Source organism: Bacillus sp. G16 (assembly GCF_021282335.1).
Classification (GTDB): domain Bacteria; phylum Bacillota; class Bacilli; order Bacillales; family Bacillaceae; genus Bacillus; species Bacillus inaquosorum.
On sequence record NZ_JAJSOZ010000002.1, the window covers coordinates 1 to 230,686 of the forward strand.

At 44.7% G+C, this 230,686-nt stretch carries 206 protein-coding genes, 7 tRNA genes, 7 pseudogenes and 2 riboswitches (1 of these 222 cut by a window edge); of the genes and pseudogenes, 73 read left to right on the forward strand and 147 right to left on the reverse strand.

What is annotated here, in order from left to right; genetic code table 11:
* The first annotated feature begins 26 nt into the window (after positions 1-26).
* From LWH95_RS02055 to LWH95_RS02080, 6 genes are all read left to right on the forward strand, one after another.
* Positions 27-884, forward strand: a complete 858-nt coding sequence (locus LWH95_RS02055) for a YitT family protein (RefSeq protein WP_232918997.1) — start codon at positions 27-29, stop codon at positions 882-884.
* Positions 885-1,593: 709 nt separating this feature from the next.
* Positions 1,594-2,295, forward strand: coding sequence for a response regulator transcription factor (locus tag LWH95_RS02060; RefSeq protein WP_060397991.1), 702 nt, complete (start codon positions 1,594-1,596; stop codon positions 2,293-2,295).
* A gap of 3 nt (positions 2,296-2,298) precedes the next feature.
* A complete protein-coding gene (locus tag LWH95_RS02065; RefSeq protein ID WP_232918864.1) occupies positions 2,299-3,756 on the forward strand; it encodes a sensor histidine kinase in 1,458 nt (485 codons plus the stop codon).
* Entirely contained in the window at positions 3,747-4,883 is a 1,137-nt protein-coding gene (locus LWH95_RS02070; protein WP_148983040.1) for a WD40 repeat domain-containing protein, read from the forward strand. Before LWH95_RS02065 ends, LWH95_RS02070 begins: the two co-directional genes overlap by 10 nt.
* A gap of 271 nt (positions 4,884-5,154) precedes the next feature.
* Entirely contained in the window at positions 5,155-5,985 is an 831-nt protein-coding gene (locus LWH95_RS02075) for a polysaccharide deacetylase family protein (RefSeq protein ID WP_148983039.1), read from the forward strand.
* 231 nt (positions 5,986-6,216) lie between these two features.
* Positions 6,217-7,104: an LCP family glycopolymer transferase gene (locus tag LWH95_RS02080; protein WP_232918865.1), complete on the forward strand. Its 888-nt coding sequence runs from the start codon at positions 6,217-6,219 to the stop codon at positions 7,102-7,104.
* 224 nt (positions 7,105-7,328) lie between these two features.
* Here the strand turns inward: LWH95_RS02080 and LWH95_RS02085 are convergent, their stop codons facing one another.
* Both LWH95_RS02085 and LWH95_RS02090 read right to left on the reverse strand, forming a co-directional pair.
* The gene (locus tag LWH95_RS02085) at positions 7,329-8,114 is read right to left on the reverse strand and encodes a GNAT family N-acetyltransferase (protein WP_269802273.1); all 786 of its coding nucleotides are present in this window, start codon (positions 8,112-8,114) and stop codon (positions 7,329-7,331) included.
* Between the two features lie 38 nt (positions 8,115-8,152).
* The gene (locus LWH95_RS02090; RefSeq protein WP_148983038.1) at positions 8,153-8,698 is read right to left on the reverse strand and encodes a TetR/AcrR family transcriptional regulator; all 546 of its coding nucleotides are present in this window, start codon (positions 8,696-8,698) and stop codon (positions 8,153-8,155) included.
* 446 nt (positions 8,699-9,144) lie between these two features.
* On the opposite strand from LWH95_RS02090, the gene LWH95_RS02095 reads away from it, so the two are divergent.
* On the forward strand, positions 9,145-9,420 hold the full coding sequence (locus LWH95_RS02095) for an HPr family phosphocarrier protein (protein ID WP_119913447.1): 276 nt from the start codon (positions 9,145-9,147) through the stop codon (positions 9,418-9,420).
* 100 nt (positions 9,421-9,520) lie between these two features.
* The gene (locus tag LWH95_RS02100) at positions 9,521-10,690 is read left to right on the forward strand and encodes an MFS transporter (protein ID WP_232918866.1); all 1,170 of its coding nucleotides are present in this window, start codon (positions 9,521-9,523) and stop codon (positions 10,688-10,690) included.
* Positions 10,691-10,815: 125 nt separating this feature from the next.
* Here LWH95_RS02100 and LWH95_RS02105 read toward each other — a convergent pair whose 3' ends face one another.
* Positions 10,816-11,409: a YdeI/OmpD-associated family protein gene (locus LWH95_RS02105; RefSeq protein WP_232918999.1), complete on the reverse strand. Its 594-nt coding sequence runs from the start codon at positions 11,407-11,409 to the stop codon at positions 10,816-10,818.
* Between the two features lie 574 nt (positions 11,410-11,983).
* Positions 11,984-12,361, reverse strand: coding sequence for a hypothetical protein (locus tag LWH95_RS02110; RefSeq protein WP_225516363.1), 378 nt, complete (start codon positions 12,359-12,361; stop codon positions 11,984-11,986).
* Positions 12,362-12,841: 480 nt separating this feature from the next.
* On the opposite strand from LWH95_RS02110, the gene LWH95_RS02115 reads away from it, so the two are divergent.
* Together LWH95_RS02115 and LWH95_RS02120 are read left to right on the forward strand one after the other, a co-directional pair.
* On the forward strand, positions 12,842-13,714 hold the full coding sequence (locus LWH95_RS02115) for an AraC family transcriptional regulator (protein WP_232918867.1): 873 nt from the start codon (positions 12,842-12,844) through the stop codon (positions 13,712-13,714).
* Positions 13,715-14,378: 664 nt separating this feature from the next.
* Positions 14,379-14,840 carry a CarD family transcriptional regulator gene (locus LWH95_RS02120; RefSeq protein WP_003240494.1) on the forward strand — a complete coding sequence of 154 codons (462 nt, stop codon included), beginning with the start codon at positions 14,379-14,381 and terminating at the stop codon, positions 14,838-14,840.
* Between the two features lie 629 nt (positions 14,841-15,469).
* Here the strand turns inward: LWH95_RS02120 and cspC are convergent.
* Positions 15,470-15,673: a cold shock protein CspC gene (cspC, locus tag LWH95_RS02125; RefSeq protein ID WP_003240492.1), complete on the reverse strand. Its 204-nt coding sequence runs from the start codon at positions 15,671-15,673 to the stop codon at positions 15,470-15,472.
* Positions 15,674-16,470: 797 nt separating this feature from the next.
* On the opposite strand from cspC, the gene LWH95_RS02130 reads away from it, so the two are divergent.
* Positions 16,471-17,499, forward strand: coding sequence for a fatty acid desaturase (locus tag LWH95_RS02130; RefSeq protein ID WP_133488344.1), 1,029 nt, complete (start codon positions 16,471-16,473; stop codon positions 17,497-17,499).
* 522 nt (positions 17,500-18,021) lie between these two features.
* Here the strand turns inward: LWH95_RS02130 and LWH95_RS02135 are convergent.
* The 5 genes and pseudogenes from LWH95_RS02135 to LWH95_RS02155 form a co-directional block, all read right to left on the reverse strand.
* A complete protein-coding gene (locus LWH95_RS02135) occupies positions 18,022-18,939 on the reverse strand; it encodes an EamA family transporter (protein WP_232918868.1) in 918 nt (305 codons plus the stop codon).
* 746 nt (positions 18,940-19,685) lie between these two features.
* The gene (locus LWH95_RS02140) at positions 19,686-20,894 is read right to left on the reverse strand and encodes a CynX/NimT family MFS transporter (RefSeq protein ID WP_232918869.1); all 1,209 of its coding nucleotides are present in this window, start codon (positions 20,892-20,894) and stop codon (positions 19,686-19,688) included.
* Positions 20,891-21,583, reverse strand: coding sequence for a FadR/GntR family transcriptional regulator (locus LWH95_RS02145; RefSeq protein ID WP_133488348.1), 693 nt, complete (start codon positions 21,581-21,583; stop codon positions 20,891-20,893). The genes LWH95_RS02140 and LWH95_RS02145 overlap by 4 nt, the downstream gene beginning before the upstream one ends.
* Before the next feature lie 181 nt (positions 21,584-21,764).
* Positions 21,765-22,019 (reverse strand): annotated as a pseudogene (locus tag LWH95_RS02150) (lysozyme family protein); the annotation flags it as partial.
* Between the two features lie 59 nt (positions 22,020-22,078).
* Positions 22,079-22,287, reverse strand: a pseudogene (locus LWH95_RS02155) (hypothetical protein); the annotation flags it as partial.
* Positions 22,288-22,841: 554 nt separating this feature from the next.
* Here LWH95_RS02155 and LWH95_RS02160 point away from each other — a divergent pair.
* Both LWH95_RS02160 and LWH95_RS02165 read left to right on the forward strand, forming a co-directional pair.
* A pseudogene (locus LWH95_RS02160) lies at positions 22,842-23,160 on the forward strand (PadR family transcriptional regulator).
* A complete protein-coding gene (locus tag LWH95_RS02165; protein WP_232918870.1) occupies positions 23,147-23,716 on the forward strand; it encodes a DUF2812 domain-containing protein in 570 nt (189 codons plus the stop codon). The pseudogene LWH95_RS02160 and the gene LWH95_RS02165 overlap by 14 nt, the downstream one beginning before the upstream one ends.
* Before the next feature lie 513 nt (positions 23,717-24,229).
* Here the strand turns inward: LWH95_RS02165 and LWH95_RS02170 are convergent.
* From LWH95_RS02170 to LWH95_RS02180, 3 genes are all read right to left on the reverse strand, one after another.
* Positions 24,230-24,703, reverse strand: a complete 474-nt coding sequence (locus LWH95_RS02170; RefSeq protein ID WP_232918871.1) for a hypothetical protein — start codon at positions 24,701-24,703, stop codon at positions 24,230-24,232.
* Between the two features lie 89 nt (positions 24,704-24,792).
* Complete coding sequence (locus LWH95_RS02175) at positions 24,793-25,815, reverse strand: amidase domain-containing protein (RefSeq protein WP_232918872.1); 1,023 nt, start codon at positions 25,813-25,815, stop codon at positions 24,793-24,795.
* Between the two features lie 349 nt (positions 25,816-26,164).
* The gene (locus tag LWH95_RS02180; RefSeq protein WP_232918873.1) at positions 26,165-27,463 is read right to left on the reverse strand and encodes a DUF3427 domain-containing protein; all 1,299 of its coding nucleotides are present in this window, start codon (positions 27,461-27,463) and stop codon (positions 26,165-26,167) included.
* A gap of 242 nt (positions 27,464-27,705) precedes the next feature.
* Between LWH95_RS02180 and LWH95_RS02185 the strand changes: the two are divergent.
* The 4 genes and pseudogenes from LWH95_RS02185 to LWH95_RS02200 all read left to right on the forward strand — a co-directional run.
* Positions 27,706-27,984, forward strand: a pseudogene (locus LWH95_RS02185) (T7SS effector LXG polymorphic toxin); the annotation flags it as partial.
* 217 nt (positions 27,985-28,201) lie between these two features.
* Positions 28,202-28,762 carry a GNAT family N-acetyltransferase gene (locus tag LWH95_RS02190; RefSeq protein WP_232918874.1) on the forward strand — a complete coding sequence of 187 codons (561 nt, stop codon included), beginning with the start codon at positions 28,202-28,204 and terminating at the stop codon, positions 28,760-28,762.
* Between the two features lie 357 nt (positions 28,763-29,119).
* A complete protein-coding gene (locus LWH95_RS02195) occupies positions 29,120-30,916 on the forward strand; it encodes a T7SS effector LXG polymorphic toxin (RefSeq protein WP_232918875.1) in 1,797 nt (598 codons plus the stop codon).
* 12 nt (positions 30,917-30,928) lie between these two features.
* Positions 30,929-31,387 (forward strand): SMI1/KNR4 family protein, encoded by a 459-nt coding sequence (locus LWH95_RS02200; RefSeq protein ID WP_232918876.1) that lies wholly within the window; start codon positions 30,929-30,931, stop codon positions 31,385-31,387.
* A gap of 411 nt (positions 31,388-31,798) precedes the next feature.
* Here LWH95_RS02200 and LWH95_RS02205 read toward each other — a convergent pair whose 3' ends face one another.
* The 12 genes and pseudogenes from LWH95_RS02205 to LWH95_RS02260 form a co-directional block, all read right to left on the reverse strand.
* Positions 31,799-32,323 carry an NAD(P)H-dependent oxidoreductase gene (locus LWH95_RS02205; protein WP_232918877.1) on the reverse strand — a complete coding sequence of 175 codons (525 nt, stop codon included), beginning with the start codon at positions 32,321-32,323 and terminating at the stop codon, positions 31,799-31,801.
* A gap of 137 nt (positions 32,324-32,460) precedes the next feature.
* Positions 32,461-33,603: an FRG domain-containing protein gene (locus LWH95_RS02210; RefSeq protein WP_232918878.1), complete on the reverse strand. Its 1,143-nt coding sequence runs from the start codon at positions 33,601-33,603 to the stop codon at positions 32,461-32,463.
* Positions 33,604-33,688: 85 nt separating this feature from the next.
* Positions 33,689-33,808: a phosphatase RapI inhibitor PhrI gene (phrI, locus tag LWH95_RS02215; RefSeq protein ID WP_076983188.1), complete on the reverse strand. Its 120-nt coding sequence runs from the start codon at positions 33,806-33,808 to the stop codon at positions 33,689-33,691.
* Positions 33,765-34,820, reverse strand: a pseudogene (locus LWH95_RS02220) (tetratricopeptide repeat protein); the annotation flags it as partial. The gene phrI and the pseudogene LWH95_RS02220, both read right to left, overlap by 44 nt.
* A gap of 167 nt (positions 34,821-34,987) precedes the next feature.
* Positions 34,988-35,071, reverse strand: a tRNA-Leu gene (locus LWH95_RS02225).
* A 79-nt stretch (positions 35,072-35,150) separates the two neighbouring features.
* Positions 35,151-35,232, reverse strand: a tRNA-Leu gene (locus tag LWH95_RS02230).
* Positions 35,233-35,243: 11 nt separating this feature from the next.
* Positions 35,244-35,319 (reverse strand) — tRNA-Lys (locus LWH95_RS02235).
* A 26-nt stretch (positions 35,320-35,345) separates the two neighbouring features.
* Positions 35,346-35,420: transfer RNA gene (locus LWH95_RS02240), tRNA-Gln, on the reverse strand.
* A 12-nt stretch (positions 35,421-35,432) separates the two neighbouring features.
* Positions 35,433-35,504, reverse strand: a tRNA-Glu gene (locus LWH95_RS02245).
* Positions 35,505-35,533: 29 nt separating this feature from the next.
* A tRNA-Ser gene (locus tag LWH95_RS02250) sits at positions 35,534-35,624 on the reverse strand.
* 4 nt (positions 35,625-35,628) lie between these two features.
* Positions 35,629-35,703 (reverse strand) — tRNA-Asn (locus LWH95_RS02255).
* 122 nt (positions 35,704-35,825) lie between these two features.
* Positions 35,826-36,278 carry a SprT family protein gene (locus tag LWH95_RS02260; protein ID WP_232918879.1) on the reverse strand — a complete coding sequence of 151 codons (453 nt, stop codon included), beginning with the start codon at positions 36,276-36,278 and terminating at the stop codon, positions 35,826-35,828.
* A gap of 103 nt (positions 36,279-36,381) precedes the next feature.
* Between LWH95_RS02260 and cmpA the strand changes: the two genes are divergently transcribed.
* Entirely contained in the window at positions 36,382-36,495 is a 114-nt protein-coding gene (cmpA, locus tag LWH95_RS02265) for a cortex morphogenetic protein CmpA (RefSeq protein ID WP_003225207.1), read from the forward strand.
* A 9-nt stretch (positions 36,496-36,504) separates the two neighbouring features.
* Here cmpA and LWH95_RS02270 read toward each other — a convergent pair whose 3' ends face one another.
* The 17 genes and pseudogenes from LWH95_RS02270 to acpS form a co-directional block, all read right to left on the reverse strand.
* Positions 36,505-38,664, reverse strand: coding sequence for a Tex family protein (locus LWH95_RS02270; protein ID WP_232918880.1), 2,160 nt, complete (start codon positions 38,662-38,664; stop codon positions 36,505-36,507).
* Between the two features lie 91 nt (positions 38,665-38,755).
* Positions 38,756-39,199, reverse strand: coding sequence for a MarR family winged helix-turn-helix transcriptional regulator (locus LWH95_RS02275; protein ID WP_232918881.1), 444 nt, complete (start codon positions 39,197-39,199; stop codon positions 38,756-38,758).
* Entirely contained in the window at positions 39,183-39,623 is a 441-nt protein-coding gene (locus LWH95_RS02280; protein ID WP_133488399.1) for an EVE domain-containing protein, read from the reverse strand. Before LWH95_RS02280 ends, LWH95_RS02275 begins: the two co-directional genes overlap by 17 nt.
* A pseudogene (locus LWH95_RS02285) lies at positions 39,620-39,912 on the reverse strand (hypothetical protein). Before LWH95_RS02285 ends, LWH95_RS02280 begins: the two are co-directional and overlap by 4 nt.
* 241 nt (positions 39,913-40,153) lie before the next feature.
* Positions 40,154-40,753, reverse strand: coding sequence for a phosphoserine phosphatase RsbX (rsbX, locus tag LWH95_RS02290; protein ID WP_232918882.1), 600 nt, complete (start codon positions 40,751-40,753; stop codon positions 40,154-40,156).
* Positions 40,753-41,541: an RNA polymerase sigma factor SigB gene (sigB, locus tag LWH95_RS02295; RefSeq protein WP_003240361.1), complete on the reverse strand. Its 789-nt coding sequence runs from the start codon at positions 41,539-41,541 to the stop codon at positions 40,753-40,755. The genes rsbX and sigB overlap by 1 nt, the downstream gene beginning before the upstream one ends.
* Complete coding sequence (gene rsbW / locus LWH95_RS02300) at positions 41,507-41,989, reverse strand: anti-sigma B factor RsbW (RefSeq protein ID WP_003240359.1); 483 nt, start codon at positions 41,987-41,989, stop codon at positions 41,507-41,509. The genes sigB and rsbW overlap by 35 nt, the downstream gene beginning before the upstream one ends.
* On the reverse strand, positions 41,986-42,315 hold the full coding sequence (gene rsbV / locus LWH95_RS02305) for an anti-sigma factor antagonist RsbV (protein ID WP_003240357.1): 330 nt from the start codon (positions 42,313-42,315) through the stop codon (positions 41,986-41,988). The genes rsbW and rsbV overlap by 4 nt, the downstream gene beginning before the upstream one ends.
* A gap of 61 nt (positions 42,316-42,376) precedes the next feature.
* On the reverse strand, positions 42,377-43,384 hold the full coding sequence (rsbU, locus tag LWH95_RS02310; protein WP_003240354.1) for a phosphoserine phosphatase RsbU: 1,008 nt from the start codon (positions 43,382-43,384) through the stop codon (positions 42,377-42,379).
* 11 nt (positions 43,385-43,395) lie between these two features.
* On the reverse strand, positions 43,396-43,797 hold the full coding sequence (rsbT, locus tag LWH95_RS02315; protein WP_003240352.1) for a serine/threonine-protein kinase RsbT: 402 nt from the start codon (positions 43,795-43,797) through the stop codon (positions 43,396-43,398).
* Positions 43,798-43,800: 3 nt separating this feature from the next.
* The gene (gene rsbS / locus LWH95_RS02320) at positions 43,801-44,166 is read right to left on the reverse strand and encodes an RsbT antagonist protein RsbS (protein ID WP_003225190.1); all 366 of its coding nucleotides are present in this window, start codon (positions 44,164-44,166) and stop codon (positions 43,801-43,803) included.
* A 4-nt stretch (positions 44,167-44,170) separates the two neighbouring features.
* The gene (gene rsbRA, locus LWH95_RS02325; protein ID WP_133488403.1) at positions 44,171-44,995 is read right to left on the reverse strand and encodes an RsbT co-antagonist protein RsbRA; all 825 of its coding nucleotides are present in this window, start codon (positions 44,993-44,995) and stop codon (positions 44,171-44,173) included.
* A 115-nt stretch (positions 44,996-45,110) separates the two neighbouring features.
* Positions 45,111-45,461 (reverse strand): type II toxin-antitoxin system endoribonuclease NdoA, encoded by a 351-nt coding sequence (gene ndoA / locus LWH95_RS02330; RefSeq protein WP_003156187.1) that lies wholly within the window; start codon positions 45,459-45,461, stop codon positions 45,111-45,113.
* A gap of 4 nt (positions 45,462-45,465) precedes the next feature.
* Positions 45,466-45,747 carry a type II toxin-antitoxin system antitoxin EndoAI gene (endB, locus tag LWH95_RS02335; protein WP_003225183.1) on the reverse strand — a complete coding sequence of 94 codons (282 nt, stop codon included), beginning with the start codon at positions 45,745-45,747 and terminating at the stop codon, positions 45,466-45,468.
* A gap of 114 nt (positions 45,748-45,861) precedes the next feature.
* A complete protein-coding gene (gene alr / locus LWH95_RS02340) occupies positions 45,862-47,031 on the reverse strand; it encodes an alanine racemase (RefSeq protein WP_133488405.1) in 1,170 nt (389 codons plus the stop codon).
* A 114-nt stretch (positions 47,032-47,145) separates the two neighbouring features.
* Entirely contained in the window at positions 47,146-48,162 is a 1,017-nt protein-coding gene (locus LWH95_RS02345) for a LolA family protein (RefSeq protein ID WP_133488407.1), read from the reverse strand.
* Positions 48,163-48,326: 164 nt separating this feature from the next.
* A complete protein-coding gene (acpS, locus tag LWH95_RS02350) occupies positions 48,327-48,692 on the reverse strand; it encodes a holo-ACP synthase (protein ID WP_003240339.1) in 366 nt (121 codons plus the stop codon).
* A 94-nt stretch (positions 48,693-48,786) separates the two neighbouring features.
* Here acpS and LWH95_RS02355 point away from each other — a divergent pair, with 94 nt between their 5' ends.
* Positions 48,787-49,386, forward strand: coding sequence for a rhomboid family intramembrane serine protease (locus tag LWH95_RS02355; RefSeq protein WP_003240338.1), 600 nt, complete (start codon positions 48,787-48,789; stop codon positions 49,384-49,386).
* On the opposite strand, the gene LWH95_RS02360 is transcribed toward LWH95_RS02355, so the two are convergent.
* The 6 genes from LWH95_RS02360 to LWH95_RS02385 form a co-directional block, all read right to left on the reverse strand.
* Positions 49,383-50,864, reverse strand: a complete 1,482-nt coding sequence (locus LWH95_RS02360) for a PH domain-containing protein (protein ID WP_232918883.1) — start codon at positions 50,862-50,864, stop codon at positions 49,383-49,385. The genes LWH95_RS02355 and LWH95_RS02360 overlap by 4 nt on opposite strands.
* Positions 50,854-51,333, reverse strand: a complete 480-nt coding sequence (locus LWH95_RS02365; RefSeq protein WP_003240334.1) for a PH domain-containing protein — start codon at positions 51,331-51,333, stop codon at positions 50,854-50,856. The genes LWH95_RS02360 and LWH95_RS02365 overlap by 11 nt, the downstream gene beginning before the upstream one ends.
* Positions 51,334-51,504: 171 nt before the next feature.
* Positions 51,505-52,989: a degradosome RNA helicase CshA gene (gene cshA / locus LWH95_RS02370; RefSeq protein ID WP_019257533.1), complete on the reverse strand. Its 1,485-nt coding sequence runs from the start codon at positions 52,987-52,989 to the stop codon at positions 51,505-51,507.
* A 147-nt stretch (positions 52,990-53,136) separates the two neighbouring features.
* Complete coding sequence (locus LWH95_RS02375) at positions 53,137-53,325, reverse strand: hypothetical protein (RefSeq protein ID WP_060397964.1); 189 nt, start codon at positions 53,323-53,325, stop codon at positions 53,137-53,139.
* Between the two features lie 63 nt (positions 53,326-53,388).
* Complete coding sequence (locus LWH95_RS02380) at positions 53,389-54,762, reverse strand: UDP-N-acetylmuramoyl-tripeptide--D-alanyl-D-alanine ligase (protein ID WP_148983011.1); 1,374 nt, start codon at positions 54,760-54,762, stop codon at positions 53,389-53,391.
* A 74-nt stretch (positions 54,763-54,836) separates the two neighbouring features.
* Positions 54,837-55,922: a D-alanine--D-alanine ligase gene (locus LWH95_RS02385; protein WP_148983010.1), complete on the reverse strand. Its 1,086-nt coding sequence runs from the start codon at positions 55,920-55,922 to the stop codon at positions 54,837-54,839.
* A gap of 154 nt (positions 55,923-56,076) precedes the next feature.
* On the opposite strand from LWH95_RS02385, the gene LWH95_RS02390 reads away from it, so the two are divergent.
* Entirely contained in the window at positions 56,077-56,397 is a 321-nt protein-coding gene (locus tag LWH95_RS02390; protein ID WP_003225161.1) for a thioredoxin family protein, read from the forward strand.
* A 14-nt stretch (positions 56,398-56,411) separates the two neighbouring features.
* On the opposite strand, the gene LWH95_RS02395 is transcribed toward LWH95_RS02390, so the two are convergent.
* On the reverse strand, positions 56,412-57,284 hold the full coding sequence (locus LWH95_RS02395; RefSeq protein WP_003240325.1) for a cation diffusion facilitator family transporter: 873 nt from the start codon (positions 57,282-57,284) through the stop codon (positions 56,412-56,414).
* 249 nt (positions 57,285-57,533) lie between these two features.
* Between LWH95_RS02395 and LWH95_RS02400 the strand changes: the two genes are divergently transcribed.
* Positions 57,534-57,698: a Fur-regulated basic protein FbpA gene (locus tag LWH95_RS02400; RefSeq protein ID WP_019257529.1), complete on the forward strand. Its 165-nt coding sequence runs from the start codon at positions 57,534-57,536 to the stop codon at positions 57,696-57,698.
* Complete coding sequence (gene fbpB / locus LWH95_RS02405) at positions 57,652-57,831, forward strand: Fur-regulated basic protein FbpB (RefSeq protein ID WP_010886410.1); 180 nt, start codon at positions 57,652-57,654, stop codon at positions 57,829-57,831. Before LWH95_RS02400 ends, fbpB begins: the two co-directional genes overlap by 47 nt.
* A gap of 22 nt (positions 57,832-57,853) precedes the next feature.
* Here the strand turns inward: fbpB and LWH95_RS02410 are convergent, their stop codons facing one another.
* From LWH95_RS02410 to dctS, 9 genes are all read right to left on the reverse strand, one after another.
* On the reverse strand, positions 57,854-58,999 hold the full coding sequence (locus tag LWH95_RS02410) for an acyl-CoA dehydrogenase family protein (protein ID WP_232918884.1): 1,146 nt from the start codon (positions 58,997-58,999) through the stop codon (positions 57,854-57,856).
* A 130-nt stretch (positions 59,000-59,129) separates the two neighbouring features.
* Entirely contained in the window at positions 59,130-59,465 is a 336-nt protein-coding gene (locus LWH95_RS02415; RefSeq protein ID WP_019257527.1) for a hypothetical protein, read from the reverse strand.
* Between the two features lie 94 nt (positions 59,466-59,559).
* Positions 59,560-60,327, reverse strand: a complete 768-nt coding sequence (locus tag LWH95_RS02420; protein WP_003240320.1) for an ABC transporter permease — start codon at positions 60,325-60,327, stop codon at positions 59,560-59,562.
* Positions 60,320-61,246 carry an ABC transporter ATP-binding protein gene (locus tag LWH95_RS02425; RefSeq protein ID WP_003240319.1) on the reverse strand — a complete coding sequence of 309 codons (927 nt, stop codon included), beginning with the start codon at positions 61,244-61,246 and terminating at the stop codon, positions 60,320-60,322. Before LWH95_RS02425 ends, LWH95_RS02420 begins: the two co-directional genes overlap by 8 nt.
* 90 nt (positions 61,247-61,336) lie before the next feature.
* Complete coding sequence (locus tag LWH95_RS02430; protein ID WP_148983007.1) at positions 61,337-62,575, reverse strand: dicarboxylate/amino acid:cation symporter; 1,239 nt, start codon at positions 62,573-62,575, stop codon at positions 61,337-61,339.
* A 73-nt stretch (positions 62,576-62,648) separates the two neighbouring features.
* A riboswitch (cyclic di-AMP (ydaO/yuaA leader) is annotated at positions 62,649-62,779 on the reverse strand.
* 48 nt (positions 62,780-62,827) lie between these two features.
* Complete coding sequence (locus LWH95_RS02435) at positions 62,828-63,880, reverse strand: AI-2E family transporter (protein ID WP_133488419.1); 1,053 nt, start codon at positions 63,878-63,880, stop codon at positions 62,828-62,830.
* Between the two features lie 147 nt (positions 63,881-64,027).
* Positions 64,028-65,293: a C4-dicarboxylate transporter DctP gene (gene dctP / locus LWH95_RS02440; RefSeq protein ID WP_232918885.1), complete on the reverse strand. Its 1,266-nt coding sequence runs from the start codon at positions 65,291-65,293 to the stop codon at positions 64,028-64,030.
* A gap of 119 nt (positions 65,294-65,412) precedes the next feature.
* Positions 65,413-66,093: a two-component system response regulator DctR gene (dctR, locus tag LWH95_RS02445; protein WP_003240315.1), complete on the reverse strand. Its 681-nt coding sequence runs from the start codon at positions 66,091-66,093 to the stop codon at positions 65,413-65,415.
* Positions 66,083-67,690 (reverse strand): two-component system sensor histidine kinase DctS, encoded by a 1,608-nt coding sequence (gene dctS / locus LWH95_RS02450; RefSeq protein ID WP_232918886.1) that lies wholly within the window; start codon positions 67,688-67,690, stop codon positions 66,083-66,085. The genes dctR and dctS overlap by 11 nt, the downstream gene beginning before the upstream one ends.
* Positions 67,691-67,759: 69 nt before the next feature.
* Here dctS and dctB point away from each other — a divergent pair, with 69 nt between their 5' ends.
* Positions 67,760-68,818: a C4-dicarboxylate TRAP transporter substrate-binding protein DctB gene (gene dctB, locus LWH95_RS02455; protein WP_003240312.1), complete on the forward strand. Its 1,059-nt coding sequence runs from the start codon at positions 67,760-67,762 to the stop codon at positions 68,816-68,818.
* An 85-nt stretch (positions 68,819-68,903) separates the two neighbouring features.
* Entirely contained in the window at positions 68,904-69,725 is an 822-nt protein-coding gene (locus LWH95_RS02460; protein ID WP_003240308.1) for a manganese catalase family protein, read from the forward strand.
* Between the two features lie 35 nt (positions 69,726-69,760).
* Here LWH95_RS02460 and LWH95_RS02465 read toward each other — a convergent pair whose 3' ends face one another.
* The 4 genes from LWH95_RS02465 to LWH95_RS02480 all read right to left on the reverse strand — a co-directional run bounded on the left by LWH95_RS02465 (position 69,761) and on the right by LWH95_RS02480 (position 71,906).
* A complete protein-coding gene (locus LWH95_RS02465) occupies positions 69,761-70,120 on the reverse strand; it encodes a YdbC family protein (RefSeq protein ID WP_232918887.1) in 360 nt (119 codons plus the stop codon).
* Complete coding sequence (locus tag LWH95_RS02470) at positions 70,120-70,455, reverse strand: cupin domain-containing protein (protein WP_232918888.1); 336 nt, start codon at positions 70,453-70,455, stop codon at positions 70,120-70,122. The genes LWH95_RS02465 and LWH95_RS02470 overlap by 1 nt, the downstream gene beginning before the upstream one ends.
* 132 nt (positions 70,456-70,587) lie before the next feature.
* The gene (gene gsiB / locus LWH95_RS02475) at positions 70,588-70,959 is read right to left on the reverse strand and encodes a glucose starvation-inducible protein GsiB (RefSeq protein WP_003240302.1); all 372 of its coding nucleotides are present in this window, start codon (positions 70,957-70,959) and stop codon (positions 70,588-70,590) included.
* A 128-nt stretch (positions 70,960-71,087) separates the two neighbouring features.
* Positions 71,088-71,906 (reverse strand): EcsC family protein, encoded by an 819-nt coding sequence (locus LWH95_RS02480; RefSeq protein WP_232918889.1) that lies wholly within the window; start codon positions 71,904-71,906, stop codon positions 71,088-71,090.
* Positions 71,907-72,022: 116 nt separating this feature from the next.
* Here LWH95_RS02480 and LWH95_RS02485 point away from each other — a divergent pair, with 116 nt between their 5' ends.
* The 4 genes from LWH95_RS02485 (at position 72,023) to LWH95_RS02500 (ending at position 74,687) form a co-directional block, all read left to right on the forward strand.
* Positions 72,023-72,475, forward strand: a complete 453-nt coding sequence (locus tag LWH95_RS02485) for a DUF2188 domain-containing protein (RefSeq protein ID WP_003240298.1) — start codon at positions 72,023-72,025, stop codon at positions 72,473-72,475.
* Between the two features lie 77 nt (positions 72,476-72,552).
* Positions 72,553-72,810: a GlsB/YeaQ/YmgE family stress response membrane protein gene (locus LWH95_RS02490; RefSeq protein ID WP_232919001.1), complete on the forward strand. Its 258-nt coding sequence runs from the start codon at positions 72,553-72,555 to the stop codon at positions 72,808-72,810.
* A gap of 228 nt (positions 72,811-73,038) precedes the next feature.
* Positions 73,039-74,316: an Nramp family divalent metal transporter gene (locus LWH95_RS02495; RefSeq protein ID WP_033878536.1), complete on the forward strand. Its 1,278-nt coding sequence runs from the start codon at positions 73,039-73,041 to the stop codon at positions 74,314-74,316.
* Between the two features lie 104 nt (positions 74,317-74,420).
* Positions 74,421-74,687 (forward strand): hypothetical protein, encoded by a 267-nt coding sequence (locus LWH95_RS02500; RefSeq protein WP_072181737.1) that lies wholly within the window; start codon positions 74,421-74,423, stop codon positions 74,685-74,687.
* 297 nt (positions 74,688-74,984) lie between these two features.
* Here the strand turns inward: LWH95_RS02500 and LWH95_RS02505 are convergent, their stop codons facing one another.
* The 10 genes from LWH95_RS02505 to lrpC all read right to left on the reverse strand — a co-directional run bounded on the left by LWH95_RS02505 (position 74,985) and on the right by lrpC (position 89,482).
* Positions 74,985-76,709, reverse strand: coding sequence for a pyruvate oxidase (locus tag LWH95_RS02505; RefSeq protein ID WP_232918890.1), 1,725 nt, complete (start codon positions 76,707-76,709; stop codon positions 74,985-74,987).
* A gap of 66 nt (positions 76,710-76,775) precedes the next feature.
* Positions 76,776-77,225, reverse strand: a complete 450-nt coding sequence (locus LWH95_RS02510; protein ID WP_133488435.1) for an NUDIX hydrolase — start codon at positions 77,223-77,225, stop codon at positions 76,776-76,778.
* 59 nt (positions 77,226-77,284) lie between these two features.
* A complete protein-coding gene (kimA, locus tag LWH95_RS02515; protein ID WP_003240291.1) occupies positions 77,285-79,108 on the reverse strand; it encodes a potassium transporter KimA in 1,824 nt (607 codons plus the stop codon).
* 195 nt (positions 79,109-79,303) lie between these two features.
* Positions 79,304-79,448: riboswitch (cyclic di-AMP (ydaO/yuaA leader) on the reverse strand.
* A gap of 134 nt (positions 79,449-79,582) precedes the next feature.
* Positions 79,583-81,694 carry a cellulose biosynthesis cyclic di-GMP-binding regulatory protein BcsB gene (locus tag LWH95_RS02520; RefSeq protein WP_232918891.1) on the reverse strand — a complete coding sequence of 704 codons (2,112 nt, stop codon included), beginning with the start codon at positions 81,692-81,694 and terminating at the stop codon, positions 79,583-79,585.
* A 5-nt stretch (positions 81,695-81,699) separates the two neighbouring features.
* Positions 81,700-82,962 (reverse strand): glycosyltransferase family 2 protein, encoded by a 1,263-nt coding sequence (locus tag LWH95_RS02525; protein ID WP_003240289.1) that lies wholly within the window; start codon positions 82,960-82,962, stop codon positions 81,700-81,702.
* Positions 82,955-84,664 (reverse strand): DUF2334 domain-containing protein, encoded by a 1,710-nt coding sequence (locus tag LWH95_RS02530; protein WP_232919002.1) that lies wholly within the window; start codon positions 84,662-84,664, stop codon positions 82,955-82,957. Before LWH95_RS02530 ends, LWH95_RS02525 begins: the two co-directional genes overlap by 8 nt.
* A 10-nt stretch (positions 84,665-84,674) precedes the next feature.
* A complete protein-coding gene (epsK, locus tag LWH95_RS02535; RefSeq protein WP_148982999.1) occupies positions 84,675-85,526 on the reverse strand; it encodes a cyclic-di-GMP receptor EpsK in 852 nt (283 codons plus the stop codon).
* Positions 85,507-86,595, reverse strand: coding sequence for a glycosyl hydrolase family 8 (locus LWH95_RS02540; protein ID WP_019257505.1), 1,089 nt, complete (start codon positions 86,593-86,595; stop codon positions 85,507-85,509). The genes epsK and LWH95_RS02540 overlap by 20 nt, the downstream gene beginning before the upstream one ends.
* 201 nt (positions 86,596-86,796) lie before the next feature.
* Positions 86,797-88,983 carry a DNA topoisomerase III gene (locus LWH95_RS02545; protein WP_232918892.1) on the reverse strand — a complete coding sequence of 729 codons (2,187 nt, stop codon included), beginning with the start codon at positions 88,981-88,983 and terminating at the stop codon, positions 86,797-86,799.
* 64 nt (positions 88,984-89,047) lie between these two features.
* Positions 89,048-89,482, reverse strand: coding sequence for a transcriptional regulator LrpC (lrpC, locus tag LWH95_RS02550; protein WP_232918893.1), 435 nt, complete (start codon positions 89,480-89,482; stop codon positions 89,048-89,050).
* A gap of 184 nt (positions 89,483-89,666) precedes the next feature.
* Between lrpC and LWH95_RS02555 the strand changes: the two genes are divergently transcribed.
* Positions 89,667-89,957 (forward strand): DUF3817 domain-containing protein, encoded by a 291-nt coding sequence (locus LWH95_RS02555; protein ID WP_003240278.1) that lies wholly within the window; start codon positions 89,667-89,669, stop codon positions 89,955-89,957.
* A 44-nt stretch (positions 89,958-90,001) separates the two neighbouring features.
* On the opposite strand, the gene amj is transcribed toward LWH95_RS02555, so the two are convergent.
* The 5 genes from amj to LWH95_RS02580 all read right to left on the reverse strand — a co-directional run bounded on the left by amj (position 90,002) and on the right by LWH95_RS02580 (position 93,835).
* Positions 90,002-90,811 carry a lipid II flippase Amj gene (gene amj / locus LWH95_RS02560; protein ID WP_232918894.1) on the reverse strand — a complete coding sequence of 270 codons (810 nt, stop codon included), beginning with the start codon at positions 90,809-90,811 and terminating at the stop codon, positions 90,002-90,004.
* 503 nt (positions 90,812-91,314) lie between these two features.
* Positions 91,315-91,737 (reverse strand): pyridoxamine 5'-phosphate oxidase family protein, encoded by a 423-nt coding sequence (locus tag LWH95_RS02565; protein WP_003240275.1) that lies wholly within the window; start codon positions 91,735-91,737, stop codon positions 91,315-91,317.
* Between the two features lie 85 nt (positions 91,738-91,822).
* Positions 91,823-92,368, reverse strand: a complete 546-nt coding sequence (locus tag LWH95_RS02570) for a GNAT family N-acetyltransferase (protein ID WP_133488448.1) — start codon at positions 92,366-92,368, stop codon at positions 91,823-91,825.
* An 87-nt stretch (positions 92,369-92,455) separates the two neighbouring features.
* Positions 92,456-92,959: a D-lyxose ketol-isomerase gene (gene lyxE, locus LWH95_RS02575; RefSeq protein WP_119913419.1), complete on the reverse strand. Its 504-nt coding sequence runs from the start codon at positions 92,957-92,959 to the stop codon at positions 92,456-92,458.
* 15 nt (positions 92,960-92,974) lie between these two features.
* Entirely contained in the window at positions 92,975-93,835 is an 861-nt protein-coding gene (locus LWH95_RS02580) for an SDR family oxidoreductase (protein WP_019257500.1), read from the reverse strand.
* Positions 93,836-93,985: 150 nt separating this feature from the next.
* On the opposite strand from LWH95_RS02580, the gene LWH95_RS02585 reads away from it, so the two are divergent.
* Entirely contained in the window at positions 93,986-94,582 is a 597-nt protein-coding gene (locus tag LWH95_RS02585; protein ID WP_208111862.1) for a class I SAM-dependent methyltransferase, read from the forward strand.
* A 17-nt stretch (positions 94,583-94,599) separates the two neighbouring features.
* Here LWH95_RS02585 and LWH95_RS02590 read toward each other — a convergent pair whose 3' ends face one another.
* From LWH95_RS02590 to pbpC, 4 genes are all read right to left on the reverse strand, one after another.
* The gene (locus LWH95_RS02590) at positions 94,600-96,111 is read right to left on the reverse strand and encodes a class I adenylate-forming enzyme family protein (protein WP_232918895.1); all 1,512 of its coding nucleotides are present in this window, start codon (positions 96,109-96,111) and stop codon (positions 94,600-94,602) included.
* Between the two features lie 211 nt (positions 96,112-96,322).
* Positions 96,323-98,407, reverse strand: a complete 2,085-nt coding sequence (gene mtlR, locus LWH95_RS02595; protein WP_232918896.1) for a mannitol operon transcriptional activator MtlR — start codon at positions 98,405-98,407, stop codon at positions 96,323-96,325.
* Between the two features lie 190 nt (positions 98,408-98,597).
* A complete protein-coding gene (locus LWH95_RS02600) occupies positions 98,598-99,500 on the reverse strand; it encodes an aldo/keto reductase (RefSeq protein ID WP_084994623.1) in 903 nt (300 codons plus the stop codon).
* A gap of 100 nt (positions 99,501-99,600) precedes the next feature.
* Positions 99,601-101,607 carry a penicillin-binding protein 3 gene (pbpC, locus tag LWH95_RS02605; RefSeq protein WP_232918897.1) on the reverse strand — a complete coding sequence of 669 codons (2,007 nt, stop codon included), beginning with the start codon at positions 101,605-101,607 and terminating at the stop codon, positions 99,601-99,603.
* Positions 101,608-101,758: 151 nt separating this feature from the next.
* On the opposite strand from pbpC, the gene LWH95_RS02610 reads away from it, so the two are divergent.
* Positions 101,759-102,046, forward strand: coding sequence for an antibiotic biosynthesis monooxygenase family protein (locus tag LWH95_RS02610; protein ID WP_019257494.1), 288 nt, complete (start codon positions 101,759-101,761; stop codon positions 102,044-102,046).
* Between the two features lie 5 nt (positions 102,047-102,051).
* Here the strand turns inward: LWH95_RS02610 and LWH95_RS02615 are convergent, their stop codons facing one another.
* The 9 genes from LWH95_RS02615 to LWH95_RS02655 all read right to left on the reverse strand — a co-directional run bounded on the left by LWH95_RS02615 (position 102,052) and on the right by LWH95_RS02655 (position 109,474).
* Entirely contained in the window at positions 102,052-102,297 is a 246-nt protein-coding gene (locus tag LWH95_RS02615; protein WP_003240256.1) for a YczI family protein, read from the reverse strand.
* A gap of 172 nt (positions 102,298-102,469) precedes the next feature.
* On the reverse strand, positions 102,470-103,111 hold the full coding sequence (locus LWH95_RS02620; protein ID WP_225516411.1) for an SGNH/GDSL hydrolase family protein: 642 nt from the start codon (positions 103,109-103,111) through the stop codon (positions 102,470-102,472).
* 63 nt (positions 103,112-103,174) lie between these two features.
* Positions 103,175-103,927 (reverse strand): IclR family transcriptional regulator, encoded by a 753-nt coding sequence (locus LWH95_RS02625; RefSeq protein WP_232919003.1) that lies wholly within the window; start codon positions 103,925-103,927, stop codon positions 103,175-103,177.
* 15 nt (positions 103,928-103,942) lie between these two features.
* Complete coding sequence (pxpC, locus tag LWH95_RS02630) at positions 103,943-104,950, reverse strand: 5-oxoprolinase subunit PxpC (RefSeq protein ID WP_080010742.1); 1,008 nt, start codon at positions 104,948-104,950, stop codon at positions 103,943-103,945.
* Between the two features lie 2 nt (positions 104,951-104,952).
* On the reverse strand, positions 104,953-105,675 hold the full coding sequence (pxpB, locus tag LWH95_RS02635; RefSeq protein WP_060397936.1) for a 5-oxoprolinase subunit PxpB: 723 nt from the start codon (positions 105,673-105,675) through the stop codon (positions 104,953-104,955).
* Positions 105,676-105,719: 44 nt separating this feature from the next.
* Positions 105,720-106,511, reverse strand: a complete 792-nt coding sequence (locus LWH95_RS02640; protein ID WP_332880171.1) for a putative hydro-lyase — start codon at positions 106,509-106,511, stop codon at positions 105,720-105,722.
* Between the two features lie 5 nt (positions 106,512-106,516).
* Positions 106,517-107,731 (reverse strand): NRAMP family divalent metal transporter, encoded by a 1,215-nt coding sequence (locus LWH95_RS02645; RefSeq protein WP_232918898.1) that lies wholly within the window; start codon positions 107,729-107,731, stop codon positions 106,517-106,519.
* A gap of 21 nt (positions 107,732-107,752) precedes the next feature.
* Positions 107,753-108,520 carry a 5-oxoprolinase subunit PpxA gene (gene pxpA / locus LWH95_RS02650; RefSeq protein WP_232918899.1) on the reverse strand — a complete coding sequence of 256 codons (768 nt, stop codon included), beginning with the start codon at positions 108,518-108,520 and terminating at the stop codon, positions 107,753-107,755.
* Positions 108,521-108,724: 204 nt separating this feature from the next.
* Positions 108,725-109,474 (reverse strand): Cof-type HAD-IIB family hydrolase, encoded by a 750-nt coding sequence (locus LWH95_RS02655; RefSeq protein ID WP_232918900.1) that lies wholly within the window; start codon positions 109,472-109,474, stop codon positions 108,725-108,727.
* A 132-nt stretch (positions 109,475-109,606) separates the two neighbouring features.
* Between LWH95_RS02655 and LWH95_RS02660 the strand changes: the two genes are divergently transcribed.
* A complete protein-coding gene (locus LWH95_RS02660; RefSeq protein ID WP_003240240.1) occupies positions 109,607-109,771 on the forward strand; it encodes a hypothetical protein in 165 nt (54 codons plus the stop codon).
* A 35-nt stretch (positions 109,772-109,806) separates the two neighbouring features.
* Here LWH95_RS02660 and LWH95_RS02665 read toward each other — a convergent pair whose 3' ends face one another.
* Positions 109,807-110,199: a 3-hydroxyacyl-ACP dehydratase FabZ family protein gene (locus tag LWH95_RS02665; protein ID WP_232918901.1), complete on the reverse strand. Its 393-nt coding sequence runs from the start codon at positions 110,197-110,199 to the stop codon at positions 109,807-109,809.
* A gap of 84 nt (positions 110,200-110,283) precedes the next feature.
* Here LWH95_RS02665 and LWH95_RS02670 point away from each other — a divergent pair, with 84 nt between their 5' ends.
* Entirely contained in the window at positions 110,284-110,880 is a 597-nt protein-coding gene (locus LWH95_RS02670) for a dienelactone hydrolase family protein (protein WP_232918902.1), read from the forward strand.
* Here the strand turns inward: LWH95_RS02670 and LWH95_RS02675 are convergent.
* The 5 genes from LWH95_RS02675 to LWH95_RS02695 all read right to left on the reverse strand — a co-directional run bounded on the left by LWH95_RS02675 (position 110,875) and on the right by LWH95_RS02695 (position 115,568).
* Positions 110,875-111,942: a tartrate dehydrogenase gene (locus tag LWH95_RS02675; protein WP_232918903.1), complete on the reverse strand. Its 1,068-nt coding sequence runs from the start codon at positions 111,940-111,942 to the stop codon at positions 110,875-110,877. The genes LWH95_RS02670 and LWH95_RS02675 overlap by 6 nt on opposite strands.
* Before the next feature lie 87 nt (positions 111,943-112,029).
* Positions 112,030-113,151 carry a mannitol-1-phosphate 5-dehydrogenase gene (locus LWH95_RS02680; RefSeq protein ID WP_232918904.1) on the reverse strand — a complete coding sequence of 374 codons (1,122 nt, stop codon included), beginning with the start codon at positions 113,149-113,151 and terminating at the stop codon, positions 112,030-112,032.
* Between the two features lies 1 nt (position 113,152).
* Positions 113,153-113,584 (reverse strand): PTS sugar transporter subunit IIA, encoded by a 432-nt coding sequence (locus tag LWH95_RS02685; RefSeq protein WP_100275830.1) that lies wholly within the window; start codon positions 113,582-113,584, stop codon positions 113,153-113,155.
* 24 nt (positions 113,585-113,608) lie between these two features.
* Positions 113,609-115,042, reverse strand: a complete 1,434-nt coding sequence (locus tag LWH95_RS02690; protein WP_232918905.1) for a PTS mannitol transporter subunit IICB — start codon at positions 115,040-115,042, stop codon at positions 113,609-113,611.
* A 172-nt stretch (positions 115,043-115,214) separates the two neighbouring features.
* Positions 115,215-115,568, reverse strand: coding sequence for a reductase or disulfide isomerase (locus tag LWH95_RS02695; protein WP_003240226.1), 354 nt, complete (start codon positions 115,566-115,568; stop codon positions 115,215-115,217).
* A gap of 164 nt (positions 115,569-115,732) precedes the next feature.
* Here LWH95_RS02695 and ycnK point away from each other — a divergent pair, with 164 nt between their 5' ends.
* The 3 genes from ycnK to LWH95_RS02710 are packed head-to-tail and all read left to right on the forward strand — an operon-like array spanning position 115,733 to position 118,593.
* Positions 115,733-116,305: a copper uptake transcriptional regulator YcnK gene (gene ycnK / locus LWH95_RS02700; RefSeq protein WP_003240224.1), complete on the forward strand. Its 573-nt coding sequence runs from the start codon at positions 115,733-115,735 to the stop codon at positions 116,303-116,305.
* 34 nt (positions 116,306-116,339) lie between these two features.
* A complete protein-coding gene (locus tag LWH95_RS02705; RefSeq protein WP_232918906.1) occupies positions 116,340-117,965 on the forward strand; it encodes a copper resistance CopC/CopD family protein in 1,626 nt (541 codons plus the stop codon).
* A 13-nt stretch (positions 117,966-117,978) separates the two neighbouring features.
* A complete protein-coding gene (locus LWH95_RS02710) occupies positions 117,979-118,593 on the forward strand; it encodes a YcnI family copper-binding membrane protein (RefSeq protein WP_232918907.1) in 615 nt (204 codons plus the stop codon).
* Positions 118,594-118,637: 44 nt separating this feature from the next.
* Here LWH95_RS02710 and gdh read toward each other — a convergent pair whose 3' ends face one another.
* The 4 genes from gdh to gabT all read right to left on the reverse strand — a co-directional run bounded on the left by gdh (position 118,638) and on the right by gabT (position 123,196).
* Positions 118,638-119,423 (reverse strand): glucose 1-dehydrogenase, encoded by a 786-nt coding sequence (gdh, locus tag LWH95_RS02715; protein WP_003240219.1) that lies wholly within the window; start codon positions 119,421-119,423, stop codon positions 118,638-118,640.
* Between the two features lie 18 nt (positions 119,424-119,441).
* Entirely contained in the window at positions 119,442-120,305 is an 864-nt protein-coding gene (gene glcU / locus LWH95_RS02720) for a glucose uptake protein GlcU (RefSeq protein WP_003240218.1), read from the reverse strand.
* Between the two features lie 123 nt (positions 120,306-120,428).
* Positions 120,429-121,817 carry a succinate-semialdehyde dehydrogenase gene (gene gabD, locus LWH95_RS02725; RefSeq protein ID WP_232918908.1) on the reverse strand — a complete coding sequence of 463 codons (1,389 nt, stop codon included), beginning with the start codon at positions 121,815-121,817 and terminating at the stop codon, positions 120,429-120,431.
* Positions 121,818-121,885: 68 nt separating this feature from the next.
* Positions 121,886-123,196 carry a 4-aminobutyrate--2-oxoglutarate transaminase gene (gene gabT, locus LWH95_RS02730; protein ID WP_232918909.1) on the reverse strand — a complete coding sequence of 437 codons (1,311 nt, stop codon included), beginning with the start codon at positions 123,194-123,196 and terminating at the stop codon, positions 121,886-121,888.
* A 105-nt stretch (positions 123,197-123,301) separates the two neighbouring features.
* Here gabT and gabR point away from each other — a divergent pair, with 105 nt between their 5' ends.
* Positions 123,302-124,741, forward strand: a complete 1,440-nt coding sequence (gabR, locus tag LWH95_RS02735; protein ID WP_133488481.1) for a MocR-like transcriptional regulator GabR — start codon at positions 123,302-123,304, stop codon at positions 124,739-124,741.
* Between the two features lies 1 nt (position 124,742).
* Here gabR and LWH95_RS02740 read toward each other — a convergent pair whose 3' ends face one another.
* A complete protein-coding gene (locus tag LWH95_RS02740; RefSeq protein ID WP_003240210.1) occupies positions 124,743-125,057 on the reverse strand; it encodes an ArsR/SmtB family transcription factor in 315 nt (104 codons plus the stop codon).
* Between the two features lie 138 nt (positions 125,058-125,195).
* Here LWH95_RS02740 and LWH95_RS02745 point away from each other — a divergent pair, with 138 nt between their 5' ends.
* The 4 genes from LWH95_RS02745 to LWH95_RS02760 all read left to right on the forward strand — a co-directional run bounded on the left by LWH95_RS02745 (position 125,196) and on the right by LWH95_RS02760 (position 128,728).
* Positions 125,196-125,483, forward strand: a complete 288-nt coding sequence (locus tag LWH95_RS02745; RefSeq protein ID WP_003240208.1) for a putative quinol monooxygenase — start codon at positions 125,196-125,198, stop codon at positions 125,481-125,483.
* A 16-nt stretch (positions 125,484-125,499) separates the two neighbouring features.
* On the forward strand, positions 125,500-126,249 hold the full coding sequence (gene nfsA, locus LWH95_RS02750) for an oxygen-insensitive NADPH nitroreductase (protein ID WP_003240207.1): 750 nt from the start codon (positions 125,500-125,502) through the stop codon (positions 126,247-126,249).
* 162 nt (positions 126,250-126,411) lie between these two features.
* Positions 126,412-127,290 carry a TetR/AcrR family transcriptional regulator gene (locus tag LWH95_RS02755; RefSeq protein ID WP_232918910.1) on the forward strand — a complete coding sequence of 293 codons (879 nt, stop codon included), beginning with the start codon at positions 126,412-126,414 and terminating at the stop codon, positions 127,288-127,290.
* A gap of 19 nt (positions 127,291-127,309) precedes the next feature.
* Positions 127,310-128,728, forward strand: coding sequence for an MDR family MFS transporter (locus tag LWH95_RS02760; RefSeq protein WP_019257471.1), 1,419 nt, complete (start codon positions 127,310-127,312; stop codon positions 128,726-128,728).
* 45 nt (positions 128,729-128,773) lie between these two features.
* Here LWH95_RS02760 and LWH95_RS02765 read toward each other — a convergent pair whose 3' ends face one another.
* Genes LWH95_RS02765 through yclN form a run of 4 tightly spaced genes read right to left on the reverse strand, consistent with a single transcriptional unit; the run spans position 128,774 to position 132,391 of the window.
* Positions 128,774-129,727, reverse strand: coding sequence for a siderophore ABC transporter substrate-binding protein (locus tag LWH95_RS02765; RefSeq protein WP_232918911.1), 954 nt, complete (start codon positions 129,725-129,727; stop codon positions 128,774-128,776).
* Positions 129,728-129,748: 21 nt separating this feature from the next.
* On the reverse strand, positions 129,749-130,507 hold the full coding sequence (gene yclP / locus LWH95_RS02770) for a petrobactin ABC transporter ATP-binding protein YclP (protein ID WP_003240196.1): 759 nt from the start codon (positions 130,505-130,507) through the stop codon (positions 129,749-129,751).
* Entirely contained in the window at positions 130,501-131,448 is a 948-nt protein-coding gene (gene yclO / locus LWH95_RS02775; RefSeq protein ID WP_060397923.1) for a petrobactin ABC transporter permease YclO, read from the reverse strand. The genes yclP and yclO overlap by 7 nt, the downstream gene beginning before the upstream one ends.
* Positions 131,441-132,391: a petrobactin ABC transporter permease YclN gene (gene yclN, locus LWH95_RS02780; protein ID WP_084994566.1), complete on the reverse strand. Its 951-nt coding sequence runs from the start codon at positions 132,389-132,391 to the stop codon at positions 131,441-131,443. Before yclN ends, yclO begins: the two co-directional genes overlap by 8 nt.
* Positions 132,392-132,775: 384 nt before the next feature.
* On the opposite strand from yclN, the gene LWH95_RS02785 reads away from it, so the two are divergent.
* Both LWH95_RS02785 and LWH95_RS02790 read left to right on the forward strand, forming a co-directional pair.
* A complete protein-coding gene (locus tag LWH95_RS02785; RefSeq protein ID WP_133488489.1) occupies positions 132,776-134,149 on the forward strand; it encodes an aspartate kinase in 1,374 nt (457 codons plus the stop codon).
* 142 nt (positions 134,150-134,291) lie between these two features.
* Entirely contained in the window at positions 134,292-134,399 is a 108-nt protein-coding gene (locus tag LWH95_RS02790; protein ID WP_019257466.1) for a YjcZ family sporulation protein, read from the forward strand.
* A gap of 95 nt (positions 134,400-134,494) precedes the next feature.
* Here LWH95_RS02790 and phrC read toward each other — a convergent pair whose 3' ends face one another.
* The 4 genes from phrC to yclJ all read right to left on the reverse strand — a co-directional run bounded on the left by phrC (position 134,495) and on the right by yclJ (position 137,997).
* The gene (phrC, locus tag LWH95_RS02795; RefSeq protein ID WP_003240188.1) at positions 134,495-134,617 is read right to left on the reverse strand and encodes a phosphatase RapC inhibitor PhrC; all 123 of its coding nucleotides are present in this window, start codon (positions 134,615-134,617) and stop codon (positions 134,495-134,497) included.
* Entirely contained in the window at positions 134,601-135,749 is a 1,149-nt protein-coding gene (gene rapC / locus LWH95_RS02800; RefSeq protein WP_019257465.1) for a response regulator aspartate phosphatase RapC, read from the reverse strand. Before rapC ends, phrC begins: the two co-directional genes overlap by 17 nt.
* A gap of 162 nt (positions 135,750-135,911) precedes the next feature.
* Positions 135,912-137,327, reverse strand: coding sequence for a sensor histidine kinase (locus LWH95_RS02805; RefSeq protein WP_232918912.1), 1,416 nt, complete (start codon positions 137,325-137,327; stop codon positions 135,912-135,914).
* A complete protein-coding gene (gene yclJ, locus LWH95_RS02810; protein WP_003240180.1) occupies positions 137,314-137,997 on the reverse strand; it encodes a two-component system response regulator YclJ in 684 nt (227 codons plus the stop codon). The genes LWH95_RS02805 and yclJ overlap by 14 nt, the downstream gene beginning before the upstream one ends.
* A gap of 208 nt (positions 137,998-138,205) precedes the next feature.
* Here yclJ and LWH95_RS02815 point away from each other — a divergent pair, with 208 nt between their 5' ends.
* Entirely contained in the window at positions 138,206-139,666 is a 1,461-nt protein-coding gene (locus tag LWH95_RS02815; protein ID WP_133488493.1) for an ABC transporter permease, read from the forward strand.
* A 15-nt stretch (positions 139,667-139,681) separates the two neighbouring features.
* A complete protein-coding gene (locus LWH95_RS02820; protein ID WP_133488494.1) occupies positions 139,682-140,362 on the forward strand; it encodes an ABC transporter ATP-binding protein in 681 nt (226 codons plus the stop codon).
* A 102-nt stretch (positions 140,363-140,464) separates the two neighbouring features.
* On the opposite strand, the gene LWH95_RS02825 is transcribed toward LWH95_RS02820, so the two are convergent.
* From LWH95_RS02825 to gerKA, 3 genes are read right to left on the reverse strand one after another with little or no spacing between them, the layout of a single operon-like run.
* Positions 140,465-141,589, reverse strand: a complete 1,125-nt coding sequence (locus LWH95_RS02825) for a GerAB/ArcD/ProY family transporter (RefSeq protein ID WP_003240174.1) — start codon at positions 141,587-141,589, stop codon at positions 140,465-140,467.
* Positions 141,590-141,613: 24 nt separating this feature from the next.
* Entirely contained in the window at positions 141,614-142,837 is a 1,224-nt protein-coding gene (locus LWH95_RS02830) for a Ger(x)C family spore germination protein (RefSeq protein ID WP_232918913.1), read from the reverse strand.
* Positions 142,827-144,461, reverse strand: coding sequence for a spore germination protein GerKA (gerKA, locus tag LWH95_RS02835; RefSeq protein ID WP_088111550.1), 1,635 nt, complete (start codon positions 144,459-144,461; stop codon positions 142,827-142,829). The genes LWH95_RS02830 and gerKA overlap by 11 nt, the downstream gene beginning before the upstream one ends.
* A 125-nt stretch (positions 144,462-144,586) precedes the next feature.
* Here gerKA and LWH95_RS02840 point away from each other — a divergent pair, with 125 nt between their 5' ends.
* Positions 144,587-144,808: a hypothetical protein gene (locus LWH95_RS02840; protein ID WP_003240168.1), complete on the forward strand. Its 222-nt coding sequence runs from the start codon at positions 144,587-144,589 to the stop codon at positions 144,806-144,808.
* 15 nt (positions 144,809-144,823) lie between these two features.
* Here the strand turns inward: LWH95_RS02840 and LWH95_RS02845 are convergent, their stop codons facing one another.
* Positions 144,824-146,578, reverse strand: coding sequence for a right-handed parallel beta-helix repeat-containing protein (locus LWH95_RS02845; protein ID WP_232918914.1), 1,755 nt, complete (start codon positions 146,576-146,578; stop codon positions 144,824-144,826).
* A 279-nt stretch (positions 146,579-146,857) separates the two neighbouring features.
* Here LWH95_RS02845 and LWH95_RS02850 point away from each other — a divergent pair, with 279 nt between their 5' ends.
* Positions 146,858-148,336 (forward strand): peptide MFS transporter, encoded by a 1,479-nt coding sequence (locus LWH95_RS02850; protein ID WP_148982973.1) that lies wholly within the window; start codon positions 146,858-146,860, stop codon positions 148,334-148,336.
* A 38-nt stretch (positions 148,337-148,374) separates the two neighbouring features.
* On the opposite strand, the gene LWH95_RS02855 is transcribed toward LWH95_RS02850, so the two are convergent.
* From LWH95_RS02855 to LWH95_RS02875, 5 genes are all read right to left on the reverse strand, one after another.
* Positions 148,375-149,217: an alpha/beta fold hydrolase gene (locus tag LWH95_RS02855; protein ID WP_232918915.1), complete on the reverse strand. Its 843-nt coding sequence runs from the start codon at positions 149,215-149,217 to the stop codon at positions 148,375-148,377.
* 68 nt (positions 149,218-149,285) lie between these two features.
* Entirely contained in the window at positions 149,286-149,750 is a 465-nt protein-coding gene (locus tag LWH95_RS02860; RefSeq protein WP_232919005.1) for a pyridoxamine 5'-phosphate oxidase family protein, read from the reverse strand.
* Positions 149,747-149,974: a phenolic acid decarboxylase subunit BsdD gene (gene bsdD, locus LWH95_RS02865; protein WP_019257455.1), complete on the reverse strand. Its 228-nt coding sequence runs from the start codon at positions 149,972-149,974 to the stop codon at positions 149,747-149,749. Before bsdD ends, LWH95_RS02860 begins: the two co-directional genes overlap by 4 nt.
* 15 nt (positions 149,975-149,989) lie before the next feature.
* Complete coding sequence (bsdC, locus tag LWH95_RS02870) at positions 149,990-151,411, reverse strand: phenolic acid decarboxylase BsdC (RefSeq protein WP_232918916.1); 1,422 nt, start codon at positions 151,409-151,411, stop codon at positions 149,990-149,992.
* 2 nt (positions 151,412-151,413) lie between these two features.
* Positions 151,414-152,028: a non-oxidative hydroxyarylic acid decarboxylases subunit B gene (locus LWH95_RS02875; RefSeq protein WP_100275949.1), complete on the reverse strand. Its 615-nt coding sequence runs from the start codon at positions 152,026-152,028 to the stop codon at positions 151,414-151,416.
* Positions 152,029-152,117: 89 nt separating this feature from the next.
* Here LWH95_RS02875 and bsdA point away from each other — a divergent pair, with 89 nt between their 5' ends.
* From bsdA to LWH95_RS02905, 6 genes are all read left to right on the forward strand, one after another.
* Entirely contained in the window at positions 152,118-152,990 is an 873-nt protein-coding gene (gene bsdA / locus LWH95_RS02880; RefSeq protein WP_148982855.1) for a transcriptional regulator BsdA, read from the forward strand.
* Positions 152,991-153,105: 115 nt separating this feature from the next.
* Entirely contained in the window at positions 153,106-153,912 is an 807-nt protein-coding gene (gene tcyA / locus LWH95_RS02885; protein WP_148982856.1) for a cystine ABC transporter substrate-binding lipoprotein TcyA, read from the forward strand.
* Positions 153,899-154,603: a cystine ABC transporter permease TcyB gene (tcyB, locus tag LWH95_RS02890; RefSeq protein WP_003240153.1), complete on the forward strand. Its 705-nt coding sequence runs from the start codon at positions 153,899-153,901 to the stop codon at positions 154,601-154,603. The genes tcyA and tcyB overlap by 14 nt, the downstream gene beginning before the upstream one ends.
* Before the next feature lie 13 nt (positions 154,604-154,616).
* Entirely contained in the window at positions 154,617-155,360 is a 744-nt protein-coding gene (gene tcyC, locus LWH95_RS02895; RefSeq protein ID WP_003240152.1) for a cystine ABC transporter ATP-binding protein TcyC, read from the forward strand.
* Between the two features lie 320 nt (positions 155,361-155,680).
* Positions 155,681-156,328: a YczE/YyaS/YitT family protein gene (locus tag LWH95_RS02900; protein ID WP_148982858.1), complete on the forward strand. Its 648-nt coding sequence runs from the start codon at positions 155,681-155,683 to the stop codon at positions 156,326-156,328.
* 101 nt (positions 156,329-156,429) lie between these two features.
* Positions 156,430-157,104 carry a 4'-phosphopantetheinyl transferase gene (locus LWH95_RS02905; protein ID WP_100275813.1) on the forward strand — a complete coding sequence of 225 codons (675 nt, stop codon included), beginning with the start codon at positions 156,430-156,432 and terminating at the stop codon, positions 157,102-157,104.
* Here the strand turns inward: LWH95_RS02905 and LWH95_RS02910 are convergent.
* Entirely contained in the window at positions 157,099-158,433 is a 1,335-nt protein-coding gene (locus tag LWH95_RS02910) for an aminotransferase-like domain-containing protein (RefSeq protein ID WP_232918917.1), read from the reverse strand. The genes LWH95_RS02905 and LWH95_RS02910 overlap by 6 nt on opposite strands.
* A gap of 124 nt (positions 158,434-158,557) precedes the next feature.
* Here LWH95_RS02910 and LWH95_RS02915 point away from each other — a divergent pair, with 124 nt between their 5' ends.
* Positions 158,558-159,502 (forward strand): DMT family transporter, encoded by a 945-nt coding sequence (locus LWH95_RS02915; RefSeq protein ID WP_232918918.1) that lies wholly within the window; start codon positions 158,558-158,560, stop codon positions 159,500-159,502.
* A gap of 49 nt (positions 159,503-159,551) precedes the next feature.
* Positions 159,552-160,091: a YcxB family protein gene (locus LWH95_RS02920; RefSeq protein WP_232918919.1), complete on the forward strand. Its 540-nt coding sequence runs from the start codon at positions 159,552-159,554 to the stop codon at positions 160,089-160,091.
* Positions 160,092-160,118: 27 nt separating this feature from the next.
* Here the strand turns inward: LWH95_RS02920 and LWH95_RS02925 are convergent.
* The 6 genes and pseudogenes from LWH95_RS02925 to hxlR form a co-directional block, all read right to left on the reverse strand.
* A pseudogene (locus tag LWH95_RS02925) lies at positions 160,119-161,334 on the reverse strand (MFS transporter).
* 97 nt (positions 161,335-161,431) lie between these two features.
* The gene (gene srfAD, locus LWH95_RS02930; protein WP_003240143.1) at positions 161,432-162,160 is read right to left on the reverse strand and encodes a surfactin biosynthesis thioesterase SrfAD; all 729 of its coding nucleotides are present in this window, start codon (positions 162,158-162,160) and stop codon (positions 161,432-161,434) included.
* 27 nt (positions 162,161-162,187) lie between these two features.
* Positions 162,188-166,015: a surfactin non-ribosomal peptide synthetase SrfAC gene (srfAC, locus tag LWH95_RS02935; RefSeq protein WP_232918920.1), complete on the reverse strand. Its 3,828-nt coding sequence runs from the start codon at positions 166,013-166,015 to the stop codon at positions 162,188-162,190.
* 36 nt (positions 166,016-166,051) lie between these two features.
* Positions 166,052-176,803 (reverse strand): surfactin non-ribosomal peptide synthetase SrfAB, encoded by a 10,752-nt coding sequence (srfAB, locus tag LWH95_RS21780; protein ID WP_442860835.1) that lies wholly within the window; start codon positions 176,801-176,803, stop codon positions 166,052-166,054.
* A gap of 12 nt (positions 176,804-176,815) precedes the next feature.
* Entirely contained in the window at positions 176,816-187,579 is a 10,764-nt protein-coding gene (srfAA, locus tag LWH95_RS02960) for a surfactin non-ribosomal peptide synthetase SrfAA (protein ID WP_232918921.1), read from the reverse strand.
* 576 nt (positions 187,580-188,155) lie between these two features.
* Positions 188,156-188,518, reverse strand: coding sequence for a transcriptional activator HxlR (hxlR, locus tag LWH95_RS02965; protein ID WP_003241118.1), 363 nt, complete (start codon positions 188,516-188,518; stop codon positions 188,156-188,158).
* 231 nt (positions 188,519-188,749) lie between these two features.
* On the opposite strand from hxlR, the gene hxlA reads away from it, so the two are divergent.
* The 5 genes from hxlA to nin all read left to right on the forward strand — a co-directional run bounded on the left by hxlA (position 188,750) and on the right by nin (position 192,830).
* Positions 188,750-189,382 (forward strand): 3-hexulose-6-phosphate synthase, encoded by a 633-nt coding sequence (gene hxlA, locus LWH95_RS02970; RefSeq protein WP_060397902.1) that lies wholly within the window; start codon positions 188,750-188,752, stop codon positions 189,380-189,382.
* 5 nt (positions 189,383-189,387) lie between these two features.
* On the forward strand, positions 189,388-189,945 hold the full coding sequence (hxlB, locus tag LWH95_RS02975; RefSeq protein ID WP_232918922.1) for a 6-phospho-3-hexuloisomerase: 558 nt from the start codon (positions 189,388-189,390) through the stop codon (positions 189,943-189,945).
* A gap of 111 nt (positions 189,946-190,056) precedes the next feature.
* A complete protein-coding gene (gene tlpC / locus LWH95_RS02980) occupies positions 190,057-191,781 on the forward strand; it encodes a methyl-accepting chemotaxis protein TlpC (protein ID WP_232918923.1) in 1,725 nt (574 codons plus the stop codon).
* A gap of 174 nt (positions 191,782-191,955) precedes the next feature.
* Entirely contained in the window at positions 191,956-192,405 is a 450-nt protein-coding gene (gene nucA, locus LWH95_RS02985; protein ID WP_232918924.1) for a DNA-entry nuclease, read from the forward strand.
* A gap of 26 nt (positions 192,406-192,431) precedes the next feature.
* Complete coding sequence (gene nin / locus LWH95_RS02990) at positions 192,432-192,830, forward strand: DNA-entry nuclease inhibitor (RefSeq protein ID WP_003241129.1); 399 nt, start codon at positions 192,432-192,434, stop codon at positions 192,828-192,830.
* A gap of 35 nt (positions 192,831-192,865) precedes the next feature.
* Here nin and bglC read toward each other — a convergent pair whose 3' ends face one another.
* From bglC to LWH95_RS03020, 6 genes are all read right to left on the reverse strand, one after another.
* Positions 192,866-194,299, reverse strand: a complete 1,434-nt coding sequence (gene bglC / locus LWH95_RS02995) for a 6-phospho-beta-glucosidase (RefSeq protein WP_232918925.1) — start codon at positions 194,297-194,299, stop codon at positions 192,866-192,868.
* A 71-nt stretch (positions 194,300-194,370) separates the two neighbouring features.
* Positions 194,371-195,099 (reverse strand): AAA family ATPase, encoded by a 729-nt coding sequence (locus LWH95_RS03000; protein WP_232918926.1) that lies wholly within the window; start codon positions 195,097-195,099, stop codon positions 194,371-194,373.
* Between the two features lie 15 nt (positions 195,100-195,114).
* On the reverse strand, positions 195,115-195,459 hold the full coding sequence (locus LWH95_RS03005) for a DUF3147 family protein (protein WP_232918927.1): 345 nt from the start codon (positions 195,457-195,459) through the stop codon (positions 195,115-195,117).
* Positions 195,453-195,869, reverse strand: coding sequence for a MarR family winged helix-turn-helix transcriptional regulator (locus LWH95_RS03010; RefSeq protein WP_232919008.1), 417 nt, complete (start codon positions 195,867-195,869; stop codon positions 195,453-195,455). Before LWH95_RS03010 ends, LWH95_RS03005 begins: the two co-directional genes overlap by 7 nt.
* Positions 195,870-195,985: 116 nt before the next feature.
* Positions 195,986-196,318 (reverse strand): YckD family protein, encoded by a 333-nt coding sequence (locus tag LWH95_RS03015; RefSeq protein ID WP_232918928.1) that lies wholly within the window; start codon positions 196,316-196,318, stop codon positions 195,986-195,988.
* An 82-nt stretch (positions 196,319-196,400) separates the two neighbouring features.
* The gene (locus LWH95_RS03020) at positions 196,401-196,856 is read right to left on the reverse strand and encodes an RDD family protein (RefSeq protein ID WP_003241134.1); all 456 of its coding nucleotides are present in this window, start codon (positions 196,854-196,856) and stop codon (positions 196,401-196,403) included.
* Between the two features lie 382 nt (positions 196,857-197,238).
* On the opposite strand from LWH95_RS03020, the gene LWH95_RS03025 reads away from it, so the two are divergent.
* Both LWH95_RS03025 and LWH95_RS03030 read left to right on the forward strand, forming a co-directional pair.
* Positions 197,239-198,102, forward strand: coding sequence for a transporter substrate-binding domain-containing protein (locus LWH95_RS03025; RefSeq protein ID WP_232918929.1), 864 nt, complete (start codon positions 197,239-197,241; stop codon positions 198,100-198,102).
* 9 nt (positions 198,103-198,111) lie between these two features.
* On the forward strand, positions 198,112-198,792 hold the full coding sequence (locus tag LWH95_RS03030; protein ID WP_003241140.1) for an amino acid ABC transporter permease: 681 nt from the start codon (positions 198,112-198,114) through the stop codon (positions 198,790-198,792).
* Between the two features lie 48 nt (positions 198,793-198,840).
* On the opposite strand, the gene zinU is transcribed toward LWH95_RS03030, so the two are convergent.
* The 5 genes from zinU to LWH95_RS03055 all read right to left on the reverse strand — a co-directional run bounded on the left by zinU (position 198,841) and on the right by LWH95_RS03055 (position 204,140).
* Entirely contained in the window at positions 198,841-200,034 is a 1,194-nt protein-coding gene (gene zinU / locus LWH95_RS03035; RefSeq protein WP_019257431.1) for a zinc metallochaperone ZinU, read from the reverse strand.
* A 36-nt stretch (positions 200,035-200,070) separates the two neighbouring features.
* Complete coding sequence (locus tag LWH95_RS03040; RefSeq protein WP_232918930.1) at positions 200,071-201,243, reverse strand: NAD(P)-binding domain-containing protein; 1,173 nt, start codon at positions 201,241-201,243, stop codon at positions 200,071-200,073.
* Positions 201,244-201,326: 83 nt separating this feature from the next.
* Positions 201,327-201,908 carry a L,D-transpeptidase gene (locus LWH95_RS03045; protein WP_232918931.1) on the reverse strand — a complete coding sequence of 194 codons (582 nt, stop codon included), beginning with the start codon at positions 201,906-201,908 and terminating at the stop codon, positions 201,327-201,329.
* A complete protein-coding gene (folE2, locus tag LWH95_RS03050) occupies positions 201,905-202,819 on the reverse strand; it encodes a GTP cyclohydrolase FolE2 (protein WP_232918932.1) in 915 nt (304 codons plus the stop codon). Before folE2 ends, LWH95_RS03045 begins: the two co-directional genes overlap by 4 nt.
* A 115-nt stretch (positions 202,820-202,934) precedes the next feature.
* Positions 202,935-204,140 carry an MFS transporter gene (locus LWH95_RS03055; protein ID WP_232918933.1) on the reverse strand — a complete coding sequence of 402 codons (1,206 nt, stop codon included), beginning with the start codon at positions 204,138-204,140 and terminating at the stop codon, positions 202,935-202,937.
* A gap of 165 nt (positions 204,141-204,305) precedes the next feature.
* On the opposite strand from LWH95_RS03055, the gene nirB reads away from it, so the two are divergent.
* The 5 genes from nirB (at position 204,306) to cobA (ending at position 213,163) form a co-directional block, all read left to right on the forward strand.
* Positions 204,306-206,621, forward strand: a complete 2,316-nt coding sequence (gene nirB / locus LWH95_RS03060) for a nitrite reductase large subunit NirB (protein WP_232918934.1) — start codon at positions 204,306-204,308, stop codon at positions 206,619-206,621.
* 6 nt (positions 206,622-206,627) lie between these two features.
* Positions 206,628-208,760, forward strand: a complete 2,133-nt coding sequence (gene nasC, locus LWH95_RS03065) for an assimilatory nitrate reductase catalytic subunit NasC (protein ID WP_133488556.1) — start codon at positions 206,628-206,630, stop codon at positions 208,758-208,760.
* 119 nt (positions 208,761-208,879) lie between these two features.
* Positions 208,880-211,297 (forward strand): NADPH-nitrite reductase, encoded by a 2,418-nt coding sequence (gene nasD, locus LWH95_RS03070; RefSeq protein WP_133488558.1) that lies wholly within the window; start codon positions 208,880-208,882, stop codon positions 211,295-211,297.
* Between the two features lie 32 nt (positions 211,298-211,329).
* Positions 211,330-211,650 (forward strand): nitrite reductase small subunit NirD, encoded by a 321-nt coding sequence (gene nirD, locus LWH95_RS03075; RefSeq protein ID WP_014662717.1) that lies wholly within the window; start codon positions 211,330-211,332, stop codon positions 211,648-211,650.
* A 61-nt stretch (positions 211,651-211,711) separates the two neighbouring features.
* Positions 211,712-213,163: a uroporphyrinogen-III C-methyltransferase gene (cobA, locus tag LWH95_RS03080; RefSeq protein WP_133488560.1), complete on the forward strand. Its 1,452-nt coding sequence runs from the start codon at positions 211,712-211,714 to the stop codon at positions 213,161-213,163.
* A 30-nt stretch (positions 213,164-213,193) separates the two neighbouring features.
* Here cobA and ffoR read toward each other — a convergent pair whose 3' ends face one another.
* Entirely contained in the window at positions 213,194-214,204 is a 1,011-nt protein-coding gene (gene ffoR, locus LWH95_RS03085; RefSeq protein WP_232918935.1) for a ferredoxin--NADP(+) reductase, read from the reverse strand.
* A gap of 159 nt (positions 214,205-214,363) precedes the next feature.
* On the opposite strand from ffoR, the gene LWH95_RS03090 reads away from it, so the two are divergent.
* The 3 genes from LWH95_RS03090 (at position 214,364) to LWH95_RS03100 (ending at position 217,055) form a co-directional block, all read left to right on the forward strand.
* On the forward strand, positions 214,364-215,218 hold the full coding sequence (locus LWH95_RS03090) for an alpha/beta fold hydrolase (protein WP_232918936.1): 855 nt from the start codon (positions 214,364-214,366) through the stop codon (positions 215,216-215,218).
* A 96-nt stretch (positions 215,219-215,314) separates the two neighbouring features.
* On the forward strand, positions 215,315-216,199 hold the full coding sequence (locus LWH95_RS03095; protein ID WP_232919009.1) for a permease: 885 nt from the start codon (positions 215,315-215,317) through the stop codon (positions 216,197-216,199).
* Positions 216,200-216,203: 4 nt separating this feature from the next.
* Positions 216,204-217,055: a TIGR03943 family putative permease subunit gene (locus LWH95_RS03100; RefSeq protein WP_232918937.1), complete on the forward strand. Its 852-nt coding sequence runs from the start codon at positions 216,204-216,206 to the stop codon at positions 217,053-217,055.
* A 36-nt stretch (positions 217,056-217,091) separates the two neighbouring features.
* Here LWH95_RS03100 and putR read toward each other — a convergent pair whose 3' ends face one another.
* The 7 genes from putR to LWH95_RS03135 form a co-directional block, all read right to left on the reverse strand.
* Positions 217,092-218,327: a proline utilization transcriptional regulator PutR gene (putR, locus tag LWH95_RS03105; RefSeq protein ID WP_003241173.1), complete on the reverse strand. Its 1,236-nt coding sequence runs from the start codon at positions 218,325-218,327 to the stop codon at positions 217,092-217,094.
* 151 nt (positions 218,328-218,478) lie between these two features.
* Positions 218,479-219,933 carry a sodium/proline symporter PutP gene (putP, locus tag LWH95_RS03110; RefSeq protein ID WP_407711507.1) on the reverse strand — a complete coding sequence of 485 codons (1,455 nt, stop codon included), beginning with the start codon at positions 219,931-219,933 and terminating at the stop codon, positions 218,479-218,481.
* A 91-nt stretch (positions 219,934-220,024) separates the two neighbouring features.
* Positions 220,025-221,572 (reverse strand): L-glutamate gamma-semialdehyde dehydrogenase, encoded by a 1,548-nt coding sequence (gene pruA / locus LWH95_RS03115; RefSeq protein WP_003241175.1) that lies wholly within the window; start codon positions 221,570-221,572, stop codon positions 220,025-220,027.
* 17 nt (positions 221,573-221,589) lie between these two features.
* The gene (gene putB, locus LWH95_RS03120) at positions 221,590-222,501 is read right to left on the reverse strand and encodes a proline dehydrogenase PutB (protein ID WP_232919011.1); all 912 of its coding nucleotides are present in this window, start codon (positions 222,499-222,501) and stop codon (positions 221,590-221,592) included.
* Positions 222,502-222,690: 189 nt separating this feature from the next.
* Positions 222,691-223,473: a nucleotidyltransferase domain-containing protein gene (locus tag LWH95_RS03125; protein WP_148982886.1), complete on the reverse strand. Its 783-nt coding sequence runs from the start codon at positions 223,471-223,473 to the stop codon at positions 222,691-222,693.
* Between the two features lie 84 nt (positions 223,474-223,557).
* The gene (cah, locus tag LWH95_RS03130) at positions 223,558-224,514 is read right to left on the reverse strand and encodes a cephalosporin C deacetylase (RefSeq protein ID WP_119913368.1); all 957 of its coding nucleotides are present in this window, start codon (positions 224,512-224,514) and stop codon (positions 223,558-223,560) included.
* Between the two features lie 71 nt (positions 224,515-224,585).
* Positions 224,586-225,560 carry a LysR family transcriptional regulator gene (locus tag LWH95_RS03135; protein ID WP_133488566.1) on the reverse strand — a complete coding sequence of 325 codons (975 nt, stop codon included), beginning with the start codon at positions 225,558-225,560 and terminating at the stop codon, positions 224,586-224,588.
* Positions 225,561-225,676: 116 nt separating this feature from the next.
* On the opposite strand from LWH95_RS03135, the gene LWH95_RS03140 reads away from it, so the two are divergent.
* Entirely contained in the window at positions 225,677-226,435 is a 759-nt protein-coding gene (locus LWH95_RS03140) for a class I SAM-dependent methyltransferase (protein WP_119913366.1), read from the forward strand.
* Positions 226,436-226,465: 30 nt separating this feature from the next.
* On the opposite strand, the gene LWH95_RS03145 is transcribed toward LWH95_RS03140, so the two are convergent.
* On the reverse strand, positions 226,466-227,026 hold the full coding sequence (locus LWH95_RS03145; RefSeq protein ID WP_060397880.1) for a shikimate kinase: 561 nt from the start codon (positions 227,024-227,026) through the stop codon (positions 226,466-226,468).
* A 270-nt stretch (positions 227,027-227,296) separates the two neighbouring features.
* Here LWH95_RS03145 and tmrB point away from each other — a divergent pair, with 270 nt between their 5' ends.
* Complete coding sequence (gene tmrB / locus LWH95_RS03150) at positions 227,297-227,890, forward strand: tunicamycin resistance ATP-binding TmrB (protein WP_060397879.1); 594 nt, start codon at positions 227,297-227,299, stop codon at positions 227,888-227,890.
* A gap of 49 nt (positions 227,891-227,939) precedes the next feature.
* Here the strand turns inward: tmrB and nadE are convergent, their stop codons facing one another.
* A complete protein-coding gene (nadE, locus tag LWH95_RS03155) occupies positions 227,940-228,758 on the reverse strand; it encodes an ammonia-dependent NAD(+) synthetase (protein ID WP_003241188.1) in 819 nt (272 codons plus the stop codon).
* 133 nt (positions 228,759-228,891) lie between these two features.
* Positions 228,892-229,488, reverse strand: coding sequence for a DUF1989 domain-containing protein (locus LWH95_RS03160; RefSeq protein WP_003241190.1), 597 nt, complete (start codon positions 229,486-229,488; stop codon positions 228,892-228,894).
* A gap of 130 nt (positions 229,489-229,618) precedes the next feature.
* Between LWH95_RS03160 and LWH95_RS03165 the strand changes: the two genes are divergently transcribed.
* Positions 229,619-230,686: the 5' portion of an amino acid permease gene (locus LWH95_RS03165; RefSeq protein ID WP_032732283.1), read on the forward strand. The gene runs 273 nt beyond the window's last position; the window shows 1,068 of its 1,341 coding nt (coding positions 1-1,068); the start codon lies at positions 229,619-229,621; its stop codon lies off the right edge, out of view.

A 230,686-nucleotide genomic window follows, 5' to 3' on the forward strand; every position in this document is an offset into this window, starting at 1 on the left:
ATCCTATAGAAAAGGAGGTTTTTATAATGAGAAATATTTACAAAGATGTCCTTTTAATTATCATTGGAACATTTCTAATTGCTGCATCTATTGAGTTTTTTGTTATTCCAAATAAATTAGGTGATGGAAGCACAGTTGGTATTGCTTTAGTTTTATATTATCTATTTCATATACCAACAAGTATAAGTACGTTTCTAATAAACCTTGTTTTTATAGCTGCAGCTTATAAATTCTTAACAAAGAAAACGATCCTTTATACCACATTCGGGGCCATTATGACGTCTGTTTTCCTTAAGATTGTAAGTTTTATTCCATTTGCCATCCATGACATCATTTTAGGTATTGTGTTTGGAGCTTTATTGATGGGGGCAGGGCTCGCCATGATTTTTATTGCAGATGGTTCTACCGGAGGAACCACTCTTATGGCTTATTTATTAAATTATACTAAAGGGTATAGTATTTCAAAAAGCTTATTCTATATGGATAGCTTCATTATATTTGCCTCCATATTTGCTGTGGGAATTAATAACACATTATACACGTTTATTTTTGTTTATTTGTGCGTCAAGATCGTCGATATAATGATTGAAGGTTTTCATAATAAGAAAGCTATGACCATTATGTCAGATCAATATGAAAAAATTGCACAGTTCATTACTAGTGAGTTCGGCAGCGCCGCAACTATATTTTATGGATATGGTTATTATGCTAATAAGGATAAACGTATTATCTATGTTGTCATTAAAAAGAACGAGCTGCTAAAAATTAAGAAGAGTGTTCAAGACATTGATCCAAACTCCTTTATCGTTATTCATGAAGTGAAAGAAGCGGTAGGCGGGAAGTTCGGATTGATGAACAATAAGTTAGCTAAAAAGGCAAATTAAATAAACAGATTTTTAATTTATTTGCTGCTATTAACTTTTTAATGGAGAGTGGAGGAGTGCTTATTAAAAAGCTCACTCCTCCCTAAATATTTCAAGCGTTTGAAATCATTCATTACCTCCACTTATAAATAAACCACTGATTATGCACATGTCCTTGGTGCCATGTCTGTTAAAGTAAGCGCCTGTCCATTTCCTTCCGCCATTTCCACAAGGGTATAACTAATAGTTTTACTCTATGAAATACAAATCATTTTTTATAAGATTATTAGCTATATAATTTCCAAAGATAGTTTTTCCAAATGATTCCTTACAAGTTCAAGGTAATGTTGGCTATTTGCATAAAGATATAGTTTTCTTTTCAACTCTTTATTCTTGATGTCTATAAATGCCAGATTGTCATAGGAGTAATGCTGAACGATGAGCGTTGGTAAATAAATTTATGCCGTATCCTTTAATAATATAATTATGTATGCATGATATGGGACAGAAATAAACATCTTTTTATCCAGAATTTCTGTCTCTTTCAATCTTTAATATCATTTGGAGTTTGAAGCGAAGTTTTTCATTGCAGGCTATGATCCCCGACAATCTCCAAGTGTTGTATCATCTGAAGTTAAACTCTATTGAAAGGATGCTATAATAAATTGATATTGTAAACTAAGACATACAATAGATAAATATAATGATGAAATAGGGAATGAATGAAATAATGAATAAAACTAAAATACTTATTATCGAAGATGACGAAGCAATAGCTGATCTACTTTCATACGGACTTACGCAAGAAGGTTTCCACACGTGTACTGAGGCTAACGGAGATTTAGGAATGAAACAACTAGACCAATTCAAACCAGATCTTCTGCTGCTCGATTGGATGCTGCCAGATTGCAGCGGATTGGATATCTGTAAAAAAGTAACCCATCAATATAATATCCCTATACTTATGATCACCGCAAAGTCAGACATCACTGATAAAGTACTTGGGTTGGAATTTGGGGCTGATGATTATATTACAAAGCCATTTGACTTGCGCGAAGTTATCGCCAGAATTCGTACGATACTTAGGCGCCTTGAACAAGCTAACCACGTAAACGACCGAGGAACGTCTAATGAGGATCATATTCAGTTTAAGAATATTGTGATCACCCCAGATGAGAGATTAGTTAAAAAAGACGGGATCATTGTTGATTTGACTCCTAAAGAATTTGATCTGCTTAAGACGTTGATTGACCATCGAGGGAAAATCTTTACACGTTCAGAGCTGCTGGAATTCGTCTGGGGATACGATTTTGCCGGGGATACACGTACGGTAGATACTCATATTCAAAGACTCCGTAAAAAACTGGATGCAAGTGACTTGATTAAGACAGTGTTTGGCATCGGATATAAATTTGAGAAGCAGGAGGAGTAGAGAGTGTTTCGGACCATCAAGGGTAAATTCATTATTGGTTTTTTTCTGATTTTCTCTCTCTCTTTCCTCGTGCTTAATCAAACGGTCAAAAGCGTCATTTGGTCTAGTAATGAAAAAATTGTGACCTCAGATTTAATAGAATTGAAAAAAAACAGTATCGTGTATATCAACCAAGCATTTTTAATCAATCATTATAAAAACAATGAACTTTATTTCGGCGATATGGCCGAAGAAATCGTGGAGAGTTTAACTCATTCAACTGGAAGCAATGTAGGTGTTTATACCGTGGATGGCACTTTGTTGTCTTCTTCTAATAAAACGGTGTTTTCGCAAGGCAGTGATGAGGACCTAAAAAAAGCGGTTAACGGAAAGAATGCTTACCATATCACCTATGATCGAAATAAAGCACAGGTGTCTTTCTCTTATCCAGTTATCATTGATGGTGCAAAAGTTGGCATATTACGCTTTTCTAAAGATTTTAATCTGCTTTATAAACAAAGCGGAGAGATTTTAAATATTATTTTTTATATCGCACTTGCGATATTTGTGGCGGCCTTCCTATTCTCTTATATACTCTCCAGACACATCACAATTCCAATTGTCAAGCTGACAAAGGCCACCTCAGAAGTCAAAAAGGGAAAGCTGGATGTTGATATTCACTTTTCTAGAAAAGATGAAATCGGCCAGCTTACTAGTAATTTCAATGACATGATTACCACAATTAGAGATCAAATTTCAACCATCGAAAAAGATCGGGATCGGTTAAAGGAACTTAACGAACAGGAAAAACGTTTTTTTGACAATATGACGCATGAGCTGAAAACACCTTTGACTTCTATTCAAGGCTACGCCGAGATCATAAAAGAAAAAGGGGAATCGGATCAGAAGTTTTTTGATAAAGGAATGAATCATATTGTTAATGAAAGCCGGCGTTTGCACAATTTGGTCATAAAACTTCTTGAGGTATCTCGAGAAACATCTAAAGATCGTAATTTCGATAGGATTGATGCTGGAACCGTTTTGAAAGATGTATGCGAATCTATGAGAATTCGTGCAGAACGATATAAAAAAAGGATCATCTGTGAAATTGAAGAAGGCCTCTATGTTTATGGTCAAATGAATAGACTGCGCCAGCTTTTTATTAATCTTCTGGATAATGCGATCAAATACAGTTTATCGAATTCAAATATCATAATTAAGGCCAACGTTATTGGAGACCAGATTCTTTTTATATTCAAGAATCCAAGTGATCCGTATAATGACAACCAATACACAAAAGTGTTTCAGCCTTTTTATTCGGTAAACCAAAAGGTCTCAGAAGAAGGAAGTGTAGGCTTGGGCTTAAGTATAGTTAAAACAATTGTTGAGGAACATGAGGGAACAATCAAAATGTTCTATAAAGAAAACCATACAAATATCACTATTGAACTAGCTTACATGAAGGTTGAGAAATCATCATGAAGAACAAACAGTTTATTATTTTATTAGGCGTATTATTGATTTTCTTGATTTTTGTATCCAGTTATAATGTGGGAAAGAAATCGGAAACGATTATTATTCCAAACGAGGAAGAGAATCATATTGATGATAATCAAAAGTCAGGCTCCTTTCAAGTGAAGAAGATATATCGCCTCCCCAAAGCTGACGAGTTGCTTGGATGGTCTTCATCGAACTCTATAGTCGGTTTTTTCAAGGGAGATGACACAACTGAACATGAAACGCATCAGCTTCAGCGTCTTTCCTTCCCTTTTGAAAAACCTGAGACGCTGAAAAGCATTGAAAGCAACACTATCAACTTAAAGATGTCTCCAGATGGAAAGAACATCGTCGGATCAACAATGTCATCGGATAGGACAACATTAAATCTGATGTCATTGACGAACAGAAACAAAAAGGAAATCGCCAGCTTTCCATCTAACAAGAATGCCTTCGTACAGGATGTTTCATGGTCAAATAATAGCAAATCCATTTGTTATCTTGTCATAGATCCTGCGAAAAATGGCCAGACTGCAGTCAATGTATACAATATAGATTCCGGAACGCTCAAAACGTATCCATTGAAGAATGTGGATGAAAAAGAGTCGCTTACAGCAGTTTCTATTTCAGATGATGGACGCAAGGTGCTGCTTACGGCGTTACACGGGCAACAATATCGCATTATGACGGGGAACGTTAGCGATGATGGCATCACTGTTCAGAAAAAGCGCCAGAACAGCTATGCCGAACCTGTTTGGTTAAACAATGACCAGTTTGTATTTTTAAGTACCGGAGAAACCTTGTATGAATACGATCTCAGAAACAGTGAGCTTTCTGTTCTGCTCGAAAATGTAGCGGTTTTCAAAATATCAAATGATCGAAAGAAAATTGCTTACTCTTTATATGACAAGGACAATACGTATGCAGGAAAGCTGCAAGGGAAAAATATCCTGTTCGCAGAGCCAATATACCATGGCACCAATCCATCAGAAATATATTGGAGTCCGGATGGCAGCAATCTGCTCGTATATAACCAAAATCCATATTCCGCTATGGAAAGTTCATCGGCCCGATTTTTTGATGATCATTCTTATATCATAACATTTAAATAATCTGCCGCTTTATGCTTAAAACCTTATTTCTGTTGAAGACGGAAATAAGGTTTTTTATTGCAATCTGCTAGTCATTACATATCTATATGCTGTTTCCTTCTTTTTTGACATTTTGTTTACAAGTTGATCAAACTTCTGCGATATCTTCTCTTTATATTAAAAGAGCATCATTTCTATCAAACTTTGCCCCGGAGTTTAATTGACTTTCTTATCGATGTAACTGGTTTTAAAAAAACTAGTTTTGATATCTACAATTGAGGAGTTGGAAAAAGTGTCAAATTCACCAAGAAGGGACCGTAAATTGAATCAAATAAGCAAAATAGGTTTTGGGATATTGATTATTCTAGGTATAGCTTTATTATGCATTTCTTGGAAAGCACTTGCCGGTCCAAAGCAGGAACCCATAAAAGAAAGTGCTGCTGCTTCTGAGCAGATGCACAAAGAAAAGAACAAAAATGCAGCAGAAAAAAAGGAAGAACAAAAATCATCATCTGAAATCGGAAAGGTGGTCTATTTAACTTTTGATGACGGCCCAAACCCTGCTGCTTCAGAAAAAATTATGGATTTGCTCCATAAATACAATGCAAAAGGAACGTTTTTTATGTTAAAACCTAATATCGAGCGAAATCCTGATCTTGTGAGAAAAATGGTGGAAAGCGGTCACTCTGTTGGGTCTCATGGCGTGACCCATCAGGTTTCCGAAATCTATAAATCCCCTGAAAGCTTTGCTACAGAAATGAACGACACGCTTGATTTTATCAATGAAACGACCAAAATCAACACACATTTGATACGAGCACCTTACGGGTCAAAGCCCTACATTACCGGCCCATTTAGAGAAGTTGTTAAGCGCGATCATTTTAATCTATGGGATTGGACAGTAGACTCAGAGGACTGGAAGTACACTCACGGCGAATTTGTAAAAAATACAATTCAACAAGTAAACAATCTTGTCGGGAAAGAGCCACTTGTTGTATTAATGCATGAAAAACCGACTACTGCGGCATATCTAGAAGAATTATTAAAATATTTCCGGGAAAGCGGCTACGAAATGAAAGCAATTGATGATTCAATAAAACCGGTACAATTCAGATTCAATTGAAGTAAAAGTCTAACAATAAAATCATGATTAAGGTATCTTCTATTAGCTTAAAAATATCACAGAGATGAAGGAATTATTTATGAGGGAACCGTTAACCTTTTTAACACAATTTCATTCCAAAAATATCTGAGATACGAAGCATAAGATACAGTGCATAACAACTTGTATAGGAATCTACCAACTTGTTTAGAAAGGATTATGATAGTGAAAATTGGGAGAAGGAAACTGAAAATGCAAAGTATTATATTGTTTATTCTAGCCCTCTTGTTAACCATTGGAGGCCTGACTTGCTACAGTATTTACCGCAACGTAGCAAAATCAGTCAATCATATGTATGAGCCTCTACATAGAGATTCCAAGCAACAAGATGATGGTATTGGGCATGATCCTATATCCATTCTTTTGCTGGGAGTAGATGAGCGCCCCGGTGATAAGGGGCGCACTGATTCGATGATCGTACTGACTGTAAATCCAGAGACTAAAACATCAACAATGGTAAGCATACCGCGTGATACCAGAGTATTTATGCAATCAAAGAATACCAATATTAAAATAAACGCAGCCTATACTTATGAAGGAATTGAAGGTACCGTTCAAACCGTCGAACAATTTTTAAACATTCCAATCAACTATTATATCAAAGTGAATATGGAAGGTTTTAAAGATATTGTAGATGCTATTGGCGGAATTACAGTGAATAATGATTTCCCTTTCACCCTTGAAGGCGTACATATACCAAAAGGGGAACAGCACATTGATGGAAAAATCGCTCTTAAATATGCACGGATGAGAAAAGAAGATCCACGCGGTGATTTTGGGCGACAGCAGCGGCAGCGTGAAATCATTAACGAAATTATTCACGAAGGTGCACAATTAAAATCATTAGCAAATTACCAAGGGATCTTAACCGCATTAGAAGAAAATATTCAAACGAACTTATCACTGGATAAAATGATTGATATTCAACGTTCTTATAAAGAAGCCGTTAACAATATTCATCAGATAGAAATAAAAGGTGATGATAAAAAAATAGATCATTTATGGTACCATGTTGTAACTGATGAAACGAGAAAGGACATATCGAAAAAACTTCGCCAGCAACTGAATCTAGAATCTTAAAATAAATTCATAACCTATTACTCAGGTATAGAGAAGAGTTTTTATCTCTTCTCTCATTTTTTTCGTGAATGTTTTATATCTGGTTTTATGCCCCAACTGCGTCCCGCTATTTTAACTTCTTTTACAAACGAATCCTTTTCTATATGGGCCACCGCTGACAATAGAACCCGACTGATTTTCATCGGTACTCTCCCCTTTTTTAATTGTTCATCTTGCTTTACTGCTCATAACGATTTTCCAGAATAGAAAATAGAGTATTCGTTTTTTGCCTTAAAGCCTAGTTTAGTTGCTAAAGTGATGGACGAATTGTTACAAACATCACAATCCCAACTAGGAATAATCCCATTTTTCAGACAAATTTCTATAAATTCACTTCCAACACAGTAAGCTAAACCCATGCCTCTATATTCTTCAAGTGTATAGATATCCATTTCTGCACGATTATGCCCTAAAAATATAGAGGTACACTCACTTACAACATGATTGCCATGTACTACAGCAAATCCAAAGCCATTTGCAGAAAAATGTGAGACAGAATCCCAGTACTCCTCATAATAAGCTCTGTTAAACGCTGTGCTGTTAGAAATGATGTCTTCGTCTATTCTTTTCAATATAAGCCCCTTTGGAAGTCGAAAAACCGTTTTTGAAGGTTTTTGCTGAAAAGAAAATGCCATTCTTTTCATTTGGTTCAATTCGTCTTTCAGTATTGTTTTCATTACTCTATCCCATGTATCGCTAGAAGAAAACAAGGTAAATCTTTTTGTTGATTTCGATTGTTCTTCATAAAATCCAGCAATAAAATCGTTAAATTCTTGATTCCCGTGTTCTCCCGCAATATAATAAATTCCTGATTCAGTCCCTATAAAAAACGATTTAGGCAATGTTTGATCATCTACATAAACAACTCCCCGAATCGTCTGATCTAATATTGAATACACAAATGTTGGGCAACATTTGTTTTGAAACAATGTTATCAAGCAGTTATATTTTTCTTTGCTTAACTCTTGCAAACTGACAACTCCTTTGGATAATTCCGGTAGTATATAAATTATACAATCCTCTCTAACAATTCCCCCACTTTTTCTGCCATGACACGAGGCGGATAAGGCATTTCGTTTTTTAACCACCATTCCACTACCCCTACGTAAGCATTTGCAACGAATTCAACAATGACATCTTCACTTTGGCCGTGATTTTTTCCTTTCGTTATATCGACATCTTTCTTAAACTCTTCGATATTAAACTTAAGAAACTGACTGCGAAAATATCGAGCTCCCTCACTGGCCAACATCGTCGAAAAGAATAAATAATTACTCTCAAGATATTCCATACAGTGAAGAGTACATTCAATCCAATCCATTTCAGTTGCTGACTCGCAAAAATCCCCCATATTGTTTATATGTTCTTCCATAATCTTATCTAATAGATCAAATTTATCTAAGTAATGAAGATAAATGGTTCCTCGATTAACATTTGCTCTGTCAGCAATATCCTTAATTGTAATGTGATCAAAACTTTTTTCAGTCATCAGCTCAATCAGAGCCCTCTTAATCGTTTCTTGGCTTTTTGTTATTCTTCTATCCACTTTGGACATACCTGGTCACCAAACTTTCTTAAGATAATCAACAATTTCGTTTGAAATGTTGAATAATCAACAAATTGCATGAATTTAACCATTGTACACACTATTTTTCTATTTACAATAATAAACAACTGCTGATTCATTAATCAATAATGCTTTTCCTTTTCAAATGACGTCAATGTCCATTTTAGTTACAAAATCCTATTCTGTTCATTGCAGGTGAAAATGCTAACTCCAGGTACTTCAGCGAAGATGCTTACAAATTGGCGGCAAACTCAATGCAGGGCATGTGGATCTGTACGACAAAAAGCAGTACATCCCGTTTTACAAGCTTGAGTCCTTCTTCGAAGAGAATCTGAAGAAAAAATGAGGCTTTTTTAAAACCTCCTCTCTTAGCTTTTTAAAAAGATTTTTATTAAAGGCTACATTGTGTCAATCATGATCATATGAGGTGAAGAATGATAAAAAAACAATTTACGATCATTAAGGAAACAGGATTTGCGAGACCAGCAACCTTGTTAGTAAGTTTATCTCATCGATTTACATCAGATATTTTTCTTAAATATCGAGGAAAAACTGTTAATCTAAAACACTCACCTAAATCCATAATGGATATTATGGACTTAGGAATAAAACCTGGAACCCAAATATATATACAGGCTAATGGAGCTGACGAGGCGCAGGCTATACAATACATTAAAGATTATTTAATAAAAAGAGATTATGTACAGTAAACTTGATGTCCGCCCATCAAAGGTGGGCCGGATATATATACCCTAAAAAAATGTAAACCTGTAGCCTAATTATTAATGACTGAAGTTAGGAGTTGCTTCTTTGACCAAACGAAATAATTTATTAATATTTATATTGACCGTTGGAACTTTTGGCATTATAAACACCGAAATGGGAGTTATCGGGATATTACCTTTCATTGCTGATTATTTTCATATCAGTGTCTCTACTGCCGGATGGCTGGTGAGTCTCTTTGCACTTACTGTTGCAATATGCGGGCCCACTATGCCGTTATTATTTTCGGGGATAAACCGCAAGAAGGCAATGTTGCTTGTACTTGGTATTTTTGTTCTTGGTAACATAGTCTCTCTATTTGCAACAAACTTTACGATCGCAATAATTGCTCGCGTGGTTCCAGCCATTTTTCATCCCATTTATTTTTCAGCGGCTTTTACAATAGCTGCTCACTCAGTTCCCAAGGAAGAATCACCAAAGGCTGTTGCTAAGGTAATTATGGGAGTGTCTGCAGGTATGGTACTTGGTGTGCCAATCGCAAGTTTTCTTGCTAGTACGATGTCGCTTCAAATGGCCATGTCATTCTTTGCTATCGTGAATGCTCTAACATTCATTGCTACATTCGTATTTTTCCCTTCTATGCCTGTTAAAGAAAGACTTTCTTATGGAGCACAGGTAAGCGTATTAAAAAAAACAGTTACTTGGCTTTCCATTACCGCTGTTATTTTAATAAACTCAGCAATATTCGGGGTGTATAGTTATCTTGCGGAATATCTGAAAACAGTTACGGAAATGTCTCCAAATACAATTAGTTTAATATTAGTCATCTTCGGCGGGGCAAATATGATTGGAAACATTGCGGCAGGTAAGTTACTCACTAAAAATCCCATCAAATCTGTCATTTTTTATCCATTCCTATTAGGAATCGTGTACATCATATTATTTTTAATAGGGCAGTTTACTTTACCTATGGCTATCATTACTTTAGTTTGGGGAATAGTAGCTGGGATCGGAAATAATATCAATCAATATTGGATTACATCTGCAGCTCCAGAAGCTCCTGATTTCGCTAATGGATTATTTTTAACATCAGCTAACTTAGGAACAACCATTGGCACAGCTGCAGGCGGATTATTTATATCAGTATTTGGTATCCAATATGTCGTATTAGTGGGATTTTTATCCGTTGTATTAAGCTTGATATCGATTTTACTAAGAACTTCTATGTATAGTCCCGAGAAACAATTTTTCAGATGAACTGTACACCCGCAATAAAATGGTAGGTGAAATTTAAAAACATACCAATATCATTTGGTATGTTTCTTGTTTAGACAGACCTTCAGTATTGTGGACAAGTTCCATGTATGTTCTCACCGATCACACTAATCCTTTAATCCCTGTCCATTGAGGATTTTCTCCATATATTTTTCAATCCTTGACTCTCGTGTTTTGGATTGTTTGGCTTGAGAAAAATAAAGAATGTACGCTCTTTGCCGCCCCGGGGTTAATGCTTCAAAAGCAGCTTTCAAGGCAGGGATTTCATCGAATTTACTTTGAAGTTCTTCAGGAATTTTATATTCTGTATCCTTTTTAAAATCCACTTCCAAACCGGCTTTTTCAACCTCAATGGCTTCATGAATATAGGCTTTCAAGATGGTTTCCATTTCAACTATTTCCTGAACATTGGTGAACCGAATCTGACGTGCCGCCTGTACATTCTCCGTTTGTTGGATGAGAATCCCATGGTCATCCTTTATCAAGGCACCTTTGTGAAACAGAAGCGCACAATATTCTTTAAATCCATGTATTAAAACGATGTTTTTATTATTAAACGTGTAACAAGGATGCTTCCATTTAAATTCTTCGGTCAGCTCAAAGTCAAGACAGATATTTCTTAACTTCTCGTATTCTTCCTTCCACTTTGTAGCTTTACTTAAAAATTCATCAACCTTAGGATTCGTTCTGTTATTTGACATCATGATCCCCCTCTTTCCGGAGCAGTTCGGCTTATTCCTTTACGTTATTCCACAAACAATTTTTTAGGCTCTTCCCGATTCTACATAGATATCACGCTCTGTTTTTCTTCATCCCCTGCCCTGTCAATTTTATTTTTGACATCACGGTATTTGTTTTATTCTCCTATCATCCATTGTATAGGTTCAAACTATATGATTTATTCAATAGATTAAGCTTACGGTGAAGATTATGCAACCATAAAAAAAAGGCTTGGACAAGAAACTGCTGACCGTTTAGAGGACTTACTTTGAGGTAAATAGGAAATTTGCGGGCTGTTGCATTTCACGTCGAAATACATCTCCTGATTTATAATAAACGTTATCAATGCAGGAAATCTTATAAGATATGCCCCGGTACACTTTGCTATTCAAGTACACCCAAGTCATCAAGGGCTATATCCATGTTCATAACATAAAAAACCTACAAAAAAAGAGAAGGCCTCTTTCCATCGAAATTTGGAATAAAGCCTTCTAACCTTGTTTATTATTTCACCGTCAACTTGGCAGGGATAGTTCATTAAATGTAACTATTTTATTAGTATTTAACTTCTTTATTCCTACCAATTAATAAGGTTACTACAACACTAGTTATACTAACTAAAGTTCCTGCAATAGAAAGAAGAATTGTCAAAAAACCATTGGGAATAAGAAATCCAATTGGAATGAGCCCCATAAAAATTAAAACGATAAAACATTGATATACTCCAGATATTATTCTTACAACCCAGTTACCAAAAAAGGACATGGCTAATGGAGGGATGAATAAAAATACAACGATCCCAATTGATATCATTAAAATAATAGGCTCATCAAATGAAATGACATTATCTCCAGGGGAATTTTTAGCAGCCACAAGTACAACAATTATAGACATAATTAGCGTAAGAAAAACCAGAGAAAACCTTTTTAACAACGTTATGACTCCTTTTTTTTAAACGTACTAAAAACGGGTATCCTGCTTTTTTTCAATTTCCATAACCACTTTATGTTATTCAATGAAAAAATATGAATGCAGTTCTATTTTTCATTAATTCTTCTAGTGAATTCTGATAAAGCTCTTGCAATATCAATTCGTTGACGTTGACCTCCTGAAAACTTCACTCCTTTTTCGCCAATACTGTAATATAACCTTTATCTAACAACATAACAAATTCATGGAAATTAGACAATTCAAAACTTATAGCGCTTTATTTCGAAACAAACCACTGAAAATTGTTGTAGTATGCACATGTCTTTATAGAATGTTTTAAGAAACCAACTTTTTTAAAAGGCCTGTACAAATACAGGTGAATAACATACTTTATTACATATAAGTTATCCTGCAAAACTGTGCACGAAATGTCGGGTAGATACATTTCACTCCTGTTATTCTTTTGTTAAAGGAGGTCAATAAATGGGTTCGCTTAAAAGTATGAATAGAGCATTAACGTATATTGAAGAAAACCTCACTAATGATATTGATTTTAAAGAAGTAGCGAAGCTTGCTTTCTGCTCTGATTATCATTTTAAAAGGATGTTTTCCTTCCTTGCAGGTATTTCATTATCGGAATATATCCGTCGCAGACGTCTTACTCTTGCAGCTTTTGAACTTAAAGACAGCAACGTAAAGGTTATTGACATTGCAATTAAGTACGGTTATCACTCACCAGATTCCTTTGCACGGGCATTTCAAAATTTGCATGGCATCAGACCATCAGAAGCTAGAAATAATGGCCATTCACTTAAAGCTTATCCACAAATGACCTTCCAATTATCAATCAAAGGAGGAAGTGAAATGAACTATCGTATTGAAGAAAAAGAGGCATTTCGCATCGTTGGCATTAAAAAAAGAGTTCCCATTATTTTTAAAGGGGTTAATCCGGAAATTGCATCTATGTGGGACAGTTTAGATGAAGAGGCAATAAATAAACTTAAAAAGCTTTCTAATGTAGCGCCTTTGGGTCTGATTAGTGCATCCACAAACTTTTCCGAAGGTCGGTTAGAGGAAAAAGGAGAGCTCGATCACTATATTGGCGCAGCCACAACGAAACAGTGTCCAAATAACCTCTCACAGCTTGAAGTTCCTGCCTCAACGTGGGCTGTATTCGAAGCAATCGGACCATTCCCGGATGCACTGCAAGAAGTATGGGGACGCATTTATTCCGAATGGTTCCCATCGGCAAATTATGAACAAATAGAAGGCCCAGAAATACTGTGGAACGAGCATAAGGATGTAACATCGCCATCTTTTAAAAGTGAAATTTGGATACCGATTTCAAAAAAGTAATATATTTTACGATAAAGTAAAAGGAATTGAAGGGTCTTTAAGGAAGGGGTCTAACCCCTTCCTCTTTATGCACCAACTCGATCTGCGGCAATTTTGAAATCACCATTGAAGCGCTGTCTGCATCTACAACGTGAATGTTGAGATGCTGCTTAATACCATTACTGTCAATAGAATTCGACTGATCTTCATTTATAATATCGCTTACACCCATTTACACTATTTCACATTCATTTTGGACACAAAATGGGCACTGATTTAGATTTAAAATGTCACTGAATTCGCAGTTTATTATGATAAAAATTTGTCTGCTTTTCATTTTTACAAAGGGTTTAAGAGAACCACTATAATTTGTAATAATAAATGGTTCAAGATGTATATTTGATGCCAAGTCATGAATTCCTAAAGGAGATTTAATAACTCATTTTTCAATGAAAAACTGATCTATGTTAATGAGTCGAGGTTTCAGGATATACACGGACCAATTGACCTTTCCTTTATTGGGAATACCACGTTCCCTATTGTTTTGATGTTATTTTTACTTGATCTGATTTTTTTAAAAAAGTTATTGACAATAAAAATTTAATCATGTTATTATTAAAAGTTTGATAATCCACCTCCATATATGGTAATCTTAAGAAGGTTACCATATATGGAGGTGGATGATATGTTTCAAATTGGCGATAACATTGTTTATCCAATGCACGGAGCAGGTATAATTGAAGCCATAGAAGAAAAAGAAATCTTAGGGAAAAAACAACAGTATTATGTCATAAAAATGACTATTAGTAATATGCAAGTTATGATTCCAACGCGTAAAATATTGAGTTCAAGTATACGACCAGTTACTGATATACGTGCATTAAAACACATTATACACATTTTTCAGCATGGAGAATCAGATAGGTTACTGCCGTATAAGCAAAGGTATATAGTAAACACGAACAAAATAAAAACGGGTGAAATACAAGAAGGCGCTGAAGTTGTACGTGATTTAATGCGTATGAAGAAAGAAAAAGCACTTAATGCAAGCGAAAAAAAAATGTTGGATAATGCATATGAATTTTTGATTAGTGAACTGGAAGTAATTAAAGGAATCACTGAAAAACAAATAAAAAGTTTCTGTTAAGGTTAATTATAGATAATGTATTGCATTCCAATGAATATCCTGAATTTTTCGATAATATTACAATAAAAAGTAAATCCATTTCAAAAACGTTCAACTTCTTCAACTTACTTTTAGAACATTAACCTCTTTTGTTATTCCTTCTAATCCATTTTTATTATTTAAATGTCTTCACGAACATTTGAAGTTTTATCAAAAAACTCGAGAAAATAGTCACTCGATTTTTGTAATCCTGATTCACACTGGCACGGACAAGGAGCCGTAAGGATGGAAGAGAGGCAGGGCTTCCATTGTGTTAGGTATATCTAAGTGATTATTTCTAGAAGAAAGTACAATCAATCTCACCTCTATCTTTATGAATTTCTTATATCCACTGCGACAGTGAATAGTAATTGTTTATCTTAAATGTAGGTCTATACGAAAAGAAAAGTAATTAATTTATATACATTCCGCATATTGTCAATCAAGTATGTTATACTGTAAACAAACCTTTGAAGTGTTAAATCTTTTTCTATTACCTTGTAGCATCTCCCTACTCGAACGTTGAGTAGGGTTTTTTATTGAGTATTATACAGCAGAACATAAAAAAACAGGCCCTCTATAAAGAGCCTGTTTGTATACACGATTGAAGATTAAGCAGTTTTTTGAACGTTAGCAGCTTGAGCTCCACGAGCACCTTGCTCAACGTCAAACGTTACTTTTTGACCTTCGTCTAAAGATTTGAATCCGTCACCTTGGATTGCAGAGAAGTGTACGAATACATCGTCTCCATTTTCACGTTCGATAAATCCAAAACCTTTTTCTGCATTAAACCATTTCACTGTACCTTGTTCCATTTTGTTGCCTCCTAGTGCGTTACCACACATTGTTTTACTATCCCTGCCCAAAGTATCATCAAGACGAAAAGTCGATATTCATACTATCCTTTACACCGAACAAAAATAATTCTTCTTTATCTTAACACGAAACGGAAATAACTGCAAATTAATATTATCATTTTATTAATGGCATTATTTATTAAACATGTGGATATCAGTGCAGAATAAGAGGCCCATTAATAATTATGGTTTGAAAACACCGTGAAAATGAATCGCGAGTGTCTTCAAACCTTTTTCTTTGCTAAAAAGTACTTCATTATTGATTGTTAAAGATTTCTTTAAAAAGCTCAGCTGTTTCATGGCAAGTGCAAGATATTCTTTTTAAAGCAGGGCTGGCTGTTTACTGGTAAAGCTTTGTTTCTGCAGATGTTTCCAAACGGGCACTCATGGTTTATCCCCTTTTGCCAAGAATACTTGACCACAAATCATCTTCCTTTTCTTCATTATCACTTTTCAAAGCCTTTTTAATTAAGAAACTAGGAAATGACTCATAAATCAAATCATTTCCCATAGGGGAGCAGGGAGAGAGTTTAACCCGATAAAGAGCCGGGTATAGTCTCATACGCCTTTTGTATCCCGGCTGGCTCTGCTAATAAAGATTTAGTTGAGCTGGAAATCAGTTTATTATTTCCAATAATTTTACAGATGAATGGGAAAGATACTTATCATATATGGTGTATGACGCTGGGACTTCAAATGCAATAAAACGTTTTCTATACTTAGAAGATCATCAGGGAAGGGGAAACTTTTAAAAAATGAATGAACAAAACCTAAGGACTTTGAGAAAACTGGTTACACCCTATGAAAAGTCCGATTTACAAAAAAGTATTTGTCAAATCATTAACACATTGGTTCCATTTTTCCTGTTATGGTATTTGGCATATAAGAGTTTGTCGATTTCTTATTTCCTTACATTAGTGATTTCTGTCGTTGCGGCAGGTTTTTTAGTAAGAACCTTCATCATCTTTCATGATTGCTGCCACTATTCCTTTTTTAAGAACAGAAAGGCGAATCGAATCCTTGGAACAATAACAGGAATTCTGACTCTGCACCCTTTTGATCATTGGGCACACGATCATTCTGTCCATCATGCGACAAGCAGCAACCTGGACAAACGCGGTACAGGCGATATTTGGGTACTGACCGTTGAGGAATATAAGGAAGCCTCAACGAAGACAAAACTAATGTACCGTTTGTACAGAAATCCGTTTGTTATGTTTATTATTGGGCCGATTTACGTCTTCGGGATTACCAATCGTTTTAATCGTAAAGGGGCAAAACGCAAAGAACGGATAAATACGTATGTAACAAACCTGGGGATCGTCGTTTTGGCAGCACTTTTATGTTGGGCTATTGGCTGGCAAAACTTCCTGCTGGTTCAGGTTCCAATTTTTATGATATCAGGATCTCTCGGAATTTGGATGTTTTATATTCAGCATACGTTTGAGGATTCTTATTTTGAAGAAGATGAGCATTGGGAATATGTAAAAGCAGCAGTTGAAGGGAGCTCTTTTTATAAGCTTCCAAAAGTCATGCAATGGCTAACAGGCAATATCGGTTTCCATCATGTTCATCATTTAAGCCCGAGAGTCCCAAACTATAAGCTTGAAAAAGTGCATAACAACACTGAACCATTGCAAAACGTACCAACTATTACACTGGCAACAAGTTTTAAGTCGTTAAAGTTCCGCCTATGGGATGAAGAAGGCAAAAAATTTGTAGGTTTTAGCCACTTAAAAAAAGCTTCTAAAAGCCAAGCATCAGCGCAGCTAAGAACAGATTAAATAAACTCCCAATAATCGATGATAAGGGGCAGTGTATCTTGCAGAATAAAAGTGCAGACTCGCACAACGGATTTGTGCAGAGGTCAGCACTTTTTTAGTGCCAAATACACTTGTAGACTCCACAATGCGGCCGAGAGGACTTGAACCTCCACGGGTTGTTCACCCACTAGACCCTCAATAAAGTGGAAGCTTATCATCGATTACAAAAGCCTGTTATTTCAAGCATTTGAAGTCATTCATTACACTCATTTACATCAATTTATATTCATTTAGGGCACAAAATGGGCACTGTTTTAACTGTAAATGAACCAAATGAATAATGAGTTATCGATGGTACATCCTCAATAGAAAAAGAAGAGGACACAGAATATTGGTGTGCTTAATTTGCACTACCCCACTAAAAAACCTTCAGGAAATCTCTATACTTTGTCATGATAAAACTCCTTTCAATGTATTAGTAAAAAGAGTTAGTCTCTTAATTGATGGGCGCCTTTAATGCATTGATCCCTTAGTTAAACGCAATCAAGAATGTTGCGAAGGAGAATCTCGGTGTGCCTGGCCAGAATCCAGTTTAGCTTTTGCACGTACATTACCGACGGCAATTCCACCTAATATGAGGATGACTCCCATCCATCGTACTATACTCACATGCTCCTCTAACACTAGTGCTGCCATTGAAACAGCTACTGGAAGTTCAGATGCTGTTAATATGGTGCCAAGTCCTGGTCCAACATGTGGCATCCCAATGGTAAATAAAAGAGGCGGAAGGACAACTCCAAAAAAACCAAGAAGCAAACCATAGGGTGCCACGCCCTTTAAAACAGGAAGATCAAATAGATATATAGGGGGAAACAATAGAAATACAACGACTAAACCCCCGGTGGAAAGCAGAGCACTCTTTAGTAAGGGTGGAGTTTCTTTCCCAACTGAACCACTAAGAAGGATGAAGGTTGAAAACGTTAAGGAAGCGAGTAGTCCCCAGATTATACCTTGCCAAGACATATTTATTCCCTTCGCTGAAATAATCCCAGCTGCTAGGATAGACCCGACTAGCAGGATAGCTATCGAAATTATTTTCCCTTTTGTAGGCTTTTTCTTATAAAACATCCACTCGAAAAATGTACCAATCCAAACAAATTGGAAAAGTAAAATGATAGCCAGTGATGCATGAAGTGATTGTAACGATTGATAATAAAAGCCTCCTGTTAAACCAAAAGGGATGCCGGATAGTAGTAACTTAATAGTTTGACTTCGCGTTACTTTTCGCTTTTTTGTAAACAAAACTAGTATCCAGACCATCAGTGTGCCAAATAAATACTGCCCACCTGTCACCTCAGTGACCGAATAACCAGCTGAATAAGCTAGCTTAACGAATGTAGATAATATCCCATAACAGCACCCACCTAAAAATACAATTAATCCATAATGCCAACTTTTCAAAAGTTCTCCCTCCTTTTTTTCATAAAAAAAGCCACACTACTATCAATTGACAGTAGTGTGGCGAAAATAGAGTTTCCTCTAGAAAAATCCACGCTCTAAAATAGATTTTATTATTCAAATTTAACAGTATTATAAAATCAAAAAATGTTAATTGTCAATAAAATAATTGATTCTGTTTACAAAACTTATTTTAAATTTGTCCTTATAAAATTTAAATACCGTTTAATGAAAAACTGAACATGAAACACAATGTCTTTTTTTGGAAACTCATTCATAACTATGTTATGCACCAACTCGATCTGCGGCAATTTTAAAGCCACCATTTGAAGCACTGTCTGCATCTACAAAGTGAGTAAATATTACGATGCTACTTAATACCATTACGGTCAATAGAATTCGGCTGTTCTTCATTTATAATCTCCACTTTTTTCGTTTCGCCTCAACATAAGCCATGGCAAATAAAGCTTTCGTTAAAAAATGTTCAGGTTCCCCAAAAATATTTTACGAATAAAAAAGAAAGACTCAACGTCTCTCTTTTTCATTTATTTCAAGTGTAGTTTTATTTAAATTCCATGTCTGCATCTTCATGCTCATACTAAGAAGAAGAACGATTTATATAATCCCATTAAGGGTTTCCATAATCAATATACCCAATGACTATAGTAATCAACGCCTTTTTTATTAAACCTAACGGCACAGGCAGTTCATGGGCTCCTCTAGAAAGAGCTTTACTGAAACAAAGACCCTTATACCGTGTGATTTTTTGACGCACCCAGGCCAAATATGAACAGCAGAATGCTGACCATAAGCAACAATGATATTGGGAGGTTCCAGCTTGCCGTGACGTCATGGAGCAAACCAAACAAGGTCGGTCCTGTTGCAGCCAGCAAATATCCAACAGATTGCGACATACCGGACAAAGAAGCCGCATCGGAGGCATCCTTCGTCCGCAAGCTTAAAAAGATCATAGCCAAACTGAACGCACATCCCCCAGCAATTCCGAGTAAAATTGTCCATAACAAAATAAGTGCATTATCGCCGAAATAAAGGCCACTCAATGAAACAAAAAACAGGACAGTCATTATGACAACCAGTAAACGCTGGTTCTTCATGCGTCCCGCAACGATCGGTACGATGAATGATACGGGAAGCGAAGCGAATTGAAATAGCGATAGCATCCAACCAGCGCTGTCTTCACTCAAGCCCCGGCTTGTCATGATTTCAGGTAACCAAGCGATCAAAACATAGAAAAGCAGAGACTGCAATCCCATAAAAAGTGTAATCATCCATGCCAGCTGTGAACGCCACAGACTTCGCCGCGTCGACGCACCGCTAGTTGTTATCATGACTGACGCGTGACTCGCCCGCACTTTAGGAAACCAGAATAGTGCGGCTACCAGAGCAAGAAGGCCCCAGATTCCAAGTGCGCCATTCCAGCCAAAACCGAGATTGCGGGCGAGCGGGACACTTACACCGGAGGCTACCGCACCGCATAAATTCATCGACACTGAATACAGCCCTGTCATAAGACCGACATTATGAGAAAAATCCCGTTTAACAAGACTTGGAATTAGCACGTTGCACACCGCTATCGCGAGCCCAAGTAAAACGGTGCCTGCAAACAAAGGAACTGTTGCAGTCAGCGAGCGGACAGCAATACCTACCATGAGAAGAACCAATGCATAAAGTATGATCCGTTCCATCCCGAAGCGGCGCGCCAAGATAGGTGCGAAGGGGGAAAGAAGCGAAAAAGCAAGCAACGGCAATGTCGTGAGCAAGCCTGCCGTGGTATGCGATAATCCAAGGGACTCACGAATCGATCCTACCAGTGGTCCTACCGACGTTAGCGGTGACCGCATCGTCAGTGATATAAGGACGATGCCTATGATGATCGGCCAACTCAATGAGAGCGAACGCTTTAACCCAGTTGGCTTCGTACCACTTTGTACGCTCATGGCCGCTCCCCCTCTTCAACGGCGATAACATCCTTCGATTCCTGGATATAGCGATGAACGGCTTCCACGGCACGATCGGCGTCCTGACCGACAATCGCTTCCACCAGCTGTCTGTGCATTCCCAAAAAATCCGCATCGACTTCATAACGAGTCAGGCTTGTAATCGAATCTTGCAACGCTTCAGCGATATGGTTGTATATTTCGATCAATATTTCATTATGCGACGCCTTGACAATGCTTTGATGCAGATGAATATCCGCCGTTACAAAGCCATCAATGTTACCGAGTTCTGCCGCTGCCTCGCAGCGTTCCAGTTGGAGAAGAAGTTCGCGGGCCTCGTCGTCGGTTCTGCGTTGTGCAGCTAGATGGGCTCCCTCACGTTCGAGTGCATACCGGACTTCTAATGTTTGCAACGTATCGGAGCGCAAAATACGTTTTTTCAACACGACCCCCAAAGCACTTGAAGAGCAGACATAAGTTCCGTCACCTTGTTTCGTCTTTAAGAGTCCCGCATGTATCAATGCCCGAATTGCTTCCCTTAATGTATTGCGGCTAACATTCAGCTCGTTCATCAACTCCGGCTCGGCCGGAATGCGCATCCCGACACCCCACTTGCCTGATTCGATCAAACTTTCCATTTGTAGAGCGACTTGCTCAACCAGCGTCTGCCGGTTTGTTTTCTGAAGCATGTGTCTATCCTCCTGTAATGCATTTATCAAACATAGGATGTTTGGTTAATTGATATTTTATCACGCCTATGAAATTAAGACAACAAAATAAGAAGGTAATTAAAGAGGCAGGGAATGCCGCTGCTCATGGTGATGATATAGAATTTAACAGTAATATGGAAGAGCCTTTATTTAAATTTACAAGCGAATATTCTGGGTCAGTTATGGATTTCGGAGGTAAACCGTTACTCTCGGAACTTTGCATAATATCTAAAGAACGCCCACCACTTTCATGCATGGTGAGCGCCATAATAATATTCACTTGGTCAAAAACGCCTTCCTGACGGGCGTATTTCTCAAATACCGCCCTACATCGTTCCACTTCCGATGCAATGCCAACTGTTTCATATTCGCCATCCCCGCCGCCTATAAAATCGTCATGACCAATACGATACATAAAGCAAAAAAGAAGATAAGTAGCCGAGAATACTAAAGAAAGAACTACCTATTTACTCATCATCTTGTTCTTTTATCCCTTCTCAGTCGATCTTCTACTTTTGAAGAAGTGCGTCTTGCTATATCATTTAAAGACACTTGCCCGAATGTATTTACACTTTGTTCAGTTCGTCTAATGGTTTGTGGTGAACAATAGGTTGATCCTCTATTTTTGTAGGTTGAGGGCTTTCAAAGCCATGTTGTGGTTCAGATTGACTCATTGACTTTTTGATCCGAAATAAATGGAGAATGTCCTGTTATCCTTTGGGACAACCATGAAGGATATGGTTATACTGCTGCAAATAAATTTCCTGAAATTCTTCTTCAGCAACTGAAAAAAGGTAAAGAGGACTTAGACGAAGATCAGGATTGGGAAGATTAAACTGAATTGAATAATTACAACAAAAACCATACCAATATGTTTTGGTATGGTTTTCTTCGGTAGGTCCCGTATAGAGTTAAATTAAAGGATATAACAAGTATTAAGAATAATCTCCTCTTTTTTATGCCGCAGTAATGATAGACGTATCTTCTCTGTCTACGAATTTGTTTTTTTACCAACTCAACTCACTAAGCACCTACTCTGTCATCAGTAGCCTGAAAAGAAGCTTTAATAACAGGGACTTCATTTAAAACCACTCCTGCAATGCTCCCCAATAAACTCACTGTAAACAAAGTCCGGCTGATCTTACTAATTTAGAGAATTTGGTTGACTATTCAGTTGAACTGTATTATTTTATTATTAAGTTGAACTATATAGTCGAACTGAATAGAGGATGAGGATATGAAACATAAATTATTACCGCTGTCTGAAACCATGCATTATATTTTATTAGCTATGCGTGAGCCACTCCATGGCTATGCCGCAATGCAGAAGATAGAAAAGATGAGTAACGGTACTGTTATTTTAGCAGCTGGCACATTATACGGTGCGATTGAAAACTTGAATAAGCATGGTTGGATTGAACCTGTTGGAGAGTCAGGTCGGAGAAAAGTCTATATGATAACTGCAGAAGGAAGCGCTATTTTAAAAATGGAACAAAACAGGTTATTGCATATCTTATCCCTATACGAAGGAAGTGAATTCGAATGAAGAAATTTAAGATGTTTTTTGATATTGAAAAAGAGGAGCAATGGCTAAATGAGCAATTACAAAAAGGCTATCGTTGTACAAATGTTAGCGGATTAGGAATATATACTTTCAAAAAAACCGACAAGAGATATGTGATGCGACTGGATTATCAAGATTATTTATCAAAGAAAAAGTTCAAAGTTTACAAAGGGATATATGAAGACTTCGGTTGGGTTTATATAAATGGCCCCTGGCTTGTCGGAACTCGATATTGGCAAAAAGAGGATGATGATCAAAATGAAATCTTCTCGGATCGCCAATCAAAGAGTAATTATTATAAAAGATTAATGGGTTATTCATCTTGTTTAGGTTTACTGTGTTTGTTTTATTCTTATATGATTTACAAGGATTCAGGTTTATATTTAGCCGAAGGTCTGTGGAGTATGGAAGGTGCAATGTTTTGGAAAGCATTTTTATTTGAAACTCCATTTGCCCTTTTGAGGTCGCTTCCCGCCCTTATGGTTGTTATCTTTGGCAGCAGTTTCTATAAAACTTATCGAAAGTACTCAATTTTAAAAGAAAAATAATGCGAGGAGGTTAATTATGAACTTCTATAATCCAAAGAAGTAATTGAGGATAATGTACTACCACAGTCGGGCGCTTTAACGGAAAAAAAGCGCCCTAAATTTGCTGACAAACCAGACGACTTATTATAAGTAAGTGGGCAGTAACAGATCAATATTCTACAAACAAAAAATACCAGAGGTCTATAACCCTTGGTATCATTGATGCGGCCGAGAGGACTTGAACCTCCACGGGTTATTCACCCACTAGGCCCTCAATAAAGTGAATCTGTGTTTTCTGTTACAAAACCTTTATACATCAGTGTTTTTTTATTTCGATTATGAGGTTTTATAATGATTTATTCATATTGAGGAGTAGAAATGGAGTAGCCTTTTAAAAAAGTTAACTTATTATTGATGTTTTACTTAGTAACAGCACTGCTCGAAGTAATCAGTTAAGGTGAAAAATTAAGATTAAACATGAAAAAAAGCAGGCTCGTTCACCTGCTTTTTTAAATATTCTAGAGTGTTTTAGCTTTATCCTAAACTTAAAATTCTTTTTATTACATTAGGAATAACAAATGACCGTTTGATTTCTTTATTTATTTGAATAATGTCTTTTTGTGTTTTCCCATTCTCTTGCCAAGTAACTTCTACTGTATAATCATTATTCGTATTTGGTGGATCTGCCATTATCGCTACTGCTATTTCTTTTGCATTCTTAGGTTCATCTGTTGCATCACCTGATGCCTCAACAACACCATTTTCTTTAAACACAACCTCTTTTACTGAAAACTCAGAATCCCTTTTCCATGTAATATGAACCGCCCATAAGTCTTGCCTTGCCAGATCTATGTCTTTTTCAGGAGAATAGATAACACTCCATTTTCCATCTTTTGAATTCCCCTTCAATATAGGAGGTTGGTGGGTGCCAGCATAAATAAACCATGCTAAAAAGACTATCAGTGCAACAGAAACAATAATTGTTAAAATAAACTTACTTTTTTTCATTTTTAACTCCAATCTTAATATGTAATAAATGGGATGTAAGCTTATTTTACAACAATATGAATAATTAATCGATGCATCGTTTTATAAACTCAGAACTTAATCAGCCTGTATCTCTTTATATTCTGTACTTTCTTGATATTTCTTTTTAGATAATCATCTGAATGACCAGATAGTTGTAGAGTTCCACCTGATTTTCCGTATACAAACATTGTGTGAAAGTAAGTACTACGCCCTTTTTTCATAAACTGAACCACATCACCCGGTTTGGCATTTTTCACTACATCATTTACATTACTATAAGTTTTTACTGTTTGTGTTCTAGCCCAATAAGCGCCAAAATCAGATACTCTTACCCATGAAGTTGAGATTGCGCGCCCTTGCCTAAAGGCTTTTCCAATACCTTTACGATTGATAAAACTATACCAATATGAAGTAGTTGATGTTATCCAGAAAGGTTCAGCACTACTGTCTTGTTTTTCTTTTTTTCCACCTGCATAAAGGATTTGAGAAACATAGTTAGTGCAATCCCCACCACTTCCAGTGAAGTTGGCATAGTTTTTATTTCTGCCGTTATACCATTTCCTAGCATAAGCTTGTGCTTTTGAGACACTATATGAACTGCCCATTGCAGTAAACATATTTTTTGATTCTTCTTCGTGTTTTTGCGAGATCTGTTCGATTTGTTCTTCTTCTTCTTGTGATTCCCTTGCTACTTGTCCTATTGTTTTATCCTTAATATTATTTAAGTTAAAGGATTGTTTAGATTGATTGTTCTCATTTACGAAGTAAAAGTTTTGTTTTTCTTCCAAATAACTTACTAGAAAATCACAAATTAAACTATAATCTGCCCGATTAGTAAGCTCTTTATCTGTATCATTCAATAACTGATCATTTGCAAACTCCTCAAATTCTTTAGAGTCTATCTTATAATTTTTCCCTTTACTTTTTAAATAACCCTGCAAAATATTTTGTATTTCACCAAGTGTATATTCACTGGTCGGCTTTTTTAAAGCTCCGTTATCTTTTTCCACTGCAGAAGCGTAGTCATTATTAATAAATAAAGTACTTATTAATAACAGAATTGACAATGCAAATAAAGTAATTTTCCTCATATTAACCTCCTATTTTTTACAATACCACTTTTATACATTAGTATAATATTACTAGCATGTCAATAAATGCATCTTATGTAGAACCTTAATTTAACCTTAAAATTAAAACTTTAGTACCAAAATATCATATTCTATTAAAGAGGGCTGTCCTCTTTGGTTTATAAACTTAATTTAGTCAATGCACTATTTTAAGAATAAAAAACCATACCAGCATTACTTGGTATGGTTCATAAACTAGGCTTTTAATAAAGTGAACTGTGTTTTTTGTTACAAAATCGCACTTACACTTGTTAATTTATATTCAGGAGTAAAAATGAAGTCGAAATCTAATTTAAGAAATAATTGGCTTTTATCTATTATCGTTGATAATTTCTACTAACTCCTCAACCGTGAAAGCTGGTTTTTTCTTATGCAACATAGCATGACAATTTGGACAAACTGGACGTAAATCGTTGATCGGGTCAATTTCGTACTCCTTGCCTATCTGATTTAACTCAATTATATGATGTACGTGAATAAAGCCTTTACCCAATTCTCCGAATATCTTCTCAAAATCAAACCCACAAATGACACAACTAAAACCGTAATGCTCTAAACACTTTTTCCTCGCTATGGGATTTCTCTCATAAACGTTGACTGATACCTTTTTTGTGGCTCCTTCAATATATCTTGTTGGTTTATCAATTTCTTCAGCCATTTGATTATGTCGGATTTCTTTTTCATCATTAAATTCCCAAATAATTTTGACTGGCTTAGTATCATGAAATTCTTTTACTCTAGCATTTCCTTGATAAGTAAACAGGGGATTATTACTATCTTCCCGTGTGAAAATATAAATATTACCTTTGGGTTTTAACATAGATTGAATAGAAGCATTTTGTAATGAATGACTATTCTTACCAAACCATTGAAGGTCATCTCCGATAAATTTATTATCGTAATCATGCCCCGTTCTTCCGGCAGAACTTATATTAACAAAGACAAATACATCATTATTAAACGAAGTATACCCCGTGTTCCAATTCCCGCCCTGTTTACCCTCTGGTACATTAAAAATCTTGTAAATATTTTTTCTTGAGTATTGTTCTCCAATTCTCAAAGGATGTGCATCAGTGTTATGAATCAATGAAGATATCTTTTTAAATGCTTTTGGATTTAACGGCATTGATGAGGCTTGAAACCCTTCGATTAAGTACTTATCATATTCATCATTTTCAAAATCTAGATCCTCAAGTAAGATTGGTGAATGCAGCAAATTCTTTATGTATCTAACTGGTACTCGGTAATTGAAATGATCACTTTCTTCATAATAATAATTTTCATCCTTATCAGATGAGTAGACGGGTTTTCCCGTTATTTCTACTACCGCATAAATACCTCGATTTAATTTTGGTTTACCATTTAACATTTCTTTATTCCGGTTATCATGTCCAACTCTAATTAGCCCTTGTTGACCTTCCTTAAACCACTCTTTTTGCCAACTTGTAATGGAAAATGTATCTTCTATTTGGTTTGAACTCAAAAAATCATCAATAGCCCAAACCTTTGGGTTACAGAAAAATGTCCAGAACCCTGTCGGTTTAATGGCTTGTTTATCTTTTATGTGTAGTGCAACTGATTTCCCTAAACTCACTTTTAGTTCCCCCATATTCTGTATCTCTTTTTATTATACAGTCTTCCTAACACTATCTTCGGAATTTAATTAAATGTTTTTGATTCCGTTTCAAAAATGAAAGACAAATATATTTTGAATATAAACAACTGTTACTTCTCCAACTTACATTATGCCAAGTGATCTAAAATTCGTTCCCTCCCCTTAAACTTTTTTTAAAACTTTCACATCTATTCCATGGTAATATTTAGATATAAAATCACTGAAAGGATTGGACAATGAAGGTATTTGAAGCTAAGTCTTTGTTATCTGAAGCTGAAAACCGAGCAAAAGATTATAAAGAATTGAAAAATCAAATGATGAAGCTAAGAAAAGCATTTAAGGTTATTGCTGATCTTGATGAAAGTGAGTTCTCTGGCAAGGGAGCAAACAATATCAAAGCATTTTATCACGATCATGTGGGTGTCACTGATCAATGGATTGATTTAATTGAAATGAAGATCGCTTTCCTTACTAGTATCTCCGGTGTTCTAGAAGATGCCAGCTTATCTGATGCATGAATATGAATTACTCTAGAGTGAAAAAATTCTTTGATGAGAATAAAAAATATTCAATTCTTACTGGAGGCGTCACTGACAAACAAATCAAAGAGATAGAAGAGGATTTCAGAGTAACCCTTCCAGAGAGATAACAAGAAGTCATAACTCTTAGTTCTTGGAGATGTTTTTTATTACTTTCTTTTTTAATATTTAATTTTTGGAGAGGAGGAATCAAATGAATCCTTTGTTGTTAGATGTTCCTTTTCAATTAGAAACAGAAAGACTAATTCTGCGAGCACCACGCCAAACAGGAGATGGGGAAATTGTAAACCAAGCAATTAGAGATTCCTTTGGTGAATTAAAAGCGTGGTTGCCATTTGCTCAAGAACTTCCTACTGTTGAAGAAACAGAGATAAATTTAAGAAATGCTCACATACATTTTTTAAAAAGAGAAAGTTTTCGTTTTCTTATTTCTGAAAAAAGAGGGATTAACTTTATTGGAATAACTAGCCTTCAGAGAATTGACTGGGCCATTCCTAAGTGTGAAATTGGGTACTGGGTAAATACTAAATTTAGCGGGAATGGATACATGACAGAAGCAGTAAAGAAATTAGCTGACTTTGGGTTAAACAATTTAAAATTTAGAAGAATTGAAATAAGGTGTGAATCAACAAACCTTAAAAGTCGTGCTATCCCAGAAAGACTGGGGTTTGTATTCGAAGGCACATTAAGAAATGATGATTTATCCGCAGATGGCAGCAAGCTGACTGATACTTGTTTTTATTCCATAACATAGCGAACATTTACAGTTAAAGTAACGAGTGCGTTAGTGGGACTAGAAGGGATATAACGTATTTTATATACTAATATGTTATGGCCCTGCTTTTATTTATCTTATTTTTCATTTTGGTCTTGTTAAATAGTCTACTCCTTTAACTTATCTCTTTTCCCTAGATAATTCACCATTCAAATGAGAAAGTAGACTCTTCCCAGTCTGCTTTTTGATTGTCAATATGCTGACGCAAGTTGCCATTGTTATCCTTGTCGTTTTATTCGTGATCTAGCATTCGTTCCCTCCCCTTAAACTTTTTTAAAACTTTCACATCTATTTCATGGTAATATTTAGATATAAAATCACTGAAAGGATTGGACAATGAAGGTATTTGAAGCTAAGTCTTTGTTATCTGAAGCTGAAAACCGAGCAAAAGATTATAAAGAATTGAAAAATCAAATGATTAAGCTAAGAAAAGCATTTAAGGCTGTTGCTGATCTGGATGACAGTGAGTTCTCTGGCAAGGGAGCAAACAATATCAAAGCATTTTATCACGATCATGTGGGTGTCACTGATCAATGGATTGATTTAATTGAAATGAAGATCGCTTTCCTTACTAGTATCTCCGGTGTTTTAGAAGATGCCAGCTTATCTGATGCATATATCGAGGAATCCTTCTTAGAACATGAATTAGCAAACGCATCTAAAAAATCAAAATCAATTATGTCTGAGCAGAAGAAAGCAATGAAAGATATTCTGAATGATATCGATGATATTCTTCCACTTGATTTATTTTCAACAGAGACTTTTAAGGATGAGCTCTCTTCTGCCGAAAACAAACGGAAAAAGACTATTGATAAAATAGGCGATGTGGACGAACACTTAAAAACTGAATATGCAATGACTGAACCTAACGAACAATTCATTAAAGCAGACTTTCAAAAGTTACAGGAGTCAACAGGTAAGGGCAAAAATGCTACACCCCTTCACTATAATGCCAAGGCATATCGTGAGAGCGATATACATAAGAAAAAAAGCGATATCGAGAAGCAATCTGAAGCTTATTTGAAGATCAAAAAAGAAGAAGCTAAAAAACGCGAAATAAAAGATTTGAAAAAACAGCTTGTAAAGGTAACAGATCCAGACGAGTATTTAAAAATTGCGAAGAAAATAGGATACGAGAATTTGGAACCTGACCAGCAAGTTTATTTCCGCCAGCTCGAAGAACTCCAACAAAAAGCTGAAATTGGAAAAGGTATTGCAGTGGGAATGTATGAAGCAGGTAAAGATACAGTGATGGGTCTCTATCAACTTGCAAGACACCCGATTGAATCGCTTTCTGGAACTGTGAACGCAGCCTTACATCCAATCGATACTTATAAGATCATAGCAAAAGACATAGAAGACACATTTCAACGTGATATGATTAATGGAGACAGCTACAGCAGAGCAAAATGGGTTTCCTATGTAGGCAGTACGGTTGTTCTTGCATTAGTGGGTTCAAAGGGTATTGATAAAGTATCCAAAGTTGCAAAAGCCGGTTCAAAAGTTGCTGCAATTAAGACACTTGAAGCTTCAAAAGTAGGAATAAAAAAAGGTATTGAATACGTTAAAATACCAAATGTTTTTGAACAACAGTATGCAATGGCTGGTGGTTCAGGGACTTTTCCATTCAACACAATAGATGGGGAGAGTTATAAAAAATCATTCCATCAGTTTTCCAAGAAGGTAGCTGATGTAACTCGGAAACCTTTTACGGGGAAATACATTGATGTTCCTTGGTTAAATAAAGAAAAATATACTGCTGCAGAAATAGAAGGAAAAGTGAAAGCTAAAGGAAATATAAAAGACGTAAGCCGAAAAGTGTATATGTTAAAAGATATAGACTTAAATCAAAAAAATCGTAAAGGCCAAACAAATCTTCAATTAATGAAACTTGGCAATGCACCTTTTGCAAAGGATGGAACACAAATAAACCTACATCATTTAATCCAAGAAGAACCTGGTACAATGGTTGAAGTTCCTGAAAGCCTACACAAAAAATATCACAATATTCTCCATGGTTTAAAGGAAAACGGGCAAAGTTTTAGGAACAATCCCGAACTTTCTGCTCAGTACGACAGTTTTAGAAAGAGATATTGGAAATGGAGAGCACAACAATTCGAAAAACAACAGTAAGAGGTGAATATTATGGATTACTCAACAATACAAAAGTTTTTAGAAGAAAACAAAGAATTCTCTATTATCACTGGAGGAGTCAGCGAGAAAGAGATTCATGAGATAGAAGAAGAACTTGAAGTTTCTCTCCCCGAAAGTTATAAATGGTTTTTAAAAGAGTATGGTTCTGGTGGTGCATACGGAACAATGATCCTTGGTTATGACTCTGAAGGCGCTGAAGTTGTAGAGCAAACAAAAGAATACAGAACATTTTACGGTCTTATACCAGGTCTTGTTGTTATAGAGTATATAGATGAATTCTCTTATTGTCTTGATACAAACAGAATGGTAGATGGAGAGTGTCCGGTTATTCTTTGGGATAACAGTGAAGGATATGGTTATACTGCTGCAAGTAATTTTCTTGAATTTTTTCTTCAGCGACTTGAAAAAGGTAAAGAGGACTTAGATGAAGATGAGGATTGGGGAGATTAATCTTTACTATTCTCAAAATGAAGTTTTTTGTGAATTGAATGATTACAACATAGAAAACCATACCAAGATGTTTTGGTATGGTTTTCTAAGGCAGACCCTCAACCTAGTAAAAACATATCATGAGTTACAAAAGCTTTTATTCAAAGCATCTGTTTATTTCATTTATACTTATTTTCATCATTTTTCATGAATTCTGGACACAAATTGGGCACCTATTAGAGACCAAGGAACTCTACATTTCATCAAGAAATATGTACTCATTGCCCTGCTTTAATTAATTTTAAGCCCTCGCTCTATGCTCCCCTGAATTCAGTATTCGATGTAACTTTGAAATTAAGTTTATTAAAATCTATCACAACCCCTTATTTTCACAACACATAATTTGTTTCAGCTTCCCTCGCGAATACCGGATCAATGCTCAGCTTTTAGATATTCAACCAATTTCTCCGCACTGTTCTTAACATCTTCTTTTGAAAGGTGAAGTGTCCCATATTGTGTAAACGCAGGAAGAAAACGCATTCCTATATAGTTAGCAGTGACTTGAAACGGTCTGATAAGCTCGCTGATCGTGATATTATATTCTCCGCCTGCTTGATAATCAGATTCCTGTGCGCCTAAGGAGATAGCTAAGAGTAGTTCTTTTCCATGCAATTTAGTTCCCCCAGTTCCATAAGCCCAGCCATGTGTTAACACATCATCTTCCCATTGTTTGAGTAACGCGGGACTGCTGTACCAATACATTGGGAACTGAAAAACGATACGCTCATGATCTAACAGGAGCTGCTGCTCTTTTTCTACATCAATGATAAAATTAGGGTATTCACCGTACAGGTCATGAACCGTAATGTCATTCTCTTGCTTTAAACGATTCATCCAGGTTTTGTTGACAACAGACGTTTCCAAATTAGGGTGTATAACGATAGCTAATGTTTTCATTTGACTGATTATCCTTTCTTCGCCGATTAGTTATTATTGCTTTTACGATAATTTTAAAATAGAAACTTTATTTACACCCTTTTTATTCCTTTTCGTGAATTCAGGGCAACTAATTGGGCACCAAAATCAATGATGACTTAAGACATTGTTTTGTAGAAATCCGATATAACAGAATAATCCTCTGAATAATCCCAGCAGTATTCCCCATCTTTTGAGTTACCAATCGGAAGAGGTTTAAACAACTCATTTAATGTAGGTCTGATCCACTGAGCTCTCATTATCCAATTTACATTTTTGTAATCTTCACCATTTTTCGCTATGTATATCCAAATAACATCTTGTGACTGTTGATAACCATTGAATATAGTTTTACAAATATCTTTAATTTGCTCTATGTCCTGAGGCTTTTCCAACACTACCATCAGTGAAAGCCGTTTTGCAGCACGCGTGGATACATCCATAGTGTTAACAATTGTATAAATATTTTCCTTAGCATAGTTTCTGTATTTGTATTTTTCTCTTACATAATCCCCTACTGACGGTAATTCAGGGTATATAAAAGCTTTATTTATCCCTTCATTATCTAACTCTTGTTTAACTACTTTTTTATATTCATATGGGATTCGGATTTTAACTTTAATGTCACTTACTAAAGGCATAATATTTTGTCCTAGCGTACCACTAGGAGACATTTCGTTACAACAAATAGCGAATGTACCTTTTTGATTTGTGATTCGAATATTTGTTTTATCTTCATTTTGACTATATTTTATAAACGCTGGTTTTGTTGAATATTGAGTTATTTCAGGAATGGTAATGATTTCGCCATAATGTTCTTCATATTTTTTCTGTATAAAAGAGAAGGTATAATCATTAATTTTAGCTAACAATGAAAGTAGACGTACATGTTTACAATCTTTCATTTCACCATTTTTATCAAAAATATAAACGATACCATCATTTTCATCATCAACATTCTCTACTGCAAAAAATAAAGCTATAAGTGGATTTACAGTCATATCAATTAAACGAGTTGGAATATTATAATGTTGCATTTTAGCCAAATAATCAATAGGTTCATGAATGTGTTCGAATTCGTTTGGCATTATCAAAACTGACTCGGTGAAAATTTTATCTTCATTTAATACATATCCCTTATCTCTCGAAATACTTGAATTGATATCAGTATAATGAGATAGTTGACCTCTATAATATGTTTCTCCAGTTGAATGTTTTTGTACCATCTCTTTAAATTGTGACAAATTATTAACCTGTTCCATGTCTATTGATTGACTCCTTTGATGATTACATTTATAGCCCAAAAAAGCTTAACCTTTTAATAAAGATTAAGCCTTTTCAGTACCCTTATGCCCCTACCCTATCTGCAGCCACTTTGACTTCTGTACTATGATCACTTTGCAAATAAGTTATTGAAAATACACTACTTAAAATCACTGCTGCCAATAGAATCCGGCTGATTTTCATTAATAATCTCCCCTTTTTTAATTTTTCGTCTTGCTTCAATACTCATACGATAATATTCATTAGAGAGCATTAAATTTCCTTGTTCACGAAAATAATCAGCGACTTCAATCGAAAAATTTTCAACATCAGCAAACATCTTCCTCGAAGCCAGATATGAAAATGCATTCTTTATTAATTGAGTCTCTCCATCAGAAAAAAATAACCCCTCTAATATTTTGAATTTCGCTGAGTATTCTTTATCATCACTTTTATCGGCAATAAATCGCCCTTTCCTAAAGTATATCAAAGCAACATCATAATTTTGTTGTTTTGCTTCAACATAGGTTAAAGTGAATAAAGTCTTTGTTAGGAAACTATGTTTTGATTTTTCAAAAATTTCTAACGCCAAGGTTAAATGTTGTGAAGCCTTTTTATATTCTTTCAATTCATCATAACAAATCCCAATATTCATGTGTGACATTGCAATTAAATGCTCTATGTTACTTTCCTTGGCAATTTCCAGAGAGTTTAAAAATTGTTCCAAGGCTCTTTCATATTCTAAAGAATCGATCAGGTTTCCTGCTACAATAAATTGACAACGTACAGTCTGGACAGCATACTCTTCATACTCTCTAAATATTTTGAGTGCACGATTTGCATAATTCATGGAGAAATATGTTTGTTTCATATAATAATATACATAGGACACTTTGAAAAAAAACTCTGCTTTTTCTATTTCATCCTCAACTTCCGACAGCTTTGATTCAGCTATTCGATAGGCACTTATCGCCGTAGTTAATTCTTTACGCCTAAACTCGTACATACCCTTAAAAAAGTAAAAATAGTATTCCAACATGCCAGTTAATTGCCCTAGCTTCCCAATTTCTTTTATAGTTTCATAAGCATTATGGAGATCTTCTATTTCCTTAGATTTCATATAACTCAGCATTAGCTCTTGTCTAAATTCTAATAGCTGATAATATAACAGGGCATCTTGGTTTTCTTCCATGCTTAGCAATTCTTTCTCTACTTTTGCAACTTGGAGCTTGAGGCATTATTAACTACTAATAAATGGTTAAAACGTTTGTGCGGTGTCTACTGTAGTGACTTACACCAAATAAGTGGGCAGTTTGTGGACAGTGGCAAATTTGAAAATAAGCACAAAAAATACCAGGGGTCTACAACCCTTGGTATCATTGATGCGGCCGAGAGGACTTGAACCTCCACGGGTTATTCACCCACTAGGCCCTCAACCTAGCGCGTCTGCCATTCCGCCACGACCGCGTGATCATTAAATTGTTTGTGCTGGTTTATTAGGCTCTTAACCAAGTAAAACCGATTTGCGTGCACTTTGTAAATAAAGTGCGGGTGAAGGGACTCGAACCCCCACGTCGTAAGACACTAGATCCTAAGTCTAGCGCGTCTGCCAATTCCGCCACACCCGCAAAAAGACAAATGGTGAGCCATGAAGGACTCGAACCTTCGACCCTCTGATTAAAAGTCAGATGCTCTACCAACTGAGCTAATGGCTCTTACTATTCAATTTCAAAAATAAAAATGGCTGGGCTAGCTGGATTCGAACCAACGCATGACGGAGTCAAAGTCCGTTGCCTTACCGCTTGGCTATAGCCCAACGAAAATGGAATGACCCGTACGGGATTCGAACCCGTGTTACCGCCGTGAAAGGGCGGTGTCTTAACCGCTTGACCAACGGGCCGATGGTTGAGAACTTATATCGAATTCTTATGGCGGAGAAGGAGGGATTTGAACCCTCGCGCCGCTTACGCGACCTACACCCTTAGCAGGGGCGCCTCTTCAGCCACTTGAGTACTTCTCCAATATGGCTCCACAGGCAGGATTCGAACCTGCGACCGATCGGTTAACAGCCGATAGCTCTACCACTGAGCTACTGTGGAATAATGAGACAAGACTTATTATATCAGCCTCGATTTACAGTGTCAAGAGGTAAATGTTTTTATTTATCTCTCGTGACGACTTTTATAATGTAACATAGGCTTGCCATATTCGTCAACCTTTTTCACGAAAAAATTCTTTTTATTTTTCCGCGGCATTTTCCGCATCTGTATCTGTCAGGGTTCATGGCACGCTTCTTTATATACTGTTGGCCGCAGGCCGTGCAGATATACATATAAGTTTTTTTGCTTTCTGTTTTTTTCTTAAGGGATGTACAGAACCTTGGCGCGTTGACCTGCTGCAGCAGCACTCGAAAATCTCTGTCTCTGTGCTTGTACCCTTTTCCCTCAAGGTGAAGATGATAATGGCAGAGCTCGTGCTTAATGATGCCGATCAGTTCCTCCCTGCCGTGCTCAATCAAATATTTCCTGTTCAATTCAATGTTATGAGAGGTTAACAGGTACCTTCCGCCCGTGGTCTTGAGCCGGTCATTAAAAAGCGCCTGATGGCGGAAAGGCTTTTTAAAATACGTTTCAGAAATATCCTCTGTCAGCTTTTGAAGCTCTTTGTTATCCATGGTGCACCTCACTTAAAAAACATTGAACGGGACAATTCACCGTTCGCATACAATATGGTAATCACCGTCCCTCATATGATAAAAGCTGAGGAGGAATGAGCCTATGCCAAATTGGCTTAAAAAACAGATGCAAAAAGCGTTCCTTGAAAAAGATAATTACCAAATTAAATTGCTGAATCAATGCTGGTATTTCTATAGGAAAAAACACTGCTCGTAAGCAGTGCTTTTATTTTACCATAGACAGCGATACTCTGCCTTTTTGTACATCTACGCCGTCAACCCAAACCGTCACAATATCGCCGACAGCTACGACATCAAGAGGATGCTTGACGAATTGATTGCTGAGTTTTGAGATATGCACAAGCCCGTCTTGTTTGACTCCGATATCAACAAACGCTCCGAAGTCCACTACATTGCGCACGGTGCCCTGCAGCTCCATTCCCTCTTTCAAATCTTCCAGCTGAAGGACGTCTGTTTTCAGCAAAGGCTTAGGAACCTCGTCACGCGGATCGCGTTCCGGCCTTGTCAGCTGTTCACAAATATCTTTCAGGGTGATTTCTCCGATTCCCAGCTCTTTTGCCGTTTCAGAAAGCGCCAGCTGATTGATTTTGCCCTTCAATTCCGCCGTGCCGATTTCTTCTGTTGAAAGGCCGAGCTTTTTCAATAGTGCTTTTGTTTCTTTGTAGCTTTCCGGGTGGATGCCTGTTCTGTCCAAAGGCTCTGTCCCTTCCTGCACTCTTAAGAAACCGATACACTGCTCATAGGTTTTCGCACCGAGTCTCGGGATGTCCTTCAATTCCTTTCGATTCGAAAACTTCCCGATTTCCTCACGTTTTTTGACAATGTTACCTGCGACAGACTTTGATAATCCCGCTACATATTGAAGCAGCGCGGCGGATGCTGTGTTGACGTTTACTCCAACCTGGTTAACGACCGTTTCGACGACGAAACGCAGAGATTCATTTAAGCGTTTTTGGCTGACGTCATGCTGATACTGCCCGACACCCACAGACTTTGGATCGATTTTGACGAGTTCCGCGAGCGGGTCTTGAAGTCTTCTCGCAATAGATACGGCGCTGCGCTCTTCAACCTGAAGTTCAGGGAATTCTTCTCTAGCAAGCTCAGAAGCTGAATATACACTTGCTCCCGCTTCATTGACGATCACATAATAAATTTCACGCGACATGTCCTTCAGTACATTGACGATGAATTGCTCCGTTTCTCTGGACGCCGTGCCGTTTCCGATCGCCACCATCTCGACTTGATACTGCTCAAGAATCGCTTTGACTTTTTCATGGGCTTCCTTCGTTTTTTTGACTGGCGCATGCGGGTAGATGACATCAATTTTCAAGACTTTTCCGGTCTCATCTGACACAGCGAGCTTACAGCCAGTTCGGAAGGCCGGGTCAACACCGAGAACGGTTTTGCCTTTCATCGGCGGCTGAAGCAGAAGCTTTCTCAAGTTTTCAGAGAAAATATGAATCGCCTGTTCATCCGCTTTTTCTGACAGCTCTTTTCTGATTTCACGCTCTATTGCCGGCTGGATCAGCCTTTTATAGCTGTCTTCAATCGTCTCCTGCAAAATCTCTTTTACGAATGTTGAGCGGTTTTTAATGATTTGTTTTTCTAAATACGCCTTGATGTGATCCGCAGGAGGTTCGATAGATACCTTTAAAATGTCTTCTTTTTCGCCGCGGTTCATCGCCAGCACCCTGTGCGGAACGACTTTTGCGATCGGCTCTTCATACTCGTAATACATTTCATAAACATTTTTCTCGTCGGTGTCTGCCGACTTACCGGCTGTAGACTTAATGGTTCCTTCTTTAAAGGTCTCCTGGCGAATCCACTTTCTGAAATTCGGCTCGTCTGAGATTTGTTCCGCAATAATGTGCTTGGCGCCTTCAATCGCTTCTTCCCTTGTGAACACTTCTTTTTCTTCACTGATGTATTGGTCTGCGATTTCTGCCAGACGATCATCCTGCGGAAGTGTCAAGATATAGTCGGCAAGCGGCTCGAGGCCTTTGCTTTTCGCGACTGTCGCCTTTGTTTTGCGTTTTTGTTTATACGGGCGGTAAAGGTCTTCCACTTCCTGAAGCTTCACCGATTGCTCAATTTTTCGTTTTAAGTCATCTGTCAGTTTATCCTGCTCTGCAATGAGCCTGATGACTTCTTCTTTTCGCTGATTCAGGTTTTGTATGTATTGCCAGCGTTCAGAAATCGTCTGAATCTGAACCTCATCCATTGAACCCGTCTGCTCTTTTCGATATCGGGCGATAAACGGGACTGTGTTGCCGTCCTCAAGCAGGCGGATGACACTTTCAACGTGTTTTTGTGATAAACCTATTTCTTTCGCAATTTGCTGTTTTAAAAGGGCTGACGTTTCCATGTAACCAAAGCCTCCAATTTTATCGTTCTTTCTCTAGTGTATCAAAAACCGAAAAAAACACATAAAAAAAGACAGCTGGCGCTGCCCGTGTTTACTCATTTTTTAAAAGTTCCTGCAAGCCGCTCAAAAAGTTCTCTTTTTCCATCGCAGCCGCAAAGAAGGCTTGATCAATCTCCTCAACAATCGGCAGAGCCGCTGTTACTTTTTCTCCTCCTGTTTCTGTAAGTGACAGGAGGACCTCTCTTTTATCCTGAGGATTTTTGCTTCTTTGGATAAATCCTTTTCTCTCAAGCGTCCGCACAACCTCCGAAACCATCATGATATTGGTCTGGCTGAAGCTTGCGAGGTTTTTTTGCGTGACGGTTTCTCCGTGGGCAATCATGTACCTGCACGAGGTCAGCAGAACAAATTGAACGTGGGTCAGATCAAACTCAGCCAACGCTTTTCCCACTTCCCGCTGCCAGCTTTGTGTAACCTGCCATAATAAAAAACCCGGGCTTTTGTTCGGACCGCTAAATTCAGAGTGCCATTCCACTTATATTTACTCCCATCGCTTGTGATATTGTCAAAAAGTCATTTTTGCTGATTTCAAAGTGTCCTCTCCGAAATAAAAAGCCGAGATGCTTGGTTTCCTGAACGAATTCAAGTTGTGATTTAATGCCGTAAAAACCGATTTTATCGCATGGATAGTAGTCTATATCTAATCGGTATGGGATAAAATTCGGAGCCATTTGATATGGGTAGATGTTTCCGCTTTTCACTTTGCCGATCGCAGTAAAACTTCGCAGCAGTTTGCCGTCTGGATATGCGTCTCTCGGAGAATAATAAATTAGCCAATCTCCCTCTTTCATTTTGGCGAGCGGGGCTTTTTTTCCGTGACACAGCTGTGCAAAACCGCCGGCAGCACCTTTTAATACATGCTGCTCTGACACAACGCCGATCCAATATTTCGTGTTCATTTTATCACTCCTCCGCAAAGGTGGACAAGCCTGCTGACAGCCGCCGGGATGTCTTTAGACAGTTCATGCCCGATGATTTCTCCCCATTTTTTTGCTTCAGCTCCTTCTAATACAATCCCATGCGTTATGTGAAGACCTTCTTTTTGCTTTTGAAGCACATGAGAAAATTCAATTTTTACATTGGTATGCGACATATTGGCCATGACAGAAAATGACCGATGTTTCTCCACTTGTTCAAGCCAAAAGGGAACTGTATTTCCTTGCTGAAGCAATGTACCTTCCGTTCCATTTTGAAATGGCCCTCTCAAAGAAACTGATGCGATACCCGCATCCCATTGATTCCATGTATCTGTCTCCTGATAATGATTCCATATTTTTTCTAGATCAACATCAGCTATCGCTGTGTATTCATAATTCCACATTCTACAACCCCCTAAATAATAAGTGCGCTTATCAATTATAATAAGTGCACTTATTAATAGTCAACCGAAAAAAGAAGCCGGTATTCCAGCTTCTCGTTTTCTGACTTCCTAGGACAGCTGTCCAAGAATATAGGTCAGATCATCTTTTCTCGATGTCGTATACATTTTCAGCGAATTCGATATTTCTTCTACCGATTGGCCTTTTTTCAAATGGGAGCGGATGTCGGGTACGTTGAGTCCATCTGTATGTATAATGAACTTTGAACCCTTTTCATAGGTGGCAGTGTGCGTTTTGTATTTTTGCGGCTTGCCTGATAAATAGCCTGAAATCGGCAGAGGATAAAAGCTTTCACCAGACGGGGAATGCAGAATAAAACGTACGTTTCCGACAGAGCAGTACGTAAACTGCCTTTGTTCAAAATTAATTTTCAGGATAGATGCTGTTGCGCCTCTTTTGTTTTTCATCGCCTGATTACAGCGTTCGATAATGCTTTGTACGTCTTCGTTCGCATAGTTTTCCACTAAGTCTTTGATTGCTGAAGAAGATTCGTTGGCAAGCGATCCGCTTCCAAGTCCGTCAGCTACCGCACAAATTAATTCTTGATCATCAGCTTTCATAAAAAAGCTGTCACCGCAAATCGATTTTCCTTCTTTATTCATTTGGTATACAAGGGTTTGAATATGCTCGTTTTCTTCAACCTGGATCATTACATTAACTCCATGGAGGGATCTTCAATCAAGGCCTCTCTGAGCTTCTTCACAGCTTTGCGCTGCAGACGCGAGACGTGCATTTGAGATATACCGAGAATGTCCCCAGTTTCTTTTTGGCTTTTGTTTTGGATATACGTAAGGTCTATGATTTGTTTTTCACGGTCTGAAAGGACATGAAGCACGCTTTGCAGCATCATTTGCTGGTTGACCCGCTCATATCCGTCCTCCTGTGATCCGACGATATCAAGAATCGTGACGGTGCTTCCGTCCGCATCCGCTTCAATGCTGTGGTCAACGGATAAGGCTTGATAGCTTTTGCCCATTTCCATCGTTTCAAGAACCTCTTCTTCTGAAACATCAAGGAATTCGGCAATCTCTTCTACTTTCGGCGACCTTTGTGTTTCAGTCGTCAGCTGATCAACCGCCATTTTGATTCTTGGTCCCAGTTCTTTAATCCGTCTCGGCACGTGAACGCTCCACGTTTTATCTCTGAGGAAACGTTTAATTTCACCGATGATTGTAGGAATTGCAAAAGCTTCAAACGATTTGCCGACGACAGGATCGTACCGCTTAATCGCGCCGAGCAGCCCGATCATGCCGACCTGTCGGAGATCCTCGTGAAAGCTTTTGCCTTTTGAATATTTTTTCGCAAGCATATCAACCAGATTTGTATACACCTGTACAAGCGTTTCTTGCGCCTGTTCATCTTGATTTGTTTGGTAATCGCTTATGAGCCGATCGACTTCATCCTTAGTTAGTTTCGTAGTTTTTGATGGTTGTGTCATGATCAACTCGCTCCCCATTTAAATACTTTGTCATCGCTACGGTGACGCCGGAGTTGTTTTGCACTCTGACTTCATCCATGAGCGTTTCCATTAAATATAGACCGAGCCCTCCTTCTGATAATTGATCGACTGTGTGTGAAGGTGTGTACGGCCCAAGATCCTGCTGCTTTTCATCAAAATCAAAGCTGTCGCCTTCATCCGCCACAATGACCTCTAAACGATCCTCGAACACACCGAATCGTATTGACACTTCCCCATTTTTATCTTCTTTGTAAGCGTGCTGAACCGCATTTGTACACGCTTCACTGACTGCGATTTTCAGATCTTCAATTTCATCGTACGTATAGCCCATTCTGCTCGCGACGCCTGACAGTGTCAGCCTTATAATCCCTACATATTCAGGTTGGGCCGGCACTTTCATTTCGATGTAATCTGCGTTATTCTTCATTGCACTCCACCTTCTGACTTTGCAGAAATATCAATGATGTCCTTAAGACCAGTAATTTCGAATAGACGGATCAGCCGGTCAGACAGATTTTCAAGCTTGAGGGAACCGCCTTGTTTTTTCACTGTTTTAAAAACCCCTACAAAGACGCCAAGTCCGGTACTGTCCATGTAGCTGACATCCTTCAGGCAAATCCTTAAGTCAGCGCCTTGTTCTGCTAGAGGAACAAGCTTCTCTCTGAGCACCGGAGCTGAATACACATCGATTTCTCCTGCAATGTTTACTTGTATATCATCCACATTCTGTTTCACATCAACATTTATATTCATTCGTATCACCTCAAATTATCCTTCAAATCTTTAATTGTTGTATACCCTCGGCTCGCAAACGCTAAACCTTTCTTCTTAAAACAATTAACGTAAAATCATCGTGAAGCTGAAAATCCTGCAATTTGAGGAGGCTGTCATAAATGTTTTTGACCATTTCCTGCGCAGAGCCACACATATGTTCCTCAATGAGCTTCTGTATATCATGACGCTCCAAGAAGCCGTTTTCCGTCCTGCATTCTGTGACGCCGTCAGAAAAGAGAACAATCATATCTCCCTTTTCCAGATGCTGATCAAATTGTTTGTAGTCATAATCCTGCGAGATACCAAGAACGAGCCCTTTGGCCTCTAAATCGTAAAACGTGTTGTCTTTCTGAGAATAATAGAATCCCGGTTCATGTCCTGCTGAAGCGTATGTAAATCGATGCTTGTCCATATTGTAATTTGCATAAAACATCGTAATAAACATACTTGCGTCAACGTTTTGTTCAACAACCCGATTTAAATTTTTCAGCACCTGAGAAGGGTGTATGCCCGTTTCCGGCAAAGAGTCCATCGCGTATTTAATCATGGACATGCAAAGTGCCGCCGGAATGCCTTTTCCGATCACGTCCGCGATTGCGATATTAATCGATTCCTTGTCTTTGACAAAGTGGTAGTAATCACCGCTCATCTGTTTAGCGGGCACACTGATGGCGCCGATATCCAGTGCTTCTTCCTGCGGAATCTTTGTTCCGAGCAGCGTCTGCTGGACATTTGCCGCAATTTCAATTTCTGATTTGATTTCCTGCTGTATCCCCCTGAGGGTTTGATGCTCCTGATAAGCCATTCCATATCCAATCATGACTTCTATTAAAAAATCCAGCGAATGAAAAACATCTTCCGGGAGACTCGGATACAGCTCCTTCAGCACTTTGCGATGAATGCTGATGATTTCTTCCGGAGGAATTTGATGCTCGATTGTTTTTCGGCTGAATTTTTGGGCTTGATATAAAGATGTTTCTGTTAATTCGGCTATATATCGACTAAGCAGCTGATGATACCGCTGCTCAATAACCTCCCTAAAATCCACGTTCTTACCTCCTACCGAAGCCATTTAATGGCTTGTATCTCTGTTCCTTCCCCCGATACGGAATTTAAACTGAATTCATCCATCAGCCTTTTCACGCCGGGAAGTCCCGCTCCGAGTCCGCCAGACGTTGAAAACCCGTCTTCCATAACTTTGCGGATATCAGGAATTCCCGGCCCTTGGTCTTCCGCTATGATTTTCAGGCCCTTTTTTCCTCTGTCTGCGACCTGTTCAATTCCAATCTGGCCTTTACCGGCGTATAAATAAATGTTCCTGGCTAATTCTGAAATAGCCGTTGTAATTCTAGCCTGGTCTACAGTGCCGAAACCCAGTTCTTTTGCAACGTTTCGTCCCAGTTGTCTGGCGGCCACAATATCCCATTCTGTCATGATTTTTACACAGGATTGGTCGTTCATTCGCTATTCCCCCAATTCCCGCTTCAATGTCTCAAGCCCCTGCTCTAAGTCGAGCGCGGTTTCGATTTCCTCAAGTGCGATTCCAAGTTCAATCAGCGTAACTGCCACAGCAGGCTGAATTCCCGTCAAGACCACTTTTGCGCCCATTAGTTTAGACATCGTGATCACGTCGCCCAGCACTTTAGCGATAAAGGAATCAATCATGTCCACAGATGTCAGGTCAATGACAACCCCGTTAGCACCTGTTTCGTATATTTTATTTAATAAGTCTTCTTGAAAGGTTAATGCGGTTTGGTCATCAAGTTCCCATTGAATGGACACTAATAAGCAATTATACAGTTTCAAGATCGGGATTTTCGGATGTCTCAAAATGTTATTCCCCCAATGAAACAATTTTTCGATTTGTCATTTCCAATGCTGTTTGAATTCCTTTTTGCAGGGTATTCTTAGTTATAACTTGGGATAAATCTATCCCCAGGTTGACGATGGTCTGTGCAATTTCCGGACGGATTCCGGCTAGCAGGCATTTCGCTCCGACAAGCCTTACCGCCTCAGACGCCTGAATAATATGATGGGCAACCATCGTGTCGACGACAGGAACACCCGTAATGTCAATCAACACGACTTGTGATCTGTGCTTGACGACGCCGTTAAGAAGATTCTCCATAATTCGTTTTGCGCGTTCGGTATCAATTGTTCCGACCAGCGGCATCACGGTGATATTTTCAAACACCGGGATGAGCGGCGCAGATAGCTCCTGCAGCGCGATTTTTTGCAGGGATACTGTTTTCTCCCATGAGATTGAGTATTGGTTAAAGATTTCTGTATTAATCGGGCTGAAAAAGCGATCGATCTGCCAGATTAATTCCGTACTCTCTTGATCTGGCAATCTCTTATCATTCATTTTCGTGTAGAGACGCTTCCAGAATTCAGCTAGCGCCGTAGCCAGAAACTTCAAAGAAAGTCCAATTTGGACGGCTCTCAGCGCCAGTTCGCTGATTTGGCTTTCAGCAGCACTGTCATCCTTAACAGATGAAAGAAGAATGTCGATATACTCTTTAGATATATTTTCATACACTTGGTCAGTCAGCTGATATGATTCTTGCTCGCTTAATTCTTTTAGTGTGTCAGTCCACAGTTGGAGCAGTTCATTTTGATTCTCGGCAATGAACTGGTATACAGTCTGATTCGACATCAAATTCGCTTACCTCCCGATAAAAAACAACATATTTTTTTCGTTATTTCACTATTATATCGTTTATGTTTTTTGAAAACAAAAAAAGTTGCTCTATTTGAGCAACCTGTACATATGTCTAAAAATCAATGAGTGCCAAACTGATTTGTAAGGCTTCATCAACCTTATCCATCATTTCATCATCCAGATGAGTAATCTTATCCGTTAATCTTTGCTTGTCAATCGTCCGAATTTGCTCCAGCAAAATAACGGAATCTCTTTCAAAACCGTAGCGTTTTGCATCGATTTCGACGTGGGTTGGTAATTTCGCTTTCTGTATTTGTGCTGTTATGGCTGCAACAATAGCAGTTGGGCTGAAGCGATTTCCGATGTCATTTTGGATCACTAAAACCGGGCGCACCCCGCCTTGCTCAGAGCCAACAACAGGAGATAAATCAGCAAAATAAACATCGCCGCGTTTCACAATCAAATGATTATCCTCCGCTGACTAAGCGCTCAACTGTCGTTTCAGCCTCGCACTCCGCAAAGTGAGCCTCAGAAGAAATATTCAGGTTGATTTTCGCCATTTCCATATAGCCGCGTCTCATCAAATCACGGTTGTGACGAGTTGTTCGTTCGCTGACATACGCTCTCACTGCTTGTGATATCAGTTCGTTTCTGCTTCGTTTCTCCCGCATCGCTACACCATCCAATTCAGCTACTAGGTTTTCGGGCAAGCTGATTTTCATTTCGGTTCTTGCGCTGGATTCAGACAAAAAACATACACCTCCACCAAACTTACGGATACGACTCTTTTATCCATCCAGTGATAATGATACCATTATTCACTCTTCAAGCAAAGCTGTTTTATGAATTCTCATTATGAGATGCTATTTGATTGCATTTTCCTGCAATAAAGGATTTCTTACTTCCATTATACTCCCATTTTCCAAAAACATACGGGGAACCCGGGAACTTATTGTACAAGATACCTCGTAGTTAATGGTTTCGAGCCTGCCTGCAATCTCATCCATGGAAATATATTCATCCCCCTGCCGGCCAATTAATGTGACTTTTGTGCCTGGCGGATATTCCTGATCCAGCTCTACCATAAATTGGTCCATGCAGATTCGGCCGGCGATTTTCAGCCGTTTTCCCTTCACAAGAATTTCGGTTCCTTTCAATTTTCGAAGCCAGCCGTCCGCATAGCCTACAGGCACCGTCCCGATCCATGTGTCTTTTTCCGCTGTGTATTCCGCTCCGTAGCTGACGCTCTCGCCTTTTCTGATCAATTTGACATGCGACAGCGTCGAATGCAGGGTGAATGCAGGACGCAGCTGAAACGGTATTTCGTCCGTAATGTCGGCTGACGGACGGAGACCGTACATGCCGATGCCGAATCTGACCGCGTTGAAAAAGCCTTTTTTCAGCCGGAGGCCGGCAGCGCTGTTGGCGCAGTGCACCATCATTTTTTTTAGCGGCAGCGGAGCAATCAGTTCTTTAAAGCGCTCAAACTGCATGAAGAAATAGTCTCTTTCTTTTTCATCCGCTGTCGCAAAATGCGTAAATACCCCTCTGCATTTGAAACGGGGGTTGCGATCAAGAATCGCCATCACATGATGAACTTCTTCTTCCGTTTTTACACCAAGCCTGTTCATCCCCGTATCGACCTTCAAATGAAAATGAAGGGAACCTTTTTTCAAGTGGCGGGCTGCTTCCTGAAGCCATTCAACAGAATAACCTGTTAATGTCACGTCATATTCCGCCGCGATTGCCACATACTCCGGGGGAACCGCGCCAAGCACCAATATAGGCGCCTTCAAGCCCTTCTCGCGCAGTGAGATCGCTTCATCCAGAATGGCCACGGCCAAGCATGAAGCACCTGCGTCAAGAGCAGACTTTGCTACTTCTGCATCACCATGTCCGTAGGCGTTCGCTTTTACAACTGCCATCAGATGGACATGTTCGCCGATGTGTTCTTTCATATTGCTGACATTTTCCTTTATCGCGGACAAGTCGATTTCCGCCCACGTATCTCTGTAAAAAGGTTTTGTGCTCATAATGACACTTCCTAGCTTTTATTCAATATCATTTACATATCATACTAAAATTATAGTCCAAAGGGAAACGATGCCTGACGAAAAAAAGGCCAAATTATGTTTGGCCTTTGGCAATTATTTAGATGATTGTCCCTGCATGCTTTTCGCGACTGTCACCATTTCCTCTTTAGAAAGATCTTTTGATGAGAGAAGGTAATCTACGCCGTCATATGTCCATGATAATGAGGCATCCGACAAGGCGCCGATGGTGTAGCCGAGATTTACCGGTTCGCCGTTCAGCGTAATTGAGGAGGAAGCCTTGGCAATCTGGGCTTTTTCTTGAATTAAGGTAAATGATTTTTCTCCTCCGTAGGTCATGATGATCCGCTTCCCGTCTTCAGTTGAAATATCTTTTTCTTCAAGCAGCTTTACGCCAAGCGGCAGTTCAAGCGGCGTTTTGACCGCGAATGTATCGGATGGTTTCGCGCTTGTGGCAACATCCATTTGAGAAAGGGTCATATTTTTCTTTTCGTCAAATGATTCTTTGTCGAATTGTTTATTAAATTCGAAGCTGCTGAATTCTACTTTCACCATCACTTTTCGGTCAGTATCCATGACTTTAACAGATGACGGGCTCATATCTTTTTTGTTAAACGTGATTTCTTGCGTTGGGAGCATTTTGTTATGCTGATAGTTCGTTTTTGTTTCAAATACGTATTTCTTTTCTTTCGCAGTGAAGACTGCATCTGAATCGTTTTGAACATCCTTTACGAGCGATTCAAACAGATAGACCTGGCTGCTGTTGTTCGGCCAGTCGCTTTGAAATCTGAAGCTCTTATTTAAAGACGGCGTGAGAACAAATACTCCGTTTTCATTTCGTAAAATGACTTGGTTTTGGTCCTTTTTCGGATTTTCTAGATAAACCCTGTACAGAGACGGCTTTTTGTGCCAGATTTCCACATTGTATACTTGAGGCTCACTCCCTGTCTCGATGGTCATTTTCGCTTTTGCTTTGTACGAGGTGTATTCTTTCGCCTTTTCATCTAACCCGGTCACAATATCTTGCTGCGTTTTTTCCCCGCAGGCAGAAAGAATAAGGACAGCAAGCAGTCCCGTTAAAAGCAAAACAAAGCTTTTTCTCACCTTTTTCAACCCCTTTTTCTCAATTGATGTAAAAGGAAGAAATCGCTTGTTTGACTTTAACGGTACGCTCGGTACACGTTAGGCAGAACGGATGCGTACCATAAAAGCCTCAAACAACTTGTCTCCCTTAATGCATTATCAAATATATGAGTGGGGTTTCGCTAATATGCAGACTAGCTTGACAACCTTTCAATCACAACCTGTGCGGCCGCGTATTCCTTTGTATGAGTGATTGATACGTGAACGGCGGCCTGGCTCAGCTTCGCGCAAATGATATAGGGCTTGCCATTTTGGTCTTTCTTAATTTCAATGTCCTGAAAACTGAGCTGTTTTCCTATACCGGTGCCGAACGCTTTCGAGAAAGCTTCTTTTGCTGCAAACCTCCCCGCAAGAAATTCTATTTTTCTTTTCTCTGAAAGCTCATGATATTGGTCAAGCTCGCTTCGCGTCAAAATCCGCTCAGCAAACCTTTTCTGGCGGCCGGCCATAGAAGCGATCCGTTTAAGCTCGGTGATGTCTAGTCCAATGCCGTAAATCATGTGTGATAACCTCCTTTGCGTACGTACTATTTGAATGGTTTGTCTCATAAACGTGTTACTATAGAAATACCAAAATGAAGAAAAGGGGCTCGGAATGTTTATACGGACTGAAAATTTCCAAACGTTTATCAGGCTTTATCCCGTTGTCACCTTTATATTGGCCTTGCAAGCCGTTCTCTGGCTGTTTTTTTCACTTCCTGTCCATTCAGTCGTGTTATGGAGAGATGCCGTCACAGGCTATAATTTAGGCGTCGCTAACGGTGAATGGTGGCGGCTGATCACACCGGTTTTGCTGCACGCCGGTTTTACCCATCTGCTGTTTAATTCCATGTCCATCTTTTTATTTGCCCCTGCTTTGGAACGCATGCTGGGAAAAGCGCGTTTCCTGCTTGTGTACGCTGGCTCCGGCATCATCGGCAATATCGGCACATATGTTACAGAGCCGCTTGATTACGTGCATGTCGGGGCTTCAGGAGCGATTTTCGGGCTGTTCGGCGTGTATCTGTTTATGGTTCTTTTTCGCAAAGAACTGATCGGGCAGGAGCATTCCAAAATGATTCTCACACTGCTCGCATTTGCCGTTCTCATGTCGTTTATCAACTCCAATATTAACATGATGGCCCATCTGTTTGGACTTTGCGGCGGGTTTCTTCTCTCGTTTTTATGTGTGCAAAAAAAAGAGCGGCGGTATTAACCGTCCGCTTTTTCATATGAGTACCAGTTTAAAATGAAGTCTGCATCCTCTTCACCTACATCCCTCACCGATAATTCTTCCATAAGGCTCGATGATTTTACCGAGGTAGAAATGGTATACAAACGGCCTTTCTTTTGAAAATACGATTGGCTGAACTTGCAAACCTGCATTCGTCTTTTTAACACAATTCCCGTTGTTCTGCTGATAAATCTGGACGTCAATTGAAGACGATCTCCGTTGATCGTCCATCCTGCATCCTTATATGCGAGGTAGCCGAAGATCAATTCAATCGGCAGCAGGATGATCGACAGATAGCCCCATGGCTGAAAGAAGATACATAATGGAATGATCAAAAAGATTGAAAAAATGACGGAACGGAATAAATAGCGTTTCAACGCGTGCCGCGGCAGACGGCGGAAGTTTTCTTCCAGCGTGTATTCCGGCGTAAATGTCCGCAGCATGTGCGGAAGCTTTTTTTTATGAATCATCGGGAAGAGAATGGTCAAAGCGCCTTCTTCTTTTTCCCGGTCGCCGCCGCCCGCGCTGACGATGGACACCGTCACAAAGCCGAAAAGCTGGCGGATGATGTTTTCCTTTATTTTAATGGCTTGTATTTTTCGGAGCGGAATCGTGACTTGATGTTTTTCAATAATCCCTCTTGAAATCACCAGTTCCTGTTCTTTTTTAATGATTTGAAAGTTCGCGTATTTAAACATCATACCGGCAATGCTGAAAATCCAGGCGATAAATAAACCGATAAAAATGAGTACCGCGTAAATGCCGATGCTGGCGTGCTGAAGAAAGGAAAATTTATCAAAAAACCAATCCATCGGCAGCACTTCATCAAGCTGAGAAATAAGCGCAAATACAGCGGAGATAATCACTCCGATTCCGCCGGAGGTAGAGGCGGCCATGAGCAATTCTTTCATGTTCATCCGATAGTGCTCTTCCGGCTCAACCGCCGGAATCAGCTCCTGCTCAGCTTCAAGCCATTCTTTATCGTGTTCGCTTTCGTGCCTTTGTGCTTTTTTCTTAAAGACGGCTTCCTTGATCCGTTCGGCTTCTTCAACAGAAATAGCAGAAAGAACAGCTTCCGCCTCCTTGCCTCCGCCTGCCGTTTCAATTTGCAGCTTCACAAGCTTAAAGATTTGCTGGATCACGCCCGCGCTCGTATTCATCGTTTGAATCCGATCAATCGATATGTATCGCTTTTTCGTGACAAACAAGCCTTCTTCAATTCTAAATTCGTCATCTTCGATTCGATAGGTAAACCTTCTCCATTTGATGATGCTTGCGGCTACAAGCCAGATGAACAGCACACCGAGCGCAATGGCTCCGTAAAAACGGACAGTATTGTTCGAATTGACGATATACACAAAAAAGAATGGCAGAATGATATTTTTTATCGTTTGAATAATGGTATGGCATAAATTCAAAATAACTGCCGCCGGGTGCAGGCGTTTCGGTTCAGACATCATCGTCAGTCACCCTTGCCAGACGGGAAATGGAGTCTCTCAGCCGATCCGCTTCCTCCATCTCTAAAGCGGGGATCGAATGAACGGTCGCGGCCGTGGAAATTTTTACGGTTGCCAGGTTGTACTTTTTCAATAACGGCCCTTGTGACGTATCGACGTGCTGAACCCTGACCATCGGGACAATCACACGCGTTACCACAAAAATACCTGACTGAATATCTATTTCATGTTCATGGACTTCATAGCGCCATACTTTATGACGGATCTTTGGAATGATAAAGACCGTCACAACCGAACCCAGCAGCCAAACCGCGCCGAGCACGCCGCTGATCCAGTACGGCCAATGAAAATAATAGCTTAACACTGCAACTGCTATGACAATAAGCAAGCAGACAGCAGATACGATGATCTCTTGAAGTCGCCAAACCTTTAATCCGTCTGGACTGATTTGGTTTTTTGGCTGCTCTCTCAAAATACCTACCTCCCGTTTTTTCGTCGTTACTTATACGTCTCTTATACAGAAAGGTTTCATTCTTAAGCATACATAGAAAAATGGCATCCGTCAGCTGAAAGTTTGCTGAATAACAAATCATGAACATAAAAAAGCCCAAAACGTTATGTTTTGGGCTCTTAATCGATAGAATTAGTAAGATTTTTTCTGGCGTCTGTCACCTGAAGAACGGCGATCGTTTGAACGCTTTTTATCGTAGGAAGAACGGTTGTTGCTTTTCCCTTTTCCGCCGCGGTAGCCGCCGCCTTGTCCGTCTCTGCGTTTAGAAGAGCGCTGGTTCTTGTAGCGTTTGCTGACCATCGGCGCTTCGTCAGTTAAGCGAACCGGTGTGTTGTCCGGCTCTTTTGTAGCCATTTTGATAGCCGCCGCAACCACTGTTACTGCATCATGATCTTCAAGCAGCTCAGCTGCCGCTGTCATGTAGAAGTTCAGGTTGTTTTCACTGATTGTCGTGCGAAGACGTTCAACAGTAACCTGCTGCTGGCCTTCTAACGCTTCATCAAGTGTAGGCTCCTTCATGCGGTCCATTTTGCGTTTTGTTGTTTGTTCAATTGCGCGAAGCATGCTTTTCTCACGCGGTGTAATGAACGTCATCGCCATACCTGTTTTCCCTGCACGGCCTGTTCTTCCGATACGGTGAACGTAGCTTTCAGGATCTTGAGGCACGTCGAAGTTGTACACGTGTGTTACGCCTGAGATATCAAGTCCGCGAGCGGCAACATCAGTTGCGACAAGAACTTCGATTGCACCTTCTTTAAATTTACGAAGCGCAACCATACGTTTCGCCTGCGTTAAGTCACCATGAATTCCTTCAGCCGCATATCCGCGTAGGTTCAGGGCTTCAGCCAGCTCATCGACACGGCGTTTTGTGCGTCCGAATACGATCGCAAGCTCAGGAGACTGAATGTCAAGAAGACGAGTCAGTGTATCGAATTTTTTGCGTTCTTGCACTTCTAAATAGAACTGCTGAATGTTAGAAACCGTCATTTCTTTTGCTTTTACTTTTACGTGTTCCGGCTCAGTCATAAAGCGCTCTGCAATGCGTTTGATCGGTGCTGGCATTGTCGCAGAGAACAGAAGTGTCTGATGCTCGCTCGGCACGTTTGAAAGAATAGATTCAATGTCGTCAATGAATCCCATGTTCAGCATTTCATCCGCTTCATCCATTACTACAGTGTTTACATTGTTTAAACGAATTGTGCGGCGGTTGATGTGGTCAAGAAGACGTCCAGGTGTTCCGACAATGATATGCGGATTTTTCTTTAACGCCCGGATTTGCCGTCCAATATCCTGTCCGCCGTAAATAGGAAGAACCTTCGCACGCTTATCTTGTCCGATTTTATATAATTCTTCAGATACTTGAATGGCTAATTCACGGGTTGGCGCGATTACGATTGCTTGAATATTAGGAGACTCGGGGTTAATTTTTTCAACAAGGGGTATACCAAACGCAGCTGTTTTACCTGTACCTGTTTGCGCTTGTCCAATGACGTCTTTATTTGAAAGTCCGAGCGGTATCGTTTGTGCCTGAATCGGTGTTGCTTCTTCAAATCCCATACGATTAATTGCTTTCATGAGATCAGAACTTAAATTAAAATCTTGAAACGTTATAGTCAAATTATTCAAACTCCTTCTAATTGCTGTTTCAGTAATGTCGTGATTTACCACTTATAAAACTGCCCTTTAGACAAAAAGGACAGGATCCATCCGTATACAAAGCCCGAATTACTTTAAGTTTTATCTTACCATTACACTATTTGTTTTTCAATAAGATGAGAAGCAGATCAGCTTCTCGAATATGCCGGCTGCTGCTCCATCCGCTCCCATGTGTCCGGCGGAGAACTTCGGGTCGGCGGATGAAACGCCGGACGAATATGTTCGTATCGCGAAATAACCTGTATTTATTGTATCATAGCCGCAGCCGGCCAGATATACATAATTTCTGGCCGGCATACATTAGTGTTTGCACATCATGTTATTTTATGATGCAATATGCGGTTTTTCCGCAAGATTTTTTTACGAAAGCGGGCTCTCTATTAAATCTTTAACGATTTCTTCAAGCTTCATACCTCTGGACGCTTTGAATAAAATCAAATCTCCTTTTGACGCGTTTTCCTTCACAGCTTGAAGGAGATCTTTTTTCTCGGTGAAGTGGCTGACGCGTTCTTTCTCAAAGTGTTTCAGTGCGCCTTCCGCAATAAATGCTCCCAGTTTTCCGTACGTAAAGACGCGGTCGATTTTCTCAGGGCTGATCACAGCGCCGCACTCTTTATGGAACGTTTCTTCAAGATCACCGAGTTCAAGCATATCGCCGAGCACGAGCATTTTTTTCCCGTAGCCTTCAAGGCTTTCTGTCAATTGAATGGCAGCCTTCATGGATGTCGGACTCGCATTATAAGCGTCATTGATAATCGAAATGCCGCTGTCTGTTTTGATGAGTTCAAGTCTCATGCCGGTTACCTTTAGTCCGCTCAGCCCTTTTGCCGCATCCTCAGGCGTGATGCCGAAATAAGCCCCCGCAGCAATCGCAGCCATGGCGTTCATGACATTGTGCTTGCCGAGTATCGGAATAAAAAACGTTTTTTCCATTCCTTTGATTGTAAAATGGGTTCCTTCCTCACTCTGGCTGACATCCTGAAGCTGATAATCATTTTGCGCTCCCGTTCCGTACGTTTTCGTTTGGCAGCTGTATGATTTTTGAAGGAGCGGTTCGTCCCCGATATAAATCAGCACTCCGTCTTCTTTAAGCCCGTTAATGATTTCAAGCTTCGCCTCCGCGATGCCCTCTCTTGAACCAAGGTCTTGCATGTGGGATTCGCCGATATTCGTAATCACAGCAGCATCCGGGTTTGCCAGGCGGGTCAGGAGGTCAATTTCTCCTTTGGCGCTCATTCCCATCTCTAATACGGCGATTTCCGTATCTTCAGGCATGGCTAAAACCGTCAGCGGCAGGCCGATGTGATTGTTGAAGTTTCCTCCTGTTTTGTGGACACGGTAGCGGGTTCCCAGGACGGCGTGAATCATATCTTTCGTTGTCGTTTTGCCATTGCTTCCGGTTACCCCGATGACACGGGTGCCAAGCTCCTGCAAATAGGCTTTTGCAAGCCGCTGAAGAGCGGAAAGGGTGTCGTCCACTAAGATGACGGCTTGATTCTCGGGCGGATTTGGTTCTGACCGATCCCAAAGAACGGCCGCTACACCTGCTTCAAAAGCCTGCGGCACAAAAGTGTGGCCGTTAAAATGTTCCCCTTTTAGCGGGATGAAAAGCTGATGCTGTTCGAGTTTTCTTGTATCAGTTGCCACTCCATGAATGACTGTTTGTTCATATTGCGGATTTGTCAGTGTGCCTTTGACCATCTCGGCAATGTTCTTTACTGTTCGCTTAATCAAGTGAGGTCCCTCTCTTTCTTTTGTATATACGGGAAAAGACACTGCCCTCTTACCGGCAGTGTCCATTTTCATTATTAGAATGTATGCTTAATCAATTGTTTTTCAGCGTGGCGTTCTTTTGCAAGCTCCACAAGCTGTTCAATCAGGTCAGCGTACTCCACTCCGGCCTCTTTCCAGAGCAGCGGGAACATGCTGAAAGGTGTAAAGCCAGGCATTGTGTTGACTTCATTGATCAGAACTTCGCCGTCAGCTGTCAGGAAAAAGTCCGCTCTGACAAGTCCTGAACCATCGATCGCTTTAAACGCTTTGATCGCCATATCACTGATTTTTGCGTATTCCTCATCGGACACATTCGCCGGGATCATCAGATCAGTGTCTCCATCCTCATATTTCGCTTTGTAATCGTAGAAATCTGTCTTTGGTGCGATCTCTCCCACAACAGAGCATTTAGGATCGTCATTTCCAAGAACGCCGATTTCGATTTCTCGGCCGTTAATTCCTTCTTCAACGACGACTTTGCGGTCATATTGGAATGCAAGCTCAAACGCTTTTTGCAGTTCTTCACGGTTTCGGCATTTGCTGATTCCGACACTTGATCCAAGATTTGCCGGCTTTACGAAGCAAGGGTAGCCTAATTCCTGTTCTACCTGCTTACAGCTTTCTTCCGGAGAACGAGTCCAATCTTTCTTAAGGAAAGCTGCGTATTTAGCCTGAGCAAGGCCTGCCTGCGCGAATAAATGTTTCATAACGACTTTATCCATGCCTGCTGAGGAAGCAAGCACACCGTTGCCGACATAAGGAATATTCAACAGTTCGAGCATTCCTTGGATCGTACCGTCTTCTCCGTTCGGTCCGTGGAGGAGCGGGAATACGACGTCGATGGCTTCATTTTGCTCTGGCGCTTCCTGCGGAAACATTTCCTGGTTCAGGGCAGCTGGAGAAAAAGCACTGCCTCCTTGCTCAAATTGAAGCATTTTCACGTTTGAAACAGGCTCAGATAAACGGGCGCCTCTTACCCATTCGCCTTTTTCAGTTATATAAATCGGATGTATATCAAACTTCTCAGTATTTAGCGCTTTGATTACAGCCAGAGCTGTCTGCAGTGATACATTATGTTCTGCTGACTTTCCTCCGTACACTAATCCTAGACTTGTTTTCAATGGATACTCCCCCCACTACAAATTCATCTTTACTATCTTATCACTTTCACGAGAAAATGATCTAATTATTTTTGGGCATGCTGATGCTGAATGCATTTGTATGTAATTCCTTTTTATTTTATATTAAAATGGCATTGAAAAGGAGATGTGACATATGAAAAAAATCACGACAAACGAACAATTTAATGAACTGATTCAATCCGATAAAGAAATTATCGTAAAGTTTTATGCTGATTGGTGCCCAGACTGCACACGCATGAATATGTTCATCGGCGATATTTTGGAAGAGTACAATCAAAACGATTGGTATGAACTGAATAAGGACGAGCTTCCTGAATTGGCTGAAAAATACCAAGTAATGGGTATTCCTAGCTTGCTTATCTTCAAAAACGGTGAAAAAACAGCTCATCTTCACAGCGCCAATGCCAAAACGCCTGAAGAAGTGACTGAATTTTTATCTGAACATATAAGCTAATTCGTTTAACAGCCTTATTTTATGTCGTCGGGCTCTACATGAACATGAACATGAGTGACATCGTGTTCATGTTTTATTTTATCCTCTACCTCATCCGCCACTCCATGGCCTTCTTCTACTGTAAGCTTTGGATCAACCGTAATAACCATCTCAATATGAACTGTGCTGCCTAAATACCGGGCTTTCACATCCTTTAGACGATGTACACTTTCAATCCTGCCGACGGTCTGTTTGTAAGGCTCAAGATCTTTTAAGTGAAAGCCGTCTGTTAAAGAATGTGAAGCATCTTTAAAGATGTCCCATGCCGTTTTGCAAATGATGATGCCGATGATAAAAGCCGTTACCGGATCGATCCACGGCAGCTGAAGCTGGGATGACATCACACCGATAAACGCTCCGGCACTTACAAAAGCGTCTGATCTGCTGTCCTTTGCCGCTGCCATCAGGGCAGAGCTTTTAATCGATGCCGCCAGCCTTTTGTTATATAAGTAGATGCCATACATAAACAAGGCACTGCCTAACGCCGTCCATGCCGCTATAAGACTTGGCGTTTCCGTAGTTCCGCCCGCAATCGCTTTTCCTCCGCCGATTAACACTTCAATGCCGACAACCATCATAATAAAAGACGCAACAAGAGACGAAATTGTTTCAGCCCGATAATGGCCATATGGATGATCGCTGTCAGCCGGCCTTTGGGAAATACGCAATCCAATCAGCACCGCCACTGACGCAACAATATCTGTTCCATTATTTAATCCGTCTGCTCTCAGCGCTTCGGAATGATAGAGGATCCCAATGACAAGCTTCACAACAGCAAGGATGACATAAGCAAAAATATTGAGGAGCGCCCCTTTTTCTCCCTTTTTCAGATTTTCTGTCCGCTCCATTGAATACCAGCCTCCATTCTATTACATAGTATGGTTCAAAACATGAAAAATAGCAGCGGCAGCATTCAATGAAGAGGGACATTTCGACAGCAAATTATTCCCCGGGAAACTTTTTGTCGATCTTTTGAATGTTTGCATATTTGGGAAAGAATAGGACTGTTTTCACCTTTACAGGCTATTGCGGACATTGTATACTGAAGTTAATTGATAATGATTATCAATATCGTTTGATTGGAGGTTGGTGACATAATGACACCTCAGTCTGCAGAAACCAGAAAAAAACAGCTCATTCATCTGTTAATACAGAATGGTATATACAAAAAGTCAAAGCGTCATTTGTATGAATTGTCGCTGACGGAGTTAGAAAGTGAATACAAACATGTCAGGAGGGCGCCGGAGCATGCCGAAGCGTAAAGTAAAAACCTACCAGCAGCTGATCCAGGAAAACAAAGAGGCGATTATGGGCAATCCAAAGCTGATGAACGTCATTTATGACAGGATCGACCGCAAGCATCAAAAGAATCTCCAAGAGCAAAACAATACATAAAAAGAGCCGAAAGGCTCTTTTTTCATGACTCAAACGCTTCTGCGGCCAGCTTTTGGATCACTGCATCATCCATCGGCGGGTTATGGAGACCGGCGCGCACATCACGATAATAGCGCTGAAGCGGGTTGGTTCGTTCAAGACTTTTGGCCCCGACAATTCTCATCGCTTTATCGACAACAGACAGCGCAGCATTTGTGACGATATGTTTCGCCGCACCAAGCTCGCTTTTCAAGTAAGGGCGGCGCTCCGGATTGTCATACAATTGAGCGATATGGAAAAGAAAATGTCTGGCATTGAGCAGTTCAAGCTCCATTTCGCCTGTTCTTTGCTGTACGGCTGGGACATCCTTGATCGGTCCCTTCAAACTGTTTGGAGAATACTCAGATGCAAATTGCACCGCATAGTCTCGTGCTGCTTGAGCAATGCCAAGATAAATCGCCGGAATATGAAGCAGCCAGCCATTCGGCTTAGCTCCCCGAGGTCCTTGAAGTAATTCCACCAGTTTCTCCTCATCAAGCATTACCTCATTCAGTACAAGGTCATGGCTTCCAGTCGCCCGCATCGCCATCATATCCCACGTTTCTTCAATCGACAAACCGGGATCATCTTTATAAATGAGAAACACGCCTGTTGTTTGTTTTTCTTCAATCCATGCTGTCACTAAAAAATAATCCAGTGCTTGTGACATCGTCGTAAAGGTTTTTCTTCCGTTTACTGTCCATTTGCCATCCTTTTTGACGGCGTTTGTACCGGGACGCCCTCCTCTTGTCGGGCTTCCGGTTTGCGCTTCTGTCGCCGCCCTGTTGATGACGGCTCCGTTTTGGACTTCCTTTGCAACAAACGCAAACACGTCTTTATCCCAGCTGTTGCCTTCTCCGAGCTCCCCGATTACGCTCAAATGCCAGCCGATGCTGAGCGCTGCAGGAGCGTCTCCCCGTGCAAGCCGTTCTTGAAACAGGAGCATGTCGTAAACAGAAATGCCCCCTCCTCCATGGGATGCTGGCAATGTTAACGCCGTATACCCGGCATCACGCAGTTTTTGTATTTTTTCTAAAGGAAAACGTCCCAGTTCGTCATCTTCAGCGGCTGTTTGCTGAAATTCATCCGCAAGCCGTCCGATTTTCTCCATCCATTGCCGTTGTTGATCGTTTTGTATAAATAATGACATCCGGCAGCCCCCCAAGGTTTTAATTCCGATAAATTTAATATGTATTATAGATTTCCTGCCACCATTCCGCAACTGTTAACCTTTTTGTCCGGTATAAAAAAAACACGCCGTTCCCCCAGGAACAGCGTGTTTACACAGGATTTGCATCCCGGTCTTGTTTCATGCCGAGATAAATCAGCATATATGTCAGGTAACCCATTGTCATCACCAAGCCGCCAAAGAAAAAGCTCGAGAAAATCGGCTCTTCAAAAGCGGTTACTGCAGCAAGCACAATCCAGCTGGCATACAGATAGATGATAAAATAACGGATGCCCGTCTTCATTTTATATATCATGTACAGCCCCGCGAGAGAGAACAACCCAAGCGCGAGTCTGAAATAAACAAGATGTTCAAACTGAAACATGAATGACACAAATGAGAATCCAAGCAGTAATACGATCGGTAAAGCGGTAATAAAGTTCCTCAATCGAGACACCTCCGTCAGTACCTTTAGTATAAACCAAAATATCAAATGATATTGATTCACGTGAGCTTTTTCACAAAAATGTCATTCCTTGCCTTTACACCCGGACATCCCGTTTACAGAAGCACCACCAGCCAACGGCGATGAAGAATATGGCATGTATGATGATAATCCCCGCTGAAAACAATGGCGTCATGCCTGAAAACAACGCTGTCTCCCCGCTGCTGTATTGGGTAAAGTCAGTGTTCGCGAAAAGCAAAAAGCTGCCCCATTTGTTTTCAAATAGCTTCATGAGCTGAACAAGTGTACTCGCTCCATATAAAACGACAAATGAAACGACGACTGCTACCGCACTGTTCCGGAACAGCGAAGAACAAAGCAGCCCGAATAATCCCATCATTACGGCTTCAAGCCAATTTGACCCGATCAGCTCCAGGGTGTTGATAAGCAATGTCTTTGATTCCGCGGTTACCGACGTGCCAAAAAAGACGAGACCGAATAATAATGCCAAAATGTAGTATGCCAGATACAAATAAAAGCTGACCATCACGACTGTGATTAATTTTGACCAAAAAATCTTTTGGCGTTTAACCGGGCGAATGAGCAGAAATTTGATCGTCTTTTTATCAAATTCCATCGAAACAATTGTCGCTGCAATCACGATCGTTAAAGCCTGCAGCAGGATGTTTAGGCTCGGTGTATACGATAAATAGCCGATGAAGTTTTCATCTGTTCCGGCACTGATGACAATCCGTTTAATGATCAAAGCCATGAAAAATTGAAAGACCGCCATCAGGATAAGAGAAACCAATGTGACCTTCCGATTAAAAAGTTTCATATGTTCATTCCAAATTAATTTAGACAAGCTCTTCTCCCTCCTCTTGATGAGCAGTTGTCGCTTTTATGAATTCGTCTTCCAGTGATTGCGTGTAAGGCGTAATGGAAAATACATTCAGGTCTTGTCCGACAAGTGAGCGGTTCAGCTCTGGAATGTTTTCTTTTGCTACCTCAACAACTATCGCCCCGCCTTGCCGCTCAGCTTGATATTGATTGCCTGTCAGCCAATTGAGGGCTTTTTCTTCCGGCTGCACTTCAATGATCGCTTTTTCTGTTTTTTGATTTGTTCCATGTAGGCTGACTTCCGCTTTGATCTCACCTTTTTGAATAATGATGACACGGTCGCACAGATCTTCAACTTCTCGCAATAAATGAGTGGCGAACAGGACTGCCGTTCCTTCCTTTTCTGCGAGCTCCTTAATATGATCGCGAAAATCCTTCATACCCGCAGGATCGAGACCGTTTGTCGGTTCATCTAAAATAAGAAGCTTCGGCCGGTGAAGAATCGCCTGTGCAATGCCAAGACGCTGGCGCATGCCGAGAGAATAGGTTTTCACCTTATCATGAATCGCTGACGTCAGCCCGACACGTTCCACCACTTCATCAAGCCGTTCTTCGTCTATTTTTTTGTGCATATTCGCAAAGTGCTTGAGGTTTTCCCAGCCTGTCAGGTACGGATAGAACTCGGGATTTTCGACGATCGCTCCAACCGCTTCCATTGCTTTTTCAAACTCTGTATCATGCTGGAATCCGCTGATTGTCACGCTCCCGCTGTTTTGTTTTAACAGTCCGACGATGATACGGATGAGTGTTGTTTTTCCAGAACCATTCGGACCGAGCAGGCCGATGATTTCTCCCTCCATGACGTCCATGCTGATTTGTTTTAGTATCTGTTTAGACCCAATTTTTTTATCGAGGCCTTCAATATGTAAAATCGGCTCAGCCATAAAGCCTTCCTCCTTTTTCAACAAAAAATAAACAGTGCCTAAAATTAGGCACTTTTTGTATTATAGCATTTGTTGCTTCCAAATGTTTGGTTAAACCGATAGAGTCGGGGTTTGCTCAGGCTGTTTGTTCTTTTCGGTTTCTGTAATGATGACGGCGCAGGCCGCGTCTCCTGTTGTGTTCACCACTGTGCGGAGCATATCAAGCAGGCGATCAATTCCGAGTATTAATCCAATGCCCTCAACAGGGAGTCCGACAGATTGAAGCACCATGGCGAGCATAATCAAGCCTACACCCGGTACACCCGCGGTGCCGATACTTGCTAGCACAGCCGTCAGTATCACCATCAGCAGCTGCGTAAATGTCAGATCATGCCCGAACACCTGCGCAATGAAGACGGTGGCTACCCCTTGCATGATGGCTGTTCCGTCCATATTAATTGTCGCGCCGAGCGGCTGGACGAAGCTGCTGATCGGCTCAGGCACTTTTAATTTTTTCTGCGCCACATCCATTGATACCGGCAGGGTCGCATTGCTGCTGGAGGTACTGAACGCGACGACCATTACCTCTGAGAAATCTTTAAAGAACGTAAACGGATTTCGTTTTGCCAAAAGAGCAACCGTTGAACCGTACGTCAAGACTGCATGAATGACCAGGGACAGCGTGACAACAATCATATACAGCCCCATCGCCTTAATCGCGCTGAAGCCCTGGCTGCCAATAGCAGTCGCAATCAGACCGAACGTTCCGTATGGCGCAAACTTCATGACTAGGTTGACGAGATACATCATCAATTCATTTCCCTGTTCAACGACTTTCAGAAGCATATCCGCTTTTTTTCCGAGCATCGTGATTCCGAGCCCTACAAAAATAGAAAATACAATGATTTGCAGCATATTTCCTTCTGTCATCGCTTGAACCGGATTCGCAGGAATAATGTTCAGAAGAGTGTCGGCAATACTTGGGGCTTCCTCAGCATTAAACTTGGCAGATGAAACATCATAAGTCCCAAACTCACCAGGTCTAATCACAAGAGCAAGAATAAGCCCGATCGTGATTGCCACTGCTGTCGTGATGAGAAAATAAGAAATCGTCTTCACGCCGATTCTGCCAAGCTTCTTTGGATCACCCAGCCCGGCTACTCCCAGTGTCAGTGAGAAAAAGACAATCGGCACGACAAGCATTTTAATGAGGTTTAAAAAGATGGTGCCAAGCGGACCGAATACAAACTTATTCAAATTTTCAAATAATTCAGGTGATGTAAGGTTGAGGACCAATCCAGTCACCGCGCCAAGAACCAATGCAATGATAATTTTTTTTGCCAGCTTCATCCGCATTCCTCCCTTTTTTGAAAAAAAGCCCGCGAGAGACTCCCGCAGGCTTTGGATGTATCATCAAACCACAGGACTCTCTCTTCACGCTGATGAGGTTAGCTGACGGGTTCGGACGAAGAGATGTCCGTTTTTCAGATGAAAAATTAACCCCAAAAGATTGGGTCCCCCACTCCTTATCAAAGGATTAAGCGTGTGGCTTACTATTGTATGATTTAGTTTATTTATACAGAAAAGATCCAATTTTGTAAACTATTTTTTGTTACTTTTCTCTCGGAATCTTTTGGGTCCATCTTCCTTGTTGGTGACATCAAGAATATCAAGGAGAAACACAAAAATCGGAATCCCGATAATTAAACCCCAAATGCCGAAAAAGTGCTCAGAGAAAATGAGTACTGTAAAGGTGAAAAAGATCGGCAGCTCTGTTTTCGCAGACATCAGCTTCGGATTTAAGAAATAGGTTTCGATCGCATGAATAGCGAATATGACAAGCACAATATAGAGCACATACATTCCGCCGCCAGTGCTGTAAGCGATAATACTGAGCGGGATCAGAGAAATGACGACGCCTGCTACAGGGATCAATCCAAGGAAGAACACCATAATAGAAAGCCCAAACAACTGCGGGAAATGCATAATCCAAAGCGCGATAAACGTCAGAATACAGTTGACGAGCGCAATGATAAATTGAGCCTCAAGCACCTTGCCGAACGTTCTTGCAAATTTACTTCCGAAAAAAGCAATTTCCTCATAAAAGACCGCCAGTTTGCTCGTTTTAAATTTCGCCATGAATTCAGAAAGCCGCTTTTTCTCAAATAAGAAAAACATGCTGAGAATGAGCGCCATTACGATCTGCAAGCCGAACGTGCTGATATCGGCCAGATACGTATACACCACATTGAAACCCTCTTTGACATATGAACTGATATTAATATCACCGAAAACACTGGTGATCTCCTCAAAGAAAGGGATGCTGTCCGGGTGATACGCAATATGTTTAATCTGCTTAACCAGCTGCTGAATCTGCGCCGCGACGACCGGATAAAATACAAATCCACCGACTGTAAGGAGCACAGCCAGCAACATGTAAAGAAACGTAATGACAATCCGCTGGCTCACGCGGAAGAAGCGGCTGACAAACTGCCGTACGACAAGCTCCAAACGATCCATGAGAAATGTGAAGATGAAGGTAAGCAATATTAAGTTGATCATGCTCTTAAATAGATATAACACACCAGTTAACACGACAAAGACGGAGAAACGCCTTACTCCCGGGTGCTGAAAAAATTTAACTAAAGCGGCCATTTATACACTCCTGTTAGGACAAACGTCCTTCATTCAATATAGTATCCATTTGTAAATTATATAACAAAAAAATGCTGAGGTCTCTGTCCTTACCTTAATAATTCTTAAACAATTAAAAAAACGGCCCACTGATGGGCCGCTCTTTTTTCAGACTGCTGTTTTCATTTTTTTCATGCCTTCAACAGCCTCTATGCTTTTCGCTTCATCGAATTCATTTTCACTTTTTGCAACAATGATCGTGGCGATTCCGTTTCCGATCAGATTCACAATCGCCCTTCCTTCACTCATGAAACGGTCAACCCCAAGCAGGAGTGCAAGGCCCTCCAGCGGAATGACCTGAAGCGCTGACAGCGTTGAGGCCAGGACGATAAATCCGCTTCCCGTCACACCGGCCGCTCCCTTCGATGTCAGCATCAGAACGAGGATAATTGTAATTTGCTGGCCGATGCTGAGGTCTACTCCAAACACCTGTGCCAGAAAGACAGTCGCCATTGATAAATAAATGGATGTGCCGTCGAGGTTAAACGAATAGCCCGTCGGAATGACAAGCCCGACAACGGATTTCGAACAGCCGTAGCGCTCCATTTTATCCATCATTCGCGGAAGCACTGATTCTGAAGAGCTTGTGCCAAGCACGATCAGCAGCTCATCTTTAATGAAGCGAAGGTAATTCCACAGGCTGAATCCGTAAAGCTTGCAGATGATATTTAAAGCAACAAATACGAACAGGAACATCGTAATATAAACTGACATCATTAAGCTTGCCAGCGGCTTGATGGAATCGAGACCGAAGTGCCCGATCGTATACGCCATCGCCCCGAATGCCCCGATTGGCGCCGCACGCATGATGTAGCCGATGATTTTGAAAAAGACGTGAGAAAGCTTGTCGAAGAAATCAATAACGCTTTTCCCTTTTTCACCTAATGCCGCAAGACCGACTCCGAAAAGAATAGAAAAGAATAAGACCTGCAAAATGTCCCCTTTTGCGAAGGCATCAACCATGTTGGACGGAACAATGTGTGTGACAAATTCAATCCAGTCGATTCCCTGACCGCCATTTTGCGTGTATTGTGATACATCTCCCTTTTCAAGCTTGCTGTAATCAAGACCCGCGCCAGGCTTCAGAATATTGACGACAAACAAACCGATAATGAGTGCGAGGGTGGTGACAACCTCGAAATAAATGAACGCTTTTCCCCCTACTTTTCCAACCTTCTTCATATCGCCCATTTTTGCAATCCCGAGAACGATTGTGAAGAAAATGATTGGAGCGATCACCATTTTAACAGCGTTGATAAATGTATCGCCAAGCGGTTTCATCTCTTTGCCGACATCCGGCCAGACCAGCCCGACAATGACCCCGATGATGACCGCGGTTATGACCTGAACTGTTAAATTTTTAAACAGTTTCATATCCTTCATCCCCCTGTCCTATTCGCCTTTGTGTCTTTCTTACTAGAATGATAGCGTTTTCATACAGTCTGGGGAAGTTTATGATCATAACGGACATTTTGGTCTTTTTGGTCTCAGGTTTATCCTTTAAACACGTAGCGGTTGACGGGCCGGCCGACTCCGCCGTATTGAACGTCCAGCTTAATCATTCCGTTTTTTTCAAGATAATCAAGGTATCGTCTGGCTGTCACTCTGGCGATTCCGAGCGCCTTGGCGACCTCTTCTGCAGAAAGCGATGCGGTTTGCTGTTTCAAAAAAGCAGTGACTTCATTCATCGTGAAGTGATTCAATCCTTTCGGCAGATCCTGTACGGCCTGCTGCGGGATATTCAGGATCGCATCGAGCTGCTCCTGGGACAGCGTATCATTTGCTTCGATTTTTTGTTTATATTGCTTATACTTTTCAAGGGCCTGTCTCATTCGCTCAAGCTTAAACGGTTTTAAGATATAGTCAGCCGCTCCATTTTGCAGCATAAGGGAGATCGTTTCTTTGTCTTTTGCGGCGGAGACGACAATGACATCGACTTCAAGCTTTTGCTTTCTGATCTCCTGTAACGTTTTGATTCCGTCTTTTTTCGGCATGTATACATCGAGAATAACAAGGTCGGGCTGTTTTTCTTTAATCAGCTTGATGCCTTCTTCTCCGTTTCCCGCTGTTGCACAGACAGTAAAACCTTTGACAGTTGTGATGAAATCCTTGTTTACCTCTTGAACCATCGGATCGTCTTCAATGAGCAGAACCTTCCATTCCTTATGAGCCATGCTGTGCTTCCTCCCCCTTCATTGGAAAAACGATAGAAAAAGATGTTCCCTGTCCCGCGTGTGAATCAACTTCTATCGTACCCGATCCTTTATCTGTGATTTGTTTCACTAAATACAGGCCATAGCCTGTGCCTCCTGTTTTATTAACCGTAAATCCTTTGTCGTAAATGTGCGGCATATGTGCCGGTTCAATCCCGCAGCCGTTATCTTCTATTAAAATGGCAAGGACATCATCCGTTTGCTCGATGCTGATGTCAATTCGTTTGTCATCAGATTGAACCGTTTCAAATGAACCGAAGGCATTTTCAATCAGGTTGCCGAGAAGGACGACGATATCATGCTGATCAACATGCTCGGGAAAGTGCTGGAGGCTGCTGTTTTCATCAATATGAACTGCAATGCCGAGCTCTCTTCCTCTTCTGATTTTACTTAATAGAAGGCCCGCCGCCGCGTCATTTTGAATCGAGCGGTGCAGAAATTCAGTCACATTTTCCTGCTCAGTTGATGCCTGAAATGCAAGCTGCAAGGCTTTTTCAGATTTACCCAGCTGGATGAGGCCGGCGATCGTATGCAGCTTATTCATATGCTCATGATTTTGGACGCGAAGCGCTTCCACAAAGTTTTTGACGCCAGTCAATTCCTCTGCCATCTTGGCCGCTTCCGTTCTGTCCTGAAAAATCGCGACGGCGCCGATGACTTTTTTCTTCATGACGATCGGAATTCTGCTGCTCATGATCACCTTTCCGCTGACGCGAATTTCTTCATTATAAACTGCTTTGTTTCGCTCTACGATTTCGGGCAGGCGCGAATCCTTGAGAACCTCCCAGATCACCTTTCCGACCAGATCCCCCTGCACTTCAAAAATCTGTTTCGCTTTTTCATTGAAAATCGTGATGATCAGCCGATTGTCAATGGCAATCACGCCTTCATTCATCGAGTGAAACGTCGCTGTCCGTTCTTCATACATTCGGACAATCTCATGGGGCTCAAGCTGAAACATTTGTTTTTTGATATGGCGGGCCAGCAGAAAGGAGCCTGCAAGGCCGAAGCCGAGTGTCAGCACAACGATGAATGCGATATCACGCTTTAAATGAAGGAGGATGTCGGCGATCCCCGGCAGTGTTTTCCCGACAAGCACCACGCCGATCTGATTCAGATCGTGATCCTTCACCGGATAAAAAGCGCGGACCGCCGTGCCGATCTCGCCCTTTGCTTCTGAGAAATAAATGTGCTCCGCAAACGCCGCCTCTTCGTCTGCCCCCTCAGATTTTTTGCCGATGCTTGTACTGACAGGATGCGTGTAGCGGATATGATTCATATCCATGACGACAATATAGTCTGCTTCATTAATCATCCTGATTTCTTCAACCGCGTGGCGAACAGCTTCTGTTTGTTTTTTCCGCTCCAAAGCCTCTTTCACTTCAGTCATCTCCGACACTGTCCGGGCCGTATTCATCAGGCGTTTTTTCAGCTCCCGCTCCTCTGTATGCTGGATATTGCCGATGAGTACAATTCCGCCGATCAAAAAGGAGAAAATGACGAGTATATAGGATAAGATCGTGATTTTCCAACGGATTGAGAGCTTCTTTTTGTTCATCAGCTTCTCCTTTCAGGTCTTTACGAATGGCATGGCCCCGATTATCCTAAACATAGGGGAGGGCTTTTCATGAAGAGTTTGCTTGCATGTCTCGCACTGATGATCGCCGGAATTGCAACCGCTTTATTTATCGGATTCCATGATCGTTCCAGCAGTGAAGAGATTGTTTATGATGACGATCAGGAAGGCTTACAGGATCAAATCGTGTTTAAATTCAGCCATGTGGTTGCCGAAAATACGCCGAAAGGGCTTGCTGCCAATAAGTTTGCAGAGCTGGTGAACGAAAAATCAGGCGGGAAAATGAAAATTGAAGTGTTCCCGAATGGAAGCCTGTATTCGGACATTGAAGAAATTGAAGCATTGCAAAACGGCGAAGTTCAATTTATCGCCCCCTCCACATCGAAGCTCGGCATGCTCTCGCCCGAATGGGGAGTGCTCGATCTGCCGTATGCATTTACAAATTACGATGCCGTCAAAAAAGGGCTGAACGGAAGCATCGGCACGCAGCTGTTTGATTCTCTAAAGAAAAACCAATTAAAAGGACTCGCCTATTGGACAAACGGCTTTAAACAAATCACGACGAATCAAGGACCGGTCAAAACCCCGGATGATTTAAAAGGACAGGATCTCCGCATTATGCAAAGTGATGTGATAGAGGATCAGTTCAAGCTGCTTGGCGCAACACCTCATCAGGAATCCTTCAATTCTACCTTTCAGCTGTTAGAAAAAAATGTAGTTGATGGTGAAGAAAATACAATCTCAAACATCTATTCTAAAAAATTTTATAATGTTCAGGACTATTTGACAATAAGCAGCCACGGTTATCTCGGCTATGCTGTCATGACTGATGAGCATTTCTGGAACACACAAACACCGGAAACACGGCGCATTTTGACTGAAGCAATGAAGGAAACGACCGAGTGGAATGAAACGTATGCCGAACAAATGAACAAGGAGCAGCTGGAAGAAATCAAAAAGAATTCTTCTATTAACATCTACGAGCTGTCGGATAAAGAGAAAAAAGAATGGATGAAGCGCCTTGATCCTGTTTACCGGCAGTATGAGCCAATCTTCGGCCAGAAGCTGATTCAGGAGCTTTTAGAGCTGCGAGAAGATTCGTATTCGTAGTCCCCATCTCGATACGCTGCTTTTCGTTTATCTTTCAATCGATCGGAAATATAGAAAGAGAGAAACGAAAAAAGGAGATGGGTACATGTTTAAGCACACAAAAATGCTGCAGCATCCTGCTAAACCAGATCGTCCAGATCCATTATTCGCTAAAAAAATGCAAGAAATTTTAGGCGGGCAATTCGGAGAAATTTCTGTTGCCATGCAGTACTTATTTCAAGGGTGGAATACAAGAGGAAATGAAAAATACAAGGATTTGCTGATGGATACGGCAACTGAGGAAATCGGGCACGTTGAAATGATCGCCACTATGATCGCCAGACTTCTTGAGGATGCTCCGCTCGATCAGCAGGAAAAAGCCGCTGAAGATCCGGTCATCGGCTCCATCCTGGGCGGCATGAACCCTCACCATGCAATTGTGTCAGGACTTGGCGCCATGCCGGAAAGCAGTACAGGCGTCCCTTGGAGCGGCGGCTATATCGTTGCAAGCGGAAACCTGCTGGCAGACTTCCGCGCCAATCTGAATGCGGAATCACAGGGCCGTCTGCAGGTCGCACGCCTATTTGAAATGACGGATGACAAAGGTGTCAAAGATATGCTCAGCTTCCTGCTGGCACGTGACACGATGCACCAAAATCAATGGCTCGCCGCCATTAAAGAATTAGAAGCACAGGAAGGCCCGGTTGTGCCTGGAACATTCCCGAAAGCACTCGAAAAACAAGAATTCTCGCATCAGCTGATCAATTTCTCTGAAGGCGAAGAAAGCACCGGGCAAACCTGGCTGAACGAAAAAGCGCCGGATGGAGAAGCCTTTGAATATGTGAAAGAAGCAAAAGCGTTTGGAGAAAAACCGGAGTTAAACCCAGCACCGCCTTTTGTTCATAATACGCTTCCTGGACGCGAGTAAAACACAAGCCCAAAACATGATGTTTTGGGCTTTGTTTATGCCTTCAGAACTGTCCAGTCTGGTTCGTACCGGATGTCAGGGTTATGTAACAGATCGTGAATGAACGGTTCATCCTCTTCATACAGCGTCACATCTATCGAAAGAATTACAGCCTTCTGTTCGTTTTCTTCGTAAATGCTGTTGTGTTCATTCTCCATAAAATGATCATAAACTTCTCTGTTCTCCCAAACGCTGATGATTTCTGCGGTGAACAGCCCATCTGCAGTTTTCTGCCAGCCGCCGGCCTGTTTGATGAAGCCATTTACATGTGACAATGCTCCCCACTGTGACTGCGCTTTTGAAAATGCTTCAGCGTTTGCTGCGTCTACTTCACATACAATCTTTTTGATCAGCATTATGAATCCTCAGTGATAACTGTTTCCGCGTGCTTATGCTCGACACAGAGATTCACGGTTCTGACGTAAGAGCGCGTGCGGTGAACCGTTCCTTTCGGGATCAGCAGGCTGTCATTTACTTTGAGTACCGCGGTTTCTTTGTCCTTAAAATCGATCAGCAGCTCACCTTCAAGAACAATGAATAATTCATCTGAGTCAGGATGATGGTGCCAGTCATATTCTCCTGTAAACACTGCGAGGCGCACGCAGTGGTCGTTGACCTCTGAGATTGAAAAATTGGCGTGTTTTTCTTTGACTTCATTGGCGATGGCGAGCAAGTTTTGCATCTCGGACATTAGCAAAAACCCCTTTTTCACTTATTGTATCGCAATACCAGTGTAGATTGAGAAATTTCCAAAATAAAAAGCGATCCAGCTGATGCGCCGGATCGCTTTTTATCTACAGGTTGTCTGCCTTTATGCTTATGATTAGTCGTTGTTGCGGGCGTTTCCGCCTTTTGAGCCAATTTCTTGATAGAATTCTTTATCATGATTTTTGCTTGTTGCCTCTCCGCCTTTACGGCCGATTTCTTGATAGAATTCTTTGTCATGATTTTCGCTAGTGGCTTCTCCGCCTTTTTCACCGATTTCTTGATAGAACTCTTTGTCATGATTTCGGCTAGTGGCTTCCCCGCCTTTTTCACCGATTTCTTGATAGAATTCTTTGTCATGGTTTTCGCTAGTGGCTTCTCCGCCTTTTTTGCCAATCTCTTGATAGAATTCTTTATCATGGTTTTTGCTTGTTGTTTCTCCGCCTTTTCTACCTGCTTCTTCTCTGCTCATTTTGTTATCGTCTGCCATTTTGAATTCCTCCTTTAATTGGTGTTGGTTGTTGTATTCCCGCTATCAATTCTTTTAAACAAACAAAACACATTAGGTGTGTTTCCACTAAAAAAAGCAGGCGGATCGCGGTGTCCGTCTGCTTTCTGCTATTCCATCCCTTGTTCTGTTTCTTTCAGCCGCGCAAGAATGCGCCGCTTTTTATACAGCATCATGCCCGTTTCGGTAATGTCGTTTAATGTTGAGCGATTGGCTGCCGCGCCAAAGACCATTCCTGCGACCGGCACCAGCTGAAAAAGCTTTTTCCAGCCAAACGTGTCGCGATAGCCTAACACGACTTCACGCCAGCCCTGGATTTCAGAAGCGACATTCTTATATGTACGATCTTGATCATAGTCTTTTAATCCTTGCAAAATCGATTTTTTGCCGACAACATCAGCCGATGTCAGCTGCAAACATTTTACGATGAAGACACGCTCTTTTTTCTCCTTTGGGTCATAGCCGTAAGCAACCGCAATATCCTGTAACGTTTTTAACGACAGGCCAAGCACGGCCGGAATGTCAGCCGCCAGCGTAAACACGCCGCCCACACCCGTTGTCGCGCCTTGAACGGTTGCGGCGTTAATTCTGTTTTTGCCCATTCCTTCCGCAATTTCATCCATAAGAGAAAGAGGCGCTTTTTGTACGTCTTCGAGTGATTCGAAGATCTCCTCCGGCAGTTTCTTTTGAAACATATTGATAATCTGTTTTTGAGATGTCAGGTACTGTCCTCCTGTTTGAACAAAGCTGCCGACCTCATCCAAGAGCTTGCCGATTTTTTTCTGAATGAATTCCGGCGTCAGCTTGTCCAGCAGCTGAAACGGGAGACGGCTGAGCTTTTCCCAAAACCAGACTTTTTGCTGATCTTTTTCCCATTTCTCTATTTCTTTTAATTGCTGATGTAAGTCTTCTTTTCGTTCTGTTGTCACCCAACTCGCACTTCCCTTCCGTTTTTCTACTATATAGTATACCTTCATTTTCTCGGAAACGTTTTTATTTTTCACCTGCGGGTATCATTTTTATAAAAGGAAAAGGAGTGATGGACATGCCTTGGTCGATGAAGGATTATCCCGCTTCATTGAAAAATCTTGAGAAGCCGGTGAAGAAAAAAGCCATTGACATTGCGAATGCGATGATTGATGAAGGCTATGAGGATGGACGCGCAATTCCGATTGCGACAAGCAAAGCAAAGGAATGGGCGGAAAACGCCTCTAAAGAAGAAATTGATGATTTCCTCAAGCATGATGATGAGACAGAGCGAGATGAAGATTCAAACAGCGGCGGAGACCCTGAGCTCATGGATAAAGCAGAGCATGTCATCAAGCATAAAAACGGCTGGGCGGTCAAAGCCGAGGGTGCCAAACGTGTGTCTGAGATCAAGGATACAAAGAAAGAAGCGATTGAACGGGCAAAGGAAATCGCAGCACATAAAGGCACTGAGGTCATTGTTCATTTGGCTGACGGAAGCGTGCAGCGAAAAATCAAAACAGTTTCATAACGCGATATGCTTTTCAATGTTTCGGGTTTGGCATAAGCGGTTATTGATTGATAAATCATTTATGAGAGGTGAGTATGATGATTAGCTTTTTGGTTTCATTAGTCGTTGCTATCGTTATCGGATTAATCGGAAGCGCCATCGTAGGAAATCGGATGCCGGGAGGAATTTTCGGCTCTATGATTGCCGGACTGATCGGCGCTTGGATCGGACACGGACTCCTTGGCACTTGGGGACCGAGCCTTTCCGGCTTTGCTATTTTCCCGGCCATCATCGGGGCCGCCATCTTCGTGTTCTTGCTAAGCCTCGTGTTCCGCGGGCTGCGGAAGGAAGCCTAATTTCATTTGATATAGGAGGCATCGTTTCGAACTGAAACGATGTCTTTTTATATGGGACCTTATCCGAATCCCTACATATCATGTTACATAACAGGGAAAAATTTGAGAGTGTATTTTAAACATCTTCGGTTGACAAGAAACCGGGATGGTCATATGATGTAGATAAAATAATTTGGTTTAAGGAAACTCTTTGTTGTATGGCAAAAACAATCAGAATTCAGGTGAGACATGATGAACAAGGACATCACAGCACAATCTCCCCGTTCCAAAGCAGTCCAAGATGCGCTTGACGGGAAAATCAGAGGATTCAGAGGGTTGCTCCCTTTTCTGGGCCCTGCGTTTATAGCAGCCATCGCCTATATTGATCCCGGCAACTTCGCAACGAATATATCGGCAGGTTCTAAATACGGATATATGCTGCTATGGGTGATTTTATTTTCTAATATCATGGCGCTTTTAATCCAATCATTATCCGCCAAACTCGGTATTGCGACAGGCAAAAACCTGCCTGAGGTTGCCCGCGAAGAATTCCCAAAGCCTGTCTCCATCGGTTTATGGATTCAGGGCGAGCTGGTCATTATTGCAACTGATCTGGCGGAATTTATCGGAGCGGCTCTGGGATTGTATTTGCTGTTCGGCATCCCGATGCTCGAAGCGTCTATTATAGCGGCGATCGGCTCTTTCGCGATATTGGAGCTTCAGCGCCGCGGTTATCGCTCACTTGAAGCCGGCATTGCCGGTATGCTGTTTGTAGTGGTAATCGCCTTTGCACTGCAGACCTTTTTCGCAAAGCCTGATGCCGCGTCAGTGATGAAGGGCCTTTTTGTCCCGACGTTTCACGGCACTGACAGTGTGCTTCTTGCAGCGGGTATTCTCGGTGCAACCGTTATGCCGCACGCGATTTATTTACACTCAGCCCTTACACAGCGGCGGGTGGTCGGCAAAACGGATGCGGAACGGAAAAAAATCTTCAGATTCGAATTTATTGATATTTTAATAGCGATGCTGATTGCAGGTGCTATTAATGCGAGTATGCTGATTGTGGCTGCCGCACTATTCTTCAAAAACGGGCTGTTTGTCGAGGATCTTGATGTCGCATTTCAACAATTCGGACATCTTGTCAGCCCTGTGTCAGCGGCTTTATTCGGGATCGGGCTGCTCGTTGCGGGACTATCCAGTTCGTCTGTCGGCACACTTTCAGGCGACGTGATCATGCAAGGATTTATCAACTACCGCATTCCGCTGTATGTACGGCGTTTTATCACGATCATTCCGCCGATCCTGATCATCGCGTCAGGCGTCAATCCGACGACCGCTCTCGTTCTGAGCCAGGTTGTGCTCTCCTTCGGCATCGCCTTTGCCTTAATCCCGCTTATTATGTTTACAAGCAATAAACGGATTATGGGGTCACTGATCAACGCTAAATGGGTCACAGTGGTTTCTTGGCTGATAGCTGTATTGATCGTTGCTTTGAATGTATTTTTAATTGTCGATACGTTTCGTTAGAAAAAACCGGCTGCTAAGCCGGTTTTTGATTTTGCGGAAAAGCTCATTGATATCCTTTTTGACAGAAATTTGTTATGATAGAAGAAAAAATCGGAGTTTTGATGATGTCAGTATTTATTTTGTTTTATTTGTGGATTATTCCTATTGTAATCGGAATTTTATGTTCTGTTGTTGCCTATAAATCCAAAGGAAAAATGAGAGTCGCACCCGGCATTGCCATGATCGTGCTCAGTATTATCTCCTTGATCACCGCGTTTACGGCCGGACACACGAATTTCCACGTGTTTATCGGCGGCATGTTTTTATTCGGCACCTTCTTGGTCGGATCTGCTTTTCCTTTCTTTTTCGGGCTGAAGAAAAAAGAGAAATAAGCTTATGAAGGCATTAATTCTGTAAGATTTGATAAGAATAAACATATGAAACACACAAGGACAAATGCACTGATCTTTTTGCTTTGAAAGAAGATGCATTTGTCCTTGTGTCCGTTTTGAGCATGGCGAACATCATGACAGGCTGCATAAATCATTCCTGCGGATCCTAATAAGTACACCGATAATTTTATGAATTCAAACATGGTTTCCTCCTAACAGGCAATATAATGCTATGATAACCAAAAATACATTTGTTTCCATCACAAAAAAACAGGGGCCTGAAAAGGCCCCTGTTTTTTAGAATAACCGCTTTAAACTTTTCTTCAGTGATGGCATTTCGATTTTTTGGTTTTCGAAGAAATTTTTCAACATGTACTTGCTGAAGCCTTTTGCCTGCCCGTAGGTGATTTTGCCAGGGAGCGGCGGTTCATTTCCGATCATGACGTCCACAACGGTCGGTTGGTCAGCGTGTAACGCCTCATGGAAAGCAGGTGCAAGCTCTTCCGCTCTGGTCACCTTAATGCCCTTTGCTCCGCAGCTTTCTGCAAATGCGGCATAGTCGACATTTTGAAGTTTTGTGACATAGTCGATATTGCCCTTGACCTGCTGCTCATACTCGATCATGCCGAGGTTTTCATTGTTTAAAATGACGACGGTGATTGGGAGCTTGTATTTGACGGCAGTCGGAAGATCCTGCATGACCATGGAAAAGCCCCCGTCCCCGCAGACAGCGATCGCCTGACGCTCCGGTTCGGCTAAGCTTGACGCAATCGCTCCCGGCAGGCCGCAGCCCATTGTCGCAAGCCAGCTGGAAACGATGAAATCCTGGTTCGCGTTCATCTTGAAATGCCGCGCCATCCAGACTGTCACAGTGCCGACATCTACAGAGAGCACCGCATCATCTGCTGCCGCTTCCTGAAGACGTGCCACGACCTGCTGGGGTTTAAGCGGTGTTGCCGCCTCTGTCTCATCTTTTTCAATTTCGTTCCACCAATGCTGCATATGTTCCGTGCAGGCATTCAGGAATCTTCTGTCTTCCTTCCGTTCAATATACTCCGTCAATTCGCGCAGACCGAGGGCCGAATCACAAACAAGGCCCGCTGTCACTGGATAGCGTTTTCCGATTTTCGCCGGGTCTGAATCAAGCTGGATTGCCGGCGTGTCATCAGGCAAATAATCGCGGTACGGAAATGAAGTCCCCAGCATGATTAATAAATCACATTCCTCCATTGCCTCGTAAGCCGGCTTTGTGCCGATCTGCCCGAGGTTGCCGAGAAAATGCGGGTGCTTATCGGGAACAACGCCTTTTGCCGGAAGCGTGACAACAATCGGAGCGGCGGCTTTGTCCGCAAACTCCAGCAGCTCCCGTTTTGCCTTTTTCATTCCCTGCCCCGCCAAGATAATCGGCTTTTTAGCATTATTAATATATTGTGCGCAAGTGACGAGCTGTTCTTTTTTCGGTTCAAGGTTCCCTTCAATATACACTGGTGAAGTGTACACGGGCTCGCGTTTGATCTTCTCTGCAAACAAATCATCTGACACGCTCAATACCGCGACGCCTTTTTTGCTGTAGGCGGTGCGGATGGCCTGATTCAAGAGATCCGGCAACGTTTCCGCGCTATGTACCTCTCTGTTGAACACAGCCACGTCCTCAAACATTTGCTCAAGCTTGATCTCCTGAAAATAATCCCGTCCAACTTCGCCTGATGAGACCTGTCCGGCAATCGCCAGCACAGGGGCGCCGTCCGCTTTTGCATCATATAAACCATTTAATAAGTGAACCGCCCCCGGCCCTGCGATCGACAGGCAGACGCCGATCTTGCCGGTGAGTTTTGCCTCAGCCGCGGCTGCCAGCGCTGCCACCTCTTCATGGCGGGTTTGAATGAATTTCAATTGATTTCTTTCGTGTCTTAATTCTTCAATAAACTCATTTATACTGTCTCCGGGGATGCCATAAACATGATCAACTCCCCATTGTTCTAGCAGTTCTGTCATTGCTTGTCCTGCAGTTTTGTGTGCCATGCCGTATCCTCCTTTTTCCTTTTTTCAATACCACAGGAGAAAGGCTTTAAAACCCGGAGACCTTTATCACTTGCCCAGTCTTCTTTTGAACAGGTCAATCGCCGCAAGCATGCCGCTGTCCTTGAGGGTGACATTTACATCTCGATCGCCGTTCTTGAAATCATTGATTTGCCTTTTTCGGTTCGGCACCATAAAAAACGGCAAACGCCGCGGAGAAAACCACTTCAAACCCGCTGTCTCCATGCCGTTCGCTATCGCTCGTCCGCCTGTTATGTTTCCAGCAAACACATGCTGTTCATCTTGAAACTTTGGCCTTTGATAGACACCTATTTTCGCAGAAAGCGCTGCTGTGTATCCCGTCTCTTCCAATACCTCCCTGACTGCCGCTGCCTCAGCCGTTTCCCCGGCATCGACCCTGCCGCCCGGCAGATCCCATAAAGGAACGTCTTTTCGTTTAACCAGCAGAATCTGCTGATTTTCGTTCAATACAATGACAAATGCGCCTTGCGTATACATTGCATGTCTCCTTTTCCCGCCAAAAAAAGACCAAGGTGGGTTCCCTTGGTCCTAGAGCTTTATTTTTTAAAATGATACGGCAGTGTGGCAACGATTATGTCCTTTTTCCAGAACAGCCGGACTCTTAGGAGGAAGGCTGATTGATTGTGAAGGATGGTGTGCCAGCGTTTTTTCGTAATAAATTGCGGAAACAGCACCATGACGGAAAACTGCTCCTTCTTCGCTTTTGCTTCTACTGTTTCCAAAAACTTATCAAACGGATGGACAAGGCTTCTGTACGAGGAGTGAAGCGTAACGAGCCGCACTCCGTTATTGAGCTCTTCCCAGCGTTTTTCGACTTTCTTTTCCTGTTCTCTGTCAAATGACACGTGAACGGCAATCACCTGATCGGACAGTGATTTCGCGTATTGAATCGATTTTTGCACGACGGTGGTGACACCGGCTACAGGCACAATCACGACCGTGCCTTTGATTTCTTCCGGCTGTTTATCTACGATGCGAAGCTGTTCGCCGACAGCTGTATAGTGATTTTTAATTACGTAAAACAACAGAACGACGATAGGCATAAAGATTAAAACCGGCCATACGACATTAAACTTCGTCACGAACAGGATCGACAGAACCATAAATGAAATCAAAGCGCCGCAGGAGTTGATCAGCATTTTTCCGATCCAGCCTTTTGGTTTTTGCTTGATCCATTTGATGCACATGCCGGTTTGCGAAAGCGTAAATGGAATAAATACGCCGACAGCATATAACGGGATTAAGTGCTCTGTCTGTCCTCTGAATAACAAGATGAGCACAATGGAAGCAACGCCTAAAAAGATAATCCCATTTGAGAAGCCTAAGCGGTCGCCTCTGACTGTAAACATACGCGGCATATACTGGTCTCTCGCCAGGTTGAAGGCAAGCTGCGGGAAAGCTGAAAATCCCGTGTTTGCCGCAAGAACCAAAATAAGCGATGTGACACCTTGGATGACATAGTAGAACACATTCCGCCCGAAGGTTTCAGATGCAATTTGTGAAACCACCGTTTCATCGGGCTTCGGCGCCGTTCCATATCCGTATGCGAGCACCGTAATGCCGGCGAACAGAATCGCCAGCAAAATTCCCATCATCGCAAGCGTTCTTGCCGCGTTTCGCGCTGGAGGGTTTTTGAAAGCCGGAATCGCGTTAGAAATGGCCTCAACCCCGGTCAGCGCTGAGCAGCCGGAAGAAAAAGCCTTAAGCAGTAAAAACAGCGTAATACCGGCTACCGGTGTGCCGAGCGGTGTATGATGGACTGGCTGATCAATTTGCCCCGTCATGAGTTTAAACAACCCGACTGCAATCAGAACCAAAAGCGCCACCACAAACAGGTAAACCGGATAGGCAAGAATCGATGCCGATTCCGAAAGCCCGCGCAGGTTCAAAATCATAATGACTAACACCAGAAAAACAGCGATCGGCACATGATAATCATGCAATGCAGGAAAGGCCGACGTGATGGCATCCGTACCTGCGGAGATACTTACCGCTACTGTTAAAATATAATCGACAAGCAGTGAGCCGCCTGCGATCAATCCCGGCTTTTCACCGAGGTTTTCTTTAGAAACGACATACGCCCCGCCGCCCTGCGGGTAAGCGTAAATAATCTGCCTGTATGAAAGAATCAGTGCGAGCAGCAATATAAGAACGCCAACCGCAATCGGTATGGAGTACCAAAATGCAGCAGCACTGATTGTTGCCAAAATGATTAGAATTTGTTCTGTCCCGTATGCAACAGATGACAGCGCATCTGAGGAAAGCATTGCCAAGGCTTTTAATTTCGTCAGTTTTTGCTCTCCAGCTGCTTGAGATTTTAGTGGTTTCCCAATCAAAAAACGTTTGATTGAATGATACATCGATGTCTTCCCCTTTTAATTTCTCATTTTTTCAATTAAAACAATAAAACATCAGCATCTTGCTCTCACATTTTGTAATAGTCCTTTCTGCTATGATGTCTCTGTATGCGATTTACATTCTAAAAAAATGAACGGCAAAAAACACAGAGGCAAACGGATGCCCCTGTGCCATTACATCGAACACAGGTTTCATTCATCTCCTCTCACGAACGCTTACGAGGTTAGCTGACGGATTCGGGCATATGAGAGTTAGCCCTACCTAAAAAGGATTCACCCCAACGGCAAAAAAGCCGTTCTATTGGGTCCCCCGCTCTGATTTCAGATTAAGCGATTTGTTTTATAAAAGAGATCATACTCCCGTTCACGCGCGTTGTAAAGGGGCTTTCGGCTGGACGAGAAAAAATAAAATGACAGGTTCCACAAATGGAATTTACATACCAAAAATAAAAAAACAGAGGCTAAATTGCCTCTGTTTTATTCTGTATCAGTCTTTCTTTTTCTGCGTCTTACGGCAATCCAAATGAACACTACCGCAATCACCATAATGAGTGCCAGCACGCCAATATACAGCCATTTCTGGCTATGATCCTGCGATGGCTGTTCTGCGCTGGAACGGTTTGTTTCCGTTTTAAGCTGCTGATGGTTTGTAAACACCTGATGGCTGTTTGTTTCATTAACGACGGTTGCCGAGTCATCGGTGCTGTTCAGATAACTGATGATCTCTTTTGTGACGGCCTTGCCATTTCCTTTTGACGGTGCAAAGATAGCCATCGTGTAGCCTGAATCCCAAAGAGAGGCTTGGGTAAATGCCACTTGTTTTGTAGTCTCATTCAGCATCTCAAAACCTGATACATCAAACGAACCGTTTTTTGCTTGCGGCACAAGCAGATCTGATGATCTCTCCTTCAGAAGAGAAAATTGATTGATGCCCCCTAAGAAAATGAGGTTCCGTCCTTTGGCATCATTTGCTGTTACGTCAGATGATTTTTTTATCGTATATGAATGCTGCGCTTCGCTGCCAAAGGACTCCGTTACGAGAGAAAGCTCCTCAAGCTTCGATTGGCTTACGGTATCAGGAAGCACGATTAGCGTTGTCTGTTCCTGATTTCCGGCGTAAGGAAGCGGCCACTCTTGAAAATCCGCTGACGGAGACATGCCTTTGATGGCGTATGACAATGTACTGCTTTTATCGATAAAGACCCACTTTTCTTCATCAGTGGTGTTGCAAGGATTGTTTTCCTTTAGCCCAGTTGTGACAAACTGAATATCAATGTAGCGGTTTTTCTGCAGCAGCTTAGGGTCCACTTTTACCGTGACATGATAGAACCCGTTTTTATCTTCTTTTCCTAATTCATCAAGCCCGACCGAGTGCGGCTGGCCGTTGATCATGACCTTCAGTTCTGCTGCCTGAGAAGCCGATCCGTTTTCGGCCGTTGAGGCTTGAATCGTTTCGGACTTTTTCAGCTTAAGCGACAGCTTTGCTGATTGATTTTGATCTAAAACCGCTGATGCAGGATAAAAGTAATGGGCTGAAGATGTTTTGTCAGCTCCAATTGTGATATCATCCGCTCCAAAATTCTCGAGGGTCAGCTTATTGCTTTCCTTTTTTTCAGCATGCTGAAGCTTGCTGATCGAAAGTGTATCGCCGCTGAGCTGGCCTGTGTAAGTCTGATCCGTGATGACGCTGATTTTTTCAGTGAGCACGTCAGCGGATACCGCTTGTGCGAATAGAACCGGCTGCTGCTTGCCCTCTGCTTTCAGCACCCGCTCCGCAAGCAGGAGTTTTTCTCCTTTTGCCTGTAAGCCGGCTTGTTTCATCAGCTTTTTCACCTTGCCGTTCCAATGCTTGTCCACTCCGATGAAAATCGTCGGCTTGTCGATTTTCTTCAGTTCAGATTCCGTGACATACGAAATGCTGATACTGCTGTCCACCGTTTTCAAATAGCCTTCTGTTTTCACTGCAGCTTCAATTTCCGCCGAACTTGGGTCATCCGGAATGACGATGGCGGTTTTCTCCGCTGTATTTCCCGATTGGGCGAAAGGATACGGATAATGGTCCAGCGACGATCCCTTCGCTTCACTGCTGTCCGCCAGCGTCAGGCGGCTGTCGGGATAAATTTTGATCCAGTTGCCGGACGTATCCTGTCTGACGCAGACGCCCTCTTTCATCACGCCGTAAAATTTCAGCGATACGTTGTGATAGCCTTGGGCAGACTGGCTTTTATTCAGGTTCAGCTTCACTGTTTTCCGTTTGGAATCACCATCAAGCTTTAACGTTTTGACCGGTTCATCGTCAATGACAGCCGTTAACGATGATGGAGAAATTAAAAGATTTGATGCCTCGTATTCAATCACCAATTGCTGGCTGCCGGAAGAGGCGCCTGCCGGGATCTGATACGTCAGCTCAGCGCTGTCTTTTGATCCGTACAGTGTAATCAGGTCGCTTGTCAGCACCTGCTGTTTGGCTTGTTCTTGGCTGCTTTTTCCGAGGAGCGAACCGCTGACCTCCACCTCTTTGGCAAAAGCCGCTTGTCCAGTCATCGCCAGCAGCATGAGGCTAGTGAGAAAAATCATTATTTGTTTCAAAAAGGTCACCCGCTTTTATGTTGATTGTATCGTTCTGTTTTGTACCATTTGACCTCCTGCTTGAATAAACGGTGCTTGATTTCTACGAATAAAGAATAGATGACCAGCACAATCCATGCCTGCGAGTATGTAAAGTACATGAGAAAAACGATAAAAAAGTTTTGCCTGTTCATTTCTGTTTTTTCAATGCTTAGCGTAATCATGACCTCTGTCATAAATAAGAAAAATGCCAAGATCCAGAGAATCATTGCCAAGAACCCGACCGACAAATGCAAATCATAAAACAGATTGACAACAAATATCGTATTTGACATGATCACGCCAAAGAAAAACAAGAAGTACGTAAAGAAAAAATAAAACAAGTCAAAGATAATCCGTTTTCGTTTCAGCTTGAAAAACTGCGCCAAAAATTTCAGCACGACATATTGATTGCCACGCGCCCATCTGGTGCGCTGGCGCCACCAGACCTTCCACGTTTCCGGCTCCTGCTCCCAAGTAATGGCGGCAGGGAAAAAGCGGATGTGATAGCCGAGATTATACACCCGGATCGTCAGCTCGGTATCCTCAGCGAGCGCTTTGTCATCCCAGCCTCCGAGCTTTTCGATAATGCTTCTGCGGATCGCAAAGTTGGTGCCTGGGATGGTGGCGATTTTGAACCATTTCCATCTGCCTCCCTGGGCCATCCACTGAAAACAGATCGTTTCGATATTAATAAACTTCGTCAAGAGCGTTTTTGCCGCATTGATGACGCGGAATTTCCCTACCACGGCGCCTGCCTTTTCGTCATTCATCAGGCCGAGCACAAGGTAATACACGGCCATTTTCTCAGGCGTGTTGTCGGCGTCATATACACAGATCACATCGCCGTTCGATTCGGCAAAACCAGAGTTAAGTGCAGAGGATTTGCCTTTTCCTGCGTTTGGCGGCTTCGTAATCACCATTTTGATGAAATCGTATTTCTCGGAAAATTCATTGACGATATCACCCGTCCGGTCTGATGAATTGTCATTAACGACGATAATCTCCAGCCGGTCCTTCGGATAATAAAGGTTGACCATCGCCTTCAGCGTCTGCCGAATCACAACCTCTTCGTTATGCGCCGGGATGAGAACACTGACCTTTGGCAGCTCCTTCATGTTTTCTCTCCACTTCGGGATGTTCCGTTCGAAGGTCATATAGTGGCGGAACCCGCCCTGCATGAGAAACATGTGGTAGAGAAGCATGACCCATATTAAACTTAGCGAGATAAAGAACAGCGTATTACCCAAGGCTTCTTCTCTCCTTAAAAATTCGTTTTTTCAATGTGGCTCTCAAATAAAACGTATAACTGACAAACATGACGACAAATAAGAGCACGACCGCGGAGAGAATCCATAACGCCTTTTCCAGAGGGGTTTGCCGATGATGATCGAAAAACTCGTCAATGGCGCTTACGCCGTTTTTCACCTGAATCGTTCCGTCACCGCTTGTATGAATTTCCACTTTGTCTGTTTTGACGGTTTGTTTCGTTTTCTTTAAATCAAGCCATTCACTGTCCGGAATGCGTTCCATCTGATCAACCAGCTCGGGCAGATATTTCATCCCGAGATACGGATGATAAAACCCCCCGGCTACTCCGCCTTCAAAATCAATCATCTGGGAGATGTGCTCTTCCATATCGCCGAGCGGGTTTTGCTTTGAAGTATCGACAAACCCGATCGTTTCCGGATACAGCGTCATGCCGTACAGCATCGAAGGAGCGGTCACATACGGAGATGCACCTGATGTTTTCCACGTTGTGCTGCTGAGCTGGACCTGGCCAAAAATGCTTGTAAAATACTGCGAAGCAATTTGATAGCCATATTCGGACATCGTATAATGCGGCGCTTCAAATGCGAGCGGGTAGAGACCCGATGATGTCAAATCCTCAATGGCGCGCGTCAGTTTTTGCTTTGTATACGTTTCTTCCTTTTCCCGAAATGGTTTCAGATAGCTGTTATAGGCTTGTTCGTTCGGAAAATCCTGTTCTTTTTCCAAAATGGATGGGGGGTCTTCGGCATTTTCGGATGTAATCGGCTGATCGGCCTTTGCATCCCAAAATTCAAAGCCCTCTCCTGTTTCACTGTAGCGATAGGCGTGTGTATAGCCGTGAACAATGATACTGCCTCCCATGCTTTGCAGCTTTTTCAGCACCTTGACCATCTTCGGTTTATCAGACAAATACACTTTGTCGCCTGTTTCCGGATTCAAGTAAACCGGTATCACTGCCAGGATAAAAGGAACATGCCTTTTATGCAGATATGTACCGGCTTGAAGCAGCAATTTTTCATCAGACATCGGGCTGATATCCTCAAGACGCAAATACAATAGCGTCGTCCCCGCCTTCTCTTCGAAAGCTTCTCTGAGCTGTTTCGCCACGATCAAATTGTCATTTAACAAATTCGTTAATCCAATGTACACATTCGCTTTTTTTGTTTTCCATATAAAAGAATGCGTTTTGCCGTCCTCGGCTTTGAAGGTATAAAGCGCCTTTCCTTTGAGGCCTGATACGCTCAGCACGTTAAGCCCGCTCTCCAGAGACACATCGGTCTTTTCCGATCTGGTGTGGACCTGATACACATTTTCTTTGCGGGCTAATGAAAGCCCGGAAAATTGGCTGATTTGGCCTGCGTTATAGCCGATGGCGACAACAGGTTTTTTTACACTGCTGATTAGAGACACCAGTTTTTTGCTAAGCTTTCTTTTCGTTTGGCCGTAATAAATCACATGGTCTTTGCCTTTGAAATCAGAGGCTTCAACATCCAAATCATTTTTGGCTGTCACATGTGATGTAAAGTGGCCCGCAAGCAAATCAAGCATTTTGACTTGAGAAGACTCCTTGCCGTCCAAGGTTGAATAAATGATGAGAATGCCGGCATCCCGCTCTTTTGCTTGTGCCGAAACGGGAAAAGCCGCAATGGCTGAAAACAGAAGCATTGTGACGCAGAGCAGCGTGATTCCTTTATAATTCATTCATCATCATCTCGTTTTCCAGTTCTTCTAAAAATTGATCAGCTGTTTTGATATCTTTGCGGTAAGGCAAATAGCAGACGTGGAACGTGAGCGACACATACTTTCCATTTTCCAGCTGATACGTATCCAATTGTTTTTTCAGCTTTGTCAGGACGGCCGGCATATGTTCAGCGGGCGTGTGCGTCAAAACGATCCCGATACGCTCGTCAGAAGGGCGGAATTTCTTATCCGTTTCCCTGACGCTTGACCTGATTTGCTGACTGACATATTGGAAGAGGCGGTCGGTTTCTTTTTCACCGTACAAAGACTTAAACTCTTTGAAATAATGCATATGCAGCAGCAAAAACACGAAAGAATTGCCATAGCGCTCCGCCCGCTTGATTTCTTCTGAAAGCTCCAGCTTCATCCTCTGCTTGTTATCAAAGCCGGTCACTCTGTCCACAGCGACAAAGCTTTTGATTTCGGATTGAAGCCGTGTAACTGAGCGCCGAAGCTCTGCTGCAATATCGTGGATTCTTCCAGCTATAAAAGAAAACAGCAAAAGCGCAATTCCCCACATAACAAGCATTTGCAGCCCTTCTTCAGCCGGAAATAGCGCAGCCTGTCCAGACTGGAAAAACATCATTAAAGTGCCGAGAACAAAGAGTACGATTAAGGTCACTGCCAGCGCGTAAATCGGGCCGAACCATATGCCTGCGGCGATGACGACAAACGTGATGCAAAGGATCAGAGCACCTTCCGATTGCTGGGCTGACACATAATAAATAAACAGAGACAGGGCTGCAATCAGCCCTGAAAAATAAGCAAATAATTTTTGTGATTCATTGAATGATATTTTCATTAAAAAGCTTCCTTTCGGCTAACAGCGGCAGCAGATTGTCAAAAGAATGCGTCTGAGTGCCGCTCATATAGCCTCCATAATACGATTTCACCGGATCAAGAATTTCAAAGTCATTCATCCTGTCATATATGGCTTTGATGACAGAGCTGTTTTCATGCTGTTCCGTTAAAAATAATACGGCCAATGCGTATACGGATGGCGACTCATATTGGACGGCAGGTTCCTTCGTATCCGCCGAATATCGTCCGTACAGCTTTCCGTTTGTCTGAAATTCCTGCTTGATCCAGTCCGCTAAAACAGCGGCTTTTTTATCCCCTTCCGGCAAATGCCAAGCAGCGTACAGCTGATCAATGAGGTTGATTTCACTGTCATATGTGTATTCCTTCGTGTCTGAGCTGTAGGTCTTCGGCAGAAAGCCATTTTTTAAAGGAGCTGAATAGAGAACATTGGCATTCCGCTGTTCCGTTTCTTCGTCTATGATTCCATTCTTCTTTAAGACAGCTAATGCATCGGGCATGACGTATGAAATCGTCACATCCTTTGAAGCGGCCTGTGAGTCGTAAAAATCTGTAAATAACCCGTTATTCATATTGTATGTCTTCAAAGCTGTGCCGATATTCCGGGCCGTTTGCGCGTAGTCGCTGCGGCCCCATTTTGCGGCGGCTTGGTCAAGAGACAGCATAATTCTCATATCATCTATCAGCGCATTCGTCCCGCTCGCTTGGCCGTTTTGAATCTTCCACGTTACCAAGTGATTGCTCAGCAGAAATGAATCAGTCAGATGCTGATATTGCTCCTGAAAATGCGGGGCGTCATTTTTGCTGACCAAAAACTCCATCCACAGGCCGAGAGATTCTGATAAATACGAAGGCTGGTCTGAAAAATCAGTTTTGATCAGCCCTTGGTCATTCATTAGATTGTGATAGATGAAATACTCTGCCGGCTGAAGCGGACTGGCGTTCGTTTCTGCCGCAGACTGATATTGGGTCTTGTTTCCAGCCTCAGCACACCCTGCGGAAAGTCCGATAGATAAGAAGAATAAGATGACAGCGATCAACACATGCCTCACAGGCAAATCCCCCTTTGTCGACTGAAGCGAATCAGACGCTCACAAATATATGTAGACGAAAATATGACTGCCATGTTACAAATTACATTTACTATAAAAGAAAAAAATGCAGATTGCTAGCTTTTTTTTCCCTTTTTAAACATTCAAATAATGGGACCTAAGTCCAATAAAAAACCTGTGCGATATGCACAGGTTTTTCTGTTATTTATCCAAACCGAGTTTCTTCAGCTGTTCTGCCAGCGCGTTGTTAATCGGCTCATCTTTATTATTTTGTTTTTTCATATAAGAGGAAACGTCCCGTTTGGAAGCGCGCCCTTTGTCTTTGTTTTTTCGTTTTTCAAATACGGAAAGCTTTTCACGGTGCCCGCAGACACACGCGAAGGTTTGGCCTTCTCCTTGGCCGCGAAGCTCCATTCTTTTATGGCAGTTCGGGCAGCGCGCGTTTGTTTTTCGGGCAATCGTTTTTCTGCTTCCGCATTCACGGTCTTGGCACACGAGCATCGTGCCGCGTTTGCCGTTTACCTTCAGCATCATTTTGCCGCATTCCGGACATGCCGTTCCCGTGATGTTGTCGTGTCTGAAGGTTTGGCTGCTGTTTTTGATTTCTTTTACCGTTTGGTTAGCGTAAGCCTTCATGTCTTTTATAAAGACAGCGGATTTCAATTTTCCGGCGGCGATCGCAGACAGCTTTTGCTCCCATTCTGCCGTTAAGGCCGGTGATTTCAAATCCTCCGGAACAAGCTGCAGAAGCTGCTTTCCTTTAGATGTGATAAAAATATCTTTGTCTTTTTTCTCTATTAAAAAGCTGTTGAACAGTTTTTCAATAATGTCGGCACGCGTTGCCACCGTGCCGAGGCCGCCTGTTTCTCCAAGCGTTTTGACGAGGCCTTTTTCTTCTCCCTGCATAAAGGCGCTTGGGTTTTCCATCGCTGACAGCAGGGTCCCTTCGTTAAAGCGGGCAGGCGGCTTCGTTTGTCCGCTTGTTTCAGTCAACGTGCGGACGGCAAGAGTGTCGCCTTTTTGAAGGGCCGGGAGTATCTGATCTCTGTCATCCTCCTGCTCATCATCCTCATCCGCCATGTCATAAACGGCTTTCCACCCTTGCGACTGCACGGTCTTGCCTTTCGCCGTAAAGGTTTCTCCGCCGATTTCTGCGATGACCTTTGTTTCCTCATATTCGAATGCAGGCATTAATACAGCAAGGAAACGTTTCGCAATCAGGTCATACAGCTTTCGTTCTTTGTCACTCAGACTGCTGAGAACGAGCGGCTCTTCAGTTGGGATAATCGCGTGGTGGTCTGACACCTTCGCGTCATTGACGTAGCCTTTATGGGATTTAATGCCGCGTTTTTTAATTTGGCTGACATATTGGGCATACGGTTTTACTTCCATGCCTTCCAGACGGTCTTTTAACGTCGGGACGATGTCACTGGATAAAAATCTTGAGTCCGTCCGCGGATATGTGACGAGCTTATGCTGCTCATACAGCTTCTGCAGCACAGAAAGCGTTTCTTTAGCAGAAAATCCGAAGCGCTTGTGGGCGTCACGCTGAAGCTCGGTTAAATCATAAAGGGCAGGTGCAAAGCTTTTTTTCGCTGTTTTTTTCAGCTCAGCAATGACCGCTTGCTTTCCATCGAGGTCTTTTACCAGACGGCTTGTTACGTCTTGATTGAACGTTCTCGTCTGCTTTGATTTTTTATCCTGCCACGTCAGCGTCATGCCATCGACCGCCGCGCGGATGCCGTAGTATGGAACCGGTGTAAACGCTTGAATGTCCGCCTCGCGCTTTGCAATCATGGCAAGCGTCGGTGTCTGCACACGGCCGCATGAGAGCTGGGCATTGAATTTTGTGGTGAGTGCACGGGTCGCATTAATCCCCACAATCCAATCCGCTTCCGCTCTGGCGACGGCAGAATGATACAGGTTTTCATATTCTTTGCCGCTGCGCAGCTTTTGAAAGCCTTCCTTGATTGCTTTATCCGTCACAGATGAAATCCACAGCCGCTTGATCGGCTTGCGGACATTCGCTTTTTCAATGATCCAGCGCGCAACAAGCTCCCCTTCCCGGCCTGCGTCAGTCGCGATGACAATCTGATTGACGTCTTTACGGGTAAGCTGGGATTTGACCGCATTGAACTGTTTTCCGGTTTTCTTGATCACAACAAGCTTTAATGGTTCTGGGATAATCGGCAGATCCTCGAGCCGCCATGATTGAAATTCTTTTCCGTAGCCTTCCGGATCAGCAAGTGTCACCAAATGGCCCAAAGCCCATGTAACAATATATTGATCGCCTTCGAGATAACCGTTTCCTTTTTTATGGCACTTCAGCACCCGGGCCAAATCCCGGCCAACTGAAGGTTTTTCAGCTAGTACAACTGTTTTTGACATGCTTGATCACTTCTCTTTCTTTCACGCTCATCCTTTTATTATAACAGACTTGAACAAGCACTCTCTAACTGCGTCCGTTTTTCGTGTCAATTTCTGAGAAAATAACGTGAGTGACGGTTTGCGCGTATGGCGATGTTTTGTTAATGAAATCTTCTACCGCTTCGAGGCTTTCAGCATTGATTTTCAGCATATAGCAGGCTGCGCCCGCAATCCGGTAGCAAAATTCGATATTCGGCAATGTTTGAATATAGCTTTTAAACCGCTCGTAATCCGCGTTTTTGACGGTTGCTTCCACAATGCAGGAAACGGGAAGCCCCAGCTTTTTTTGATCGACCTCCAGCGTGTATTTCTTGATGATGCCGAACGATTCAAGCTGCCTCACCCGTTCTGTCACGGATGGCGGCGACAGCTTAATTTTCCTGCCTAATTCCCTCATCGACAAACGGCTGTCCTTCTTCAGCTCCTCAATAATATTCAGATCAATCTGATCAAGTTTCATTTCAACATCCTTCTTTTATGATTTTGTACACATTATCTCGGGTATTTTTGTAAATGACAAGTACAGTTCCCGAGAAAAAGCAAATAAAAATGAATGTTTTCCGAACATTTTCTAAAAGGTGTCATATGCGCCCTCCGGATTGTTTATAGTATAGATGAAAACGTGTCCACAAGGAGGGCGATTTATGCTGCAAACGCCGATCGGAAGACTTCGCACGATGGGTTTTATTGAAGGAATGTCACTCTTAATCCTGCTGTTCATCGCCATGCCGCTAAAATATTGGGCGGGCCTTCCGCTTGCGGTAACAATTGTCGGTTCGGTTCACGGCGGATTGTTCATTTTGTATTTGCTTGTCTTGGCGTATGCGACCCTCTCTGTCAAATGGTCGCTGAAATGGTCAGCCGCCGGCTTCATCGCCGCTTTTGTCCCATTCGGAAACTTTTTGTACGACCGCGGATTAAGGAAATATAAATAAGTAAGTGCGAAAAAGGCTGGATCTTTATGATCCAGCCTTTCTTTTTAAAACCACTTTGTCAGCCACGCGATATAGTAGGCGCCCGGAATAAACATCAGCTGGGCGAGGAGTGTGCCCGCCACCCTTGATGTGACCATCGTTACAGAGGTCCATTTTAAATACGTATAGCTTCGTTTTCCTTTTGCCACATCGTCGGCAAGAACGGATACCTTAGGATCAACAAAAATGGCCAGCAGCATCGTCGCAATCCCGTTGATCAAGCCCGATGCCATGACGGCTGTCGTGCTGCGCTCCGGCTCCAGAAGGCCTGCGTACAAAGCTGAAAGCACGCCAATCGTATAAATGGATGTGATCAGCATGTTGATCACAAATAAACGCTTAGGAATCAAGCGAATGTGAAATCCTTTTACATACGAAATAGACGGCAGACGCAAATAGGAAAGGGCATTTTTGAATCCTTGTTTTGAGAGTCCCTTTTTGAACACTTGAAAAACGGAGCCGCCGCCGCTCGCCAAGTGAATAATCGCCCGTGAAAAAAGAGCGACGAAAGACGGAAGCAGGATAATGCCCAGGATGGTGCCGACTGTCGATCCGAAAATCAAGAAGCGGAACTGCTCGCCGACAATCGCCAGGGCGTTTTTTTCCGCATCATCAATTAAATGTCCGGTAAAGGGCTGCTGCACCATGTTCGACATTCTGGACACAATAACCATGACATTAAACAGGGAAAGCGCGGAGGCAATAAATCCAACGCGGGCCCCGGAAAGCCTTGTGGCATAAGCTAACGTTTCTATCGAGTGAATCAGTAACAAAAAACAGAAAATAAAAAGTACTTGTGTTGTAATGACATGCACGTTATTCTTCCTCCAATTTCATCCTAGAGATAAGACTGGAAAGAAGCCAAAGAGGTTTCAGTGCGATGTGTTTTTCACAATAAAAAACCGCCGGCGTACGCCGAGCGGTTTGTCTTATTCTTTTCTATACGCAAATAAAGATTATATCATCCGCCAAGTCGGGCGGGGTAGATTCATAAAGCATTGTTCCGAAGAATCATTCTGGAAAGTAAACACCATGGAAATTTCTTGAACACAAGACAACGAAAGCCCTACCTCTCAATCGTCACTGCGGCTCCGAAGCCGCGCCGGTGTGAATTGTAAAACAAAAAAGTCTTTTTTCCATCTCATCGTTAGGGGCGATTTGTTATGAAGGAAAAGAATAAGGGCAGCTGGTTTGCTACTTGTGAAGCGGTAAAGCTTCTCTCTTAAAACAGAAAAAAGAAGTTTACTTTCTTTTTTATTTGCTTATTTTTCTTACTAGCTATTCATGATAACATATCGCCCCTGAAAACACAAATTTCTTATAGCTCGAGTGAGACTGGCGTTTTCTCTCCGGCATTCATCAATCTGATATCCTCCGGTTCAATTTCAAGAATCACCAGATTCGGATCATCCTTACCGTCAAACCAGCGCTCTAATTTGGAACTCCATATTTTATCCTTCAGTTCAGCCGAATTGTTGATTTTGGCTTTTCCTTCAACTTCAACATACGCGTCGCCAAAGCCCTCACAATCATAACCTAATAAAATGTGAACATTGGGGTTATTCTCAATTTCTTCGGCTTTATGAGTGTCCTTGCTTGTCGGTGTGTAAATCGTCAGCCCGTCATGGAAAAAAGTCATGTAGCGGGAATGCGGCTTGCCCTTTTCAACCGTTGCGAGCGAGCCTACTTTATGGTGATCTAGAACATCAAGCACTTTTTGTTTAATGTCTTGCTGATTCATCTCGAATCACTCCTTTTTAACGTCTCCGCTGTTACTTTTCCACATCCGGGGAAGATTTAAACAAGAAAATGCGCGCGCTATGTTTTTATCCTTTCCATTCACGCTTTAGCAAGCTGTAATAGACAAGGTCATGATGCCTGCCGTTAACGAATAAGCCGTCCCGTGCCGTTCCTTCTTCTTGAAAGCCGAGCCGCTCCGGGACCGCTCGGCTTTTTTGATTCCCGGCAGCCGCGCAGAGAGCAACGCGATTCAGTCCAAGCTCTTCAAAAGCATATGTGATGAGAGTTCGGCAGGCGGCGGTAATGATGCCTTTGCCTTCAAACTCTTTGGCAATCCAATAGCCGATTTCCCCTTTTTGATTGATCTGATCTAGATGATGGAGGCCGATCATGCCGCATAGGGTGCCGTCATAAAGAAGCCCCGCTTCGATACTGCTTAGGTCGGCATACTCCCGCCGCCAATCTGGAATGATCGTTTCTCTGTACGTTTCAACGCTGCTGGGATTTTCCGCCCAAAACAGCCACTGGCCGAGCCGCTGCTGATTTTCGATAATGAGTTCGGCAAGCCGCTCCGCATCCTTTGGCTCCAGTAATCGAATGGTGATGTGCTCATTTACCTTGCAGGTAAACATTCCCTCGCCCCCTTTCCTTTTTTACCCATTATAGCGACGATTTCATTTTTTTCAATACAAAAAAGGATGGGCTGTTACGCCTCATCCTTATATTCTTGGATCGGTAAAGATATCATGTTGATCTGTGCTCGTCGAAGACATTTCCGTCACCACGGCACCTTCTTCCCCGGCCTGGAACCAATGCTTGGTGTTCGGCGGAATCGTATATTGCCCGCCCGGTTCAAGTTCAATTTCGTGCCAGACCGTATAGTGTTCTCTGTCCTCCTGCGGTGGGAGAACCTTTGGAAGCTGCGTTTTTTCTCCTTCTACGTAAAGATACACTTTTCCGTAGCGGCATCGGAATGTCTCCTGCTTGCCTTCCTGGCCGTTGACCGGCGGATGGCGGTGTTCCGGGCAAGTCTGTCCCGGAAACAGCACCAGTTCCTTTGAGCAATAACGGTCTGTATTGACGTAGATGAAGAGCTGGAGCCCGACTTTTCTTTCTTTTCCTAAGCCGTAGTCCATCAGCTGGATTTGGTCTAGTTCCTCATCCGTTAATACAATACCAGCTTTTTGAAAGTAGCTGTTTACTTCCTCTTTCGTGATGCTCATGTGTCTCACTCCCTCTTACGTCGTCACAAAATCTCCGCCGTTGACATGCAGCGTCTGGCCTGTCATGTAAGATGACTCATCTGAAGCCAGCAGCACATAGCAGCCGACGTGCTCAACAGGCTGACCCGGACGGCCCATTGGCGTATTTTGCCCAAATTGAGCGACTTTATCTTCAGAGAACGTAGATGGGATTAATGGTGTCCAGATTGGACCCGGTGCCACTGCGTTTACGCGGATGCCGTCTTTGACAAGCGCCTGCGCCATTGTTCTTGTAAAGGCATTGATCGCGCCTTTTGTTGCTGTATAATCAATCAGCGTCGGGTTCCCGCGATACGGATTGATAGATGTCGTGTTGATGATGGCGCTGCCTGGTTTCAAGTAATCAATTGCTTTTTTAGTCAAATAAAATTGAGAATAAAAGTTTGTTTTGAATGTGCGGTGAAGCTGTTCGCTCGTAATGTCTTTGATGCTTTCCTTCGGGTGCTGTTCACCGGCATTGTTTACAAGGATGTCCAGGCCGCCTAGTTCCTTGACCGTATTTTCAACCGCTTCATTGCAGAATTCCTCTTCGCCTACGTCACCAGCGATCAGCAGGCATTTTACGCCTTCTTGTTCTACACGCTTCTTCGTCTCTTCGGCGTCCCCATGCTCATCCTTATACACAATGGCGATGTCAGCGCCTTCCTTTGCGTAAGCGACGGATACCGCGCGTCCGATCCCGCTGTCGCCGCCTGTAATGAGCGCTACTTTTCCTTTTAATTTGTCCGCTCCCTTATAATTCTCATACTCATACACCGGACTTGGATTCATTTCGCTTTCAATTCCCGGCTGGCGATTTTGGGTTTGGGCCGGCAGTTCTTTTGGATAATTGGCCATGATGATTCTCCTCCTTTGTTTTCATGTCTATTTGTTGTGTACCTCACACGTTCTTTGGATAAACATGGATTGGCACCTTCGCATTGCTTTATCAGAAAAATGTTTCACATGAAACGCAAGGAGGAAATAACTTGCAAAGGGGGTTGCTGAATGATTAACATGCTTTCTAAAAAATTCAGCAAGCCAAAGGGCGTATTCGGCATGATTGCCGGGTACATCATGGCTGCTGAAAATAGAACACTGAATCAGTGGACAATAGATCAGCTGGGGATCACACGCGGGGACAGTATTTTAGAAGTGGGGTTTGGGCCGGGATACTGCATGCAGCAGGTGCTGAAGCGTGAAAAGGACGTTGATCTTCACGGGATTGATGTGTCAGAGGTGATGCTGAAGCTGGCCGCCCGCAGAGTAAAATCGAAGCCTGTTTGCCTGATACAAGGAAGCGTCGAGACATTTCCTCTCACCGACTCGTTTTATAATAAAGTGATTTCCGTTAACAACTACACCATTTGGAATGACCAGACAAAAGGCGTAAAACAGATTTATCGGGCGCTAAAACCCGGCGGCAAAGCAGCGATTACGATGCAGCCGAGGGAAGCAGACGCCAGTCCTAAGAAAACCAAATCATTTGGGAAACAGATGATTGCTGACTTCAAAGCAGCCGGCTTCGAAGACATTGAGTTGCAATTTAAAAACATTAAGCCTGAGCTTTCTGTCTGTGTTACTGCAAAAAAGCCCGCCACATAAGTGACGGGCTTCTTCTTTTACGAATGTACGGCCTGCTTGCGCAAGACGTCTTTTTTTACTTTGCCGAGGTTATTTTTCGGCAGTTCGTTAACAAATTCAACTTCAGGTATTTTGTAAGCGGAAAGGCGTTCCTGGCAAAATGCGATGACATCCTCTTCCGTTATACGCTGGCCGCCGTTTGTCACGATAAAAGCTCTCGGTCTTTCCCCGTACAGCGGGTCTGGTATACCAACTACCGCTGTTTCAAGGATTCCCGGGATCTGCTGGATGACTTCTTCAACCTGATCCGGATAGACGTTATCGCCTCCGTAAATTATGACATCCTTGTAGCGTCCAGTGATGAAAATAAAACCATCTTCATCTACATAGCCTGAATCTCCGGTTTTGAACCAGCCGTTTTGCAGCACTTTTGCTGTCGCTTCAGGGTTGTCCTCATAGCCTTTAAATAAGAATGGCGTGTGAACAACGATTTCGCCGATTTCTCCTTGAGGGAGTTCTTCTCCCGTCTCAGGATCTTCGACTTTGACTTTAACGCCTTCCACAGGTTTCCCCGCAGATGCCGCTTTATCCATTCCCATCTCAGGCAGCCATGTGCTGATTCCCCAAGCCTCAGTGCTTCCATAGCCGTGCGCCAGTGTAATGCCGATATCAAGATAGCGGCGGATCAGGCTGCTCGGCACTTTTGTTCCGCCTGTCATCAAAATCACAAGCGAAGATAAGTCGGTTTGATGCGTTTCCCACGCTTCAAGCAAATACGTGTAAAACACAGGAAGAGCCATCACGGTTTGAATTTTTTCTTCTTCAATGACCTTCAGCATATGAACAGGATCTTGATCCTTTGTAAAAATGAAGGTTGTTCCCGCAAAGGTTCCAAGCATGATGCAAATGAGCGCACTCGTATGATAAATCGGGTGGCACGCAAGAAAACGAAGGCCCTTCATGCGTGTTGTTGAGCTGTTGGATCTTGTTACGTATCTGTATATGCCGCCATGTGTGATCATGCATCTTTTCGGGTTTCCTGTCGTCCCAGACGTAAACATCAGAAGCGCTGTATCGTCAGGAGAAACCATTTCAGTTTCAGGCAAATGATCAGGACCGGCAAACAGAGCTTCAAATTCAGCAGATGTTTCGTAAGCTGTTCCTGTTTCCATCGTAATCCGGAGTGTGGACAGTTCAGGAAGAACTTCGTCCAGTGTTTCTTTAAACTCCGCTCCGTAAAACATTGCTTTCGGTTCACTTGCTTTTAAAATGCCTGTCATTTCATATGGTTTCAGCTGCCAGCTGACAGGTACGACAACAGCACCTATTTCAAGCGCGGCGAACATAACAGTTGATGCGGGATGGCCGTTTTTGCAAAGCAATGCAACGCGGTCGCCTTTTTGAATTCCTTTTTGCAGCAGGGCATTCGCCAGCTGGTTAATCCGTTTGCGGTAACCTGCATACGTCAGTGTATGGGCTCCGCTTTTTACAGCCTCTATTTCTTCGCTATCCGGCATGTCATGCAGAATAAGATGCTGTAATGTCTCCATATCGTCATCTCCTATATTCTCTTGAATCTTCAATAATTTGTTAGATTTTCTTCCTTGCCTCACCCATTTTAACCCAAAAAAGATCACTTGTAAAACAATTTCATTTTGGAATTATTCTATTACTGAATGATAAAATAGTCCCGCATTTTCTTATTTTTTACCCCATTCACATAAAAACACACGCCAATTTTTTGACGTGTGCCATGTACTGTTATGGTATGTTTTTTTCTTTCATCCAAGTGAAAAATATGCTGTTTAACCGCTGATACAGTTCTTGTTCTCCCTCTTCCTGAAACCCCGCCATGCTTTCGCTGCTCTCGATAATGGCGGAGCTGATCGCGCTTAAAATCTCCGATCCTTCAGCAGATAATGAGCCAGGCGCCATCATCACGAGGATGCGTGTCATACTGAGGGTATTTCCGTCCATGCCATTCACTTCATAAGAGGTGCTGAGATCATACATTTTGAAAAAAGGCAGGACGATTTCATCATTTTTGAGATGATAGAGCGCCATGTTTGTCCCCGGGATCCCCAATCCCCCTTGTTTCTCCCGCTCCGCCAGGCAAACCGCGGCTTTTTTCGGATCACGGATCAAGCCATCCTCCTTCAGCTGCTGGAAAAGCTCTAACAGGAGCATGCTATGATCGGGTTTCGTTTTGATGTGTGTAAGTGTAAAGTGGCGCAGCACATCTTGGATGACAGCCATATACCGCCCCATGCTTTCCGACGCTGCCAGCATGTCAGGTACATCAGCTTGCTGCGCCTCTTCCTTCGGGCTTCTATTTCTCTCAAGAATGAGCGGAATTTTTCGCTTGATATACTGCTTCACCTGGTTTGCGTCTTCCTCATTTAAAAGCGGACTGACCATAATGTAATCAATGTTTTCGTAAGGAATCGGAACGGTGGAAACAATCATGTCATAGGACTGAACTTCCCTGCCCTTCAGCTCGATCAGGGATGACATGTCAAACGATTCAATCTCCGGCAGCTCTTTCTTCAGTCTGGAAGCTAGCATTTTCGAAGAGCCGATCCCGCTTGAGCAGACGACAAGCGCTTTCACTTTTGCTTCTTCTTTTTTGATTTCAAGGGCCGAGCCGAAGTGAAGCACGATAAAAGCGATCTCATCATCAGAAAAGGACATGCCCGGAAAATACTTTTCCACGCCTTCTTCGATCGCCATATAGAGCAGAAAATAATCGCGTTTGATCTGTTCCTTCATCGGATTGTATATCTCGATATTTTCTTTTATGCGGCTGACGGCCGGCTCCAAATGGGCAATCAGGCCTTCATATAAAGAGTAGTTTTTCGTGAGATCCATTCTGATTTTGTCTGAAATAAAAGCAATGAGCCGCTTTGTTTGCAGAGCTGTTTCCAGTTCGATTTCCTGCGCTTTGTATTCTGTTTTGTATTTCCGATTGGCGCTTCGAAGGTGGATCGTGATATAACCGACCTCCGCCTCCGGAATCGTCACGCTGAAGGCACGTTCAAGCTCGCCCGCGATTTCAAGAGCGGAGCTGTATTCTTTCGCATTTTTCAGTTCCTCAAGCTCATTTTGCTCCATGGTGATGGTTTCTCCAAGCTGGATCCGTTCGATCGCAAACGTCAGATGGACGACGAGCGCTATATAGGAGCTGTCGGACAATGAAAAAGCGATTTTTTCTTTCAGCTGAAACAAGATACGCTCCATTTTTAACAGCTCGCCTTTGCTGACTACGCCGAACATTTTCTCTGAAGAATCTGCTTTTCCTTTGATATTTAATTCAACCGCTTCCAAAAACATTTGGATGTCGAGGCGATTCACAATCAGGTTGCCGACAATTTTACGTTTCGCATTCTCCGGCCCTATAAGCTGGATGCCAAAGCCTCTTTTACGGATCAGTGTCAAACCGAAGGGAGAAATCCATTTTTCGAGCTCATCTAAGTCGTAGCTGACCGTGGCATTCGTCACCTGCAGATCATGGGCTAGCGTGTACAGCTTGACGGGCTCCTGAGACTCTAATAACGAACAGAGAATGAGCAGTTTTCGTTCGTCCGCGCTATATTCATGCTGTTCATATGATAAATCGGTAAGCAGTTTTTGTTTATCCTCGGGACTTCCCACTGCCTTCAACCCTTTGCCAGGCTGTTTATCGAGCGTAAGCCCGACGGTTTCCATCAGCGGCTTAATTGATTTGAGCTCCCTGTGGATGGTTCTCGTGCTGACTTCCATCAGCTCAGCAAGCTCAGTTACGGTTACATATCGGCTTTGTAATAATAAGTGCTTTAAAAGCTTTTGTTCTCTGGCAGTCATATACATAAAAAAGGCCTCCTAGACAGTCGTGTTGTGCGGATGAAGTTGCAAAGGAGATTTATGAGAGGAAAAAAGAGAGGTTTCTTTATAATATAAAACGCTTTCAAATGAGATTCAATCACTTATAAATGGGAATTTGGCACTAAGCGGTGTGACAATATTGAAAAAGCACCAGCTGCTAAGCTGATGCTTTTTGTTATGGAATATCGTAACCCTGTGCAGCTGTAAAAATACGGAACCACTGATCATGGTCAAGCTTGTATGCCAACGCATTTACTGCGGCAGAAATCCGCTCTCGTTTTCCGCTTCCGACAATCGGCATGATGCCGGCCGGATGCGTGAACAGCCATGCATACATCACCTCGTCCAATGAAGCGGCGCCGATTTCCGCCTGAACGGATTCAAGCGCCGTGCGGACACGGCGGTCTTTTTCCGTGTCACCAGTGAATACTCTGCCGCCTGCCAGCGGTGACCAAGCCATCGGTGAAATCCGTTTTTCCTGGCACAGGTTCAGAGTGCCGTCCAGAACATTTTCTAATTCATATGCGGAAAGCTCAATCTGGTTGGTCACGAGCTTCTCAGGCAAATACGATTCCAGCATGCGATACTGGTGATCTTTAAAATTCGAAACGCCGAAGTACCTGACCTTGCCGGAGCCTTTCAGCGCCTGAAACGCCTCTGCTACTCCCTCCGGATCCATGAGCGGGTCCGGTCTGTGAATCAGCAGTACGTCAATATAATCCGTTCTAAGGTTTAGAAGGGATTGCTCAACGGATGCCAAGATATGTGATTTGCTTGTGTTATAATGATGCGATCTGTGAGCGGGACGTTCAGGTGATTCAAGAACGATGCCGCATTTTGTGACCAGCTCTATGTTTTCTCTTAATCCGGGCGAAAGGGCAAGGGCGTTTCCAAACAGCTTTTCGCACGTATAGCCTCCGTAAATATCCGCATGATCAAAGGTCGTGATGCCGTGATTGATACACCATTCAATGAGGCTGAGCAGTTCAGCATCTGAATAGTTCCATTCATTCAGCCGCCAAAGCCCGTGTATGACTCTTGAAAATTGAAGATCCTCCGCCAATTGAATACGCTGCATGCAAAATCCCTCTTTTCCTTGTATAAACCGGGTCTTGCCCCTTACTAGTTCATTCGGCCTCAGATCCCCTTTTTCCTTTCGCTCCCGTCAAAAAGGTATTTTAATTCGATTGAAATAGCTTCTTCGCTTTCTCCACAACATAGTGGCTGCCGCCGCGGTCCTGAACATTTTGAATCATCATGGCGACAAGCAGGTCTTTGTTTTTGTAATCGTAGCCGACGAACCAGCCATTTTCTGCGCCGTCTTTATCATCTTTTGATGTTTTCAGCTCAGCTGTTCCTGTTTTTCCGGCAACAGTGATTCCTTTCACGACAGGCTGATACGCTGATCCGCGCTCGTCTTCCACAACGCCTTTCAGACCTTTTGTAATGTCTGCCGCTCCTTCCTTCGTGACCACTTGCTTGTGCCAGACATCAGCTGTTTGTGAGTCTTTTTTGATCAATGTCGGTTTGACAAGATCCCCGTTGTCAACAAATGGTGTGTAAGAAGCTGCCAAGTGAAGCGGAGACATTTGCATTTGCCCTTGTCCGTACCCTGTATCCGCAAGCAAAATGTCTGAATCGAGCTTGTCATTTGCGATAGACGACTTCTGGGTCGGGAATTCATATGGAATGTCCTCTGAGAAGCCAAACGTTTTCAACCCTTTTGTAAAGTTGTCTGCCCCCATATCAAGCGCGTTCTGTGCAAAATAAATATTGTCTGATGTAATGAGGGCATTTTCCAGATCGACTTGCTGAAGTCTCTCAGACACACGTGTCACTGAATAACCGCCCCAGCTTGAATCCTTTTGCCACTCTTTTCCTTTTATTGTTTTCTTCTCATCTGCTTTAAGGGTGCCATTTTTGATTCCGATGGCAGCCGCAATCGGTTTAATCGTAGAACCCGGTGCGTATGTTTTGTTGAATTTCGCTGAAAACGGATTGTTTTTATCTTCGTTTAGTTTTTTCCATTCCTTATCACTCCAGCCGAAAATAAATCCGTTTGGATCGTAAGAAGGCGCGCTGACAAGAGCGAGTGTTTCACCTGTCTTCGGCTGCAGTGCAACTGCCGTGCCGCTGTCATCCTTCAATTCATCATACAGCTTCGTTTGCGTGTTGATATCAATTGTGAGATGAAGATCCTCGCCGTCCTTCGCTTTCTTTTCAGCGATGACTTCTCCGGTTTGCGGCACGTAGATTTTCCATCCGGTTGTGCCTCTTAGTTTGTCCTCATACACATTTTCAAGTCCGGCGATGCCGGTGTTAGACGTATCACTGTACGTTCCGTCTTTCTTTTTCTTCAATTCTTCTGCAGTAATAGCGCGGACATAGCCTGTTAAATGGGCTGTCTTTTCGCCATACGGATAATAGCGGGAGCTAACATTCGTTCTTGTCACGCCTTGTAATGACGTCGCCTCAGACACTAATTTTTTCTGGTCCGGCTTGACTTTTTTGAGCGGCACAAACGAATCGTCTTTCACCCAGCTTTGATTCAGACTTTTCTTGATGTCATCTTCAGTCAAATCAAGTTTTTTCGCGAGCTCTTTTATGACTTTTTCTTTTTTATCGCCAAGCTCTCCGGGAACAATTCCGATTTGAGGAACATCTGTATTGATGGCTAAGCCTTTCCCGTTTTTATCGTAGATTTGGCCGCGTTTCGGTTCAATGCTGGCGATTTGCACTGTTTTGTCATCAGCCAGCTGCTTGAAAATAAACGACGGATCCCAATCTATATTCCATGACTCCTCATCATCTGTTTTTTGTTTTTTCAGCACAGCGGTATTTTTGAAGCTGACCTTGCCCGCATTTGTATCCATGCTGACTTTATATGGGATGTGCTTCATTGTCTCGTTGTCTTTATCGTCCTCATCCACTTCTCCCGCAGTGACTTTCAGATTTTTTACGCCTGCCTGCTCATAGATGGTTTTATACCTGTTGACGAAATCTTTTTTGGAGATTTCTTTTTTAACATCTTTGGTCAGGCTTTGATACATGTCATCGAATTGCTGATCGTTCCATTGTTTCACAAATGCTTCCATGCGATCCTCTGGTGAATCTGTCTTGGAGCATCCGATTAAACCAATCAATCCGACGCATAGAAATACTAGTAGAATACACTTTTTTAACATGACTTTCCCCTGCCTTCCATTTGTTATTTTCTCTTAAATGAATTGGTGCGTGCAAGATTTTTTTGAAAATGAAGGAAAAGGTTCACCGATTTTGCAGAAATCTCCTGTCGTTTGCTGTAGACTATTTGAAAAGACGGAAAGAAGGGATGACATGGTCAGAGAGGCAGCAATGCTTCACATTAAAGAAGGGCTTGAACAAGAGTTTGAGGAGGCGTTCCGGCAAGCGGCGCCGATCATTTCCGGCATGAAGGGCTATATCACGCACTCGTTATCAAAATGCATGGAAGAAACGCATAAATATTTGCTGCTTGTGGAGTGGGAAACACTTGAGGACCATACGGAAGGCTTTCGCGGTTCTTCAGAATATCAGGAGTGGAAAGCCTTGCTCCATCGGTTCTATACCCCGTTCCCGACGGTCGAGCATTTTCAGGATGTGTAATAGATTTATATAATATGAAGTGTAAAACCGATGAGAGAGACAGACCATACGAAAACGGCGGTATAAATATTAAAAGCGCCTGAGCCGTCGTTTTCTTTTTTGCGCTCTTCAAGCCCCTGCATAAACATGACTGCGCCAAGAAAGACGAGCATGACCGATTGAATAACAGAGGTATGTTCCGTATAGTTAAAAGCAATAAGCGCCAGTATAATAATGATAACCGCAAAAGACATTTTAAAAATCCGAAACAAAAGGACCATCCTTCCTTATATACGAAATATTGAACGTTATGGCTATATTTGCCTACGTCCTCCATTATTCTAGCGCACTTTGTTTGTCTGTAGAACAGAAGACAGAGAATTTTAAGTTTCTTTTAATATTTCAATCACACATAAAAAACGCGCCCTTCATGAGGCGCGTTTTTTATGAAACTGACAATTCTTTATAGCCTAACTTGTGAACGGCTTCAGCCATCGCTTGATAGCCTTTGCTGTTCGGATGGACACCGTCAAAGGACAGATATTCCTGCTCTTTTCCTTTGAAGATGCTGTAGGCATCCGCGATTTTGACATGGGGTGCTGATGCAAGTGTTTCTAAATGTGAATTAAAAGATGTGATCCATTTGCCAGCGATTTCAATTCCGGGAAACGGATTATATAAGTTGAATACACGGATGGCGTACGGGGACGGATTTTCTCCTTTGATTTCGGCGATTTTGGCAATCATCTTTTCAAAATTCTCATGGCAATGGGCAGATGCATGGCTGAAAATCGTTTCATCCTTAGACGTTTGGTAGGCTAAGACTGAATCGATCAGATCATTTCCGCACCCTGTGATCGTTATCATGTCTGCGCCCTTAATGCACTTTTGCACAAAGGGATATGACAGGAGCCCCAGAATTTCTTCTGTATTTAAACCTGATTTGGCAAAGATGGATATTGCCGTTTCTGTTTGCAAGTCGGCTTCCATCATGTCTCCGAAACGCTGGACGAAGCCGGGAGAAAACAGCCCGGAGCCTCTCCCCGTCGTCAAAGAATCCCCCAGAGCTGTATATTGAAGCACCATGTTCTTTCCTCCACTCCTGAACGTCGATACGTTAATGTACGCAGTAGAGAAAAGATCGGCTACTTATGAATACCCTATTTTTCTGGAAATCTGCAAAGCAGCGTCCTTCACCTTTTCCGTTAAATAAGGCAGCCTGTCTTCTGTAAACCTTGCTTCAAAGCCTGCAATGCTGATGCCGGCTGCGACTTGCCGCTTATGGTTAAAAATCGGGGCACCGATAGCCGCTGTATAGTTTTCGAGCTCTGAATAGCTGACGGTATAGCCATTTTTCACAGAGGCATCAATCTCCTGCAGCAGTTTTTCGGGATCAGTAATCGTCCCGGACCCAATTGAAATGAGTTCCGTTTGTTTGATGTATGTTTCAATTTCTTCACGGGGAAGAAAGGACAAAATGCTTCTGGCGCACGCTCCCGCATACAGAGGAGAACGCCTGCCGATCGCCGTGTACAGCCGCACAGTCTGCGTCCCTTCTATTTTCTCAACGTATATCGCTTCATTGCCGTCTCTCATGATCAATTGCACGGCCTCATCCACTTCACTGCACAGCTCTTCCATCACCGGTTTCGCTATTTTTCTGATATCCAGCCTTTCAGCGACGAGCTGGCCGAATTCCAAAAACACCAGTCCCAGCGAATAAGCGCCTGACGAATCCCGATTGAGGAATCCCATTTCCTCTAAAGAGCTGACCATACGGTGAACAGAGGTTTTCGGCATTCCTGACAGCGACACCAGTTCACTTAAGGTAAGGCTTGGTTCATGCAAAAACAAATTAAGCAGAGCCATAGATTTGACTACGGTTTTGTTTTTATTCTGCATCATTCATCCCCTTTGTTATGTCAGCCATTCCATCTTCATTCTCGTTTTCAGTTCTTTTATATGCTGTTCCCGTTCAATCGCAAGTGCTTCCGCTTCCTGAAGGGATACAGGCTCAAACTGGACTTGCTCGCCCGGCATGATTTGCGAGACAATCGGAAGGTCAGCGGATATAATGTGCGCGATCCTCGGATAGCCGCCGGTCGTTTGCCGGTCTGCAAGCAGAATAATCGGGTTGCCATCAGGCGGCACCTGAACCGTTCCAAAGGAAACCGCTTCCGACACCATCTCAAGCGGCGCCTTCAGTTCGAGCGGTTCTCCTTTGAGCCTGTAGCCCATACGGTCGGATTGCGGCGTGACACGAAACGTTTCTTCATAAAAACGTGTTTTTGATTCTTCTGTGAAAAAGCCGAATTGTTTTCCTTCCAGCACCCGAATGACGGGATTCTTTTTCAATGGCAGAAACCTGCCGCGGCTGACGGACCATTTCGGTACTGCAAATCCTTGCTTTCCAAGCTGAGGGCTTAATCGGGAAAGGATGGTTTGCGAAAGGGATGACATCTCTCTAATGGACAGTTCATCTTCCTTTTGAAGCGCTCTGCCATGATGTCCGCCGATGCCTGCTCTGACGTACGTGCTTTTGCTTTCCATGACGGCAGGCACATCGAAGCCGCCGGCTGCCGCTAAATAAGCACGGCTGCCAAGTTTGCAGGGGCCAAAACTGACTGTGCTGTTTTCCTTGACGAGCACAGGCTTCCATAAAGGCGCTTCCTCGTCGTTAATACGCAGGGTGAAGTCCGCCCCTGTCACTGCAATCAGCGTCGTTTTCGAAAAATAAAATGACGGTCCGGGCCCCATCAGCGTAATTTCAAGACCGGCTTCATTTTCGCTGTTGCCAATCAGCAGATTTGCAATGCGCAGCGAAACCGTGTCCATGGCGCCGCTTGCCAGAACGCCGTATTTTTGATAACCCGTTCTGCCTATATCCTGAACCGTTGTGAGCAGTCCAGGCTTTAACACTTTCATGCTCAATTGGACTCCTCCTTATAGGCGTGATAGTCTTCTTCTGAGATGCGCACGAATTTCACAGTGTCTCCCGCCCGCAGTAATGTCGGCGGGTTTTCCTGCGGCCGGAAAAGAGCCAGCGGCGTTTTGCCGATCAGCTGCCAGCCGCCCGGCGTCGAAATCGGATAAACGCCTGTCTGCAATCCCGCAATTCCGACTGAACCTGCAGGAATCGACGGTCTTGGTGATGATTTTCTTGGAGCGGCAATGCGTTTGGACATCCCGCCTAAGAAAGGAAAACCTGGAGCAAAGCCAAGCATATACACAACATATTCGCCGCTTGTATGAATGTCAATGACTTCCTCCGGTGACAGCTGATTGATCTTCGCCACCTCTTCTAAATCCGGCCCGAATTCACCGCCATAACAGACAGGAATTTCTACAATACGGCGGCTGTTTTCATAGTCTGCGGCTATTTCCTTCAGCCGCTCTTCGACATCGCACTTGACCTTCTCAAAAGGTGAGCTTATCCCTTGAGGCAAATGCTTGTACACTTCATACATATCATAAAATACCGTCAGACTTGTAAAAGCCGGGATGCATTCAATGAATCCCGGAAATGGCTGTTCTTCTATATAAGCGGCCGCGGCATGGACAAGGCCGTTGACCTGCTCGTTTATCTCTTCTCCGAATCGGATCATCATTGCAGAATCACCGAGCTGTTCGATTTGGCATCGTACAGTCATCTTTCTCACCTCTTTTATTTCTCGTTCATCAGGAGGACGAGAGGTTACAGCACCGCAAGTGACTCGTCTCGAATATCTGTGATGAGCATATGCCCCGGCGCATGTGTGATGACCATTTCAGGTTTTACATTCATAGCCACGGCTTGCGGGGTCACTCCGCATGCCCAAAAAACAGGAACCTCGCCTTCATGAATGGAAACGGCATCTCCAAAATCCGGTTCGTCCAAATCGCGAATCCCGATTGCTCCCGGATTGCCGATATGGATCGGTCCTCCGTGCACAGCCGGAAAACGTGAGGTCACCTGAGCGGCGCGTACAGCCTGCCGTTCTGGAACAGGTCTCATACTTACAACCATTTGTCCTTGAAACGCCCCCGCCGGAACACAATCGATATTCGTTTTATACATCGGGACATTTGTCCCCTCATCAATATGCCGGACAGCTATTCCATTGTTGATCAGCGCCTGTTCAAAGGAGAAACTGCATCCGATCAGAAAGCCGACAAAGTCTTCCTCCCAGTACGGCGTGATATCAGATACTTCTTCCGCCAAGACACCGTGCCTGTAAATACGGTATTTCGGAAAGTCCGTTCTGATATCAGCATCCGGCGCAACCAGTGACGGCACAGGCGAACCTGCTTCTGTCACATCCAGCACAGGACAGGGCTTTTGATTTCGCTGGCAAAACAGCAGAAAATCAAAAGCAAGGTCTTTCTTCAAAATCACAAGGTTCGCTTGGGCATAGCCGCCGGACATGCCTGCGGTCGGCCCGTTTATTTTTCCCTCTCGTATCAGGGCGCGCACATCCTTCGGCGCCATTTTGTTTAATTGATCCACCTTAATCAGCTCCACAATTGAGGAAGTTGTGTAAATAACGTGTAGACTCCCATAACAGCCATTACGATAACAACAAGTGCACCTGAAACGGTCAGCCAAAGCGGATGCTTATAATCACCGATAATGTTTTTCTTATATGCGGCAATAAGCAGCGTTCCGAGTGCAATCGGCAAAATCAAGCCGTTCAGAGATCCGACAAGCACGAGGATTTTCGCAGGCTGTCCGATTGTGACAAAAGCTAACGTAGAAATCACGATAAATCCGATAATAATACCGCGCGAATTCTTTTCGATTTTTGGAGAAAAGGTTTTGAAAAACGAAACAGATGTATAGGCTGCCCCAATAACAGATGTAATCGCCGCAGACCACATGATCAATCCGAAAATTTTATAACCGACATTTCCAGCAGCCAGCTTGAAGACAGACGCCGCAGGGTTGCTTTCATCGATGTGCAGGCCTTTTGACACAACGCCAAGCACCGCAAGGAAAAGAGCGATACGCATAACAGATGTAATTAAAATGCCGACAACCGAGCTTTTTGTCACCTGCGGGATTGATTCCTTCCCTTTAATTCCTGCATCGAGCAAACGGTGTCCCCCGGCAAATGTGATATATCCGCCGACGGTTCCGCCCACCAGTGTGACAATAGCAAATATGCTGATATGTTCCGGGACGAATGTATGTGTAATAGCCTGTCCAACCGGCGGAGCTGTTGTCGCCGCGACGTAGACCGTTAAAATAATCATGACGAAGCCCGCAATTTGCGTAAAGCGGTCCATCGCTTTTCCTGCTTCTTTAATGACAAAAATCAAAATGGCAATCACGGCGCTGATTAAGGCGCCTGTTTCTGGTGTAATGCCGAACAACACCTGAAGCCCCAGCCCGGCACCTCCGATATTCCCGATATTAAAAGCCAGTCCGCCAAGCACGACGAGAATGGCGATGAAATACCCTAGTCCGGGAAGCACCATATTCGCAATTTCCTGGCCGCGTTTTCCAGAAACCGCGATGATGCGCCATACATTGGTTTGGGCAAAAATATCTAAAATAATAGAAATTAAAATAACAAAACCAAAGCTTGCCGCGAGTGTGTTTGTGAATGTAGCGGTTTGTGTCAGGAAACCCGGACCGATCGCTGATGTCGCCATTAAAAAGGCGGCACCCATCAGCAACGACCAGCTGCCTGCTTTTTTTCCCGCTGCCTTTTTCTGCTGCTCCATCTATTGCTCCTCCTTTATGTTTTACTTCTGTGCTGAAATAGCGGTTACATCAATTCCTGCCGCTTTTAGCTCTTTTCTGATTTTTTGCGCAAATGTCAGCGCGTGGGCCCCGTCTCCGTGAATGCAAACCGTATCTGCTGTTAAGGACACATCATGTCCTTGCTGAGACTTGACCGCCCCTTCTTTCACCATTTTGATCACCTGGCTGACAGCGGCATCATCGCTTTCAATAAGTGCGTCCGGCTGGGAGCGCGGTGTGAGCGTGCCGTCCGCTTGATACGTTCTGTCGGCGAACACTTCACTCGCTGTTTGCAGTCCGATCCGTTGCCCCGCTTTTACGAGCTCGCTCTCAGCAAGACCGAAAAGAATCAGACCGGGATCAACCTTGTAGACAGCTTTCGCAATGGCGTCCGACAGCTTTTGATCGACTGCCGCCATATTGTACAAAGCACCATGCGGTTTGACGTGCTGCATGTGAAGGCCTTCTGCTTTTAGAAAACCAGAGAGCGCGCCAATCTGATAAACAACAAGGTCATACGCTTCATCAGGGGAGATTGCCATATTGCGGCGACCGAAGCCGAGTAAATCCGGCAAACCCGGATGGGCACCGATTTTTACGCCTTTTTCTGCCGCAAGCGCGACGGTTTTCCTCATGACACCGGGATCTCCTGCATGAAATCCGCATGCGATGTTCGCAGATGTGACATACTCTAAAATATCTTGGTCAAGGCCTATCGTGTAGGCTCCGAAGCTTTCTCCTAAATCACAGTTCAAATCAACTTGAAACACAGAATCCCTCCTGCCAAAGCAAACGATTTGCTTTATGTATTTATTGTTCCGTAATTCGGAATGACTATTCCGAATTTTTGAACTTTGTTTCATTATAATTCAATCATATAAGTTTGTGAAATACTTTTGTTAGAAAACCTACCATGGTCCCAGAAGAAAACCTACCAAACCAAAAAAGAGAGTCCATCTTAGGACTCCCTTTTTTTATAGTACCCAATGGCGAATCGCTTTAGCGACACCATCCTCAATATTTGTCTCCGTAACCCAATCAGCCGTTTCTTTCACGATGTCTTGCGCATTGCCCATTGCGACGCCCAGACCCGATTCTTTGATCATCGCGATGTCATTAAGGCTGTCGCCCATTGCCATCACATTCTCCATCGTAAAGCCGAGTTTTTCAGAAACCTTCGCAAGGGCTGCGGCTTTGTTGATTCCGAGCGCATTGACCTCGATGTTTGTCGAGCTTGAATTTGTGATTTCGAGTTCTTTGTTTTTTCTCAGCTCCTCCAGCACTTCGTTTCGGATGTCGTCATCCTCAATGTCAAAACCGAATTTGAGCCATTCATGATCCGTAATGTTTTCCGGAAACTCGCCTCTCCATACTTTATTCACCGTAGAAGCCCAGAAATTGGTGTTGTGCTTATTCCGCAAATCCCACATCATCTGAATATGATCCGTATGGAGCAGCTTTCGTTCCACCAAATTAAAATTCGAGTCCCAGATTTCGCTGCCGTTTGCCGTAATTAAAAAGGAAGACAGCTTCAGCGATTCCGCCAGCTCCCGGCACGTCATCAGCGTCCGGCCTGTGCTGATCACCACATACACGCCTTTATCCTCTGCTTCACGAATGGCTTTACGGTTTTCATCCGAAATCAGCTGCTCGTCATTCAGCAGTGTTCCATCCATATCAATAGCGATCAGCTTGATATCCACATCTTCTCTTTGAATAGACATATATGTACCTCTCTTTATCTTTTAATTGTGCTTCTTTCTATTCTAATACATTATACCCAGCGGAACAAAAATGCGATTTCGCATGTTTGAGGTGCACTGATAAGAGGAAAACAAACGGTGAGGTGATCAAACATGACAGAAAGAAAACAGAAAAACAAACCAAATGAAAACCCCGAACACAATGACTTAACCGATCCGATTCCGAATGAAGAGCTGAAGGAAAACATGAATGATGAAAAACACAAACGCCAGCAAAGAGATCACTCACAAAGCGAACGGGATTACGATACAAAATAATAGAACCCCTCACAAATCGTTGTGAAGGGTTTTTTTCATTTTTCAATATAGATGCCGATTTCAGCTTCAGCAACAGGCTGCCCGCCGACTGACGCCTTGGCATGTCCAAACACAAACCCGCGCCGATTGCGCGTGACTTCAAACGTAAGATCAAGCCGGTCACCAGGTATGGCCGCGCCCAGCTTTTCCGCTTTCTTCACGGATGACAATAAGCCCAAGCTGTTCTCATCTGTAATCCCTGTAAAAGCCGCGGTTTGCGCAAGTGCTTCAATCACAAGTGAAAACGGCATTTCTGTTTGCGTATCAGTCATAAACCAGTCGTTTTCACTGACCAGCTTATAAGCGGCTGCATGTTTTCCGGGCTCGGTTTCCGTCACGCCATCAATAAATAAAAACGGATAGCGGTGAGGCAAAGATAATGAGTTCATTCTATTTCTCCTTTTTTGACCATTATATATCAGCCTCAATCTGAACGATAGGATATAATGGAAAAAACGCAAAAGGAGACCATTATGTCCCAAAAACCGCTCGTCATTCTCGCACACGAAATATACGGTGTAAACAGCCATATGAAAAAAATCGCCCGGCTGATCAAAATGGCTGGATATGAGGTGGTGACACCTAACCTGCTCGAGGATGGTGAAGTCTACAGACTGCAAGAGGAAAAAACCGCATACGAACAGTTTACAAAACATGAACGGCTGAAAACGGGAGAAACCATCATTCAGAGCCTGATTAGGCAACACGCGGGACGGCGCATCTTTGTGATCGGATTCAGCGCGGGCGCAACGATCGCATGGAAATGCAGCAGTATGCCTGAGGTGAGCGGAGCTGTTTGTTATTACGGTTCCCGGATACGCGATTCCCTTGATCACGTGCCAGTCTGCCCGGTTCTATTGTTTTTCCCTTCATATGAGCCGTCGTTTGATGTTGCGCTTCTCATCAAAAAACTGCAGGAAAAACAGCAACCCGATTTGGATATATATCAATTTGATGCTCTTCACAGCTTTGCCAATCCTGATTCGGTTTATTTTGACAGGGCAGTCTTCTTCAAGACGCTTTCCATCATAAAAAACGAGGCAGCAAAACTGCCCTGCCCTGTTTTATGATTGTTTTCTTAAACGCGCACAGATTTCGTCAGTGACCTCAGCTGTTGTGCTTTGTCCGCCAATGTCGCGTGTTTTGATGCCGTCAGCTGTTACCTGTTCCATCACATCGAGGATTTTCGCTCCCAGTTCTTCCTCTCCGAAATGGTCAAGCATCAGCTTCGCTGTCCAAATCTGGCCGATCGGATTAGCTAGGCCCTGTCCGGCAATGTCGGGAGCTGAGCCGTGAACCGGCTCGAACATGGACGGGTATTTGCCGGACGGGTTAATGTTCGCAGACGGCGCAATGCCGATGCTTCCCATCAGGCTTGAGCTGATGTCGGTTAAAATATCACCGAACAGGTTGCTCGCCACAATGACGTCAAACGTTTCCGGACGCGTCACAAAAAAAGCGGCCAGCGCATCAATATGCTGGGATGACGTTTCGATTCCGCTGTAATCAGCGGCAGTCTGCTGAAAGACTTCATCCCAAAACGGCATCGCGTGATAAATGCCATTAGACTTTGTCGCACTTGTCACATGCCCGCGCCGTTTTTTCGCCAATTCGAAGGCAAAACGCATGACACGCTCTGTCGCTTTTCTCGTAAACACGGCATTCTGGATGGCGATTTCATCGTCACCCCTGTGAATGCGTCCGCCGACTTCACTGTATTCACCTTCACTGTTCTCGCGAATCACCACGAGGTCAAAATCATTTGGATGCAGAAGCGGCGACGTAATGCCCGCCATTTCTTTGGCAGGTCTCATATTTATGGAAAGCTCAAGCTCCCTCCGGATCTTCAGCAGCAGCCCCCATAACGAAATATGATCGGGAACCAGCTTCGGATTTCCGACTGCTCCCAAGAAAACCGCTTCAAATTGAGTAAGCGTATGTATTCCGTCTTCAGGCATCATTTTGCCGTGTTCCATGTAATAATCACAGCTCCATGGAAAAGCCGTAAATGAGAATGACAAACCTCCGTGCACCTCAGCAGCTGTATGAAGCACTTTCTCAGCAGCCGCCACAACCTCTTTTCCTACTCCGTCTCCCGGTATTGCCGCAATCTCGAATTGTTTCATCGTCATTCTCCTCCCCCTGTTATCGTAAGCGTTTTCTATTATACTAGATTGCGAGATGGTAAAAAAAGCCCGTGACATGCTGTCACGGGTCGGTTATTGGTTGAGTTTCTTTAAAACGATGGCATGCAGCGGTTCATGAGACTGAATGCCGCACACCTCTTGAAGCACGCCGCTGTACCCTTTTTCTTCGATCAGCGCTTGCAGTTCAACAGCTTCAGGGTCACCGGCAAAGTCAAAGCGCAGTGCTGCGGCAATCCCTTCCGCCAGTGCATTCGGCTCTTTTATTTTCTTTGCCGGGCCTACGAGTCTATCATTCTCTCCCAACTTTCTGAGAGGTGATCTCGCCACACGGGTCACATCGTCCGTAATGAATGGATTTTCAAAGCGTCCGATGATTTTTTTGATATATTGTTCGTGTTCGGCTTGCTTAAAGCCATACGTTTTAACGAGATAGTCACCGGTTTCAAGCAGCGCCGAATGAACGACACGGCGGATTTCCGGATGGTCGATTGCTTCTTTGACCGTTTTCAGTCCGCGCTGATAGCCGACATACGCTGTCACCGCGTGTCCGGTATTGACCGTAAACAGCTTACGTTCGATGTACGGCGTTAAATCATCAACAAACAGCGCTCCGTTAATGGCCGGCGTTTTCCCTTTAAAGCCTGATTCATCAATGACCCATTCAAAAAACGGTTCCACCGATACTTTGAGCGGATCTTCATGATGCTGAATCGGCACGATCCGGTCAACGGCTGAATTCGGAAAACCGACCGTTTCACTGACGGATTCCCGCTCTGCTTCTGTTAAGTGGCTGTATATCTCTTTCTTCAAAAAGCTGCTGCCGCCGATCATATTTTCACAGGCAATGATATTCAGTGTGTTTGCAGTGTTTCTTCGTCTTAAACCTTCTGCGATAGCTGGAGCAATCAGCTTTAACACGTTCGGGCCAACCGCCGTTGTAATGAGCGCCGCCTCATTGATCAGCCGATACAGCTCCTCTTGCTGGCTGCCGCTGTTAATGGCACTGACCGGGCCGATCACCTCTAATGAATGACCCTCTTCAGCGAGCTCCACCGTGTATTCCCTTTTTTCATTAAGGAGGCTGACCATCGTATCGTTCACATCCGCAAACACCACATCATAGCCGGAATGGTGAAGCAGCGCGCCGATAAACCCCCTCCCGATATTTCCCGCACCGAAATGTAAGGCGATCATGTCAGTTCACCTCGTTGAAAATGGCAATCAAATCTTCTTCGCTTTTAGCTGAGATCAGGCGTTCAATGTTTTCTTCTTCTGAGCAGATAATCGCGATGTTAGACAAAATGTCTAAATGCTCATTATTTTTCCCAGCAATGCCGAATACCACTTTTGCCGTGTTGCCTTCACCGTACTCGACACCATCTGGAATTTGTATGATTGAGATTCCAGAGTGAAGCACCTCACTTTTCGCTTCTTCTGTGCCGTGAGGAATCGCAATGAAATTCCCCATAAACGTAGAAGACGTTTCTTCCCGTTCAAACATTTTGCCAATGTAATCTTCTGTCACATAGCCGTTGTCAATCAGCGTTTGGCCTGCTAATTTGATGGCCTCTTCTTTTGATGATACCGTTTGATTGAGTTTAATATTTTCCTTTGCGAGTACTTGCATGAATATCACTCTCTTTCTATGAAGTTACTTTTTAAGCTTTTCAATAAGCTCGTCGTATTTCGGGCTGTTTAAGAAGTTATCCACTGATATGTGCGTCGCGTTCGGCAGCTTCGCTTTCGCGCGATCTGTTAAATCTTTATGGGTGATGACAATATCCGCATCGCTTGAGAGATTGTTAATGGCCGTGTTGGTCACGCTGATATCAAGCTCCGCTTTTTTCACTTTATTTCTTAAGATGGATGCTCCCATGGCGCTTGATCCCATTCCCGCATCACACGCAAAGATAATTTTGTTTACGCTTTCAGGAGACAGCTCAGACGCTTCCTCAGCTTTTGCTTGTTCCGCTTCTAAAGCAGCAGCTGCTTGGCTTTTCTTCCCCTTCATGGACTGCATTTTTTCTGTTGCTGCAGCGAGGTCTTCTTCGCTTGCTTTTGAGGATTTCAGGATCACTGCTGATACGATGAACGAAACAGCTGCAGCGACCAATACACCCGCCAATACGCCGAAGTAACCTCCTCTTGGCGTCATCGCCATCAATGCGATAATGCTTCCCGGTGACGATGCTGCGACAAGTCCGGCATTAAAGATCGTGAACGTTAAGAGTCCGCTTGCTCCGCCGGCAATGGCCGCCAGAATCAAGGCCGGTTTCATCAAAATGTACGGGAAGTAAATCTCGTGAATCCCGCCGAAGAAATGAATAATCGCCGCGCCGGGAGCCGTTGACTTTGAAGAACCTTTGCCAAAGAACATGTACGCCAGCAAAATGCCGAGCCCCGGTCCAGGGTTTGCTTCTACTAAGAACAGAATCGATTTTCCCGTTTGGGCTGCTTGCTCGATTCCGATCGGACTTAAGATTCCATGGTTAATGGCATTATTTAGGAACAACACTTTCGCCGGTTCCACAAAAACGCTGGCTACAGGCAGTAAATTAGCGTGTACAATGACTTCCACACCGGCTGCCAGCAGTTTGTTTAACGTCAGGACAACCGGACCGATGGCGTAAAACGCGAGAATCGTTAAAGCCGCGCCGACAATCCCTGCCGTAAAGTTGTTGATCAGCATTTCAAAGCCTTGTTTGACTTTATCCTTGAACAATTTATCAGTCTGTTTAATGAGGTATCCGCCAAGCGGTCCCATGATCATTGCACCTAAAAACATTGGAATATCCGACCCGACAATCACCCCGATTGCCGCTGTTGCCCCGACGACTCCGCCGCGATGGTCGTAAATCATTTTTCCGCCTGTATACGCTATCAAAAGCGGCAGTAAATACGTGATCATCGGGCTGACAAGTGTATTCAGCTGTTCATTCGGAAACCATCCAGCCGGAATAAACAGCGCGGTAATGATGCCCCACGCGATAAACGCGCCGATATTCGGCATGATCATTCCGCTCAAATAACTGCCGAAGCGCTGCACTTTCACTTTCATGCCGCCTTGCTGCTGTTCTTGCTGCATATATAAACCCTCCCTGTTTTGTTTGTCGCTGTAAGATATAAAAAGATGTTCAGAGAATCATGCTTCCCTTTGACTCTATGTTAAAACGCTTACAGTCCCTATACAATTGAAAGTAAAGAGGACTTTGGCACACGGGTGTGACAATTTGTTAAAAATAAAAAGGCACCTGATATCAGGAGCCTTTTCTCTTTCCTCTATAAATAATGTTTCCGTTTTGTATCACGTACTTGGCAATCATCCGTTCACTCACAATAAAAACGGGATAGGCGCACACAAGCGCAAATACAGCCATCGGCACGTGCTGTACGGCCGGTATCATTGAACCTGCCGCATTGCGGAGGAGCAGCAAAAGATAAATGAGCAGCACGATGACTGCTAATGACACCAGCATAATCGGTGCTGATACTTTATATTCATAAAGCCGTTCCCGGCAGTGTCCGCAGCGAAATTGACAAGGCACATTTGACGATCTGACCATGTCGCCTGTCAAAGGTTTGCCGCAGTTCGGGCATACTGTTTCTTTCATAGGGTATTCCTCACTTTCCATTCCATATGTCTATTATACCAGAGTCCCTTCTGTTTCGTTTTGTTGCTGTTCAACACATTTTCACATTTTTTATCATCAGCTTACTTGTCTCTGTCTCTAAAATCCTCTACGCTTAAATAGATCTTAATGGAGGGGATGTATGAATGCTTCCGATTAATAGACAGCAACACATACTGAAGTGGCTGAATGAAGAAGGCGCGCTCAGAATTTCTGACATCAGCGCACGGTTCGGCGTTTCGGAAATGACGGTATACAGAGATGTCAATCAGCTTGTCCAGTCAAACCAAGTCATCAAAACAGCAGGCGGCATCACGCTCCCAGCCCGAACACCTCAAGCGGATCATATGTGCAGCTATTGCCTGAAGCCGGTCAATCAGGCCCATTCGGTTCAGCTGATTACGGTAAATCAAGACATCGAACAGCTATGCTGCGCACATTGTGCATTTTTGCGTTACGCAGATAAAACGGAAGAGGTTTCACACTTGATTTGCAGAGATTTTCTGTTACACACAACGGTTAGTGCCGGTTCGGCTTATTTCGTCGTAAATGCTGAATTAAACCTGCACTGCTGTCAGCCGCAGGCGATTCCGTTTGCGACACTCGATCATGCCGAACGGTTTCAAAAAGGATTCGGCGGAGCCGTCCGCACCTTCGACCAGGCGCTGGAGGACATGCTTCAAGACAGAAAAAAGCGCTGCACCTGCACCAAGACATAACACAACATATACAGCGGAAGGTGGTGTCTGAGTGATGAAGCAAAACAGATGGTGGATCATCCTTCTGCTTTTTCTTGTTTTCCTGCCGAAAACAAGCTTTGCTCACGCCTATATTGTCAAATCTTCACCTGGGCAAAACAGCGAATTAAAAAGCGCCCCTGAACAGGTGGAGATCGAATTTAACGAACCGATTGAAGAAGGGTTTCATTACATTAAAGTCTATAATTCAAACGGCGACCGGGTGGACACAGACAAGACTGAAATCAAAAAAGACAACAATCACATCATGTCAGTAAAGCTCAAAAAGAAGCTGCCGCATGATGTGTACAGAGCGGAATGGAATGCCGTGTCCGCGGACGGGCATCCCGTTTCCGGCGTCATTCCGTTCAGCATCGGGAAAGCGGACGGCGGATTCAGCAGCCAAAAAGCAGCCGGCTCAGCGCTGAATCCGGCAACAGCCGCAGACCGCGCGATACTGTATACAGCTTTATCTCTGTTTATCGGAACGGTTTTCTTCCATCTCTTCTGGTATAAAGGGGATTCAGAACAGCTCACCAAACGGACAAGACGTATCCTGATCGTTTCCATCGCCGCATTGGGTCTGGCGCTTTTGCTTCAGCTTCCGATTCAGACAAAAGCAAACGCGGGCGGCGGCTGGGGCAGCGCCTTCCAGCCGGGCTACATCAGAGAAACACTGCTTGAGACTGCCGGCGGCACCATTTGGATCATACAGGCCGTGCTGTATGTGCTGCTTGCACTGTCTGTGATCCCTGCGATACGCAAAAACCGCTTTTCGTCCTTCTACTATTGGACAGCGCCGCTCATTTTCTTTTTCGGTCTCCTGCTTGCCAAAGCGTTTACCGGACATGCTGCTGTCGTTGAAGAAAAAGCGATCGGCATTTTGATGGATTTCCTTCATTTATCTTCCGCTTCCATCTGGGTCGGCGGGGTTGCGGCACTCGTTTTGCTGCTCGCAAAAGAATGGAAGCAGCCTGATAAAACGCTCGCATGGGAAACGGTAAGCCGGTTCTCCCCATGGGCGCTTACTGCAGTCGGCGTCATTTTGTTTTCAGGCTTGCTCAATGGATTTTTCATCATTCGTTCCATGGATTCACTGTTCCATACTGCGTACGGCCAGGCTCTTTTAGTGAAAAGCGGACTGTTTGTTTTGATGCTGATCTTAGGCGCGATTCATTTTCTGCTCACCAGAAAACGGCGCCGTGCAGGAATCAGCGGAACACTGAAAGCCGAATGGGCAATCGGCATCGCTGTCTTAATCACAGCGGCCGTGTTTACAAGCCTGCCAAGCCCGCCTGAGCCGGCGCCAGAACCGTTCTATCAAACCAAAGCGATTGAAAACGGGCAAAGCGTGTCTCTCAGCATCAGCCCGAACCAGCCAGGCAAAAACGTATTTGAGCTGCGGGTCACTGACCATAACGGCGACCCGGTGAAAAACATCCAGCAAATCACGTTAACCATTTATAAAACAGGCCTGTCAGGAAGCGAAAACAAAAGCACGTTTCAATTAAAAGAGAAAACAAAAGGCGTCTTCCAGGATGAAAACCTATCCATTAATGAAAAGGGAAACTGGAAAATCAAAGTCCACGGGCTGACCGGAGACTTTAACGAAATCAATATCATGTTTACAAAGACCAATTAAAGGAGTGTTTGAGTTGTTTAAAAAAATCGCATTCACACTATGTCCGGCTATTGTCGGCTCTCTCTTATTCTTTACGGCCCCAGCCAGCGCGCACGTTACTGTAAAGCCTGCTGAATCCGCTGCAGGCTCTTGGGAGACTTATACAATGAAGGTTCCTTCTGAAAAAAATCTGCCGACAACAAAGGTTGTCCTCAAGATGCCAAAGGATGTTGAATTCCAGCAATACGAGCCAATCCCGGGCTGGAAGGTATCCACTCAGAAACATGATGACAAATCAGTGTCCGTGACGTGGGAAGCAACTGACGGCGGCATTCAGGAAGGACAATTCCAGCAGTTTACCTTTGTTGCCAAAAACCCTGAAAAAGCCGAGGAAGCCGCTTGGGACGCCTACCAATATTACAAAGATGGCAGCATTGTCGAGTGGACAGGTGACGAGGATGCGGATACACCTCACTCCATTACAAAAATCACCGCTGCAAAGCAAGTGACAGATGAGCACGGCGCGACGAAAACAGAAGACGATTCCGAAGACTCAGGTTCTTCAGCTCTGGACATCACAGCGATTGTGCTGTCTGCGGCTGCCATTATCTTATCTGTAGCAGCGCTTGTAAAGAAAAAGCGTGCCTAATCAAAAAAGCGATCCAGATGTCATGTCTGGGTCGCTTTTTTTGATTAACCGCGTCCTGCCTGGAAGGCAGGATATTTCGTCATTCCGCCGTCCGCAAACAACGTGATGCCTGTGACGTAGCTGGATTCCTTCGAAGCAAGCCACACTGCCACTGCGGCGATTTCCTCGGGTTCGCCGATATATCCCATCGGAATCATGCTTTCTACATCAGCTTTCTGTTTAGGGTCAGCAAATTTTTCAGCATTGATTGGCGTGTTGATCGCACCTGGCCCGATATTGTTGACGCGAATGCCCTTCGGCGCGTATTCCAAAGCCAATGTTTCTGACATCAGCTTAATTCCGCCTTTACTTGCCGCGTAGTGGACAAATAACGGCCATGGAATCCTTTCATGTACGCTGGACATGTTGATGACATTTCCCTTGATATCGTTTTCTACGAAATATTTAATCGCTTCACGGCTTCCTAAAAAGGCGCCTGTTAAGTTCGTGCCGATGACCTTATCCCAATCTTTCAGGGGCATTTCGTGAGACGGCACAGGATTTTCAAGTCCGGCATTATTAATCATAATATCAAGCGTGCCGAACTCTTTAATGGCAGTTTGCACGATATTTTTTACATCTTCCTCTTTCGTGACATCTCCCTGGACGATAACGGCTTCACCGCCCGCCTTGATGACCTCTTCTTTTACCTCGTTCGGATCCTGTTTATCACTATAATAGTTGATGACCACTTTTGCCTGCTCCTTGCCGAAGCGAATGGCCATTGCCTTTCCAAGCCCTGAAGCGGCTCCTGTAATAGCGACGACTTTTCCTTTTAAATCTGGATACATATACATCCTCCTCAATTGTTATGAATTTGTTTTGGCAATTCCTAAAAATACAGCGGCCGCAATAATCAGGGCAATCCCGATGGCAATCGCAATGAGCTGGCGTTTTGTTTTCTTTTCACGCAGGATGAAAATACCGCCGAGCGTAGAAATGACAATTCCCATTTGAGAGAGAGAAAAGCTTGTTGCGACACCGACTCTCGGCTGAGAAATAAACAAAAACATATTTCCGCCTGCCCAGATTAAGCCCGGGAGAATATTTCTGATCGCATACTTGTTAAAGGGTTTATGCTTGTAGGTTAAAGCAACGCCCCCAATCACCATCCCAATCGCCTGCGGCAAAAGAGCCGACCAGCCGGACACATTGAACAATCTGGCGACGACTACATAAACCAAATAACCGAGCGTCGAGACAAGAAGAATCAAGATACCCTTTTTTAAGTTGCTTGGCTCTCCCTCTTTCCTGTCTTTCTTATCTTCCAATGACGTGAGGATAATTCCCACAATGATAAAGATCAGCGCGAGAATGCCAAGCGTAATCGCAATCGGTGTAGACCATTCGCGGAACACGATCACACCGAACAGCGAGGTTGAAACGAGCTGCATTCCGGTGGAAATCGGCATTGTTTTGGACACACCCATCAATTCAATGCTTTTCAGCTGGTTGCTCTGTCCAAGGGACCAAAATAAGCCGGATACGATGCCAACAATAAAAATGCGCAATGACAGAACGGGCTGAACAAAAAAGTAAATCACGATAGAAACAATAAGCGCTCCGATCGTTGTTCCCAGTGTCTGGCTGTACGGCCCGCCGCCTAATTTCACATTGAAGAGAACAATGCTCCCCCAAAACAAAGCCGGGAGAAGAGCCAATAATAAATCCATTGTTGGGGAACCTTCTTTCAAAATGTATTTGCTGTTATTTTGGCTGGAATTATTGTGTTTATTCGCCAGAACAACAAAAAGAGCTGCCGGAAGATCCGGCAGCTCTCAGGAGCTTGCATTCTTTTACAAACCGATGGACATATATTTTGTTTCAAGGTACGGCTCGATGCCTTCCGAACCGCCTTCACGGCCGATGCCGCTTTCTTTCATTCCGCCGAATGGGGCTTGAACCGCTGACGGTCCGCCGTCATTCCAGCCGATAATGCCATACTCAAGATTCTCGGAAATATAGATGCCGCGTCGGTAGTTTTCTGTGAAGAAGTAAGCAGCTAAGCCGTACGGTGTATCGTTGGCAAGCTGAATTGCTTCATCAATATCAGAATACGTGACGATCGGTGCAACCGGGCCGAATGTTTCCTCGTGCATGATATTCATGGACGTATCGACATCGGCGAGCACTGTCGGATTGACAAAGTAGCAGCCTTTGTCATCGTTTCGGTCATACGTGCCCCCAGCGAGAACTTTCGCTCCTTTTTCAACGGCATCATCAATTTGGCTGATGATTTTTTCAAAGCCTCTTTTGTTGATAATCGGGCCGACATTGACGCCTTCTTCAAGTCCGTTTCCGACTTTAAGCTTAGACACTTGCTCGCTCAGTTTCGCAGCAAATTCATCTTTGATGGATTCATGGACGATCAGGCGGTTAGCACACACGCATGTTTGGCCCGCGTTTCGAAATTTGGACACCATCGCTTGTTCAACGGCAAGGTCAATATTGGCATCCTCATCCACGATGAGCGGCGCATGTCCGCCGAGCTCCATAGAGATGTGTTTCACAGTGTCCGCACTGTTTTTCATGAGGATTTTCCCTACTGGCGTTGATCCTGTGAACGTGATTTTACGGATTTTCGGGCTGCTTGTGAACACATTCCCGATTTCTTCTCCGTCGCCAATCACAACCTGAAGAACATCCTTCGGAATACCCGCTTCATATGCGAGGCGCGCAAGCTCATATGCAGACAGCGGCGTGTCCGGTGCCGGTTTGATGATAAACGTACAGCCGGCAGCAAGAGCAGGCGCCGCTTTGCGTGTAATCATCGCATTCGGGAAATTCCAAGGCGTGATGGCGGCAACAGGGCCTACCGGCTGGCGTGTGACGACAATTCGTTTACCGGTTGTCGGAGCAGGGACCGTTCTTCCGTACACACGCTTCGCTTCCTCTGCGAACCATTCGATATAGCCTGCGCCGTACAGTACCTCACCGACTGCTTCCTGATACGTTTTTCCGTTTTCCTTTGTAATTAAATCTGCAAGTTCTTCTTTATGTTCAACAATCAGCTCATACCATTTTTTCAATAGAGACGCTCTTTCGTTCGCTGATGTTTTAGACCATGTTTTAAACGCTTGATGTGAACGTTCAATGGCTTCTTCTACTTCTTTGGCCGATTGCTGAGGAATCGTTTTGATCTCCTCGCCCGTAGCCGGGTTGTAGACCGTTAATTGATCTGGCATATTGAACATTCCTTTCTTTTCATGATTACTTAAAATGATAGCAGACACAGCCGTTTTCTTTCCAATGATTAAGCTCGCAGGCCTGCCTCCAAGATGCTGAGCCCTTCATTCAGAAGACTGTCCGAGATGACAAGCGGCGTCAGAAAGCGGATGATATTGCCGTTAATTCCCGCAGTCAGCAAAAGCAATCCGTTTTGATTCGCATACGCCGCGATCGCTGCCGCTCTCGCTTTATCAGGCTCACGCGTGTCAGGATCCTTGACAATTTCGATTGCCGCCATTGCCCCGAGTCTGCGGATGTCGCCGATGAACGGGAATTCTTGTTTCCACTCATACGCCTTGTCTTCAATGATTTTGCCAATTTCTTCAGATCGCTCATTCAGCCCTTCTTCTTCAATGATATCCAATACAGCCAACGCCGCCGCGCATCCGAGCGGGCTGCCGGCATACGTGCCGCCCAGCTCCCCTGGCGCTGCTGCATCAAGCATTTCCGCGCGGCCGATCACACCGCTTAACGGCAATCCCGCTGCAAGTGATTTAGAGACCGTGATCAAATCAGGCACTACATCAAAGTGCTCAATCGCGAAATAAGTGCCGGTTCTGGCAAATCCGGTTTGAATTTCATCAGCGACAAAGACAATGCCATGTTCCTTGCAGAATGATGCGACGTGCTGCACAAATCGTTTCGAAGGAATGATAAAGCCGCCTTCTCCCTGTACAGGCTCCATCACGACACAGGCTACCGTTTCAGGCGCGACTGAAGCGATGAAGAAATCATTGAACGCTTGGATGACCATGTCGTCATAGCTTTCATCACTCATGCCGGCCGGCTTCTGATAATAATATGGGAACGGCGCTTGATAAACCTCTGACGCAAAAGGGCCGAAGCCGAATTTATAAGGTTTAACCTTGCTCGTCATACTCATCGTCATATTCGTGCGCCCATGAAATCCGCGTGTAAACGAGACAACCCCTTGGCGCTTTGTATACTTTCTGGCGATTTTCACAGCATTCTCTACCGCTTCCGCCCCTGAGTTCAGGAAGATCGCTTTTTTCTCATGGCTGCCCGGCGCAATCCCACACAGTTTTTCCGCTAATTCGATATAAGACGGGTACATCATGACATTGAAGCCCGGGTGAATCAGCTCCTCCGCCTGCCGCTTCACAGCCTCAACCACCTTCGGATGCGAGTGTCCGACGTTTAACGTTCCGATGGCGCCTGCAAAATCAATAAATCTCTGGCCGTCCAGATCATACAGCTCAGCCCCTTCTCCTTTTACCGCCAGACTGCGGTTGCCGTTGCTCACACCTTTTGATACGAATTGATCCCGTTTTTGCTGCCACTGGGCAGTCGTAATGCTTGCTGTTGTTTGACTCATGTGAATGTCCCCCTGTCGCTATTTTCTTATCATTCTGACTTCTTTTTGGTATGATGAAAAGTACCAATTATAACTTTTTGATGGTATCAGAAGGAGAAGCCGCATATGGACATCACAATCACACTCGACCGCTCAGAACAAGCCGATTATATTTATCAGCAAATTTATCAAAAGCTGAAAAAAGAAATCCTCAGCCGCAATCTGCTGCCACACTCAAAGGTTCCCTCCAAACGGGAGCTGGCTGAAAAACTGAAGGTCAGCGTAAACTCAGTGAATTCAGCCTATCAGCAGCTGCTGGCTGAGGGATATTTGTACGCCATTGAGCGAAAGGGTTTTTTCGTTGAGAAGCTGGACATGTTTTCTGCCGAGGAGCACCCCCCATTTGCACTGCCGGATGACCTGAAAGAGGTTCACACAGATCAGAGTGATTGGATTTCGTTTTCACACATGAGTTCTGATACAGACCACTTCCCGATCAAAAGCTGGTTTCGCTGCGAGCAAAAAGCGGCCTCCCGCTCATACCGCACGCTCGGCGATATGTCGCACCCGCAAGGGATATATGAAGTGAGAGCGGCCATCACCAGGCTCATTTCCCTGACGCGGGGCGTAAAATGCAGGCCGGAACAAATCGTCATAGGGGCAGGCACACAGGTGCTCATGCAGCTATTGACTGAGCTTTTGCCAAAGGAAGCAGTGTATGCGATGGAGGAGCCCGGTTACAGGCGCATGTACCAACTTTTAAAACATGCCGGAAAACAGGTGAAGACGATCACGCTGGATGAAAAAGGCATGTCGATCTCTGAAATCAGCAGACAGCAGCCTGATGTGCTGGTGACGACCCCGTCGCATCAATTTCCGGCCGGAACGATTATGCCTGTATCCAGAAGAATCCAGCTGCTGAATTGGGCAGCCGAGGAGCCGCGCCGCTATATTATTGAAGACGATTATGATAGTGAATTTACATATGATGTAGACAGTATTCCGGCGCTTCAAAGCCTCGATCGGTTTCAAAATGTCATCTATATGGGCACCTTTTCAAAGTCCCTTCTCCCCGGCTTGCGGATCAGCTATATGGTTTTGCCGCCTGAGCTATTGAGGACATACAAACAGCGGGGCTACGATCTGCAGACATGCTCGTCTCTGACGCAGCTCACCCTGCAGGAATTTATCGAGTCCGGAGAATATCAGAAGCATATAAAAAAAATGAAGCAGCATTATAAAGAAAAGAGAGAACGTCTGATCACAGCTTTAGAAGCAGAGTTCAGCGGAGAGGTTACCGTAAAAGGGGCAAATGCGGGACTGCATTTTGTCACCGAATTTGATACCAGCCGCACCGAACAAGACATCCTGGCACATGCCGCCGGCCAGCAGCTTGAGATCTTCGGAATGAGCCGATTTGATTTGAAGGAAAACAAGCGGCAAACGGGCAGGCCCGCTCTCATTATCGGCTTCGCCCGACTGAAGGAAGAAGAGATTCAGGAGGGTGTCGAGAGGCTTTTCCGTGCTGTTTACGGACATAAAAAAATCCCCGGTACAGGGGATTGATTCACCAGCGGTCCTGGTCCACATTCAGCACGGCATCAAGCAGGCCCGGAAACGCCTTTTCAAGGTCTTCAGCCCGAAGCGAATAATACCGGCGCTTTCCTTCTATGCGAACTTGAGCGATGCCTGATTCTCTCAATACTTTAAAATGATGTGACAAAGTCGATTTGGCAACCTGTACATCCGCACAGGTGCCGCACGTTTTTTCTTTCGCTTCAGCTAATTGCTTGACGAGCTCTAAACGAAGCGGATCACTCAGTGCGTGAAGAACCTTTGTCAGCTGCAACGTTTCTGTTTCTGGATGGTTTGGAATGTTCATGACACAAATGTATCACACAACAATTAGAATGACAATTTTACTATTTAAGGGTTTTTCCTTTACCTCATTATAAATACATGTTACAGTTAGTTCGATAAAATTCGAACAATAATCAGTATAACGATGGAGGAGATTGACATGATCGTATTACAAGCTTATATCAAAGTAAAACCAGAAAAACGCGAGGAATTTTTGAGCGAGGCGCAATCGCTTGTTCAGCATTCAAGAGCTGAGGAAGGCAACGCGCAATACGACCTGTTTGAAAAAGTAGGCGAAGAAAATACATTTGTGATGCTTGAACAATGGAAAGATGAAGCGGCAATGAAATTCCACAATGAAACTGCACATTTCCAAGGATTTGTAGCAAAAGGAAAAGAACTGCTGAGCGCTCCTCTTGATGTTGTCCGCACAGAGCTTAGCGAGTAAGGAAAGGGTGTCCCATATGAATGAAGTCATCAAATCATTAACAGACCACCGCTCGATTCGCAGCTATACAGATGAGCCTGTAGCTCAGGAACAATTGGACCAAATCATTCAAGCAGTACAGTCAGCCCCATCTTCTATCAACGGGCAACAAGTGACTGTAATCACAGTGCAGGATAAAGAGCGCAAAAAGAAAATCTCCGAGCTGGCAGGCGGACAGCCTTGGATTGACCAGGCTCCTGTTTTCCTGCTGTTCTGCGCAGACTTCAACCGGACCAAAATCGCGCTTGAGGATCTGAATGATTTCAAAATGGAAATCACAAATGGCTTAGAATCTGTTCTTGTCGGCGCAGTAGACGCTGGTATCGCCCTAGGCACAGCGACAGCAGCGGCTGAATCACTCGGACTTGGCACGGTTCCGATCGGTGCGGTTCGCGGAAACCCTCAAGAGTTGATCGAACTGCTTGAGCTTCCGAAATACGTGTTCCCTTTATCCGGCCTTGTCATTGGCCATCCTGCCGACCGTTCAGCGAAAAAACCGCGCCTTCCGCAGGAAGCAGTAAATCATCAGGAAACATATTTGAATCAAGATGAGCTCACTTCTCACATTCAGGCATATGATGAACAGATGTCTGAATACATGAATAAGCGGACAAACGGAAAAGAAACAAGAAACTGGTCACAGAGCATCGCTTCCTATTATGAGCGCCTGTACTATCCGCATATCCGTGAAATGCTTGAGAAACAAGGATTTAAAGTTGAAAAATAAGTCTCACCCGGCCTGTCGGATTTTCCGGCAGGCCTTTCGATTGTCCGGTTAAAATCCATTGACTTCTATTTAGTTTATTTGGTAAAATTTTTTCATTGTTACTCATTGGTTTTCTGTGAACCAATGAGTTTTCTAATGTTCAAGAAAGAAGGAAGCCATGAGATGCTTGATAAAAAAACTGATATCTTGTTAGCTGCGCGAAAGCTTTTTTCGGAAAAGGATTTTACGTCGGTTTCCATGCAGGCGATCGCAGAAGAATGTAAGATGTCAAAAGCTTCGATATATAAGCTGTTTCAATCTAAGGAAGATCTGCTTTTGGAGCTGCTGTCATTTAACCAGAAACAAATGGTGGCCGCGGCCTCAAGACTTCAGGAAAATACCGCGCTGACACCGGAGGAACGTTTGATGCAAAAGGTCAAAATGGAGCTGGAAGGCTTCAGGCGGAATCAGCAGTTTTTCAATATACTGACCTACGGAAACCCCAAGCTGCATAATGACCGGGTCAAACAGCATATCCATCAGACCAGATCAACGATTATCTGCTGGCACCGCGATTCGCTGATCCAGGCTTACGGAGAAACCATTCTCCCGTTTGTGTGGGATTTGGTCATCATTCTTCACGGCATGATGCGTGAGTTTTTAATGCTGATCAAAATAGAGCAAAAACCGCTTGAGCTTGACCCGATTGCAGAGTTTATCATCAGCACCCTCAATCAGATTGTCAAAAACAAGGAAACCCGGCAGTCTCTTCTTCCGCAAGAAGCCATCGAGCTTTATATTCATTCAGCATCCTCCTACAAACCAAAGGATAAATCAGCCCTATTGTCGGAAAGCCTGAAGGAATTACATAAAGGCATCTCTTCCCTGCCCGCCGCGGACTATGACGTAGATGAATTGACATCCGCAGCCGCCATGCTGGAGGAAGAAGCGAAGAAGGAAGAACCCCGCGCTTTTTTGCTCAAATCACTGATTGGCTATCTGGAACAAACCGGTGTTTTAACACAGCCCGTTTCGATGTTAAAAACACTGTTAATTACTTAGAGAAAAGAAGGGATATGTATTGAACACAAGTATTGAACAAAAACCTTTTAACCGTTCTATCATTGTCGGCATTTTGTTAGCCGGGGCGTTTGTCGCGATTTTGAATCAGACGCTGTTAATTACTGCACTTCCCCATATCATGAGGGATTTCAATGTCGATGCCAACCAAGCGCAATGGCTGACCACTTCATTTATGTTAACCAACGGAATATTAATTCCGATTACCGCGTTTTTAATTGAGAAATTCACGAGCCGGGCGCTGCTCATTACAGCAATGAGCATTTTTACTGCCGGAACAATCGTCGGAGCGTTCGCGCCGAACTTCCCGGTTCTGCTGACAGCGCGTATTATTCAAGCGGCTGGAGCCGGCATTATGATGCCGCTCATGCAGACCGTATTCCTGACGATCTTTCCGATTGAAAAGCGCGGCCAGGCCATGGGTATGGTCGGATTGGTCATCTCGTTCGCGCCTGCGATCGGACCGACTCTTTCCGGATGGGCAGTCGAAGCTTTCTCTTGGAGATCACTGTTTTATATCATTCTTCCGTTTGCTGTGATTGATTTAATTCTTGCCAGCATCCTGATGAAGAATGTGACGACTTTAAGAAAAACACAGATTGATATTTTATCAGTTATCCTATCGACATTTGGATTCGGCGGCCTTCTGTACGGCTTCTCAAGCGTCGGCTCTTACGGCTGGACCAGTTCAACCGTCTTGATTTCACTGCTGGTGGGTGTCATCGCACTGCTCCTGTTTATCACAAGACAAATGAAGCTTGAAAAACCGATGCTGGAATTCCGCGTCTTTACGTTTGGCGTGTTCAGCTTAACAACACTGCTCGGAACACTTGTCTTTGCATTATTGATCGGTACGGAAACCATCCTGCCGCTTTATACACAAAACGTCAGAGACGTCACAGCTTTTGATACAGGGCTCATGCTTCTTCCGGGAGCCGTCGTGATGGGCTTCATGTCACCGATTATCGGCAGAATCTTTGACCGTGTCGGCGGAAGAGGCCTGGCGATTGCAGGTTTCTGCATCATCTTCCTGACATCGCTGCCGTTTATGCAGCTGACTGACCATACGTCACTCGCTTGGATTGTCGTTTTATACACTGTTCGTCTTTTAGGTACCGCTATGATCATGATGCCGGTGACGACAGCCGGAATCAACGCGCTGCCGCGCCACCTGATTCCGCACGGAACAGCGATGAACAATACCATTCGCCAAGTCGGCGGCTCCATCGGAACTGCACTATTGGTTTCCGTCATGAGCAACCAGGCGGCACACGCAGGCACGACAAATGTAAAGCACGCCGCCCTGCACGGCATGAACGCCGCTTTTATCGTGGCAGCCTGCATTGCACTTGTCGGCTTCCTTCTCTCCTTTACATTAAAGAAACCTCAGCGCCCTGCCGAACAGCAGCCGGCACGCTGATCATAAAAAAAGAGCCCCGCTTTTTAGCGGAGGCTCTTTTTGGTTTTACTTCTCTAAACCGTCTTTTACTTCTTTAATCATTTGCGTCATAGACTCAAGTCCGCCTCCTGATAAGTACCAAGTAGCAGAATCAAGGTAAACGACATGATCATTTTTCACTGCGTTTACGTTTTTCACATAATCATTTTCAACGACTTGTTTAGTAGACGATGTTTCTCCGATCGCTGTACCGCGGTCAATAACAAACAGGTAATCAGGGTTTGTTTTTGAAATGTACTCATAAGAAACGCTTTGTCCGTGAGTAGACGCTTTGATGTTTTTATCAGCCGGTGTCACGCCGAATACGTCATGGATCAGGCCGTATCTTGATTTAGAACCAAAGGCGCTGATTTTGCCGTCGTTCGCCATAATCACAAGACCGTTTTTGTTCAGCTTTTCAGCTTTTTTCTTAAGATCTGCAATTGAGTTATCAATTGTTGCAAGTTCGTCTTTTACTTCATCTTCTTTATCAAAGATTTTTCCGATTGTTTGTGCATCTGATTTAAATGATTCCATGTATTTCGCTGTGTCTACGCCAAGGTAAATCGTCGGCGCAATTTTAGAGAATTCTTTGTAAGACTCAGATTGTCTGCCTGAGATAATGATCAGGTCAGGGTCTATATCCGCCACTTTTTCGAAGTCCGGCTCTTTTAAGCTTCCGACATCAGCATATTTGTCATCTTTGAATTTAGACAGATAGCTTGGAAGGGCTTGTTTCGGAAGGCCCGCTACATTATCATCAAGACCGAGTTTATCTAACGTATCTAAGCTGCCAAAATCAAATACGACTACTTTTTTAGGATTTTTCGTCACTTTTGTGCCGTTTTTGTCCAGCTGGTGTTTTACTGTGATTTGCTCTTCCTTTGAATCAGAACCTTTGCTGCTTGTGCTTTGGTTTCCGCATGCAGAAATAACAACTGCCGTCACCAAAGCGATGAATAGTAATGCGAACTTTTTCATGCTCTTCACCTCTTCTATATATTAAGAAAAATAAACACCTATTCTTTGATTATCAATCGTCTGAATCGGAATGGTCATATCGTAGATTTCCTCAAGCACAGAGGTTTCAATAATCTCCTCAGGCGGCCCCTCTTTTACGATTCGGCCGTTTTTCAAGGCAACGATATGATCGGAGTAGACGGATGCGAAGTTGATATCATGAATAACGATCACGATTGTTTTCCCAAGCTCCTCTACCAGCCTTTTCAGCAGTTTCATAATTTCAACTGAATGTTTCATATCCAGGTTGTTCAGCGGCTCATCCAGGAAAATATAATCTGTGTCCTGGGCAATGACCATTGCGATAAATGCCCTTTGGCACTGTCCGCCGCTCAGCTGATCCAGGTATTTGTCCTGAATGTCTTCCAGCTTCATGTAGCCTAGCGCCTGATTGATATGAACCCAGTCTTCCTCTGTCAGCCGGCCTTGTGAGTACGGAAATCTGCCGAAGCTGACGAGGTCTTTGATGGTGAGCCTGATATTGATTTGGTTCGCCTGCTTCAAAATGCTCATTTTTTTGGCAAGCTCTTTGCTGTCGCAGGCTCCAATCTCTTGTCCGTCTATGAAAATCTCGCCGGAATCCTTTTTGATCAGGCGGCTCATAATAGACAGCAGCGTGCTTTTGCCGGCGCCGTTAGGACCGATAAACGAGGTGATTTTGCCCTTTTGAATCGTGACTGACGTCTCTTCAAGGACTACTTTCCCGCCGTATTGTTTGCTTACATTTTTGACCTCTACCATGATTTATTCTCCTTTAACAGCAAGTAGATAAAATAAATCCCGCCGGCAAAATTAATAATGACGCTCAGCGTCGTTGAGAAGGTAAACACTTTCTCAACCACAAACTGCCCTCCGACCAGCGCAATGATGCTGATGAAGACGGAGCCTGCGATTAAGTATGAATGCTTATATGTTTTCAGGAATTCTCTCGCCAGATTGACGACAAGAAGGCCTAAGAACATAATCGGCCCGACTAGCGCGGTTGAAACAGAAACAAGGATCGCAACCACGACCAGCATCTGCTTCACCACTTTGTCGTAGTCAATGCCCAAGTTCACGGCGTGCTCGCGTCCGAGCGACAGCACGTCAAAAAACTTCGTAAAACGCCAGACATAAGCGCCTGTCAGCAGGAAGATGATGAACGCGAGCCATAACAAATCCGTATTGATGTTGTTAAAGCTGGCAAACATCTTATCCTGCACAACTTGAAACTCATTCGGATCAATCAGCATCTGCATAAAGGAAGACAGGCTGCTGAACAGCGTGCCAAACACGATTCCGACGAGCAGAAGGAAAAAGATATTTCTCCCCTCTCCCTTGAACATGATCTGATAAAGAACTAGGGAAAACAGTATCATCAGCAGAACAGAGATGATAAAGTTGATGTTTTTATTCATGATGACAATATTCGCAGAACCGAACAAAAAGATAATGCCGGTCTGAATCAGCATGTAGAGAGAATCAAGGCCCAAGATGCTCGGCGTCAGGATGCGGTTATTCGTAATCGTTTGAAAGATCATGGTCGAAAACGCAATCGCTCCCCCCGTCAGCACAATGGCAGCGACCTTTTTGATTCGTCTCGGCAGGGTGTAATCCCAATTGCCTAAGTCATAAAACAGAAACAAGCCGATACATATCAAGGCTAAACCAACGAGCAACGCAATTTTCATCTGGTTACGCATATGCTTTTCTCCTTAACAGCATAAACAGGAAAATGCCGCTGCCGATGATTCCGACCATCAGGCCAATCGAGATTTCGTAAGGGAAGATAATGATTCTGCCCAATATATCGCAAAACAGCACAAAAACCGCTCCCAATAGCGCAGTATGCGGCAGGCTGCTCTTGAGATTGTCTCCTCTGTAAATCGATACAATATTCGGGATGATTAAACCGAGAAACGGCAGCATACCGACAGTCAAAATGACAAGAGACGTGACCAGGGACACGATAATGAGCCCGATGTTCACAACCCGTTTGTACTTCAGGCCGAGGTTGACAGAAAAGCTTTCTCCCATACCGGCCACTGTGAATTTATCCGCAAAAATATAGGCAATGATGACGAGCGGAATACTCAGATAAAGAAGCTCGTATCTTCCTTTCACGACTAAAGAGAAGTCTCCTTGAAGCCATGATGACACATTCTGGATCAAGTCATATTTATATGCAATAAATGTCGCGATTGAACTGACAATACTCCCGAGCATTAACCCGACAAGCGGAATAAAGATCGTGTCGTTAAACTTGATTCTTTCAAGGATTTTCATAAACAAGAAATTTCCTGCAAGGGCAAAGACAAACGCAACCAGCATTTTCATTAAAGGACTGGCGGATGTAAACAGCAGCAGGGATATTAAAATGCCGAGCCTCGCCCAATCCATCGTGCCCGCCGTCGTCGGTGACACGAATTTGTTTCTGCTGATCTGCTGCATTATCAAACCGCAGATGCTCATGCTTAAGCCAGCGATGATAATGCTGATTAACCGCGGCAAACGGCTAGCAAACAGCGTTGACGCCTCTTGGTTGCTTAAATCGAAGAGATCAAGCGGCGACAGATCTTCCACGCCGATAAATACAGATGTGACTGCTAATATGATAAGTAGAATAAATAAGTAACGTAGCTTCATGCTGCCTCCTTACATCCTTACAGCAAAAAGAACGCATCTCCTACTCCGCAAGGACTCAAAACAATATGGCCATATAGTAATTGATTATCATTATCATTTACATATTACCATTTTTCTAGTGTTAGTCAATATTCTTTCAAAATATTAACCTAGTCATTTATTCAATTTTACTAATAATTCTAACCATTTTCCATCCCAAATCGTAGATTGTTTACCATAATGAACTTCATATCGCAATTATACGGTCAGCAAACCTAACGCCATTCCTTGTGGAAAATACAAATGTTCGTTCCAGGAAGAAATTTTCCCTTGATTTACAGGACTGAAAGAGAGATAATAAGTACTAAATTTGTGTGAAAATTTTAAACATTAGGAGATGTAAACATGAAGGTCGTTAAATTCGGAGGCAGCTCACTCGCTTCAGGCGCCCAGCTTGAAAAGGTGTTTCACATCGTAACCTCAGACCCGGCACGGAAAGCTGTAGTCGTTTCAGCTCCCGGAAAACGCTATGCCGAGGATACGAAAGTGACTGATCTCTTAATCGCATGTGCAGAACAATATTTGGCAGCAGGCAGCGCCCCTGAGCTGGCGGAAGCTGTGGTGGAACGGTATGCCCTCATCGCTAATGAGCTTCAGCTGGAGCAAAGCATTATCGAAAAAATACGCGATGACCTGTTTACGCTTTTAGAAGGAGATAAAAGCAATCCCGAGCAGTATCTTGACGCCGTCAAAGCCAGCGGAGAGGATAACAACGCCAAGCTGATTGCCGCCTATTTCCGCCATAAGGGTGTGAAAGCAGAATATGTGAACCCGAAGGATGCCGGCCTTTTTGTGACAAATGAACCCGGCAACGCGCAAGTTCTTCCTGAATCCTATCAAAACCTCTATCGTCTTCGGGAACGCGACGGCCTCATCATTTTTCCCGGCTTTTTCGGATTCAGCAAGGATGGCGATGTGATCACTTTCTCACGGAGCGGTTCTGATATTACCGGCTCGATTCTTGCCAACGGACTTCAAGCCGATTTGTACGAAAACTTTACGGACGTGGATGCTGTGTACTCTGTTAATCCGTCTTTTGTTGAGAATCCAAAGGAAATCAGCGAGCTGACTTACAGAGAGATGCGGGAGCTGTCCTACGCGGGTTTTTCGGTGTTTCATGATGAAGCGCTCATTCCGGCATTCAGAGCGGGGATTCCTGTTCAAATCAAAAATACGAACAACCCGTCAGCACAAGGGACCCGCGTCGTCAGCAAGCGGGATAACACAAACGGGCCTGTCGTCGGCATTGCCAGCGATACCGGCTTTTGCAGCATTTATATCAGCAAGTATTTAATGAACAGAGAAATCGGATTTGGACGCAGAGCCCTTCAAATCCTGGAGGAGCACGGTTTGACGTATGAGCATGTTCCATCGGGAATTGATGACATGACCATCATCTTACGGGAGGGGCAAATGGACGCGGCCACTGAGCGCAGCGTCATCAAACGGATCAAAGAGGATCTGCAAGCCGATGAAGTGATTGTCGAGCATCATCTCGCACTGATTATGGTTGTAGGAGAAGCGATGCGACATAATGTCGGCACAACAGCAAGAGCGGCCAAAGCATTATCAGAGGCAAAAGTGAATATTGAAATGATCAACCAAGGATCTTCTGAGGTAAGCATGATGTTCGGCGTGAAAGAAGCCGAAGAACGAAAAGCCGTTCAAGCGTTATACCAGGAATTTTTCGCGGGCGTGCTGGTCTCTTCATGTACATAAAAAGCGGGCGGCAGCGCCCGCTTTTTTTTATATCACCTCAGTATAGCCGAATTGTTCAATTTTTTTCTTGTCCACTATTATCCCTGCCAAGCTGATCGTTTCTGCATATCTTATAGTATCCTTCATAGGGAGGTGAAACCTTATGTCAGGATACTCTAACGGCGGCGGTTACGGCAGTTCTTTTGCTTTAATCGTTGTATTGTTTATTCTTTTAATTATCGTAGGGACTGCGTTTTTCGGCAGCTACTAAGCAGCTGACCGTCTCTGCGGGCGCCGTAAGCTCTACCTCTTGCGGCGCTGATTAAAAAAGAAACACCCCTTCTCTTGATGAGAAGGGGCTGGTTCTTACGTCATTCCTCTTTCCGTTACATGAAAGTCGAGTGATTCGGCGTTAGCAGAAACGCCAGCCACTGTAAAAATCGCGGCTGCGGCCAAACAAATAACAAACAACTTAGATTTCAATTTCATACAAACCTTCACTCCTTTGTATTTGTTTTCTTGCCTCTTCAACTTTTAGAAAGTAGGAAGCAGACAGTTTGAACCATTTTTGTTCATAGTAGTATTTTGCTACTTCTAGGGCTAAATCCTCTATATCAGCGTACATATTTTTATTTTTTAAGTAATGGAAACATCGTTCGATTCCTTCTTCATTGGGCTGATCCTGATATAGGGATTGCAAAAACTCGAATTTTACCGCGTAGTCTGCATCGTCTGTTTCTTTAGCATATTCATAGCCCCGCTTGTGATATTCCGAAGCTTTATCATGTTTTCCCCGTTTATAATAAATCAGGGTGATTAAAAAATAGGCTTGCGGCAGCGAATTGATGATTCTGCTGCTTTCAAACGTGGAAACCGATTTTTCAAAGTAGTCAATGGCAGGGTCAAGAAGCTCCTGGTTGTAATAGCATAACCCAAGATTGTAGTACGCTCTTCCAACCAGCTGGGCTTTTTGTTCTGCTTCGGCCATTTCGAGCGCCAACTTGAAATGGCGTGCGGCTTGTTCGAAATTCCTTTCATCCATCAGGTTGACCCCGAATACGAAATGGCATTGAATAATTCTCACATTATAGGTTTCCTGCTCCACATAAATTTCATAGGCGTTTTTTATATTGATCAGTGAAAAGTATGTTTGCTTCATATAATAATAAGCTTCCGCGATTTTAAAATAGAATTCAGCCCGTTCAATATGGTCTGCAACAAAGGAAAGCTTTTTCTCCGCCTGTTTATAATATGTAATGGCAGAAATAAATTCCCGCTTATCAAACTCATACATCCCGCGGAAAAAATTCACATAATAGTCGAGCAGCCCTTTGAGATCTGCCTGGTTGCTGTCGATGTTTCTTGATAATTCAGACAGGCTTGGCTGGTCTTCGATATTTAATTTCTCTAACGGCTCTAGATAATCAAGCATAAGCTGGTGGCGGAATTCCATTAGTGAATAATAGAGCAGCAAGTTGGAATCGTGCTGCATGTGTTTCAGTTCCTGCTGGATTTCAGCTTTTAACACTTCGGCATCCGGTACGCTGAATGTCCGGATATATTTGTACCATTCGTTAATTTTTTGACCGACCGCTGAAGAAGGAATTACCCCGCTCTTCATTCCTTCACCCTCTCCCATCAAAAACTGTTTATGTCATATTTTATCATGTTTACAGGCCGTCCCGACCCGAAAAACACGCAATCTTTGTTTCGGGAGCACGCAATAAACCGAAGCGATGTGCAAAAAAGGCGGCTGCATTTGACGATGCCGCCGCCCTGTATGTTATTGCTGTTTTGCCGTTAAAGGAAGGCGGATGATGAATTTCGTGCCTTTTCCTTCTTCACTCTTGATTTCTACTGTGCCCTGATGCATTTCAACGAGCTGCTTGACGATGGAGAGACCGAGTCCGTATTCCCCGTATGCCGTGTTCGTTCTTGAAATATCAGCCTTGTAGAACCGCTCCCAAATATGCTCAATATCCTCTTTTGAAATGCCGATTCCCGTATCCTCGATTTCGATAATCGTCTCTTTATATCCTTCTAATCCGCGCAGCCAAATGTTGCCGTTTTTCGTAAATTGGATGCTGTTTTTCGTAATGTTGACGAGAATTTGAATTAACCGGTCATAATCGGCATGGACGATAATGTTATCCTCTACCTGAATCGTCAGCTTGTTTTGCTTTTCTTCCGCCTGCTGTTCCAAGTGCTCTTTCACAATTTCGAAAACCTCGATCAGCGGAACATCGAGCTTGTTCAAGGTAATTTGCTGGGATCTGATTTTTTCATAATCCAGATTTTCTTTTACGAGCCGCAGCATTCGCTTCGTTTCCTCACTGATGAGCGAGAAGCATTTTTCCTTCTTATCCTCAGGAATCGTATGGCTGTTCAGCCCTTCAACCAAACCGTTGATCGTCGTCAGCGGTGTCCTTAACTCATGAGACACGTCAGCGATAAACTGCCTTCTCCGCTTCTCAAGTCGATCGATTTCATCCCTTGATTGCTTTAATTTTTTCGCCATGATATTAAAGTCAGACGCCAGCACGCCGATTTCGTCACCGTAGCTGTTCTCCAAATGAATGTCATAATCGCCGGCAGCCACTTTATCCGTCGCTTCTCTCAGCTTTTCAATCCGTTTCACATGGAATTTGGACAGAAGCCAGCTGACGAGAATGGTAATCACAAGTGTGCTGATCACAGCGTAAAACATGTAGAGATTGACCTGATTGACCATCTGTTCAACACCGCTGATCGGAGAAATCAGCAGAACGGCGCCTTTAAATTCGTTCTGAACAAAAATAGGCTGCGCCACAAGGGACACTTCATCATCAAAACGGCCATCAGCTCTGATCATGACAGTCTGCCCTTTTTTCAGCTTATTCCATTCTGATTTCTTCAGCTTTTCCCTTGGCGGAAAACCTTCGGGCATGAAATAAGGACGCTGCTTTTCATCAAAGAGCACAAACTGTGTCTTTCTTGTGCTCAGCAAATCCTGATACGGGTACAGCCTGTGCATATCAACCTGGCCGCCTTGGAATTCGTTTGCGATCTGTACCGCATATGATGTCAATTCCTCTACTTTGTTTTGATAGGCAAACTCTTTCACAAAGTGGGAAAACAGAGAAATGATAATGACAAACGCTAAAAGCAAAATGCTGATATGGCTCAGCAGCAGCTGATATAAATATTTAATCTTCATCAAATTTATACCCTACTCCCCACACCGTATATAGGAAAGGCTTGTCTTCGCTGGCAAGCTTTTTCCGCAGCCGTTTAATATGAACATCAACCGTTCGCTCATCTCCGTAGAACTGATAGCCCCATACCTGCTCAAGCAGCTGTTCTCTGGAGAACACCTGCCGCGGGTTTTGGACAAGGTAGTACAGCAGATCGAATTCTTTCGGCGTGAGGTTTTCTACAGGCTCTCCGTTTAAAAATACTTCTCTCGTTTTCTTATTAATGGTAAAGCATTCCGACTCGATCAAATCTTCATCAATGACCGCTTTGCCTGTTGCCTGATATCTTCTGATGACGGCTTTAATGCGGGCAACCAATGTCAGCGGACTGAACGGCTTCGTGACATAATCGTCTGCTCCCATCTCAAAACCGATGACCTGATCTGATTCAGTGTCTTTGGCAGTCAGCATGATAATCGGCACCGTGCTTGTCTCTCTTATTTTTCTGCAGATGGTCACGCCGTCCATGGATGGAAGCATAATATCCAAAATGATCAGGTCCCAATTTTCTTCCGTAAAACGCTGGTATCCCTCTAACCCATCATGAACGAATTCCGCTTCAAAACCTTCCTTAAAAAAGAACATCTCCGTCATCGTACATACACTAACATTATCTTCTATCATTAATATTTTCATTGTATCCTCCGGTTGTTTTGATGCTTTTTTATATAATAGCACCATTTTATACAGAAGAATTTGTGTTTCACAATTGTTAGTTTTTATTTAATCAACTAGAAATAGATTGTTCATACTTTTTTCATACCTTTGGACTACTATTTATCAACAAGCGGGCCCGCCCCACAGGCGGTCTTAACAATATAAATACCTATACGGAGGAACATAAATGAACTTTATCAAACGGGCCTTTTGGAATATGAAGGCTAAAAAGGGAAAAACGTTATTGCAATTATTTGTGTTTACAGTCATATGTGTCTTTGTTCTGTCAGGCCTCACAATCCAGTCGGCAGCACAAAAATCAAGCGAACTGGCCAGACAGGAGCTCGGCGGAAGCGTGACGCTCCAGGTTGACCGCCAAAAGCAAATGGAAAAACAGCAGGACAGCGGAGAAAAACGCAGCTTCGAATCAACACCGATCAAAGTATCTGATGCGAATAAGCTTGCAGCACTTGATCATGTGAAGAGCTACAATTACACCACATCAGCTTCAGCCAACGCAGGAAACTTTGATGCGATTGAAAGCTCTAGTTCAAGTGATTCCAGCTCAAGCAGTTCAAGCTCAAATAATAAAAACAGCCAAGGCGGCGGACAAGGTGGGCCGCAAATGGTTCAAGCCGACCTTTCTATCGAAGGTGTCATCAGCACAGCGTTAGTCGATGACTTCTCTGACGGAGATTCAAAAATCACAGACGGACGCGCGATTACAAAATCAGATGTCGGCAAAAAAGTAACAGTGATCAATGAAACATTAGCGGAAGAAAATGATTTAAGCGTTGGCGATTCGATCACAATTGAATCAGCCACGGATGAAGATACAACGGTAAAGCTGAAGATTGTCGGTATCTATAAAACTACGTCTTCAGGCGATGACCAAGCCCAGAATTTCTCTTTCTTAAATCCTTACAACAAGCTTTACACACCTTACACAGCAACAGCAGCGCTGAAAGGTGACGATTATAAAAATACGATTGACTCAGCCGTTTACTATATGGATGATGCGAAAAATATCGATGCCTTCGTAAAAGCAGCGAAGAAAACATCGATTGACTTTGATACATTCACATTGAATACAAACGATCAGCTTTATCAGCAAATGGTCGGCCCGATCGAAAATGTAGCTTCTTTTTCTAAAAACGTCGTGTATCTTGTGTCAGTGGCAGGCGCTGTCATTCTTGGCCTGATTGTCATGATGTCTATCAGAGAGCGCAAATATGAGATGGGCGTGTTAATGGCGATCGGTGAAAAACGCTGGAAACTGATCGGACAGTTCTTAACTGAGATTCTGATCGTAGCTGTTATCGCGATCGGCATTGCATCATTGACGGGAAATCTAGTTGCGAACCAGCTCGGAAATCAGCTTTTATCCCAGCAGATCAGTTCATCAACTGATTCAACACAAACCGCTAGCGGACAAATGCCTGGCGGCGGTGGCGGCATGGGCGGCGGAATGTTCGGACACAGCTCAGCAAACGTAGATGTCATTGATTCACTGAACGTTGCGGTTTCTATGAACGACATGCTTGTTCTTGGCGGAATCGGCATCTTCATCGCAATCATCGCAACATTGCTGCCGTCAATTTCAGTACTGCGGCTCCATCCGAAAACGATATTGACAAAACAGGAATAGAAAGAGGCGAAACTTATGAGCTTATTAGAATTTCAACAAGTCGGCTACTGGTATAAAGACAAAAGCCAGCCATTGTTTCAGGATATCAACATCAGCTTTCAAAAAGGAAAATTCTATACAATCGTCGGCACATCAGGGACAGGAAAAACCACTTTCCTGTCTCTGGCAGGCGGACTAGATGCACCAAAAGAAGGAACCATCCTTTACGAGGGAAAAGCTGTTTCCAAAATCGGCTTAACAAATTTCAGAAATCAATATGTATCAATTGTCTTTCAGGCGTACAACCTGCTTCCATATATGACGGCTCTGCAGAATGTCACAACCGCCATGGAAATCACAGGTTCTAAAGAAAAGGACAAAGAAGCGTATGCGCTGGAAATGCTGCAGAAGGTCGGCATCAGCGAAAAACAAGCCCGGCAAAAAGTGCTGACACTGAGCGGCGGACAGCAGCAGCGGGTATCCATTACAAGAGCTTTCTGCTGTGACACGGATCTCATCGTAGCCGATGAACCAACCGGAAACCTTGATGAAGATACATCAAAAGAAATCGTACGCCTCTTTCAAGATCTGGCGCACAAGGAAAATAAATGCGTCATCATGGTGACGCACGATGAGCAAATTGCAAAAGTATCGGACATCAACATCAGACTTTCAAGAGGAAGCTTTACTGTGAAGGAAAACGTCGCAGTCGTATAACAAAAGCGCGCCTCTGCCAGTGCAGACAGGGGCGCAACCTATATCCCCCTTTTATATAGAAGTGAACATAAAAAGAGCGGCGGCTGCATCCCCCCGCTCTTTTTATTGTTTTTTTCTTCCCGATCCATTTGATTTCTCTCTTCGCTTCTTTTTCCAAACGGCAAGAATAAACAGAAAGAGCGGAAACAATACCTGAAAAGGCAAATGAATATACAGCGGCACCACTTTTAGGCCTTCGTTCAAATGCTCTGAAAAGTTAGTCGCGATGGTAATAGAAAGAATTAAGATGCCCAATCCCATTGGATAAGCCAATTGAGAAGGGTTCTTTTCCTTAAAAAGCGTGGACGTGCCCACCACCACTGCGTATAAGTAGAGGCTAACCTTAAAGAAGCCGCCGATGATCAGTGCCAGCATAAAAAAGACATCTAGCCGGTCTAAAAATTCTTCAACCTTGATCGTCTGAATCGTACTTAAAAGCGGGAACTGGGATCTGAGTGTAAGATCAACATCAAGTACGCTGATATTAATCGCCACGGTAAGCGCCACAACCAATCCGCTGATGGCCATGGCGATCATCCCCTTTTTTTTCACATCTTTTCGGTCATTAAGATAAGGGAAAATCATCACGAATAAAACGACTTCACCAAACGGAACGTACATGGTCTGCGTAAAAACAGAGTGAATGACAGGAGGAATGCCGTCTACTAAAACCGGTTTTAAATTCTGCGGGTCTATGGAACCTGAAACAACAATTAGCACGAGGCCGATCGCACCCAGTAAATACATGGCTCCGAAAAGAAGCTCCGCCGCGCGGGCGAGCACTTCAATTCCTTTTCTGACGGCATATATGCTAACAATCATTAATAAAGCATTCACAATCAGAATCGGCGTATCATGATAAGCAAACGTCAGCAGCATTTCTCCAAAGTCACGCAGCACCCGGGCGGCAATATAGGCAAAGTACAGGATATACAGAAATGAAAACAGCCAGCTCAGCTTGGTTCCCAGCATATCATCCATATATTCTTTCGGGGAAGATTCCGGGTAACATTGATAAATGCCTTGATACAAATAGTAAAGAAACAAACCGACCCCACAGCCCAATAGAACTGCTATCCAAGCATCCCTGCCCGCCATTGATCCAGGTGTAATCAATAAGGCACTGCCCAGCTCAAAAATGATAATCATGACAAACAGCTGCCTGATGCTGATTTTGGCTTTTTCCATCTGCCATTTCCCCTTTCTCCAGCCCTACTCACCTTTAAGCTGGTGCCTGAGTGGATTATTTCGCAACCCCGTTCTTCTGATATACGTCTCCGCCTTCACATCGACAGGCAGTTCCGGCAAATACTCTTTGTCCCATGTGTCCTTCATTTTTTCCCACTGCTTCGGATACTTTCTATATATCGTGTCACCAAAACCGATAAAATCAATTTTGTTCTTTTTGATCTTTTTCACAGCATGGCTGATTTCCTTTTCCAGCTCTTTGTTGAGAGCTTTTTCAATAGAGGCCAGCACCTTTGGATTAGACAATTGGAAAGGGTATTTGACAGCATCCACAATTCCTTCAACCGTCACATGAACGTGGATGTGAGGACGCCCGTTCCGCATCTCAGGTACCAGCTTTGTGGTTTGGTGGGTGATTTGTAAGCTGACCGCGTCCTTCGTCTTGCCCCAGTCAGCATTAACAAACGTATGCTGAACCTTATTCATAAGCCAGACGGCTCCAACGCTTTCCTTGTCTTCAATCCAATACTTTAAATGGCCTGACTTATCAAAAACCGCCAAACCGTCTGCCTGAAGAATAGCTTTCGGATCTGTCGCCTGCGTGTTTTCCATGCTGATTCCTTTTTTATCGTCACCAATCATCATATATCCCGGGATAACCGGCGCTTTTGTGGTGATGGCAAGTGTTTTCAGGACGTCCTGAATATTGGTTTTGACCACCCGTCCGTATTGCGCCTCAGTAAAGTCGAGTGTTTTGTTGACTTTATTTGACGGAATTTTATCAATCGGCGTCAGGATTTTTACGATATTTTCCGCTTTTGTCTTATGGGCAACGACCATTGTCGCTGTTGTCCTAAATTCCGTATCGCGGTCAAGGTTATCTAACACAAAATCCAAGCCTTCCTCTCTCGCCAGCTTTTCACTGATCACGACCAGATTGGTATGGGCAAAGTAAAGCCGCCGGGATACCTTCATGGAGGCTTTTCTGAGTGCTTCCGTCATATTGTCACCTTCAATGGAATAGACCGAGATAGGCGGCCTGTCTCCAGCACCGCCGCCCTGCAGCCCGCCGGCAACATTTCCGGGATTGATAATTTGAAGATGCAGCACGTAGTTGCCTTCGTTCGTCCGATCAATGCCAATCGCCGAGATAATCGCAAGGTCCGTCAGTTCCCGCTTATCCCAGCAGCCGGGCAGCACAATGACGCTCAAAAGCATGAGAACGGCTAATACACGTTTACGTACCATTCTTATCCCCTTCTTCCAAGTCTTTGTTCACCATTCCGCGTGAACCATCAGGCACTGGTCGCTGATCTTCCGCCTGCCGCACCTTATCTTCCTTGCTGATTGATTCCGGCCTTTTTTGATCAGCCCACCATGGAACCCTGAACAGTGTGTCCTTTACCCCTTGAGAAGAAAAGGGAGCAAGCGGCGACATATAAGGAACACCGAAAGAGCGCAGGCTGCATAAATGAACAAACATCATAATGATCCCTAAAATCAGCCCGTAAAACCCCATAATAGAAGATGCAATAATAAAGATAAATCGAATGAGACGGGCTGAAATGGCCATGGCAAATGCGGGTGTCGCGAAGCTGGCAATCGCGGTGATGGCAACGATAATGACCATAGCCGGAGAGACGATGCCTGCTTGTACGGCAGCCTGGCCGATAACAAGCGCACCTACGATCGATACCGCCGAGCCAACAACACGCGGCAGCCTGACGCCGGCTTCCCTCAGAATCTCAAAAGCAACCTCCATCGTGATTGCTTCGACAACAGCCGGAAAAGGGACAATCTCCCGCTGAGCCGCAATAACCACTAACAGCTGAGTCGGAATCATTTCCTGGTGAAACGTCGTGGCTGCCACATAAACAGCCGGGGCGACAAGTGAAATAAAAAAGATTAAAATTCGCAGAACCCGTATGCTTGTCGCAATGTCAAAACGCGAATAATAGTCTTCAACGGACTGAAAAAATTGAATAAATAATGCCGGAGCAATGAGAACAAACGGCGTTCCGTCCACAACGATCGCAAATCTTCCTTCTAACAGATTTCCCGCCACAACATCCGGGCGTTCTGTATGATACAAGGTCGGAAACGTCGTAAATGTTTCATCTTCAATCAGCTGCTCGATATATCCCGACTCTAAAATACTGTCAATATCTATTTTTTTCAGGCGCGAGCGCACTTCTTTCAGCACCTTTTCATCACAAATGCCATGAATGTACATGAGCGCGACATCCGTGTGTGTCACAGATCCGATTTTCATTTTCTCTACCCATACATTCGGATTTTTGATATATCGGCGGATCATGGAAATATTGGTTTGCAGAGACTCTGTGAACCCTTGGCGCGGACCGCGGAAGGACACCTGGGTGCTCGGCTCTTGGATGGAGCGTTTCTCTCCCCCTTGTGTGCTGCAAATAAGCGCCTCTTCTGAACCGTCTGCGAAAATCAGTGAATTGCCGAGCATTAATTCAGAAAAAAGCTTGTCCCAGCCCTTTTCTGCTTTCACTCCTCCCAGCGGGAGCGTTTTTTCAAGAATCTGCTGGATGGCATGAGAATTTTGGATGGACTCGTCCTGAACCAAGGGCTCGATTAGAGATTCATGAATCGTGTTATTATCGACCAGACCCGCAATATAAATAACAGCAAGGTGGACACGATCCTGTTCCCCGATTTTGATCTCGCGAATGATGACGTCTGAGCTGCTTCCGACTTCCTTTTTCGTTTCAGCTATGTTTTTTGCCAAACTTGGGGAAACGAGAACCGGCCTTTCTTTTTCCTGCTGCTGGTTCTGATTCTTTTCTTCCGTATTCTGTTTGTCTTTTGAACCGGTATTGTTCTTTCGCTTAAAAAATAAAGGCATACACAAAATACCTTTCCTTGTCGTTTTCTCATATTCTTCCTTTGAGAGTTGAGATTATGCATTCGGATGGCTGCGGTATAACTTCTCTGATAAAGATAGACACTAAAAGCGGAGGGTGATGAAGCATGAAAATATTAGGCGTGACAGGGATCATATTAATTTGTTTATTAACTATTTCTGTTTTCATGGACATGCTTCAAGGTTTCAGTTTGACAAAAGCCATTTATAACAATATGTCCAGCTTTAAAATGACGACGTTTACAGAATGGGTCGTGCTTTTATTTTTTGTTCTGATACTGGTGAGGGAAATATATATGCTCTATAAAGCGAAAAAAAAGAACCCCTAGAGCGGGGCGTTTTTTTCAGGCGATAATATTGCCGTCTGCTGTATCGCTAGTATGTTTGTTGATTGTTCCTTTGAAGATGCGATTGCCGATGATTTTGGAATTGGTTGAGGTGTTTGTTTGGATGGCTACCGCCGTGCCTGCGGAGAGGTTATTGATGGTGTTTCCAGAGATGATAGAACCTGCAGAACCGTTGACATAAATGACAATCGGATTCCCGGCCGTTCTGTTGACTGAAATGGTATTATCAAATATCTCATGTACACCGGCGCTGATATAGATGGTGACCAAAAGCGGAGATCTTTCAAAGTGGTTGCTGATAATAGAGGTTTTTGCACTTGTGGAGCAGTAAATCGGATAATTTTTAAAATTTTTAAATGTATTGTTTTTGATGACGGCGTTAGCATTGTTCGTGACGGAAACGGTATACGATTCCAAGGCTCCTTCGAACGCATCGGGAATCATTGTATTTCCTTCAATCACCGCGTTTCCTTGAGCGATCCAAATTCCCCGGCTGAATTTTCTCAGCACATTATCTTTTATGATCATATCGCCGCCGGTTATGGTCACACCGTCAATGACTTCAATGAGGCAGTTATTCAGAAATGCGCTATCATCTGACAGCACTGCGCGAAGACCGGTACTGCGCCTTGTTTCAGACAGTCCGCTTTGAATTTGGTTGCCGTCTACCTTTACGTCGGAAGACTGATAAACCAATATCCCTGTGTTTTCGAAGTTACTGATTTTGTTGTTCGTGACAAGAACGCTCTTTCCTCTGACATCAATCCCGGTTGAAAACCCGGTAATAAGATTGCCGGCGATCACCGCATCACTGCTTTCTTTTCCTTGTGACACACCGAGTCCGGTAATCCCGACTCTAGGTGCAGCAGCCGCGTCTTCCGCCCGTCTGAGAATATTTCCCTTGATCACCGTTTGAGTTCCATATCCATAGCTGATCGTATTGTCTGAGTGGTTTCCTTCTATTGAAATGCCGTACCCGTTAAAATTGGTCACAGAACTTGAAACGTTTCCGCTAAAATGGTTATTGCGAATGGATACATTGATCGGCTCTTCATAGTCAACATCGCCTTCACCGTATCCTTCTATATCAATTCCGAATTTCGGCGCTGTTCCATTTCCCGTCCCGGCATCTTCAATCACGCATTCCTCCACTGTGACCATGTCACACCCGGTTATGGAAATGTTATTTCTTCTCGACCGCCGAACCTCACAGCGGCGGATGGTAATATGCTCTGACGTTCGATAATTATTAGATGTCTTTAAGCCTAACGGACTGACAATAATCCCGTCCCCGGTGAAATCAGAAATTTTGACATCATCAATGACAACATTCGAGCATCCTTCAATGCAAATGCCGAAGCCCCATTCATGGGTTGACCTTATCCCCGCGGACGCATACGTATGTTCATCCCGCTCGCCGATAATTTGTCCCCCGGAAATGGTTATATTCTCTTGCCTGCCTACATAAAATGCGGAATACCCCCACGAACTGTTCGGAATGACTTTGATGATGCACTCTGGGTCCATCATAATCTCAAGGTTGCCGGGAACAATGATTCCGGCGTTTCGAAACTTTTGATTGGAATCTCCTCCAAGTGTCCCGTCTATTAAATATGTCCCTTTTGGGAACCAGACAGTATGATATCCTTTCGAAACAGCCGTACTGAGGCACTGATTAATCAAGTCTGTTGAATCCGTTTTACCATCTCCTGAAATACCGAAATCAGCCGCATTTAATATGAATTCAACCAATTGCGAGCCTCCTTCTCCATGATTAGTATCATGATACTCACAAAGGCCCGATCCGCTTGTACATTTCTCTAAAATTTTATTAAAAAAATATAAAGGAATAGTTTTGTAAGAAAACCTCACGAAAAAAGTCCTAAAAACCAGTATAAATTCACTATTTTCATACGTTTATATTTTTTCTATTCTGGAACTTCTTGAAATGAGTATAAATTATATTGACACAAGTATTATATAAGAATATGATTTTTATAATACACTTTTTTAAGAAAGGGTTTGGCTGACATGGCTTCGATTGATAACGAAAGTATCATTAAAAGCGTCCCGCAAAAAGGGTTCTTTGGTCACCCGCGAGGACTATTTACGCTATTTTTCACCGAATTTTGGGAGCGTTTCTCTTACTATGGAATGAGAGCAATCTTGCTTTACTATTTGTATACAGAGACGGTAAACGGAGGGCTTGGCTTTGACAAAGGCACAGCGGTTGCCATTATGTCAATCTACGGATCACTCGTATACATGTCCACTATTATTGGCGGATGGCTTGCTGACCGGGTATTCGGAACCGCAAACACTGTGTTTTACGGCGGCATATTCATTATGTTCGGCCACATTGCACTCGCCTATCCAGGCAGCGCGACAGCATTCTATATCAGCATGGTGCTTATCATTATCGGAACAGGCTTATTAAAACCAAACGTTTCAAGCGTGGTTGGAGATCTTTACACGAAAGAAGACACGCGCCGCGATTCAGGTTTCAGTATTTTCTACATGGGGATTAACCTTGGCGGTTTACTCGCGCCGTTAATTGTCGGAACACTCGGACAGAAGTACAACTATCATCTCGGCTTCGGAGCTGCCGCAGTCGGAATGCTTCTCGGACTTATCGTATTTGCTCTGACAAGAAAGAAAAACCTCGGGATTGCAGGCTCAAATGTGCCGAATCCGCTGTCTAAAAAATCTGCGATTGGTACTGGAATCGGTGTTATCGTTGTGGCAATTGCAGTGATTATCTCTGTACAAACAGGCATGCTGACGATCAATGGTTTCATTGACCTAGTAAGTATTCTCGGTATTTTGATTCCTATTGTTTATTTCATCATCATGTTTACAAGCAAAAAAGCGGACAAAACAGAAAAATCTCGTCTTGCCGCTTACATCCCTTTGTTTATCGGTGCTGTCATGTTCTGGGCTATTCAGGAACAGGGAGCGACCATTCTTGCGGTATACGCTGATGAACGCATAAGGCTTTCATTAGGCGGATTAGAACTTCAGTCATCTTGGTTCCAATCATTAAATCCATTGTTTATCGTTATTTTTGCGCCAATTTTTGCGTGGCTATGGATGAAGCTTGGCAAACGCCAGCCGTCCACACCAGTTAAATTCTCAATCGGAATTATTCTAGCTGGCTTGTCATTTATCATTATGGTATTCCCTGCAATGCAAGGAAAAGAAGCACTCGTAAGCCCGCTTTGGCTCGTCCTCAGCTTCCTGCTTGTCGTGCTTGGAGAGCTGTGCCTGTCTCCAGTCGGTTTATCCGTAACAACGAAACTGGCGCCAGCTGCATTCTCTGCACAGACAATGAGTATGTGGTTTCTGACTAACGCAGCAGCCCAAGCGATCAATGCCCAAGTAGCCGGATTGTTTGATAAAATTCCTGAAACAATGTACTTCGGCACCATCGGTTTGATATCAATCGTACTTGGCTGCATTCTCCTGCTGCTATCTCCGATTATCAAACGCGCGATGAAAGGGGTCTTATAATAAGAAACAGCCCGCGGATTTTGATCGCGGGCTGTTTTTTATTTGTCCATCCATTTGCTGAAGCTTTGATCAAAGGCTTGCGGTTCTTCCAGCATCGGCTGATGGCCGCTCTTCTCAAAAATAACCTTCTCCACATGGGGATATGACCCCTCAACAGCATCCCACAGCGTAACAGGCGCAACCAGATAATCATATCTGCCTAAGCCGATATACACCGGCACTTGAACGTCAGCTAACCGCTCAATAAGATCAAGCTGGGCAAATGTATGCCCCCATAATTCATCAATGATCGGCATATTCGTGAAAACACCGTCCCATAAAGCAGCATGAGGACGCTCTTGATAAAAGCTTTTCGCTTCAGCGCGAATACACATGTGCACAAAGCGTCTTTCGGGATCAATCTCTATGTCCCGCGGCAAATTCGCAATGTCTTTTTCAAAGCGTTTCTTTCTCTCGAGACTGGCGGTCTCCATGAAAAACGTTTCGCTTTTTCGCTGTCTTTCTTCACTGTTATCAGGTGCAGTATTGAAAAGCGCAACCTTCCGAACATGCTCAGGATATGTCCTGGCATATTCTAAAGCCATAAAAGCGTGCCCAGAATGGCCCAAGATGACGACATCTTCAAGCTGAAGAGATGTTCTCATCCTTTCAATATCGGCCAAGACGGTGTCAAGACTCAGATCTTCTGCCCGCAGTTCCCTCTTGATTTTAGCAAATCCCCTATGATCGACAAATATCCATTGATATTTCTGTTTGATGTGTTCGGAAAAAAGACGCGGGTAGTAAACCGCACTCCCGATTACAAGAATGGGTGCGCCCTCTCCCTCGATTCGATATGATAAATCAAAGCCGTCTGAGTGACAGATCCCCGTACGTTCCATTTCTCTCGCCTCCTTTGTTTTCATTATATAAAAATAAAAGCCTGACGCATGGCGTCAGGCTTTCGATATTATTGCTTCAATTCCTCAAGCGTCTTTTCCCATCTGTTCAGCACCTCTTCAGGGCTGTGAAGCTGGATATGGACACCAGAAGTCAAATCAGCATATTTCGCAACGTCCTCCTTCACCGAAACGATGCGGCAGGCAAAACGGTCTCTGTCATATTCGGCTTCCTTCAAAGGCGGCAAAGGCTCGCATTGCAGCTTCACATAATGAGCGGCTCCCTCCCACCATGCCGTGAACTGCGCTTTCCCTGTGCGAAGGATGTTGGCGGCAGTCGCTGTGTTTTTCCAAAGCGCGATTCTTATATCCGTTCGGCTCAGAGCAATGATTTCTCCCGCGCTGATCATGGCGGCGTGCGGCCAGCCGTCCTCCGATACCGTTTGGAGAACGAAAGCCTCATGCTGCTTCTCCTTCAGGCGTTTCCCGTCAAGCAGCTCAAAGAGACGGTCTGATATACAATTCACGCTGATCAGGCCTTTCGTTCAGGCACAGCCGGAACTTCAATTGCTGTTTCTGTTTCCTTCGGATCGATTTTAAACGCCGGGTTGTATTTCGCCGGATTTGTAATGCTTTCCGGCTCACAGGATCTCCATGTAAAAAAACATGTTTGGCACTGATAAACTTCCCATGCGCCTTCTACAGGCGATTTGCTCATGACTTCTCCCTTTTTTGAATCGCATCGAGGACATGTATGCATATCGATCATCCTTTCCTATTTATTCATTAAGTCCATTAGTTTTTGTTCCCATTCCTTCGTTGTTAATGGTGAATCAAGCGGCTGTGAATAATGGCCTCTTGTTTCAGGCGCAACCGGTGTAGTGGCGTCAAGAATCATTTTGTGAGTGATCCCTGATGGGTTAGATCCCGGGTCAAGTGGCAGGACAGATAAATCCGGAATGATAACCGCATCGTGCTTCGGATGCATTTTGGTCGAAAGCGCCCACATGACCTGCGGCAGGTTGAATGGATCGACATCCTCGTCAACGACAATGACCATTTTGCAGTAGCCGAGTCCGTGCGGTGTTGTGAGTGCGCGCATGCCGACCGCTTTTGCAAATCCGCCATAGCGTGTTTTTGTGGAAACGATCGCGATCAAACCGTGTGTGTACATGGCGTTTACTGCCACAATTTCATTCGGATATGCTTCTTTTAACTGCTGATAAAGCGGCACACAAGTATTGATTCCGATCATGTAATCGCATTCTGTCCAAGGCATGCCTAAGTATAAATGTTCGAAAATTGGATTGTTTCTGTGATACACGCGTTTAATTTTGATGATCGGCATGCTGCGTCCGCCAGAATAATGCCCTGTGAATTCACCGAACGGGCCTTCATATTCACGCTCTCCGGCAATGATTTCGCCTTCAAGCACAACTTCAGCGCCCCATGGAACATCAAGATCAGACAGCTTTGATTTGACGATGCGATATGGTTCGCCTTGAATTGCGCCTGCCATTTCGTATTCTGATTGATCATAAAGAAGCGGAGTCGATGCCGCCGTTGTAATGACCGGTTCACAGCCAAGCGCAATGGTGACCGGAAGATTGATGCCGCGTTCTTCGGCTTGGCGCAGATGGATCGCAATATCGTGCTGCGGCACAGGCTGAATGCCGAGGCGGTCTTTTCCTTTGACCTGCATTCTGTAAATGCCGACGTTTTGTTTGCCGAAATTGTCAGGGTCTTCAAGATCACGGGAAATGACACACGCTTTGTCTAAATAGTAACCGCCGTCTCCTTGGTTAATTCTGAAAAGAGGCAGTATATCGAACAAATTGATATCTTCTGTGATTTCATTTTCATGAAACGGCGCTGTTTCCTCACGTTTGACCGGCATCGGAAACTGGTCATAACGCTTCGCGAATTCAAAAAACTGTTCTTTTACCGGCGTGTCTTTTGGCATGTCCAGCATCATTGCATGGTTCGGCCAAGAGCCGATCACATTCATCGCAATTTGTGCATTGTGATAGCCGTAAATGTTATTAAATAAGAGCGCGGGGCTTTTATCGCCAAGATTGCTGGCTGCGCGTGCTGCGGCTCCTAAATCCGGCTCCGGCTTCACCTCTTCATTCACTGTTAGCAGCTGTCCTTCTTTTTCAAGGGCAGCGAGAAATTCTCTGAAATCTTGATAAGCCATGATCAAGCTCCTCCTTTTTGTTTTTCAATCCCATTCCAGCGTTTCGCTTCAGGAAGGCGAATGCCAAATTGGTCCAATGTTCTGAATACAATATGGTCGACCATTTCCTCTAAGCTGCTCGGCTGATTATAAAATGCCGGCATCGGAGGAAGAATGATGGTGCCCATTTTCGTAAGCGCTAGCATATTTTCGAGATGAATCTGATTCAAAGGCGTTTCTCTCGTTAAGAGGACGAGTTTTTTTCTCTCCTTGAGCATGACATCCGCCGCACGTGTCAGCAGATTATCAGCCATCCCGGTGCGAATGCTTGCGAGTGATTTCATGCTGCACGGCGCAACAATCATTCCATCGGTATCAAACGAACCGCTTGAAATGGCTGCCGCCTGATCTTTATGCGAATATGTGTATGTGGCTAGTTGTTCTACTTCTTTTAAGGTATAGCCTGTTTCGTGTTTGATCGTGACGTTAGCCCAAGGAGACACAACGAGATGGGTTTCCACTCCGGCGGCCTTCAGCCACTCCAGCAGCCTGACCCCGAAAATGGCCCCTGTTGCCCCTGTCATTCCGACAACGAGTTTCACTTTGCCCCCTCCTTTACGCTTGAATTCTGCTTTCATTTCCATCATACTCCTGATATATCCATATGAAAAATATCTGTTAAATCTATATTTAATACCTAAAAGGTATAGAGAGGAGGCGCTTTCTTTTGGACATTCGCCAGCTTCGATATTTCATTACCATAGCCCAAGAACAGAAAATCACGTCCGCCGCCAAAAAGCTTCACATGGCGCAGCCGCCTTTAAGCAGGCAGCTGAAACAGCTGGAGGATGAGCTTGGTGTCGTTTTGTTTGACCGGAATAAGAAAAAGCAAATGACCCTTACATATGAAGGAACTGTTTTTCTGAAAAGAGCCAAGGAGATTTTGCATAGGTTTGAGGATGCCATCATCGAGGTACAAGAGCTGAAGGAGGAGGTGGCAGGCACGCTGGCCGTGGGTTCAACGATTTATTGTGCCGCTCTGATGCTTGAAAAAGTAACACAGATCAAAGAGAGATACCCGCACCTCACCTTTAATATTTGGGAGAATGAGCCTGCGACGCTGTTAGAGCTGCTGGAAAGCCGTCAAATCGATGCGGCGGTCACGACGACACTGATCAAAAGCGACACAGTCCAATTTAAACAGCTTGATGACATTCCATGTGTGCTCGTGCTTTCAGAAGAGGCCGGATATCCGTGCGGTGACACCATTAAAATGGAGGACATTCCTTCCTTTCCGCTGATTCTGCTGCGGCCTGTCAACGGGAAAGGTGTCTATAATCAGGTCATGAATGAATTTCATCGTTTGAATCTGGAGCCGCGTATTGTTTGTGAATGCCACGATTCCGCAACTTTGCTCAGTCTCGTTTCTTCCGGATTTGGCGCGTCCATTCTGCCCGTCACGATGATTCCCGTTCATATGAGAAACCACGTTCACACTGTGCATATCGAAAACAATCCCTTCATTATGACACCGGCTGTCATGTGGAGAACCGACAGTTATTTGCCAAAACCGGTACAGCAATTTTTGGATTTATTTTAAAAGATTTTGCCTTATGAAAACCAATTACTTGACTCATACTAAAAAAAAGTTATCCTTTAGATTTGTAAGCTATTTTTTTATTTCAATAAAATCAACCAGAAAAGTGGGGAATAAGATGAAAAAAGCATTATTGGCTTTATTCATGGTCGTAAGCATTGCAGTTCTCGCAGCTTGCGGAGCAGGAAATGACAATCAGTCAAAAGATAACGCCAAAGACGGCGATCTTTGGGCTTCAATTAAGAAAAAAGGTGTCCTGACAGTCGGTACGGAAGGAACATATGAACCGTTCACTTACCACGACAAAGACACTGACAAGCTGACTGGCTATGATGTGGAAGTCATCACAGAAGTCGCAAAACGCCTAGGACTGAAAGCCGATTTTAAAGAAACTCAATGGGACAGCATGTTTGCCGGCCTGAATTCCAAACGGTTTGACGTCATTGCCAACCAAGTCGGAAAAACAGATCGTGAAAACAAATATGATTTCTCAGATAAATACACAACATCAAGAGCCGTTGTCGTTACGAAAAAAGACAACAACGATATTAAGTCAGAAGCAGATGTAAAAGGAAAAACATCAGCTCAATCACTGACAAGCAACTACAACAAATTAGCTACAGATGCGGGCGCGAAAGTTGAAGGCGTTGAAGGCTTGGCACAATCCCTTCAATTGATCCAGCAAGGCCGCGTCGATATGACATACAACGATAAACTTGCCGTATTGAACTACTTAAAAACATCAGGCAACAAAAACGTGAAAATCGCGTTTGAAACAGGCGATCCGCAATCAACATATTTCACGTTCCGCAAAGGAAGCGGCGAGGTTGTTGATCAAGTCAACAAAGCATTAAAAGAAATGAAAGAGGACGGGACTCTTTCTAAAATTTCTAAAAAATGGTTCGGCGAAGATGTTTCTAAATAATCTGCCGGCATTGACGCTTGGCACGGCGATCCCGTGGGATCTGGTGCAGCAGTCATTCTGGCCGATACTTTCAGGGGGAATCTACTATACGATTCCCCTTACCATTCTTTCCTTTATATTTGGAATGATCATCGCGCTGCTTACAGCGCTCGCCAGAATGTCGAAAGTGAGACCTTTGAGATGGGTGTTCAGCGTATACGTATCCGCGATACGGGGCACTCCTCTTCTCGTTCAATTGTTCATCATTTTCTATCTGTTCCCGGCCTTTAACGTCACATTAGATCCATTTCCAAGCGCAGTTATCGCCTTTTCATTAAACGTCGGCGCCTATGCATCTGAAATCATTCGGGCATCTATTTTATCCGTGCCGAAAGGGCAATGGGAAGCCGGCTATACAATCGGCATGACACATCAGAAAACGCTGTTCCGCGTGATTTTGCCGCAGGCGTTTCGTGTGTCGATCCCGCCATTATCCAATACCTTTATCAGCCTGATCAAAGATACATCCCTCGCCTCTCAGATTTTGGTCGCTGAGCTGTTCAGAAAAGCTCAGGAAATCGGCGCGCGGAATCTTGATCAGATTTTAGTGATCTATATTGAAGCAGCCTTTATTTATTGGATTATCTGCTTCCTGCTTTCACTCGTCCAGCATGTCATCGAACGGCGTCTTGACCGCTACGTGGCCAAATAAGGAGGTTCCGAGTATGCTTACCGTTAAAGGATTAAACAAATCATTCGGTGAAAATGAAATTTTAAAAAAGATAGATATGAAGATTGAAAAAGGGAAAGTCATCGCCATACTTGGGCCTTCAGGTTCAGGGAAAACGACGCTGCTCCGATGCCTGAACGCGCTGGAGATTCCAAATCGCGGGGAGCTTGCATTTGATGATTTCTCCATCGATTTCTCCAAAAAGGTGAAACAGGCGGATATCCTAAAGCTTCGCCGGAAATCCGGCATGGTGTTTCAGGCGTATCACCTGTTCCCGCATCGCACAGCGCTCGAAAATGTGATGGAAGGCCCTGTTCAGGTGCAAAAACGGAACAAAGAGGAAGTCAGAAAAGAAGCCATTCAGCTTCTTGATAAGGTCGGATTGAAGGACAAAATGGATTTATATCCGTTCCAGCTTTCCGGCGGACAGCAACAGCGCGTCGGCATCGCCCGTGCATTGGCGATTCAGCCTGAGCTCATGCTGTTTGACGAACCGACCTCAGCGCTTGATCCCGAGCTTGTCGGAGATGTGCTGAAGGTTATCAAGGATTTGGCCAACGAAGGCTGGACCATGGTCGTCGTGACCCACGAAATCAAATTCGCCCAGGATGTGGCGGACGAAGTCGTCTTCATCGACGGCGGCGTCATCGTGGAACAGGGACCGCCGGAGCAAATTTTCTCCGCACCAAAAGAAGAACGGACGCAGCGGTTCTTAAACCGGATTTTGAACCCGTTGTAAAAAGAAAAACAGGGCGTCAGCGCCCTGTTTCAGATTGTTGACAAAATCCTAAAACGATTTTCGTTTTAGGATTTTGTCATTTTCAGCGTGATTGAAAACCATTGAAGTCTAGGAAGGGCGAGCATTGGAGCACAGCGAATGTTAAATTCGTGAGCACCGAAGCGCAGGCCTGACAACGAATGCAAGGGTTTGCCAACACGCTGAAACAGGGCGCCTGCGGCGGCCCTGTTTTTTTGTTGAGCCCCTTTCGCCTATTCCGCCCTTTTGTCAGATGTGCTACAATGACAATCGACTGATTTTTACGAAAGAAGGGACCTCACGTGAAGCAAGAACTTGTTCTGCGCTGGACATTTTATTTTGCCGGTTTGATCATTTTGGCTTTTGGTGTATCCCTGACGATAGAAGGAAAAGCACTCGGCATTAGTCCGTGGGATGCATTTCATTACAGCCTGTTTCAGCACTTCGGGCTTACCATCGGCCAGTGGTCCATCATTATTGGAGCGCTCATCGTCGGATTAACGTCATTGTTTACGAGGGCTTGGCCAAAAATTGGCGCGATCCTGAACATGGTGCTCATAGGTGTTTTCATAGATTTTTTCAATTTTCTTCTGCCTGCCCCCTCCACCTACACGGGATCCGTCATCGTCTTCTCGCTCGGTGTGCTGCTGATCGGCTACGGCGTCGGTGTTTATGTATCAGCAGGCCTTGGCGCGGGGCCGCGTGATTCGCTGATGATGCTGATTTCAGAAAAAACCGGCTGGAATGTGCAATGGGTGCGGAACGGCATTGAAATAACGATTTTGTTTGCTGCATGGGGCATGGGCGGTCCGATCGGTTTAGGTACTATTTTGACTGCTATCCTCACCGGACTCATTTTGCGCTTTTCATTGCCACAGTCCATCCAGCTGCTGAATTATGCTGTAGCAAGGCGGACAGCCGCTGTGAAAGCAACTCCGCCCTTACATTAAAACAAAGCCCCCGGCTTTGTTTTTTATTTTCTCCTCTATATGAGTCTAATTGAAGTATGATAGGATGGTTTTGACAATCTTTTGCAGACGGAGGATCTAGAATGAAGATTTACGGAATTTATATGGACCGCCCGCTTTCACAGGAAGAGACTGAACGGTTCATGTCTTTCATATCGCCTGAAAAACGGGAGAAATGCCGGAGATTTTACCATAAAGAAGATGCTCACCGCACCCTGCTGGGAGATGTGCTCGTCCGCTCAGTCATCAGCGGACAGTATCAGTTGGGCAAAGCTGATATCCGCTTCAGCACGCAGGAATACGGGAAGCCCTGCATCCCTGATCTTCCTGACGCCCATTTCAACATTTCGCACTCCGGCCGCTGGGTCATTTGTGCGTTTGATTCACAGCCGATCGGCATTGATATTGAAAAAACGAAACCGATCAGCCTTGAGATCGCCAAACGTTTCTTTTCAAAAACAGAGTACAGCGATCTTTTAGCCAAAAACAAAGACGAGCAGACAGACTATTTTTATCATCTATGGTCAATGAAAGAAAGCTTTATCAAACAGGAAGGCAAAGGCTTATCGCTTCCGCTTGATTCCTTTTCAGTGCGCCTGCATCAGGACGGACAAGTATCTATTGAGCTTCCGGACAGCCATACACCATGCTATATCAAAACCTATGAGGTGGACCCCGGCTACAAAATGGCCGTATGCGCCGCGCACCCTGATTTCCCCGAGGATATCACAATGGTTTCGTACGAAGCGCTTTTATAAGTGGCTCAGCAGCAGCTTGACGCCGTGTTCAATATCTTCCGTTTTCACATTGGAAATATTGATTTTTAATAGATTTTCTTTCGGATAATCTGATAAATAATGACGGTCTATCGCCTCAAGGAGAACCCCTTGTTTTTTCAGCCTTTGAATCACCCTTGAGGCCGGCAGATCCTGAGGAAGCACCAGATGGGTGTGCATGCAGGGTGCCTGCCCGCTGGAAAACGTGAAGCGGCCGCGCCCCAGCTGCCTATGTGTTTGGATGGCTTGATGAAGCCTTAGTGACCGTTCCTTATAGGAAGCACGGATCTTCTCCTTATGCCTGCCGTACATGCCGCTTTTCAGATAAATTTCCAACGCCGCTTGAGAAATCATCGAGCAGTCGATGTCGTTCAGCTTTTTGTACGTGTGAAACGTGTCAATTAGCGCATCCGGCAAAACAGCAGCCCCCACACGAAGACCGGGAAACATCATTTTTGAAAAGCTTTTCAGATAGATGACATGCGAGGACAGATCATATGCGTACAGCGGATCTGCCTTTTTATTTTCCTCCAGTTCACCGAGATAATCATCCTCAACGAGATAGACATCATACGTTTCTGCGAGTCTCACAAGCTCTTGTTTATCACGCTCTGATAAAGAACAGCCTAGCGGGTTATGGAAGCGCGGCATCGTATAAAAAAATTTGATTGATTCTGTCTGAAACAGCCGCTCAATCTCGGCTATATCAAGTCCCTCCTCCGTTCTTTTCACTCCGATGGCGGGTATCCCAAGCGTTTCAAGCTGTTCAATCATCAAATGATAGCCCGGCTGTTCAATCGCGATCTTCACTTTCCCATTTGGAAACGGCATGGCACAAAGCAGGGATAACGCCTGCTGGACACCTGATGTAATGAAAATATGCCGTTCTTCCGCAAATACCTGCTGATTGGTGAGCAGCTTTCGGAGTACACGGATGAGTGATGGAAGCCCCTTTGGCGTCCCATAAATAAACAAATCGTTCTTGTATGTATCAATCGCTTTATTAATACAGTGCTGAAAATCTAGATACGGAAATACATCGGGGTCCGGCGCAGATGTGGCAAAGTCGATGAGGCCCGGCTGTCCGCTTTTTGCTTTTCCCGTCTTTTTCACAATATAATAGCCGCTTTTCGGAACGGAGTAGATAAGGTGACGCTTTTCCAGCTCCTGCAGCGCGCGGATCACTGTGCTTTTGCTGACTTGATAACGGACGGACAGCTGACGGATGGACGGAAGCCTGTCACCTTCTTGATAAGCGCTGCTTTGCATCATCTCCTCTATTCTCGTCAATAGGCTCATATACTTCTCCATGCTTTCTCCCCCTGTTTTGTACCGGTACAGTTCATTGTTTTTCTCATTGTACCGCTCTGGTCACAGCCATACAATAAAATAAAGCGACCGGCGCTGCAATTCAGGTAAAGGAGCACCTCCCATTATGGTTAAAAAACAGCAAGCCTCCGCTTATATGGCGGCTATCTTATATTCGTTCATTATCGGTTTATCCTTTCTATTCGTAAAAATCGCACTGCAAACAGCCGAACCGTTTGATATTCTGGCGCATCGGTTCACCATTGCGTTTGTTGCGGCCACTGTACCCGTCTTATTCGGCTGGGTAAAGCTATCAATCCGTGTAAAGGACGTCATTGCCATTTTGCCGCTCGCCCTGCTGTATCCGGCGTTGTTTTTCAGCTTTCAGGCATTCGGCCTTGTATACTCGTCCTCTTCTGAAGCGGGAATTATTCAGGCAGCCATTCCGATTTTCACGATGGTCTTTGCCTCTTATGTTTTAAAGGAACGCTCGACGTGGACGCAGAAGGGTTTCACGGTTTTATCCGTTGCCGGCGTCATGTTTATTTTTGTGATGAAGGGCGTTGACGTGGAATCTGCCAGCTTAAAAGGATCTTTGCTGATCCTGCTGTCCGCCTTGTCCTCCGCGATGTACAATACCGCTGCCAGAAAAATGACGCAGCGGTTCAAGCTGACCGAGCTCACCTACATCATGTCAGCGATCGGCTTTGTCGCCTTCAACGCCATCGCCCTTGTGCGCCACGGAGCGGCTGGAACTGCCGGCACTTATTTTCAGCCATTCCGGGAACCCGGCTTTGTTCTCGCCATTGTGTATTTGGGTGTGCTGTCTTCACTCGTCACTTCATTTCTGTCCAACTATACGCTGTCTCGGATTGAGGCGTTTAAAATGAGCGCTTTTAATCATGTCTCCACCATCGTGACGATGATTGCAGGAGTCGTGATTCTAAACGAAAGCCTGGCCTGGTATCATCTTGCCGGTGCCGTTTGTATTATTATTGGCGTGCTGGGGAGCAATATTAATCTGCAGAAAAAGAAGAAACATCAAAAAGGAACCATTTCTATGAACAAATGAGAATTTATGTTAGGGTTGAAGGAAAATATATTTGAGGTGCATTGTAAGAATGATTCAACATAGCGTCTTCCTAGAGGGAGCCATTTCATTACGAGATATGAGATATTACTTTATATACCGGCAAAGAAAAGCGGCGGTGATTTGTTATATTTATATTTTTCTCCTATCTGCATTGGTGTATTCCGTATATGGATTTCCGTTTACCGTTTATAACAACGAAACATTAGAATTGATTTATAATGGTATTTTCATAGCAGTTGTATCTCTGATCTTCACACTGCTCTTCACTGCCTTTTTATATCTGCGGCTGCGTACCGGCTATAAGAACAGTGAGCGGTTAAAACGCAAAAGGACATATACCATTAATCGGCAAGGCATTCAAATTCAATCCAAAAACTATGATACCTTGTTTGAATGGAATGAAATAAAGGGAGCGGCAGAATATAGACACTTATTCTCCATAAAAACCTCCAGTCACCAGCTGATTTTGATACCTCAACGTTTTTTCAAATTCGAAAATGAGCGGCACTCGTTCAGACAGCTTGTGAAAGAACATGTGCCCGCCAAAAAAGTAAAGTTGCAATATTAAAAAGAGGGGTGTCCCCTCTTTTTTTTATTAAATGTCAATTCTCTCTTTGTGTTGAAAATGAATGTTTTTGAATGGCACCAGCGCCAATAAAGCTGATAAACCGACAAGCACCACACAAACCACAACAATCAGCAGATAATCATGGGTCATGTCATAAAACAAACCGCCCGCATACACACTGAGAGCACCGGCGATCTGATGGATAAAGAAATTGATGCCTAACAGCGAGCCGATTAATCCTGTTTGATAGCTTTCTGAAATAGACGCCGCGGTCAGCGGGATCACGCCTGTGTAACTGAGTCCGAATAACAGGATGAAACCGAAGTACCAAAGTTCGCTGTGATGGATTCCGAGAATGGGAATGAGCAGGCAAATCAGGCTGAGCAGCCGAATGAAAAATAAGATGGATAGCATCACGCTTCTGCTGCCGAGGAGATCTGAGAGCCAGCCCGCCAATGATGATAAACGCCCCGAACGCGGCCATCATTCCGTTGACATGAGAGACATGCGCATCCTTCAGCATCGGAACGAGATGAGCATCAATGATCCCCATTGTAAATCCGCATGTAAACACGCCAAAGTACAGGATATGAATGAGGCGGGACTGCTTTATCACGTTCCAAAATCCCCGCCAGTCATAAGATTTTTTTACAGACTGCGCTTGCGCATGTGGCGGGTGCTTCATCCCGAAGGCGAGGAGCGGCAGCAGAACAGCCGCCATGACGATGCCCAATATCGTATAGGTGTTTTGCCAGCCGGCATGATACGGAGCCGCGGCCCAAATGGGCGAGAGCAGCAGCAGGCCCGCTGAGTTGGCATTGGTCAAAATAGCGAGCGCCAGGCCTTTGTGCGTGTCGAACCAGCGGCTGATGAAATACTGGGTCGTCACGCCGACCGCACAGGAATAGCCGATTCCGCCGAGCACGCCGTAAATGGCAGAAAACACATGAACATTCGGTGAATACGGAAGCACCAAATAGCTTGCGCTGATACAAACAGCTCCAAGCGCCATAATCTTTCTGACGCTGAACCGGTCAATAAAAAAACCGACAAAAAACTGAACGATGCCCGTTGTAATCATAAAAATGCTGACAGAAACCGAGATCAGCGACCTGTCGGCATGGAAGGTATCCGCCATTGGCAGCATAAAAAATTGAAAGGAATTTCTGAATGAGTTCATTCCGATGGCGAAAACAAACGTAAACAGCAATACAAACCATTTCATCATAGGAGACGCGCGCATGTTTCGACCTGCCTTTGTTTGAGTATTGCGACTATTATATCATGTAAAAATTTCCACTCAACAAAAAAGCGGAACAGCCAGCGCTGTCCGCTTTTGATCACGATTGAATAATCGGATGCTGATTCAATATTGCAAAAATCCGTTCTGCCACTTCTTCCGTATGTGACAGCAGAAACATGTGCCCGCCGGCAAATTCATGGAATGTGATGTCTTTCGCCCACTTCTTCCAGCCTTCCGCATCCCGAATGCATTTTTCATCATCAAGCCCGTTAAAGACATGAACAGGCGATTGGATCGGGGTCACATCGTGAAGCTCAAATTGTTCAAGAGCCCGGTAATCTGATCTGAAGGAAGGCAGGAAAAAGGACATGACCTCCTTATTTTCAACGAGCTCCGCGGGCATTCCGCCTAATTGAATAATATGATCGAGAAACTGATCATCAGGCAGATGAGACACTTTCTTCCGCTGAATATGCGGCGGCTGTATCGCAGATATGATAACTGCCTGCGGAATGATGCCTTCACGCTCCAGCTTTTGCGCCAGCCTGAAGGTGATCATTCCGCCCATACTGTGTCCGAACAGCACAAACGGCCGATCAGGACGAAGGTTCAATTCTTGCTTGTACAAATCGGTCAGCTCTTCGAGATCCTCAATGGCTGACGTTTGATTCGTGCCGTGTCCCGGCGGCTCGGCAGCGAGCATCTCACACTCCCCCTGCAAAAAAGCATGGAGAGGGCGAAACGACGCTGAGTATCCGCCCGCAAACGGAAAACAGATGAGCTGCGTTTTTTCCGACGCATCAAATGATTTGAAGAGTTGGCTCATGGCCGTCTCCTCCTTTCATCACTTCATTTAAGAAACCGTTACGGTTTGTGTATTAAGAAATTCGAGCAAAATCCCGGCATTCCTATCTAGCGTTTCGCCCTGCAGCATTTCAGCGTGTGTTCCGAAGCCTCTTTTCACACGGTAAGCACCTGTTGTTGCCTCTTCCCACGATGCAAGCCATTCCGGCATGTCAAAATCAACGCCAGAAGTCAGCAGATCAATATCCGCTTTCACTTGGCCTGTGCTGATCAGGTTGACGTAGTATGAGTAGAAAGCGTGTGTTTTTTGCTTGAGGCCTTGTTTGACGGCTTCGCTGTTGAGCGCTTCATTGTCCCGGTTGACATTCATCAACGCTTCAACATCACTCTCAACTGTGCGTCCGTCCAGATCACTGACACCTTGTTTTTTATAGGAATCCACCATGATGATCCGCTGAACAATGCGTCCTTGTTCCTCAAGCTTTTTGGCAACTTCAAACGCCAGGCTGCACCCCGCTGAATACCCGAACAGTGTCAAAGACCCTTCCGGCTGAAGCTTCTGAATCAAATCCGCATAGCGGTCAAGCCGGTTTTCCTCCTCAATGAAATCAAAGGCGCACAGCTTGTATGACGGCAGGCGGCTGGCCAGGTTTTGGTACATGAGGCCATAGCCCAAGACCGGCGGGAATGCGAAAATGATCTGATCCTGATCGGGATTCATTATCGTTACATCCTGCAATCCATCTGATCCCCCGTTTTTCAGATACGCTGAAATGCCGGCGATCGTCGGCGCTTCAAACAAAAGTTTTACCGGGAGATCAATCGCGAGCTCTTTCTTGATGCGGGAAGCGGCGGTCATTGCCTTTAAGGAGTGCCCGCCAAGCGCAAAGAAATCGTCATGAATGCCGACTTGCTGTCTGCCGAGAATCTCGGACCAGATTTGTGCGATCGTTTCTTCCGTCTCGTCGCGGGGCCCGATCCATTTTTCCATTAGCTGATCCTGATCCGGTTTTGGCAGCAGCCGTTTATTGACCTTCCCGTTTGTCGTTAAAGGAAGCTCGTCCATGAAAGTAAAGGTTTGCGGCACCATGTAAGCAGGAAGCTGTTTTTTCAGGTGTGTCTTTATGTCTGCAGCTGAAAGCTGCGTCCGGTTCACGAGGTAGGCGTTGATTGATGCATCGCCAGACTCATGGCGGTCTGCAACAACAACCGCATCTTTCACACCCGGATATTCCTGCAGCTGCTTTTCGATTTCTTCAAGCTCAATCCGGTGTCCGCGTATTTTGACCTGGTCGTCAATACGGCCGGCGTATTCAATTGTTCCATCCGGCAGCCAGCGTGCTAAATCCCCTGTACGGTAAAGCATTTCTCCCGGCTTGAACGGGTTCGTAATAAACTTTTGCTTCGTCAGGTCATGACGGTTTACATACCCTTTTGACACACCCATTCCGCTGATACACAGTTCACCGACCGCTCCGAATGGCTGGAGCTGGTTTTGCTCATTAAGAATATAAACACTGGCATTGCTAATCGGCTTTCCAATCGGCAATGAGGAGATGGCATCTGGTATATCATGCACGATGTGAGCTGTCGCAAACACCGTTCCCTCAGTAGGCCCATAGCAGTTAATCAGCTTGCCCGGCCCCATGACCCGCAGCGCTTTTCTGACGTGAGGCACAGACGCGCGCTCTCCGCCGAATAACACGCAGCGAAGCCCCTTCATCCAATCCTCTCCCGCATCTGTGAGAAGATTAAATAGTGCAGTTGTCGCAAACATGACATTGACATTCTCTTGATGAATCAGATCGGTTAGACGTTCTGTATCAAGCAGCGTATGTTCATCTGCGATAATGAGCCGTGCCGCATTCAGCATTGAAGCGTAGAAATCAAAGGTAAATGCGTCAAAGGCGTAATTCGAAACAGATAAGAACGTATCTTTTTCGGAAAAGGCCATGTAGTCTACATGCTTGACCAATCCTTGAATATTGGCATGAGTGGTGATATTGCCTTTCGGCTTTCCGGTTGTACCGGACGTGTACATGATATATGCCGGATCGTCGGGTTCAATCGAGATCTCAAGGTCACATGCCTGTTCTTCAAACCGTGTTTGATCATCAATGAAGAGCGTTGTCCCTGTAAACGGCAGCTGAGCCGCTTTTTCTTTCATCTCCTGATGTGTCAGCAGACAGGCTGCGGCGCTGTCAGTCAGCATATACGAGATTCGGTCCTCCGGCAGCTTCGGATCAATCGGCAGATAGGCCGCTCCCGCTTTTAATACACCGAGAATGCCGATCACCAGTTCAAGCGAACGCTTCGTGTACAAAGCTACAACGGAGCCTTTGCCCGCGCCCTGCTTTTGCAAACGGTGTGCAAGGCGGTTCGCTTCCTCATCTAATTCGCGATAGGAAAGAGTCTGTCCGGAATACTTGAGCGCCGGTGCATTAGGATTAACGTTCACCGCTTCCTTGAACCATTCCGTCAGAGGCTTTGCCTCATGAGTTTGAGCCGGCGGGTTTAAGCCGGTAAGCAAAAACTCTCTCTCCTTGTCGTCAACGAGGTTGATCGTGCTGACAGGCTGATCCGGCTTATGGATGAGCTGCTGAATCACTGTGAGAAGCTGAGATTTCAAGCGCAGGATAAACGCCTCATCAAACACATTCTCATTATAGGCAAGCTTAATCAGCATCTCATCCCCTGGGGAAGCCATTAGATTGAGATCATAATTCGACTTCTCAAAAACATGTACATCCTCCATATCAAAGCCGTTTTCACTGTTTTCTTCATTTTTTGCATCCTGAAGCGGATAATTCTCAAAGACAATGATGTGGTCAATCAGTTTCGGTTGATCGGCTTGGCTTTGGATGTCATAGAGCGGCACATATTGATGCGGCTCAGACTGAAGCGATTGCTCCTGCAGCTGCTTGAGCAAACCGTTAAATGTGATATCCTCAGACAGTTTCACCCGTCTTGGGACAACGTTGATAAACAGTCCGACCATATGTTCAACGCCTTTGATTTCCGCGGGACGCCCGGAAACGACTGTGCCGAAGGTCAAATCGCCAGACTGCTGATAGCGGCTGATCAATACGCTCCAGACTGCCTGGAGCGCCGTACTCAAAGTGGTATGCTGCGATTTTGCAAGCTCGGTAAAGGCCTTTGTTTCCGCCTCCGGCAGTGAGAAGAGCAGCTCTTTTGGCTCGTATTCGCCCTTTTGTTTCTTTCTTTGCTCCGCAAACGTCGTCTGTCCTTCAAAATCCTCTAAGTACTCGCGCCAGTAACGCAGTGATGCTTGTTTATCCTGCTTTTCAAGCCACTTGATGTAGTCTTTATACGGTTTGACAGGGGGGAGACTGTACGGCTTTTGTTCGCGCAGGGCATTGTATACTTTAAACAGATCCTGCACGACGATGCCGAAGCACCATCCGTCCAAAATAATGTGGTGGTAGCTCCACACCCATTCAAAGCTTTCATCAGCTTTTTTGAAAATGGCCGCCCGCATTGGAATATCCCGCGTCAAATCAAAGCCCTTGATCTTATCTTGTTCTTTGTATTCATTGATTTTGGCTGTTTGCTCGCTGCCCGTTAAGTGTGTCAGATCGATTTCTTCTATATGAAACTGCCTTTTTTTCAATACGACTTGGACAGGTCTTTTTACTTTTTCGTGAATGAACACGGTACGAAATACATCGTACCGGTCCATGATCACATTCATGCTTTCTTCAAGGCATTTGATATTCAAGCTGCCTTTTACTTTCATCGTGATTTGTTCAAGGTAAAAGCTCTGGCCGGGATTCAGGATGGTATGAAACATCATCCCTTCCTGCATCGGCGATAGGTAATACATATCTTGAACCTGATCCTTGCTAAATTGACTCATATGCTTCGCTCCCGCCTTCTGTAATTCCCTTGCGTTTTATTTTAAATTCTCCTCAAGCATGTCAAAGATATCGCCCATCTCGTCCATTTCAAGGTCTTCGGCGCTGAAGTCGCTCGGCGTGAATTCCTTGTCCTCTTTTTCCGTACAATGGCGGATCAGCATCAGGAGGTTTTCTTTAAACCGTTCCATTTGCTTCTCGACCGTAGCTCTTTCAAACTCCTTCTCATTGTAGGAGCAGGAAAGCACAAATCGGCCGTTCCTGATCATGCCGCTGAAGCTTAAAGCGTACAGCGCTTCTGATTCCTCGCTTACTTGGCGTCCCATATCGAAAGCGGACGGCTCAAAGAAGTCGGTTTTTACTTCACTGTCGAATTGGCCCAAATAGTTAAAGCTGATTTCTGGCGTGAAACCCTTTGTATCCGCTGTTTCTGTGACATAACGGAGAATGCCGTAGCCAACACCTTTGTCCGGAATGCGGCGCAGGTTTTCTTTGACTGATTTGATCACGGCTGAGGCGTCTGCTTCAGACATGTCGAGCACAACAGGATATTGCGCCGTAAACCAGCCGACCGTTCTGGAGATATTCACATTCGGAATGATGTCCTCCCGTCCGTGTCCCTCCAGATTAATGCCGATTTTGGCACCGTCTGTCCATTCTTTCATTGTTAGACCGAGCGCGCTGAGAAGAATATCATTGATTTCAGTTCCATATGGCTGATGAACATCCGTTAAGAGATGTTTGGTGTCTTCTTCCGTTAATTCACAGAGGACAGATGATGTATGTTTGACCATCCGCTGCACTGTTTCATAATCCTTCGGCACAGGAGAAACCTGTTCAGCGTCAATTTGCGCCCAGTATTCAGCCTGCTGTAAAAGATGCGCTGATTGGCTGAATGCCGCCAGTTCTTCCGCCCAATCCTTGAAGGAATTTGTTTTTTGCGGGAAGACAATGTTCCCTTCTTTCTCAGCCTGCATGTAGCCTGAAGCAAAATCTTCAAGCAAAATCCGCCATGACACGCCGTCGACCACGAGATGGTGTACAGCGATGAGCAGGTGGTCGCCAGCTTCCGTACGGTATTGCTCCGCCTTGAGAAGCGGTCCGTTTTGCAGATCGAGACTGCTTTGCAGCCTGTTCGCGAGAATCTTGATCTGGCTTTTCAGCATGTTTTCATCGGAGCCGTACAGATCCACAATTTCGAAGCTGACTTTGCTTTCGCTGATAGCTTTATACGCTTGAAGGATATTTCCGTTTTCCTCGCGATAGACCATACGGAGTGCGTCATGATGCTCGATCAGCGCCTGCAACGTTTTCTCCACCCGTTCAGGATCAAAGCCTTTCTTGGCATGAAGCATCACCGATTGGTTCCAGTGGTGCTTGTTCGTGAAGTTCTTTTCAAAGAACCAGCGCTGAATCGGTGTCAGGATGACTTCGCCCTCCACTGGGCCTTGGTCCGCCTGTTTGCCTTCGGCACGCTCCACGTATTGGGTGAGCTCTTCGATCGTCGGGTGCTGGAAGAGGTCTTTCATTTCCAGCTTCCAGCCGTGCTGGTTCAAGCGGCTCGCCATTTGGATTCCTTTGATGGAATCTCCGCCGAGCGAGAAGAAATTGTCACTGACACCGATCTCCGAAATGCCGAGCACATCCTGCCAGATGCCTGCAAGCAGCTCTTCCATATCCGTTGTCGGCGCTTTGTATTCTCCGCTTCCCGCTTCGATGTCCGGCTCCGGCAACGCTTTGCGGTCAACCTTTCCGTTTGCCGTAACTGGAAGCTCGTTCAGCGTCACCCAGAACGCCGGGATCATGTAGTCCGGCAGGGCTTCCTTCAGTGCTAATTTCAGCGCTTCTATGTCAGCTGTTTCCGGTGTCACATACGCCGCGATCGCTGTATTGCCGCCTTTATCTTTGACAGCTGTCACCGCCGCATCCTGTACCTCAGAAAGCTGGGCGAGCTGGACTTCGATTTCTGAGAGCTCGATCCGGTAGCCGCGGACCTTGACCTGCTGGTCGATCCGGCCGATGTATTCGATGCCGCCGTTCACCCATTTCACCAAATCGCCGGTGCGGTACATGCGTTCACCCGGCACAAACGGATCAGCGACAAACCGCTTCGCGGTTTCGTCTTCTCGATTCAGATAGCCGCGCGCCAGGCCGCGTCCCGCCACGCAAAGCTCTCCGGCTACGCCTTCCGGCTGCACCTGATTGCCCTCGCCGAGAATGTACACTCTTGTATTGGCGATCGCTCGACCGATGGAAAGCGAGCCTTCCTCTGGATTGATTTCTGTGCTCGTGGCAACGACCGTATTTTCTGTCGGCCCGTAGTTGTTGACGAGCGTGTACGGCTGTTTGACCGCACGCTTCAGCTTGTCTCCTCCAGTCAAGAGGACACGGAGTGATGTGTTCTCAAGCTCCATGAACTGTTCCGCCAGCTGCGTCGGCAGGAAGGTGATCGTCACGCCGTTCGTTTCAAAATAGTCGTTCAGGCGGACGATATCGAGGCGGATCGCTTCATCAATGACATGAAGCTCGGCGCCGATTGTCCAGGTCGGGAACATCTCCCAAATGGAGGCATCGAATCCAAAGCCCGCGTATTTCGCACTGCGGTCCTCCTCTGTCATGCTGAACGCGTCATGGTGCCAGAAGCACAGGTTCACAAGCGCATGGTGCTCGACCATGACACCTTTCGGCTGTCCGGTCGTTCCAGACGTGTAAATCATGTACGCGAGGTTCTCTGCGTTTGTATCCGCCTCTGGATTTTCTTCATCGTTTTCATCTAGCGGCAGGCTTAGAATCGTGCGATCCCCGTCGAGAAGAATGACGTCTCCTGAGAAGCTGTCCGGCACTGAAATGCCTTCCTGTTTCAAGAGAAGCTTCGCGCCGCTGTCTTGTAAAATATAGTCAATCCGCTGATCCGGATAATCAGGATCAATCGGCACAAACGCCGCTCCCGCCTTTAAGACGCCGAGCACCGCAGCGGACATTTCCAGCGACGGCTTCGTGAGAACGCCGACGCGCTCATCCGCGCTGATGCCGCAGTCGATCAGAATCCGAGCAAGACGGTTTGCCTTGGCATTCAGCTCGCCGTACGTCCATGACTGGCCGTTGAATGTGACAGCCGGGCGGTCTTTGTGGCGCTGAGCGGTCTCTTCGAATAGCTGATGAACGGTTTTGTCTGTCGGCACAGGGAGCGTTTTGCCCTTCCATGCATCTAGAAGCATTTGTTTTTCTGTTTCCGTGACAAGTGACAAGCTGGAAAGCGGCTGGTTTGGATTTTCCGCAACAGCCTTTAGTAAACGGAGAACGTATTCGCTCCATTTCTCAGCCGTCTCTCTTGAGAACAGATCAGTCGCATATTCGAGCTGCAGGCCGATGCCGTTTTCATCAGTGAATCCGCCTAATGTCAGATCAAACTTAGACGTTCCCTGATGGGCCTCATAAGGTGAAATGCTTAGGTTCTGCAATGTAAGCTGTTCTTTATCAGGATTTTCTGTCGTCACCATTACGTTAAACAATGGATTTCGGCTCATATCCCGAGGAAGATCAAGCTGATTGACCAAGTCCTCAAACGGATATTCCTGATGTTCAAGCGCTGACAGGTTCGTCTGCTTCGCTTTCTCCAGAAGCTCTGCAAAGGTTTGCTGTTCTTCCGCTTCCATTCTTAAGGCAAGCGTATTGACAAACATCCCCGGCATGTCTTGGACATCGGCATTCATCCGGCCGGCAGTGACGGAGCCGATGACGATATCCCGCTGTCCGGAAATTTTGCTTAAAAACACGTGGAAAACAGCATGAAGCACCATGTGCAAGGTCGTTCCGGTTTCTGCAAGCAGCTTCTCTACCGCCTTTGCCGTCTCGCTTCCCGTACGGAAACGGACCGTGTCCCCTTTAAAGCTTTGCACAGGCGGACGGGCGTAATCGAGCGGAAGATCAAGCTCCGGCAGCTCGCCTGAAAGAAGCGAGAGCCAGTACGCCTCATGCTCCTTCATCCGTTCCTTTTGCGCAGCTTCATTTTGCCAAACGGCGAAATCCTTATAATGAAGCGCCGGCTCCGGAAGCTGTTCTCCTTTGTAAAGCAGCGCCAATTCTTTTACAAAAATGCCTCTTGATACGCCGTCAGCGATGATGTGATGCATATCCAAAAGCAGCAAGTGTTTCTTCGCTTCTATTCGAAGCAAAGCCGCACGAATGAGCGGCGCATTGTTTAGGTCGAATGGCCGGATAAATTCCTTGATCTTTTGTTCCGCTTCATCTTCTTCCGCTTCAAACACATGAAGATCAATCACCGCCTCCTCAATAATGCGCTGAACAGGCTCACCATTGGCTTCTATAAATGATGTGCGCAATGACTCGTGTCGATTCACAAGCTGATTCAGTGAGTCGCGCAGACGCGAAATATCAAGCTCGCCTTCCATCAGAAGAGCAGATGGCATGTTGTAGCTGATCGTCTGCCGGTCAAGCTGATTCAGTACATACATCCGTTTCTGCGCGGATGACAATGGGTACATATCCTGTTTGTCAGCCGGTTTGAGCACATGATGGCCGCCTGAAACTGCCGATGCCTCCATATAAGCCGCAAGCTGGCGAACAGTCGGCTTCTCGAACAGCGCTTTAAGCGGTACGGTTTTCTCCAATTCGACCTGAATGTTCGCGATGAGCATCATTCCTTTTAATGAATGGCCGCCTAAATCGAAGAAATTGTCGTCGATGCCGATCGCTTCTATGCCAAGCGTTTTCTGCCAAATGCGGCATAGGCTCTCTTCAAGCGCTGTTTCCGGTATAGCTGAGGCCTTGCGTCCGGATTGTGCCTCGTTCGGCTTCGGCAATGCGTTTCTGTCGGTTTTCCCGTTTGCCGTCAGCGAAATCGCGTCCACCTGCACAAAGAAAGCAGGAATCATATGAGACGGCAGTGTTTGTGAAAGCTGGTTCCGGAGCGCTGCTTTTTCAATGTTTTGATCCGCCGTATAATACGCGCAAAGCTCTTGAAGTCCGCCCTCGGAAACCGCTAGCACAACCGCTTCATGAATTTCGCTGAGGCTGAGCATAACCGTTTCAATTTCTTTCGGCTCAATGCGGTAGCCGCGGATTTTCACCTGATCATCAGCCCGGCCGATAAATTCAAGCGTACCGTCAGAAAGTCTTCGTACGACATCTCCGGTTTTGTACATGAGGCTGCCCGGTGAATATGGATTTTCTACAAATCTCTCGGCTGTCAGCTGAGGCCTGTTGAGATATCCTCTCGCAAGCCCCTGTCCCGTGATATAGAGCTGGCCACTCGCTCCTTGAGGCACAAGCTGTAACGCCTCATTTAAGACAAGCGCGCCGGCATTCGCAATCGGCTGTCCGATTGTCGGGCGTTTCGCGAATGCGCCCGGTTCAGACAGATTAACCCGTCCGGCGATGGCGCCGATCGTTGCTTCAGTCGGGCCGTAGTGATTGATAAATTCGGTATGCCCATACACCTTGCGGAAGGCGAGAACATCCGCCGGGATGATTTTTTCTCCTCCCAAGACAATCAAGCGCAAGGATTCAAAGTTTGGCTCTTTTGTAAAGCTGGCCGTGTTCACCATCGTATGGAACAGAGACGGTGTCAGTTTGATATATGTGATCCCGTGTTCCTTGATATAACGCCCAATTTCATCCGGTGCCGTATAGGTTTCCTTCGGCACGATGTGGAGCTCGCCCCCTGCCAGAAGAACAGGGAACATGCTCGTATAGCCCAGGTCGAATGCGTAAGACGAAAGCAAAACAGACTTATCGGTTTCCGTCAGGCCCGCCTCATGATTAAACCAAGAAACATAGTTTGTCAGATTGCGATGCTCGATCTGCACCCCCTTCGGCTTCCCGGTCGTACCTGACGTATAAATGACGTATGCAAGATTACGAGATCCGGAAATCGGTGATGGGCGCTCCTTGCTTTCATTTCTCCACGCTGCGTCATCAAGGTTGACGATTATTCCTTCATATTGCCCAATGGCCGTCATATTTCTTTCGTTCACGACCGCAATTCTCGCTCCGCTGTCCTCTAATGAATAGCGGATCCGTTCTTCAGGCGTATCAGGATCAATCGGAAGGAAAGCCGCACCCGCCTTCATGACACCGAGAATCGATACCATGACCACAGCTGACCGATCCATGACAATCGCGACGATGTCTTCACTTCCTGCCCCTTGCGCACGAAGATGATGCGCCAGCTGGTTCGCCTGTTCATCAAGCTCGCGATAGGTCAGCAGATTTCCGCCAGATATCACCGCAGGATGATCAGGTGTTTGCTGGGCCTGTTTTTCGAAAAGAGCTGCAAAGGTTGCTTCAGTAATTTGAGTCATATGTCTTTCTTCAAGCAAAGCAGCCGTTTCTGCTGGTGAAAGCAAGTCTACATCAGACAGCCGAACGTTCGGATTAGCCGCGGCCGCTTTGATGATATTGACAAAGTGGCTGCTCCAGCGGCGGATGGTTTCGTCCTTAAACAGAGCAGTCGCATAGTCAAAGCTTAGGCCGATATCCTCTTCACGCTCGACCGCTTCCAAGGAGAGATCAAATTTCGCCACGTGATGAAGCATGGAATACGAAGAAATCTTCAAATCTCCTAATCTCAATGAAGGAATCTCCATGTTCTGCATGTTGAACATCACGCTGAACAGCGGACTTCGGCTTGTGTCCCTTATAAGCGGAAGCTTTTCAATCAGTTCCTCAAGCGGATAGCTCTGGTGCTCGAATGCTTGAAGGCTGGCTGTTTTGACCTCTTCCAGGAATTGCGCAAAGGTTTTATCTCCCGCAGGAGCCGTTCTTAGTGCCACCGTGTTGACAAACATGCCCGGCACACCTTGCAGATCAGGATGTGTTCTTCCCGCTGTCGGCGAGCCGACAATGATATCATCCTGTGACGCGTACTTAGAAAGGAGTACATTGAACGCTGCCAGCAAAAACATGTACATTGTCGTATCCGTTTCTGCCAAGAGTGATTTGATTTGAGCCGTGCTTTGCTTATCGAGCCCGAACATTACGCGCTCTCCCGCAAAGCTCCGTTCAGCAGGCCGTTCGAAATCCGCCGGAAGATCAAGAATCGGCAGCTCGCCTTTAAAGGTTTCGAGCCAGTATGCTTCATCTTTTTGATGATCAGCATGTTCTTTGTGCCAAACAGCGTAATCTTTATAGTGAATCTGCGGCAGCTCAAGATCAGCGCCTTGATATATTTTGGCGAGATCACCGATCAGAATGCCTGTTGAACTGCCGTCAGTGATGATATGGTGCATATCAATGAGCAGCAGGTGGCGTTCTTCCTCAAGCTGGACAAGCTTCGAACGGACGAGCGGCGCGCGGTTTAGTTCAAACGGCTGAATGAACGCTTTGATCATTTCCTCCGCGTCTTCTTCCCGTCCCTTGGCAGCCTCCAGCTGGAACGATACGTTTTTATGAACGGTTTGTACAACTTCTCCATCGATCATGTCAAACGATGTCCGGAGGATTTCGTGCCGGTTGATTAATTGCTGAATCGCATTTTCAAGCCGGTCTTTATCTACTTCTCCCTCCAGCAAAAGTACAGCGGGGACGTTATAGCTTGTGTTTGCTTGTCCAAGCTGATTGAGGATATACATTCTCCGCTGGGCCGGGGATACAGGATAATGCTGCTGATAAGGTGCTTGCTTGATCGGTTCAAACGTCTGCTCCTCCTTGCTTTCGTTCTCTTCCAAATACAGCGCCAGTTCTTGAATGGTCGGCTTTTCAAAAAGCACTTTAATCGGTACTTCCTTATGAAAATGCTCCTGGATTTTCGCCGTCATCATCATCGCTTTCAAAGAATGACCACCGATCATAAAGAAGTTATCGGTAACGCCTGCTTTGACGCCGAGTATCCCTTCCCAGATCTCCGCTAATTTCTTTTCACTCTCTGTTTCTGGTGCTGCGTACTCCGGCTGCGCGGTTTCTGATTGAGGCGCAGGCAGTTCTTTTTTGTTGATTTTTCCGTTTGGTGTGAGCGGCAGGCTGTCCATCTGAATCAAATGGGCAGGAACCATATAGTCAGGCAAAGATTGAGACAGTGTTTTTCTCAGCCCGCTCACAGACACTTCACGGTCCGCCGTAAAGTATGCGCAAATTTCATTTTCATCTGCTTTGTTCTTGCGGATGATCACGGCAGCCTCTGTCACATGCTCTGCCATGTTCAGTTTTGTTTCAATTTCGCCAAGCTCAATTCGGAAGCCGCGCACCTTCACTTGATTGTCGATTCTTCCTAAAAACTCGATATTGCCGTCCGGCAGCCATCTTGCCAAGTCGCCAGTGCGATAAATCCTTTCACCCGGTCTGAACGGATCTTCGAGAAATTGCTTCTCCGTCAGCTCAGGGAGATTCACATATCCTCGCGCTACACCGATTCCGCCGACGCACAGCTCGCCGGGTGCGCCAAGTGGCTGCAGCCGCTGCTGCTCATCCATGATGTAGGCAGTCGAATTTCCGATAGGCTTCCCGATTGGAATAGAGCCGCTATACTCACGGTCGATCAGAAAACTTGTTGAAAACGTCGTGTTTTCAGTCGGGCCGTATCCGTTCCACAATGAAAGCGACGGCGATGCCTGTTTCACTTTGCTGACAATATGCGGCACGAGGGCGTCTCCCCCGATAATTAAATGGCGCAGTGTGCCGAACATGCCGGCATCCTTTGCGGCAAGCTGGTTGAATAAAGGTGATGTCAGCCACATGGCCGTGATTCTCTGTTCTCGCAGGAATGCTGCAAATTGTTTCGCATCAAGCAGCGTCTCTTTTTTGACAGGGTAAAGCGCTGCGCCATTCAGCAGTGCGCCGAATACTTCAAAGGTTCCGGCATCAAAGCTGACAGCTCCCGTTTGCGCCATGCGGTCCTCTTCATGGACAGGAACATACCCGCCATTTTTGACGAGACGAAGAATGCTTTTATGTTCAATCATGACGCCTTTCGGTTTGCCCGTCGAACCAGATGTGTACATAATGTACGCCAAATCAGTCGGTGCGGATGGCAGATTGAGATTGTCAGCCGCTTCGCTCTCTTCAAAACCGCTGTCCAGTGTAAGTACCGGCACTTGCAGCTGATGTGCCTGCTCTGTATAAGACTTTCCGGCCAATACCATCCGAATGGAACTGTCCTCCGCCATGAAACGAAGACGATCCTCAGGAAGCGCTGGATCAAGCGGCACATAGGCGGCGCCTGCTTTTAACACAGCCAGCATGCCAACAACGGTTTCTGCCGATCGGTCGTTCATTATCGCGGCTGTTTCCCCTTTTTGAAGACCTTGTTCGACAAGCTTTCTAGCCAGACGGTTAGCCGCTCTATTCAGCTCACGGTACGTCAGCTCGACTCCTTCATATACGACAGCAGTGCTCGCCGGCGTCCGTTGCGCTTGCTCTTCAAACACTTGATGAACGGCCATTCCTTCAGGGAGTTCGGCTTTCGTACGGTTAAAGACCTCGACAATTTGCTGCTGCTCTTCGTCTCCCACAAGCCCGTACTCACGCACAAAAGCGGCCGGCTGATCGACAGCTGCTTCCATCATGCGGGTAAGGTGCTCCGCTGTCCGTTCGATAAAAGCGGAATCAAAGGCAGCTCCGTTATATTTGATTTTGACGGTCCACGTTTTGCCAGGATACACAATCAGGTTGAAATCGAAGCTCGTTTGCTCAAATGCACTTTCTACCTTGATAGAAAATCCGAGGCGGTCTTCCATGCTGCCGTTTTCAAGCTCTTGGTCCAGCGGATAATTTTCAAACGCTACCAGATGGTTCAAGAGATTGCTGTCGAGCGCTGAGCGTTTTTGAATCTCATAGAGCGGCACGTAATCGTAACGCTCCGCCTCTACTGCATGCTGCTGAACAGCTGAGAAAATATCAGCGAAAGCAGCATCTTGATCTACTTTTACCCGCACTGGAATGGTGTTGATAAACAGCCCCGCCATCGTTTCAATCCCGTTGATTTCAGACGGCCGTCCCGATACGACCGTGCCGAAGACAACGTCCTTCGTAAAGTTGTATTTACTGAGAACAATGCCCCAAACAGCCTGAAACAGGTTAGGCCCCGTCACTTGATGGCGGTTTGCGGTTTGCTGAATGCGGGCAACCAGTGTTTCGTCCCATGTAAATGAATATTCTTTATTGACGTATTCATCTTTGTTCTCAGGCAGGCGGCCTGGGAGCACGCTCGGCTGTTCAAAACCCGCCAAGCGTTCGCTCCAGTAGCTCTCTGCTTCTTCATTGTCCTGTTTTCCAAGCCACTTGATGTAGTCGGAATAAGGCTTGCCCTGGCCGTTTGCCGGTGTCCGGCCTGCTCTGAGCGCTTCATAGTTTTGGAACAGGCTTTTCATGAGTACGCCCATGCTCCAGCCGTCCATCATAATATGATGATTGCTCCAGACAAGATACAGCTGTTCTGCATCAAGACGGAAAACCGCCACCTTGAACAAAATGTCTTTTGCCAGGTTAAAACCTTGGCGCTGCACGTCTTGTTTATAACGCTCGATGTGCTCTTTTTGGCGGTCTCGGTCCGCATGACTGATATCTTCATAGTGCACCTTTGTTTTGCGTTCCGCTAATACAACCTGACGCGGTTTTTGCAGCTGCTGGTGCACAAATACCGTACGGAGAATATCGTATGACCGAATCAGTTCATTGACGCTTTTCTCAAAGATTTCAAGATCAAAAGCACCGTGAATCCCAAGCTCTAATTGTGTGAAGTACGAGGAAGAATGCGGATCAAGCATCGCATGATACAGCATTCCCTCCTGCATCGGTGTCAGTGCGTACACCTTTTGAATCGATTTTTTGCTCATATGCCACCTCTATTAGAAAATTTCCATTAATTTATCCAGCTCATCCAGCGTCAAATCATCATCGCCAAGGTCACTCGGCGTCAGTTCCGTTCCATCTTGAGATAGGCAATGTTCAATGACTCTGAGAAGATGGGCTTTAAAGCTGTCGCTGAATGTCTTTATCGTTTTTTCATGAAATTCAAGAGAATGATAGGCCAGTGTCATCGTCAGTTTTCCGTTTTCGATGTATCCGACAACATCGAGCGCGTTCGGTTTTTCTGTTTCCGGGCTTAACGACTGTCCTGACGGCAGCTCTGATCTCGTGAACAAGCCTGCATCCGACATTTCATCGAACTGTCCTAAATAGTTGAAGCTGACATCCGGCTGAATCGAGAACGCCACATCTTCTTTATGTTCCGGCGCCGTCAGATAGCGCAGAATGCCGTATCCGACTCCCTTATTCGGCACATGTCTGATATCTTCTTTCATTTGCTTCAGCTGGTAGCCCAGATCATCCGCATGCTTCATATCGAGCACCATCGGGTACATACTAGTAAACCAGCCGACTGTGCGGGAAATGGTCAGGTCTTCTATGATTTCTTCACGTCCATGCCCCTCTAAATGAACACTTACTTGATCCTGACCTGTCCACTCCTTCATCGCCAACCCGAATGCCGTCAGCAAAATATCATTCATTTCTGTGTGATATGCCTCATGCACCTTTGTGGTAAGCTGTTCTGTCTCTTCAGCAGTCAGCGAAAATTCGATTGTCTTTGTATGTTTCATTCGCTGATCACCAGATTCACGATCTTTCGGAAGCTTTGCCGCGACAGTCTGTTCTTCAAGCTGTCTCCAATACTCTTTTTCTTTCAAAAAGGCCTTGGAGTTCGCAAAGTCTTGCAATCTCTCTGCATACTCCGCAAATGAATGTGTTTTCTGCGGGAGAACCGGTTCATTGCCTTGCTCAAGCTGTGTATAAACCGCGGCGAAATCCTCCAGTAAAATCCGCCATGACACACCGTCAACCACTAAGTGGTGAATGGCAAGGAGCAAGTGGTCTCCGTCTTCTGCTTGGAACAATCCAGCTTTTAACAAGCCGCCTTCCTGCAAGTCGATGCTGCTTTGCAGTCGTTCCGCTTCTCTCTCTATGCGGTCTTCATAATCTTTCGCTTGGCCTTCAATCTGAATGATCTCTAATTGAGCTGAAGCAGCATCAAGTCCTCTGTTGTATTGAACGATAGTTCTCGGCTCCTCATGGTAGACCATACGGAGTGCATCATGGTGCTCGATCAGCGCCTGCAACGTTTTCTCCACCCGTTCAGGATCAAATCCTTTTTTGGCGTGAAGCATCACTGATTGGTTCCAATGGTGCTTGTTCGTGAAGTTCTTTTCAAAGAACCAGCGCTGAATCGGTGTCAGGATGACTTCGCCCTCCACTGGGCCTTGGTCCGCCTGTTTGCCTTCGGCACGCTCCACGTATTGGGTGAGCTCTTCGATCGTCGGGTGCTGGAAAAGGTCTTTCATTTCCAGCTTCCAGCCGTGCTGGTTCAAGCGGCTCGCCATCTGGATTCCTTTGATGGAATCTCCGCCAAGCGAGAAGAAATTGTCGATGACACCGATCTCCGGAATGCCGAGCACATCCTTCCAAATACCGACAAGCAGCTCTTCCATATCCGTTGCCGGCGCTTTGTATTCTCCGCTTCCCGCTTCGATGTCCGGCTCCGGCAACGCTTTGCGGTCAACCTTTCCGTTTGCCGTAACTGGAAGCTCGTTCAGCGTCACCCAGAACGCCGGGATCATGTAGTCCGGCAGGGCTTCCTTCAGTGCTAATTTCAGCGCTTCTATGTCAGCTGTTTCCGGTGTCACATACGCCGCGATCGCTGTATTGCCGCCTTTATCTTTGACAGCTGTCACCGCCGCATCCTGTACCTCAGAAAGCTGGGCGAGCTGGACTTCGATTTCTGAGAGCTCGATCCGGTAGCCGCGGACCTTGACCTGCTGGTCGATCCGGCCGATGTATTCGATGCCGCCGTTCACCCATTTCACCGAATCGCCGGTGCGGTACATGCGTTCACCCGGCACAAACGGATCAGCGACAAACCGCTTCGCGGTTTCGTCTTCTCGATTCAGATAGCCGCGCGCCAGGCCGCGTCCCGCCACGCAAAGCTCTCCGGCTACGCCTTCCGGCTGCACCTGATTGCCCTCGCCAAGAATGTACACTCTCGTATTGGCGATCGCCTGCCCGATGGAAAGCGAGCCTTCCTCCGGATTGATTTCTGTGCTCGTGGCAACGACCGTATTTTCTGTCGGCCCGTAGTTGTTGACGAGCGTGTACGGCTGTTTGACCGCACGCTTCAGCTTGTCTCCTCCAGTCAAGAGGACACGGAGTGATGTGTTCTCAAGCTCCATGAACTGTTCCGCCAGTTGCGTCGGCAGGAACGTGATCGTCACGCCGTGCGTTTCGAAATAGTCGTTCAGGCGGACGATATCGAGGCGGATCGCTTCATCAATGACGTGAAGCTCGGCGCCGATTGTCCAGGTCGGGAACATCTCCCAAATGGAGGCGTCGAATCCAAAGCCCGCGTACTTCGCACTGCGGTCCTCCTCTATCATGCTAAACGCGTCATGGTGCCAGAAGCACAGGTTCACAAGCGCATGGTGCTCGACCATGACACCCTTCGGCTGTCCGGTCGTTCCAGACGTGTAAATCATGTAAGCGAGGTTCTCTGCGTTTGTATCCGTCTCTGGATTTTCTTCATCGTTTTCATCTAGCGGCAGGCTTAGAATCGTACGATCCCCGTCGAGAAGAATGACGTCTCCTGAGAAGCTATCCGGAACTGAAATGCCTTCCTGTTTCAAGAGAAGCTTCGCGCCGCTGTCTTGTAAAATATAGTCAATCCGCTGATCCGGATAATCAGGATCAACCGGTACAAACGCCGCTCCCGCCTTTAAGACGCCGAGCACCGCAGCGGACATTTCCAGCGACGGCTTCGTGAGAACGCCGACGCGCTCATCCGCGCTGATGCCGCAGTCGATCAGAATCCGTGCAAGACGGTTTGCCTTCGCATTCAGCTCGCCGTACGTCCATGACTGTCCGTTGAATGTGACAGCCTGGCGGTCTTTGTGGCGCTGAGCGGTCTCTTCGAATAGCTGATGAACGGTTTTATCTGTCGGCACAGGAAGGTTTTTGCCCTTCCATGCGTCGAGAAGCGTTTGTTTTTCTGTTTCATTCACAAGTGACAGGCTGGAAAGCTGCTGATTCGGGTTGTCGGTGACAGCATCTAGAAGCTGCATCCAGTATTGCTTCCATCGTTCAATCGTTTCCGGCTTAAACAGCGCTGTATTGTATTCGAGTACGAACGTAAGCCCTCCATCGGTTTCGTCAGCGGTCAGTGTAATGTCAAACTTGGCCGTTTTCCGTTCAAACGGATGCGGCTCCAGCTGAATCCCTTTCATCGTTAGATCCTTGATGTTCGCATTTTGCATTGAAAACACTGCATCGAATAACGGATTTCTGCTCGTGTCACGCTGAACCTGTACGTTCCCGATCAAGTCCTCAAGCGGGTAATCTTGCGCATCAAAAGCGCTGAGTGCCGTTTCTTTCACTTCGCTAAGATAGTCAGCAAACGTCTTTTCACCTTTCGGATACGTGCGCAACGCCAACGTATTGACGAACATTCCGATGACGCGGCTGACGTCAGCTTGGGATCGTCCGGCTACCGGTGAACCGACGATGATATCGTCTTGCCCGCTCAGTTTTGATAAAAACGCACTGTATGAAGCGAGAAGCACCATGTACATTGTGGAATCCGTTTCTTTTGCAAGTCTGCGCAGGGCATCAACTTTGCCCGCTTCTAATGAAAATGCAATGCGGTTTCCCTCAAATGTTTGAACGGCAGGCCGGCTATAGTCAGTCGGAAGCGTCAGCACCGGCAGCTCTCCTTCCAGCTCCTTCAGCCAATGCTCCTCTTGCTTCTTGTAAAGCTCAGACTGAATGAACTGCTGCTGCCACACGGCATAATCCTTATATTGAATGCGGAGCGGCTCAAGGGTTTCTCCATCGTACAGCTTTGAAAGCTCCTCAATGAGCACGCCGACAGACGCACCATCAGAAATAATATGATGCATATCGAACAGCAGCACATGCTCAGTGTCTGAATGCTTGATCAGCCCCATTCTGAACAGCGGAAGCCGATCGATTTTGAAAGGCTTGATAAACTCAGAAACGATCCGCTCTGTCTCTTCCTCTGCGGCTTCGAAATATGCCATCTCACATTCAGCTTCTTCCCAGATTCGCTGCACCGTTTCTCCATCTTTTATTTCAAACGTGGTTCTAAAGGCTTCATGACGCTGCATTAACTGCTTCATCACGCTGTTGAGCCTTTCAACATCAAGCTCACCTGTAAGGCGCAGAACCGCCGGCATGTTATAGCTCGTTTCCGCTCCTTCAAGCTGCTGGAGCACGTACATCCGTTTTTGCGGTGAAGAAACAGGATACGTATCTTGTTTCTTTGCCGAGCTGATGCTGATGACTGTCCCTTTTTCAGCAGAGTCAATCACCTGTGCCAAGCCCTCAACCGTTGGTGACTGGAAGAGATCTTTGAGTGACAGCTCAACGCCCAGTTCCTGATGAACCAAGGCAAGCATCTTCATGCCTGCTAATGAATGTCCGCCTATGTCAAAGAATTGGTCATAAACGCCGACTTGTTCAGCCTGAAGCACATGCGCCCAAATGTCTGCGACTTTTTGTTCCGTTTCATTGCGAGGCGCAACATATGAAACACCTCTTGAGACGTTGGCATCAGGAAGCGGCAGCGCTCTCCGGTCGATTTTTCCGTTCCCGGTCAGCGGCAGCTCGTCCATTTGGATAAACACCGCAGGAACCATATAAGCCGGCAGATCCTTCGCGGCATGCTCTCTTAGCTCTTGAGATGAGATTTCTCCCTCTCCGACAAAGTACGCGCAGAGCAGTTTGTCTCCCGCGCCTTGATCAACAGCAAGCACAACACTCTCTTGCACGCGGTCGTGGGTTTGCAGCTGATGTTCGATTTCTCCAAGCTCGATGCGCTGTCCGCGGATTTTCACCTGGTGGTCGATCCGCCCGATAAATTCGATATCGCCATTCGGCAGCCATCTGGCAAGGTCACCCGTTTTATACATGCGTTCGCCGGATGCAAACGGATGCGGAACGAATTTCTCCTCAGTCAGTTCAGGACGGTTGTAATAGCCTTTCACGAGCCCTTCGCCGCTGACGCATAGCTCCCCGGCGATCCCGGCAGGCTGCACGTGTCCCGCCCGGTCAAGGATGTATACTTCCGTATTGCTGACCGGTTTTCCAATCGGAACAGACAGCGTGTGCTCCTCCAATTCATCAACCGGATGATACGTCGCGAAAACCGTGCTTTCAGACGGCCCGTACATGTGAAGGAGCTTGCCTTTTCCGACAATTTGCAAAGCTTTTCTTACATGCTCAACTGAAGCCCGCTCCCCGCCAAACATAATCTTGCGCAGCGTTGACAAGCACGCCGGATTCAAGTCCACAAGCAGGTGGAACAAAGCGGTTGTAATCATAAGAATGCTGATGTTCTCCCGCTCAATAACGCGAGACAGGCGAGCCATATCCAAAACTGTTTCTTTCGGTATCAGCACAAGCTTGGCACCGTTTAACAAAGAACCGAACATATCAAACATAAACGCGTCAAATACGTAATTGGAAAGTCCGAGAATCGTATCTTGTTCTGTAATGCTGAGATAATTCGTTTCCTTCACCGTGCGCAGAATATTAGCATGTGTCACGATATTTCCCTTCGGTGTTCCTGTCGTTCCGGAAGTATACGTCAGGTTGGCCATCGCCGCAGAATCAAGAGGCAGTGCAAGATTTTGCACATCGGCATGATAGCTTTCTTCCTCATCTGCAAGCACGATAACGCCGCTAAATTCCGCTTCTTCTGCTAAAGCCTTTAATTTTTTCTGAGTGAGAAGCACCTTCGCTCCGCTGTCGCGGAAGAAATGCTGCATCCGCTGAATCGGGTGCTCCGGATCAATCGGAACATAAGCCGAACCTGTCTTTAATACCGCGAGGATCGACACAATCATGTCCATTGACCGCTCGCATAAGACAGCCGCTGTTCTGCCTTCGCCTGCCCCAAAAGAAAGAATGCCGCGCGCTAACCGATTGGCCCGTTCATTCAGCTCACGATAGGTAAGTGATTCGCCTTCATATTGAAGTGCCGGCTGGTCTGGCGTTTTCGCCGCTTGCTCTTCAAACAGCTGAACAATTGTCTTGTCTTTCGGATAAGGTGTTCTTTCCGGGTTGAACTGCTGAATTTGCGAAGCAGCCTCCTCTTCGGAAAGAAGTTTGTACTCAGAAATCTGTTTCTCAGGCTCAGCAGCAGCATCTTCAAGCAAACGCGCAAAATGCGTAAGCAGCCTGTCTGCCGTGCTTTGTTTAAACAGCTTCGTGCTGTAGTCCAAATCAAGCTCAATGCCCTCATCGGTTCCTCTTGCCTGCATCGTCAAATCAAATTTTGCAATCTTGAAGTTAGTCTCATGAACAGACAAAGACAGATCGCCGACAGCCGGAATGCCCTCTGTCGCATTTTGAAGACTGAACATCGTGTCAAACAGCGGATGTCTGCTTACATCACGCGGAATGTTCAAATCTTCAACAAGCCACTCAAACGGATAATCCTGATGAGAAAAAGCATCCAGCACCTGTTTGCGGACACGCGTGATCAAATCGGTAAACGTCTCATCCTGCTTCACTTCGCTGCGAATCGCGAGCGTATTGACGAACATCCCGACAATCCCCTCTGTATCGGAGTGGTTTCTGCCCGCTGACGGCGTGCCGACAATGATGTCATCCTGCCCTGTATACTTTGACAAAAGCGTATAGTACGCGGACAGCATCACCATATAAAGCGTGGCGCCGTTTTGTTCAGCCAAACGATTTAGGCGATCCTTTAAGCCCGCATCCAGCTTGATCGACACCCTGTCTCCTTCAAAGCTTTGAACAGGCGGTCTCGGGTAATCGGACAGAAGCTGAAGCACCGGAAGCTCGCCCGCAAAGGCTTCCTTCCAATACGTCCGGTCCTTCTGGTACCCTTCAGCAGCCTGTCCGCTTTGCCACACGGCGTAATCCTTATACTGAAGACGAAGCTCAGGAAGCTGTTCGCCTTTATATAACCGTGCTAACTCCTCCAAAATAATGCCGATGGACACACCGTCAGAAATCAAATGGTGCATGTCAAACAGCAGCATATGACGGTTCTCTTCTAACTTCATCAAGCCGATTCTGAACAGCGGCGCTTTCGCCAAATCAAATCTCCGGACGAATGAAGTCATAATTTCCTCATCGGAGCGGCCGCCTCTTTCCATCAACTCGACTTTGAAATCGACACTGTCATGAATGTTCTGTCTAGGCGTGTTGTTTTCAAGAATAAATGACGTTCTCAGAGACTCGTGGCGGCGGATTAACCCTTGAAATGCCCGCTCCAGCTTTTGAATCTCTAAAGGCCCTTCCAAAATCGCTGCCGCCGGCATGTTGTATCCGACTCCCGCATCCTCAAACTGGCTGACGATATATGTTCGCTGCTGTGCCAATGAAAGCGGGTAATGCTCCTGTTTTTCAGCAGGTTCAATTGCTGCAAATGCCCGGCTTTCTCTGTGATCGGCTTCCTCTGCAAGAGCGGCAATCGTCGGATGCTCAAACAAATATTGAAGCGGAATCTCAGCGCCTGTTTCCTTATGAATCCTTGTTAAAAGCGTCATTGCCTTCAATGAATGCCCGCCCGTTTCAAAGAAATTGTCAAAGATCCCCGCTTTTTCAACATTGAGCACATCCTGCCAAATGGCTGCGATTGCTTTTTCCGTCTCATTTCGCGGCGCCGTATAGGCCGTTCCGCTGATCGCCTTCACCTCTAGTGCAAACAGCTTGCGGCGGTCGACTTTGCCGCTTGGCGTGAGCGGAATTTCTGTGATTTCTGTAAAGTAAGCCGGCACCATGTAGTCAGGAAGCTGTCTGGCCGCGTGTGCCCGCAGGCTGGCTGGAGCAAATTCGCTTCCAGGCTTCTGCACAACATATGCGCTGACCTCGAGATTTCCCTGTTCATCAGGACGTGCCAAAACAACGGCTTTCGCAACGTCAGACGCCTGCTGAATAACGGCTTCAATTTCCCCAAGCTCAATCCGGTATCCGCGGACTTTGACCTGGTCATCCTCTCTTCCTAAATATTCGATTGTTCCATCTGGAAGCCAGCGCACCACGTCTCCGGTCCGGTACATCCGATCGCCTGGTACGAATGGATCTTGTAAAAACTTCTCAGCCGTCAATTCAGGCAGATGTAAATAACCACGGCCTACACCATCGCCCGCGATATAAAGCTCGCCCGCCACGCCTTCCGGCTGCAGCCGGCCTTTTTGATCCAAAATATATAAGCGGTTGTTCCCCAGCGCTTTCCCGATCGGCACATACGCTGATTGAACAGCATTCTCCGGGATAACCGGATGAACAGATGCGTCCACACATGTTTCGGTCGGCCCGTACACATTGGTCAAACGCGGCGCTATGCCGGCTTCTTTAAACAGCTTCAGCAGCTTGTCCGCAACGACAGACGATAAACCCTCTCCTCCAATCAGCAGGTGCTTCAGCTTTAAGCCTTCAAAATCGCCAGCTGCTATCAGCATTTGCAGATGGGCCGGTGTTCCGTCCGTTGCCTCAATGCAGTGCCTGCGATAATACGCAGCTAGGGCAGATCCGTTCGTCACTGTTTTCTTCGGTACAATATAAAGGGTTTGTCCCAAAAGAAGCGACGCGAAAATCTGCTTCACTGACGCATCGAAGTGGAATGGCGCAAGCAATGCCATCCGCAGTGTTTGGCTGCCGCTTTGGTAAATCGTCTGCTGCAAAGATTCAACCAAATGATGAACCTGGCGATGCTCGATCATAACGCCTTTCGGACGTCCGGTTGTTCCCGATGTGTAAATAATGTAGGCAAGGTTCCGTGCGTATACATCTGCATTCAGGCTTTCGCCAGCACCTTCCGCAATCGCCTGATCAAAATCAATCAATTCAGCATCGGCCGCAGGAGCTTCAATCTGCGATTCAGTCAGGATGAAGTCCGCCCCGCAGTCCTCCAAAATATATTGAATGCGCTCCGCAGGAAAAGCGGGATCAATCGGCACATAGGCTCCGCCGGCTTTTAAAATCCCCATGATAGACGTAATCATCCGTTCAGAGCGTTCAAGCAGAACCGCAACAGGTCTGTCAGGGCCAACGCCTTTCTGTTTCAGCACATTGGCGATGCGTGCAGATTGCTCATGTAACGTTCGATAGGACAATGTGCGATCTTCAAATACAACCGCTGGATGATCAGAAAGCTGCTCAGCCTGTTCTTGGAACAGCTCTGGAATCGTCATATCCTTACGATAGCTGACAGATTCACCGCCGGCCCTCACAAGCAGCTTCTCTTTCTCCGCTGCAGAAATCAGCGTTAATTCATCAATGATATGATCTGGATGCAATAATGCGTTCTCCAGCATCGTAATCATGCGTTCACAAACAATTTTGATTTCTTCACGTGAAAATAAATCAGTGCGGTAATCAAAATCAATGGTGAGTTTCCCAGTATCCCATCGATCCTTTACATGAATTGATACATCATTTAATCCGCTGCCGCTGAAAATCGGCTCAGTCAAAAAGGCCAGATTCTCTTCTTTCTGCCACTGCATCACCTGATATTCAAGAGAAACCGTAAACAGCTTGGTCAGAGAGCTCTTTGTTTCACGCAAATCGTTGATCAGGAGATTATACGGGTACTTTTGGTGACGAAGTGTTTTCATGAGATCCTTCATCCGGTCTTTGACAAAATCTAAGAACGCCTGCCCGCCGTCAATGTTCGTCCGCAGCGGAACCGTTGATACAAACATGCCAAGCATCTGCTTCTCTTTCGCATTTGTCCGGTTGCCCATAAAGGTTCCCGTCACGACATCATTCTGGCCGCTGATTCTGTACAAATAGGCGGCGAGCACCGATTGAAACACCGAAAGAACGCTGACCTTGTTTGCCTCACAAAACGATAGAAGCTGCTGATGAAGCGTTTCAGGCACATCTTTAGAAAACCGCTCAGCCTCTAAACTTCCTCCTGCAGAGACATTCCGTTTCAGGGAAACAAGTTCAGGCACCGTTTCGAATTGCTTGTTCCAAAACGCCTTGTCCTTTTCAAACCGTTTTGATTGAGCATAGTCCTGTTCAGATAAAACATGATCGATAAATGAATGCGAAATGCCCTCTTTTGTTTCTGAGCCGCCGGCTAATTCTAAATAAATGTGCATAATCGCATTTCCGAGAATATTCATGGATATTCCATCAGAAATCACGTGATGAACATTTGCGTAAAACCATACTTCATTTTCCTTTATGGTGAACAAGGAAAAACGGAACAAGTCACAATCGTACAGCGGCAGAGGTTTTTTCGTTTCCTCCCGGCCCCATTGTGAAATAGACTCTATCGCATTCGGATCTCCAGTGGTGTCAGTATGTTTTATATCAACAGGCCGATACTCGCTAATATATTGAACGGGCTCTCCGTTTTCATTGAGACGCAAACGAAGGCGCATGGCGTCATTTCTGCGGATAAACGCTTGAATCGCCTGCTCCACAAGCTTCCAATCAATCTTTTCAGTTGAAACCAGCTTACCAATCCCCGCAAGATTTGAAATACTCGTGTCAGGATAAAATTTTTCTGTATACCAAATTCGTTTTTGTGCATCCGTTAAAGGGTAAAAAGTTATTTCCATATTGTCATACCTCCCCTAATCTTCAATAACCAGTGAACATGTGCAGCATATTTTCCCTTTCTTATCCATATAAGCTTTTAATCCTTATGAACTAACAGCCGAAAAAGCCCAAAGTACTACGTTTAAAAAGCAGTGCATCCAAACAAAAAAACAGATTGCCGCTGTCAAAACAACTGCCATCAATCATCATTGCGGGGTTTAACACAAGCAAATAAAGACCGCAAGATCTCTCATCCAAACACGATACAATTTTGGCTAATTATTCATTGTTTTCAATATTTTTTACCTTACTACCGTTCACTTTAAATGAAAAAAATGTTTTTATCACCGAAAAATGGGTGAAAAGTTTCATGCGGGATACCGAAAGATTCCAGTTTATTTACTGGGATATTTTTGCGGGATGCCGCAATAATTTCCACTAAACATTATTTACAGAAAAATAAAAATTTTTAAAATGATCCTTTCCGCTCCATCCCATTTATTGTTGAAAGCCATTTACAATCTTTACATCCCATATGTTTACCGCGCAAAAACCGAAAAACAGGCAAAAAAAAGGCACCCTTATTCAAGAGCACCTTACAATGATTCCTTTATGACATTTTTATCGATGTCAATCAGCTCCATATAGCCTTTCCCCCACTCATACATGGCATCAAGAATAGGCATCAGGCTTTCTCCTTGCGGGGTCAAGGAGTATTCAACCTTCGGCGGGACAACCGGATACACTTCCCTGTGAACAATCATATCCTGCTCAAGCTCTCTCAGCTGATTCACGAGGATCTTCTGCGTAATATCAGGAATCAAAGCTTTTAATTCATTGAACCGTTTCGTGCCTTCTTTTCCTAAATGCCACAAAATGAGCATTTTCCATTTACCGCCGATCACCGCAAGCGTTAATTCCTTCTCACAATTAAACCTTTTGTCGTCCATCCGGCTCAAAAGAAATCCCCCCTTAGTATATTTTTTGTATGTTAGATACGTATCATCACTTACTTACTTTTTTGCAGACTCCTTTTTATTATACTCACTCCTAAAACCAAGCGAAAGAAATCTGATTGCCTCTACTCACAGTATCCTCCAAGTAACTAGTTGACTTCAAAGTGCCTACTTCTCAGCAAAAGAGTGAACCTATAGAATGAAAAATAATTCGAAAAAGGGAGTGGATCAACAATGGAATTACAGCTGGCATTAGACCTCGTCAACATCCCGGAAGCCATCGAGCTTGTCAAAGAAGTGGAACAATACATCGACGTGGTTGAAATCGGAACACCGGTTGTCATTAATGAGGGCCTTAGAGCCGTTAAAGAAATAAAAGAAGCATTTCCGCAATTGAAGGTTTTAGCAGACCTGAAAATCATGGATGCCGGCGGATATGAAATCATGAAAGCATCTGAAGCAGGCGCTGACATTATCACCGTTTTAGGGGCTACAGACGATGCAACGATTAAAGGCGCAGTAGAAGAAGCCAAAAAACAGAAGAAGAAAATCTTGGTAGACATGATTAACGTGAAAGATATTGAATCCCGTGCGAAAGAAATTGACGCACTCGGTGTTGACTACATCTGCGTCCACACTGGATATGATCTTCAAGCAGAGGGCAAAAACTCTTTCGAAGAATTAACGACAATCAAAAATACCGTTAAAAACGCAAAAACCGCAATTGCGGGCGGGATCAAACTTGATACACTGCCAGAAGTGATCAAACAAAATCCTGACCTTGTCATTGTTGGGGGCGGAATTACAAGCGCAGCCGATAAAGCGGAAACAGCTTCAAAAATGAAACAGCTTATTGCCCAAGGATAAATCATATGAAAACGACTGAATTCGTAACGGAAATTCTAAACGAGTTACACCGTTCAACGGCTTATATTTCTAATGAAGAAGCTGATCAGCTCGCCGATCACATTCTATCGTCCCATCAAATTTTCACTGCAGGGGCCGGGCGGTCTGGCCTGATGGCAAAATCCTTCGCGATGAGATTGATGCACATGGGCTTCAACGCTCATATTGCCGGTGAGATTCTCACTCCGCCGCTCCGCGAGGGAGATCTTGTCATTATCGGCTCAGGATCAGGGGAGACAAAGAGCTTGATCCATACAGCTGCAAAAGCAAAAAGCTTACACGGGATCGTTGCCGCTTTAACCATCAATCCGGAATCAAGCATCGGAAAACAAGCGGATCTCATCGTCAAAATGCCCGGGTCCCCTAAAGACCGGTCAAACGGAAGCTATAAAACCATTCAGCCAATGGGTTCATTATTTGAGCAAACATTGCTGCTATTCTATGATGCAGTGATTTTAAAACTCATGGAGAAAAAAGGACTCGATTCTGAAACCATGTTCACCCACCACGCAAACCTTGAATAGCGTCACACAACCGGCCTGTAGATCAGGCCGGTTTTATTATTTTCCAAATAAAGCTTTAAACCTAAAAACCCGATAAGTAATATGACCTACAAATCACAAAAAGGAGGAATTATGTTGATAAAACAACTAAAGCTTAAGCTAGGAACAAAAATTCTCTGCATGGTTTTCGTGATTATTCTTTTGTTTTCGGTATCAGTCGGTACTGTAATGCTTAAGGAAATTACAGAAAGCATGAAACAAATGGCGACTGAAAAAGCGAAAGGCGATCTCGCTTTAAGCAGCATTTATATTGATGATGTCATTTCAGGGGACTGGCAAGTAAAAAACAATAAGCTGTATAAAGGCAAGATCCAAATCAACGGAAATGAAGATATTGTTGATCTGCTTGGTGAAAAAACAGGTGATACGGTTACCATTTTCCAAGGAGATACTCGTGTTGCAACCAATGTCATGAAGAGCGGCGAAAGAGCTGTCGGCACTCAGGCTTCTTCTGAAGTTATTGACGCTGTTTTAAAGAGCGGAAAACGATTCTACGGACAAGCAGACGTGGCAGGCTCCTCTTATCAGACGGCATACATGCCTTTAAAAGATCAAAACGGGGACATCATCGGCATGCTGTATACCGGAGCCAACCAAAGCATTTTAGCATCGCTTACCAAGTCACTCTTCGCTCAATTCGCTATCGTTCTTGCTATCGTCATTATTGTATCAGTCATCCTTGTCCTGCTTTTCACCAGAAGAATCAATAAGCGGCTCAACGCTTTAAAATATGCCTTTGAAAGTGCTGGAAACGGAGATATGACAATAAAGGTATCAGATAAATCCGGTGATGAGCTATCAGAACTCAGCGTCTATTACAATAAGATGAGAATGAAACTGAACAATACCATTCAAACCGTGCAGCAATCAGCCCTTCAGCTTGCGTCAGCCTCCCAGCAGCTCTCAGCCGGAGCAGAGGAAACAAATCAAGCTTCAGAAAAGATCACAGAAGCTGTACAGCACATTGCAAATGGAGCCCAGCATCAGATCACCCGAATCGAAAACAGTGAAAGCTCGCTGAAACAAGCTTCAGCAGACATACGGGATATTTCTTCAAATACTGCTGCTATTGCTGACAAAGGACAGCTTGCGCAATCAAAAGCCGACATTGGACAAAAGGAAATTGCAGATGTACAGGCACAAATGGATGCGATACACCATTCGATTCAGAAAAGCGGGGAAATCATACAGCAGCTGGACGGCCGCTCTAAACAAATTGAACAAATTTTATCCGTCATCACCCAAATTGCCGATCAGACAAACCTGCTTGCGCTGAATGCAGCGATTGAAGCTGCCAGAGCCGGTGAACATGGGAAAGGCTTTGCTGTTGTTGCCGATGAAGTACGTAAATTAGCGGAAGAGTCTCAACTGTCTGCAGGACAAATTTCAACATTAATTACAGAGATACAAAAAGATATGAACCAATCTGCAAGGTCAGTTGAGCATGTAAAAACAGAGGCTGCCGAAGGTGTCACCATGATCCAGCGCACAAAAGATGCATTTAAGGAAATTGCAGCCGCAACAGGTGAAATCAGCGCCGAGATCAGTGATTTATCAGCATCTGTATCAAACATTTCAGCCAGTGCGCATCAAATAAACGATTCCTTTGCAGCCAATACGGCTGACATTAAAGAATCTACAGAAAATACCCGGCAGGCCGCTGCATTAACAGAAGAGCAATTTGCTGCGATGGAAGAGATTACTGCAGCTTCTGAAACGCTATCTCAATTAGCTGAGGAGCTTACCGGTATCATAAGCCAATTTAAAATGATTGATCAACCTGAAAACGGCCGATGACTTACTATCATTATTGTAAATTGGCAACGGTATTTTACTGAAAACAAATATTTCGACCAGCTAAAATTACGATTTCTGCAATAAACTGAGTATAAAACATAAGATTTTAACCTTTACACTAAACGCTTTCTGGATTACTCTTGGATCAGTTTTTAAAGTTGCTAATTGCGGGAGGTGAACATCACGATGGACATCATAAAAACGATACTTCTCGTCATTGTCGTCATAGCAGCTGCAGCTGTCAGCCTGATAAAGGGAGACTTTTTCTCAGCTGATCAAAAAACGTCTCAAACGAAACAATATGACGAAACAATCGCCTTCCCTTCTGACCGTTATCCCGAAACGGCAAAACATATAAAGGATGCGATAAATGAGGGGCACTCAGATGTGTGTACCATCGACAGGGACGGAGCTGAGGAACGCCGTGAGCAATCATTAAAAGACGTACCGCCTAAAACGGGGTATGACAGAGATGAATGGCCAATGGCCATGTGCAAAGAAGGCGGTGAGGGAGCTTCTGTAGAATATATTTCTCCCACTGACAACCGCGGTGCAGGTTCTTGGGTCGGGCATCAGCTTACCGATTACCCTGACGGCACAAAGGTTTTATTCACGATTCAGTAAACAGTTAAAAGAGGAGGAACAGCACATTGATCAAGTCATGGAAGCCGCAAGAACTGTCGATTTCATATCATCAATTTACTGTATTTCAAAAGGATTCCGCACCTCCTGTCATGGATTGGACTGACGAAGCGATCGAAAAAGGATATGCTGCGGCGGACGGAGCAATTTCCTTTGAGGCTCAGAGAAATACAAAGGCATTTATTCTTTTGCGCCTTAACAGTTCAGAAACTGTAAACTCCTACGAAAAAAAAGTGACTGTTCCTTTTCATGTCACAGAAAACGGAATTGAGATTGAAAGCATTATGTCTAAAAGGCTGTCCTTTGATCTTCCTAAAGGGGACTATCAATTGACATGCTGGACTGTGCCGGCTGAGAAGTCAGATCTGCACGCCGACACTTATATTATTGATGCTGTTTCTGTGTAATGAAAAAGCCCTGAGAGAGTGACTCTCAGGGACTCTTATAAACTTTCTCCATTCGTCTTGATTACATCCTGATACCAATAAAAGCTTTTTTTCTTCAAACGTTTTAAATCATGTGTATTTTCTTCATCGCGATTGACATATACAAATCCATATCTTTTTTGGTAGCCATTCAGCCAGCTTAACAGATCAGTAAACGACCAGCTGCAATAGCCTATCAAATCGACACCGTCGCTGATGGCTTGTCTGCATTGCTCAAGATGCGAACGCAAATAATCAATTCGATAATCATCTTGTACAGTGCCGTCTTCAACCTTATCAAACTCACCCAAACCGTTTTCTGTGATAAACACTGGAAGCTGATAGCGGCTTGTAATTCGTCGAAGGCCGATACGCAATCCAATTGGGTCAATTGTCCAATCCCAGTTGCTCGTTGTCAGATGCGGATTTTTTTTCGTTTTAAATACTCCGGGTATCCCTGTTTCCTGGTTGGTCCCCTTTTGTCCTGTTGTATTCATTTTTCCTTCTGACACACCATCAAGCGGATTTCGTTCGTAGGTGATGGTCTGATAATAATTGACACCTACAAAATCAGGCTTCCCTTTGGCAAGCAGCTCCATATCTCCCGCTTCGATTGTCGGCGCCCAGCCCTGTTTTTCTAAATAGCGGAAAGGAATTTGCGGGTAGGTTCCCCAGCAATACATGTCAAGCCACCAATTGTTCATAAACTCTTCAGCATTTTCAAAAGCCAGTATGTCTTCTGGATGGCTAGATAAAGGATATGCCGGAGAATAAGCAAAGCTTGGACCTATTTTGCCTTCAGGCACATATTCCCTAAAAGATTCAATGGCCTTCGCATTAGCCAGGAACGCTATATGGTTTGCTTCGTAAAATCGTTTTCTGTCTTTCACTCCAGGCGGATGCATGGCTGTAAAAAATCCGTGATTAAAATTGTAGTTTTGTTCGTTTAACGTAACCCAATATTCTACTCTGTCTCCAAAACGTTTATAAAGAGTAATACAATAGTTATTAAAATCCTCTATGATATTTCTTGATTCAAAGCCGCCATACTCGTCCATAAGCGCCTGAGGCAAATCCCAGTGATATAAAGTCAGAACAGGCTCGATGTTATGAGAAAGCAATTCATCAATCAGGTTATCGTAAAACGCAAGGCCTGCTTCATTGACCTCCCCTTTTCCTTTTGGAAAAATCCGCGGCCAGCTGACGGAAAATCGATACGCTTTTAAGCCCATTTCAGCCATTAAAGCGACATCTTCTTTATAACGGTGATAATGGTCAACCGCAATATCGCCATTAGTTCCTTTGAACGTTTTGCCCGGTATTTTCGTAAACACGTCCCATACAGAAGGGCCTTTGCCATCTTCGTTCCAAGCGCCTTCAATCTGGTACGCTGCCGAAGCAGAGCCCCACAAAAAATGTTTCGGAAAAGATTCTGGATGCTGGTGGATCATAGTGTTTATCACTCCTGAACTATTGATAAACCTATAATAGGCTATGAAACGCGTTTCAGATCAACTCGATATTAGTCGCGGAACAGCTCAGCCAATATTTTTTCTCTTTGTCCAAGAAAATATCGTGTTAATTGAACATGTTCTGTATCCTCATATTCTGTATGATGTATTCTTCCACCATCAAAGCTTAAAATATTAGCATTGGGATAGCCCAGCAGAATTGGAGAGTGAGTCGCAATGATCATCTGTACATTTCCACCCTTCACCAAATCATATATAACTCTCAAAAAAGCCAGCTGCCTGGCTGGAGAAAGTGCTGCTTCTGGCTCATCTAAAAGATAAATCGCTTTTTCTTTAAAGCGATGACAGAATAGAGACATAAAGGACTCTCCATGTGATTGCTTGTGCAGCGGCCTCCCTCCATAAGAACGGTATGGCTGCGCAGCATCTAATTCCTTCTCATCCAGATGAAGAGAAAGATGATAAAACGATTCAGCTCTTAAGAAGAAGCCATTTGTTACCTTTGGGAGCCAAGATAAACGTATGTAATCTCCTAAATGAGAGTCCGACTCCTGTAATTCATAGACATTATTCCGGCTTCCGCCCGCTGTATTGAATTCACACTTATCTGCTATCGCTTCAAGCAAAGTAGACTTGCCAGATCCATTTTCTCCTACAAAAAAAGTCACTGGGCTAGTAAATAAAATTTCATTTAATTGACTGATAGCCGGAATAGAAAATGGAAATTTGTCAAAGTCCGAAATCTTATCTCGAAGAAGGGTAACCTTTTTTAAAAACATAGCATCTCCTTTCTATCACTCAGTTACAAATATATTGAGAAAAATCTTTTGCATCCATAAAAATACAGCCCATCCTAGTATTCCAACGCAGAATGCTAACCAGAACGGTACATGAAATTTCAGCAAAAACGCCAAAATAGCGAGTAAACAAACTGTAGCAGGGATTCCTGTAAGCACACCAGATGCAAATTGACTTAATTGTGCTGTTTTTTCACCCTGTAATTGCATCCAAAAAAGGCTTAATAAACTGACTAGGGGCAAAGCAGCGATGATTCCCCCGTAGGTCGGATGTCTTTTTGCTATTTCAGTAACAAAACCGATAATCAACGCAGAGATGATTACTTTGCTTAAAACTACCATTGTTTAGCTTCCTTACTTAAAAGTTCAAATGCCTTTTCAAGTAATTCCTTTTCTGATGTGCTCATTCGTTCAATTATATCTTTTAACTTCTCTTTATCTAGCTGTGTATGCTGTTCAAGAACAGATCTTCCTTTTTGTGTCAAGAAAACTAAAACCTTTCGTTCATCCTGCTGACTTCGCCGTTTAGCTAAAAATCCCTTTTGAATTAAACGTTTAGTATGCTCTGACGCTGTATTGTGAGAGACAGACAAGTATTCAGCCAAAGCCCCTATTGTTGCTTCGCCTTGCTTTTCAATATGCTGCATGAGCCGTATTGCCTGGTGAGAAATATTATCTTTATGTTTGTAATGTAATAAATAATAAATATCTGTCCACTGCTGATTTAGTTTAGCTATGAAATCCATTTCCATCATATCACTCCTTTATATCTTATTATACGATATAAACGGTTTGAACGATGTTATTTTCTAAATTACAACTTTTTCACAACAAAAAAGCACCCAATTTCCATTGGATGCTTACCGTCTTAATGCCTTTTTTCAAATTTATGCGCATGAGGATGGGGCTTTGGAACAAAGCCGTTTTGTTTCATCATTTCAAAGTGTTTGTCCATGTGATTTTTGATGTGTTCTCCTCTTTCTTTAGGCAGGACGCCGTATTGCACATATTTTGAGATTACGTCTTTGCGCTTTTTTAGTATGTCTGCTTCCAGCTGTTCAATTTCTTTCTTTTGCTGATCTGTCAGTGAAACATTAGCGGGAGGCTGCTGCTGTTTTTCAGCGGCTTCCGCTGTGCCGGTCAGAGAAATGACAGCCGCGACTATGAACATTGTGATGATATTGATTTTTATTCGTTTCATCCAATTTATTCCTCCAATCCTATTTTTCATATGTTTTGCTGCATTTCATTTTTTATGCATACAAAATAAAAAGAGCGAACCATTATTCGCTCTTTCTGATCTGTTCGTCATTATCAAGTTCTTCTTCACCCGGTGACGCGTAAGTGACATACGTTCCCGCGATTAAATCATGCAGTGTCCGTTTGTCTTCTCGCACGCCGATGAGAATCAGGCTGGCGATCAAGCCGAGTCCGAAGGTGATGCCGTAAACCAGGCCGGCAACAATAACCCGCAAAAACATCGTTAACAGGCTGACCTGTGATCCGTCTTTTTTTACGATTCTGATTCCGCAGATTCTTTTTCCGATAAGGTAGCCGTTCCAAAACACCGGCAGCAAAATAGAGTACAGCAGAACAATCAAACTGATGAACATGCTGTCATTCGGGTCTTTTCCTGTAATCAGCCAATAGATCAGCAAAAGAGGCACCGAGACAATAATGTAATCCAGCAATGAAGCTCCCAGTCTGATCCAGAATCCGGCTGGTTTGTAAATATTCATTTGACTCCCCCATTATGTTTTCAATATAGCTTTGATGGTTTCCATTTTTTTCTTATTGAATATATCATATGCCTTATGGACATCAGCAAGACTTAAATTATGCAGAAGATCAACTACATGCTTCTTCATCATTTCATACAGTATTGGCTAATTTCGGGGCCTGCTACTTCCTTCACTTTCACATGCTCTTTCCCTTGATGTGTCAGTGCTTTCATCCTTAGACAACTCCTTTTTTATCACTCCTTCCCTTCATAGCCGCTTTTAAACGCTCACACGCTTTTGTACACACAATTCGAACTTTTTGAAAACGTCATCAACATATTGCAACCCCTTATGTTCAATGCTATCTTTTTAGTTGATTAACAGATTGGGGGAAACAAAGGTGAAATCATTCATGCAATCCAAAGCCGTTATATTCAGTTTTACAATGGCTTTCTTTCTTATATTGACAGCCTGTTCCGGCAAAAATGAAGCCGGTTCCAAGGATACAGGCTGGGAACAGATCAAAGACAAAGGGAAAATCGTTGTCGCTACATCCGGCACGCTTTATCCTACTTCTTACCACGATACCGATTCTGGTTCCGATAAGCTGACAGGCTACGAGGTTGAAGTCGTTCGTGAAGCGGCAAAACGCCTGGGGCTGAAGGTTGAGTTCAAGGAGATGGGCATTGACGGGATGCTGACAGCGGTGAACAGCGGACAGGTTGACGCAGCCGCAAATGACATCGATGTAACGAAGGACCGCGAGAAGAAGTTCGCGTTTTCCACTCCATATAAATATTCATACGGCACAGCAATTGTCCGAAAAGACGATTTATCAGGGATTAAAACGCTTAAAGATTTAAAAGGGAAGAAAGCGGCTGGCGCAGCTACGACAGTCTACATGGATGTAGCGAGAAAATACGGCGCCAAAGAAGTGATTTATGATAATGCGACCAACGAGCAGTATTTAAAAGATGTCGCCAACGGACGCACTGATGTCATTTTAAACGACTATTACCTGCAGACACTTGCGCTCGCAGCATTCCCGGATCTCAACATTACGATCCACCCTGACATCAAGTACATGCCGAACAAACAGGCACTTGTTATGAAAAAAAGCAATGCAGCACTTCAGAAAAAGATGAACGAAACATTGAAAGAAATGAGCAAGGATGGCACTTTGACTAAGCTGTCGGAACAATTCTTCAATAAAGCAGATGTATCAAAAAAACTGGATGTCGACGTTCAGGACGTTGATTTGTAATCGGACGCCATGATTAATAGCATTCAGTGGGAATATATTTTTAACACGAAGCTGGCAATTGAATCGTTTCCTTATGTCATAAGAGGCATTGGGTATACGCTGCTCATCTCTTTTGTGAGCATGTTTGCGGGAACGGTGATCGGCCTGTTCATATCACTCGCCAGAATGTCTCAGCTTGCCTTGTTAAGATGGCCGGCGAAGCTCTATATCTCATTTATGCGGGGCGTTCCGATTTTGGTGATCTTGTTTATCCTTTATTTCGGATTTCCTTATATCGGCATTGAATTTTCCGCTGTCACGGCCGCTTTAATTGGCTTTAGCCTTAACAGCGCCGCCTACATTGCGGAAATTAACCGTTCAGCCATTTCATCTGTTGAAAAAGGACAGTGGGAAGCCGCATCCTCGCTCGGACTTTCCTATTGGCAGACGATGAGAGGCATCATTTTGCCGCAGTCGATCCGTATTGCGCTGCCTCCGCTTGCCAATGTATTGCTCGACTTAATCAAAGCGTCCTCTCTCGCTGCGATGATTACAGTGCCGGAATTGCTCCAGCATGCGAAAATCATCGGAGGCAGAGAGTTTGATTACATGACCATGTATATTCTGACTGCTCTCATTTATTGGGCAATCTGCTCAGCAGCGGCCGTTTTTCAGAATATCCTTGAGAAAAAATACGCTCATTATGTTTAAACAAACGTTTCATTAAAAAAAGCCGCTCCGCAGGAGACGGCTTTTTTTCTATTGATTCAGCTTCCATTTAAACGGGTCCTCAAACAGCGACCAGTCGGAATCAAATTCATACTCAGTCAGCAGGCATTGATCAAGCTCTTTCGTAATTGCGTCTTCATCCAAGTCTGTTCCGATAAACACCAGCTGCGTCAGGCGGTCGCCGAATTCTGGATCCCAGTCCTCCAAAATTTCGGGTTCCTGCTGTTTGACTTGCTCCTGCTCAAGCTTTGGCAGTGCCGCCACCCAATAGGATACAGGCTCAATCGTAACCGACGGCCCGGCTTGCGACATTAGTAAAGCGAGGTTATTATGAGATGCGCACCAGACGATTCCTTTTGCGCGAACCACGTTCTTTGGCATTTGATCCATCCAGCGATAAAACCGTGTAGAATGAAACGGCAACCGTCTCTTATACACAAATGATGAGATGCCATATTCTTCTGTTTCCGGGGTGTGTTCCGCATGTCCTGCCGTCAGCTCTTGAATCCAGCCGGCAGATCCGCTCGCTTCCTCGAAGTTAAATAACCCTGTATGTAAAATCTCCTGGGGTTTTACATTTCCTTTGACGGAACGAATGAATTTGGCCCTTGGCTGCAGTGTGCGAAGCACTTTTTCAAGCTGTTCGAGCTCTTGCTCGCTGACCAAATCACATTTATTTAAGATCAGAACATCGCAAAACTCGATTTGATCGATCAAGAGGTCGGCAATTTCTCTTTCATCCCCTTCCCCCAGTGCTTCTTTGCGGTCCAGAAGGCTATCGCCTGACTGATAATCATGCCAAAAACGGTTGGCATCAACAACTGTCACCATCGTATCCAGCTGACAGAATTTTGTAAGGTCGATTCCCATCTCTTCATCGATATAAGAAAAAGTCTGGGCCACCGGAATCGGTTCGCTGATTCCTGTTGATTCGATTACGATATAATCAAACCGCCCTTCCTTCGCCAGTTTCTCGACTTCAATTAATAAATCTTCACGAAGCGTACAGCAAATACAGCCGTTTGACATTTCCACAAGCTTTTCATCTGTTCTGGAAAGGCCTCCTTCCTGCTTCACCAAGCCCGCGTCAATGTTCACCTCGCTCATATCGTTGACGATGACTGCTATTTTTAAGCCTTCGCGATTTTGCAAAATGCTGTTCAGCAATGTTGTTTTTCCCGCTCCAAGATAACCGCTCAGTACGGTAACCGGGATTTTTTTCATGGTAATGTCCCCCTTATAAAATAGAATGATTACGATTTAAAATGTATGCTTCGCCGTATGTGCAATAGTGTAAGCAGCTTTTCGCGCTCCGGAAATATTTCTCGCTGTCGGCCCGATTTCTAATTCAGCAAAGGCTCCCATTACGTATAATCCTTTTCCCCATTGCAAATCCTGGCCGACAATCGGAAAACCGCAGCCTGCATAAGGCAATTGCTCGGCTTGCGCTGCTCTCTGTACCCACTCGAACCGGCTGATGTCCGAGGTAAAACCTGTTGCCAGTGCGATACGCTCATATTCGTATGGCGATTCGCTGTTCTTACCGTGTATCTGTATCTTGCCGTCAACTGTTTTTTGGCAAGAATCAATGTCATCCTGAATAACTTTTACTCTGCCCTCTTCCCTATAGACAGCAAGCGTTCTTGAAATGTCCTTTGGAAAAGAGCCGCGATGTCTCGCGCTTGTGATCCATTGCCTTCTCTTTTGATAGTCTATCGTTTTACTGAATGCTTTCATATATTTCGGACCAAGCCAGCCCGGATCACTGTCAAAGTCATAGATTCGGAACGGATGCCTCACTAGCATCGTGACATCATGGCCGTCATCTGCGAGTTTTATGGCGTAATGAGCCGCCGTTATCCCCCCGCCTACAACTGCCATTTGCACACTTTCATTCCTTACATCGTCCACATCTCTATCAAACACATGATAAATGCCGTCATTCTGAAATGGTTTTGCCCACTCCGGCCATGAAGGCTGATGAGAAAAACTCATGGCTAAAACCACTCGTTCACCCGTAATTGTTCCAGCGGCATCTGTCTCCGCTTCCCACAACCCGTTTGTCCTTCTCAAATCTGTCACTGTGCCTGTTTTCCATGCTTGCTCAATATGTATCTCATCCAGCACATCCTCGCAGTGCTGATTGAAGAGCGACAGCGAGGGTCTCTTATACCTTCCAAAGAACACTTCCGGCCATTGGCTTTTATCCGCATACATTTGCAGACTGAACGGCTCTGTGTCCACGTGATGAACCGATGGAGAGCGCAAGTATTTCATCTGAATGCGGCCAGTGTTTCGTTTCCAGCATTCAAGAGGCCGTTCATGGGGATCAATGACAGCAAGATCCTTAATCGATGCCTTTCTGCTTTTCACCAGATGCACAGCCAAGGTTGTGCCTTGGATGCCGCCGCCAATGATCAGCCATTTATACATGGGAGAATCTCCTCTCTACAAAACGTAATTGTTACGATTTAAATCGTATGTTCTTTTTTCCTTTTTGTCAACCGCTTTTTAGTTCAGCTGATCACAACTTTTGTATGTTCAGGGATGTTTTCATATATCCATTTTGCATCTGGGATGGTCAGCCTGATACATCCGTGAGATGCCTTCCCCCCAAGTTTTTGTGCCTCTTTTTCGATGACTTTTTTATCCTTTGTCATCGGCACACTGTGAAATAGAAATTCGCCATGGTTTTTCCATGAAACCCAGTATTCCGCTCCTTCCTGATATCCTTCGGAGAAAAACCATTCTCCCCGTTCAGGCTCTATATGAAAAGTGCCCTTTGGCGTAGCGTCGTCCTTTGTTTGATCAAGTCCTGACGAGACGATCATTGTATAGATGGTTTTGCTTCCTTCTTTGATGTAAGCCTTCTGTTCCTTCACGTCCACATCAATCCAGACATGCTTCTGCTTAATATCCGGGTATTCACCGCCTGAAGGCTTTGTCCAATCAATGCTTGTTTTTTCTGGTTTTCGGGCGGCCGTTATGTGCTCCGTTTTCTTCGTATTTGAACTTGCGTGTTCTTCCGTATGATAAGAACACGCTGACAGCAGGCTGGCCGGCACAAGAACTGCAACAATTAATAATGAGCGTTTCATATTCTATCCACCTGTTTCGAAAAACGCAGCTTCGCGTAGGCATCGTGGAGATGAATCGATTCTTCATTGCGGCATTCAATCTCAAAGGCTGACACCCATTCAAGCTCATACAAATCCACGGCAATCAGCCGGGCGAGATCCTCAACAAATCTCGGGTTTTCATATGCTGTTTCCGTCACGGCTTTTTCATCAGGGCGCTTCAGCACCGGATGCAGCTTCGCAGAGGCATTTGATTCTGCGGCGTGAAGCAAATCGGCTTTAAAATCGCTTGGCAGCGATGCGGCCGGATGAATATCAGCCCAAATGCTGACCGTTCCCCTCTGATTATGGGCACTGTATTCACTGATTTCCTTGGAGCAAGGGCATAGAGTCGTTACTTTCGCTGAAATGCCTGCACGCTGTTCAAACGGCTGATCTTCGCGATAGGTGACAGACATCAATATGTCAGCATGCATCAGACCCGCTTTCTCAAGTTTCGGGCTTTTCCGTTCGAAAAACCATGGAAACCACACTTCGACTGAAGCAGAGGACTGGCCCATGTTTTCCGCAAGCTCTTTCGTAAATTGCTGAAGTGAGGAAAATGAGAGAATCCAGCCGTTTTGATGATAGACTTGCAGAAGCTCTGTTAACCGGCTCATGTTAATCCCCTTCTGATTTCTCCGCAAATCACAAGTCATTGTAAATTTTGCAGCCGTTGTTTGCTCAGCAGGCGTCATAGCAGAAGTGATTGTGACCGGATGGGATACATTAGCGACACCTACATGCTGAATGTCAAAAAAATAATCCTTCCTGATATTTTGCAGATCCTTCATTTTCTCTTTTTCTACAGGTTTCTCGCCTTTTATCGGACTGACCGACCCAAAGTATTGAAGACGTTCCGGTTTTCCCGGAAGCGGCGTATGTTGATTCAATCAGAAAACTCCTCTCATTAACAAATCGTAATAATTACTATTTATTTTGATAGGTTCACTGATGAAAATCAAGAGAAAATAAAAAAGACACGCACACATGCGTGTCCGTCAAAGCCTAAATATCAGCGGGGCTGCTTTCCGCGCTCCAGCTTTTTCTCCAGTAATAGCCTGCGGCAAGCACGAGCGCAAACGCCAGCAGCGCGATACAGGAAAACGTGATAAAACCGATAGCATATGTGCCTGTCATCTGTTTTAGCGATCCTAAGATGTTCGGCAGAAAAAATCCTCCTATACCGCCGGCCGCGCCGACAATTCCGGTCACCATGCCGATTTCTTTGCGGAAGCGCTGCGGTACGAGCTGGAATACGGCTCCGTTCCCCATTCCGAGCCCCATCATTCCGACAAACAAAAGAACGATGACCATTGAAAGAGACGGCAGGCTGCTGACCCCGACCATACACAGGGCCACGATGACAAACAATACAGAAAGAACTTTCGTGCCGCCGACACGATCCGAAATCCAGCCCCCGACAGGCCGGAAAAAGCTCCCCGCCGCCACACATAATGTAACGAAATCACCAGCGTGAATTTTTGAGAGCTGGTATTGATCGACAAAGAAAATAGATAAAAAGCTTGATAGCCCGACAAATCCTCCGAATGTGACGCTGTACAGCAGGCAGAAAAACCATGTTTCCTTTTGCCTGAACACATGGAGATAGTTTTTGAGCGGCTGCGGCGCCGGCTGTGCAGGAGAATCCTTTGCCATGGATACAAAAAGAACAAAGACGATCAATAAAGGAATAAGCGCAATTCCCATGACAATATGCCAGCCGAACTGCTCTGCAAGACGCGGGCCAAACAGGGTTGCAAACAAGGTGCCGCTGTTCCCCGCGCCGGCGATCCCCATCGCAAGCCCCTGCAGATGTGGCGGATACCAACGGCTTGCCATAGGCAGCGCAACGGCAAAGCTTGCCCCCGCCACGCCAAGCAGAATTCCGATGGCATACAGCTCAGGCAGCGACCGGCCGCCAAATGTCCCCCAAAGCAGCGGAATCATTGTCACCAGCATCCCGATCACTGCCGTTTTTTTCGGTCCAATTCTGTCCGTTAATATTCCTAAAATGATACGAAACACAGATCCTGATAAAATCGGCACAGCCACGATAAGCCCTTTCTCAAAAGGAGACAGGCCAAAATCCTGAGAAATATAAACACCCAGCGCCCCAAGCATAACCCATATCATAAAACTCACATCAAAGTATAAAAAGGAACAGAGCAAAGTGAGTGGATGACCGCTAGTTTTCAGTTCCGACAGCTTCATAAGTTTCCCCTTTCTTGATCCTTAATTATTTTAAATTTTCTGAATTAAGGATATATGACCATTTTTTTCTGGAAAAGACATGTGTAAGTTTTTATGACACGTTTAATGCGTTAACAATGCGTTGTGACATAATTTTTAATAGGAGAATCAAAGGAGGTCTGGCACATGAAGAAACAAAGATTGGTGTTAGCAGGGAACGGAATGGCCGGAATCCGCTGTATTGAAGAAGTATTGAAGCTGAATCGCGAAATGTTCGAGATTGTCATTTTCGGAAGCGAACCACATCCCAACTATAATCGCATTCTCTTATCCTCTGTATTGCAGGGTGAGGCGTCACTCGATGACATTACATTAAACAGCAAGGATTGGTACGCCAAGTATGGGATTACCCTTTACACGGGCGAAACGGTTGTCCAAATTGATACAGATCAGCAGCTGGTCATCACGGATCGGAAGCGCACGCTGTCTTATGACAAATTAATTGTGGCAACAGGCTCCTCCCCTCATATTCTCCCCATCCCCGGGGCAGACAAAGAAGGCGTCTACGGATTTCGAACAATAGAAGACTGCCAAGCATTGATGATCATGGCCGAACACTATCAAAAGGCAGCGGTGATCGGAGCCGGCTTATTAGGACTGGAAGCTGCTGTCGGTTTACAGCATCTCGGCATGGATGTCAACGTCATTCACCACTCCGCCGGCATCATGCAAAAACAGCTCGATCAAACGGCGTCGCGGCTGCTACAGACGGAGCTGGAACGAAAAGGCTTAACCTTTCTTTTAGAGAAAGAAACCGTATCCATTTCTGGCACCTCGCGGGCAGACGGAATCCGTTTTAAAGACGGATCTTCACTGAAAGCAGACTTGATTGTGATGGCAGCTGGCGTGAGGCCGAATATTGAATTGGCTGTATCAGCCGGAATTGCAGTAAACCGCGGGATCATCGTGAATGACTACATGCAGACGAGCGAACCGAATGTGTATGCCGTCGGGGAATGCGCCGAGCATAACGGAACGGTATATGGTTTGGTAGCCCCGCTTTATGAGCAGGGAAATGTTCTCGCCAAACATATTTGCGGCGTTCTATGTAAGGGATATCAAGGCTCAGCACCATCTGCAGCTTTAAAAATAGCTGGAATTGATGTGTGGTCAGCCGGAAAGATTCACGAAGATGAACGCACGACGAGCATCAACATCTACGATGAGCAAGCCGGCGTTTATAAAAAAGCACTCTTTGAGGATGACAAACTGGCCGGCGTTATTTTATTCGGAGACACACGTGACAAGCAACGATTTCTCGACAGCCTGCTTAAACAAAGAGACATCTCCATTGTCAAAAAGCAGATCATCGAACCGGAGAAAACCGGCACATTATTTGAATCCATGCCCTCCAGTGAAACAATTTGCCAATGCAACTCAGTGACTAAAGGCGGGATTGAAGAAGCGGTGCACACGAAAGGCTTAACAACTGTTGAGGAAGTCAAGCACTGCACCAAAGCATCCGGCTCCTGCGGAGGATGCAAGCCGCTCGTTGAAGATCTTTTGAAGCACATGACCAGCGGCGAATATACAGAGCCCGCCGGCACACCTGCGTTTTGCGGATGCACCGATTTTACGGAAGACGACATCATTGCTGAGCTTCAGCGCAGACCATGCACTGATCCGGCAGAAGCGATGAGCCAGCTTGGCTGGAAAACGAAAAACGGATGCAGCAAGTGTGTCCCGGCGATTCAATACTACCTGGAAATGCTGCACCCTGGTTTTGTTCAGCCTGAATCAGCCGCCGAAGATACATACACCTTGGTTCCGCAAATGTACGGCGGGCTGACGAACGCGGAGCAACTAAGAAATATCGCTGACATCATCGAGGCATACAGCATCCCTGGCGTATCCATCACTCACGGCCAAAGACTGAAGCTTTCCGGGATCAAACCTGCGGATCTCCCGAACATCAAAAAAGACCTGAAAGTGCCCGTTTGCTCCAATGAACACCGCCGCGCACTGCAAAGTGTCAAAGCATGTACATGCGGACAAAACCGATCGATTCAGCATCTGGCAGCCCAGATCGAGAGACATCTTGAGATGCTTTCCATGCCCGCCTATATTTCTATCAGCTTATCATGTGAAACAGACTGCGCCGATGCCGCCATACAAGATGTCGGCGCGATTCGGACAAAAGCTGGCTGGGACATTTACATCGGCGGTGTCCGGGGAACTCATGCCCGTACCGGAGCCCTGTTTTGCGTGACAGACAACGCAGACAGCACTGCCGGCATGATCAAAGGACTGATCCAATATTATCGTGAAACGGCTCATTACGAGGAAGCCGTACATCAGTGGATGGACCGTCTCGGGATCGTGCATATCAGAGAAGTGCTATTTGAAGAGGATCTAAGGACACAGCTGCTGGAAAGCCTTCAAACAGACCTGTCACTGATTCAAAACCCGCCCATAGAGGCAGGCGCACATAAGAAAGGATGAGGCATTTTGACTGAACGACTGCTTAGATATTTCCGCGAGAAACAGCAAGACATCCAATCAGAAAAAACGTATGACACCCAATGCCCGTTTTGCAGCATGCAGTGCAAAATGCAGCTCGTGGAACAAACCATCGTTACACGGAAAAAGTACACAGCGATCGGGATTGATAATCCTACGACACAGGGCCGGTTATGCATGAAGGGCATGAACGCCCACCAGCATGCCCTGAACTCCTCCCGCATCACCCGGCCGCTGTTGAAGAAAAACGGCGAGTTTATGCCTGTTTCCTGGGAAGAAGCACTGAATCATATCAAAGACCAAGTGACAATGATCCAAACTGAACACGGACATGACGCCATGGCTGTATACGGAAGCGCCTCGATAACGAATGAAGAGGCGTACTTGTTAGGGAAGTTCGCGCGGGTGGGCTTACAGACAAAATACATCGACTACAACGGGAGACTTTGTATGTCCGCCGCAGCAACCGCAGCCAACCAAACATTCGGCGCGGACAGAGGCTTAACGAATCCTTTATCAGACATCCCCCACACCCGTGTGATCATACTGGCCGGCACCAATATTGCGGAATGCCAGCCTACGATTATGCCGTATTTTGAAAAAGCGAAAGAAAACGGAGCTTACATCATTGCCATTGATCCCCGTGAAACAGCGACAACGAAAATCGCCGATCTTCATCTGAAAATCAAACCCGGCACAGACGCCGCTCTTGCCAACGGTCTCGTCAAAATCATCATCGACGAACAGCTCATTAACGAGGATTTCATTCGATCACGAACAAATGGATTCGAGGAGCTGAAGCAGCATACTGACGCGCTGAGCCTGAATGATATCGCCGAACAGACGAGTGTCCCGCTGGCGCACATGCGAAAAGCGGCCGTGAAGTTTGCCAAGGAAACGTCCGGCATGCTGTTTACAGCCCGCGGGATCGAACAGCAAACCGATGGAACAGCGGCTGTGAAAGGCTTCTTAAACATGGTGCTGATCACAGGAAAAATCGGCAAACCTTACTCGGGCTACGGGGCGATCACCGGACAAGGCAACGGGCAAGGCGCCAGAGAGCATGGCCAAAAAGCCGATCAGCTTCCAGGCTACCGTTCTATCGAAAATGAAGAACACCGGGCGCATATTGCGAAAGTGTGGGGAATCCATCAGGATGAACTCCCGCGAAAAGGTGTCTCAGCCTATGAAATAATGGAAAAAATCAATGACGGCGACATCAAAGGACTGTTCCTCATGTGCTCTAACCCTGCTGTTTCCAGTCCAAATGCAAATCTCGTGAAAAAAGCTTTAAGAAAACTGACTTTCTTTGTCGCAATCGATTTGTTTATTTCTGAAACTGCAACATACGCAGATGTGATTTTGCCCGCCTCCTCTTACTTAGAAGATGAGGGCACCATGACAAATGTCGAAGGCCGCGTGACATTAAGAGAAGCAAGCCGGCCGTGTCCTGGAGAAGCAAAGCACGATTGGCAGATCATTTGTAAGATCGCATCCGCTCTCGGGAAAGGCCGTTACTTTTCTTACACGTCAGCAGAGGATATTTTTAATGAATTAAGAGAGGCAAGCCGAGGCGGAATTGCCGATTATTCAGGCATCACATACGACAGGCTCAGACGTGAAGGCGGCATTCACTGGCCATGTCCGGAACCTGATCACCCCGGAACCGGACGCTTGTTTGCGGACTCATTTGCACATCCGGACCAAAAAGCGGCATTAAGTGTGATTCCAAACGAACCGGCTGTTCCAAAAGAGAAGCCGACAGCCGATTATCCGCTGTATTTAACGACAGGCAGGGTCATGTCTCACTACTTAACAGGCGTCCAAACGAGAAAAAGCGCCGCCCTTGCCGCGAGACATTTTGAATCATTTATGGAAATCCATCCGCAAACAGCGGCGTCCTTCCATATTGAAGACCGTGTTCTCGTAAAAATAGAATCCCCGCGGGGAAGCATCACTGTCCGCAGCAAATTATCGGAACAAATCAGAAAAGATACCGTTTTTGTTCCCATCCATTGGGCAGATGCTCAAAACGTGAATGATTTAATCGGAGAAGCCTTAGATCCAGCCTGTAAAATGCCCGGTTTTAAGATATGCGCGGTCCGAATCAAACCTATTTAATTTTTCATAAAATTTTTAGAACTTTTCGTATATTTTGTTACATTTTATAACATGTATCTTAAATATTCCTTTTTGCTGTGCTACGCTGGAAAAAACATTGATAAGGAGCGGATCATCTGATGGGAAAAAAACAGCTAGTCCTTGTTGGAAATGGAATGGCCGGGGTAAGGGCCATTGAAGAGATATTGAGTGTTGCAAAAGATGAATTTCAGATCACAATTTTCGGTTCCGAACCGCATCCCAACTACAACCGAATCCTATTGTCAAAAGTACTTCAAGGCGATACCGACATCAAAGATATTACGTTAAATGATTGGGACTGGTACGAAGAAAACAATATTCAATTGTATACAAATGAAACAGTCATCAAAGTGGACACAGAAAACAAAACGGTCATCACAGACGCAGACCGAATCCAGCCTTACGACGAATTGATCCTGGCGACAGGCTCTGTCCCTTTTATCCTTCCGATTCCGGGCGCAGACAAAAAAGGCGTCACGGCTTTCCGGGACATCAAAGATACAGACACGATGCTCGCCGCGTCAAAACAATATAAAAAAGCAGCCGTCATCGGCGGAGGCTTGCTCGGTTTGGAAGCCGCTCGCGGATTGCTGAATCTCGGCATGGACGTGTCCGTCATCCACCTCGCACCATTCCTGATGGAACGCCAGCTTGATGCAACGGCAGGACGCCTGCTGCAAAACGAGTTAGAAAAACAAGGAATGACCTTTTTACTTGAAAAGCAAACCGAAGCAATTGTCGGTGATGACCGTGTCGAAGGCGTCCGATTCAAAGACGGCACAAGCATTGAAGCTGATTTAGTCGTCATGGCTGTCGGCATCCGCCCGAATACAGTACTTGGAGCCGAAAGCGGCATTCCGGTTAACCGCGGAATCATTGTCAACGATTATATGCAAACTGAAATCCCGCACATTTATGCAGTCGGTGAATGTGCTGAGCACCGGGGAATCGCATACGGGCTCGTGGCGCCGCTCTATGAACAGGCCAAAGTGCTGGCGAAGCATATGTGCGGCATCGAAACAAAACCGTATGAAGGCTCCGTTCTCTCTACTCAGTTAAAGGTATCAGGCGTCGAGGTCTTCTCTGCCGGTGACTTTGATGAATCAGAGGACAAAAAAGCGATTAAAGTATTCGATGAGCAGGACGGCATCTATAAAAAAATCGTCCTGAGAGGCAACCAAATTGTCGGTGCTGTTTTATTCGGCGACAGCAGCGAGGGCAACCGCCTGTTTTCTATGATTCAAAAAGAAGCCGATATCTCTGAAACCTCTAAAATATCAATCTTACAGCCTCTCAACCAAGAAGCAGGCACAAGCATTACCGCAGCGATGAGCGACGATGAAATCATCTGCGGCTGCAACGGCGTGTCAAAAGGTGACATTATTCAAGCCATACAGGAAAAGGGCTGCTCGTCAACGGACGAGATCAAAGCATGCACCGGTGCATCCCGCTCATGCGGAGGCTGTAAGCCGCTCGTAGAAGAAATCCTCCAGCATACGCTCGGATCAGACTTTGATGCGTCAGCGCAAAAAGAAGCGATTTGCGGCTGCACCACATTGTCGAGAGATGAAGTCGTAGAAGAAATCAAAGCCAAAGGGCTGTCACATACCAGAGAAATCATGAATGTGCTCGGCTGGAAAACACCAGAAGGCTGTTCCAAATGCCGGCCTGCTCTGAACTACTACTTAGGCATGATCAATCCAACCAAATACGAGGATGAACGGACATCCCGCTTTGTTAATGAACGAATGCACGCCAACATTCAAAAAGACGGAACATACTCAGTCGTTCCCCGGATGTACGGAGGCGTGACCAACTCCACAGATTTGCGCAAGATCGCAGATGTCGTCGACAAATATGAGATCCCGCTCGTGAAAATGACCGGCGGCCAGCGCATTGATCTCATCGGCGTGAAAAAAGAAGACCTTCCGAAGGTATGGGAAGATCTTGATATGCCGTCAGGCTACGCGTACGGAAAGACACTCCGCACAGTAAAAACGTGCGTAGGTGAGCAATTCTGCCGTTTCGGCACACAAGACTCCATGGCACTGGGCATTGCGCTTGAGAAAAAATTCGAAGGGCTGAACACGCCTCATAAAGTCAAAATGGCCGTGTCTGCCTGCCCGCGGAACTGTGCGGAATCCGGCATTAAGGACCTTGGCGTTGTCGGCATTGACGGAGGCTGGGAGCTTTACGTCGGCGGGAACGGCGGAACCCATTTGCGCGCCGGTGATTTGCTGATGAAGGTGAAAACAAATGAAGAAGTCTTAGAATACGCAGGCGCCTACCTGCAATATTACCGGGAAACCGCAAACTATCTGGAGCGTACTTCCGCATGGCTTGAGCGCGTCGGTTTATCCCATGTCCAATCCGTGTTAAACGATCCGGAAAAACGGCAGGAGCTGAACGACCGAATGAATGAAACACTCTCTGTCCACAAGGATCCGTGGAAGAATTTCCTGGAAAACAAACAAACCTCTAAAGAATTATTTGAAAATGTCGTGACGACATCATAATGACAAAAAACAAACATTGAGGAGGAACGGACATGGTGAACAAAGACGTAACAAAAGTATGTATCGGAAAAATTGGAGAATTGCCTGAACAATTAGGCAAAACAGTGTATATTGAAGATAAGGAGCTTGCAGTCTTCAAGCTTTCAAATGGAAGCATCCGCGCCATCGAAAACCGCTGTCCGCATAAGGGCGGAGTTCTGGCAGAAGGCATCGTCAGCGGCGAATATGTTTTCTGCCCGATGCACGACTGGAAAATCTCCTTAGAAGACGGAATTGTCCAAGAACCTGATCACGGATGCGTTAAAACATACGAAACGCTGATCGAAGGAGAACATGTTTATCTCGTATATTGATCAAAAGACCGGATCACTTTTCAAGTGATCCCTTCATTTTTTACAGTGACGGAAGGATGACATGACCATGAAGAACGGAATCGTATATTTCGTGGGAGCCGGCCCCGGCGATCCAGGGCTGCTCACCATTAAAGGAAAACAGGCGCTGGAGGAAGCAGATGTCATTTTATATGACCGGCTCGCCAACCCGAAGCTGCTCGAATTTGCATCACCGGACTGCGAGTTTATTTATTGCGGAAAACTGCCAGACCGCCATTTTATGAAACAAAGAGAAATTAACGCCCTGCTGGTTGAAAAAGCATTAAAGGGGTTAACCGTCGTCCGTTTAAAAGGCGGAGATCCGAGCGTATTCGGCAGAGTCGGCGAGGAAGCAGATGCTCTCCATGAGCACGGCATCCGCTATGAAATGGTGCCGGGAATCACCTCTGGAATTGCAGCGCCGCTATATGCGGGCATCCCTGTCACGCATCGGGATTTCGCATCGTCTTTTGCCATGATTACAGCGCATGATAAATCATTAAAAGGCACGCCGAATCTTGACTGGGAAGGGCTTGCCCGGAGCGTTCAAACCCTTGTCTTTTACATGGGTGTCAAGAATTTGTCTTATATTTGCCAGCAGCTCATCGCGTACGGAAAATCTCCTTCCGTCCCTGTCATTGTGGTCCAATGGGGAACGTGGGGCCGACAGCGGAGTGTGAAAGGATCGCTTGAAAACATTCAGCAAAAAGTTCAGGAACACCAGATCACAAACCCTGCGATTATCGTCATCGGAGATATCGTCAACTTTCAAACACACAGCTGGTTTGAAAGCAAACCACTCATCGGCCAGCACATGATGGTTGTCACTCATGGCGAAGATGAAGAGCCGCTTGCAGACAAGCTGCGCGATTCCGGTGCCGATGTCATCGAATGGCCGAAATGGCGGACTGAGAACACGCCCGTCAATGAAGAGATTCTTCAAAAGATCGGCACCTTTGAAGACATTTTTTTCACATCGCGCCGTGCGGTTTGTGAATTTTTCCAAACACTTGCTTCCAAGAAAATTGACATCCGCCAGCTGACAGCCGGACTGAGTGCGGCATCTGAACATGCAGAGACAGAGCTTGAAAAACGAGGTTTTCGCGTCTCCGCCAGTCAGCCTGAATCTGAAAAACGTCTTGTTGTCGGGAGCCGCCATGCAGTGGAAAACATGCAGACGCAGAAGCCCTGTTCGTTTTATGTCACCCATGAAAATGTTATAGATGACCGGTTCACCCACATGATTCAGCGAACCATCAGTGAATCTCCGTTGCACATGATCATTTGTCCGAGCAAACCGTCCGTTCAGCAATTGATCAGCGCAGGCGAACAAATTGGCATCTCGCCGGAACCGTCAGCAAGCCGACCTCCCATCGTCTGCATAGGCGATGACTCAGCTGCCGGTGCTTATGGATTCACAACTGTCCAAGAACAGGAGGAATTGTTTGCTCTCATTCAGAATCAACAACCGAAAAAAAAGCTCCTTCACAGCTGATTGCAAGCAGCCCTTTTCTCAAGGGCTGTTTTATTTATGCACCAATTTTTTGTGATGGGTTGAATACATCGCCATATTCTCGGCCTTAGGGTCCAAATAAGCCTTCGCGCTGTTGACCGCTGTCGGGCCTTCCGTAAAGCCGCCGGCAATCAATCTCAGCTTGCTTTCATAAAAAGCCGCATCACCCGCTACAAACACGCCCAGAAGATTCGTCCGCATATGTCTGTCAGCTTTCACCCTGCCTTCTTCAATCTCCAGCCCCCACTCCTTCATCGGCCCGAGATCAATTTTGAACCCATGATTAATGATCAGCTCATCAACCTCTACGTCTTCCCTATGGCCAGACGCAGTATGACAAACGGTCACACTTTGGATTCGCTCATCATTGCCGCTCAGCTGCTCCAGCCTATAAGGAGTAAGCACCCGCACTGATGATTGCTTCATTTTCGTCACGCTGCTTTCCAATCCGCCGAATTCCTCGCGCCGGTGAACGACAGTCACAGACGCCGCAATCGGTTCCAGCTCATTGGCCCAATCGACCGCAGTATCTCCGCCGCCTGATATTACGACCCGCTTGCCTTTAAACGCATCAAGCTTCTCAACCCCGTAATGAAGATTTTTGCCCGCGTACCGGGTCGCATCCTCACTGTCAAACTCATTGACCTCAAGTGTCCCCATGCCGACAGCTAAAATGACGGTTCGTGTATAATGCTTTTCTCCTTCAGAACCTGTCAGCACAATAGTGCCGTCATCAAGACGTTCAAAACCGGTCACTCGCTGATTCAGCACGATGTCAGGATCAAACGTCGCCGCCTGCTCCTTCAGCTGTTCGATCAGCTGCTTTCCCGCAATCCCCGGTATTCCGCCGATATCGCGAATGATTTTCTCAGGAAAGAATAAAGACACCTTCCCTCCAAGCCGCGGCAAAAATTCGATCACTTTCGTTTTCAGCTCCCGCATCCCGCAGTAAAAAGCCGTAAACAGCCCGATCGGCCCTCCGCCTATAATCGTAACGTCATATACCTCTTGATTCTCAGCCATCCGTCCTGCCTCCCGTACACATCTATATCAAATCATTTTAATTGAGAATGAATATCAATACAAAGTATATCATATTTTACGTGCCTTTGTTTATTCATTTCTTCTTGTGGTAAATTGTTGAAAACCCTATAATAGGCAGAAAACAAATGGGAGAAACAGATGAAAAGACGAGTCGGAACGATCACTTTCGAAGGACTTACACTAGAATATTCTGTGACAGGCAAGGGAGCCCCCATTATGGTCATGCATGGCGGGCATTCAAATTGTTACGAGGAATTCGGGTACACGTCGCTGGTCGAGCATGGGTACTCCATCATCACGCCTTCAAGGCCCGGCTACGGACGAACGTCAAAAGAGATTGGAAAAAGTCTTGCCGACGCCTGCCGTTTCTATGTGAAGCTGTTAGATCATTTACAAATCGACAGCGTCCATGTGATTGCCATCTCAGCAGGCGGCCCGAGCGGCATATGCTTTGCCTCACATCATCCAGAAAGGACAAACACTCTGACCCTGCAATCCGCGATCACCAAAGAATGGCTCACCCCTCAAGACACGGAATACAAAGTTGGGAGAATCCTCTTCCGCCCTCCGGTGGAAAAGTGGCTGTGGAAGCTGGCTTCTTCTCTGAATAACGCCTTCCCGCGTTTGATGTTTCGAGCCATGAGTCCGCAATTCAGCACGCTTTCGTTTCAGCGAATCAAGTCCATGATGGATGAAAAAGACATAGAAGCATTTCGAAAAATGAACAGCAGGCAGCGCTCAGGTGAAGGATTTCTGCTCGACTTGCCACAAACCGCCGCTGTCTCTTCAAAAGAGCTGCAGGCCATCACATGCCCCGTACTGATTATGCAAAGCGTTTACGATGGATTTGTCGACTTGTCACATGCACATCATGCAAAAGAACACATTCCTGACGCCGCTCTCTGTTTGATTCACTCATGGGGGCACTTGATTTGGCTTGGGAAAGAAGCTGCTGAAACAGACAGAATCATACTCGAATTTTTGGAATCCTAAACAAGGTGAAACAATCCTTTCCCCTCCTCCGTCAAACAAGCAGTGCCTTTTTTCTGGTAACATAAGAGGCAGCTTAACATGAGCGGAGGTTTTATTGTGACAGCACAATCATCTTTTCTTCAGCTGAATTCTATTTTTATCAGCATTTTAATAGAAGCCATTCCGTTTATTCTGATTGGCGTCATACTTTCCGGAATCATTCAAATGTTTGTTTCTGAAGAAATGATTGCGAGGATCATGCCGAAAAACCGCTTTCTCGCCGTTTTATTCGGTGCGCTGGCCGGCGTTTTGTTTCCCGCCTGCGAATGCGGCATCATCCCGATTACGAGGCGGCTTCTGTTAAAGGGGGTTCCTCTGCATGCGGGCGTCGCTTTCATGCTGACCGCGCCTATCATTAACCCTATCGTTTTATTTTCCACTTATATTGCGTTTGGGAATAGATGGAGCGTTGTCTTTTACCGGGGCGGACTGGCGCTCGCCGTTTCGGTGATCATTGGGATCATCTTATCCTATCAATTTAAGGATAATCAGCTTTTAAAGCCTGATGAATCCGGGCATCACCATCATCATCACCACACCCTGCTTCAAAAGCTGGGAGGGACCTTGCGTCACGCCATTGATGAATTTTTCTCCGTTGGGAAATATTTAATCATCGGCGCCTTCATAGCTGCTGCTATGCAGACGTATGTCAAAACATCCACTCTGCTTGCGATCGGGCAGAATGATGTATCCTCTTCCCTCGTGATGATGGGACTGGCGTTTGTCTTGTCGCTTTGTTCAGAGGTCGATGCGTTCATCGCGTCTTCCTTCAGCAGCACATTTTCATTAGGATCGTTAATCGCCTTTCTCGTCTTTGGCGCGATGGTGGATATTAAGAATCTATTGATGATGCTTGCGGCCTTCAAAAAACGATTTGTTTTCCTGCTGATTACGTACATTGTCGTGATTGTCTTAGTGGGATCACTACTGGTAAAGGGGTGATTGGATGTTTCGTCTATTGGTGCTGATGGGATTTACGTTTTTCTTTTATCATCTGCATGCCTCAGGAAATCTAACAAAATATATCAATATGAAATATGCCTATCTTTCCTTTATTGCGATCTTCCTGCTGACTATTCTGACAGTCGTTCAAGCATATGTATTTATCAAGTCGCCTGAAAAAGGCGGGCATCATCATGATCATGATTGCGGGTGCGGCCATGATCACGAACATGAACAAAACAAGCCATTTTATCAGCGTTATTTGATTTATCTTGTTTTTATTTTCCCTTTAGTGTCGGGCATCTTCTTCCCGATTGCGACGCTTGACTCATCCATTGTTAAAACAAAAGGGTTCTCGTTTAAAGCGATGGAGAGCGGGGATCATTACTCCCAAACACAGTATTTGCGGCCAGATGCCAGCCTTTATTACGCGCAAGACAGCTATGACAAACAGATGAAACAGCTGTTTAATAAGTATTCCAGCAAGAAAGAGATTTCTCTGACCGATGATGATTTTCTAAAAGGAATGGAAACGATATATAACTATCCGGGTGAATTTCTCGGGCGGACGATTGAATTTCATGGATTTGCGTACAAAGGAAACGCGATTAACAAAAATCAGCTTTTCGTATTGAGGTTTGGCATCATTCACTGTATCGCTGATTCCGGCGTGTACGGGATGCTTGTGGAGTTTCCGAAGGACATCAACATCAAGGATGATGAATGGATTCAAATTAAGGGCACGCTGGCCTCAGAATATTATCAGCCATTCAAATCAACGCTCCCTGTTGTGAAAGTGACTGACTGGAGCACCATTAAAAAGCCTGATGATCCGTACGTTTACAGAGGATTTTAAGTGAAGACGAAACCAGTACAAGTACTGGTTTCTTTTTTATTTCTTTTTCATCAGCATCAAATCCAGATAGAGCTGGCATCGCGTTCTGAAATCGCTTAAATCAATCGATGTCATTTCAGTAATCTGTTTGATGCGGTAATTCAATGTATTTTGGTGAATAAACAGCTGTTCTGCTGCTGGTTTTGTTTTGCAGTTGTTGAGGAGATAGACTTCCAGCGTTTTCAGTAGCTCGGTGCTGCTTTCTTGGTCCTTTGCTTTTAATAAAGCCAAATCCTTATTCTCGTATTCTAAAAACTCATTTTTCTGTTCAATGCTTTCTAAATAGCGGTAAATGCCGAGTTTGGCATATTCATATGGAATGTTTTCCTGGTTGCCGGTGATTTCTGCGGCTTTGATGACTTCAAGTGCTTCTGTGTAGCTCTTGCCGAGTTTTAAAAGGTGATCATATTCGTTTCCGATACCGATATAAATAGGGGTAGGTATTTTTTGAAAGTGAAAATGTGTTAACAGCTTGTTAATAAATTCTGAAGCTGCCGAGGAGACGGAGCTTTTTTGGGAAAAACTCGCTACGACGATGACAATATTTGATTCGATCGTTAAGACATGACTGACTTTATCCCGTAAATTCAGGTACGACCTGATATTTTCCTTTAAATCCTCAACCGCTTCCCCATCCCCATTCGCGGCGTGCAGGATGACAACTGAAAACATCGAAGGCAGCACGGTGTTGATTCTTTCAGCTTCCCGTCTAAGTTCCTTCTCAGAGATAAATTGCTGATAGATGGCCCGTTTGATGAGATCCTCTGCTTTTTCTTCCTTTTCCTGTTTCAGCTTGTTCGTTTTATAAATGATTTTCCCGACATGAAAGGAGGTCTCATACAAAAAGTCGAGCTCTTCGTCCGTCAGGTTTTGGTCCAGCTCCTGAACCCAGATGTAGCCCATGACTTCCCCTTTATGCTTTGCACTCACGACCACCCTCTGGTTTAACCCAATGCTTTCAATTTTATTGACGCGAAAAGGCTCAGGTTCTGTTTTCAGTTTTTCAATGATTCCGTCCTTCAGAAACCTCTCAAAAATCTGAACCGGACATTTTTTTGAAAAAATAGTCTGCTGGTTGGCAGAATCAAAATGGTTAATATAGTAAGAATTATAGGCTAACAAAAAGAAATCCGCGCTTTCCAGTATGACTGGTTTCTGCAGTTCATAACTGATAAAATCAATCAGCTTATCAACATCTGAAAATGAAAAAACTCTCTCTAAAAGCTCTTCCATACCTTTTTCTCCTATACTTTTTTTACTTTAATCATATCCATACGGGGGCTTTTTGTATAGAAAAAAATACGTTTGTTTCCAAAAGAAAAAACGTCCGCTTAAAAGGAGAAAAGAGGAAAAAGGGACAACCCCTTCCTCCTCCTTTCGATCTTTATTGTGACATTGTATCTTGGTAGTCGTTGAACTGGTCTGTGACAGCTTGTGACGGAGCCTGCGTCAATACACTGACGACAAAAACAGATAATAGACTCGCAGCAAAACCAGGTATCATTTCATACAGAAAGTCCGAAAGACCGGCATTCGCCCAAATGATTACAGTTGCTGCTCCCACAATCATGCCGGCGAGTGCCCCCCATTTGGTCATTCGTTTCCAAAACAGACTGAGCAGTACGACCGGCCCGAATGATGCACCGAAGCCCGCCCACGCGTAGCTGACCAATCCAAGGATCGTATTGTTTTTCTCCCAAGCCAGCAGTAACGCGATGATTGAAACAGCCAGAACAGCCAAACGGCCCAAAAACACAAGCTCTTTATCAGAAGCTGAGCGTCTGAACATCGACTTATACAAATCTTCTACCAGAGAGCTTGATGTCACAAGCAGCTGGGAAGAAATTGTACTCATAATCGCAGCCAAAATAGCTGAAATCAGAAAACCTGTGATAAGCGGATGGAACAAAATATTCCCTAATTGAATAAAAATCGTCTCTGGGTCCTTCAGTGTCATGCCGCGCTGATGGTAGTAAGCGATTCCGCCCAAACCGGTCAGCACTGCGCCGACTGCGGACAAAATCATCCAGCCCATTCCGATTCTGCGCGCTCTTTTGATCTCTTTGACAGACGTTATCGCCATAAAACGCACAATGATATGCGGCTGGCCAAAGTAGCCCAAACCCCAGGCAAACAAAGAAATAATGCCAAGGACGCTTGTTCCTTTGAAAATATTAAACATATCTGGATCCACAGAGCGGATTTCAGCAACTGTATCACCTGCTCCTCCCGTGTGGAAAAACGTAACGATCGGAACAAGAATGAGTGCGGCAAACATAATGATCCCCTGAACAAAATCTGTCCAGCTGACTGCCAAAAAGCCGCCAAACAGGGTATATGCCACAACAACACCAGTCACAATCCACAATCCGGTGTGATAATCCATCCCCAAAATACTGTTGAATAAGACGCCGCCGGATACCATTCCGGACGATACATAAAACGTAAAAAAGACTAAAATCACAATTCCTGAAAACAGTCTGAGAAGCTTTGTTTGATCTCCAAAGCGATTTTCAAGGAATCCTGGAATTGTAATGGAATTCCCCGCTTTTTCAGTATAGGTTCTCAGCCGCGGCGCAACATAGAGCCAGTTCGCCCATGCTCCAAGGCAAAGTCCGAACACAATCCAAACCCCGCTCAGACCTGTTGAAAACATGGCGCCCGGGAGCCCCATCAGCAGCCAGCCGCTCATATCGGCAGCGCCCGCACTGAGAGCGGTTACAGCAGGACCTAAGGAACGTCCTCCCAGCATGTAATCCGTCAGATTCGACGTGCGCTTGTAAGCAAAGTAGCCGATCAGCAGCATCCCCGCCATATAAATACAAATCGAGATAATCAGCTGTGTGTTTTCTATGGCACTTCCTCCTCTTTTTTATAGTATATGGATGAAATGGACATCCCCGCAGGGAGGATGCCCATTTAGTCCCGCTTTAGAACATTTCACTGATTGTTTTTGCCTGCATGTGCAGTGCCAAATAATCCGGCCCGCCTGCTTTTGAATCCGTTCCGGACATTTTGAAGCCGCCAAACGGATGATAGCCGACGATAGCGCCTGTACAGTTGCGGTTGAAGTACAGGTTTCCGACATGGAATTCCTGTTTCGCACGCTCGATGTGCTTGCGGTTGTTTGTGATAACCGCGCCTGTCAAACCGTATTCAGTATTGTTTGCCACCTCTAAAGCTTCATCAAAGTTTGACACTTTAGAAAATGCAACGACAGGTCCGAAAATTTCTTCCTGCATGAGTCTTGCTTTCGGATCAAGGTCAGCGAAGATCGTCGGTTTGATGAAGTATCCTTTCGAATCGTCACCAGTGCCGCCGCTTACTAAACGCCCTTCCTGTTTTCCGATCTCAATATAGCTCATAATTTTATCATAAGAACCTTGGTCAATGACAGGTCCCATATAAACATCCGCACTGTCAGGTTTTGCTGTTACTTTTGATTCCGTAATTTCAATGACACGCTCTAACACTTGATCATACACTTTTTCATGGACAACTGCACGTGAACCTGCAGAACATTTTTGTCCTGCAAAGCCGAACGCTGATGTAAAGATGGATTGAGCCGCCAATTCAATGTCCGCATCCTCATCGACAACAACCGTATCCTTACCGCCCATTTCAGCAATGACACGCTTTAAGTGCTGCTGGCCTGGCTGAACCTTCGCCGCGCGTTCGAAAATTCTCGTACCCACTTCTCTTGATCCCGTAAATGTGATAAGGCTTGTTTTCGGATGGTCAACAAGGTAATCGCCGACTTCCGCTCCGCTGCCGGGAACAAAGTTGACTACGCCTTTCGGCAGTCCGGACTCTTCCAGCACCTCAACGAATTTCGCAGCGATGACAGGTGTTGCGCTGGCAGGTTTTAGAACGACTGTGTTTCCAGTAACGATCGGCGCCACTGTTGTTCCTGCCATGATCGCGAACAAGAAGTTCCAAGGAGGGATGACGACTGTTACACCAGTTGGCGTGTACACATATTGGTTTTTCTCGCCTTCACGGCTGTTGACCGGTTTGCCTTTTGCCAGTTCGATCATTTGGCGCGCATAGTACTCCATGAAGTCAATCGCTTCAGCCGTATCAGCATCCGCCTCGTTCCACGGCTTTCCTGCTTCTTTTACAAGCAAAGCGGAGAATTCATGTTTTCTTCTGCGGACTTTGGCAGCAGCGCGGAACAGGACAGCCGCTCTTTCTTCCGGAGATGTGTATCTCCACTCTTCGAATGCTTTCGCAGCCGCTTCAATCGCTTGCTCAGCGTGTTCTTGGGAAGCTTTTGACACTCTGCCGACGACTTCTTCTTTATCAGCCGGGTTGATAGAAACGATTTTTGCTTCTGTTTCCACTCTCTCGCCGTTAATGACAAGCGGATAGTCTTTTCCTAAATATTCGCTTACTGTCGCAAGCGCTTTTTTAAACGCTTCCACGTTGTTTTGATCTTGGAAATTTGTGAATGGCTCGTGTTTGTAAGGTGTTGTCATGATAATCTCTCCTTTTTTTACTTCTTTGTCATTCCTTTGAAAGCAAATGCAATGTTTGACGGACGTTCTGCAAGGCGTCTCATAAAGTAGCCGTACCAATCTTCGCCGTAAGGCAGGTAGACTCTCATGTTATAACCTTCTTTTACGAGGCTGAGCTGGGTTTGCGACCGCATGCCGTACAGCATCTGAAATTCAAACTTGTCATTGGCAATGCCATTTTCCTTGGCAAGCTGCTTTGTGTAGTCGATCATTTTGTCGTCATGTGTGGCAATCGCTGTATAATGACCGTTTAAGAGCTGCTTCCGGATGATTTTTTTGTAATTTTCATCGACATCGCTTTTCTCCGGGTAAGCTACTTTTTCTGATTCTTTATAAGCTCCTTTTACAAGGCGAAGGAACGGGTTTAAAGAATCCAAATCGTCAATGTCTTTTTCCGTCCGGTACAGATAGGCTTGCAGCACTGTGCTCACATGCTCGTATTTCTTTCTGAAATCTTTGAAAATTTCAAGCGTTTTCTGGCATCTGACTTCATCTTCCATGTCAATGGTGACCATGATTTTATGCTTCTCGGCCGTCTGAAGGATTTTCGTCATATTTTCATATACCAAATCCATATCTATATCGAGACCTAGAGACGTCATTTTTAAAGAAACGTGTGAGTTCAGCTGCTGATCCGCAATCGTCGCAATGGTTTGAATGCACTCTTCCGTACGCTCCCGTGCGACCTCGGCACTGTTCACAAACTCACCTAAATGATCGACAGTAACTGACAAGCCTTGACTGTTAAGCTGTCGAATGGTCGGGATTGAACTGTTAAAATCATTCCCGCCGATAATTTTACCCGCTGCTACCCGGCTTCCCCAGTTCTTTGCCATTTTATTGAGAAAGCCGCTTTTGGATAAAAATAAGAAAAAATCTCTTGTGATCACTTCCAACCTCAACACCCCGCAATCTAAGAAGTATTTGTATGAGTTTATTGTAAATGGACAAAACCGTGGTTCACAATATTCTCAAAATACAAAGATTCTGATAATTTTTGTGGGTTTGCCACAATCAGATAGTTAGAAAGTCGGGGGACATTCTGTCGAATAAAGGAGAAAAGGAAGCGACAAAAAACATCAGCTTCCTCCATCCTTCCACACTTCTTTAACCGTATTCAAAAGCAAACGATTCAATTCAGGTGTCATATCCTTTTTTTCTGCTTTTAGCGATTTTGCTGCTTCCATGATTCTTTCGATTTCCGTTTCAATGAATTGGTGAATGACATGAATTCTCGCTTCGAGATCAAGCTCTTCGCCTCTTTTTTTCCGTTCAAGCAAGGTTTCCATTTCTGCCTTCAGTTCGGGTTCAGTAACAAGTTCATCCATCAAAACCGTAAAATCCATTGGCGGAATGGTTCCGTGCTTTTCAATCCATTTGCAAGCCAAAATAGGCCGAAGCACGTAGAAATATTTTTTGATTTTGACCTCTTGCCCTTGAAGGTAATCCTTGACGTTCCTTCTCGCCATATTGATATAGTGATACACGCTTGCTTCAGGCTTAAATGCCTCCATCCGCAGTTTTCTTAACCGCTCTGCGGTCGTAAATGCTTCATAATACACAATGTCTGAGGACAGCCATTCAAGGAGCGGCGGGTTTGATTTTTTGAAGAGGCGCAGCGTCTTTCTCAGCTCCCAGCCGCTGATATCCAGCAAATCGTGAATCGGTTCCTCAATCACATCCCGCTCCTGCTCAATTGAAAAATACCACTCCTTTTTCGGCACATAAATAAAGCGGACATCATAATCACTGTCCTGCGACGGGAATCCCCATGCGCGGCTTCCTGACTCAACGGCATATACGATTTTGACTCCGTATGACTGCTCGATTCGTTTTAATTCATCAATGATCCTTTGTTTCATATCTATTCGTCTCCAGTCTGTTCTCATTCCGGCAGTTTGCAGAAAAAAACCGCCTGATGATACGCGGCGGCTTTTCCCGTTTAATCAGCCTTTAAGGTGCTGCTTAAAGAAAGCAAGTTTTTCCGTTTGAAAGGCAGGGATATATTCATGCCCGAAGTAGCGGTACACCTTCAGCTCTTTCTCTGTCTTCAAGTGGTTGTATGCGGCAAACACGGTGGACGGCGGCGTGACCTTGTCAATCAGACCGATCGACATCAAAACAGGCACCTTCACTCGGTCAGCGAGATTCATAATATCGAAATATGAAAGTGTCTTCATCGCCTGTTCTTCCGTTTCCGGGCTGCCATTTCTTCTGAAGAAGGAATTAATTTCAAGGTACGGCTGTTCAAGCGCCACATCAATGGCCCGTTCAAAGTTGCTTAAGTAAGGATAATCGGCAACCGCGGCTTTCGGAATGTCTGATAGAGCCGCTGCGGCAATGGTCAAGCCTCCGCCTTGGCTTCCGCCTGTCACACCGATTCTTGTTTCGTCAACTTCGTCAAAGCTGCTGATGACTTCAAGTGCCCGGACGGCGTCCAAATAAACGCCCCGGTAATAGTATGTATCTTTATCAAGAATTCCTTTCGTCATCCAGCCCAAAGCGTGACCGTGCGGAGAAATACTCGTATCCTCGCTGCTCTGCTGGCCGCGGACAAGCATGCCGAATGCGGCGTATCCGTGGAGCGCCCAGTTCACCATTTCATGAATCTCACCGTCATAGCTTGCGTTGTAGCCGTGATATTTAACGATCGCCGGATGCGGGCCTTCCTTGTCAGGCACCGCGTACCATCCGGCAATGCGGGCGTTTCCAAAGCTTTTATATGTGAGGCGGTACACCTTTACTCCATCAGCAGGATAATCAACCGGCTGTAAATCAGGTGCTGCTTGGACTTTCGCAAGTTCATCCAAAGACGATTTCCAAAACTCAGAAAAATCTTTCGGTGCTGTTTGTTCAGGCTTATACGTTTGCAATTGGTCGAGCGGCATATCGAATAGTTGCATTTCCGATTATTCTCCTTTGTTTTATAAGATTTAGTTTGTATTCCTATACTACCACGTTTAGAACCTGTTTTCTAAATATTTTCACTTTTGTTTCCCAGACTGCCTTCATCAAACGTTTGTTTAAGACTTTCCCGGCTCAGTTCCATAAAGGCCTGAGCTGTCAAGCTGACGTAGCGGTTCTTTAAAAATACAAAGACGAGGGTTCGTGATGGCGCTGATTGAATAGATAAATAGATCACACCAGGATCTTTATCCCTTCTGACCATATTCGGCGCCATTGTCACACCTAAACCATTGGCCACAAGGGATTGGGCGGTTTCAATATGGCTCGTCTTAAAAGCTGTATTCGGCTTAAAGCCGCTTTCCGCACAGAGATCGAGAACTGTCCTGCGAAAACCGAAGCCTTCTTTTAACAGAATAAAAGGCACGTGCCTCACCATTTCAAGCGGTACGCACGGCTTGCGGCCCTCCTCTCCCTCCAGCGCTTTCTCAATCAGAGCGATCATTTCCTGCGGCATCCACCTTTGTTTTTCCTTCGGCACTGCGAGAACAATCGGTTCCGTGAGCAACGGTGTAATGGCGAGCCGTTCATCCTCGATCGGCAAGGATAAAACAGAAAGGTCAACCTCTCCCTTTGCCGTCATCTCCTCTAAAGAGACCGGATCTTTTTCAACAAGCTGAACCTCCACATGAGGATAACGGGCCAAAAACTGCTTCAGCAGAGGCGGAAAGATATATCTCCCCGTTACAGCGGGAATCCCAATGGAAAGCTTGTGTCCGAGCCCCTGCGACCGCTCCTGCATCTCCCGGAGCAAATCATCTCTGGAACGAATAATGTCCTCGGCTTTTTCAATGAAACGCCGGCCGTGGGGTGTCAGTGTAACAGAGCCGTGGGATCTGTGAAAAAGGGTAAGCCCCAGCTCAGTCTCAAGCTTTTTGATTTGCTGGCTGAGAGATGGCTGAGCGATATGAAGATGATCTGCTGCCTTTGTAAAGCTTTGGCGCCGGGCGATTTCCGCTGCGTATTCCATCACTTTAATATCCATTTCAGCCTCCATAGGTTGATCCTATCGTTTTTATCATTTTTATATCTTGGACGAATCATAACAGAAATTGCTAACATAATCCATATCATCATTTACAAAAAAAGGGGCTGGTTCACATGACAAATGAAACACCGTTTTCTATTAACGCCGAGATGTATCGGGATGAGAAGGTATTTGCTGAAGGCGAAGATTTGGGGTTGATGATCAAAACGGCGGAATGCCGGGCAGAGCAGCGGATGCTGGATATCGGAGCAGGTGCTGGCCATACGGCGCTGGCATTTTCTCCATATGTGCAGGAATGCATCGGTGTTGATGCGACGAAAGAGATGGTTGAGGTTGCGTCCTCCTTTGCGCAAGAAAAAGGAGCGGGAAACGTACGCTTTCAGCAAGGAATGGCCGAGTCACTCCCCTTCCCCGACGATTCATTTGATATCATCACCTGCCGATACGCGGCCCACCATTTTTCAGATGTCCGCAAAGCCGTCAGCGAAGTTGCACGCGTCCTGAAAAAGAACGGACGTTTTCTCTTGGTCGATCATTACGCGCCTGAAGATCCCGTTCTTGATGAGTTTGTCAATCATTTGAACCAGCTCCGAGACCCTTCCCATGTTCGGGAAGGCTCATTATCAGAATGGCAGTCAATGTTCACCGCCAATCAGCTGAGCTATCAAGACATCCAAAAGTGGAATTTGCCGATTCAATACGAAAGCTGGATCAAACGTGGCGGAACCCCCGCCGATCGGGAAAAACAGATTATCAGCCATTTACATCAGGCATCAGAAGAAGCACGTGATACGTTCTCCATCAAATTGAAACAAAACGGACAGCCTGACTCCTTTTGCTTAAAAGCCATTTTGATACAAGGCGTAAAATGATAAATAAAGCCGTGCGCACCGCACGGCTTTTTACATTGGCTGATAAAGATCCCAGCCGATTTTTAATGTCTCTACAATATAATCGGCGACCTCCTCAGGAGAAAGGTTGTCTGTTGCCACTTTTGAATTGTGTTTGTTGTAAATGACTTTTCTTTCGTTAAACAGTTGTTCCATTTCATCCATTGAACGGTTATGCAGCACAGGGCGGCTCTCGATCAATAAGTCCGCGCGCTGCTTCCAGTTCTCCCATGACAGGTCCAAATGAAGCACGAGACAGTTTTCCAGACAGCACTTTCTGATTTCCTCTTGTTTAAAAGACCCGCCGCCCAGAGATACAATTTTGAATCGTTTATGATGGCAGATGTCTAAAATATATTCCTTCTCCGTTTTCCGGAAAAAGTCTTCTCCCTTTTCCTCAAACATCTCAGGAATTGTCATCTTGAAATCCTTTTCGATCTCTTGGTCAATATCGATAAAATCTCTATATAATTTCTTAGCGACCAATTGGCCGATTGTCGTTTTTCCTACACCCATGAATCCGATCAGGACGATATTTCTTTCTCTTACTGGGATGGCTCGTTTAGCGTTCATCTTCGGCGAAATCCTCCTAAGGAATGAAATTTTATATTCATTATATGCTTATTTTACGAATATTTATATAGATACCGGCTTGCCCGTCCTTTTCCGTTCAAACGTTTTTGCCTGAATGACATTCATTGTACAACATTTCCACAGATATTTTAATACTTCGACGCAAAAAAGCATTAAAACCTTTCAACTCACTGCTTTTATTGTTTTTCCTGCTGACTCTTCGATGGAAGGGTCTTTTTTTGTATCATAAGTGAGAAGGGAGAAATGGAGATGATCATTTGGATAAACGGGGCTTTCGGTTCCGGAAAAACACAAACAGCCTTCGAACTGCATAGAAGGCTGAAACCGTCGTACGTGTATGATCCTGAGAAAATGGGATTCGCGATGCGCTCTATGATACCGCCGGAGATCGCGGAGGACGATTTTCAAAGCTATCCCTTATGGCGGGCGTTCAATTACAGCTTGCTCGCCTCCCTGACCGATACATACCGCGGCATCATCATTGTGCCTATGACGATTGTACACCCTGAATACTTTAATGAGATCATCGGCAGGCTCAGACATGACGGCCAGACGGTTCACCACTTTACACTAATGGCTTCAAAGGAAACCTTGTTAAAACGGCTGCGCACAAGAGCAGAAGGAAAAAACTCATGGGCCGCCAAACAAATCGACCGCTGCATTGAAGGATTGTCATCACCAGTCTTTGCAGATCACCTCCAAACAGACAACATGTCGATTCAGGATGCGGCAGAAACCATTGCCGCGAGAGCCAAGCTTACATTAGACCCTGATACGAGAGGCAGCCTCCGAAGGTTTACTGACAGATTGATGGTAAAGCTGAATCATATCCGCATCAAATAAAGATCCTGCACATGACAAAAGCCCGCTCCGAGAGCGGGCTTTCTTCATTTTATTTCCACCAGTCATCAAACATAGACGCCGGAACCTGACGTTTATGCTCAGTTATGCTATAGCGTTTTTCCAGCGCTTCTGACACTTTCGCTGATACTTCTTTCCCTTCGAGATAATCGTCAATCTCCTCATAGGAAATGCCAAGCTCTGTCTCATCCGCCTGCTGCGGTTTTTCGTCGAGCAGATCGGCAGTTGGTTCTTTTAGGTATAAGCGTTCCGGTGCACCCAGCTCTTTTAGCAGGCTTCTTCCCTGACGCTTCGTCAATCCAGTCAGCGGCAGGAGGTCGGCTCCGCCGTCACCGTACTTCGTAAAGAAACCAGTGACAGCCTCAGCTGCGTGGTCAGTGCCAATGACAAGAAGGCCTTCTTGTCCGCCGATCGCGTATTGAGCGATCATTCTTGTTCTTGCTTTTACGTTCCCTTTATTAAAGTCAGTCAGCTGATCGCCCGTTTCCTGCTGATATTGATCAGAAAAAGCGCTGACGGTCGATTTAATGTCGAACTTCCATGATTTATCCGGCTTAATAAACTTCAAAGCAAGCTGGGCATCGTCTTCATCCTGCTGTGTGCCATGCGGAAGACGGACCGCGATAAATTGAGCGTCTCCGCCCTCCTCGCGAATGCTTTCCACCGCCAGCTGAGCAAGGCGCCCCGCAAGAGTTGAATCCTGTCCGCCGCTGATTCCCAATACAAAGCCCTTAGCGCCGGTTTTCTTTACATATTGTTTTAAAAAATGGATTCGGTCCTCAATTTCTTGCTTTGGATCAATTGAGGGCTTCACATGTAATTCACGCATAATCTTTTCCTGCATGCTCATCCCAATCATTCCTCCTGTACAGTTTCGCTGTTTCTTATTTGATCATTTCCCCAAATTGACGAAAATGAATCATGACAGTTATGTATCCCTATTAAATATAGCACAGGTCTTCATTCACAGTGAACAAGAGAGATCAGCTGACTTCCACCCGTATTGACGTTACACTATCGCCATTGCACTTACCTTTTTCTATCGGGCAGGAAGAAAACGCGACAACCAAATCCATTTCCGCCCGCAGCCTTACATAATCCCCGGCATTTGAAAGCGGCGTTTCCACAGACAGGTTCCCTTTCTGATCAAGGACAGTATTCATAAAAATCGCAAAAGGATAATGCATGTGAGGCTTCGGTACGCCAAACTGCTCAAGCGCACGGTTCATATTGTCATAGCACGTATCCTGAAACTCATCCTTTTGCTTGCCGTATAAAAGCCTGTTCATATCAGGACGGCAGGCGGGAAGCAGCAGATCATGCTTGCCGACCGTATCCTCAATCAGCGTCAGCATCGGTTTGTACAGATTGGAATAGAGATGGTCGTTGACCTTCACATGAATGGAATGATTGGCATCAATCGTCGCTCCCTGATCAAGGTGTTCATAAAAATCCTTGGCATGGTACGCGACAAAATCAGCAACCTGCTGGCCCTCAACATCAACCACCTTCAAAATCTGCCCCTTTTTCAGCTTCAGCCCAAGCCCTTTCTTCGGCTCTACGATATATCGCTGTGTCATCGGCTCGCTCCTTTTTTCCATTAGTATGAGCGTTCGCCGCCTTCTCCATGTAAAAAGAGGCAAAAATCCGATGTATATAAGCTTCGGGCGGGTCGCAATCTAACCTTAGATAAAAGGGGTTGAAATGATTATGAGTCAAACAAAACAAGATCAGCAAAAAGGAAATTTAGCTTGGTGGCAGCTGTCATTAATCGGGATAGGATGCACAATCGGAACTGGATTTTTTCTCGGTTCCAGCATCGCAATAGTGAAAAGCGGTTTTTCCGTTCTGCTTTCATTTCTAATTGGAGCGATCGGTACGTATTTTGTATTCGAACAGCTTGCCAAGCTGTCTGCAAAACATCCTGAAAAAGGCTCGTTTTGTTCGTATGCGAGGAAAGCATTCGGAAGATGGGCCGGCTTCAGTAACGGCTGGGTGTACTGGACATCAGAAATGCTGATTACCGGAAGCCAGCTGACAGCCATTTCACTATTTACGAAGCATTGGTTTCCTCAGGTGCCGTTATGGGTGTTTGCTTCAATCTACGCGGTACTTGGGCTTCTCATTATTTTCACCGGACTGTCTGTTTTTGAGAAGACTGAAAATGTACTGGCAGTCATCAAAACAGCCGCTATTTTTATGTTTATTGTCATTGCCATCCTGGCATTATGCGGCATCCTGTCCGGCGGAAGGCCTGATGTACAGGTTCCAAATAAGACGAGTGAGTTTTTCCCTTTCGGCGCCATGGGGCTGTGGACAGGCTTAATCTACGCGTTTTACGCCTTTGGCGGAATTGAGGTCATGGGGCTGATGGCGGTCCACTTAAAGAAACCAGAGGAAGCGTCTAAATCAGGAAAACTGATGCTGGCGACGCTTGCGATTATTTATATTATTTCAATCGGGCTGGCTTTGCTTTTGGTTCCGTTACACAAGTTTACAGAACAGGACAGCCCGTTCATTACGTCGTTAAAAGGATACAACCTTGAGATCATTCTCGATATTTTTAACGGGATTTTCATTATCGCCGGGTTCTCGACCCTCGTCGCTTCGCTATTTGCGGTTACGACATTGCTTTGTACGATGGCTGATGACGGCGACGCGCCGAAATGCTTTACCTTAAAGGAAGGCAAAAAAATATGCTGGCCGGCACTGGGGCTGACGTTTGCAGGGCTTGTCTTATCCATTATTCTGTCCCTGGTGCTGCCCAAAAACATTTAT

Coding starts and splice junctions, on each gene's coding strand:
- LWH95_RS02055 (WP_232918997.1), top strand. CDS start 27: ATGAGAAATATTTACAAAGATGTCCTTTTAATTATCATTGGAACATTT.
- LWH95_RS02060 (WP_060397991.1), top strand. CDS start 1,594: ATGAATAAAACTAAAATACTTATTATCGAAGATGACGAAGCAATAGCT.
- LWH95_RS02080 (WP_232918865.1), top strand. CDS start 6,217: ATGCAAAGTATTATATTGTTTATTCTAGCCCTCTTGTTAACCATTGGA.
- LWH95_RS02090 (WP_148983038.1), bottom strand. CDS start 8,698: ATGTCCAAAGTGGATAGAAGAATAACAAAAAGCCAAGAAACGATTAAG.
- LWH95_RS02095 (WP_119913447.1), top strand. CDS start 9,145: ATGATAAAAAAACAATTTACGATCATTAAGGAAACAGGATTTGCGAGA.
- LWH95_RS02105 (WP_232918999.1), bottom strand. CDS start 11,409: ATGTCAAATAACAGAACGAATCCTAAGGTTGATGAATTTTTAAGTAAA.
- LWH95_RS02115 (WP_232918867.1), top strand. CDS start 12,842: ATGGGTTCGCTTAAAAGTATGAATAGAGCATTAACGTATATTGAAGAA.
- LWH95_RS02120 (WP_003240494.1), top strand. CDS start 14,379: ATGTTTCAAATTGGCGATAACATTGTTTATCCAATGCACGGAGCAGGT.
- cspC (WP_003240492.1), bottom strand. CDS start 15,673: ATGGAACAAGGTACAGTGAAATGGTTTAATGCAGAAAAAGGTTTTGGA.
- LWH95_RS02130 (WP_133488344.1), top strand. CDS start 16,471: ATGAATGAACAAAACCTAAGGACTTTGAGAAAACTGGTTACACCCTAT.
- LWH95_RS02140 (WP_232918869.1), bottom strand. CDS start 20,894: ATGAGCGTACAAAGTGGTACGAAGCCAACTGGGTTAAAGCGTTCGCTC.
- LWH95_RS02145 (WP_133488348.1), bottom strand. CDS start 21,583: ATGCTTCAGAAAACAAACCGGCAGACGCTGGTTGAGCAAGTCGCTCTA.
- LWH95_RS02165 (WP_232918870.1), top strand. CDS start 23,147: ATGAAGAAATTTAAGATGTTTTTTGATATTGAAAAAGAGGAGCAATGG.
- LWH95_RS02170 (WP_232918871.1), bottom strand. CDS start 24,703: ATGAAAAAAAGTAAGTTTATTTTAACAATTATTGTTTCTGTTGCACTG.
- LWH95_RS02175 (WP_232918872.1), bottom strand. CDS start 25,815: ATGAGGAAAATTACTTTATTTGCATTGTCAATTCTGTTATTAATAAGT.
- LWH95_RS02180 (WP_232918873.1), bottom strand. CDS start 27,463: ATGGGGGAACTAAAAGTGAGTTTAGGGAAATCAGTTGCACTACACATA.
- LWH95_RS02190 (WP_232918874.1), top strand. CDS start 28,202: ATGAATCCTTTGTTGTTAGATGTTCCTTTTCAATTAGAAACAGAAAGA.
- LWH95_RS02195 (WP_232918875.1), top strand. CDS start 29,120: ATGAAGGTATTTGAAGCTAAGTCTTTGTTATCTGAAGCTGAAAACCGA.
- LWH95_RS02200 (WP_232918876.1), top strand. CDS start 30,929: ATGGATTACTCAACAATACAAAAGTTTTTAGAAGAAAACAAAGAATTC.
- LWH95_RS02205 (WP_232918877.1), bottom strand. CDS start 32,323: ATGAAAACATTAGCTATCGTTATACACCCTAATTTGGAAACGTCTGTT.
- LWH95_RS02210 (WP_232918878.1), bottom strand. CDS start 33,603: ATGGAACAGGTTAATAATTTGTCACAATTTAAAGAGATGGTACAAAAA.
- phrI (WP_076983188.1), bottom strand. CDS start 33,808: ATGAAAATCAGCCGGATTCTATTGGCAGCAGTGATTTTAAGTAGTGTA.
- LWH95_RS02260 (WP_232918879.1), bottom strand. CDS start 36,278: ATGGATAACAAAGAGCTTCAAAAGCTGACAGAGGATATTTCTGAAACG.
- cmpA (WP_003225207.1), top strand. CDS start 36,382: ATGCCAAATTGGCTTAAAAAACAGATGCAAAAAGCGTTCCTTGAAAAA.
- LWH95_RS02270 (WP_232918880.1), bottom strand. CDS start 38,664: ATGGAAACGTCAGCCCTTTTAAAACAGCAAATTGCGAAAGAAATAGGT.
- LWH95_RS02280 (WP_133488399.1), bottom strand. CDS start 39,623: ATGAACACGAAATATTGGATCGGCGTTGTGTCAGAGCAGCATGTATTA.
- rsbX (WP_232918882.1), bottom strand. CDS start 40,753: ATGATCCAGGTTGAAGAAAACGAGCATATTCAAACCCTTGTATACCAA.
- sigB (WP_003240361.1), bottom strand. CDS start 41,541: ATGACACAACCATCAAAAACTACGAAACTAACTAAGGATGAAGTCGAT.
- rsbW (WP_003240359.1), bottom strand. CDS start 41,989: ATGAAGAATAACGCAGATTACATCGAAATGAAAGTGCCGGCCCAACCT.
- rsbV (WP_003240357.1), bottom strand. CDS start 42,315: ATGAATATAAATGTTGATGTGAAACAGAATGTGGATGATATACAAGTA.
- rsbT (WP_003240352.1), bottom strand. CDS start 43,797: ATGAACGACCAATCCTGTGTAAAAATCATGACAGAATGGGATATTGTG.
- alr (WP_133488405.1), bottom strand. CDS start 47,031: ATGAGCACAAAACCTTTTTACAGAGATACGTGGGCGGAAATCGACTTG.
- acpS (WP_003240339.1), bottom strand. CDS start 48,692: ATGATTTACGGCATTGGACTAGACATCACCGAGCTTAAACGGATCGCT.
- LWH95_RS02355 (WP_003240338.1), top strand. CDS start 48,787: ATGTTTATACGGACTGAAAATTTCCAAACGTTTATCAGGCTTTATCCC.
- LWH95_RS02360 (WP_232918883.1), bottom strand. CDS start 50,864: ATGATGTCTGAACCGAAACGCCTGCACCCGGCGGCAGTTATTTTGAAT.
- LWH95_RS02375 (WP_060397964.1), bottom strand. CDS start 53,325: ATGCCGGCCAGAAATTATGTATATCTGGCCGGCTGCGGCTATGATACA.
- LWH95_RS02390 (WP_003225161.1), top strand. CDS start 56,077: ATGAAAAAAATCACGACAAACGAACAATTTAATGAACTGATTCAATCC.
- LWH95_RS02395 (WP_003240325.1), bottom strand. CDS start 57,284: ATGGAGCGGACAGAAAATCTGAAAAAGGGAGAAAAAGGGGCGCTCCTC.
- LWH95_RS02400 (WP_019257529.1), top strand. CDS start 57,534: ATGACACCTCAGTCTGCAGAAACCAGAAAAAAACAGCTCATTCATCTG.
- LWH95_RS02410 (WP_232918884.1), bottom strand. CDS start 58,999: ATGTCATTATTTATACAAAACGATCAACAACGGCAATGGATGGAGAAA.
- LWH95_RS02425 (WP_003240319.1), bottom strand. CDS start 61,246: ATGGCTGAGCCGATTTTACATATTGAAGGCCTCGATAAAAAAATTGGG.
- LWH95_RS02430 (WP_148983007.1), bottom strand. CDS start 62,575: ATGAAGCTGGCAAAAAAAATTATCATTGCATTGGTTCTTGGCGCGGTG.
- LWH95_RS02435 (WP_133488419.1), bottom strand. CDS start 63,880: ATGGCCGCTTTAGTTAAATTTTTTCAGCACCCGGGAGTAAGGCGTTTC.
- dctP (WP_232918885.1), bottom strand. CDS start 65,293: ATGAAACTGTTTAAAAATTTAACAGTTCAGGTCATAACCGCGGTCATC.
- dctR (WP_003240315.1), bottom strand. CDS start 66,093: ATGGCTCATAAGGAATGGAAGGTTCTGCTCATTGAAGACGATCCGATG.
- dctS (WP_232918886.1), bottom strand. CDS start 67,690: ATGAACAAAAAGAAGCTCTCAATCCGTTGGAAAATCACGATCTTATCC.
- dctB (WP_003240312.1), top strand. CDS start 67,760: ATGAAGAGTTTGCTTGCATGTCTCGCACTGATGATCGCCGGAATTGCA.
- LWH95_RS02460 (WP_003240308.1), top strand. CDS start 68,904: ATGTTTAAGCACACAAAAATGCTGCAGCATCCTGCTAAACCAGATCGT.
- LWH95_RS02465 (WP_232918887.1), bottom strand. CDS start 70,120: ATGCTGATCAAAAAGATTGTATGTGAAGTAGACGCAGCAAACGCTGAA.
- LWH95_RS02470 (WP_232918888.1), bottom strand. CDS start 70,455: ATGTCCGAGATGCAAAACTTGCTCGCCATCGCCAATGAAGTCAAAGAA.
- gsiB (WP_003240302.1), bottom strand. CDS start 70,959: ATGGCAGACGATAACAAAATGAGCAGAGAAGAAGCAGGTAGAAAAGGC.
- LWH95_RS02485 (WP_003240298.1), top strand. CDS start 72,023: ATGCCTTGGTCGATGAAGGATTATCCCGCTTCATTGAAAAATCTTGAG.
- LWH95_RS02490 (WP_232919001.1), top strand. CDS start 72,553: ATGATTAGCTTTTTGGTTTCATTAGTCGTTGCTATCGTTATCGGATTA.
- LWH95_RS02495 (WP_033878536.1), top strand. CDS start 73,039: ATGATGAACAAGGACATCACAGCACAATCTCCCCGTTCCAAAGCAGTC.
- LWH95_RS02500 (WP_072181737.1), top strand. CDS start 74,421: ATGTCAGTATTTATTTTGTTTTATTTGTGGATTATTCCTATTGTAATC.
- LWH95_RS02505 (WP_232918890.1), bottom strand. CDS start 76,709: ATGGCACACAAAACTGCAGGACAAGCAATGACAGAACTGCTAGAACAA.
- LWH95_RS02510 (WP_133488435.1), bottom strand. CDS start 77,225: ATGTATACGCAAGGCGCATTTGTCATTGTATTGAACGAAAATCAGCAG.
- kimA (WP_003240291.1), bottom strand. CDS start 79,108: ATGTATCATTCAATCAAACGTTTTTTGATTGGGAAACCACTAAAATCT.
- epsK (WP_148982999.1), bottom strand. CDS start 85,526: ATGAAAATATCATTCAATGAATCACAAAAATTATTTGCTTATTTTTCA.
- LWH95_RS02545 (WP_232918892.1), bottom strand. CDS start 88,983: ATGTCAAAAACAGTTGTACTAGCTGAAAAACCTTCAGTTGGCCGGGAT.
- lrpC (WP_232918893.1), bottom strand. CDS start 89,482: ATGAAACTTGATCAGATTGATCTGAATATTATTGAGGAGCTGAAGAAG.
- LWH95_RS02555 (WP_003240278.1), top strand. CDS start 89,667: ATGCTGCAAACGCCGATCGGAAGACTTCGCACGATGGGTTTTATTGAA.
- LWH95_RS02565 (WP_003240275.1), bottom strand. CDS start 91,737: ATGAATCAGCAAGACATTAAACAAAAAGTGCTTGATGTTCTAGATCAC.
- LWH95_RS02570 (WP_133488448.1), bottom strand. CDS start 92,368: ATGTTTACCTGCAAGGTAAATGAGCACATCACCATTCGATTACTGGAG.
- lyxE (WP_119913419.1), bottom strand. CDS start 92,959: ATGAGCATCACGAAAGAGGAAGTAAACAGCTACTTTCAAAAAGCTGGT.
- LWH95_RS02580 (WP_019257500.1), bottom strand. CDS start 93,835: ATGGCCAATTATCCAAAAGAACTGCCGGCCCAAACCCAAAATCGCCAG.
- LWH95_RS02585 (WP_208111862.1), top strand. CDS start 93,986: ATGATTAACATGCTTTCTAAAAAATTCAGCAAGCCAAAGGGCGTATTC.
- LWH95_RS02590 (WP_232918895.1), bottom strand. CDS start 96,111: ATGGAGACATTACAGCATCTTATTCTGCATGACATGCCGGATAGCGAA.
- mtlR (WP_232918896.1), bottom strand. CDS start 98,407: ATGTATATGACTGCCAGAGAACAAAAGCTTTTAAAGCACTTATTATTA.
- LWH95_RS02600 (WP_084994623.1), bottom strand. CDS start 99,500: ATGCAGCGTATTCAATTGGCGGAGGATCTTCAATTTTCAAGAGTCATA.
- pbpC (WP_232918897.1), bottom strand. CDS start 101,607: ATGTTAAAAAAGTGTATTCTACTAGTATTTCTATGCGTCGGATTGATT.
- LWH95_RS02610 (WP_019257494.1), top strand. CDS start 101,759: ATGGTCAGAGAGGCAGCAATGCTTCACATTAAAGAAGGGCTTGAACAA.
- LWH95_RS02620 (WP_225516411.1), bottom strand. CDS start 103,111: ATGGTGCTTCAATATACAGCTCTGGGGGATTCTTTGACGACGGGGAGA.
- LWH95_RS02625 (WP_232919003.1), bottom strand. CDS start 103,927: ATGCAGAATAAAAACAAAACCGTAGTCAAATCTATGGCTCTGCTTAAT.
- pxpC (WP_080010742.1), bottom strand. CDS start 104,950: ATGAAAGTGTTAAAGCCTGGACTGCTCACAACGGTTCAGGATATAGGC.
- pxpB (WP_060397936.1), bottom strand. CDS start 105,675: ATGACTGTACGATGCCAAATCGAACAGCTCGGTGATTCTGCAATGATG.
- LWH95_RS02645 (WP_232918898.1), bottom strand. CDS start 107,731: ATGGAGCAGCAGAAAAAGGCAGCGGGAAAAAAAGCAGGCAGCTGGTCG.
- LWH95_RS02655 (WP_232918900.1), bottom strand. CDS start 109,474: ATGTCTATTCAAAGAGAAGATGTGGATATCAAGCTGATCGCTATTGAT.
- LWH95_RS02660 (WP_003240240.1), top strand. CDS start 109,607: ATGACAGAAAGAAAACAGAAAAACAAACCAAATGAAAACCCCGAACAC.
- LWH95_RS02665 (WP_232918901.1), bottom strand. CDS start 110,199: ATGAACTCATTATCTTTGCCTCACCGCTATCCGTTTTTATTTATTGAT.
- LWH95_RS02670 (WP_232918902.1), top strand. CDS start 110,284: ATGTCCCAAAAACCGCTCGTCATTCTCGCACACGAAATATACGGTGTA.
- LWH95_RS02675 (WP_232918903.1), bottom strand. CDS start 111,942: ATGACGATGAAACAATTCGAGATTGCGGCAATACCGGGAGACGGAGTA.
- LWH95_RS02680 (WP_232918904.1), bottom strand. CDS start 113,151: ATGATCGCCTTACATTTCGGTGCGGGAAATATCGGGAGGGGGTTTATC.
- LWH95_RS02685 (WP_100275830.1), bottom strand. CDS start 113,584: ATGCAAGTACTCGCAAAGGAAAATATTAAACTCAATCAAACGGTATCA.
- LWH95_RS02690 (WP_232918905.1), bottom strand. CDS start 115,042: ATGCAGCAAGAACAGCAGCAAGGCGGCATGAAAGTGAAAGTGCAGCGC.
- LWH95_RS02695 (WP_003240226.1), bottom strand. CDS start 115,568: ATGAAAGAAACAGTATGCCCGAACTGCGGCAAACCTTTGACAGGCGAC.
- ycnK (WP_003240224.1), top strand. CDS start 115,733: ATGCTTCCGATTAATAGACAGCAACACATACTGAAGTGGCTGAATGAA.
- LWH95_RS02705 (WP_232918906.1), top strand. CDS start 116,340: ATGAAGCAAAACAGATGGTGGATCATCCTTCTGCTTTTTCTTGTTTTC.
- gdh (WP_003240219.1), bottom strand. CDS start 119,423: ATGTATCCAGATTTAAAAGGAAAAGTCGTCGCTATTACAGGAGCCGCT.
- glcU (WP_003240218.1), bottom strand. CDS start 120,305: ATGGATTTATTATTGGCTCTTCTCCCGGCTTTGTTTTGGGGGAGCATT.
- gabD (WP_232918908.1), bottom strand. CDS start 121,817: ATGCCAGATCAATTAACGGTCTACAACCCGGCTACGGGCGAGGAGATC.
- gabT (WP_232918909.1), bottom strand. CDS start 123,196: ATGAGTCAAACAACAGCAAGCATTACGACTGCCCAGTGGCAGCAAAAA.
- gabR (WP_133488481.1), top strand. CDS start 123,302: ATGGACATCACAATCACACTCGACCGCTCAGAACAAGCCGATTATATT.
- LWH95_RS02740 (WP_003240210.1), bottom strand. CDS start 125,057: ATGAACATTCCAAACCATCCAGAAACAGAAACGTTGCAGCTGACAAAG.
- LWH95_RS02745 (WP_003240208.1), top strand. CDS start 125,196: ATGATCGTATTACAAGCTTATATCAAAGTAAAACCAGAAAAACGCGAG.
- nfsA (WP_003240207.1), top strand. CDS start 125,500: ATGAATGAAGTCATCAAATCATTAACAGACCACCGCTCGATTCGCAGC.
- LWH95_RS02755 (WP_232918910.1), top strand. CDS start 126,412: ATGCTTGATAAAAAAACTGATATCTTGTTAGCTGCGCGAAAGCTTTTT.
- LWH95_RS02765 (WP_232918911.1), bottom strand. CDS start 129,727: ATGAAAAAGTTCGCATTACTATTCATCGCTTTGGTGACGGCAGTTGTT.
- yclP (WP_003240196.1), bottom strand. CDS start 130,507: ATGGTAGAGGTCAAAAATGTAAGCAAACAATACGGCGGGAAAGTAGTC.
- yclO (WP_060397923.1), bottom strand. CDS start 131,448: ATGCGTAACCAGATGAAAATTGCGTTGCTCGTTGGTTTAGCCTTGATA.
- yclN (WP_084994566.1), bottom strand. CDS start 132,391: ATGAAGCTACGTTACTTATTTATTCTACTTATCATATTAGCAGTCACA.
- LWH95_RS02785 (WP_133488489.1), top strand. CDS start 132,776: ATGAAGGTCGTTAAATTCGGAGGCAGCTCACTCGCTTCAGGCGCCCAG.
- LWH95_RS02790 (WP_019257466.1), top strand. CDS start 134,292: ATGTCAGGATACTCTAACGGCGGCGGTTACGGCAGTTCTTTTGCTTTA.
- phrC (WP_003240188.1), bottom strand. CDS start 134,617: ATGAAATTGAAATCTAAGTTGTTTGTTATTTGTTTGGCCGCAGCCGCG.
- rapC (WP_019257465.1), bottom strand. CDS start 135,749: ATGAAGAGCGGGGTAATTCCTTCTTCAGCGGTCGGTCAAAAAATTAAC.
- yclJ (WP_003240180.1), bottom strand. CDS start 137,997: ATGAAAATATTAATGATAGAAGATAATGTTAGTGTATGTACGATGACG.
- LWH95_RS02815 (WP_133488493.1), top strand. CDS start 138,206: ATGAACTTTATCAAACGGGCCTTTTGGAATATGAAGGCTAAAAAGGGA.
- LWH95_RS02820 (WP_133488494.1), top strand. CDS start 139,682: ATGAGCTTATTAGAATTTCAACAAGTCGGCTACTGGTATAAAGACAAA.
- LWH95_RS02825 (WP_003240174.1), bottom strand. CDS start 141,589: ATGGAAAAAGCCAAAATCAGCATCAGGCAGCTGTTTGTCATGATTATC.
- LWH95_RS02830 (WP_232918913.1), bottom strand. CDS start 142,837: ATGGTACGTAAACGTGTATTAGCCGTTCTCATGCTTTTGAGCGTCATT.
- gerKA (WP_088111550.1), bottom strand. CDS start 144,461: ATGCCTTTATTTTTTAAGCGAAAGAACAATACCGGTTCAAAAGACAAA.
- LWH95_RS02840 (WP_003240168.1), top strand. CDS start 144,587: ATGAAAATATTAGGCGTGACAGGGATCATATTAATTTGTTTATTAACT.
- LWH95_RS02850 (WP_148982973.1), top strand. CDS start 146,858: ATGGCTTCGATTGATAACGAAAGTATCATTAAAAGCGTCCCGCAAAAA.
- LWH95_RS02855 (WP_232918915.1), bottom strand. CDS start 149,217: ATGGAACGTACGGGGATCTGTCACTCAGACGGCTTTGATTTATCATAT.
- bsdD (WP_019257455.1), bottom strand. CDS start 149,974: ATGCATACATGTCCTCGATGCGATTCAAAAAAGGGAGAAGTCATGAGC.
- bsdC (WP_232918916.1), bottom strand. CDS start 151,411: ATGGCTTATCAAGATTTCAGAGAATTTCTCGCTGCCCTTGAAAAAGAA.
- LWH95_RS02875 (WP_100275949.1), bottom strand. CDS start 152,028: ATGAAAGCAGAATTCAAGCGTAAAGGAGGGGGCAAAGTGAAACTCGTT.
- tcyA (WP_148982856.1), top strand. CDS start 153,106: ATGAAAAAAGCATTATTGGCTTTATTCATGGTCGTAAGCATTGCAGTT.
- tcyB (WP_003240153.1), top strand. CDS start 153,899: ATGTTTCTAAATAATCTGCCGGCATTGACGCTTGGCACGGCGATCCCG.
- tcyC (WP_003240152.1), top strand. CDS start 154,617: ATGCTTACCGTTAAAGGATTAAACAAATCATTCGGTGAAAATGAAATT.
- LWH95_RS02905 (WP_100275813.1), top strand. CDS start 156,430: ATGAAGATTTACGGAATTTATATGGACCGCCCGCTTTCACAGGAAGAG.
- LWH95_RS02910 (WP_232918917.1), bottom strand. CDS start 158,433: ATGGAGAAGTATATGAGCCTATTGACGAGAATAGAGGAGATGATGCAA.
- LWH95_RS02915 (WP_232918918.1), top strand. CDS start 158,558: ATGGTTAAAAAACAGCAAGCCTCCGCTTATATGGCGGCTATCTTATAT.
- LWH95_RS02920 (WP_232918919.1), top strand. CDS start 159,552: ATGATTCAACATAGCGTCTTCCTAGAGGGAGCCATTTCATTACGAGAT.
- srfAD (WP_003240143.1), bottom strand. CDS start 162,160: ATGAGCCAACTCTTCAAATCATTTGATGCGTCGGAAAAAACGCAGCTC.
- srfAC (WP_232918920.1), bottom strand. CDS start 166,015: ATGAGTCAATTTAGCAAGGATCAGGTTCAAGATATGTATTACCTATCG.
- srfAB (WP_442860835.1), bottom strand. CDS start 176,803: ATGAGCAAAAAATCGATTCAAAAGGTGTACGCACTGACACCGATGCAG.
- srfAA (WP_232918921.1), bottom strand. CDS start 187,579: ATGGAAATAACTTTTTACCCTTTAACGGATGCACAAAAACGAATTTGG.
- hxlA (WP_060397902.1), top strand. CDS start 188,750: ATGGAATTACAGCTGGCATTAGACCTCGTCAACATCCCGGAAGCCATC.
- hxlB (WP_232918922.1), top strand. CDS start 189,388: ATGAAAACGACTGAATTCGTAACGGAAATTCTAAACGAGTTACACCGT.
- tlpC (WP_232918923.1), top strand. CDS start 190,057: ATGTTGATAAAACAACTAAAGCTTAAGCTAGGAACAAAAATTCTCTGC.
- bglC (WP_232918925.1), bottom strand. CDS start 194,299: ATGATCCACCAGCATCCAGAATCTTTTCCGAAACATTTTTTGTGGGGC.
- LWH95_RS03000 (WP_232918926.1), bottom strand. CDS start 195,099: ATGTTTTTAAAAAAGGTTACCCTTCTTCGAGATAAGATTTCGGACTTT.
- LWH95_RS03005 (WP_232918927.1), bottom strand. CDS start 195,459: ATGGTAGTTTTAAGCAAAGTAATCATCTCTGCGTTGATTATCGGTTTT.
- LWH95_RS03010 (WP_232919008.1), bottom strand. CDS start 195,869: ATGGAAATGGATTTCATAGCTAAACTAAATCAGCAGTGGACAGATATT.
- LWH95_RS03015 (WP_232918928.1), bottom strand. CDS start 196,318: ATGAAACGAATAAAAATCAATATCATCACAATGTTCATAGTCGCGGCT.
- LWH95_RS03020 (WP_003241134.1), bottom strand. CDS start 196,856: ATGAATATTTACAAACCAGCCGGATTCTGGATCAGACTGGGAGCTTCA.
- LWH95_RS03030 (WP_003241140.1), top strand. CDS start 198,112: ATGATTAATAGCATTCAGTGGGAATATATTTTTAACACGAAGCTGGCA.
- zinU (WP_019257431.1), bottom strand. CDS start 200,034: ATGAAAAAAATCCCGGTTACCGTACTGAGCGGTTATCTTGGAGCGGGA.
- LWH95_RS03040 (WP_232918930.1), bottom strand. CDS start 201,243: ATGTATAAATGGCTGATCATTGGCGGCGGCATCCAAGGCACAACCTTG.
- LWH95_RS03045 (WP_232918931.1), bottom strand. CDS start 201,908: ATGAAACGCTCATTATTAATTGTTGCAGTTCTTGTGCCGGCCAGCCTG.
- LWH95_RS03055 (WP_232918933.1), bottom strand. CDS start 204,140: ATGAAGCTGTCGGAACTGAAAACTAGCGGTCATCCACTCACTTTGCTC.
- nirB (WP_232918934.1), top strand. CDS start 204,306: ATGAAGAAACAAAGATTGGTGTTAGCAGGGAACGGAATGGCCGGAATC.
- nasD (WP_133488558.1), top strand. CDS start 208,880: ATGGGAAAAAAACAGCTAGTCCTTGTTGGAAATGGAATGGCCGGGGTA.
- nirD (WP_014662717.1), top strand. CDS start 211,330: ATGGTGAACAAAGACGTAACAAAAGTATGTATCGGAAAAATTGGAGAA.
- cobA (WP_133488560.1), top strand. CDS start 211,712: ATGACCATGAAGAACGGAATCGTATATTTCGTGGGAGCCGGCCCCGGC.
- ffoR (WP_232918935.1), bottom strand. CDS start 214,204: ATGGCTGAGAATCAAGAGGTATATGACGTTACGATTATAGGCGGAGGG.
- LWH95_RS03090 (WP_232918936.1), top strand. CDS start 214,364: ATGAAAAGACGAGTCGGAACGATCACTTTCGAAGGACTTACACTAGAA.
- LWH95_RS03100 (WP_232918937.1), top strand. CDS start 216,204: ATGTTTCGTCTATTGGTGCTGATGGGATTTACGTTTTTCTTTTATCAT.
- putR (WP_003241173.1), bottom strand. CDS start 218,327: ATGGAAGAGCTTTTAGAGAGAGTTTTTTCATTTTCAGATGTTGATAAG.
- pruA (WP_003241175.1), bottom strand. CDS start 221,572: ATGACAACACCTTACAAACACGAGCCATTCACAAATTTCCAAGATCAA.
- LWH95_RS03125 (WP_148982886.1), bottom strand. CDS start 223,473: ATGAAACAAAGGATCATTGATGAATTAAAACGAATCGAGCAGTCATAC.
- cah (WP_119913368.1), bottom strand. CDS start 224,514: ATGCAACTATTCGATATGCCGCTCGACCAATTGCAAACGTATAAGCCT.
- LWH95_RS03135 (WP_133488566.1), bottom strand. CDS start 225,560: ATGGATATTAAAGTGATGGAATACGCAGCGGAAATCGCCCGGCGCCAA.
- LWH95_RS03140 (WP_119913366.1), top strand. CDS start 225,677: ATGACAAATGAAACACCGTTTTCTATTAACGCCGAGATGTATCGGGAT.
- LWH95_RS03145 (WP_060397880.1), bottom strand. CDS start 227,026: ATGAACGCTAAACGAGCCATCCCAGTAAGAGAAAGAAATATCGTCCTG.
- tmrB (WP_060397879.1), top strand. CDS start 227,297: ATGATCATTTGGATAAACGGGGCTTTCGGTTCCGGAAAAACACAAACA.
- nadE (WP_003241188.1), bottom strand. CDS start 228,758: ATGAGCATGCAGGAAAAGATTATGCGTGAATTACATGTGAAGCCCTCA.
- LWH95_RS03160 (WP_003241190.1), bottom strand. CDS start 229,488: ATGACACAGCGATATATCGTAGAGCCGAAGAAAGGGCTTGGGCTGAAG.